Here is a 230,686-nt window from a genome sequence, read left to right on the forward strand (position 1 = left end):
CCAATCAATGAAGAAGTTGTAATCCCAGAAATCTTGCAGCATGTTTGGAACCACAACCAAGGTTGTCTCCAGTTTTTCTGGCTCGGTATTACTCAGTTCGATCAGCTGCAGCAAAATGTCTTCAAGTAGTGCTTCTTCTTGCGAGGCTTCACTCACGAAGATTTTGATTTGTTTATTGCGCTGTGGCTTAGCGGCGAACGGGCAGAGATTTAACCCGATCACGACATCATTGAGCCATTGATCGACTTGCTCTGTGATCGCGTTGATATCGGTGTTTGGTGATTCTTGTGTTGAGCGCGTTGGCATACGACTTTCTTGCTTTTATGAATGTGGCGCAAGCATAGCAGACCAGCGCCACAACATAAAACCAATAAGGCTTAACGCCTCATTAAGCCGTTATGTCTGCGTTATCGCCAGCGTCGATTCGCTCTGTGATGTGTTTTAAGAATGCGATAGCAGCGAACATGGCAATGTACAGTGCACTGCCACCGATGAGTACACTCGACCAACCGCCGTTTTGCCAGCAATAGAGCAATAGGAATCCACCTAAACTGCCGCCAATATAGTAATGCACGAGATACAATGCGGTCGCCGTCGCTTTTGCTTGTGTTGCGTTTTGTCCAACCCAGCCGTAGGCGAGCGTGTGAGTGAAGAACGCACCAAAACTGATCAATAATAACCCTGTGAGCATCGCAGGTATGCTTTCAATCACCGCGATCCACATGCCAGCCATGCTGACGATAGAGCCTAAAAACATGCCAAGTATCGGCGAAAAGCGTTTACTCCAATGTCCGGCGCAGCGGGAAGAGAACGTACCACCCAAATAGCAAACAAATATGAGAGAAGCTAACCCGACAGGCACATTATGTGGCGCACTGACCAAGCGGAATCCCATTACCGAATAAAGATTAACGAACAACGCAAAGTTCAAACCGCCAATCAGCATGGCGAACCACACACGTTGATTTTTGAAGTGTCCGATAATAGCTTTATTGTGGTGCCTTAAACTGCTCGACGAAGGGGTAAAGTTTTTCTGTTTTGGCAGCAAGTAATGCACGCTGACCACGCCGATAAGGGTGAATAGCATCATAACTTCGATGGCGACGTCGATGCTGAAGTTGTCTGCCAATAAACCTCCGCTGATACGCCCTGCGATCCCTCCCAATGAATTGGCTGCGATATAAGTACCGATCGCCATTGAAAATGCGTGTTTATCTAGCTCTTCCGCCATATAAGCAACGGCAACAGCTGCAAACGCGGCAATCGCAACACCGATCAAAGCGCGACAAACCACTAAGAACAAAAACGAATCGCCAAGCAGCATTAATGCGGAGATAGCAGGGATCGAAAACAGACCAAACATCATTACAGGTTTGCGCCCAATCGATTCAGAAAGCACAGCCATCGGGACCAAGCTAAAGGAGAGAGCCAGTGTGGTGGCGGCGAATAGCCAGTTGACCTGCGTTTCCGAGATCTGAAAGTGCGCCGCAAAGCTTGGCAGCATCGGTTGGAGGAGGTAAAGGTTTGAAAAAACCAAAAAAGAGCCGAGCGCCAGAGATAGCGTAATGCGTTTGTATTCCGGAGAGCCGAAACTGACCATGAGTCCTGCCTAATGCGAACGAGCAAATATAGAGAAACTGTGATCAATCTATCAGTTAGTTCTGGATTGAAAAAATATATTAAAAATATGGTTGGTATATATTTTTGATCTAATGGAATCGAAGCAACTCAAACACTTCTTGGCGGTCGCGGAACACGGCAACATTACTCATGCAGCTAAGGCTTTGCACATTGCTCAGCCAGCGTTAAGTATTTCGATTAAGAAGTTCGAACAGTCTCTTGGCGTGACGTTGTTTCGTCGAGAAGAAAAGAAAATCAGCTTAACCAAAGAAGGGGAAACCTTGTTGGTTCACGCTAAGCGAGTGATTCAGCAGTTACACGATGCGCAGCTAGCGATTGATGAGCTTAAAGGTTTAGCCAAAGGGGAAGTGCGCCTTGGTACGCCTTCAATGATGGGCAGCTATTTTTTCCCTCGAATTGTCATGGCGTTTAAGAGCCAGTATCCAGATTTAAAGCTGACGCTGGTGGAGGCGGGCACTCAGTCTATCCGTCGAATGTTACTTAATGGTCAGCTCGATATTGGCGTGATCAGCTGTGACGATGTACCAGACGACTTAGAAACTGATCATCTGTTTACTAGCCAAATGGTCGCCGTCGTGGCTCCGGAACATGACTTAGCTCAGCGCAGTGCCATCACATTTGATCAGTTTTTCGAGCATGATTTGGTGATGTTCCAACATGGCTACTTCCACCGAGAATTCTTAGACCACGTCAGCGAAGAGCATGGCTTTACAATGAAGTCCTCATTTGAAACCAACTTGCTGCCGCTCATTCTGAGTATCGTTAAACAAGAATTTGCTATTACCGCGCTTCTCGAATTGGTGACACAACATGAACAGGGCGTAGTGGGTATTCCATTTGAACCGAGCGTTAAGCTCGACCTTGCACTCGCGTGGCGAAAACAAGGCTATCTATCCATTGCCGACCGTACTTTTATTGACTTTGTGAAGCGGTATGTTTGATTTGCATCCAATTAAAACCAAACTGTTCAATGGAAAGCCTCCCTTTAATTGGGAGGCTTTTCCTTTTATGCAGTTATCTCTTTCTCATTAAGTGGTATCAATACCCCAAGAGCCACCATGGCAGCGCCACCGATTACGGTGAACAATACTCGCTGCGAAAAGATCAATTCTGCCATTTCCGGATTAAAAGGACCTACTGAGACAGTAAGAATAAGCAGCATGATACAAGCCGTGGCAATGGTGTAGTTGTGTTCGAGATACACAAGGATGCCGTAAAGCGAAGCGATGACCAAAACCCACATGGTTATTGTCATTGCCATGTCGGAGTTGAACGAGCCCAATAGCAACCCCACAGGCAAGTAAACTAATGCGCCAAGCAAGGTTCCGTTCAAACGTTGCCAAGCTTTCGGTGCTAAATCTTTGCTGAACGGGCTGTGGATCATCATAAATAGGTAAGCACCTAAAACGGCTCCTGTGCCACCCCATATACCTAACGACAGCACCAAGCCAATCCCTAGCGCCTTGCGGCTGGAGTACTTGAGATCAACGCGACCTATTTTATGTGTAGTGTTCGTCGAGCCGCTCTGGGCGTTGGCGTTTTTCCAAACCAGCGTACTAGCAATGATCGCCACAGTGATGCCAAGCACAACCGATACTGAACGTTGAAGCATAAGTTCTGTGGCTGGGATATCTACCGGCATCATCATCGATAACAACATAAACGTCAGCGGCAGAATGTACTTTGGTACTTCTTGGTGGTGTTTATTGCGCTCTGTTATGACGAGCAAGAAGGCAAACAGCGCACTAGTAAAAGGTGCATAAGTGATAGGTACCATGGAAAGTGGTACCGCAATTAATGTCATGATCAAAGGATGAAGGCTTCCTAATAGCGTGTCCTTTGTTGTGCTGTATTTGAGATTGTATAGGTAGTGGATGATTCCCACTTCCACCGCCACAAAAGCTTCTCCGACATCATAAAAATACGCACTGATGATAAGCAGCACGATAGAAAGCAAAAACATGCGGTTGCCTAGCACAAGGTAAGGCTTTGGTGGGATGAATTTTTGAGCGAGTGAATCGAGCATGGCGTATTTCCCGTCCTTCAGTGAATAACAATATGGAAGGTATGAGATTACCAATTTGATGAAATAATCATTGCCAGTTTGCGACAATAGTGATGAAAGCTTGAGCAGCATAAAGTGCCCAAGCTTAATGTGACTACGCGGTCTTTTTGTCGCGAGATTCGAAGAAATAGGTCACAAATACCATGTAGGCAACGACCAAAACTAACTGCCATATCCGAACGTAAAACTTATCGTCTAGCGCCCCGCTGCTCATGGAGGTGCCCATTAACACCATAAACCCCGTAAATGCAGTGGCGTAGACTGGGGCTTTGGCGGGCTCGGTGTAAATCTTGGTCCCAAGTAACGTAATAACCACCAACATCACAAGCATGTAGATGTACATATTTGGCACCAGAGAAATAGTAACGAAGGCAGCGAAAGCGAGCAGCCCTCCTAACACATTACTGATAACAAAAAACAATGATGTTTTGCCCGCTTTGTCGCTGGTTGCCATCAGAGAAAGCAACATGACAAACGCAACGGTGAGCAATATTTGTGACAGTTGGAAATAGAAATAAAAACAAACTAAAGGAAACGACATCATCCAAGCTCGAATCGCAGCATTCCAACGCACTTCTTTGCTTAAGGGTGAAGGAGGGAAGCCAGCAAATTCAGTCGCATCCTCTTCTGGGAAGTAAATATGCGACACCCCGTAAAGCGCTACAGCGACGATACCAGAAAACGCAAAACCGATGCCTACGTCTAACGCGGCTTGCTTGTCGATGATGGTAACCGATGGAATCAAAATCAGGGCAATCATTAAGAAAGTGGCAAACATTACCCATTTCGGATCGGTAAATAGGTAATAGCTCCATAACATGCCCAGCGACAGAACAGCCAGAAAACCTATTTTGTACTCTGGCAATCCGCTCGATACCAAAAAGCCAATGATCGCGGTGGAGAGCAACGCATAGCCAAGTTGTTTGACATGCAGAATATGAAATTGCGGTTTATCGACGATGAATTTTGCCGTCAAAAGAGGCGTACAAAATGCCAAAGGCCAGTTAAACCATAACGCGATAAAAGTAGCCAAACCTACAGTGACGACATAGCGCAGTATTCGACGTTCTTGTGCTTGAGTCAGACTATCTAACATAAGAGAACACGCTCACTAGGTTGATCCAAATCTTGCCCAGAAAGTTAAATAGAGCATTGCTCTCTGTGTAGATCACCACATCTGCTTGTCCACCGATGCGCATGAAGTCAGCCGCATGTTTATCATCGAGCTTAATTGTCACGGGCATACGCTGTGTATCGCGAAGCCAACCATTTTGATTTTTTACGGTGGCTAAGGTGCCTGGCTGATTATTCGCGCCCCATGCAACCCCTAAATCTACAGAAGATACTGTGCCAGAGAAGGTTTGTCCGGGAGCATAATCGAGTGCAATTTCAACTTTATCTCCGGCGTTAATGTTGCCCATGCTGTTTTCGCGGAAGAAGGCTTCAAGCCATAAACCGTCGCTTTCAACAAACGTCATCAAAGGAGAACCTGCTGTGGCATAAGCGCCTTGCGACAAATTAAAATTGGTCACAGCGCCATCAGAAGGTGCTCGCATTGTCGTGCGTGATAAGTTCAGTTGCGCTTGTTGCAGTTCCAGTAAAGCCGATTGGATCTGAGCATTCTCTTCACCTGCCGCTCCCACCTGAGCTTTTGCTTTTTCTAGATTCGCTTTGGCGTTAACGACATCGGCATTCGCTTGATCAATGGCCGCGCGAGTAGTGTCTGCATCTGACTTTGAAACCACGCCTTTTTCTGCCATGGCTAAAACTCGCTGCCCTTGGCGTTTAGCATTTTCTTGTGCGACGAGCGCGGTGGTCAATTGAGCTTGTGCTGACATCACACCTGCCATTTGCGAGCCAACATTCTGTCCTGCGATTTTGAGCTTTGCTTCTGCTTGTTTGACCGCAATCTGGTGATCGGTGGTATTGATTTGCAGTAGCACATCGCCTTTTTTGACTTGGGTATTTGGTTTAATGCTGATGCTGTCTACTTGGCCAGAAACTTGTGGGATCAATGAGACGACATTGCCTTCCACACGGACATTATCGGTTGTCGGAATGATGCGATCTGCCACTATCGCTGTACCAATGGACACCATAGTGAGTGCCAATAATGCATTGGTTGTGCGCTTGACCTTATTAACCGGTTGCGGCGTCTGGCTTACTTGGTTTTCTGCTGCTGTCTCTGACATATAAACACTCACTGATGATGAAGAAAGATGGTCAGAGTTCACCATCGACGCAAGCTAGGCGCGAATTAAACTGAGACCAGTTCGTTTGAGCGTTAAAATACAATGTGTAAGGAATTGAAAATTGCCTTTATGCGACATTCGAAAATTTTGCAGAGTAGTGGTTTGAATAAGAGCGACAGACAAAGAAATAGGGCGGGCAGATACAAAAAGAGCCTCTCTTTGGAGAAGCTCTTCAGTGTCGACTAAGTAACCGATCAATTGGATTGGTTCGCCACTTAGTTGCTGTACATTTTTTCAAAGTTCTTTGGGTTCCAGCCAATCATGACTCGATCACCAATCTTCAGTACAGGCACTGAACGAGCACCCAGAGCATCGAGCTCTTTGCGACCGCGTTGCATTTTTGCGTTGCACAAGCGGTAGTTAATATTTTTCGAATCAAGATAACGTTGAGCATCTTTGCAGTGCGGGCATTTGTCTTTGACGTAAAGAACGACACGTTTCATTCAATTTCTCTCCATTATCGTCAGGAGGCGAAGTTTAGCGAGGTTTCAAGGGAAAGAAAAGCTTGCGGAACTACACCGAACGACAAAGCCTGCTATCCATCCTTCAAAGTAAGGCGAGTAACACCATCAAATTGAGTTTTAAAAATAAAGGTACGCATGCTGGTATAATTTAATAGTATGAAGTACACTAAAAATAATTACAGAACGCTATTTATTTATACATCAGTAAAAAGGAAAAGTTAGATAGGCAGGAAGCCGATATAACAATGGAGAAAGACATGAAAAACAAAGGCTTCACTTTAATTGAGATGGTTGTGGTTATTGTACTACTCGGTATTTTGGCAGTAACCGCGGCTCCGAGATTTTTAAACCTTCAAGATGATGCGCGAGATGCAACTCTGGAAGGTTACGCAGGTGCGTTGCTTGCTAGTATTGGAATTATTGCAGGCAAACATAAAATTGAGGGTGAACCCGATACCTTGGTTGTTGACGGTACAGAACTATCATTCTTTACCACAGAAGATGGCAACACTCAGTCGTTTGAATACCCAACAGCGACAGATGTCGAGCAATGTATGGATATCTGGAACACTGCGGTTAATGGTATTAGAGCTAAAGGGGCTGATGCCAAAAAAGGTGAGTTAAAGACGACTTTTGATCGTAATGAAGCCACTTGCTCCTATGCAGATTTACAACACGGTGCTGTGACATATAAATCCGGTACAGGGGATGTCCGAGTAGATATTTAACAACGGTAATCTAGGTTGGGTAGGGGCTTGTGATGCTCCTATCCAAAATGCGACTCTCTTTTCAACTCTCCTCAATATGACTGCAAAAGCTGCGCAGGTGCTGTTAATAATCAGAATGGTTATAACCCAAGATGAAACTCTTGCTTATCTCAGGTATATTTAGCGCCTTTCTTTTGTCATAGCAGACTTAATACGCATGCATCCGTCACTTCGATACATTCAAGGTTATCCGCAGAACATTGTCGAGCAAGTCAGTTCACTCATCGACAGCGGTAAACTGGTGCCTTGGTTCGAAAAACGCTACCCAGATAGACACCAAATCAAAAGCGAAAAGGCACTCTACGAGTACGCAATAGCGATCAAAAACCGCTACATGAAGAAAGCCGCGCCAATTAGCAAAGTGGTCTACGATAAGAAAATTCACGCGGTCAACAATGCACTTGGTTTGCATAGCGTGATCAGCCGTAACCATGGTGGCAAGCTAAAGTCTAAGAATGAGATTCGCATTGCGAACGTGTTTCAAGATGCACCTGAAGCGTTATTACGTATGCTGGTGGTGCATGAGTTGGCACATACTCGTGAGAAAAACCACGACAAAGCCTTTTACCAACTGTGCTGTTATATGGAACCTGAGTATCACCAACTCGAATTTGATGCTCGTCTGTTTATGATTTACCTCGATTTAAAAGCGAATTCGAATGAAGACCAATAATCACAACGCGAAACAAGCTCAGCCAAAATCGGCGAAGTCTAAGCCGGGCAAAGAAGCCACCAAGATCAAACCAAAGCGTGTGAAAAATAAGCCAACAGCAAAAGCCGCAAGTGCGGCAAAAAGCAATGGTCTGAAAACTAACGCCGCGAACAAAAGCAGCGATGTGGAAGTGATCAAAATTGCTAAATGTGGATTGCATGAGCGTAATGCACATCGAGGTCGTTACGATTTCAAAAAGCTAATCACAGCAGAGCCTCAGCTCAAATCATTTGTGATAAAGAATCCGAAAGGGGAAGACTCAATCAACTTCTCCGAACCAAAGGCCGTCAAGATGCTCAATAAAGCATTGCTGGCGGCGCACTATGATATTGAATATTGGGATATCCCTGATACTTACTTGTGCCCGCCAATTCCTGGGCGCGCGGATTACGTTCATCGTGCAGCCGAGTTGCTTGATGGTGAAGTAAAAGGCAAATATGCACACCATAAAGTGCGAGCGCTTGATGTCGGTGTTGGAGCAAACTGTATTTACCCAATAGTAGGTGTGACTCAGTATGGATGGCATTACACCGGTAGCGATGTTGATCCAAAATCGATTGGATCAGCACGAGCAATCACAGAGCGTAATGCCTCGTTAAACGGTAAGATCGAACTCGTACAACAAACCAGTGAGTCCAATATTTACCGCGGTATTATCCAACCAAACGATCGCTACGATATTACGACTTGTAACCCGCCATTTCACCGTTCTGCTGAAGAAGCTGCGATGGGCAGTCAGCGTAAGCTGGATAATTTAAAAGCGAATCAGCGTAAAAAGGGCGTGAAGGTTCAAGCTAATCAAGCGAAAACACCGCAAGTAAAAGCCAATAAACCCGCGCTTAACTTTGGTGGCCAAAATGCTGAGCTATGGTGTGAAGGTGGTGAAGCTGCGTTTATCCGTAAGATGGCGAACGAAAGCCACGAATTCAGTGCGCAAGTACTCTGGTTTACCACGTTAATCTCAAAGAAAGACAATGTTCGTCCGATGCGCAGGCAACTTGAAAAGTTGGGTGTAAAAGCGATCCGCATCGTGGAAATGAGCCAAGGACAAAAAGTCAGCCGCTTTATAGCTTGGTCCTACATGGACAAATCGCAGCGTAAAGCGTGGATTGAATTAAAGTAATTATTCACAGCATACTTTTCTAGCCAATAAAAATAGCACCACTCTATTGGTGCTATTTTTTTAACAATAAATTTATTAATTTAATATTTATAACAAATTTGGCTATTCTTCTGATTAATAGATTTGATTATAAGGGCTATCAACTTTAAATAACATGGGGTACTATTCCCCACAAGAAATAGTGTTAATACATGAATAGTTATGTCTGATAATGAACTGATCATTTTTCCTTGGAATCACAATTTTGAGACAGGGATTAAAAAGGTTGATGAACAACATTACCATCTCTTTTTATTGGTAAATAAATTAGCCAATACGTTGATTTATGATGACCAAATAGAAGTTGACGGTGTGTTTAGTGAATTAAAGGACTACGCTCAATATCACTTCTCTTTCGAAGAAAGTATCTGGAACGAACACTTTCTCGATGATGTTTGGAATGATGATCACAAGAAAAGTCATGCGTCGTTTGTCAACGAAGTCATCAAGATTCAATCTGAATCTAAAACCCTCAACTGGCAAGAATCTATCGAACATATCCTGCAGTTCTTAATTCGTTGGCTCGTATTCCATATCATCGGCGACGACAAGAAAATGAGTGTCGCGTTGAAAGAGTTGGAATCTACCGATTCTTTAGAGACGGCAAAAGTGAACGCGGTAGATACACTTCAGGGTATCAATGGTTTAGTCGCAGATACTGTTCTCAAAATGTATTTTGAAGTGTCCACGCAATCCATTGAGCTTGTTAGAGAAAAACATCGTCGTTTTGTGGCAGAGAAAGAGTTGAGATGCCTCAACAAAAAGCTGCAAGAACTTGCGATAACTGATGAATTATCGGGACTATATAACCGTCGATACTTCAACATCATGACGCCAGACATTCTTTCTAAAGCGCAAGCAGGAAAGCAAACTGTCAGCTTTATTTCTATTGATTTAGATTACTTCAAACAACTTAATGACGAGCTTGGTCACCTAAAGGGCGATGAGGCTATAACCAAAGTTGGGACGTTATTATCTTCGCAATTCAATGGTGTTGACGAAATCGCTTTTCGAATGGGTGGGGAAGAGTTTTTGATTGTGCTTGTCGACTCAGAGCATGAACATTGCGTTGAGCGCGCAGAGTCATTGAGAGAATCGATCTCTAAACTTTCAATCCTATGCGAAAATAATGCTCACACCCATTTATTAACCAGTTCTATTGGCGTATTTAGCCAGCGAGCAGAATCATGCTCAGATATTCGCTATTTCTTGGATAAAGTCGACCAATGCTTATATAAAGCCAAATTGAGCGGCAGAAATACCGTAATCGCAGAGTCTATATTAACGATTTAATTTAAACTGCGGTTAAGGGAATAACTTAAATCAGGTTGTTTTGTTAACTCATCGTTTTGTTAGTGAATTGAGCAACCTGTTTTAATAAGTCGCCGTCAATGTCAGGCAACCCAACAGAGAAGAAAATCTGTGTTCCTGGAGTGCAACGCATTAATACGTTGGTGAGTTCTCCGTCATCATTAGAAGTATTGATTGCATTGAGCTTGACTAGCTTATTGTAAACTTCTTCTTCTAGTTGTTGGCGCTGTGCGTTGGTCAAGCGAATACGACCTACACAAATACCCGGATTCACCTCGTGAGATAAGGATTCTTTTTGAAAGCGTTCACGAAATAATGAGTCGAGCTCAGAGCCTTCTTCCATCAAAAAGCGTCGCCCAGAACGGTAGAACAGCCCATCACCAAAATCTTCAACATAACCTAGCATTTCCGCTATACGCAGATAAAAGCGCAGACTGGTTTCTGATAACTGATAGGTTTTCGCAATGTCTTGCGGGTCGAGGTTACGAGACGTCACCATATAGATAAAGTCGAGAAGGTAGGGGTGTTCAAGAAATAACGCGCTTTGCTCTTCTGTCAGCATTTGTTCGTTCTCATGCTGAAGCTGATTGGCGAGGTTGGCTAGCTCAATAAGATCGGTGTTTAGATAGTTGAGATAGACAAGGATTTTATCCAAGCCCAAAGAAGGATTATGAAGGTGGCGCTTGATGCTCGACAACGGAATACCGCTTTTCTCTGACAAAGAGCTGTAGCACAGCCCCTCATCTTTGATCTTTTGTCGCAGCGCCGCTAATAGAAATTTAGGTCCGACATTCATTTCTTAACACCACCTTAACTACTGAGCTTATTTTGATGTGTTCTGTTGTTCCAACAACAAGTTACGAATGGCGGTGCCAGCTTCCAAAATGTGTTTTTTCAGCAAATACTTAGCGCCGTCCACATCCCGGTTTTGACACATTTCGAACAAGGTCAAATGCTCTTGCTCTGCCTTTTGAATGCCCGTTGTGAACAGCAGTTGCATGCGAATGTAGCGGTCGCACTTAGTGTTGAGGCTGTAAATCACATCCATGGTTTCTGGCATGTTTGCTGGGGCATACAGAGCTTTATGGAATTCGTAGTTGTAGTTGCTCCATTCTTCTACTTCATCGCCGCTATTAACTACTGCTTCAAAACGTTCACGGACTTCACGTGCACGTTCGAGATCTTCGTCAGTCATGTTCTGAATCGCACGCTCTAAAATGTGGCATTCCACTACGGCGCGCAGTTCGAACAACTCGTCGATTTTATCTGGAGAGAGCTCGGTTACCGTTGCCCCTTTATGAGGCTCAAAGCTCACTAATCCTTGTGCTTCCAATTGCACTAACGCTTCACGAACGGGAATGCGGCTAACATTAAACTCTTTTGCCAACGCGTCCTGACGTAAAGGTTGACCAGTTTTTAACTCGCCCTTAAGGATCTGAGTTCGAATCGCTTCCTCAACCAGTTGAGTGCGGGTCTTAAAAACAGGTTTTTGTGACATTGAAGTCTCCCGTCAAAAATAAATATTGTATCCAATTTCTTTAGTTTATTGTTTTTCTGGATTAAGCCAACTGCAAGCGAAGGTTTTGAGATGTGGCGTGAAATAAAAGGCACCAACTGGTGCCTTTTTGAGCCAATGACTTAACTGTGAGCTGCTTTGCCATCTACGGCGCGCGCGATCTCCAATGGATTTTCTGCTTTTAACGAATCGGGTAGTAAGCTTTCTGGTAACGCTTGATAAGCCACCGGACGTAGCCAGCGGTAAATGGCTTCTGCACCAACAGAAGTCGAAGCCGAATGGGTCGATGCGGGATAAGGGCCGCCATGCACCATGGCATAACCAACTTCTACGCCTGTCGGCCAACCATTAAATACCAATCGTCCGGCAATCTCTTCCAAACGAGGGATGAGCTGCGATACTTGTGGGTAATCTTCTTCCGTTGCATGAATTGTCGCGGTTAGCGATCCTGCCAGCGTTTCACTGAGCGAAAGCATATCAGCCACATCTTCACAAACGACGATCAACGATTGTGGACCAAAAATCTCTTCTTCCCACGCAGGATGTTTAAACCAATTTTCACTGCTCGTGACAAAGAGAGCCGATGCAACACTAGGGGACTCCGCTTGAGAAAAAGTGATGTCAATTCCGTCGTCAGAACCTCGGCTGACGACTTGTGATTGGTAACTATCACGGATTCCGGGAGTAAGTAAAGTAGAAGGAGACTGTTGTCGAATGAGCGCTTGTGCGGTTTCAATAAACGCTTGTGTTTCCGGTGTGTTCAGCGCAAACACTACGCCAGGTTTCGTGCAAAATTGTCCACATCCCATGGTCATTGAAGCAACAAATTGCTCCGCTAAGTCGGCTTTGGCTCTCATTGCTGAAGGGAAAATAAACGTCGGGTTAATCGCACCAAGTTCACCATAGAACGGGATTGGCTCAGGTCGCTGCTGCGCTAGGTTGAACAGGGCGCGTCCACCACCAACCGATCCAGTAAAGCCCACCGCTTTAATTTCAGGATGGCTGACCAGAGCTTGTCCTAAAGCACGCTGATTTCCTTGCAGCAAGGTGAAAATCGCTTGTGGTAACTGCTCTTGTTTAAGCGCTTGCTCGATACACTCTGCAACGATTTGGCTTGTACCTGGGTGCGCAGTATGACCTTTTACAATCACCGGGCAACCTGCTGCGAGGGCAGAAGCAGTATCTCCACCAGCAGCAGAGAAAGCCAACGGAAAGTTGGATGCACCAAATACCGCGACAGGACCAAGTGCAATTTGTTGGCGACGAATATCAGGCTTAGGTAGTGGGGTACGAGCGGGTTCCGGCGTATCAAGAATGACTTGGTGGTAACTGCCGGAATCGACTACGTCAGCGAATAAGCGAAGTTGATTGGCTGTGCGAGCGATTTCTCCTGTCAGACGTGCTTCTGGAAGCGCCGTTTCTAAATGGGCTCGGGCGATAATATCATCGCTTCTTGCTTCTAATTCACTGGCAATCGTGCGAAGCAGACTAGCACGCTTACTGTTACTTAAGCGGCGAAAATCGCGCGCGACTTTTGCTGCTGTAGTAGCGGCTTGATTGACCTCAACTTCCGTATGAACAGGAAAAGCTAACGGGAGCGCCTCACCGGTAAAGGCGTTGGTCGCGTAAAAAATGTTGTCGGTTTGCGGGTTCATTGTGATTCCTTACTGTCCTTATTTCACTTCAAATCCATACGCGTACGGGTCTTCGTCATCCACCCAGATGGTGTTGTGTCCATACACTTGCGCCCAACCTTCGACGCTAGGCAGAATAGCTGCTCGCCCGTTCACTTCAGTGACGCCTTCAATACGTCCGTTAAACAGGCTGCCGATAATACTTTCGTGGACAAAGTCCTCACCTTGTTTGAGTTTGCCTTTGGCATGCCATTGCGCCATACGGGCACTGGTGCCTGTGCCGCAAGGCGAGCGGTCGAGGGCTTTGTCGCCATAAAACACCGCGTTGCGAGCGGTTGCGTTTTCATGAGTAGGGCTACCTGTCCAAAGCACGTGAGAGACACCACACACGGTTGGATCGTCTGGATGCACACATTCCACCGCTTTTGAAACCGCTTCACGAACTCGGGGGGAGAGCATCAAAATCTCATCAGGCGAGTAGTGCTCAAGACCGGCATAATTGGTTTGTGGGTCGACAATCACGTAGTAGTTGCCTCCATAAGAAACATCGACAGTGATTTCTCCCAGTCCTTCTACTTCAACGGTGACATCTTGGTGAGCAAGGTAAGCAGGAACGTTAAAGATCTTAACTGACGTGACCTTGTCACCTTTTGTTTGGTAATGCACTTCGATTTGTCCAGCAGGGACGTCAAGGATCAAACGACCTTCTTCCTTTGGTGTGATCAGCCGATTCTCAATTGCTGTGGTGACTGTACCTATTGTGCCGTGCCCACACATTGGTAAGCAGCCGCTGGTTTCGATAAACAAAATCGAGGCATCAGCATTGTCACTACAAGGCGGTAAAACGACGGAACCTGACATCATGGAGTGACCACGAGGTTCATACATCAATGCCTGACGAATCCAATCATAGTGTTCCAAGAAATATTGGCGCTTCTCACTCATGGTATTGCCCTTAAGCGGAGGAACACCGCCAGCCACTAAACGGACTGGATTGCCACAGGTGTGGGCATCGATACAGAAAAAGGTTCCTTGTCTCATTTTTCGCTCCTTGCTGAAAAAATGGGTTGAATCGAACGGGCTTAATGTTATCGTGATGTAAAATATATTGTATACAATCTGCTTTTTCAAATGTGACTTGGAGCATATTCATGTTGGTCAAGGAAAAAACTGAAAATCAAAATATAGCGATAGTAGGCGCGGGGATCATCGGCTTGGCAATTGGCTTAAAATTGCAGCAACAAGGGCATCAGGTGACGCTATTCGACCCGAATGGCGTGGGAAATGGTTGCTCGAAAGGGAACGCAGGACACATTGCCACTGAGCAAGTTTTTCCTCTCGCAACACCGGGTCTTATTCCTCAGTTACCTAAGATGCTATTGAACCCAAAAAGTCCGGTTTCTATCCGATGGCAAGATCTCCCTTCCACTATGGGTTGGATGCTTCGATTCTTATCAAAAGCCAAACCATCGTCGACAGAGCCTTCGACCAACGCCATCAAAAGTCTCAATTCAAGAGCAGTGAAAAGTTGGCAACAGTTACTCGATTCCATCGAGAAAACAGACCTGATCAAAATGGATGGCTCGTTATTGACCTTTGAAAGCGAGCGGCTGTTCGAACGTTATCAAAGTACGCTAGAAGAGCTAAAAAAACACGACGTGAAGTATCAAGTGTGGACGCAGGAAACCATCCGTAAACAGCTTCCCGAGATCAGTCGCCAGGTTCGCCATGGTGTGTTTTTTCCTGAGACGGGACATACGTTAGACCCTTATTCCATATGCGTTGAGCTTTATGATGCATTTGAGAAGCAGGGTGGAACCATTGTTAATAAAACGATTGATGCTCTAAGTAAATCGGGGCAAGTGTCGGTGGAATCAAGTCAGTATTCATTCGACCGTATCATCGTTGCTGCCGGGGTACATTCCAAGCTTTTAGTGAAGCAATTAACTGGTATCGCAGTGCCCATTCAAGCCGAGCGAGGGTACCACTTAATGATGGATGATAAACGGCAAGCGTTGCCGTTTCCGATCAGCTCTGCCGACCGAAAATTCATCATGACGCCGATGGCGAGTGGGCTGCGTTTAGCGGGAACAGTGGAGTATGCGCATGTAGAATCTCCTCCGAATATGAAGCGTGCAGAGATGCTGTATCAGCAAGGCGATGCGATGTTCGAGAGTGGATTAAACCCACTCAAACAACAAGAAAAGTGGATGGGAAATCGACCTTCAACAGTGGATTCGTTACCTGTGATTGACCAGATTTGCGGAGGAAAAGTGCTGCTGGCATTTGGGCATCAGCACCTTGGATTAACCCAAGCTGCAATCACCGCCGATCTCATTTTGGAGCTTGTTGAAGGTAAAAGCCCATCGGTTGATCTTTCACCATTTACGCTCAAGCGATTCGCTTAAAAAATTTTAAGATTAAATATTGTATAAAATATATTTGATGCTAATGTTAACGAAAATTTAACAATAAGGTGTCCAGCAGCCGTATCCGGATACCTCCAGAAAACGACCAAAGGAGTAAAACATGTCACGAATGACGAAAGCACCACTGGCGATGTTGATTTCAGGAATGCTGTTGGGGACCTCTGCATACGCAGAAGAGAAATTAACGATTGTGTCTTGGGGCGGTGCGTTTACCAAGAGCCAAGTTGAGGCGTACCACAAACCTTTTATCAAAAAGACGGGCGTTGAGATTGTCTCAGAAGACTTCAGTGGTGGTTTAGCCGAAATCAAAGCGCAAGTAGAAGCTAATAATGTGCGCTGGGATCTGGTATCACTAGATAAGCCAGACATTGTACGCGGCTGTGCTGAAGGGCTGTTGGAGCCTGTTAATCCGAGTATTTTGCCGCCGGGTGCGGATGGCACGCCAGCAGACCAAGATTTCATTGAAGGGGCGATTCACGAATGCGCAATCAATTCGATTGTGGTCTCGACGGTGCTTGCCGTTAATGAAGAGGCATTTAAAGGCAAAGCTGCACCTAGCAAGTTGACCGACCTTTTTGATTTGAACACCTTTCCTGGTCGACGTGCGCTACAAAAGCAGCCTCAAGGTAACTTAGAGTGGGCGCTGTTGGCGGATGGCGTGAAGCCTGAAGAGGTTTATGCCTTGCTAGAGACCGAACAAGGGCGTGAGCGAGCATTTGCCAAGCTCGATACCATCAAATCACAAGTGTTGTGGTGGACCACAGGTGCTCAGCCACCACAAATGCTCGCCGACAAAGAAGTGGTAATAGCCTCGGCATTTAACGGTCGTATCCATAATGCCAGACAAGATGAAGGTCAGCCATTTCGTATCATTTGGGATCACCAAATGGGATACATGAACGGTTGGGCGATTCCAAAAGGCAGTGCGCACACCAAGCTAGCACTTGATTTCATCGCTTTTTCGTCGGGTACCAAGCCTCTAGCTGACCAAGCAAAATACGTTGCCTATGGTCCAACCCGCAAGTCGTCATCGGCGCAAGTAAGTCCTGAGATTTTGGCAAACCTGCCTACCGCACCGCAGAACTTTAAAACAGCCTTTTTGATTGATGACGAATGGTGGTCGGATTATGTCGATGAGCTCAACGAAGAGTTTAATACTTGGCTGCTTAATTAGGCGTTAATCAAGCACTATCCAGTCGAGTGTTACCTCTGAAGGGGCGGGCTTCATAACCAAAAGTTCCGCCTCTGACGTTCCCCTTTATTTGCTTTGGAGAAACCATGAACGTTATCGAGGCGCAGCAAGTTGCCAAGTGTTTGAGCATGAAGTCGTTGATTGAAACCATGCGAGAAACTTATGCCCAGCCTGCTGCTATTCCCCAACGAAGAGTGATGCCTTTGGAAGAAGGTAAGTATGAAGCATTTGCTTTGCTACCCGCATGGAACCAAGACTTAATCGCGGTCAAAGCTTTCACCTATTTTCCGCAAAACCCAGCACATGGCAAAGATACGCTGGCTTCCAAAATCTTGGTGTTTAAAAGAGAAGACGGTCAACCCGTTGTATTGGTCGATGGAAAAGTGCTGACCTTCTGGCGCACGGCAGCTGTGTCTGCATTAGCTGCGGATTACCTAGCGCGCGAAAACGCTTCTCGGTTGCTGATATGCGGAACTGGCAATCTGGCACCATATTTTGCGTGGGCGTATGCCGCAGTTCGACCCCTTAAACAGGTTTATGTTTGGGGACGAAGCTTGGACAAAGCGATGGCGACCGTCGATCGCATTGTCTCTTCGCCAGAGTATCAATCCTTGCCAATCGAACGTCAGTTTGCGGTGTCGGTGGTTGAGAGCGTCGATGAGACTCTTCAACACGTTGATATCATTAGTTGTGTGACCGCTTCCGCTACACCACTGTTTAATGGTGCAAAGGTTCTACCCGGCACGCATATCGACTTAGTGGGCAATCATGATTCGGATAAACGAGAGTGTGACTCGACAGTAGTGCAACGCGCGCAGGTGTATGTCGATAGCCGTATTAATGTGTTAGCGGAAGCAGGGGATTTACTGATCCCAATCCAAGAGGGCGTGTTTAACGCCGAGCAGATTAAAGGAGAGTTGCCACAGCTTTGCGCCAAAGGAGTGAGTGCGCGCCAGAGTGATGAGGCGATCACCTTATACAAATCGGTGGGCAGTGCCTTAGCCGATTTAGCCGCCGTACAAGCGGTATTGAAAGAAAGCGGCATCAGCCTAGTTTGAGCATTTTCGCTCGTCTTTTAAAATTGCATACAATATACATATAGGGAAGAAAATTCATGAAAGTAGAATGGAAAGGTGTCTATCCAGCGGTCAGTACTCAGTTTCGTCACGATCAGTCAATTGATTTAGATGCAACACAAACCGTTATCGATAACCAAATTAAGGATGGCGTCAACGGCATCATCTGTTTGGGTACAGTAGGAGAAAACTGCGCCTTGTATCCAGAAGAAAAACGTCAGGTATTGCAGGCAGCACAAGAAGTGGTCAATGGTCGTGTACCTTTGATTGCTGGTACGGCAGAGTCCATTACCACTGCAGCGGTTGACTATATGCAAGACGCTCAAAAAATCGGTATTGATGGCTGTATGGTGATGCCTGCAATGGTGTACCGCACATCAGAAAGCGAGACCTTTGACTACTACCGCACCTTGGCGCAAGCGACGCCAGAAATGCCAATAATGATTTACAACAACCCAGTTTCTTACGGGGTGGATGTCAATCTCGACATTATGGCGAAGTTGGCTGAATTTGAAAGCATTGTGGCGGTGAAAGAGTCCACCACGGATACGCGCCGCATTACAGAACTCTACAACCAATTTGACGATCGCTTTACCGTGTTCAGCGGCGTTGATGACATTGCGCTTGAATCACTAATGCTTGGTGCAACAGGCTGGATCTCCGGCTTAACCAACGCATTCCCTGAAGAGTCAGTAGCGATTTACAAGTTGGCAAGTCAAGGTCGTTACGCAGAAGCGTTGGAGATTTACCGCTGGTTCCTACCACTGCTGCGTTTAGACACCATCCCAACTTTGGTTCAGTGCATCAAGCTGGCAGAGCAAGTGTGTGGACGCGGCTCTGAGCAAGTTCGTGCCCCTCGTCAAATCTTGCAAGGCGCAGAGCGTGAACAGGTGATTCAATTGGTCGAGCATGCGCTTGCTACTCGTCTAGATCTAACTAAATACAATCTATAACCAAGCTGCTTAGCAGGGCGTTAAATGCCGCTCTGCTTATTCTTGATGTTCAAAAAAGTGAGAGGAGGGAAGCCATGAATTCGGCGAACAAGGACTATGTCAGCTTTCAACACGTTAAGAAAACCTACGATGGCACCAACTTGGTTGTAAAAGATTTTAACTTAGATATTGCCCCTGGTGAGTTTGTCACCATGCTTGGACCTTCCGGCTCTGGCAAAACCACGTGCTTAATGATGCTGGCAGGGTTTGAAACTGCCACTGGCGGCGAAATTTATATTGATGGCGTGCCGGTGAATAACCTTGCTCCGCACAAGCGAGATATTGGCATGGTATTTCAAAACTACGCGCTCTTTCCCCATATGACCATTGCTGAAAACCTTGCCTTCCCGCTGAAGGTTCGCAAGCTCGACAGTGAAACCATCGAGAGTAAAGTGCAAAGCGCATTAGACATGGTGGAGCTAGGGCATGTTGCCAGTCGTTATCCCAAGCAGTTATCCGGAGGTCAACAACAGCGCGTTGCACTCGCAAGAGCCTTAGTGTTCGAGCCAAAGCTTGTGTTGATGGATGAGCCGTTGGGTGCGTTGGATAAGCAACTTCGCGAGCAAATGCAGATGGAAATAAAGCATCTTCACGAAAAGCTCGGTATCACCATTTTGTACGTGACGCACGATCAAGATGAAGCGCTGACGATGTCTGATCGCATTGCGGTCTTTAACCATGGCGAAGTGCAGCAATTGGCGCCGCCAACTGAGTTGTACGAATCGCCAAGCAATGCGTTTGTGGCGCAGTTTATCGGAGAGAACAACCAACTTACCGGTATTGTAAACACGCTAGATGATGCTCGCTGTCAAGTGCAGGTCGGGAAAGCGGCGTTCAATGCGAAACCTGTAAGAGTCACAGAGAGAGGGCAGCGTACCACGCTTTCGATTCGACCGGAAAAAATCATTCTTCAGTCTGATGGCGACCTGTGTGATAACCAAGTTTCCGGTATCCTGCGTGAGCTGATTTACCATGGTGACCATTATCGTTTAGTGGTTGACGTTGAGACGGTGGGTAAACTCGTCGTCAAAGTACCAAATGACAATCGCACCCATCTCTCACTTACTCCCGGCGCACAATGCCGCATCGGCTGGCAAAGTGAAGATTGTCACGCCCTTGATTGCTCGCAGCCTCAATCTCAACCGCAAACGGAATGCAATGAGGAGGCAGCATGAGTCGAGAGCTAACCTCGTTGGACTCGGTATTGGAAATCGAGCGCCAAGTTCATGAACAAGAACACGATCTCAAAGCTCAGCTGCAAAAAGCAGAACGGAGAAAAACCATTCGCTCGATCATGCTTACTGTGCCCTTGGTGTGTTTCATTTTGCTCACCTTTGCTTTTCCCATCTTAGAAATGCTGTATCGCAGCGTTGACAACCGAGCCATACCACAAGCATTGCCAGAAACAATTCAAGCGCTGGAAAGCTGGGACTATCGCGGTCAGCCGCACCCAGAAGTGATCACTGCGTTTTCTCATGAGCTATTGGGTTTGTATCAAAGCAAAACGCTGCCAAAAATCGCCAATCGCATGAATATTGAAGTTTCCGGAATGCGCAGCTTAATGATGAAAACCGGAAGAAAGCTATCTCGCCTTGAGTCATTGCCAGCATCGATAACAGAGTTATCCAAGCTCGATAAACGCTGGGCAGAAACTAAGTATTGGGCGGCGTTTAAGAACCTCAGTGGTGCCATTACACTGAGCCACTATTTAGCGGCATTAGACATGCAGGTGAATGAGTTTGGTGAAATTGAAGCGCAACCAGAAAAACGCCAGATCTACGTCGACCTTTTCTTTAAAACCTTTTGGATGTCGGTCTCAATCACGCTCATTTGCTTGGTAATGGCATACCCCGTAGCGTACTTGTTAGCAAACTTACCAGACAAGCGCGCAAACCTATTGTTGATCGTTGTTCTTCTACCATTTTGGACTTCGCTACTTGTTCGGACTACGTCTTGGATTGTGTTGTTGCAAAACCAAGGTGTGATTAATGACTTACTGATTTGGTCTGGCTTAACGTCGGAACGGATTCAAATGATCCACAATACGTTTGGCTCCGTGGTATCGATGGTTCACATCCTTTTGCCGTTCATGATTTTACCGCTTTATAGCGTGATGAAGGGTATTAGTCCGACTTACTTTCGTGCAGCTCGTTCACTCGGAGCCACGCCTTTAGTCGCGTTTACCAAAGTTTATATGCCGCTGACGCTACCCGGTATTGGTGCTGGTGCTTTGTTGACCTTCATTCTTTCCACCGGCTTTTACATCACGCCAGCATTGGTAGGAGGGCGAAGCGGACAGATGATTTCCAACATGATTGCTTATCACATGCAAACCTCACTGAACTGGGGCATGGCAGGGGCTTTAGGCGGTCTATTACTGTTTGTGGTGTTAGCGCTGTTTTATGTGTTCAACCGCGTCGTGGGCATTAACAATATCAAGGTAGGAGGGTAATTATGGGTTTGCCGAATTATGCATCCAAAGGTGAGAAAGTTGCCTACGCTGGGTATTTGGTTTTTTGTGGTTTGGTGCTGTTTTTCCTTATCGCACCGATTTTAACCATCATTCCTCTGTCGTTTAATGCCACACCTTATTTTACCTTTACTGAGGGCATGCTGAATCTTGATCCTGAGGCGTATTCAGTGCGATGGTATCAAGAGATGTTCACCAACGAGCAGTGGTTGTTAGCACTCAAAAACAGCACCTTCATCGCTTTGATGGCGACTTTGATTGCTACAGCGCTTGGCACATTAGCGGCACTAGGATTAGCCAGCAGTAATTTGCCGTTTCGCAATGCCATTATGGCGCTACTGATCTCGCCAATGATTGTTCCGGTGATCATCTCGGCGGCAGCTATGTATTTCTTCTATACACGCTTAGGACTGTCCCAGACTTACATCGGCATCATTTTGGCTCACGCTGCACTTGGTACACCGTTTGTGGTGATCACGGTAACGGCAACACTGAGTGGTTTTGACCACAGCTTAGTTAAAGCCGCTGCTAGCCTTGGAGCTAATCCGGTATATACCTTTAGGCATGTGACTTTTCCTCTGATACGTCCGGGTATGATCTCCGGTGGCTTGTTTGCTTTTGGCACTTCGTTTGATGAAGTGGTGGTCGCGTTGTTCTTAACGGGGGCGGAGCAAAAAACCGTACCAAGACAAATGTGGTCGGGTATTCGCGAGCAAATCAGTCCGACTATACTTGCTGTCGCGACACTGTTGATTTTTATGTCGGTGTGTCTACTCATCACGCTAGAAATACTACGCAGACGAAACGTGCGTATCCGTGGCATTCAAGAATAAATCTGGTTAAAGCAACAAGCCATTTTGCGGTTACCCTGAGCTTTCTCTGCAAAGAATTACTCACTTTTTTGACCGAATGCGCCTCCTTGTGGGCGCTTTTTTCGTTGAATACTGACGCTTTGCTCAGTTATGAGAGCTCGTACTTTCAAACCGGACTTTTGTCCTGAAACTTTGTCCTGCTTCCTCATTATGATTGCGCCATCAGAACGAACGAGGAAAACATTATGACTGCTCATATCGCAGGTTCTGCAGAAGATTTTGCTTCAACTGTTATCATGCCGGGCGATCCGCTACGCGCGAAATACATCGCTGAAACCTACCTAGATGATGCCAAACTGGTTACGGACATTCGTAACATGCTGGGCTACACCGGTTATTACAAAGGTCAGCGCATTTCAGTGATGGGGCATGGCATGGGCATTCCATCAATGGTGCTTTATGGTCACGAGCTGATTAATGACTTTGGTGTGAAACGCATCATCCGAATCGGCAGCATCGGCGCGACGCAAAAAGACGTTCACATGCGTGACGTTATCCTAGCCCAAGCGGCAGGCACAGATTCACCGACGAATGCTAAGCGCAGCAGTGGCTACCATATGGCAACGTCTGCAACGTTTGAACTGCTGCACAACGCTTACATGTCTGCGAAAGATAAGGGCATTGATGTCAAAGTGGGTAACATCTTCACAGGCGATCTTTACTACGACCCGGATGAAGACATGATCCCAGCCCTAGAGCGCTTTGGCGTGCTTGGTGTGGATATGGAAGTAGCGGGCTTGTATGGCTTGGCACACCAATTCGGTATTGAATCGCTGGCGATTTTGACCGTGTCTGATCACTGCATTACTGGCGAAGAAACCACAGCAGAAGAGCGTCAGCTTTCTTTCAACAACATGATTGAAATTGCGCTAGAAACTGCGATTAAAGCTTAACCCTACAATTAAGTTTTCTTTGAGAGCTGGCTCGCTGGCTCTCTCTAATACTAAGAACATCTATCTCATGAGCCCTTGGAGTGAATTATGAAAAATAAAATAACACTCACCGCAATTAGCTTTCTCGCCAACTTCATCATGGCGGGTTTTGCGACCCAATTTGGTATGTTGGTTGAACCGCTTGCAAATACTTTTGATGCGAACGTTAACGAAGTCGCATCGATTTTCTCGTTGTTAAACGGCGGAGCACTTGCCGGCACGATCGCGGCTTTCTTTTTGATTGAAAAAGTCGGCATCAAACGCATGACCGTGCTGTGTTACGGTGCGATTGCCGCTGCGGCACTGAGCCTATACGTTGCGCCTTCTCTGTTTATCGTGATGCTCGGCATGACCGTAATTGGTTTCTGCGGCGGTGTCGGTCTTTGTATCGCGGGTACTATCGTGGTATCGGTATGGAAAGACAAAATTCAAAGCACCATGCTGGTGGTTCAAGACGCGACCTTTAACATTGCAGGCGTCGTCTTCCCATTGATCACCACTTATGCACTGACGAACGCAATGAACTGGAGCATCAGTTACCTGAGCGTAGGTGTAGTGGCGTTGGCAACTATGTTTGTTGCTCTGCTGACCAACTTTAACCAATGTGGTGGTGAAAGCGGCGCTGAGCAAGAAGCAAAATCTGAATGGAACTTCGGCATCATCAGCGGTGGTGTAGGTTTGTTCCTAGGTATGCTTGCTCTATACACCTTTCTAACTTGGGCACCAATGTTCGTGAAAGAGAAGTTTGATATTCCATTTGAGCAAGCTGGCAACATCATCACTCAATACTGGTCTGCAGCTCTGGTTGGTGCATTGGTTTCTACCGTGATTGTTTCGCGCATGAAGATTCAGACATTCCTACTGACGATTATCTCTGTTGCTATGGTGATCACCAGCGTTATCGTCACCACGGACAAACTAGAATGGTTGTCATACCTGACTTACGGTTACGGCTTTGCTTGTGCAGCGCTTTACAATGCTTTCATCGCTTATGGTGTATCGTTTGTGCGCAATGCGACCAGTAAGAACGTGTCTTACGTCTTAATCAGTGGCAGTGCGGGCGCGATGTTCAGCCCAGCTATCAGTTCGGTAATGGAAAGCGTGGTTGGTCTGCAAACCGTGATGTACGCTATCCCAGTTATCTACGCAGTAGTCGTCACAATGCTGGTGGTTTCAATGAAGTTTAAGACAGTAGAGCAAACGCAAACCGCTTAAATGAAATTAAGTAAGAGAACAAAAAGGTCTGCACTGTGCAGACCTTTTCTCGTTTATAAGTGAAGAACTCAGCTATTCTTCGACAAAATTACGCAGTCCGTCCAAGTCGAGAATACGTAATCCTTTCTTTTCTTTAGCAATGAAGCCTTTGCTTTCAAGCTCTTTCACTGCGCGGCGATAGACACGGTCTGAGGTGGCAAATCGTTCCGCTTCCAAATAGTTCTTTTGGAACCCATCCACTGGCAGGTCATTTAGATACTGATGATAAATGTCGTACGCCACGTTATAGGTAATTGGGTAAAGTAACCGGCGAGAAAGAATTTCCACCGTATCTTGGTAATCAATCGCAATGGCGCTGGCAAAGTAAAGCGACAGTCGAGGCTGTTCTAACAAGCATTTTTGCAGCTTTTGCGCGTCAATAATCGCAACTTCAACCGGTTCTACCGGAACAATGTCCATTTGGCAGCGATAGCCAGTAAAGAACTCCATTTCACCAAAGACTTGTTGTTCGCACTCAAGCGTACCAAGCAGAAAGGTTTTGCCGTTTCTTGCTGTAACGCCCATAGAGATACGACCGGAGTCGACCAGATATAAGTTTTCGACATGCTCACCTTGGGTGAGGAGCTTTTCGTTCTCATCAAAAATTCGGCGCGTACAGATGCAATCTCGGATCGTTTTTTCGATGAGATGTTTATCTTCACTCCATTGCGCCTCGAAGCGTCCTTTACCTAGGGTTTGTAATTGCATCGACGTACCTTAAATGACAATACCCGCGAGCTCAAAACGTGCCATTAATGGCTTGTTCTCTAGCTGATACCAGCTTGCCGGCATGTTGGGTTTTAGCTGGGATTTTTCTTGTTTGCTGATCACAACATAGCGCAAAAATGTATCGAGTGTGCTCGCCATTATTTCAAAGCTCATGTCGCCATCTTTACTGATGGTTTTTAATAGTCCAACGACTGTATCTTCCGGTATCAATGGTTCGATAACCGCATGTTTGCGCTCGGTAATCGTCTTAGAGCAAGGTAGTGAAGCACGGGCAGTTTCCCAACACACTTTATTGGTTTTACTCACGAGGTTGTGCTTGTAGCAGTAATAGCTAAACAAAAAGCGTGACAGGTTCTGCCAGCGCTCAGCTTGGACTTCTAACCAAAGGTGTTGCAGCTCGATATCAGCGTCAGTCATGGGAATGCGTCAGAAAAGGAAAAGAGGGCGCATTCTAGCGTGTTAGGTATACAAAGCCAAAGTGTCTGGTGATTTAGGTACAAATTAGTTGTTCAAAAAACAGCGATAACTTGTCAAAAGCCTGACAATAGCGTTTGAAAACGAAAATAGTATTTTTGTGCTCTATATTTATTTTGAATTTCCAAATTTATAACATTGGTCAAGTTTTTGATTGTTGTGGATAAATAATTTTATCAAAATAACTATGTGATTTTCCTTCAGATAGCATGTGGTCGGTAGTAATATCAAACTACGATTATGAGTTACAATTAACAAAATATTGAGAAAGAGAAGCGCATTTTTAGTCTGATGTGGTTCTCCCTTGTTTTGATGTGCTACTGTTTTAATAAAGTATGTGTTTGGTAGGTTTTTATGTTTGGAGTTAGCAAAAATGCTGCGGTTTCTGGCTTGTATCAAGCTAGCGAACTCAGAGCGAAACTATTCTCCAAGGAGTTGGAGATTTTGAGGCTTAGGGCTGAGTCAGAATTCCATCAGGTTCTTGATGAGCTATTAAGAATCAAAGATAACAACACCAAGTTGCAGGAAGGTGGACTGAAAGACAAGCTTGAGCAAGAAAAACTCAAGTGGAATGGTTCGCAAATGATGGCCATAGAGCAACGTATTGAATCTGTTCGATTGCTTATCGAAGATTGTCATGCGTATGTTCGCAATGTACAAGAGAGTTTCTCAGAAGATGAAAGCCTCGGTTACTCGAATATGACCAAAAAAGAGTTAGAGCATGAGTTGGAAGCTTTGTCCTTTGCCAAAGTTCTGAATTCTTCCGCAAGACAATACTTCTACAATTCACTTGAGTATGAGTTATATACGGACAAGACACCAAACATCGAGTTTTTATACTCGGTGAAAGACCAGATATCCATGTTGCATGAAAACAAAGCAGCATGAGATGAATAGAGAAAGCCCTCGAATCCGAGGGCTTTTTTGTGCCTCCAATCCCAGTTCATTCTCTCAGTTACTCTTGAATGTTATTTAATTAATTATTGCTAATGTCGCTAGCCGACAAACCGTAATCAAGCAAATGGATTTTATAAAGTTCGTCTTCTGGCAGATTGAGTACTAGAAACTGAGACCAAAGCGTTTGATTGTTAATGAGTTGTTTCTTTTAAAGCTCAAGGCGCTTTATATGAGAGTGCTCTTTGTCGTGAGAAGAGTAAATGGTGATGCCTAAGTGGTAACGGCATTTAAGGAACTCATCATATAGAAGAATAAAGATGGAACTAAAAAATCTCACCGTCGCAATAGCGACCTTCTTTGCTAGTACGAATGCGCTTGCTTTAAGTGAGCCATCGCAGCAAGTCACAGAAATATATCAACATCACGCTCATCAAAGCGGTAATGATAGAGCGTTGCCAGATTATGCACCAACTAAGCTGCTTCCCCAGCAACCGAAACCGACCCTTCGTACCCTTTCTACTCGGTCTGCGGAGCAGGCAGCAAACGTGTGTGATGTAGAAGCTTTCACTGCGAACAGTAGCAACGATGTGCTCAACGCGATCAAAACCCAAGGAGCAAGTTGTGTTAATGCGCTTTTCTCAGCCGAGAGTCGAATACAAGAAGCAGCGTTCGAATCTGGGCACATGTACAACATTGCAAAGCACACGACCAGTTTAGCGAAAGCCTACGTTGGGGGCGGCAGCGGTGAGCTTGAAGCTTTGTTCTTGTATTTACGAGCGGGTTATTACGCTGAGTTTTACAACAGCAAGGTCTCGTTTCTTTCTTGGGTGACCCCGGCAGTAAAAGAAGCCGTCGATGCCTTCGTTAACAATGCGAACTTCTATGAGAACAGTGACCCACATGGCAAGGTGCTCAGTGAAGTGATTATCACTATGGACAGTGCAGGGCTCCAGCATGCCTACCTACCACAGGTTACGCAGTGGCTCACTCGCTGGGACAGTCAATACGCTCAGAACTGGTACATGCGAAATGCAGTGAATGGTGTATTTACCATTTTGTTTGGTGGTCAGTGGAATGAGCAATTTGTGCAAACCATTGGTAATCAGACTGAGCTTGTTAAAGCACTAGGGGATTTTGCACTGCGCTCGTCAGCTATCGGTGCTAGTGATGAGTTTATGGCAGCGAATGCTGGTCGTGAGCTAGGACGATTAACCAAATATTCCGGTAGTGCTTACAGTACAGTGAAAAGCAAACTGACCGAGATCTTTGCTCAATACGAGATGTACGGTAGGGGCGATGCCATTTGGCTTGGCGCTGCCGATACGGTCTCTTATTACGCGGATTGTAGTGACTATGGAATTTGTAACTTTGAGTCCCAGTTGAAAGGTTTGGTACTTTCTCAATCGTACACGTGTAGTCCTACCATTCGAATATTATCGCAGAACATGACGCAAGAGCAGCACATCGCGGCTTGTTCGAAGATGGGGTACGAAGAAGGGTATTTCCACACTTCACTTGAGACCGGAAGACAACCTGTTGCGGATGACTACAACACGCAGTTGCAGGTCAACATCTTTGATTCAAGCGATGATTACGGCAAATACGCCGGACCGATTTTTAACATCAGTACCAACAATGGAGGAATGTACCTTGAGGGCGATCCAGCAACGCCGGGGAACATCCCTAATTTTGTTGCTTATGAAGCGCCTTACGCCAATCCGGATCACTTTGTGTGGAACCTAGAGCACGAGTATGTTCATTACCTTGATGGACGATTTGACCTTTATGGTGGCTTCGGTCATCCAACTGAAAGAATCGTGTGGTGGAGTGAGGGCATTGCCGAATATGTGTCAAAGGAGAACGATAACCAAGCTGCGATAGATACCATCAAAGATGGGTCAACGTTTACGCTCAGCGAGATCTTTGAGACCAGTTATGATGGCTTTGATGTCGATAGAATTTATCGCTGGGGTTACTTGGCGGTTCGATTCATGTTTGAGCGACATAAAGACGACGTAAATCAAATGCTGATAGAAACTCGTCAGGGTAATTGGGCAAATTACAAAGCAACCATCAATCAGTGGGCAATCTTATACCAGAGCGAGTTTGAACAGTGGCAACAAGCTCTTGTTTCTGGTGATGCTCCTAATGCAGTCATAACCGCAAACAGTGAGGGTAAAGTCGGTGAAAGCATTACATTTAGCAGTGAAAACAGCACGGATGCAAACGGGAAGATCGTCAGCGTCTTGTGGGATTTCGGTGATGGCACGACCAGCACACAAACCCAGTCGTCGCACCAATATGGGAGTGAAGGGCAGTACACGATCAGCTTAACCGTGACTGATAATGATGGGCTAACATCAAGTACGACACACAGTCTTACTATTACGGCGCAGGGTGGTTCTGATGCGCTACCACAAGATTGTGCAGTGCAAAGTAAAATCAGTGGTGGACGCTTAACTGCGGGACAAGCGGCGTGTTTGGCGACGCAACAAACCATTTGGTTGAGTATCCCAGCGGTCAATGAGCACACCAGCATGGCAATCACCACGGCAAATGGGGTAGGCGACCTAAAAATTGAGTACAGCAATGATGGTTGGCCGAACGGTTCCAATCACCATGCGTGGTCAGACAATGCGGGTAATGGTGAGTGTATTACCTTGTCCAATCAGCGTAATTACTGGGGGTACGTTAAAGTCTCTGGCGAGTTTGAAAATGCCGCGATTGTAGTGGACTTTGATACCTCAGGTTGTCGTCAGTAAACATTGCTTCTGTTAATTAAGATCAACTGGTCCTAGTAACAACAGAAAATGAAACGCCCAGCACGAGTTTACATTGTGCTGGGCGTTTTTTATTGATATTGAATATTGGTTAAGGCTTAGAAGTGCCCCAAGTACTGCCAATCAGCGTTGTTTGGGTTCGCCTCCGTTGGCCAAGGGAAGTACCAGTACTTGCCGTCAATGAGGCGGTAGTAATGATAACCACCACGGAAGTGATACACGTAAATATCGTTGATGGTTCCCGTGTTGTTGTTCTCGCCCCAAACTCCCATGCGGTCTTGCTTGTGCCAATTTAAGATTTCGGCTTCAAACTTAGCTAGGTCACTGTTGAGCTCAGCAATGTACTGTTCAATATCCGTATCGCTACCAATAAAGCGCCAATCAGCGTCAGAGGTGTTTTGAACTGGCAACGCGTTGTTCACTCCCGGACGTTTTTGCATAAAGTAACGGCGCTCACCACTTTCATCGGTATCAATGAAAATAGCGTTCTCAGATTGTCCCCATGCCGTTGAACTCGCTTGTTCCCACGTTAGCAACTGCGGTTGATTGAAGTAGTTGGCAATGCGCTGTGCATTGTCGATGTTACTACGATCGACTTTCAGTGGGTTAAAACCAAACTGGACATGGTTTTCCGCTGAGCCTAGGTACTTCCAGCCTTCATTGTCTGCTTGGTTGGTTGGGAAATCCGCCGCAGAGATATCACGCATTAGGAAGTAATCGCGAGTGCCGGTGACTGGGTTAGGGTACACGTAAAGTGCACCAGCGCGGCGTTCTGCGCTTGTCTCACCATTGTTCAGCACACCCGCTCCGTAGTTGTCTGCTACGAACTTGTCGAAGTCAGCCACAAAGCCAAAGTCGATGCGGTTTAACGCTGCGTTGTCGGCAAACATGACTTGTTCATCAACGTATTGTTTGTAACCGTGCTCCTGACCAACAAAGATAGGACCAACAAGCTTATCGATCGCTGGGTTTTGATCAGGGATCAAGCTATCTAGCACTTGTTCACCATTCACGTCAGTACAACTTAAGGTGACACGAGTCGGTAGTGGCAGTTGCTCTAGGTTAAAGTGGAACTTATTGCTTTGTGAGTCGTTTAATCGGCTACTTGCAACCGCAATGTTTTGTACCGAGCCATCCTGGCGCTCCACCGTAACTGCACAGCTACGTTGAGAGACCATACTCGGCTGATGCATTCCACCTTGATGTCGTGCGTAACGCCAATCTGCACCGTTGTTGTGTTTCACGCCACTAAACTGTTGGCAGTGGGAAGAGGTAAAGTAGCCCGCACCATCATGGCTCGTGCCGGATTTATCAAGCACGCAAAGTGGCACTTCGCCAATTTCGGCGTTCGGCGTGTAAGTCACTGCACCTTCACCGTATTTAGACAGCAACGAGTAGTCATGATCTTGAGAAATCATGTGCTCACGCTGACCATTGATGTTCCAGTACATGTCTTCGCTGCTTTCACAACGCACCATATCTGCACTGACTGTACCAACGAAGTTTGCACTTTCGCCGTTGCTTGCCGTGTAGGTGAACTGACAAATACGAGCCTGCTGATTGTTGACCTTCATCGTCTGCCACAAATCTTGTTGAATTTGCTCGTCAGACAAAGAAGACACCGCTTGCCAGCCTTCCGGATGATAAGTTACGTCTGGTGCAGAAGGCAGATCAAACACGTTGCCGTAGTTGGAGTAAATCAGCGGGTAAACTTGGCTTGCAAGTTCGTTACGCGGATCGTAAATACCTAATATGGTGACAACAGGCGCGCCTGCTGTAGTAGGTACTGGTGTGTCGGTTTGTGCTTCTTCGTAACTTTGGCTTTCTTGATTCCAACGAACATAACCAGTCGAGCTGTTTAAATCGACGTTAAAGTCGTTGTTGAGCCAAGTTTGCACGCGGCGAGACTGAGAAGGGTGCTCTAACGTGTAATGACTAATGGTGCCTAATAGTGCGGCTTCGCCACCGGCTTGCGCATCACGCATAAAGCGGAATTCACCCGCAAATGGTGGCACTACTTCACCACCCACATCGTTAGTCGTGGCTTCACCTGTCCAGTGTAAGTTACCGATAAAGCGGCGATGCAGAGCATCCCAACCCCAACCAGATTCCAAATCGTGCGTAGAAGCATACCAAGGGTAGTGACCCAGACCGTAGTTATGACCCAGCTCGTGCGACCATTCGTTACCGGTTGTCGCCGTTAAAGTCACGATGCCACCGCCGCCACTGCCGCCATGATCAATAATGCCGTTGGTGTACACACCGCGGTTGGTGTGCGCAGTAATGTGATTGAAGCGTTTATTGTAAGCTTGCGAATAGCCAGCACTATCGGTAATGCCGACATTCGCATTATTCACACCTGTAGATACCAGTGCTTTACCAATGGCTTCACGCATATCACCGCCGTGCCAACCACCTTCACCGTCTGAGCTTGTGGTGTAAACCTTACCGTTTGGCAGCGTCACTTTCGGGAAATAAGCGGCAGTGTAATCCGCCATAACCAGTTTAGATGCTGGGATTTTCTGGAAGTAATCGGCGCTGAGTTTTGCCATGTTTTTGATCATGGTGTTGCCATCACGTGGCGCCGTGAGCATACCCATGTCGATGTTTTGAATGATAAGCTCCGGCGCGCCGCCAAAGACAAGTTCATTAGCAGCTAAATCGCCTTGGCGATCAGTGTTATCGGTTAAGCGCAGCGACAAGCCTGGCTTCATCCAATCCCATTGCAGCGGCAGTGACCACGCGTGATGGGAGAATACCACTTTAGAACGTCCATTATCTGGCTGATCAGAAGCCGCAAGCGCGCTTGGTGGCAGCATTGGAAGGCGAGTGATTACTGTGCCTTCAAAGCTCAGTTCTACCCAAACTTGTTGAACGTTTTTGTCTTCTGGCGTGAATAAAAGCAGAGCTTCACGGTCGATCACCAAGTCAGGGAGCAGGTTAACATCGTTTTGATTTGGGGCGGTGGTCGTATGGGTTTGAGCAAAATGGATAGAACCAGTCAAATCGCCATTCAAGTGATTTACTAGCGGCAATTCGTCTGCGTAACCAAGGCGTGCCGCACTTGTCGTGAACTCAATCTTTTGTGGCTCGATACAATCAATCGCATTACACGAAGAAAGCTCCGCCGTGTACCGAGTGTCTGGTTTCAGGTTGCCAATGAACAAGCCAGATTGAACGTTATCATAACGAACAGGCTCTGAACCTGATTCGGTCAATGTCAAAACCACATTGTCATTCGCGTTTTGCATCGCCCATTTTAGCTGAACACCTTGATCTGAAACGCTGGCTACGTTCAATGCATTGATGTTTGGCGCAGATAAGTCACCACAGTCAGAAGTCTCGATGTTTTGAATCATATCTGACTGCCAAATGTATTCGCCATTGGGACCCTTAGAGCCTCGGGCAGCAGGGATATATTCTACGTAGCAACCTGTGTCGTCTGGGTTCATCACACCAAACTCTTTGTGGATCAGGTAGAAACCACCGTTATACCAAATAAATTCCCATTCCGGACCGACGAAGTCCACTACGTTGCGATAAGCTTGGTCTTGCTCTCCAAACATAAAAGGAAACTTAGGGTAGTTATCGAAGTTAACCCAGTATTCATGTCCTTGGAAATTTAGATAGGTTTTTCCATCACGTTGATAGGTGTCTTGACCTTTGTCTGCTAACTGCTTGAGCATTTCAATGCGTTCAAAGGTTTGATTTCCGATTTCGACCAAGGTTAGGTCGTGGTTCGCGTTTGCGAAAGCGGCTGTACTTCCTAGGAGTGAAGAGATCAGCCAAGCGAGCGTATTTTTCTTCATATGAGACTCTACTTTTGCCAATGGAATAGACATTAAACATGCCGCCAGAAGCTCGGCACTTAGGGGAGTTGCATCATCCATTTCAATATGAACGGATGATAAATTTGATTATCTGATGGGATTTGAGTTTTAAATAGGTGGGATAAATCGGACTTGTGACTCTGCTTCCAGCTCTGATTTGATCACGAAATCGAATTGATATCTTATGTCCAAATTCGTATTTATCTATCTATACAAAATAGGGTTCTTTATATAGTAATTTAATAAAATGCCTTTATTTTATAATAGGTTAGGCTTTAAATGAAAAAAGCCAGCCCGAGGACTGGCAATCAAACTAAGTTATTTGAAATTAACAAGAGTTTGAAATGAAAATGAAATTGGAGATAGATAAAACGCTATTTTTCAACCATCTGGGTTGCACCTTGTAACCAAGTTTTGTCATGCGCATCTAATGATGAGCTGAGCGCTTTGTAAACCTGGGTGTGATAGTGGTTTAACCAATCCACTTCGTCTTGGCTAAGTAAGGCGACATCGAGCATGCTGGTGGCAATTGGGGCGAGGGTAATGGTCTCAAAACCGTAAAATGTGCCAAATTCGTTTTGCTCGACTTCTACGACTTTCATGATGTTCTCGATACGAACGCCGTATTCACCTTCGCGATACACGCCCGGCTCGTTGGTGATCACCATGCCTGGTTTCAGTTCCACTTCGCGATGGCTTTGCGAAAAGTTTTGTGGACCCTCATGAACATTTAAGCAAATACCAACACCATGTCCCGTGCCGCATTTATAATCGATACCATGCTGCCACAACACACCGCGAGCCATGATGTCGAGATTGGCACCCGTAGAGCCTTTCATAAATCGAGTCTGAGTCAGTCGGATGACCGCTTTGAGCACTAAGGTGTAGTCTTTGCGCTGTTTAATGGTCGGTGACCCGAAATGGAAAGTACGGGTGATATCCGTCGTGCCGCCAAGGTATTGACCGCCAGAGTCGACAAGAAAGAAGTTGCTCTCGTTGACGACGGCATTGCTTTCTTCATCGGCAGCGTAGTGCATTTTGGCACCATGGGCAGCAAAGCCTGCGATGGTGCGAAAACTGTCGCTCACGTAATGGCGAGTTTGACGACGATAACTTTTTAGCTGTGCCTCAGCAGACAGCTCAGTAACAAGCCCACTTGGGACTTGGTCTTCTAGCCAACTCATGAACCTGACAACTGCCACACCATCGTCCTTCAATGACTGTTCGAGATTGGCTAGCTCGGTCGGATTTTTGCTGGCTTTCATGTCGGTGACCGGGCAAGCCATTGGCTTTAGTGAAACGTTTTGCTCAATTGCACTGACCAATAAACTGTCGGTGTAGCTTGGGTTAAACGCAATAGAAAGCCCTTCACATTGCTGATTCAAATATTGGCTCACGTAGTCGTAATGACGAACGCTGACACCTTGCTCGTTGAGCTGCTTTTCTATCTCAACGGGCAACTTCGCTTTGTCGATAAATGCGGTAGCGCGCGTTTGTTCCACCACAAGATACGCTTCAGATACCGGGCAGTAAGGAGTATCTGCGCCGCGAATATTTAGCGTCCACATTACATCGTCTAACGTTGACACCAACAAACCGTTAACGTGGTTGTCGCCAAGCCAAGAATGAAGGTCTGCCAGTTTTTGCTTGGTCTCTATGCCGGCAAAGGCGACAGGGTGCTCAAAGATCTTCTCAGTTGGTCTGCTAGGGCGGTCATGCCAGATTGGTGTCAGTAAATCGAGGTCGAGGATAATCTGGATGCTTTTAGGCTCAAGCGCTTGTTTGAGTTCTTGGTAAAATGCATAACAGATAGAACGTCCATCTACCGCGATGGTACTGTTGGCTTCTAACGTGCTGGCTAACCATTTAGGAATACTTGGCGTCTCTGGTTGACGCGCTTTAAATAGGTTGAGTCCAGTACCATGAAGCTGTTCTTCAGCTTGAATGTAGTAGCGACCGTCGGTCCATAGTCCACCACCTTGAGTAGTGATAACAACGTTACCTGCCGAGCCGGTAAAACCAGAAATCCATGTTCGACCAGCCCAATGATCCGCAGAGTATTCACTATTGTGAGGATCGTTATTCGTTACGATATAAGCTGCAACATTATAAGTTGCCATCGCATCTCGCAGCGATGAAAGGCGTTGATTTACCGAGTTTGTTGTATTCATGAAAGACTTCCTGAAATCATGTTTGAACAATAGATATGATGTTGCTCAGAGCCAATTTTTGCAGGGCTTTGCTGCCCGCAAAGTTGGGTTGCTTCTGGGCATCGAGTTCGAAAGACGCAACCGCTCGGAGGGCTGAGCGGGGAAGGGAGATCGCCGGGCAGCAATTGGATCTCGCGGTTGCGTGCTAATTGAGGGTTGGCGATTGGCACCGCAGAAAGCAACGCTTTGGTATAAGGGTGCTGCGCATCATCAAATACTTGGTCGTAACGTCCGACTTCCATCGGCTTACCCAGATACATCACCATTACGCGATCACTAATATGACGTACCACGCTGAGGTCGTGGGCAATCATTACCAGTGTCAGTCCCATTTCTTGTTTGAGGTCATCGAGTAGATTGATCACTTGCGCCTGAATGGACACATCAAGTGCGCTCACGGGTTCATCACACACCACCAAGTCTGGATTAAGAATCAACGCTCGTGCGATGCCGACACGTTGACACTGCCCACCGGAAAACTCATGCGGATAGCGGTTACGCTGGCTTGCGAGTAGTCCTACTTTGTCCATCATGGCGATGACTCGCTTTTCAACTTCGGCGCGTTTAAGCCCCGGCTCGTGTGTTAGCAGTGGTTCGGCAATGCACTCTGAAATGGTTAAACGCGGGTTTAAGCTGGCTGATGGGTCTTGAAATATCATCTGGAATTCGCGACGACGAAGGGCGAGTGCGTTTTTGCCAAAGCCACGCATATCTTCACCTTTCCACGTCAGGGTGCCATGTGTCGGTTCAATCAAACGAAGTAGTGCGCGCGCTAATGTGGACTTACCACAGCCGGATTCGCCGACAATGCCAAGGGTTTCGCCTCGGTACACATCTAAGTCAATGCCATTCACCGCCTTGACGATCTTTCTTCGACTAGGAATGATATGGCGCGATACTGGAAAGTGGACTTTCAGGTCGCGGGCAGACAATAACACTTCTTGCTGGGTCATAACGTTTCCTTAAGCCGATTGATGAATAAGAGAAATACTGCCTTGCGCTTTGACATGACAGGCGATGGATTGGCGTCCGTTAAGGGGCGCGAACCGAGGTGTTTGTGTTTGGCAGCGTGGCTCACGATAGTCACAGCGATCTCTAAACGGGCAGCCTTTGTGATTTATCAGAGCGCTTGGAGGGTTACCTGCAATGGTTGGTAAACGAGGCATGTCTTCGGTAATCGATGGGATCGCCTTTAGAAGCCCTTGGGTATACGGGTGAGCTGGCTGGGCGAATAAGGTGTCCGTATCGGCTTGTTCCATTTTTTGTCCGCCGTACATGACTAAAACTCGGTCACACATTTCAGCGACCACGCCCATATCGTGAGTGATAAGCAAGATGGCAGTGTTGAACTCCTGTTGTAACTCACGCAACAGCGTCAGGATTTGCGCTTGTACTGTCACGTCGAGTGCTGTTGTGGGCTCATCGGCAATAAGCAGTTCCGGTTTACACAACAACGCCATGGCAATCATCACACGTTGGCGCATACCGCCAGAAAGCTCGTGTGGATATTGGTTCATGCGCGTTTCCGGAGAAGGAATCCGCACTGCATCTAGCATCTGAATGGATTCTGCAATGGCTTGTTTTCGGCTCATGCCTTTGTGCACCATCAGCACTTCACTGAGCTGTTTGCCAATCTTCATAAATGGGTTAAGAGAGGTCATCGGATCTTGAAAGATCATGCCGATTTTCTCTGCGCGAATGCGGTTTAGTTGCTTCTTCGACATCGCGAGTAAGTTCTCGCCATGAAAACGCGCTTCGCCCGAGACGTTCCCGTTATCAGCTGTTAGCCCCATCAGCGCAAATACCGATTGGCTTTTGCCTGAGCCGGACTCGCCAACGATGCCCAGCGTTTCTCCCGCTTGAATCGCGTAGGAGAGGTTGCTGACCGCTTGCACTTGTCCGTCTGGCGTATCGAAGCGCACGTTCATGTTTTCAATTGATAGCATGGGAAGTCCTTATCGATCTTTCGGGTCAAGGGCGTCGCGTAAGCCATCGCCGATGAAGTTAAAACAAAAGAGGGTTGCGACCAAAAACAGCGATGGGAAAAGTAGCATCCACAATGCCACGTCGATGGTTTTTGCGCCTTCTGAAATCAAGATTCCCCAACTGGTGTCTGGCGGTTGAACACCTAAGCCTAAGAAACTCAAGAAGGACTCAAACATGATGAAGCCGGGCACCATTAAGGAGGAGTAGACCATCACGATCCCAAGCACATTTGGCAGCACATGACGGCGCACAATGGTGAACTTTGTGACGCCAATTGAGTGTGCTGCTTCAATAAATTCGCGCTTTTTGATGCCGAAGGTCACGCCACGTACCACTCGGGCAATACCCAGCCATGACACCATGCCAATCACGATAAAGATCAGATAGATGTTGTTGCCAAATAAGGTCACGAACAGGATGACCATGAACATAAATGGCACTGAGTCGAGGACTTCGATGATGCGCATCATGACGCTGTCTACCACACCACCAAGATAGCCAGAAATACTGCCCCAAATAGTGCCAATCACAACGGCAACCAAGGCACCAACAAAGCCAACCAAAATCGACAGGCGACCACCTTGCATCGTGCGGGCAAATAGGTCTTGTCCTAGGTCGTCGGTACCAAAATAGTGTCCGCTGCTCAAAGAGGGTTTCCCCAACTCGTACGGGTCAGCAAGGATGTTCCAATCAATCTCGTCATGTCCAAAGGCTGCAAGTGAAGGACCAAAGGTGATACACAAGATGATGAACGCGAGCACGTAAACGGAGGTCATTGCCGCGCGATTTCGGCGAAAGCGAGTCCACGCGTCTTGCCATAGACTTCGACCTTCTACAGCTTCGATATTATCAACAACTCGTTGTTGTAAGGATTGAGTATCCAGCTTTTTAATCGATAACATGCTCGGCTCCTAAACTCGGATACGCGGGTCGATAACGGTGTAGAGTAAGTCGACCACAAGGTTGAAAAAGATCGTCAGTGAAGCAACGATCAGAGTAATACCCATGACTAAGCCGTAATCGCGATTCAGTGCGCCGGAGACAAAGTGTTGTCCCATACCGCCAGTACCAAAAAAGATATCGATGATGACCGAGCCTGTGACAACCGAGACAAAAGCTGGACCCAGCATGGCGACGACGGGGATCAATGACGGTCGCAGTGCATGGTGGAACAAGATGTATGCGGTCGATAACCCTTTGGCTTTTGCAGTACGAATATAAGGTTGATTCAGTGTTTCAATCATGGCGCCGCGCATAACACGAGCAATACTGGCGATAGAGCCAATCGCAAGACTTAGCACTGGTAGAACGAGAAAAGCGAGTTGTCCTCCTTCCCAACCACCGGCAGGTAGCCAACCTAAATGAATCGCAAATATCGTCACCAATACTGGCGCGAGGACGAAAGCTGGCACAACAACACCCGTCATGGAAAGGGTCATCAACCCGTAATCTAAGCGGCTATTGCGCTTTAACGCAGCAATGGTGCCGAGCAACATGCCAAGTGGCACTGAGATACAAAAAGACAGAACGCCGAGCAGGGCAGAGACTGGCCAAGATTGAGCGACCAACTGAGTCACCGTAAAGTCTTGATAGACAAAGCTTGGTCCTAAATCGCCTTGAGCGAAGTTGGTAATATAAATCCAGAACTGAACCAAAAATGGTTCGTCGAGGTGAAATTTGGCTTCGATGTTAGCGCGAACCACTTCCGGCATAGGACGCTCCATGTCAAACGGTCCGCCGGGTGCGATATGCATCAACCAAAAAGAGACCAAAGCGATAAACAACAACGTCGGAATCGCGATGGCTAATCGTCTGAGAATGTACCAAATCATGATCCATCATCCTTTGGTCATTCGACGTCACATGTCGTCACGTCGAGAAAGAGAAAAAAATTGGCCTGAGCTCATCACCGAGAGAAGAGAAGTTCGACACGATATGCCATGTACTCGCAATGTCAGTGCGTGTTACCGAGCCGACTCAGGCCGAAAGCATGCCATTAGTGGACTTTCACATAGACATTCTTGCGGTAGTACGAGGACTCGGGGTTAGTACGCTCGTAGCCACCAACATAAGGCTTGATCAAATATTGATCGTTGCCTGGACGGTAAACCGGGATAATCGCCATATCTTCAATCAGCATGCTTTCTGCTTGTAGATACAGCTTTGAGGGGTCATTCATGGTTTTAGAACGCGACATCAACTCATCATATTTGGGGTTGTTGTAGCGTGAATCGTTGTACTCGCCATTGGAGACGAAGATATCGAGCCATGTTGAAGCTTCGTTGTAGTCTGCGGTCCAGCCGCCACGAGTGATTTCAGTTGGCTCTTTTAATGCGTAGAACACTTTAGGCTCGAGTTGTTTAATGGTGATTTGGGCGCCTAAGCGGCTTTTCCACATGCCTGCCATTGCTGTTGCCATTTTCACGTCTTTAGAGAAGGTAGGAACTGTGAAAGTGAGTTTGAGTGGATTCGCTTTGTTATAACCAGCCTGTGCCAATAAGCGTTTGGCTTTGTCGATACGCTGATTCGTTGTCCATGTCGCGTATTCTGGGATGTGTGATTGAAAGCCATCGGTTTGTGGCGGCACCAAGGTAAACATTGGGATACCTCCGTTTCTTAAAATCGCATCGGTTAAGATCTTGCGATCAATGGCATAGGATAGGGCTTGTCGAACACGCAGGTCTTTAGTTGGACCCTGCTGGGTGTTGAGGTAATAAAACGTCGAGCCAAGTGACGCACTGGTGTCTGCGACTTCTTGTGGCAGCTTGGTGATCAGCTTTTTCTTTTGCGCAGAAGGAATCGACATCACTTGGTCTATTTCCCCCGCTAAATAGCGATTAAGCACAACATTGGCATCACCAATCGGCAGCCATGTGATTTTATCCAACACGACGTTGCTTGCGTCCCAATAATATGGATTTTTCACCATCACCATTTTTTCGTTTACCTTCCACTCAGAAACGGTAAATGCGCCATTAGTAACAATGTGTTTTGGTTGCGTCCAGTTGCTGCCGTATTTTTCAACCGTGGCTTGATGCACCGGAGCAAGAACCGGATGACTAAGCAGCTTGATAAAAAATGGAATTGGCTTTTCAAGCGTCACTTGGAAGGTTTTTTCGTCCAGTGCTTTTACGCCAAGTGTTTGCGGTGTTGCTTCGCCTTTCATAATCGCTTGTGAGTTTTGGATGTTTGGAATCGCGGCAAACCAAGCGTAAGGGGAAGCCGTATTGGGGTCGAGTAGGCGCTGCCAACTGTAGACAAAGTCTTGTGCAGTGACATTGTCACCATTCGACCATTTTGCATCACGAAGCTGAAAGGTGTAGACCGTATTGTTGTCGTTCACCGACCAAGATTTCGCAACGCCGGGAATGGTTTTCCCTTGTTTGTCTTGAATCGTTAACCCTTCGAACAAGTCTCGACCAAGGTTAAATGCGGGCTCAGCTGCTTGTTTCGCCGGATCGATAGACGTCACTTCTGCACCGTTATTAAGCGTGATCTCTTGGGCTTCAGCGAGTGTCACGCCCGATGGGTACGGCACGGCATAAGTCGAAGCGGCAAACATTGGGCTCATGATAGATGCCAACAAAAGTAGCTTGGGTAGTTTCATCCTTTCCTCACTCGATTCATCCTTGAAGGTGAGTTGAATGTATATTGTATAAATTGTTCAGACAATCGAGTTTTAACATACCTGTAACAGGGTGTTGAAAGCTGAGCTTTTTGGTCTCAAAAAGTGAGCCAATAGAATTTCAATCCATGAATTTATACCGACTTGGCACAGTCAGGTTATTAGCCAAGAAGGCAGGTCAAAGAGATAATGAAGAGAGTAAAGCGGATAGAAACGAAAAATCCCCTTCATGCGCGAAGCAAGAAGGGGATCAGCATTAGCGTTTCAAATTCAGCGTAAACTGTGCTCTATTCTCTAGATTATTTCACTAGGAAGTGCTTAACGAACTCAGTGATTTTCACCATGTCGTCAACGGCAATGAATTCTTCAGTGGTGTGTACTTTCGCCATACCAGTGGAAAGGTTTACTGTTGTTAGACCTTTCTTGTTGAAGTTGTTTGCGTCGCTACCGCCACCAGTGCCTTTTGTGAATGCATCGATGCCCATGTCAGCAAATGCCGCTTTGATTGCTGATACGTGAGCATTGCCTTCTTCAATAACAAAAGCGTCGTATGCGCGGCTTGATTCGATTTCAACTTCTGCGCCGTGTTTTTCACATACTGACTCGAAGGTAGAGATCATGTGGTTCACTTGTGCTTCTAGCTTCTCACCGTTTAGAGAGCGTGCTTCAGCAACGATTTTTAGTTCTGGCATCACGATGTTTGTCGCTTGACCGCCGTTTACCATACCGATGTTTGCTGTGGTTTCTTCGTCGATACGAAGCAGCTTCATCTGGTTGATTGCATCTGCCGCTACCATGATTGCGCTGATGCCTTCTTCAGGTGCTAGACCCGCGTGTGCAGGGCGGCCTTTGATTGTCGCAACGATTTTTTGCTGACCAGGTGCTGCTGTCACGATAGTGCCGATAGGACCGCCAGTGTCCAGTACGATCGCTTCGTTAGACGTTACGTGCGTCATGTCGAAGTACTCAGAGCCGAACAGACCGCCTTCTTCATGCACAGTGAAAGCAAGCTCTAACGTTTTGTGCTCTAGGTTTTCAGCTTGGATGCAGCGAACCGCTTCCATGATTGCTGCGATGCCTGATTTGTCGTCACCACCAAGGATTGTATTGCCTTTAGAGCGAATGATGCCATCTTCGATGATTGGCTCAATGCCGATACCAGGCGTTACTGTATCCATGTGGCAGCTCATTAGGATAGAGCCTTCTTTCTTACCCTCTAGACGTGCGTACACGTTGAAGCCGTTAGAAATGTGTTCTGGTACTGGTAGTTTGTGAACCGTAAAGCCTAGTTCGCCCAGTTGCTCAGCCAGAGTTTCTGCAATTTGTTTTTCATTCATAGATTCGCTGTCGATGCGAACCAGTTGGCAGAAATGTTCAACTAGACGTTCTTGATTAATTTGTGTCATTTGGATGTCTCTTTCTTTCTTGGTCGAGACCGCAGCGGTATAGAGTGCGAGCCCGAAAGGGAACAGAACACCTCTTATTACACAGCTAATCCATGTGAAAACTGTCTTGAATCAAAAAACACCTCTGCCTGACATTATTCTGACCTGTGAATTACCGGATCTGATGCGGCGGTCACGAAAGTAAATAACAGCTAGGAAAGCACGAGGGTAAGAGCTACGTATGAAATCAGTGTTAGGGGGAATAGGACGCAGAAGAATGATGTGAGCTTTTTACGAATCTCTATATGTCGAGAAAGTCTCTGTTTTAACTGAAGTACTTCAGTATTTATGTACAGAGTCGAGCTATTTTTGTAATTGATGAAAAGTTAGCAGTATATGTGTAGAGCTGATTGTAATTTACCCTCTATTTATTGAAGCAATGTCACGAATGTGGATTAATACAATCTCTGTTTATTCATGTCCTCTCGCACTGCCTTTCTGGATAGACCGAACTCTGCAAAGGGTTCGGTCGCTTTAGTTTCAATGCTGCTAACCTTTTGTTTTTATGTATTCAACACCCTAAAAAAGCAAAATGCCGAGTAGGGTACTCGGCTTCACTATTGATTTGACTTTATTCGTATCGATGAATGCTTAGCAGGGTTAATCCAATCAACCACTCAACCGTGCGTTGGCTATCTTTGTGCAACTTGTAAGAAGCCACTGCCTCTACCTGATTTTGAAAGTCTTTGAGGTAAGGAGTGTGGTGCTCGCAAACGGTCATCAAGAATGCCAAGCGCCAGATCGCCATGAATTCAGAATCTTCGAAATGTTGCTTCCAACTACTGACAAATGCCTCTTCGCTACCGGACAGGTCGAGCTTATCCACCAACATTTTCAGCAGTCTGCCTTGCAGAGCGCGAGGGATATCGGCTTTCTTTGCAAAGTGGTGGCTTATCCCCGTCCTCGATATTCCCGATTGCTCGCTCAACGTTGTGTAAGACATTTTCTCGTAGCCAAGCGTGATCAGTTGCTCTGTCGCGACATCGAGAATGGTGTTGATCGTAATTTGGGTATCTTCGTGAGTTCGGCGTGCCATAACTAATTTGCCAATGTTGTGGTTAAAAAAACGATACTAACACTTATCGTCTTGCATTCCATATAAATATCCTTAACGGGACCTTGTTTGAATGATAAATGCGCGTTACTGCCCAAAATACTCGCCATGGTAACAATCTGTTTACATCTTGTTGTGGTGTGTAAATTGATGCGGGATATGATAATGCATTGATATAGCTCGCTTTCCATATAATTGTCGTAAACGTTTGCTATTACAAAGTTGTGTGTAACATAAATTTTACAACTGCCGTTTAAAACTGCGTAAAGCCAGATTTCCACTCATGTATTCCAATTTTTCTCCTCCTGCGCCAAGTTAGAAATATCGAACGAGAACGTATGTTCAAACACAGCAATGACATAAGGAGAAAGTCATGGTGGACACCTACAACCCATTAGGCACGGATGGATTCGAATTTGTGGAATACACAGCGGCGGATAGCGAAGGTATTGAACAACTGAAAGCGCTGTTTGTATCGTTGGGTTTTGCAGAGATCGCAAAACATCGTTCTAAAGAGGCTTGGCTGTACCGACAAGGTGACATCAGCTTTATCGTTAATGCTCAGCCGCACAGTCAGGCAGAAGGCTTCGCTAAAGTTCATGGCCCTTCAGTTTGTGGCATGGCATTTCGCGTGCAAGACGCGAACGTAGCACTCAAGCAGGCGCTGAATAACGGCGGTGAAGAGTACAAAACGGAAATCGGCCCTATGGAGCTGAGCATCCCAGCAATTTACGGCATTGGTGAAAGCCTTCTGTACTTCGTGGATCGTTACGGCAAACAGAGCATTTACGATGTCGACTTCCGTTTCTATGACGATGCAGAAGAGCGCCTCGCGAAAGCAGACGTTGGTATGTACGAAATCGATCATCTGACTCATAACGTGAAGCAAGGCAACATGGACGTGTGGTCAGGATTCTACGAGCGCATTGGTAATTTCCGCGAGATTCGCTACTTCGACATCGAAGGTAAGCTAACTGGGCTTGTTAGCCGCGCAATGACCGCGCCGTGTGGCAAGATCCGCATTCCAATCAATGAATCTTCTGACGACAAATCCCAGATTGAAGAGTTCATCCGTGAATACAACGGTGAAGGTATTCAGCACATCGCGATGACCACCGATGACATCTACCAAACCGTTCAAACACTGCGTGATCGTGGCATGGACTTTATGCCAACGCCGGACACGTACTACGAGAAAGTCGACGAGCGCGTAAAAGGACACGGGGAAGACGTAAGCAAACTGCGCGATCTGCAAGTTCTTATAGATGGTGCACCAACGAAAGACGGCATCTTGCTACAAATCTTCACTCAGACCGTAATTGGCCCTGTGTTCTTCGAAATCATTCAACGCAAAGGCAACGAAGGTTTTGGTGAGGGTAACTTCAAAGCCTTGTTTGAGTCGATTGAAGAAGACCAAATCCGCCGAGGAGTACTAAGCGATGCATAAATGGATCACATTCCCTCATCGGGAGGGAGTGTGCTCCAAGCAAGCACATGCTGATTTCCCGGAAGAGGCAATTTACGAACGTGAAGCAGGTCGAAGTGGGTTCTTCGGTCCTGCGGCACACTTTCATCATCAACACGCACCGACAGGTTGGTCGGAGTGGGAAGGCGATTTACGTCCGCGAGCTTTCGATTTCAACCTAGTCGAAACGGCGAGTCAGATTTCGCCTTGGGCAGTGCCGCATCTTCTACACAACGCCAACTGTAAGATCCGTGTATGGCGTATGGATGAGAAGATGGACTTCTTGGTGCGTAACGCCGATGGCGATGAGCTGCTGTTCATCCATCACGGCACGGCAGACCTTTACTGCGACTATGGTCATCTCAAAGTGAGCGAAGGTGATTACGTGATGATCCCACGCTCAACCAGTTGGCGATTAGAACCAAGCGAGCCAATGTTTGTTCTGATGATTGAAAACACCGATGCCGCTTATTCTTTGCCAGAAAAAGGCATGGTGGGCAATCACGCTGTATTCGACCCTGCGGTTTTGGAAACGCCGTCAATTAACGACGAATTCCGCGCGCAATACTCAGAAGATCAAACTCAAGTTCATGTGAAGCGCCATGACAAAGTCAGCGTGATTACTTACCCATTCAACCCGCTTGATGCGATTGGTTGGCACGGTGACTTGGCTGTGGTGAAAGTGAACTGGCGTGATATTCGACCTTTGATGTCGCATCGTTATCACTTACCGCCTTCTGCCCACACTACATTTGTTGGTGCTGAATTTGTTGTGTGTACGTTTGTACCTCGACCGATCGAAAGCGACCCTGGCGCACTAAAGGTGCCGTTCTATCATAACAATGACGATTATGACGAAGTCTTGTTCTACCACGCAGGGGATTTCTTCAGCCGTGACAACATCGAAGCAGGCATGGTGACTTTCCATCCGGCAGGTTTTACCCACGGTCCTCACCCGAAAGCGTTCAAAGCGGGTCAGGAATACAAGAAGAAGTTTACCGATGAAGTGGCAGTGATGATTGATACGCGCCACGCGTTAGAGTTTTCTGACGAGCTCGATAAGGTTGAAAACAAAGAATACGTCTATAGCTGGCAAGAGAAGTAAGGGGCAAGGATGAAATTAGCAACCAAGAAAAATGGCACTCGCGATGGTCTATTGATGGTCGTGAGCAAAGACCTGGCACAATGTGTTCCGGCAACTGAAATTTTCCACGCGATGCATCTCGCTCCAACCATGCAAGTGGCATTGGATAACTGGGATAAAGTCGCTCCACAACTGGAAGAGCTTTATAACGCGTTAAACAATGGTTCGGTTTCAGGAAGTGAAGCGTTTGAATCCCACTATCTAGAGTCACCATTGCCCCGCGCCTATCAATGGGCGGATGGCAGTGCTTACGTCAATCATGTTGAACTAGTGCGTAAAGCGCGTGGTGCAGAAATGCCAGAAAGCTTCTGGACCGATCCTTTGATGTATCAAGGCGGTTCTGACGCATTTATTGGTCCTTGCGACAACATCGAATTTGCCAGCGACGAGTGGGGTATTGACTTCGAAGGTGAAGTTGCCGTGATCACCGGTGACGTCCCGATGGGAGCAAGCATTGCAGAAGCACAAGAATCTATTCGCCTTATCATGCTTGTAAACGATGTATCGTTGCGTGGTTTGATTCCGGCAGAGTTGGCGAAAGGTTTTGGGTTCTTCCAATCAAAACCGTCATCGGCGTTTTCTCCTGTTGCAGTAACGCCAGATGAGCTGGGTGAAGCATGGTATGAAAACAAAGTTCATTTGCCTTTGGTTTCAACCTATAACAACGCGCCATTTGGTTGTCCGAATGCAGGCATAGATATGACGTTTGATTTCGCTGATTTGATTGTCCATGCCAGCAAAACCCGTCCAATTTCTGCGGGCGCAATCATTGGCTCGGGCACAGTATCGAACAAACAGGGCACGGAGCACGGTACCTCTATCGAAGAGGGTGGCGTAGGCTATTCGTGCATTGCAGAAGTGCGCATGATCGAAACCATTCGTGATGGCAAACCGTCGACACGTTTTATGTCGTTTGGTGACTCTATCAAGCTTGAAATGTTTGACGCAGATGGCAACTCGATCTTTGGTGCGATTGATCAGCAAATCAGCCAATACCTAAAACACTGAGAGTGAGGGGCAAGGGAAGTATGAGCGATAACATCACCCTCTACGGCTATTGGCGCTCCTCGGCGGCTTATCGAGTGCGCATTTGTTTGAACTTAAAAGAGCTGAACTACGAGTCCAAATCGGTTCATTTGGTGCGTAATGGCGGCGAGCAGCATAGCGCGGAATACCATGAGTTAAATGCCTCTGAGCTTGTGCCAGTGCTGGTGGATGGTGATATTCAACTCAACCAATCTCTTGCCATCATCCAGTATCTTGATGAGCAGTATCCGCAAGTTCCAGTGGTTCCAGGACCATCGCCACTTCGTTACCAAGCTTTGGCTATGGCTCAGGATATCGCGATGGAGGTCCACCCACTCAACAATTTGCGCGTATTGCAGTACCTAGAAGGGAAGCTGTCGTGTGACCAAGAGGCGAAAGTCGAGTGGATTCATCATTGGGTAAATCAAGGCTTTATGGCATTAGAAGAGAAGCTAAACCAGCATCGACAACAACATGGAAACTGTATCTACAGTGTGACTGACTCTCCCTCTGTTGTTGATATTTGCTTAGTGCCTCAAGTGTACAACGCGTTACGTTTTGGAGTGGATATGACTCCTTATCCGGTAATTAGCTCGATTGTAGAAGCATGTAATCAACTGCCTGCGTTTATTGATGCCATGCCAGAGAACCAACCTGACGCGAACAGTTAGCACTCTCTCTACATCTCAATGATTAACAAACGGGCTCTTAATGGAGTCCGTTTTTGTTCTCTCAACTTGACGTAAAAATCGTGTTCAAAACGTTGGCTACTGTTATCATCACCCCGCAAAATTTATCGGTTTTGTTGCTCTGGCTAAAATTTCCATTTAGGCTTTGAGCAACTAGTTGTTTTGGGCGCACTTTATCTATGACCAACATCTTTATCATTGTTGTTCTACTTGTTGTTTTCTTCTTTATCATTCAAAAGTACGTGATCAAAAACGATGACACGCGAGACTTCCCATATCGTTCGAAAGGTCCTTTATTAAAAGGGCAAGAAGGGGCGTTTTTTAATGCGTTAAGAGCGGCAGTTGGTGATCATGCCGTGGTGTTTGCCAAAGTAAACATGGCAACGTTGATCGCACCAAAAGAGATTAAGAACAAAAAGCAGTTCTTTATTGCCAGTAACCGAATTTCACGCAGCTACTTCGATTACGTTATCTGCGACCCTAGAACGCTTGAACCACGCGTGATCATTGAGCTTGATAACGGTCAGCAGCTACATAAAGGCAAAGTCGAGCGCCAAAAGCTGCTCATGCACGTGTGTAAATCGGCAAACCTTCCTTTGATTGGCGCATCGGTAAAACACAGCTACCAAGTAGGGCGTTTACGTCGTTTATTGGCAGCGCACATTGATCTGATTGAACCGGATAAAGAAGTCCGCTTTTGTAAAAAGTGTGGCAGTCCGATGATCATCAGAACAGCAAGCCAAGGTGAGTTTAAAGGCCGACGCTTCTTCACTTGTAGCCGTCAACCAAACTGTACCTACACAGAAAACTACAATGTGGTGTTTGATACCGAAGACGAATAAACAATTCGCTCCCAGATATTGAAATAGAGAAAGGCTTCAACTGGATTGGTTGAAGCCTTTTTTTGCGCGGTTTAATGCCTTAATAAGAGTGAAGCGAAGTAAACCGAATTAAGCGATTGGAGCTCTGCGAGTTTTGATTTGTTTTGAAATTGATGCGATACAGCGCTTTGCAGACTCACTTACCGAGGAGAGCTGAAAGAATCCATGGATAACGCCTGAGTAGCGTTCACAATTTACCTCTACGCCATGAGCAAGCATTAATTCGTGTAATGTTTCGCCCTCATCACGTAAGGGATCAAACTCCGCAGTGATAATTGTAGTAGGAGGTAACCCTCGATAGTCTACGCTCATAAGGTTAAGGTCCGGCTCAGAAAGCACTTTAGGATCTTTGTTGGTATACAAATCAAAACCAGACAGAAGCATGTTTGCGGTAATGATGTAGTCAGAGCCGTTTTCTTTGTAGCTCTGAGAACTGCCTTTCGGATCCAACATTGGGTAAATCAGGATTTGTTGTTCTGGTAACCAAGTGGTCAATTTTTTAAGCCTTAACGTCGTCGCTAAAGCTAACTGGCCACCGGCACTATCACCCACAAATACCATTCGTTCTGGATTCCCGCCATATTTGTGTCCTTGCTCCTTAATGCCAAGTACCGCTTGGTATACGTCATCGTGCGCGGCGGGATATGTGTATTCTGGTGCGAGTCGATACTTTATACAGATAACGATCGAGTTGGATTGAACGGCAATCTGTCTCAACTGAGCGTCATGCGTTTCAAAGCCACCACTGATGAAGCAACCACCATGAAAATAAATCGTGAGCGGTAAGTTATCTTCATTAGTTGGCTTATAAACTTTGACCTGAATGCCATTCACTACATCCAAGAACTCTCTTTCTGGTATAGCGCTTTTACCCGCTAATACGGTGCTATTGAGATAACCAGCTCGTCGATCAGCAATAGTTTGTTTTGAAGGGCAAGGCTTACCATTGGATTGGAATTCTTCTACTAACTCTCGAATGCCAGGCTCAAGATTTTGGATCATTTTTTAACTCTTAACGAAAAAATCGACGAATCATAGAACAATTAAAAGACATGTATATACATACAGTTCAAATGTGTGATGAAGATTAAAAATAGCATTTCGCAACACTTATCAACATCCGTTCTGGTAACTCCTATACTTTGATAAAGAAAGAAGAATAGGGAAGCGTTATGCGATATGGATGGATTCTTTCAGCGCTGCTACTCACGTTCAGTAGTCATGCACAGCAGTCACTCAAACCACTTGAATGCCAATTAACAGATACACCTCAGGACCATTTCTTATTTTATCGTGAGCAGATGGTTTACCACAGTGAGCAGTTTGCGATTTTCCAAAACTTTAAAGGGCGAGTCAGTACTCAAGTGGATCTTAAAACAGGCAAACTGATTCGTACTACGTTTATTGGTGAACCGTTCGAGCCTAAATACCAAATTTTGTTTGGCGATTGCCCAAACGTATCGCAAGTTTTGCAAATTTGGATGCTCAGTGAAGTGCCTTACGACAATTAACCCAAACACAAAAGTTAAGTAGATCACACTTTTAACCTCACTCAAGTTGAGGCTTGACGATAAAATCGTCTGAAAACGGGTGTTGAGTTTAGATTTTCGCCAAACGATTCAAAGTTAATGAATTTATGCTTGCACCCCTCATAGGATATAGCTAATATCCTTCTCGTTCTTAAGGAATGGGTCCGTAGCTCAGTTGGTTAGAGTACTACCTTGACATGGTAGGGGTCGGCGATTCGAGTTCGCCCGGACCCACCACTCCTTAAAGCCATACTAAAACCAAAGTATGCCGAACATAAAATTTGGGTCCGTAGCTCAGTTGGTTAGAGTACTACCTTGACATGGTAGGGGTCACCAGTTCGAATCTGGTCGGACCCACCAAATTTAGTTCTTCGTGAACAAACGCAAAGCCCGCTATTTTAGCGGGCTTTGTTGTATCTGGCGTTCATCACTTCTTTTCTCATATTCTACCTACGGTTCTCTTCTATGGCTGGGTTTTCATTTTGAATAGACCCAGACCACATGAGGATGCAAATAGTGCCTTACCTGTTTTAGCGTTTCTTTATCAGTAGGGCAATTCGATCAAATTTAGATAACCGGTTTGGAAACGTGATTTCCATGCTTCCTATTGATTAGCATTGCTTGATTGCCGTAAGACCAAACCTAATGTGTGGTGCATCGTTTAACAAAATCTCCGCAGGTGGTGGCGTTAAGTTACGATTCGCTCGATGTTGCACAATACACATTGGCGGAGATGCAAGCGGCAGTCAGTGCCGCAGCGGGCTATGGCACGTACGTGAGTGCCCACGCTTATACAGCCAAGGCTGTACAACGGGCAATAAATGCGGGGGTGAAAGTGATCGAACACGGACAAATGATTGGTGAAGAAACCGCGAAAATGATGTTTGGCTGAATGTTCAACCGTTCCTGCCAAAATATAATCCGTACCCAGAAAAGTCATTCTCACACTTGAAGTACAAGATGCTCGCGGCAAGAACAGATAGGGCGACCAAAGCCGCGAAAGAGCACGGTGTGAAAATTACATGGGTACAGATGTCATACTTACGCCAGAAGCTGCACATCTGCAGCGTCAGTTTGTAGCAGACATAGCTAATTGGTTTACCCCTTATGAGGTGTTAAAAATGGTGACCCATGATAACGGCCAATTGCTTTCGATGAGAGGCTTACGAAGCCCACACCAAGATGGGAAGTTGGGTGTAATCGAAGAAGGGCGTATGCCGATATCTTGTTCGTTAATGGCAACCCCAGATAGCAGCCTAGCTTTGATTATGAAAGACGGCGATATTGTAAAGTCGAGTCTTTAAACAAGGGGTTATCGAAATTCGTAAATAAAAACCATAGAAATTAAATCATGCATTAAATCTGCGTTTTTCTTTGAACGCGCTTAGAAACTCAAACTCGATGATCCGGTGTAATGCTTCTGTCTACTAAACAAATGGTATGAGTATGATAGTAAGTAAGATATCTGATGAGCTAATTACGGAAAAAGCAAAACTAGAGTGGCTAGCGTATTGGCGCCACTTCAGCACCGTTAAGCATCGCCTTTGCTGCGAAGCCAACTGTACCGCAGAGCATGATTATGGTGTTCTGGTTAGAAAAGACGGGGAAGAGCGTAAGGTTTTCGTGGTGCCATTATGCAAGGCGCACAGTGATAATCTTGAACGATTGGAAGTCTCCGACGGCACAGAAATTATCTCCGCGGATCTGACCTTGTGATTTACGTTGTTGCTTCAACGACGTTTAGGGAACGCTTTGAATCGTAGGGTTTCAAAGCGTTCTTCCTAAGCAAAGGGGAGGTTACATTTTCTTTTGATAAACCCTTTCAGGGCGACCAACTTTACCATGTTGAATCACAGCAAGTAGAAACCCTTTTGCGGCTAAAAACTCAAGATAACGCCTTGCTGTTGTTTTGCTGATGCCGACTTCATTGCCTAGAGACTCTGCCGTGTAAATAATTTCGCCATCATCAAAGGCATTCGTGACTTTATCGAGCGTGAGCTCATCGATCCCCTTGGGTAAGGCTTGCATGTGTGATGATTTGGATTGAAAGTTAAACAGTTCGTCGACGTGGCGTTGATTGATGTTGTCATTTGCTTTTAACGAACTGGTGTACTTCAGATAGCGCTCTAAAGAATCGGTTAAGCGATCATAAGAGATCGGTTTTAGCAGATAGTCGAACACGCCACACCTTACGCCTTCTCTTACTGTTTCCATGTCATTGGCGGCGGTGATAAAAATAACATCTGGTGACTGCTTGGCAGCGGTTATGTCTTTCAATAAATCGATGCCTTTGCCGTCAGGCAAGTAGTTATCCAATAAGACCAGTTTTGGCTTCAGTAACTGAATCATCTTTCTGGCTTCAGCGATACTTTTTGCAATTCCGATAGGTCTGAAACGTTGTGTTTGCTGAAGATAGTAAGAATGAAAGTCCGCGATATTGGATTCATCTTCTACTATCAAAACGTCATAAATTTCCATCTTTCAAACTCTCGTTAGGAATAAATAAAGAAAAGATTGTTCCGGTTGGTTCGGCATCGTCGACGAGGATTGCACCGCCAGCGTTATTGACAAGTTGGTGGACTAAATACAAGCCAATACCGTGTCCCGGTTGCGATTTGCTGGTGATCCCTTTATCAAATAGGGATTCTGCGATTTCATCGGGTATTCCAGTGCCATTGTCAGCAACCTCGACCACCAATTCCGTTTCGTTGGCGTCAGAAATTAGTATCGAGATGCATTTGTTGCTGTCAGGGTTTTTCAACGTTGCTTCATAAGCATTGTCGAGTAGGTTACCTATGATGGCGGCCAACTCATCATCAGTAAGTTTGGTTGGTGTACCGCTCAGGTGGCAGTACGGATCAAAATGGAGAGCGAGACCAAGTTCTTTTGCTCGGCTGTATTTGCCTAATAACAGACCCGCAATCACTTTGGAGTTGAACGTACGAGAAATGAAATCAATCAGCTTTTGATGTGTTTCTGTTTCTTGCCTTATGGCACTGAGCGCCTCTTCGTACGCGCCGATTTGAATCAGCCCACTCACTGTAGAAAGCTTATTTGCGTATTCGTGGCTCAATACTCGTAAATTGTCGGTTTGCTGCTGAACTTGGTTTAGTTGTGATGTGAGCGTGCTTAAATCATTGCGCGGTCTGAAGCTTATGACCCAGCCAGAGTGTTGATTGTCTTCCCAAATCTTTACGCGAGTTGCGACCAAAGTTTCGCCGTTACAGGTAATCACTTGATGCTGTCTCTGTGACTCCTCCGCGTCTTCTGCCATCTTTGCTCCCAAGAAAAAGTCAGCAGGGGTGACGTATTCGTTGACCATTCGACCTTGGAGGTGGGATAGATTACGCGCAATTCCTAGAATCTTAAGTCCCCTCTGGTTTGCCGACAAAATACGACCTTGTTTGTCGACCGCAATAATGCCTTCGTAAACCGCTTCAAACACCGAGTTTTGCACGCGGAGGGAGAGGGCGATCTCTTCCGGTTCCATACCATACATCTGACTTTTGATATGACGAGAGAAGAACCAAGCGCCTAAAGATGAGCAAACTAGAATGATCAATAAGGCAAAGAAAAACGGTGTGGAGTAGAGGAGCAGTAAATTACTAACGGTATCCAGTAAGTAGCCCACTGAAACAACACCAATGATCTCGCCAGTTGAGGAAATAATGGGGGATTTCCCACGTATCGCAAAACCTAAGCTGCCTTCTCGTATTGAGTAGTAGTGCAATCCTTGTTGAAGGGCGCGTATGTTGTCTCCACCTTGCATCGGGTAGCCAACTTTTTTGATGTCTGGATGCGCTAAGCGAATGCCCTTACTATCGCCGACGACGATGAAGTTGGCATCGGAAATCCCTTGTAGGCGCTTAATTTGTTTTTGTACCCGCGCTGTATCTCGTAAAGAGACAGCTTCGATCAGTTGAGGGTCGCTGGCAATTTCACGAGCTTGTATGACTGCGCGCGCACTGACCTGGTGGTTTAACGTATCAGAAAGGATGTGGTGGAAATAACCACCGATAAGGAGCAATTGAAACGAAACAACCACAAAAAGCAGCGCCCATACACGCTGTCTAAAAGAGAGGTTACGGCAGAGGTAGTCGTGAAATGTTCGGTCTGGCATGAATGGTAAGCTTCTTATTGATTGAAGGGTAAATTATCAAATGAAACAAGGAAGAGACCTGATCGAGATCTATTGAAGATAACCAATCGAGCCTCGTTCCTTGTGTAACTGTCTAACCGATCACATATTTGATCATCACGCCTGCTGCAACCGCCGAGCCAATAACGCCGGCTACGTTTGGTCCCATCGCGTGCATCAGTAGGAAATTCTGTGCATTTGCTTCTAGACCCACTTTGTTTGACACCCTTGCTGCCATCGGAACCGCAGAGACACCCGCAGAGCCAATCAGTGGATTCACTTTTTCACTCGCGAAACGGTTCATTAGTTTTGCCATCAATACGCCTGCCATTGTGCCAATACAAAACGCGACGATGCCAAGTGCGAGAATACCGATGGTTTGCGGCTGTAAGAACTTATCGGCAACCAATTTGGAACCCACAGAAAGACCCAAAAAGATGGTGACGACGTTGATCAACGCGTTTTGAGCAGTATCCGATAAACGTTCAACTACGCCACATTCACGCATTAAGTTACCAAAGCAGAACATACCTAGTAACGGTGTTGCCGAAGGAAGCAACATGGCAATCAGAATCAACAGGAGCAAAGGGAAGCAAATCTTTTCTAACTTGCTTACTTTACGCAATTGCTGCATCGTGATTTGGCGTTCTGATTCTGTGGTCAGCGCACGCATGATTGGCGGCTGAATCAAAGGTACAAGTGCCATGTAAGAGTAAGCTGCTACAGCGATAGCACCCAGTAATTCTGGTGCGAGTAAGCTAGATACATAAATCGCCGTTGGACCATCTGCGCCACCAATGATGCCTACAGCAGCGGCTTGCGCGACACTGAAATCCATCAAGCCCATAGAGCTCAAACCCAGAGCGCCGAGCACAGTTGCGAAGATACCAAACTGAGCTGCCGCACCAAGAAGCAAGGTTTTAGGGTTGGCTAACAATGGACCAAAGTCCGTCATTGCGCCTACGCCCATGAATATCACCAAAGGACCAGCGCCAGATGCAATTGCAATGCTGTAAAATAGGTACAGCATGCCATCTGAGTATTGATACTCTTCTGCGAGCAAGTGGATATTGGCAAGTTGAGTTGGTGTCGCCGTTGCAAGTGCCGTTTTTACTTCGGCTGCGGAGTCCGTCGCAATGTTCAACACAGAGCCAAACGCTGATATTACCTCAGGTTTCGCAGCATGGAGCGCGTTTTCTACCGCAGACAAGGCTAAGCCTGCATCAGGTAGGTTAGCAAGAATCCCACCAAAACCGATTGGCACCAACAACAAAGGCTCGAACTGCTTAACAATGGCGAGATAAAGTAAAATCAAGCCAACAATAAGCATGATGGCTTGTCCCCATTCGAGGTGGAACAAACCAAAGTCATTCACTAACGCTAAGACATTTTCCATGTGACTAATGCCTCGTTACGCCAGTTGAAGTAAAGGTTCGCCTACATCTACTGCGTCGCCTTCAGACACATCAATGCTGGCGATTTTTCCGGAACGTGGTGCACGAACTTCTGTTTCCATCTTCATCGCTTCAAGAATCAGCAGCACATCGCCTTCTTCAACTTCATCACCAGGCTTGGTGTGGATCTTCCAAATGTTACCCGCAAGTGGGGCGTTCATCGGCTCGGCATCTTGAGCGGTTGTCACTGGCTTTGATGGCGCGGGTTGCGGCTCTGACACGGCTTGAATATCGCCACCTGCGTCAACCTGAACAACATAACTTTGGTTGTTGACGGTAATGGTGTAAACACCGCTTTCTGAGGTAGCATTCATGGTTTGTTTCTCTGGTTTGGTGTTAATTTTTGCTTGTGCTGTTGCTCTTGCTGCTTCATTGCAAGGTGCGGGTTCAAAGGCGTCTGGGTTGTTGCGGTTTTCTAGGAACTTCCAACCCACTTGTGGGAAAAGCGCGATAGTAAGTACATCGTCAATAGCGCTGCCGGAGAGCGGAATGTTTTGCGCTTTTGCTTTAGTGGTCACTTCTGTGGTCAGGTGCTCCAGTTCTGGCTCCAACTTATCGGCAGGGCGGCAAGTAATTGGTTCTGAACCTTCCAACACACGCTGTTGCAGTTCCGTGTCGACAGGGGCAGGCGTTTTGCCGTACTCGCCTCTCAAGACACCAGCGGTTTCTTTGGTAATGGTTTTGTAGCGCTCACCCATAAGGACATTGATGACAGACTGTGTGCCGACGATTTGCGACGTTGGCGTGACAAGCGGCAGATACCCCAGCTCTTTTCTGACTTTAGGGATCTCTTCTAACACCGCATCAAGCTTGTCTGCGGCATTTTGCTGTTTCAACTGACTTTCCATGTTGGTTAACATTCCGCCAGGGACTTGCGCCACAATAATGCGAGAGTCTGAGCCTTTTAACTGACCTTCAAAAGCGGCGTATTTTTTACGTACTTCTCTAAAGTATGCAGCGACAGCTTCCAGCGCTGAAATGTCCAAACCTGTGTCGTATTCAGTGTTTTGAAGTGATGCAACCAGAGATTCTGTTGCTGGGTGACCGTAAGTGCCGCTCATGGAAGAAATCGCAGTGTCCACACGATCAACACCAGCTTCAATGGCTTTCATTAACGTCATATCAGCCATGCCAGCGGTCGAGTGACAATGCAGGTGAAGGTCAACATCCACTTGCTGTTTTAATGTTGAAACCAGCTCACTGGCTAAGGTTGGCGTCAGGATGCCCGCCATGTCTTTGATTGCGATCGAGTCAACGCCCAGTTCACTCAATTGTTGTGCGATGTCGACCCAGGTTTGTAGGTTATGAACAGGGCTAGTGGTGTAACAGAGTGTACCTTGAGCGTGTGCGCCTTGTTTTTTCACCGCAGCAATCGCTTGTTGCATGTTTCGTGGGTCGTTCATCGCATCAAATACACGGAATACATCCATGCCGTTTACCACGGAGCGTTCAATGAACTTATCAACGACGTCGTCAGCGTAATGGCGATAACCCAATAGATTTTGACCTCGAAGCAACATTTGCAACGGCGTTTTTGGCATCGCTTTTTTGAGCTCTCGCAGTCTTTCCCAAGGATCTTCCCCTAGAAAACGAATGCAACTATCAAACGTAGCGCCACCCCAACACTCAAGTGACCAATAGCCGATGTCATCTAACTGTTGGGCGATTGGCAGCATATCGTCGATGCGTAAACGGGTGGCAAATAACGACTGGTGGGCATCACGTAATACAACGTCAGTGATGCCAATGCGTTTAGTAGACTCAGACATTCGAATTCCTCTTATAGCGAGCTTTGTTTGATTTTTTGATGATGAATAGCGGCAGCAATCACAGCGACGAGTTGGTTATCATCGTTTGATGGTTTGGCAGCACACACTTTCTTTTGCGGAGGGGGAGTTGGTTCGACATGAAAGCGCCCCAAAAAGCGAGACATGGCTTTGACAGCAAAGACCAAGAAAACAAGAAAAGTGAAGACAAAACCCATACCCAGTGTCATGAGGTTTAAGCCTTCGGTGAATAAATTAACTTCCATTAATATCTCCCATTGGACAAAACAAAGAGCAAAGGAAGACTTTGCTCTTTGACAAAATAAGAAGGGGGTTAACCGCCCAACATGCCGAACACGACACTTGCGATGACCAGTACGATACCGCCACCAAGACGAGATGAGATTTGCGCGTAAGACAGCAAGCTCATGCGGTTTGACGCAGCAAGAACTTCAAGGTCACCAGAGCCACCACGGTTTGCCATACATAGACCGGCAGTGATTGAAGACTCGATTGGGTAAAAGCCCATTAACCAACCACCGACAGAGGCACCAATGATTGCGCCAGCAACGATCAATGTTGCGATGATTAAGTTCGTGAAGGTTAGTGCATTCATGATTTCGCCAAGGTCGGTATAAGCGATACCAACGCCCACCATGAGCACCCAAAGCAATTGTTTTGAGAAGAATGAAGACAAACGTTTTGCGCCTTCTTTCACTTCTTCAGAGCAGATACCACAGGCGTTAACAATCGCAACGATGATGACCATGTAAGCGAAAGTGTGGATTTTTACGTCACCAAAACCTGGCAGTATTTCTTTAGAAAGGGCGGATGAGAAGGTGTAAATACATGCCGCCATCATCAAGCCAATCGCGATTTCACGTGGAGTGATTTTTGGAGCTTCGCTCTCTTCAACATCGAAATTAGACTTACGCAATAGCTCGCCATTACCAGTCAAAGACGGTACTTTTTCACCGATGCTGTTTAGAACGGCTGCTGCGACAATCGCTACGATGTTAGCGATGGTTAAAATTGCAATTGCAACCGAGTAGTACTGTTCTTTAGAGCCACCCGTGACTGACTCATAGATTTCAGAAAGTGGAATCGCACCTGCACCGTTACCACCACCCATGATAGGCAGTACGTAAAGCATCATGATTTTGTCGATAGAAATGCCAAACATCATGCCGCCAAGAATGCCGAGAATTGAAGCACCTGCAACGGCTGCAAGAATGGTCGGAATGTAACCAACTAATGATTTAAGCAGTAGCTTACGGTTAACCGCCAAAATCGAGCCAGTGATCAGAACGGCAATGAACAAGTCGAGGAAATCGGTCTTCTTCATGACTGCAGTGACAGTGTCAATTTCGTTTTGGGTTAATAAACCTGCATGAACAAACCAAGCTGCGACAAGGAAGATCATAACAGGCGCACCGCCAATGTATTTGTTAAAAATAGGCAGGCGTTTACCCAGTTCGCCAAATAGCGCACCAACAACAAACATAAAACCAAAACCGCCGACAATATTATCAGGGATGGTGTCTGTCATATGTGCAATTAACATGACCGCGAACATAAATGCATATAGCGGTAATGGTAAGCCAAAGATTCGGACTTGAGATAATAAGTCTAATCCCGGGCTTCTTGTTTCAGTTATTGAAAGGGTCTTTTCGTTCATCATTATTATTCCGTGTTGATTTAACATGGCGTAATTTAAATTTGAATGAAAAACCTAACTGTGAGTGTGATCATTTAACTTTGTGGAATATATACACACTTATGAATTTAAAGTTTTTAATTATCCAATTACTTAATTTACAGATAGTTAAGTAATTAAATTCATTAAATTCATAAATGACGTTTAGTAGAAGAAAATAGTCGATACGGATCATCATTTTTCAAATTCAAGTGACGCATGATGGCGGCAACACGAAAGAGGATGATGATCATGTTTGACACCTACGCATTTAGCCGAGTGAACCGAAATCAATACGAGAAGTTTGGTGCTATTACCGAGTTTCTAACTTGTTATGATTTGGATGTTGACGCTGATGTAGAGCGATTTGTGGTGGCGAAGTCTCAAGGTCAAATCATTGCTTGCGGCGGTCTTGCTGGTTCAACACTAAAATCTATTGCGATTGATCCTGCCTTACAAGGTACTGGATTTTCTCTGCGATTAATGACTGAGTTGACCACGATGGCTTATGAAATGGGGCGCTTTGATCTGTTCTTGTTTACCAAGCCTCAGAATATGCAAAGGTTTCGTGAATCTGGCTTTTTCCCCATTTCTTTTGCAGACGATAAATTAATCTTGATGGAAAATAGTCAGACCAATTTAAGAAACTTTGTACGTTCATTAAGAAAGAAAAAGAAAGACGGTGATAAAATAGGCAGCATTGTGATGAATGCAAACCCGTTTACTTTAGGGCATCAATACTTAATTGAAACGGCGGCGTCACAATGCGATTGGCTACATTTATTTGTCGTCAGCGAAGAGGGTAAAGGTTTTTCTTATCACGATCGTTTGAACATGATTGAAAGTGGCACTAAACATATTCCTAATCTTACGATTCATCATGGTTCAAAATATATAATATCTAAAGCAACGTTTCCTACTTACTTTATTAAAGAGAAGCGATTGATTGATTATTGTCATACCGCTATTGATCTAAATTTATATCGTCAGCATATTGCGCCAGCATTAGGCATTACACACCGATTTGTTGGGACGGAGCCAGACTGTGTTGTGACTCATTATTACAACCAACAAATGAAACACAGATTAACCACCAAGGAGCTCAACGGCGCACCAATCAGCGTTATTGAAATAGAGCGTAAGTGTGCGTCAGGCACCACGATTTCAGCGTCAACGGTGCGAAAACTCTTGCAGAAAGGGCAATTGGATCAACTGGTTCACTTTTTACCCTCAACCTCTATCGACTACCTACAAAGGCACACGGACGCTTTACCGTGTCTTACCCAAGAAACAGTGGCTGCTTAACAGCCCAATTAATTTTTAACCAAGGTGTTAAAGGTCTTTCAATGAAAATAATAAAACCCGCTTTTGCAGGGACGCTGGAATCCAGTGACTTGCAAGTTCGTATCTCACCCAATCCAGAAGGTGACATCGACATTTCTCTTGATAGCACAGTGAAAAAGCAGTTTGGCAAAGCCATTGAAGCGTTGATTCATGATGTGCTCAATTCGATGGGCGTGACTTCCGCAACGTTAGAAGTGGAAGACAAAGGCGCACTAGATTGTGTGATTAAAGCTCGCGTTCAGGCTGCAGTCATGCGTGCGGCAGACAGCAATGACATTCAATGGAGCAAATTATCATGAGTAAGTTACGCCGTAGCATGTTGTTTGTTCCAGGGGCAAACGCCGCCATGTTAAGTAATACCTTCATTTATCAGCCTGATGCAATCATGTTTGATTTGGAAGACTCTGTGGCGCTGAGAGAAAAAGACACCGCCCGTATGTTGGTGTTTAACGCGCTGCAACATCCTTTGTATCAAGAGATTGAAACAGTAGTCCGTGTGAACCCACTAGAGTCTGAGTTTGGTTTGAAAGATCTGCATGCCGTTGTGCGTGCGGGCGTCAATGTGGTTCGTCTACCAAAAACAGACAGTGCAGAAGACGTGCAAGAAATGGAGCGCTGCATTGAAGACATCGAACGTGTATGTGGCAGAGAAGTTGGCAGCACAAAAATGATGGCGGCAATCGAAAGTGCTCAAGGTGTGAATAACGCCATCGAAATTGCTCAATCGTCTTCGCGTTTAATTGGGATTGCACTGGGTGCTGAAGATTATGTCAGGGACTTAAAAACGCAACGTAGCCCAGAAGGGACAGAGTTGCTGTTCGCCCGTTGTTCTATTCTGCAAGCTGCGCGTGCTGCGGGCATTATGGCGTTCGATACCGTTTATTCCGACGCTAATAACGGGCAAGGATTCCTCAATGAAGCGGAACACATTAAGTCGTTAGGTTTCGACGGAAAATCGCTGATTAACCCAAGGCAAATCGAGCTACTTCACAACGTATTTGCTCCGACTCAAAAAGAGGTGGATTACGCGATTCAAGTTATCGAGGCAGCAGAAGAAGCGCAAGAGCAAGGGCTTGGTGTGGTTTCACTTAACGGAAAAATGGTCGATGGACCAATTATCGAGCGAGCTCGTTGGACGTTACAAAAAGCGCAATCTGGAATTAAAGAGTAGGGAACGAACATGAAACAAATGGAATCCATCAAACCAGCATTGTTGCCAGAGACGTTGTCACTGTTTTCAGAGGCAAATGCGTTAACGCCTCATCTCAACGACTCAAACTCTAAAAAGTCGAGAAAGCTAAAGTCAGATCTGTGTTCTGCCATTTTAGACTCTGGGCTTAGAGACGGTATGACGATCTCTTTCCACCACGCGTTCCGAGGTGGCGATAAGGTGGTTAACTTGGTGTTAGATACTATCGCCCAGATGGGATATAAAGATCTGACACTGGCTTCAAGCTCTTTAACGGGTATTCATTCGCCGGTTGTTGAGCACATAAAAAACGGCGTAGTGAGTAAGATTTACACATCAGGTATTCGCGGTGAGCTTGGTGAAGCCATTTCTCATGGTTTGCTTAAAGAGCCTGTGCATATTCACTCCCATGGAGGACGCGTGCACTTGATTAAATCAGGCGAGCTAAACATCGATGTGGCGTTCATCGGTGTGCCTTGTTGCGATGAGTTTGGCAATGCAAATGGCATGAACGGCAAATCTCGCTGCGGCTCTTTGGGTTACGCCAAAATCGATGCTCAACACGCGCGTAAAGTCGTCATGCTTACTGAATCTATCGTCGGTTATCCAAATCACCCTGCATCAATCACACAAGATTTGGTGGATGCCGTAGTCGAAGTCGAAGAAGTTGGTGATGCGAGCAAAATTGGTGGCGGTGAAACGCGTCTTACCAGTAACCCACGTGAACTGCTTATTGCAAAACGTGCTGCCGATGTGATTATTAATTCTGGTTACTTTAAGCAAGACTTTAGCTTACAAACTGGGTCTGGTGGTGCGTCGCTTGCCGTCACGCGTTTTCTAGAAAATAGCATGGAAAAACGAGGTATTACTGCTGAGTTTGGGCTGGGCGGCATTACCTCAACCATGGTCTCTATGCACGAGAAAGGGCTGATCCGAAATCTAATCGACGTGCAGTGTTTTGACTCTGGTGCAGCGGACTCACTTGCTCGCAACCCGAACCATATTGAAATCTCAGCGAATGAATACGCTAACCCATCTTCCAAAGGCGCGGTGGTTGATCGTCTAGACGTGGTCATTCTCAGCGCGCTTGAAATTGATGTGAACTTCAACGTCAATGTTATCACGGGTTCTGATGGTGTGATTCGTGGCGCGTCTGGTGGTCACTGCGACGCAGCGGCAGGCGCAAACCTTGCCGTGATTGTTGCCCCGCTCGTGCGTGGTCGTATTCCAACTGTCGTAGAGCAAGTGCTAAACGTGGTAACGCCTGGTCAATCGATAGATGTGTTGGTGACTGACCATGGTATTGCCGTGAATCCTCGACGCCCAGAAGTAAAAGAGCGTTTGTTGAACGCAGGACTGCCTGTGCTTGATATGGACGCCTTGGTTGCGAGAGCGCAATCATTAACGGGCAAAGCGGAACCAATTGAATATGACGATCAAGTGGTGGGTTATGTACGTTATCGCGATGGCTCTGTGATTGATGTCATCAGAAAGGTTAAATCTGAATGAGCATTCGCTATGGGCTGAAAGTTGGTCTCGATGATGTCTTGAGCAACAAAGAAGCTCGTGTGAAACGACAAGGTGAGTGGTTAAAACGCCACTCCCTTCCTTTGCTGTCGTTTACCGTCAATATGCCAGGTCCGCAGAAAATGACGGAGTGCACGGAGCGAATCTTCGAACAGGGTGTGCAAGCGATTCAAGCCATTTGTCTCGAAAAAGACTGGTCAATGGCAGGACGACAATTGCTACGACAAGTCACAGGTCCAGAGGCAATTTTTGCGGTCCAAGCACCGAATGCCATGGTGCTCAAACGAGCCATGATTGAGATAGAGAATAACCATCGTCTCGGTCGGTTAATGGATTTAGATGTGATTGATGTCGATGGAAAGATCATCTCAAGAAAAGGGCAAGGGATGACGCGAAGAAAATGTCTTATTTGCGAACAAGATGCCGTGATTTGTGCACGCTCGCGTAAACATGATCTTCAAACCTTGGTTTCTCATATAGAGTCGATGGTGTGTTATGACGAATGTTGCTCTTAAACTGTTGCTCGACCAAAATATCGAGCGTGTTCCAAGCGTTGCGCATCGCTCTGCTGTAAAGGTGAATCTGTTCTCTTTGGTTTCTGAGTTGGCATATCATGCGATGCTGGTGGAAGTGCACTTGTCCCCAAAACCGGGGCTTGTTGACCTTATTAGTAACGGTGCTCACTCAGATATGAATGTGCCGCTGTTTGAAGCCAGCGCGAGTGCAATTCGTCCTTTTCTCAATGGCTTTCTTAACGCTGGTCTTGCGCATTCAACGCACTCGGCAGAGACATTACTGGATGTGTTGCGTCCGGTTGGAATTCAAGCTGAACGCGCAATGTTTGCCGCGACTGGTGGTGTGAATACGCACAAAGGGATGATCTTTGGACTTGGACTGGTATGTGGCGCGATCGGCTGGTTAAAAGGCAAAGGCATTGCGGTTGACTCTCTGCACATTAGCCAAGTTATTAAGCGCAGCTGTGCGTTAATGGTATTTCAAGAGCTGAAAAATACCGACTCTAAAACGGAAACTCATGGTGAGCGGCTGTATCGAGAATTTGGTTTAACTGGAGCGAGAGGTGAGGCGGCGTCTGGCTATCAAACGATCATGACTTACAGTTTGCCTGCATACCAACAAGCGCTGTATGAAGGCGCGTCCGCAGAACAAGCGTTATGGCAAGTGTTGCTCACGCTAATGGTGCACAATCAAGATACCAACGTGGTATCTCGTGGTGGGATGCATGGTTTGCGTTATGTGCAGAACATAGCATCGAAGCTTATTGAGAGTGGTGGTTGGCATAATTCAAACCTTGAAGAACAGCTACTGGATTTTGACCGCCAGCTTATTGAAAAAAACCTGAGTCCGGGCGGCAGCGCAGATTTGCTCGCGCTGACTTGGTTGCTGGCAGAAATTGATGATTTGACGAGACATATCATCGCGAATAACGACGAATAATTAGGAACAAGTAAACGTATGCACAATTTTGAAGATGCGATGATCTTAGGTATCGCGGGAAACTTCGCAGGTCACCTGCAACAAGCTGGTGAGGCTAATGACTTTGCTCTCTACGGAGATGTGAACGCTAACAAGCCCCAAGCATTGTTCCCCATTTATGTGCCTTTTATCGAACATCCGTATTTGTCGACATATCCAATAAGTGCCGATACGACCAAGTTGCCAAATGATATTTTGAACTTACAAATTGAACCAGAGCTCGCTCTGATCTGTGATGTTACTTATGAAGGTGGTCAGGTCTTACAACTTACGCCGACGCATTTTGGCGCATTCAATGATTGTTCGATTCGACGCCCTGATGCGAATAAAATCAGTGAGAAGAAAAATTGGGGTGCAGCGTCAAAAGGCTTTGCATCGCAACTTATTGAACTAGAACGACTCACTCCTGATAGCGATATCGGCAGATTTAGAATCGCGAGCTTTCATAAGCGAGGAGAGCAGGTATTCGCCTACGGGGAAGATTGCGCGGTAAACGAATACTCCTATTTCTATGCGGCTCTGCTGGATTGGATACGTGATCAGATGAATCATCAAGTGGAGCGCGGTCCGATGGAAAACATTCACGCATTACTCAAACAAGCAAATCTCCCAAGCCAGCTAGTGGTCGCAGTGGGAGCAACGCGTTACACCGAATATGGTGAGCAGAATTTCTTGGAAAGAGGCGATGAAAGTGTGGTTGTTGTGTATGACAGCCACCTATACCAACCAAAAGATGTGTTCGGCATGGTACAGAAGGCGCAGTATGAAGCGACAGGCTTTTCTTATGTGAGTCAAAAAGTGCTTTAAGTTTAAGTCAATAGAGAACAAAACAAAGCCCGCAAATTAGCGGGCTTTGTTGTATCTAGAGCCTATCACGCTGTATTCAAATTCCCTTTGGAATTCAATAAACCCCGCCAATACAAACGAAAAGTGTGATTGTCTTTTTTAATCTTGCCTTGAGACAGTTGCAGTGGTCGATTGATCGAACCAAAGTACCTCTTTTTTGATATTTAGAGAGGGTTCTGAATGTGGAAAAACATTTCTTTAGAAACGCTGTATGAGAAGTGCTTGGAGCTTTTACTGACATTTGGGTCAAAGTTCATCTTGGCTTTGATTGTTCTGTTCGTGGGCTGGTGGGTTATAGGCAAAGTCAGTTTTGTATTATTCGTGTAACGTTTTTAATGAAATGGTAAAAATGTTTTTATGGAGTGAATTATTCCCAATGAACATTCAAAATGTGAAAGTGTCAATTTACTTCTATTTGACCTAGTTTATAAATAATATATATCGCTTTCATAATTATAAGCAGTAAATGTTTGCTTTTTACCAAGGAAAGGGGCTCTTAACCAAAAAGAGGCTCAGATATGTTAAAGCCTATTAATATTTTAATTGCAGATATACAACCCATTTTCCGAGAAGGTCTACGGTCTGTAATTCAGAAGCGCGTACCTATACGGAGTATATTTCAAGCTGAGAGTCAAAAAGAAGTACTTAAATTGATGAGTGAGAATAAGATTGATATCTTGATCATGGATGTATTTCTTGCCGACTGCAATTCCCTAAAATTAGGACATAGTTAATTAAATAATGGCTTTAAAGGAATTTTGATTTTTCTTACCTCTCAGAGCCTTAGTCACTATTCAAAATTGGCTTCGCAAATCGGTGCAAGTGCATGCCTGAGTAAGAATGATCAGAGTGATATGGTCGTTGATGCTATCGTTTCGACAGTGAAGGGGTTTCGAGTCTTCAAAAGCGGGTTGTCTGAACACTACCCAGCATTATCGGTGCGAGAACAGATGGTATTTGACTATCTCGCTCTTGGATACAGTAACCAGAAGATCGCTCAAACTTTGTCTCTTAGTGAAAAAACGATCAGTACATATAAGTCTCGCATACTACAAAAGTACGATACTAAATCAATAGTCGAATTAGTAAACCTCATGCATCTCACATAGCATATCCGATGAAGATAGTATCTAAAAAGACTAAATAATCAACAAAGATCTCGATGCGGAATCAAAGCATCAGTTAGTTCTTTCCGCATAGAATATGAGTAACGGCAAAGCGATTTGTTAAATTAAATCTAACCTATTATCATCAATGTAGTCGCCTCTATGCAGCATAATCGATACTCCATTTGACGCCATAAGACAGAATGAATTGTAATGAATAAAGAACTTGATTTAAATCTTTTGAAAGTGTTGGTTTTACTAAATCGACATAAGAAAATTAAAATCGTAGCGAAAGAGCTAGGGAAAAGTGAGGCGTCAATTAGTAAGTACTTAACGCGTTTAAGAGAACAACTGAACGATGAGCTGTTCATTCGCTATGCTCATCATTTGGAGCCGACTTATGAACTCAAACGTAGGTTGCCGGAAATAGAGGAAGCGCTGAGCAAACTTGAATCTTGTATGGATTTGAGTGAATTCAACCCTAACTTACACGAAGGGAGCATCACAGTTTGCTTGCCTCAAACAACTCAGTACTCATTTGGACACCTGATTCTGACGGATCTTATGTCTTTATTTCCCAATAGTAAGATTGATGTGACTAGCAACATTGATTCGAACGAAGGTGACATTCTAGATGACAAAGTCGATATACGACTTCATTACTTTAATGATGAGTTGCCGAAGACGATCTATCAAAAGCATATAGGGTATGCAGCGCCTTGTATCGTTGTTCCAGAAGAGTTAGGGATTGATGACTTTGAAGAAGCTTGTAAACTGAAGTTTGTACTATTGGAAATCTTGGGCTGGAAGGATAAAGAGCAGTTAACTAAGCGTGCATTAGAGAAAAGGGGCATCTATATTAATAGAGTTGCGACAATCGGTAATATTACAAGCTTATTTGAAACGATTAAACTTCAAGGTGCCGCTACTATTCTTTTTTCTGCACAAGGACCACGAGAAGGTTTCACGTTTATTCCCATTCCGGATGAACTTTACCGTGGCGAGCGTCCAAAAGCCGTCTTACAAATGAAGCAAACTAATCGTTCTAGTCCCGTTCATCAGATATTAACGAATATTATTTTGAAACATATAAACAGTCAGAGATGATTGAAGCATTGAAGAGGATTGGGTGAGTTTGACGTTATAGTCTTTAACCATTTCTGTGTGCGTTAATTTGACGATTATCTATCCGCTCTGTAGGAATTTTCTGAGTTTTATTTTTTATGACATAAATTTAAAGAACTACTGAAATTGCAAGTATCGTGTAAAGATTAAAGTTTTATGTTTATATTTTCTTTAGTGATGAAGTAATATCGATTTCTGAATTATGTTGACTGAGGTGTATATGAAACGTTTTATTCTATTTTTTGGTTTGGTTTTAAGTAGTAGTTATTCTTTTGCAAACGAAAGCACGGTAGTAAAAGCAACTGAGATACAAGCACCGTTAGCAGAAGTTACGGCAGGTGATAAGGAAGTTATACCATTCGAAGTAATAAAACCAAGTGTTTCAACTGTAAAGAACGAAGAAAAAAATACTGTTAAGCCTACAAAAATAAACAAACCGTTATCTCAGCCTAAGTAGTCTTCGTTCTTCTTCGATATCAGAATTTTCATACCAATATAGAGCAAGTGTTCATACACTTGCTTCTTTTATACATGACAGCAAAGATTTACCAACACACCAACACACCAACACACCAACACACCAACACACCAACACACCAACACACCAACGCATTGTGTCATTGATTATATGGTCACTCAATGTTGTTAATGACCTTTCACCTCTTCACGTGCGTTACCCTATGGCTAGTACATTAAAGCATGGCCACAACTCAATATACGATTGTTTCTCACGCGCAATGCCCGTTTTCCACACCAAATGCCCGATTTTTTGTGTGGTTATTCACCGTTTCGGTCAAAAGTGGGCATGTTTAAATCTGGTGTGATGGCTATCTCAGATTTTCTCTCTACTTAATCTAATATCTCAGTCATTGATTGAAGTTGAGTAGTTTATCAATGCAAGCAGCATCGAGAGCAAGCCACATATTAAAAGTAATATCTAAAGTTGGACAAGTGTCGGTTCTAGATTTATCTCAAGAATTAAAAGTTTCCGTAGAAACGATTCGAAGAGATTTAAAGTTACTGGATAAGAAAGGTGAGTTAGTCCGAGTTCATGGGGGAGCAATCGGTAAGCAATATAAAGATGAAGGAACATCTTTTAATAATCGTGCCGGAAACAACATTGATGATAAGAAACACTTAGTTGAGCAAGTTGTTTCTAATATATATGAAGGATCGGTAATTGGTTTAGATGCTAGTTCATCTAGTTGGCTTGTGGCTCAAGCGATCCCAGATATTCGTTGTACTGTAGTAACAAATTCAATCAATAACATTAGCGTACTCTGCGGAAAAAAGAACATTTCTATTATCAGTTTGGGTGGGTACTTTTCGGAGAAGTATAAAGCATTCTATGGATTGATTGCTCGGAATACTTTATCGGAGATGGCCTTGGATTTATGTGTCATCTCGTGTGTTGGGTTTGATGAGCAATCTGGAGTGTGGGATTCAAACGAATACAATTATGAGATTAAAAAAACATTTATTGAAGTATCAGATAAAGTAATTCTATTGGCTGATAAAAGCAAATATAAAAAAAAGAGCTTACTAAAAATATGTGATTTAGATGAAATAGACATGTTGATATCTAATGCCATATTAAATAACTAAATAAAAATATAATCCAATAACGTGAAACTCATTCCTATAACTTAATGAGGGGAATGACCATACCTAAAGGAATTTAAAATGACTGACATTTTATCATCCGCTCCACAAGCAGAAGTAAAGAAAGGGAATAGTGAAGTAATTCCTAAGTCTGTTCTGTTCCCATTTATTTTGCTGACTTCATGCTTCGCTTTATGGGGACTAGCAAATAATATGACCGATGTTTTAATCGCGCAGTTCCGAAAAGTATTTACTTTAACGGATATGCAATCAGGTTTAGTTCAAACAGCATTTTATGGTGCTTATTTTATCTTGGCTTTACCTGCCGCGCTTTTTATTCAGCGATACAGCTATAAAGCTGGAGTATTACTAGGGTTAGGGCTTTTCGCTTCGGGGGCTCTATTATTCTATCCTGCGGCGCAAGCAATGGAGTATTTGCCTTTCTTAATGGCCCTGTTTGTTTTGGCTGGCGGTCTATCCATCCTAGAGACCAGTGCTAACCCATACATCATAGCAATGGGTCCTCAAGAAACAGCAACACGCCGATTAAATATTGCTCAAGCGTTCAACCCTGTGGGGTCTATTACTGGGGTTCTGATTGGCAAATTCTACATTCTTTCTCAGCTAAACCCAGCTTCCGATGCAGAGCGTGCGGCGATGGCGCCAGAACAACTTAACACCATTCAGGCCGCAGAGCTTGATGCCGTCATGATGCCTTATTTGTCTGTTGCTGCTGTCATTTTAGTCGTCTGGCTCGCGATTGCTTTTACTAAGATGCCAAGAGCTAAAGAAGTCGTAGTTAGCGATGGTGCCGAGCATTCTCTGCGAGCGACATTTACTCGTTTAGTCGAGAAAAAACATTTCGTCAGAGGTGTTATCGGCCAGTTTTTTTATGTTGGATGTCAGATTGGTTGTTGGTCTTGGACCATCCGATATGTGATGACTCAGGTCGGCGGGACGGAAGCTGACGCGTCTAACTTCTTACTTGCATCTATCGTCGTCTTCAGTGCGTTCCGCTTTATCTGTGTAGGTTTAATGAAATACATCGCACCAGAGAAGCTCCTTGCTGTATTAGCCATGGTGGCAGCGCTATTAGTGCTGGTTCTGATGAGTGTTGGTGGTGTTACAGGTGCGTATGCACTGGTTGGTATCTCTGCGTGTATGTCACTGATGTTCCCGACTATTTTTGGTCTATCTCTACAAGACCTAGGCGGTGATTCAAAATTTGGCGGTAGCTGTCTAATTATGGCAATTCTTGGTGGCGCTGTGTTGACTGCCGTCATGGGAAAACTATCGGATTCAATGGGTATTCAAGCTGCTTTCGTTATTCCTTTAATTGGCTTTGTGTACCTCGTTTACTTTGGTCTTAAAGGCTACCAAATCGAAAAATAACTCAGATTAACGTGAAAAAAGAGAGTTTTAATATGAACAACTTAGTCAAAATCGGTATCCGTCCAACTATTGATGGTCGTCGTCTTGGTGTGCGTGAGTCGTTAGAAGAACAAACGATGAATATGGCAAAGAACCTTGCGAATTTCATTAGAGAAAACCTGCGCCATGTAAGCGGAGAGTTGGTCGAGTGTGTTATTGCCGATTCTACAATCGGTGGCATCGCCGAAGCTGCTGCCTGTGCAGATAAGTTCAAACGTGAAAATGTGGGGCTTAGTATCACAGTTACACCTTGCTGGTGCTACGGCACAGAAACCATCGACATGGACCCTCATATGCCAAAAGCAATCTGGGGATTTAATGGGACTGAGCGCCCTGGGGCAGTGTATTTAGCGGCGGCAATGGCGGGTCACTCTCAAGTTGGCTTACCCGCATTCTCTATCTACGGTGAAGAAGTTCAAGATAAGGATGACACTTCTATCCCATCTGATGTTCAAGACAAAATTTTACGATTCTGTCGAGCGGGCCTAACCGTTGCGAGCATTCGTGGGAAGTCATACCTATCTATGGGCTCTGTCTCTATGGGAATCGCAGGTTCCATTGTCGATCAGCCGTTCTTCCAACATTACTTAGGCATGCGTAATGAATATGTCGATATGACAGAGATTAAACGTCGCTTAGACAGAGAGATTTTTGATAAAGAAGAATTTGAACTCGCTCTGGCTTGGACGAAAGAACACTGCCAAGAAGGCGAGGATTATAACCGTACACCAATGCTCGAAGAGCGTAAAAAAGAAGATTGGGAAACGGTGGTCAAGATGACAATGATCATGCGTGATCTGATGGAAGGTAATTCCAAGCTAGCTGAAATGGGTTTTGGAGAAGAAGCGCTAGGTCATAATGCGGTTGTTGGTGGTTTCCAAGGCCAACGTCATTGGACAGATCACCTGCCTAATGGTGACTTCAGTGAAGCCATTCTAAACTCTTCATTTGATTGGAATGGCATTCGTGAGCCATTTGTTATTGCGACTGAGAACGATAGCCTAAATGGCGTAAATATGCTCTTTGGCAAGATGCTCACAGGTCAAGCTCAAGTGTTCTGTGATGTTCGTACCTATTGGTCGCAAGACTCTGTCGAACGCGTTAGTGGGTATCGACCAGAGGCGGGCTTTATTCACTTAGTAAACTCTGGTTCAGCAGCGTTAGATGGCAGTGGTGAAGCCAAAGATCAACATGGTGAATCGGTGATTAAGCCCCATTGGGATATGAGTGCTGAAGATGCTGAAGCATGTTTAAGTGCGACTTGTTGGCCGCCAGCTGATGTCGAATACTTCCGTGGGGGTGGTTTCTCTTCAAACTTCCTAACGCATGGTGGTATGCCATTTACGATGCACCGTATCAATATCATCAAAGGCATAGGTCCTGTGCTGCAAATCGCGGAGGGTCATTCAATTACGCTGCCAAAAGAAGTCCATGAAACTTTAAATGAACGGACTAATCCAACTTGGCCAACCACCTGGTTTGTCCCTCGTATCAATGGTGAAGGTGCCTTCAAAGATGTTTATTCTGTGATGGCTAATTGGGGAGCAAACCACTGCGTGATTACTTACGGTCACGTTGGCGCCGACCTAATCACTTTGGCCTCTATGCTTCGTATCCCTGTTGCGATGCATAACGTTGAAGACAAGGATGTATTCCGACCACATACGTGGAGTGCATTTGGTCAAGACAAAGAAGGCCAAGACTACCGTGCTTGTGCCAACTTCGGCCCACTTTACAAGTAGCTGCAATGGGCGGAGAAAACTCCGCCCTGATAGGAGTTTCTATGTCTGTAGTGATTGTTTTGGATTGTGGTGCAACTAACTTGCGCGCGATCGCCATTGATCCTCAAGGTGACATCGTTGCATCACATTTTATGAAGAATACGACTAAGCAAGATGAAAATAACTCAGCTTTTCATATTTGGGATTTCGAAGATATCTGGCAGAAGTTGATTGAATGTGGGCAACGTGTTGTAGCTGAAGTTGGTGCGAAAAATGTCATCGCTTTTACGGTAACGACATTTGGTGTTGATGGCGCTCCATTCGACCGTAATGGCAATCAAATATACCCGATTATTTCGTGGAAATGCCCGCGAACCCTCGGTGTAATGAAGCAAGTTGAAACAGAGTTGGACCGTATTGATCTTTATCGTAATAACGGAATTGGTGATTACAGCTTCAATACCCTCTATAAGCTTCGTTGGTTAAAAGAGTACGAACCAGCTGTATTCAAAAAGATGGATAAATTTGTGTTTATCTCTTCGATGATTACGCACCGATTAACCAGCACTTTATCGACGGATTACACCATGGCAGGTACATCCATGATGACCGACTTAAACAGTTGTAATTGGAACACATCAGTACTCGACTATTTAGGGCTATCGGAGTTGAATTTTCCTCCTCTCGTGATCGCGGGAGAGACTATTGGCACCGTGACCTCATCTGTTGCTGAATGTTTTGGTGTTAAGAGCGGGCTTCCGGTGATATCTGCAGGCCATGATACGCAATTTGCTTTGATCGGTTCTGGTGCGGAAGAGAATCAAGCATTCTTAAGTTCAGGCACTTGGGAAATATTGATGGCTCGAAGTCAGCGCCCTCAACTTAATACCGAAGCGTTAGAAAAAGGTGTAACGGTCGAGTTGGATTCCATTAAAGGGTTCTACAATCCAGCGACGCAATGGTTATCAAGTGCCGTGATTGAGTGGGTTGCGACGCAGTTTTTTTCTGCGGAAAAAAGCACGGATGATTTGTATAGCATCATGATTCAAGAAGCGAATGAAGCTGGTAGTGGGGCTGGAGGGGTTGTCTTCGTACCACGGTTTGCACTCAACGCGGATGGCATTGGTGAAGGTGCGATCGAAGGATTATCCATTCATACCACCCGTGGACAAATTGTTCGTGCAGTCTTTGAAGGACTAAGTCGTCAGCTTAAACATCGATTCGACTATTTGAATCAACTTTGTCACCTCAATGACGGACCAATTGTGGTCGTGGGTGGTGGTACCAAGAATGCCCTTTGGAACCAGTTGAAAGCTGATGCTTTACAAAGACCACTGCATATTGTTGAACAAGCAGAAGCCACGGTGCTTGGCGCTGCCATGTTTGCTTTCTTCGGCGTGGGGTTCTACCCAAGTATCCAAACCGCACAATCTCAAATGAAACCAAGTTTGCAGGTGGTTAACCCAACCTCTTGCGTATCAACAAAAAAAGAGAAGGAGCGCAGCCATGCTTAAAGGTATTCATCCAGCGATTTCGCCTCAGCTTTTAGCCACGCTGTCTGAGATGGGACATGGCGATGAAATTCTCTTTGCTGACGCTCATTTTCCAGCGCATACCTTTAATCACAATGTGATTCGCTGTGACGGTGTCGGTGTAGACACCTTACTAGGTGGTGTCGTTGAGTTGTTCGAACTGGATCAATATGTCGATCAGCCCGTGAGCATGATGCAGGCAGTACCGGGCGATGAACTTGACCCTAGTGTCGAGAACAAATACTTGGAAGCGATGACAGCTTCTAACGTCAGCCAAGAACAAATTGAAAGAGTAGAGCGCTTTGCTTTTTATGAGCGAGCAAAGCAGTGCTATGCAGTGGTACTCACTGGGGAGGTTGCGAAATACGGCAATATTATTCTCAAAAAAGGTGTCACAACTCTTTAAAGAAATAAAAGGTTAAGGAATAAAAATGAATCGAGTAGAACTTTCCCAACAAATTATCGATACCTGCTTGGAAATGACCCGTCTAGGTCTGAACCAAGGTACAGCAGGAAATGTGAGTGTACGTTTTGATAACGGTATGTTGATTACCCCAACCGGAATCCCTTATGAAAAACTCACCCCAAACCACATTGTGTATGTAGCCGAAGATGGGAGTTTTGAAGAAGGAAAGCTGCCATCGTCTGAGTGGCTATTCCATCTAACTTGCTACAAAAAGCGTGATGATGTGAATGCAGTTGTTCATAACCACGCGATTCATTGCGCAGCGGTTTCTATTTTGAATAAGCCAATTCCTGCCATTCATTACATGGTCGCGGCATCAGGTACTACCGAGATTCCTTGTGTACCTTATGCGACATTTGGTAGCGCTAAGCTTGCTCAATACGTTGAAGACGGGATTTCTAAGAGCAAAGCAATTTTGCTGCAGCATCATGGTTTGATTGCGGGCGAAGCAAACTTAGAAAAAGCATTGTGGTTAGCTCATGAGGTGGAAGTTTTGGCAGATCTCTATCTCAAAACTTTGGCTATTACGACTGATGTGCCTGTGTTGGATGATGCCTCAATGGAAGTGGTGCTTGAAAAGTTCAAATCTTATGGGTTACGTATAGAGAAGTAAGGAGTGATAAACCATGGCTTTTGCATTAAATCTTCCTAAGCTCAGTTATTCTGGTGTTGGGGCTATAGATGATGCTATCGCGACACTGAGTCAACAACCAGTGAAGCGAGCGTTAGTCGTAACGGATAAAAACTTGGTTGAACTTGGTCTTCTTGATCATTTATTTGATTTACTAGACCAAGCCTCTATTGATTATGAATTGTTTGATAAAGTCACGCCAAACCCTACGGCGACATTAGTTAGAGAAGGATTGTCTCTTTATTTAGAGGCGGGCTGTGATTGTTTTATTGCGGTCGGTGGAGGAAGTCCCGTCGACTGTGCGAAGGCAATTCGTATTGTAGCTGCTAACTCAGGCGATATTGTCGATTACGATGGTGTGGGTAAAGTTAAACAAGCGGGTGATTTCTTTATTGCTATAAATACCACTGCGGGTACCGCTGCGGAAATGACATCGAATTCGGTGATCACTGATGAAGTGCGCCAAGTAAAAATGGTAATAATCGACGCTAAACAGATCCCAGATGTTGCGGTTAACGACCCATTGTTGATGGTCAATTTACCGGCAAATGTCACTGCAGCAACTGGTATGGATGCTCTGACTCATGCCATCGAGGCTTATGTCACGCCGGGCGCTCATACGTTGACGAAACCGACAGCGCTTGAAGCGATTAAACTGATAGCGCAATGGCTTCCTGTTGCTGTAGATGATGGTAAGAACATTGAAGCTCGTGAGCAATTGGCTAATGCGCAGTTTTTGGCTGGTATGGCATTTAATAGTGCAGGCTTAGGGCTTGTTCACGCAATGGCTCACCAACCAGGGGCGACGCATAACCTTCCTCATGGCGTGTGTAACGCGATTTTGTTACCGATTGTCTGCGAGTTTAATGCTGAGCATTCTCCAGATAGGTTTCGTGAGATTGCACATGTAATGGGAGGGGATGTTACAAGCTTAGATAAAGAGCAAAGCGCTAAGTTAGCAATTACGTTGATACGAGACTTATCAAAACGAGTTGGAATTCCTGTTGGTTTTTCTACATTGGGCATCAAAAAGGAAGATTGCGATAACTGGATAGAAAAAGCACTTTCTGACCCTTGTTTAGCAGGAAATCCAAGGACTCCAACTCGAGAAGAGGTTCAAAATCTATATTTGATGTCATTGTAATTCGACTCTTTACAAATAACGTAATGAATCTATTACTGGGCACTACGTGTCAGCTATATTGCTCCCACAGAAGTTAAATATGAAACTTTGTAGTGAGAGAATTATTGCGTCAATGGATTGTGCCCTCAACGAGATGTTCACATCCACAACTAGCAAAAAAGGAGCGTCAGCTCCTTTTTTGCGTTTCGAAAGGCGTATTGTGAGATTTACTGATTCAATCAAACCAATAGGCATTCAACATGACACCAACTTACCTTTATATACAGTTTAAGATTCAGGATATGGAAGCTTTCAGTGATATGCTGAGCGTGTTTCTGAAACCACTCAAATCTATGGTGGTCAGACGATTGCGATCAACAAATCACCAACGACATTACATGGCGATGTGGGGCAAATGTTTGTGTCATTCAACACTGGCCATCTTTAGAAGCGGCACACGCGTGGCATGAGTCTCCTGAATACGCACCACTGAGAAAACTGCGTGACGAAAAAGCGATGGGAGATCTGAAAATTATCCCTGTGCCTGCTGTTTAAATAAGCAAGTAGCTCAAATAGACAGCGCTAATATTGATGTTATATTAAATTTATGATGAATTAATGGTTGGTATTTTTACAGAAAATATTAGCGTTCGTTTGTTTATTAATCTCTAATTATTCACATCATCATTCTTGGAAACTGAGTCACAAAATAATCAATTATATTTAATATTTATAAATGTTGTTTTTTATTAAGCTATTTGCTCTAATCTTATGCTAAATTTCTTTTGTGATAATCATTTAAGTGTTTGTAAATATTGTTATTTGTTAGTTTTTTGTCAGTATGTTCTGAAATTGTCTTTTTATTTAAATTTGTGATGTTTGTTCATATCGATAATCGTTAAACTTTCATTGATAGAACTTACGTATATTATTTTTAACTGTTTACTGATTAAAACTATAAACATGAAATAAGTAACAACGGTTATAAAGCATTCGTTGAATCTTATTTGTACTATAAACGGTAGAGAGTGAAAAAAGTGAAAGCAAATAAAAACATTCTTAAAGCAGCAGTGGGTATGGCGATGCTATCTGGCCTACCAACAGCAGCAAATGCTCACGGTTGGTCAGAGTTTCCGAGTGCTCGACAAAATACATGTTATGAACAAGGCGGAATTTGGTCGGGTAACCCACCAAATGCAGCTTGTGCTCAAGCAAAGGAAATCTCTGGTTCTTATCCTTTTGTTCAGCGTAATGAATACGCTAAGAACATTACGGATTTCAACAATATGGCGGCAGTAAAAGCAGCGATTCCAGATGGTACGTTGTGTTACGCAAATGACCCTCAGAAAAAGGGCATGGGCGCACCGCATACAGGTTGGACACGTACGGAACTAAACACAGGAACATTCGAATTTGTGTTTAACGCAACTGCACCTCACAACCCATCATTTTGGGAATTTTACCTAACCAAACCAGGCGCCGATCTCAGTAAAGCATTGGCATGGGGCGATTTAGATTTGATCCAAACGGTAGGTAATGTTCCTGTAAATGGTGGCAAATACCGCATTGATGTTACGATTCCATCGGACCGTTCTGGTGATGCGATTCTATTTGTTCGTTGGCAGCGTGATGATGCTGCGGGTGAAGGCTTCTACAACTGTTCAGACATCACTATTGCAGGTGGTGATACTCTTCCTCCTGAAGCTGATCTTGTTCGTGGTGACCTGTACATCCCTCAAGGGTTTGTAAATCCTGAAATCGGTGACACAGTTAAATATGACATCATCAACAAGAACGGCGATGTGGCACGTAGTTTTGATATTAAGGTTGAAGCTTCGAACGTAAATGATTGGGCGCGTCTACTTGCTTCAGAAATCAACGGTTGGCACGCAGAGTTCAAAGACGGCGCAGTCTTCATCGGTGATTGGCATGAAGAAATGTCACATTACATGTACTTCCAGAATGATCCATCACGTAACTTCTTTAACTCAAAAGATAGCCGCGCATCTGGCATGATTTCGGTTATTGATGGTGATGAAGGCGGTATCGAGCCACTGACTGGTGATCTCTACGAATTGATTAAGAGTGACAAGGTTGTAAATGCTGGCGACAAAGTGGTTATTGCGACTAGCGAAGCAGCGAATCTAACGCAAACTCAAGGTTCAACAGTTAGCATTCAGAACAATGGCACGGCTTCTATCGTTGTAGATACAAAGGCAATCAAACAAAATGAAACACTGTCGTTTGTTGCTAACGCAGTAAACAGCGCACGAGCAGAGACGTTCACGTTTGAAGTTATTGTGGGTGATGATGAAATCACACCACCAAAACCTGAGCCAGACCCAGATCCTAAGCCAGAACCAGATGATAATGGAACTTGGGACGCTGGGAAAACTTACCTAGGTGGTGAAGTAGTATCTTACGCTGACCAAAACTGGAAAGCTCAGTGGTGGATTCAAGGTGGTGACAATCCACAAGCGACTTACCAAAAAGACAAGTGGGGTGTTTGGCGTCCAGCTAACTAATCTCACTCGTTAAAGCCAAAAGGAATTGGCTAAGGCAAGCATCAAAGCCATCGCTCTTGTTAATAGGGTGGTGGCTTTTTCATATTAACTAAATATAGGTTGAGGTCCGTCGATAAGTGGATGTTGCACAATTGGCAAGTAGAAAAAAGTGGTGTGCTAAGATGCTTATTCTTAAAGCATTTCATGCGCTAATATCCTTTTCGAGCGTTAACTAACACCTCCTATAGTTAGACCTCACCTTATAACGACAATAATGCGAAATTAGTGCTTGAAGCCCCATGGAAGTGAGGGCTTTTTTTTTTGCATTTAGGCTAGGCAAACATTTCAAAACGCATCTTCAGACTGCCTCTTTTTCACTAAACGAAGCCAGTATTATCTGACTCGTTAACAGCGCTGCATGTCGCTTTTAACTTTCACCATTCTATATCGTGGATAGTACATTTGTGCATCAATGCTTCGTATGCAGGCCCGCTTCTTGATTTGAGAGGCGAGCTTTTTTCATTTTTACGCCAAGGGGGAGATAAAGCCTTCAGGTTTTAACGCAACCAGCGAGCAGTCGATTGATTGCAGGACATTCTCTGCTGTATTGCCAATGACCAGTCCTTGTATTCCGGTACGCGCGATTGTCCCCATTACTAATACATCGATTCCTTCCTTAGTGACCCAGCGAGGGATTTGCTCATCCGCAGAACCATGAAGGTGATGAACAACAGAATCGCCAGCGATACCAGAGGTAGCAATAATGGCATCGAGTGCTTCACGGTGTGCAGTTCGGTGCGCGTTGATCTGCTGATCTAGCACATCGTCTTCGATTTGAATCCACACGTGATGCCTCAAATAGCTTTCCATCTGATATTCCCAGCACGACACGATGTGTAATTGTCGATTGAAAGAGTTGGCGATTGCACGCGCAAGCTGCAGCAATTCAACCGTGAGGATTTCTTGTTCTTTACTAGAGATAATCGGATCGATAGCAACGGCAACGCGTTTTTTCACCATTGAGTGTTTGGGTTTTCTGTTTAACCAAACTGGGCAGGGACATTTTCTTAGAAGCTTCATGTCGAGTGCTTTGAACCCTTTGCTGCCTTCATCCAACTGTTCTGCATCTTTAATTACGAGATCATAGTGTTGCTTAGAGACAGACTGGATAATGGAGACGCTAGGCTGAGCGCCACTTTCAACATTAATAGGGAAGGGCTCTACTATGTCGGAAGAGGGATCAAGGTCCTGTGCTGCTTTGATATCAGAAAACAAACTTTCTATCAGAGAGTTTTCATAAGTGTGTTGATACTCGATCATGTTGGTTGGCATTGCAGGGCAAACTATCAACCCCGATAATCGTGCATCATGCAACTTAGCGAGTTTCATCGCTTGTTCCAGTGAATCACTTTTCCCTTCTAATCCTTGGCTTACGAATAAGATGTTTTGAAATCTTTTCATATCGACCTCCTTTTTATTAAGTGTTGTATCAAGAAGGTGATATTTCCATGTTTAGATTGTGGTTAATTGCGCTAGGACAAAACCTTCGCCATTTCGATTCAATGGGCAGTGGATCTCAATGAACAGGAGCTTCCAATGTACACGACATCACCAAGTTGCTAGACTCACGCTTCGCGGCTGCACATTGAACTTCAGTCCACCTAAAGAGAGAACATCTATGACGGTAGAAAATGTGCTTCCTGAGCACTATGCAGAGCTGCTAGCCGTTTGGGAAAATTCAGTCCGAGCGACGCATGACTTCATCACAGAAGAAGATATTGAGTTTTTTAAACCCATTATCATTGAACAAGCATTTCCCGCAGCCACCTTAAAGTGTGTGAAAGACACGACAGGTGCAATACAAGGTTTTGTTGGTGTTCATGATGAAAAAATCGAGATGCTGTTTCTTCTAGACCAAGCAAGAGGAAAGGGCATAGGTAAGATGTTGCTGCAACACGCGATCAAACATCTCGGCGCAGTAAAAGTCGATGTGAATGAGCAAAACCCACAAGCCGTCGGTTTTTACCAACGTATGGGCTTTAAAATCGAATCTCGCTCACCACTCGATGATATGGGTAAACCATTTCCAATTTTACACATGACGTTGTAACGCTCGATATGTCGTACATCCGCCTCAATCAGGTTTTGTTAGAAGAAACGCCCAAAGCTAATAACTTTGGGCGTTTCCGTTTGAGTGAGATTAATAAGTGGTTTCTATGTAAGCGGTAAACTTATCGACAAGTTCTGGATTGAACTGACCACTGTCTCTTTCATCGAGAAGTATCTTCAAAGCATGATCTCTGTTCATTCCTCTTCGATATGAGCGGTTAGAAACCATAGCATCCCAAGCATCAACAATCGCCAATACCTGTGCCCCATAAGGAATCTCATCACCCTTCAGGCGAAACGGATAACCATTTCCGTCCCAGCGTTCATGATGTAAACCTCCCAGCATGGAAGCCGATTCTAGCTCAGGATAGTCTTTTGTGAGATTGTATGACTCTTTGACGTGCTCATTCATTACTTGTCTTTCAATCGGTAACAACTGCTCAGGTTTATGTAGGACATGCAGTGGTGTTTTTAACTTTCCAAGATCATGGACAAGAGCAGCATCAAAAATCAGTTCTAGTTCTTGCTTTGAAAAACCTAGGTACTCGCCAAAGTAGTAAGCATAGATAGAAACGTTCATGACATGCATAAAAGTCTCTCTCGAATATTCAGCCATTTCTTGCAGTAGAAACAGTGCTTTATCTGAGTTTGAGTGGTTACGCGCGATGCTGTAAACGTGGTCGATATTAACGATGTTCATTCTGTTACTCTTGCTCGTGTTTTGAAATTCGAGGCAAGTATGCGTAAGAAGAAATCGCAAGTTAAATAAATGGACTTGAATGTTTATTAATCAATTTGTTTATTGGGGAAATCGGAGTTCTCATATAACCGATGGATGTCGTTACCTTTTGTCAAAATAATCTGTAGAGATAATTTTATCTAAATAACTCTAATTGATGTTTCTCCTACGGGTACTTGTTGATGAGTTTGAGCAATAGTTAATGATAAAGAAAGCTCTACCTCTTCTTAATGGCAGTCAATTGTCGGTTTTCACAATCATTTATTGGTGTAGCCGCGTTGGAAAGACCAAACTTGCTGTTGTTTTTAGTAAGTTCACAGGTACACCCTAAATGATGAAAGCCATTTCGAAGACCGCACTTTGGCGAAATACAATCGTAGAGTTTGCAAAAGAGCTTGGATACGATCACTTCACAATAGGATTAAAACGCGACAGTATCACTATCCATTTCAAGCCAAGAACAAGTAAGCTAAAAATTACCGTTGAGTTAGCGGTGAGGTCCTTGCACTACGATATTAAGAATACTCAGGACTGCATGGATTTTTGTTTGTTATTGCGGGCTATTGAAGATATTAAGGCTTTTTAGAAGTTTTTTGGAATTAATGTCACAATTAAATGTGATTAAAATTACCATTAATGTCATTTAAAACAATGGTTTAGTTTTTAATGACTAATCATGTGTGTTTAGTGGTGGAGTCACCACTTAAATAAGAAAATTGCGTAACTTTGTTCTAACTATCTAGATTAAAAATGACGCAATTACTCCGTTTTCAGCCTAGAGGGTACCGTCCTCTAAAGTTCATATTTGGTGCCTTTGCTCTTTGTTTACTTGCCGGGTGCAAAGGCAGTAATGATAAAGATGAAGGCTCTGTGCTACCTCCTCCTGAGCCCCAAACTGCGATTTACTCGGAAGACATTGCAGAGAATGCTTTGTCTGGTTCTACGAGTGAAATAGAGTTAGGGCCACATGTATCTACTAGTGACAATAGCAGCTTCCGTATCATTTCTGTTGCTTCGCTTTCTGGTGAGCAGTGCCGAATTACTGGTACTACAGATGAGGCTTTTGACGTGGTCTCTGATGATACGCAAGACTGTATTTTTCGGTATCAGGTTGCTCCGGCAAACGGCGAATCGACGTCATACTCATACGCTCGAGTTGCTGTCGCTTCTACCTACTCATCTTCCACATTGCCACGCATAACTGCGTCTACGACTGAAGGTGCAGACATTACCATCGACCTTGAAGTTGAGTTAGGTTCTTCGGTACCAGATTCTTCTTTTGAGCTTCAAGAGGATATGGTCGTTGTTGGAAGTGGTACTGCTGAGTATATCAACTCTAAGCAGATCCGGTTTAGCCCTTCTGGCAAAGGCCAAAGTGAAATTCATTACAGCTATCAAAGTGCCGAAGCATTAAAGGTCGGGACAATTTCAGTATCGGTATCTCAGTTAAGTACAAATACGGCACCTAGCGCATATAGTTTTGCTTATGACAAACTGCTAGCGCTTGGAGAATCTGTGGTTGTAGATGTCGGAGGATATGTGGGTGACGTTGATGGTGATGACGTTCAACTCATTGCTATTGAGGATTTTAACTCTACGGCCGCTTTATTTGATGCTGCAGATACGACGAATACCAAGTTCACTTTTTCATCGACGACGCCAGGGCCACATGATGTCGCTTATACAGTGAGTGATCATAGAGGTGGTTATACGACGTCAGTTGCTCGGATAGAAGTCGAACCGGACTTCTCTTTGATTCAAGATTGGGAGGATATTGTTACTCACGATCCTGCGATCGGATCCGATATTCGATTGTTTGCGCCAATGAGCAAAGTTTATGCAGATTATGTGAATGCTTCTTATACCTCAACTCATATCGAATCTGGTGAAAAGGGACCCAAAGGGTCAGAAGTGGTTATGCAAACGCTCAAACAAGCGCGCGCTTATTGCAAAACTCGAGGTGGCCGTTTACCTCTACAGCGCGAGTTAGACTCTCTTATTACCAATGAAATTAGTGCATTTACCACTCATAACTGGCCAACGGAAGTGAGCTATTGGACAGCGGAAAAGGTAAGTGAACTCAATGCTGCAACGGCGAGCCTTTTTGATGGGATTACCGGACAACAGCCAGGCACTGATGTTGGATACACGACGTGTGTCGATATGAGTAACCCTAATGTGAAAGATTTTTCTGTCTCTCCTAGCTTGATCTCCGCTTCGGGCAACGAATACTTATATCAATTGCTCGTTAATCACCCCGATGGAGGCATTGGCGCCTTTCAGGATATTGAACTAGAAGCGTTAGAAGAAAATGGTGTGTTTAGTTCGGGTGACACGCATCAAGAGCTCGTTGCGGATTCGACGGGAAAACAGTCTGTCTCCTATTTCGATACCGCGTTTAACTCGTCTGTTATCTCAACGTTAGTGAGTTCGACAAATGAGCTTTATCCTTTCGTTCCGGATGAAGATGCCTCATCACTTGAAACGCAAGATGGATCAAAATGGAATCATGTTGATACGCGATTTGGTCATACGCCACCTGCAATAGGCGCTAATGGTATTCCGGTATTGTACGATGATAGTTCGGCTACAGGTATGGGGAGCAGTTCCGTATATAAAGAAAGCTTTACTGGTAGTGACTTTGTTATGGCTTTGCATATTAGGAACAAGGGAGACCTTTCTCATGGCGCGATCTCATTCTTTATTGAGCAGCAGGGAAACATGCCTGATTCTTCTTGGTATAACCAAGCTAATGACCCTGATCGCAACCAACCTGGTGCCCCTCAAACAGATGACACGTTTAATATTGTCACTCAGTTTTATCGAGAGGAGTTTAATTTCTATCTTGGCTTTAACAATTATATTGGAACAACTGATGCAAAGGTGAGGTTTGAAGATCGCTACCTATGGTTTCAAAAGAAAGGTGACACCTTATATCACTATTCATCTCCGACACCAGAAAGACCAAACGCCCCTGACTTTGTTGGGCCTTTTGACTGGGGGAATATTGATCCTGCTCTGCCATATTGGGTAGGTGCTGGTGGCGCTACAAACTTCGAAGATGTTGAAGCTTACATCGTTAATGCAAATTTCGCTTCTTACCTATAAAGATAGGAACACACATGTATAAATATCTAACTCTATTCGCAACATCTTTTTTTCTGTTCGGATGTAATAGTGGTTCGGATTCCAATCCGACACGGCCTGATACTCCAACAGAAGTGTTAATTAATGCTGAGTCATTACAAGACAAAGCGCTTTTAGGAACTGAAGGCATTATCAAGGTTCAAGCGACAACATCATCTGAGGTTGAGCTTGAAATTACGTCCGTCATTCCAACTTCTGATTCCTATAAATGTGAAATCGATAACATAGATGGGATGACATTTTCGTTGAGCGCAGAGCACATTGGCGAGTGCCAGTTTGAATACACGGTTGGTCCCCGCGATACACAAGCGTTTGTGGGGAAGGCAAGTGCTATAGCCCGGGTATCAGTGTCTGAAACAGCCAGCGATAATACTCTTCCTAACCTTTCTGAAACGACAGATCGACTTACTGAAATAACGATAGATTTAAATACAGAGCTTTCTGGAGATCTAGATACATCGTCTTACGTCGTTTCAGGTGATATTAGTGTTTTGGGTACTGGCTCAGCTACGGCAGAGCCAACTACTAACAAAATCACTTTTACACCGAGTGAGGTCGGTGTCGATAGAGTAATGTACTCAATGAGTGATGGCTCTAACACTAAACTGGGTACGATAGATATCGCTGTATCGGATACTGCGAACACACCGCCAGTGGCTGAAAACAAGGTTCTAGAAGGTAAGCTAGCAAAGGATATGTCAGTCACAATTGATCTGACTGACTATGTATCAGATGCCGAAGATGCAGTGCTGTTGGATTCAGTTCGCGCCTATAATGCCGAAGCAAATATTACTTCCCAAACGGAACATACTTTTACTTTTAAGTCTTCTCAGTCAGGACCGCACGAGATCGCTTATACAATTACCGACGGGCGAGGTGGGTATGATGTAGGGCAAGTTTACATCGAGGTTGAACCTGATTTCGATCTTGTCCAAGATTGGGAAGATATCACTATTACAGATCCTACCATCGGTGCTGATATTACGTTTACCGCGCCTATTTCTAAAGCAATGGCTGATTACATTAATGCTGATTACATTACAGAGTTCGTTGAAAGTGGAGAGTTTGGCCCCCAAGGTGCGAAAATGGTTCTTATGGACTGGTATCAAGCCAAACAGTATTGTTCCACTAGAGGTGGAAGGCTACCAATGACCCGTGAGCTTGAAGCTCTTCAACTTGAGGATCCATTTAATGAACACAATTGGCCTTCTGAGTTAGCCTATTGGGCAGTAGATATGTTGTCAGAAAGTAGCGCTAGGACGGTAAACTTAAACTCGGGAGAAAGTAGTTCTGGTGATACAAAAGGCTCTGCTAGCTATGTTACATGTATTTATTTGGATGGTAACGCGAAGAATTTCTCCATTGATAACGTAACAAGTGATGATCTCGGAGTACCTACGAGTACAACAAGGTATGTTACTTCAACTTTGTTAGACCCCGACGGCCAGCCAGCGCCTTTTCAAGACATAAAGTTTTGGACAAGACTAGATGTAGGCGGTTTTGGCGCAACAAACACAGAGATGGAGACAGTTGAGCAAGCAGATGCTTCAGGTGTATCTACTGCGATTTACGAGTTCACAAAGGGATATGAGGATCAGATTATGGCACAATATGATGACAGTGCCGCTTTCACCACAGTGACCTTCGCTGAAGGAGGGTTTGATGTAACAAATCCAAATGATTGGAATGTGTCTAAAATCCAAGGTTCAACCCCTTTGTCTAGTTATGAGCCAATTATTAGTAGTAATGGTACGAAGGTAGCTGTAGGGCAGATGTCTCAATATGTTACTTCTATAGCAAAGAAGCCTTTGATCGGGACGAACGTAGATATTAAGTTTGGTTTAGATAGGACAACGACTGACAATCTGAGCGCAGGGAATACAAATATCATCATTCAACAGGTAAGTTCGAGGGCACCAGATGTCAATAGTAGCTGTGATATCGAGATTTTTGGGGACTGTAGTTGGTCTACTTCGCAGAAAGAAGAAGCCGGAATCCCGCAAAATGATAAGCGTTGGTTTGCTTTTCTGTTCGATTACTATGGTTCACCTAAGATTTATTTAAAAAATGCAAGTGGTATTTTGGCTCAAGGGGAGCTGACTAATAGTCATTTAAGTAAGCTCTATTATCAGATTGTTATAGACGGCACGGTGGTCTCGATTTATCAAGCTACAAAAAGTGATCTGTCTGATAAACAGCTATCTTTAACCAAAGATGTATCGAGTTATGGAATAGACACTTCAGAATTTTATTACTTCGGCCTTTCTGGAGGTGCTCATGGTAATCCGGGAGTTAGAGCTTTAATCCACTCCTTGAACATCACGGTATCAGGGATATAAAGTTTTGGTCCTAAACCAAGTTCTCATCCTGATAGTTATTATGCATACTTAATGCGCAAACTATCATTATCAATACTGCCCCTTTGATTGCCAGGAAATCAAAGGGGAAAATAACATGTATAGGATACAATCGGTTTTTTTGAGCTTGTATGAGACAATGAAATAACAAGGTTAGCACTTAAGGTTGAAGAACGACTATTGCTCAAACCTAAAAAAGCCCCTGTGCGGGGCTATACAAAAAACACTAACGGAAGAAGTTATTTATTGAACTTGAGGACAAATAGAACCTGCAATTGGAACCAATACTTCTTGATTCGGGTAGATTAGGTTCAGGTCTTCAATCTGTCTAAAGTCGTTGTTTATCGCTTTAAACTCACTAAACGATAAGTTGTGCTGATAGGCAATCTTAATTAACCAGTCACCTTTCTTCACTATGTATGTGTCGGTCCTGCAGCGTGTTTTAGTCGCCGTTTTCTCTGGGGTTGACGTAGGTACTTTGGTCGAGGCGATAGCACTAATATCATCATAACTTGGCTCTTGTTCAACATCAGTTTCAGGACGTGCGAAGTGGTATTGAAGCCCTAAACCTAACACTTGCAAATTGTATTCGGATTTAGATGCCCACAGAAACTTGTAGCCAAACTTGATTGACCATGAAGGGCTGTATTCATATTGAATACCTAACTGACCTATTGGAGAGATGTCTCCACCCTCTACTTGAGCCCCTAAGCCACCGTACAGATTGTAATACTGTGATAATGAAAGGGAGCCAAGAAGCGATATATCTGAGCCGTAGCGGGTCTCTTCTTCAATTGTATTTCGGTAATCTCCAGGAATCACCATATCCAAATTGCCGTAGTAACCGGTAGATGCTTCGATGGCCCAGTTTGGGTGGAACTCGTAACCAACATTAATTTGACCACCCAGTGATGAGTCAGAGACATCTGAATCCATTTTACCTGTATGATTGACGCCAGCACCTACGTACCAATTAGACTCTTGAGCCATAGAGAGATTAGGGTAGGTCAATGCTAAGCTGATCCATATTAAAGATGGTTTCATTAGTAGAGTTCCTCAAACATAACGGTGAAGCTGCCTGTGTAGGCTCCGGTCTCTACCTCAGTCGATGGGATATCTTGGTAGCTAACCTTAAGGTCAAAGTTGATGACGTTACTTGGTGTGTCAATCGTATATGAAGTTTCATCACTCTCTAGTTGGCTAACACCATCTTTAATCCACACCTGATCTTCACAATTGGATTGCAGGCAAGTGACAGAAAATGGAATTGTGGTTTCCCCAACGCTCGACTTAAGTTCAAAATCATGACTAAGCAGAGTGATATAAAGCCCGGTACTAAACTGGCCTAAAGCGGTAATGTTAAATGTCGTATCAGCCGAGACCGTGTGATTGTCCGTGTCATAGACGGGCTCCATGATGCCGTCGCCGGAGACTTCGATACTCTCTAACGTATTTGGCACATAGTTGACATTCACAGTAAACACCTCAGGAATCACGCGATAGGTTAGCGCTCCCCCTAATGACTCATAATAATATTTGATATCTGCTTGGATTGTACCTGCATAAACGCCTTTCGGCTTACCATTAAAAGCTGCGAGCAAGGCGGCTGTATCCAAATTAAAAGTAGGTCGATAGAAGTAGAAAGGTGTGATTGATTCTGTGTAGTCTAATGAGAAATCTGCGTTGCAAGTTTGCGTTGTACCATCTTCTAAATGAACGGTATTTCCGGACACCTGTGATATTGTGCAAGTAGGGCTTACCAATGCGTTATCGGTACGAGTATAAGAGTTGGATGAAACGTTGTACTGAAGCCCATTGACTGAAATAGGTGCTTCAACGCTTTGACCAGAAGCAGAGGATAATGTGATTTTGTCAGGCTTGTTTGATAAATAAGCTCCGGGAAGAAATCGTTTTGTTGGCGTTAGACTACTCGCTACAGTCCAATCACTCAATGTATAAGAAGATGCACCTAAAGAGAGTGCATTTTCAAATCTTAATTGTTGGCCTTCAATATCAATGTTCAACGTTGACGAATAAGCCAATGGTGACGCGCAGATAAGAGAGTAACATAGAGCGCGCTTCATTCTTCGCTCTCCCTTAAGGTGAGCTTTTCACGGTAGCTTTCATCGTGATTAACGATAGTTACGTTTAAATTAGTGGACTTTATGTTCTTTGGTAGTTCATAAGCACGTTCACGACCCGCAAGAGACATCGCTGTAAGTTCGCAGTCCTCCGTGATGTCATCAGTGCATTCATCGATATAAGCACGTATAAAACTGTTTCCTTTGTTGTTAATAAATAACTGCCCATTTTCTAGGGAGATCGTGTAGTCGATGTTTTGTTTTTTTGCCGGAATGACAAAAAGAGGACGATAACCAAAGTTGATGACAACAGCGGACTTTGATTTGCCTTCAGGATCGTATGGAGAAGGTTCAAAACTCACCAAGAAGTATTGATCTTGAATGAAATCACATTTGCTACCACAAAGGGAGCGGACACCAACTTGTTTTTGGCGACCTGCTTCCAGGATCATTTTGGGGTGAGTTAGGGTGACTCGCCAATCTTCGAAGTTGTCCTCTGTATAGGGAGTACGGATCAGGTTGCCTTCTTTCACTTCGATTTGAGTAATATTCGATTGAATAAACTCTGTTGTTTCTCCTTCATTTGAGATGGTGAATACGCCATTTCCGTATTCATCACCGATAAGCAGCATAGTGTCGATGTTCATCGCGAATGCAGAGTTAGCTAATAGTGATGTCATCAAAATGGGAAATGTTCTCATCATCAATTTCCTTCTGGTCTGTTAAGTACAAAATCTTGCTCTCGTGGTGTTTCGGAGCTGGCATATCGCGCAACGTTTTCAATATCTTGTTGTTGCTGTTGGGTCAGCTGAAGCCCTGTTTCACCAGTTAGGTAAACGAAAGACTTACGTCCCAGCTGCGTGGTTAGGATCTCCATGCCTTGATCTGTCATGGCTTGGAGTTGCGGTTTGATCATTGCTAGGTCATCAAATTCACCAATGTACATAACATTGATTTCTCGATTATTTTTTACAAGAACGATGGACTCCATAGGCGATAGGTCAGGTTGACAATAGTTGGTGCCAAAGTTCAATTGCTTTGCATCATCAACCGAAGGTAAGTAGCACTGTTGGCCGTCACTGGTCAGAGTGAAGCTCAGGCCCTCTTGTACATCTATTTTGTGAATACCAGAAGTGATGTTAGATATCTCCAAACAGGCTGGGCCTGAACATTTCACTTCTTCGATATTGTTTCCAAAGATGTCTTTAAATTTACTGACAAAGCTAATGACTCGACTCACGTTAGAGTTCAGCTCCACAACGGTTCCTGGATGGGTGTAAGCGGTGACTGATTGCTGACCGCTGTTGTGTAAAGCGACACTTTCTACATCGAGTTCAACGGTACTGGCTTGGTATTCTCCTAAAGGAATGAGTGCCGACTCGTTGTTGATGTACTCCTTGCGGTTAAACTTATCGTTAGAGCGTATAACCAACAGGCCTTTTGTTTGTTCTTCGTCTTTATCAAAGCGTATATTGTCTTTGGTATCGACAGCTACAAACGCATCACTATGTTGTGTAGTGAAGTTCAGGCTGTTTTTGCCAACTACCTGTGTGCTGCTTAGCGTAGCGTTAAAAGAGCGTTCGCCGTTATCTGCGATATAGGCAAAGCCATCAGCTTGATAGTGACGGTTGTGTTGTGAGCCATAGGTTGTCAGGCTATTTAGTGTTGTATCTGGTGAGTTCTGTGAGTAGCTATTGCTTAGTGTCACCCGCAAGTCAGTATCATCGCGCTTAACAAGATCACGGCTTTCCAAACTGTTTGTGTATTGGCTAAAACCGTCTTCATCAAAAGTTACACCGGCGTTGCCTCTTAAAATTGACGACAGTGGGACTGACCAATTTAATGCGATGGTCGCTTCACCTTGATCCCAATTTGAAACCAATTCTTCATTGCTGAAACTAACGTTTAAATCCAAGCTGGAATTCAGAATAAAAGGCATACTCAGACCTGATGAAATGAACCAGTTTGTGAGCTCATTTTCGTAAAAATCAATTTGGTTCAAGTAGTTCACCGACCCATAGCCCCGAATATCGGCGCCTAATGCAAAGCTACTCGAAATGCTCAGTTGTTCTTTGCTTGTTGCGCCATACAAATATTCAGCGAATAGATTTCGCTCGTCGTTTGTCAGTTTTTCATAAGTAATGCCAATGCTATCGATGTTCCAGTATCCAGATACATAGAACGCTTCACTATCGATACTCGACAAGGACACTTCATATCGGCTATCGAAAGGGAGGTAGCCTTTGAATCCAATTTGATTCATCACGTAGTTATCCGTGATGGTTGAACCAATGGCGACGGTATGAGCGTCTGACCACTTATAAGCTACAAGCCCTTGTACATAGGGGGTATCGTCAAATGATTGAGCTAATTCTGTTGTGCTGTTGGGGTTAAGTTGAGTCGTTTCGTTACCTTGAAATTGGCCAGCAGACAGCAAGTAGTCAAACTCTCCGGTATTTAATGTGTCAGTGTTTGCGTTGTAGATTCGAGCTGATTCAGATGAGACTACTTGATTACCGGTTGAGATCTCTATGACAACATCATAAACACCATGTGGTAACTCTGAATAACGCAAGCTGCCTTGACCTTCACCAACGGAGCGCTGAACGATGATTTGATCATCTTTGTAGACTTTCAGGACACCGGGAGACGGCGCGTAGTAGAACAAAAATTGTTCATCTTTTTTATTGGTACGACTAAGGTTTTTGCTAGAAGACAAGCTCGCGTTTAGATCGTGATATTGTGTACCATTTAAAAGGAATGAGGTGCTATTTAATGCAAGGCGGTCTTGGTGATAGCCCGAGGTCATTCGTACGGCTTTGTACTCGAGATTATAGTATCCGTAGTTCAACTCCGATGCGTCTTCCTGATTACTGACGTAAGAATCTATATGGATTGACCCATAGGGTAGACCCCATATCAGTTGGTCACTAAGTGATACGGTCGTGTTATCTGATAAATCGGAAGAAGTATAGAGGCTTGCATCATTGATTATCCCTGCATTTTCGTTATAGGTAGCGGCATAGTTTTTCTGGATAGCTTTGGGTTTATTGTCCTCTAGCATCTCTTTATTTACATAAAGGTATAACTTGTTCGAGTGATAATCGTAAAAGGTGTCAAAGGTTTGTGGTGCAAGAGAGCAGAGGTTTAAATCCCCAATGCAATCAACACTGTTGGATTGACCATGCTGTAAGGTACTTACGATTTCACGAGCGGCATCTTCGCTCAAACCTGATAAAACGAGATGTGTAATGAAGCCACGAGCGTCTTTAGGATCTTCCAGTCTTACAGAGTCATAAGTTACAAGCATTGGAACACTAAAAAACGTGCCATCAATGCCTTTAATCTCTACGTCTCGTTTCTGTTGTTGGAAGAAATCTTGGAAACCTTCAGGAACAGAAGATGCAGATGCAATCAGAGGGAGAGTAATGGTGCTTAACGCAGCAGTGGTAAATAACCTTGTTTTTTTCACAGAGACAACTCCGCTAGAACAGAAAATTCTCCTCGGCAGATATTTGCGCCATTTGGAATCTCACCAAAAGTGAGCTTGACGTCATACTCACCACTTTTTAGTCCATCAGATGTCTTGTTAAAGTCGAGTAAAGCAGGCGTGAGCTCGGTCAGTGGCTGTTCAGCAATAAAAATTTTTGCAAAATCAGACGGCGTCACTAACGCCGTCTCTTCGATATCAAAGCACTGTGCAGTGTTACCTTTCATAAACAACTGGAACTTCATTGATACGTCGGAACTCGGAATATCGGTATCAACGGTCAAAAGCGTAAACGCATCATGAAACGTATTGGTTTCTGTGTTTGGTCTCAGTGTTATGTTGGCAGGGGAAAACGTGACTTTCCTGATCTGGTAAGAAAAGAAGTTACTTTTATCGATCTCACTCACTAGGCGAAAGATGTAGGTTTCTGCCTTAGTTCCGAAGCTAAACATCGTTAGCAATAAGAAGGCGACTTTAATGAGTGTTGATGCTTTCACGTTTCCCCCTAGTTTAATTAAAGTGAATCGTCGTAGCTTGCTGCCATCTGTACGATGACTTGTGCTTCACCCTCTACTGGCACATCGGTGATTTCTGTGCCGTTTGAAACTGTTAGCTGAACGTAACCACCAGTGACTTCGTTTAATGTGCCTTTTGTTAAATCAGTACCCGACATTGCGTCAGAAAGGACTAGAGTTGCGTCTTTTGTAACTTGACCCCCAATCATTACTTGTGAGTTTGTGTATGTCCAAGTTGCGGCCGGCTGACGATCACCGATAACTTCTTCCGTAGGTATTGCGCCATCTGTTGCCGGAGTGTAGTCACGAGCTTCCAGAACAACATCAGAAGAAGTAAAAGTACCATCACTGTTTACATATAAAGTACCCGGCTTTATGTCACCACCAGCTTCACCTGTAATAATTAAGTTTGAACTTGGAACTGAGCCCCCAATTACACCCGTCCAAATCGCATCTGCTGTTGCTTGCTCTACGGCTGTTGTTTCTGCATTTACTGCGCCTGAAGCCATAATTAATGCCGATGCGCCAAGTGTGAAAAATGCATTTACTTTCATATTTATTACCTATGTTTATTAATAAGTTCGTTTTTCCAGATAAATAGGAAACGAACGTTTTGGTGTGGAAAAGCGGGCATTTTGCGCAGAAGATCAAACTCTGTGAATTAAAAAGCTCTTAATAGTGATGTCAATGTGGTTAAAAACATTTAATTGCCATTTTTTGAAGTTTAACTGTTTGAATTTATGCGCTTTATGTTTTTTTATGTAAATGTAAGTGGACTAACAAACAACGGGACTAAAAATGTACAAACGACTTTCTATTGATACTGTAAGAAGAACGATAATTTTAATCGATAGTGAATCGGGCAAAGAAAATCAGCCACTAGAATTAAACCGGAGTGAATATAATTTACTTTTAGTGTTCTGTGATTCACACGGAGAGGTAATAGATAAACAAACCCTCATTGAAAGAGGGTGGCCAGGGAGAGTTGTTGGAGATAACTCCCTTGCTGTCGCAATAATGAAACTGAGAAAGAAGCTCAATAGTCTAAAGCAAGGGTTTGAGATTAATAATCTACCGGGAGAAGGGTATGTCTTTATAAATGCAAGGCAAATAGAAATATTCCATTCGAATGTTACTGCTGAACCAATTGAACTAGTTCAAAACAATGACAACGAAGGGAAAAATGATACGAGAAATTCTCAAGCTACTACCATCATTCCTCATACTTTACCTTTGTCTGACATTGGCGCTAACAGTGGAAAAACGATGACCTCACATATGAAATCATTTGTTAAAGACCCCATGTTTTGGGAGTTGTCAATTGGATTAGTGATCATAGCACTCACTTTTTTCTTTATTTATAGAGAGGCATTTGAGTGTTTTGAATGTTATGGAGGCTTCTATGGATAAGGTAAGAAGATTGTCGCTAAAGCTTGGTCTATCGACGTTTGCCGTACTTTCTATACCTTGGTACCTATCATTAGGAACTTACTTCTCAAGTTACACACATTTCCAGGATAGTGGTCTTGAAGTGCTAGTGACAGCGAAATCAGGTATGTATAAAGCGATTAACATCTATGAAGGGAAGGTTTATAAGGTTGATTCAGGAATATATGCGACGATTGGAACTTCCATGTATTTTCTGACTTTAGGAGGGAGCTATTTAGATGGACTCGAACCTGACTTTGCTGAAAAAGTGGTCGATATTGATATGGAATTATATTCTCCAGGAATGACGCCCGTTAAGCTACTGGAGAAAGAAGGTCGGTGGGTAGGAAAAATGCAAAAGGCGGATCAAGAAATCTACTTGGATGAAATAATCTTTTCAGGGAGAAAAGATTGGTGGTGATAAAAATGAGAAGGAAAGTCGCAATTTTATTCGCTCTTATTGTGTTGTCTCTTAGTTTGCCTTGGGTGAATGCATTTACAAGTCAATTTGTTATTAAAGGAAAGTTTCCAGAACGTTCAGTTCATATCGTAGGTTCAAATGGAAGGTATATTTCTGATGCTAACTACGATAAAGAAACACAAGTGGTAAATTCTGGTTACTATGCTTCTTTTTTAAACACTTTGTTCATGTTTAAATTAAGTCAGAATAAATTTTCTACTGGTCAAGTTTTGAACTTGAATGAATTTTTGCGTGAGCATCAGACTTTTGTTGTGTTCAAACTTCAACATATTTCTGGAGACGAATATATGCTGAAGCATATTGAAGAGGATCCTAGGCAAGGTGTTACAAAAGTCAAAGTGACGGTCGAGGGTAATCTCGGTTTGTTATAGAGGCTAACGTCCGCCACTTGGTGCAATCTAAGTGGCGGTGTTATCCAAATCGTCAGTAATTTTATATTCCACCATTTTGATATCTTTTCGATTGTAAGTTGCCTAGAAAGGACTACAATCGCGAAATGTTACCCCTCCTTGGTGGATCTAAAAATGATAAAGAAAACCCTCCTTGCTATGGCGCTTTCTGCGAGCATTATCGTTCCGGCGAGTGCTTGTACTGGCATCTCTCTTTCTACTGTGGCGAATGACCATATTCATGCTCGCACAATTGAGTGGGGCGAAAACGATCTCAACAGCAAGTTGATTGTTGCTCCCCGTGATTACACGTTTACCTCGACTATGCCGGACCAGAAACAAGGTTTGAGTTGGAAGAGTAAGTACGGCTTTGTTGGGATCTCCGTCAGTGACGATCGCTTCATTGGTGAAGGTATCAATGAAGAAGGACTGACTGCCGGTTTGTTTTACTTCAAAGGTTACGGCTCGCTAAAAGCGTACGACGCGAAAGACCGTGCAAACAGCATCGCTGATATGGACTTTGTTCGTTGGATGCTGTCGCAGTTCAAAACCGTCGATGAAGTTAAAACAGCGATGAAAAACATCGATATTGTTCCGGTTTATATCGATGAGAAAGGACAACCTTCACCAACTGGGCACTGGCGTGTTACCGACAAAGCGGGTAACAACATCGTCATTGAAATCATGGATCATGGCCAAGTACACATCTACGACAACGAAGTAGGTGTACTAACAAACTCACCAACGTTCCCATGGCAAGTGACCAATTTAAACAACTACATTCATTTGCAACCGGGCACTAGTGCGCCAACCAAGTTTGGTGGTGTTGAAGCGAAGTCGTTCGGTATTGGCTCTGGCTTTTTGGGTATGCCAGGTGACATTACGCCACCATCGCGATTTGTTCGTGCGGCGTTTTTCGTCAACACTGCTCCGGAATCAAAAACGGGCGAAGAGGCGGTGTCACAAGCATTCCACATTCTGAACAACTTCGATATTCCGATTGGTACAGAATTTGGGCCTGAATATCGTGAACATATCCCTGATTTGCCGAGTGCGACGCAATGGACCTCAGTGATCGATCAAGGTAACAAGGCGCTGTACTACACTACGATGCACGACAGTCGAATCAAGAAAGTTGACCTGACGAAGATTGACTTTGACAAAAAGCAAGAAGTGAAACGCGAATTGGATAACGGGACTTTTACGTTTACAGACGTGACACCTTAGTTTTCCCTCGAACGTATAAATAACGCATAAAGCGGAGAAGGTTTTCCTTCTCCGCTTTTTATTTCCGAAACATCATGAATTTCAAATAGAGTTTTGAAAACTGAGGTATTGATTCAGCAAGTTATGAAGCATGATTTATTGGCTAATGAATTTTATGACTCTGATTCCATATTAAACAGACTTTATTCAATATTTTTTAATCTTCTTATTTATCAGTCGGATGAAAATAATAGTGCTGTAGTAAAAGTCTGATCTTTTCAACAACAAGAGGTTGGTTTAAAACTTATTCATTTAACTTTTATTTACAGAAATATGCTGCTAAATATTTAATTAATTTATAACTTCAATAATTTCATCTAATTTAAGGTATTGAAATTTAGCATCTTTTTCTTCCTGGATTTTGGGTTCTATCATTGTTGTCTTGATGGCTTTGAAAGCGGTGTTAATTCTCAGGTTAGAGATTTAAATTCTCTAAAGCTAATTAAGTAATTTCTAAAGTCATGAAATGGAAGCTCTGTTCGTGCTTGTTCGATAAGAAATATTTTAAGGTCTTAACCTGATCTTTCTCGGGAGAAAAAATCTTATTTCATGAAGTTGATTTTTACAATTTCTGGGAAAAAAGTAATAAACAAAGTGGTTGAAATACAAACATAAGGGAAAGGTATGAAAATAAATAAGGTCAGTGTAGGGTTAAGTGTCGCTTGCGGATTATTATTCACGAGCGTTACTCACGCTCAGGTGATTCCATTCAATAATAATCAGCCGACTAATGACTTACAGGGTGATTTTGAGGCGATGGTCATTTATGCGCAAAACATCACGGTTCCTCATCACAACGATAAAGGCGATCCTAGGCCGCACCTCACTGCATTGCGTGATACTTTGCTACTTGTTAAACCTGTTGACCACGTACTGGGCTCGACGCAAGTGAGAGTGATTGGGCGCGATGCGAAAGGTGAGCAATTAGGTGTGCTCTCACTAAACCCACCAGATCAACTTCCGAGTCACGATGGTCCAAACCTCGACATTACGTATGCGCAAGATATGTGGTCAGTGACACTGCCAGCGACTTGGATACAGCCTGGCCTTACTCTAGAGCTCCTGAATGGAAGCACGTCAGGCATCCTCTCCGGTTTGGATATTGGTGCGCCGAACGAATTGCTGATAAACACGATGGATTTAGGGATGCTAACCAATCCAAGGGGGCGTTTTTACTTCGCAGACAATCCTGAAAGGCATAGAGACTACTTCCAAAAAATTCCGGTAAGCAAGTTGATCGTTAACCCATACGAAACAGTGAAACTCAATGAAGTGATGCTGCCAGATGGCCGTTTGTTAACCGAGTTAGATCCGAGCACGGGTACTTGGCACAAAGGGGATATGCGCGCGTATACAACCAAGATTCTGATGTCGCACGGCATCAACCTAGCAAACTATGGCATCAACTCTTCAACAGCGATCTCAGAGAGACCGCATCCATATACGGCGAATCAAATTACAGCGATTGCCGCAGTAGGGCGTTATCAAAATGGCGTGGTTGCTCACGGTGGCAGTGGTGGCAACGGTATGGTGACTATCGACTCATCGTTGGGTAATGAATGGAGCCACGAAGTCGGGCATAACTTTGGCCTCGGGCACTGGCCAGGTGGTACGGATGGCACAACGCATCGGCCATCTACAGACATAAACTCTGCATGGGGTTGGGATCAATTCCAACAACGTTTTATTGCTAACTTTATGTGGAACAAGCGCAATGGTCAGGATCAGGTTTGTTGTACCGACGGCATAGGAATCCCGGCTTTCGAAGGCTATAAGTTCAACAGAGATGCAATGGGGGGCGGTGAGCCAACTTCACCGATTTCCAAGTACACCCTGCACACTCCGTTTGTACTCGAAAAGATTCAGACCTTTATGGAGAAAAAGGCGGCATTTGATGCGGCATCGTCGACTGGCTTTAGTAAATGGGACGGTGAAACCAAAACGATGCAAGAGTATGAACAACCAGCGCTCTTGTTGGGCAAATCTATCGCCTCGCAATCTCAACTAAATACGATCAAAGATGACACGTCAGGTTCAGTGCTGTTGGGTTACATCAATGACTTTGATATCACAAAAGTAGAAACAGGAGACGGTCGTTGGATTCGCGATATTTACTTGCCGAATGCTGCAAATGTTGTCGCGGGTAAAGTGGTGAATGTTGCGCGTTACTCTGGGTATGGCGTGACGGTTCATATTAATGGCCAATCGGTGAACTTGAATCGCGGTGACAGCAAGTTTTACGTCAGTGACGGTAAAGGTTGGCAAGAAACCAGTGAAGATCAGGTAGCGGAAAATAACCCAACACGTGTCCCTACGGATAGCGGTGTCGCTGTAACAACGCTCGTCGGTTACTACGACCCTCAGCAGACACTTAATAGTTATATTTTCCCAGCATTACATGGTGCGTATGGCTTTGTTTATCAGCCGACTCCGGCAGAGAGCCTAAACGCAAATGGATGTTATGTCAGAGTGTATAACGGTAGAAACTACCAAACGGACAACTACCAATTGGCTGGATTCCGTTATGACGATAACGTAATGAACAAGTTCCACATCAACCTCAAGCAAACGGATGCACCGACAAGAGCAGAAGTTGTTTGCGATAACACGGTGTTGAGTTCGTTAGACATTGAGAAACCAAAGCAAGATCTCAAAGTCTCAATTGTTCAGTCTGATTCCTTAACCGACTCAACTCCTACGGAGAATAGTGCACCTGTTGCCCATGCTGGTAAAGATCAGTCTGTGCTGTCAGGCGCTACCATTACGCTGTCTGCAAGCCAGTCGACAGATGCCGATGGTGATGAGTTAACCTACGTGTGGAAGCAAATCTCGGGTTTAACTGCGACCATTCAATCTACCGACAAAGCTAACACCAGTGTTATTTTGCCGGAGTCGAACAAAGCGGAGTCGTACGTTTTTTCCGTCTCTGTCTCCGATGGAAAAGTAAGCTCTGAAGATACGGTGATGATTAGTGCTCAGCCTCAAGCAAACCAAAATCATGCGCCGCAAGTGTCTCTCCCGCAAAGCATGGAGGCAAAATCTGGAGAGGTGATTGAGATTACCGCTACGGCATCGGACCAAGATGGTGATGTGCTTTCATATCAATGGCATACATCAGGCTTAGTTTATCAGCCTGTATCAGTAGGCACGATTCGTCTGACGGTTCCAGAAGTAACAGTAGATAGCCAATTTACGATCCGTGTAGTCGTCTCTGATCCAACAGGGGAAAGTGCCAGTTCAAGCACGGTTGTGAAAGTCAAAGCCAACAACAATTCCTGCAGCATCAGTGACCCAAATGCGGCGAACTACGCTGTGTGGTCAGCGAGCAAATCGTACTCAGGCGGTGACCTTGTCAGCTACAAGCAGCTCGTTTGGAAGGCAAAGTACTGGAGCCAGAACAATCAACCTGATAACAGCGATGCCTGGGAGCTTGTCAGCGATGTAGCCTTGCCGTGGTCAACTCAAAAAGCTTACTCCGGCGGTGATCAAGTGACGTACAACGGCGTTAAGTATGAGGCGAAGTGGTGGACGCGTGGTGATCAGCCGGATACATCAAGTGTATGGAAGAATGCTGGCGTAGCATGTCCATGATGCTTTTCCTTCGTTAATTTGTCGGGAGAACTGCCTCCCGATTTGTCTTTCTCATTATCAATAAATGATCTTTTCAATTGCCGAGGCCAATGCCTTTGGGCAAAGGCACGTTGTACTTGTCAGCCAGGCAAACGCTAGGAAACAAGGAGAAAAATATGATTAAACCAAAATTGAAGTTACTTGCTTTAGCACTATCGTGTTTCAGTGCTGTTCCGCAAGCCGTTTTAGCTGATGTTCATATCGGAAAAGAGTTCCAGATCGAAGTGATGAGTGATGCCTCAAGGGTGGCATATACCGCAGAAGAACTGGGGTTAGATACACCCGCGCTCATCGCGATCGAAGTCCTTGACGATGCTCATCAGCGTGTTGGGCTACTGCATATTGAAAGCCCTTTATACTTGCAGTTTGAAGAATTTGAAGAGCAAACGGGTGAATTTGTCGCGGCCCATGAAAAGTGGTTTGAGCAGGGAATGGTGAGTTTAGATCATGCTCAGCAAGCGACATTAGAGAAAGGAAGTTCTGTTCGCTTCTACAGTTTAAATAAGGCTGGCGAAGTTATTGAACTGCTCATGGTGCAACCAAAGCGTTTGGCTTCCCTTAGAACACGTAGTGTTTCCACATCTGCCTACAAATTTATTGATAATGGGTCTCCGAATGAAAAAATCGATTTAGTTTTGTTGGGAGACGGGTATACCGCTGGAGAGAAAGAAAAATTCCGAAGCGATGCAAAACTGATTACCGATGGTTTTTTTGCTAAGTCACCTTATCGCGATTACCGAGACTATTTCAACGTTTGGTTAATCGAAAAAGCTAGCCAGCAATCAGGTATCGGTATTGGTTCTCCACTCGACGGCAGCGCGTTTAAAAGCTATTTCCCTGACAGTTCAAGCCGATTGTTGCTACTCAAAGATCGTTTTGTTTCGTTGAATGAAGCTAAGGCTGTCTTGCCGGAATCCGCGACCGAGATTTTCCTTGTTGTCTCCAATACAGAAAAATACGGTGGAGTAGGTTACGGAAATGTCGCAACCATGTCGACCCACAGCAGTGCGGTTGGACTTGCCTTACATGAAGTGGGTCATACCTTCGGCAAGCTTGCGGACGAATACAGCTACGGTAACTGTAATCTGAATGGTGAACCCTCTGCAAAAAATGTCACGATGCAAACAAGCAATGTGAAATGGTCGCATTGGATGGCACATGATCATGAGGTTGGTCTGTTCGAAGGCGCGCAATACTGTGCGACTGGAAAATATCGTCCGACCAAAAACTCCTTGATGCGTGCTTTAGGAACAAACCTTGAATTTGGCTCAGTGAATAGCGAAGCCTTGATCCTTAAAATGTATGAGACGATCAACCCAGTTGCTTCAGTTTCTCCTTTTTCGAGCACGGTCGCATTGGAAAGCGAACGAGTTTTCAGTGTATCGACACCTATTCCGACTGACAGAGTGGCTATTCAATGGTCCTTAAATGGAGACGTTCTTTTAGAAGGTGATCAGGCTGCAATAACGGTAAACCCGACAAATCTCGACTCTGGAAGTCATGTTCTAAAAGTGGTCGTGAAAGACACGACTGAAAAAGTGAAACGTGACCCAAGCAACCGTCTTATCAGTGAACGTCAATGGCAACTGAATGTCGCTGATGACCCTCAACCAGAGCCCCAAAACCGTTATCGTTACGCACGCTTTGTTATTGATTCAGAGATTAAAGGACAAGACTTTGCTTCTGCGGCAGAACTGACTTTTATTGACCAAACTGGCAGCACAGTGTCTCCGGATAACATGAGAATTGTCTCGGTTTCTAGCCAAGAAACTCAATATCCACGTCCGGCAAGCAATGCTATTGATGGTGATCCTGATACGTTTTGGCATTCACGTTGGAGCCAATCTCCTGTGGGTAAAGCTCCACACGAAATCATCATCGACTTAGGTCAAAGCGTCGCGTTATCCCGAGTTGAATATCTACCGCGACAAGACGGCAACGTAAATGGTACGGCCAAAGATTACAGACTGTACTTGAGTAATACCGTTGGACAATGGGCGTCACCGGTGGATAGCGGCTCGTTTGCACCGAATACGGAAGAAAAGGTGATGTTGGTTGAGTCAAAAGGTGAGGAAAACCAAGCGCCTAACGCTATTGTTTCTCGCTCGCAAGGTGAATTGACAGGCTCAGGCTCCGTGATGTTAATCGGTGAAAAGTCTAATGATCCTGATGGTGACGGTTTAGTGTATCAATGGCAGCAGACTTCTCCTAAATCTCCACTTGCAGTTATTGAATCCCCTAAAGAAGCAAACACCCAAGTACGGTTTGTTGGCAGTACGAGTGAAGTCATTTATCGATTTACCTTAACCGTCAGCGATGGTGAGCTTTCGGACTCTGCAGAAGCAGTGATTACGCAGAAAGCGGAGGCGACTCAATCAAGTCCAAAATGGGACGCAGGTAAAACATACGCAACGCCTTGTGAACGCGTTTCTTGGAAAGAGAATGAATGGGAAAATCAGTGGTGGACTCAAGGTACGGAGCCGGGCTCGGATGGAACATGGGGTGTTTGGCGAAAAGTTAATACTTCGAACAATCAGTGTTCTTAAATGCAATGTTGCAAGAAACCTAAATTAGAAATACTAGCCACAAATTACGTTTTTCATGGAATCTCATAAGGGTGAAAACATGGATAATTACAAGAGATTATTTCTTTGCGCCTTGCCGGTTGCGCTGCATTTACCAGCCAATGCATCTCAAAGTGAAACTTACATCGTCCTCCTAGATGATGCGAGTTCACCAAATAAAATGACGCGAAGTACACAGGTTAATTCTGTCAAAGAAAAAGCAAATCAAGTATTGCAACGTTTGGCGAACGTGACTGAATCGGTTCACATACGTTCGTTCCGAACTCATGCCCCCGTTTTGGCTGACAGTATCTACCAAAACCTCAATAGCTTCTCTGTAAAACTATCGACAGGTCAAGCCGATAAGCTAAAAGAGATGGCGGAGGTTAAAGGTGTTTACCCAGACGTTATCTTTAGCGCGGATGGTGTACATGGCCAGAATTCACAACGAGTCGCTTCTTGGGGATTGGATCGTTCTGACCAACGTGAGTTGCCTTTGGATGGAGAATACGAAGTAGGGCGATACACCGGAAAAGGCGTATCAATCTATGTTATCGACTCAGGTATCGATTTTTCTCATCCTGACTTTGGTGGCCGTGCTCAATCCGGTTGGGACTTTGTTGATAACGACAGCGATGCTTCTGATTGCCATGGCCACGGTACTCACGTTGCGGGCACAGCCGCTGGTCGTCAATACGGTATCGCACCGGAGGCGGACATCTATTCGGTGAGAGTCTTGAATTGTGAGAACAAAGGTTGGGGAAGCCAGATTCTTAAGTCTTTTGATTGGGTCATTGAACATGCTAAGCAACAAGGTCAGCCAGCTGTCATCAACTACAGTATTTCTCGAAGTTCTCGTTGGGCTCCACTCGACCAAGCGGTTGATAGGCTTATTACTGAATACAACCTGCCATTTGTACACGCGGCTGCGAACAATAACACCGATGCCTGTACCAAAACACCTCATTCTGAATACTCAATAACAGTTGGGGCGTCCACTAACGACGATTACCGTTGGTATAGCTCTAACTGGGGGGAATGTGTCACGCTGTTTGCTCCAGGAGCCAACATTATTTCCGCCCGCAACCATGGTGGTTATCAATCAATGTCCGGTACCTCAATGGCAACACCACATGTAGCCGGTCAAGTTGCACGATTGCTAGAAGTGAATCCTAAAGCATCGCCGAGTGAGCTAAAACGCTTGCTGATAGAAAATAGCACGGCAAATGCTCTGTACAACGTAGGCGACGGTTCGCCAAATCGTTTGTTGTACGTCAAGGGTGACGACAGTACAGACGTCAACCAACCTCCAATAGCTGTCGCAACAAGCAACCAATACGAGCTGACAGGTGCTGGGACGATAAGTTTAACCGGGGATGCTTCCAGCGATCCGGATGGCGACCAATTGATGTATCAATGGCAGCAACTCGCCCCTTCAAGCCCTCTTGCGATTCTAGCATCACCTTCCGCCTCGAAGACGAACGTAGGCTTTGATGAACATGGGGCCGACATTACTTACCGCTTCTTATTAACGGTCAGTGATGGCGTGACTTCTGATTCCACAGAAGTGAGAGTGTTGCAAAAAGCACAACCTACCACTCCCAACGATGTTCAATGGGAGTCTAGCAAAACTTACGCTTCTCCTTGCGAACGCGTGTCTTGGAAAGGGAGTGAATGGGAAAACCAGTGGTGGACAGTCGGTAACGAGCCGGGTGCTGGTGGCACATGGGGTGTGTGGCGAAAAGTTGGAGATTCGAACAATCGATGTGGATAAACGCGATTCTTCAATAGTGAATTAAGTAGCGGTTGCTCTAATAAAACTAAGGATGGTTGTTCATGACCATCCTTTTTGTTTTATAGGAGAATATTAAGCATTGTTTGGGCTTGTAGATAACAAATGCTTCTATTTTAAGGAGTCAGAGGTATCGACTTGTTTCTCTAACTTTTGGCACTCAATTAGCGTAATTTACGACTTGGCTGAAAGATAATTTGTAGCTTTAAGTAATAAATTTGGAAAATAAATCAAATAACCAACAAGGTAAGAAATAACTGATGGCTTTTTACGTCTCATCTGATTCTTAAAGCGGACTAGGTTAAATAAAGTAGCAAGAGTTAACGAACAAGGATGTGATTATATTCTGTTATAAAGGGGGGAACCTCTTTCGGTACTGATGACTGTTTCTTTAACTCACCATTGCAACTACATTGAGCGAGCTATCTCCTATGTTTTTTAAAAAGAAAGAAGAAATAAATACTGTCGATTTGAATATGGACTTTGTCAGGTCGTTGTATTCATCGACTGCTGTCATTGAATTTGATCTTCAAGGTCATGTTCTGGACGTAAGCGACTCTTTCTTATCATGCATGGGATATGAAAGAACAGAGGTGCTCGGTCAGCATCACTCAGTGTTTTGTTCTCAAGAATTAGTTTCATCCCAAACATACTCTAATTTTTGGGATGATTTAAGGGCAGGAAAAGAGAAAAGTGGCGTATTCTCTCGAAGGAGTAAAAGAGGAAACGAGGTGTTTATTGAGGCCACATACTTTCCTATCTTTTCTCAAGGTCGGGTTGATAGAGTTGCCAAAATAGCTTCAGATATTACAACAGCGCATGCAATTAGTATGAATAACCAAGACCTCTTAACTGCATTAGATAAGACCTTTGCAGTGATCTCCTTTAGTCCGACCGGGGAGGTATTGGATGCCAACAAGGCATTTCTAGATACTTTAGGTTATTCCAGAGAGCAGGTGATTTTCAAACACCACCAAATGTTTTGCTTTGATGAGTTTTACAAAGAAAACCCAGACTTTTGGAAAGACTTACAAAATGGAAGAGCGTTTAGCGGTCGTTTTTTGAGAAAGTCATCTATCGGAGAGAAGATTTGGATTCAAGCATCTTACAACCCAATTTTTAATGAGAAAAATGAGATGTATAAGGTTGTTAAGTTTGCTACGAATATCACCTCAGAAGTGATGAGAGAAAACGACTCAAAAGATGCGCTGTCAATTGCTTGTAGTACGTCTGTTGAGACGGAACAAGTTGCGACGGACGGTAAAAACTCTATCTATCAAGCTCAAAAGCAATCATCTGCGGTTGTTGAGCAAGTGGAGAGCTCAGTTGCCTTGATTGATAGGCTCAATGAGCTTTCCGCGAGTATAGAAAATATAGTTCAAGTCATTGGCAGTATTGCAGACCAAACTAATTTGCTTGCATTAAATGCAGCAATTGAGGCTGCGAGAGCAGGAGACCATGGGCGAGGCTTTGCTGTCGTCGCGGATGAAGTTCGTGTTCTTGCGTCGAAAACATCGAGCTCGACAAATGAAATAAGTAAAGTAGTTTCGGACAATCTTGCGCTTACTAGTCAGATATCAGCGTCAATGCATTCTATTCGTCAATCTTCTATTGAGACCGATGAGCAACTACTACTTGTCTCCTCAGTCATTGATGAAATACAACGGGGGGCAGAGAACGTGGCTAAAAATATGTCCAATCTGACGTAAATCATTGTAATGAGTGTAATAGTCAACAGCTTCAAATTAGCTCCGTAAATTTTGTCGATGATTGTTCACTAAAACAGAAAAGCTGAAGATCACAATGACGCTGTGTAGGTACTTGTCCTTGCTGCGTAAACATGTGGTTGAATTACTCATGCCAACGGCGTGAAAAACGAAGAGGAAGCTGTAAGTTCAAACATTCAATATGGATTAACAACTGACGCTTGCTTAGGTTTAAGGGGGCACTTAGAGGTAAGATGCCCCATTGTTTGCCTTCACAAGTGCATATATTACCGATAATTTATCATTTTTTATGGAATTTGATTCCATTTTAAATCAAGCCAAAAATTAGACGGAAAGCTTTATTTTCAACGTATTAATACCGCTTTGAACGAGAAATCTGCGATTCTCGTAGGCATTCTGTCAGAAAAGTTCTGTCGTATGCTATCCAGACCACTATCGGTATTTGCAAGAATTCTCGGTAAATCTATAAATGTTGGTCGGGGGATCATAGTGAAAGACAAAATGGAAACGTATTGGGTGCAGCTTGTAGACAAGGCAAGTACCGCATCTGATTTATCGGATTTGACGCGCTCAAGGTTGCGAGGCTGTATTGGTAAATACGGTTTGCGTTACAAGGTGCAAGATGGTGTGCTAGCGGAGCATCGCTACAATCGCAAAGGCCTCACTCCCAGTTTAGAGAGTGAAGCATAGGCTTCACCCTCATTGTTATTTTACTGAGTGTTTTTGCTGGTGGTATTTTCCAATGCAATTTGTTTAGCGTCGTTACTGGTTAGCATTTGGTAAGGACGTAAGCCAAATAAAGGCATAATAGAGTAGATGTGATCGAACAAGTCCGCCTGAACGCCTTCGTAATACGCCCAGTCGGTATTATTGGTAAAGGCATAAACTTGAAGCGGAATACCTTCCGGTGTGGGTTCTAATTGCCTAACCATGATAAGCATATATTGGTGAATATCTTTGTTCGCTTTTAGGTACGCATTAATATAAGCGCGGAACATGCCTAAGTTTGTCATCTGACGAAGGTTGCCAAACGCCGGTTCGTCGCTCATCTCTTCATTGTATTCGTTAATATCACGCGACTTTTCATAAATATATTGGCGTAAAATTCGAATGCTTTTCAGCTTTTCAATTTCTTCATCAGACAAGAAACGAATCGACGTGACGTCGACATTAACGGAGCGCTTAATACGACGACCACCAGAATCAGACATGCCTTGCCAGTTGATAAACGCGTTCTGAACTAGCGCATAGGCGGGCAGCATGCTTACGGTGTTATCGAAGTTTCGGACTTTCACCGTCGTCAGCGAGATTTCTTCTACCGTGCCATTTGCGCCATAGGCGTCCATCTGAATCCAATCGTTTAAGCTGATCATGCGGTTAGCAGAAAGCTGAATGCCAGCAACAAAGCCCAATATCGTGTCCTTAAACACCAGCATAACAAAACCCGTTGCGACACCTAAGCCAGACAAGAAAATGACTGGGGATTCGTTGGCGAGAATCGACATGGACACCACGACGCCGACAAAGAAGGTGAACAGTTTAATCAACTGAACAAAGCTCTTGATCGGCATTCTTTTGGTTATGCCTTTAAACGTCGCAATGTCATTCATAGCATCGAGTAGGGCGAAGATCATCCACACAAAGATGACCAAGATAGAAATGCTTAAAATTCTATCGAAGATGGTCGCCAACCAATCGTAATGACCGACAGCAAGTGGAATGAAGACATCGAGCACCATAATGGGAATGAGCAGCGACAGCTTCTCTAGTACGTCATACTTGGTCAAACTCTCAGCGAGTGGTTTGTTGGTTTTCATCAGAACGTTGTTAGCCGTTCTAACAATCAGGTGATGCACTATCAAATAGCTGAGAGCGGCCGCAGTAAGGCTCGCCAAAATAAAAACAGAGGTGAGTTCAATACCATAAGGGTCGCTGTTGATACCTACTGAGCTGAGCTTTTCAGAAATGAAGGTGCGAATATGATGATCGAGCAAAATGTCATCCTCAAAAAAGTAGCCTGAATGAAAGGAGTGGGAACGTCTAAAGAAAAGTCAGGCAACTGGCGTTAGAAAAGCCGCTAATCCTACTCTCCATCTCCTTGTTTTGCACTGGTTTAATCCAGCAATCTTGAAACTTATTATTCAAAAATAGCGTATAGGCGATGATGTGATACGGGTTTAACATCCATTTATGCAAACGGGACACGTATTTCTGTTAAGTCTGTGAACTCTCTATATTTTATTAGACTAGACTGAAAAGGCGGCTCGCGTTTAATTCAAGAGGCATTCAATGGAAAATTCTAATCAATCACAACAGCCTACATTCCTATCTAAAGGCTGGAAATACTTCGTTATCGTTGGCGTTATCATCGCACTAATGGGCATTGGTGCCATGAGTTTACCTGTACTGGCAGGCGTGACGATCTCAACCATCGTGGGTGCAGTACTCTTGTTCAGTGGTCTGGTTCAGGCTTACCACACGTTTTCCATCAATGTTTGGAAAGAGAAGCTTTGGTACGTATTAAGTGCAGTACTGTATATCGTGGGTGGTCTGTTTATCTTGTTCAAACCACTGGCGGGTCTTGTCACGATTACCATGTTGATGGTGATTGTGATGATCTTAAACGGTTTGACTCGAATCTTCTTTGGTTTGAGTAACCGTAGCCTACCAAGCAGTAACGTTATTGTATTCAGTGGCGTAATTTCAGTGCTGATCGGTGGTTACTTCTTCATGCTGCTTGATGATCCTGCATTCTCAACCACGCTATTGGGCACGTTTGTGGGCATCTCGCTACTGATTGAAGGCATCAGCTTCATCTTTATGGGCTTACAAATGAAAAAGATCTCCCAATAAAGACGCTATTTAGCGCTAAAACTTTGTGAAATAGAAAATGCCTGCCGATTCGGTGGGCATTTTTTATGGATGAAATCGGGCAGAGAATCACAAAGATACGCTATGCATTGATATAAAACTCAACTAAAGTAGGGCATCACCACGATAAATTGCAGGGAAGGCAATGACGCACAAAGTATTTTGGGATGACCCGTATCAAGTTGAGTTGGAATCTACCGTTTCTCGCGTAGACGGGCCTTGTATCGAGTTAGAAGAAACCATCTTTTACGCCGAGTCTGGTGGTCAAGAAAGCGATGCAGGCACCATTGGTGGCATCCAAGTGATAAAGGCAGAGAAGCAAGGTCTATCGATTGTTTATACACTGGAACATGAGCCAAACTTTCAAGCTGGCGCAGTCGTGACCACGCAGATTGATTGGGCGCGTCGTTATGCTTTGATGAAACTGCATTTCGCCGCGGAAGTGATTCTTGAAGTCGTGACTCACCGTTTTCCTGAGATGACCAAAGTCGGTGCACACATTTCTGCCGACAAAAGCCGGATTGATTTTGAGTGGCATGAGAGCGTTAAACCACTGCTGCCAGAGCTGCAACAACAAGCTCAAAGTGTGATCGATTCTCATGCTGGCATCATCAGTGACTTTTCTGATACCAGCGAACAGCGTCGCTACTGGAAAGTTGAGGGTTTTGCGCAAGTTCCGTGTGGCGGCACTCATTTAAAGAACACATCGGAAGTTGGGCGCATTCAACTGAAACGAAAGAACATCGGCAAAGGCAAAGAGCGCATCGAAATCAGCCTAGTAGAAGAGTGATGCTCGGCTCATCAACAGAGTCGGCTGTTGCATCATGATAATAGGCTTCGCTGTTTCGCTCACACTTCTTCTCTTCCACTCGTCATCATCTTCCATCCTCTCTTACTGTTTAAACAAAGGTTATCAATAAACAAGGAGAGGATTTTGAGACCTATTCAAACCGCAGTGATTGCACTTTCATTGGTGTTTAGCTCTGTATGGGCAGACACCCATTTGCCAGATTCAGTAGAGGCTGACGTAGTCCTAAAGACGACAACCAGCTGGGATGGCACTGCGCTGCCAGAATACCCAAAAGGCCAACCGGAAGTCACCATTTTGAAAATTACCGTCCCGAAGGGCGTGCAGCTTCCCATGCACCAACACCCTGTCATTAATGCAGGCATTGTGCTGAAAGGGGAAATCACAGTCACGAAAAAGGATGAAGAAAAGATCGTACTGAAAGCCGGAGATGCAATTGCAGAAGTCGTCGACCAATGGCACTTTGGCGCAAATACGGGTGATGAGCCGGTAGAGATTTTGGTGTTTTACGCTGGTGTGAAAGATAAGCCGATAACGGTGAAGTGAAGAATGCAGAACCAAAAAGCCCGAGCATAAACTCGGGCTTTTGTTTTCCACGTTGCAGAGCGTTATGACTCACAAGGCTTTGCGTGATTGATGCTGCGTTTTTGTTTAAACGACATCACCAGCTGCGGAACGAGTGACATCAGGATCATGCCAAGCATCAAGCTGTATTGAACGGGAGTGAAGCTTTCGCCCATCAATACTAAGCCAGAAACAATGCCAGCTACTGGGTTTGCGATACCACCGAAGGTAAAGTCCACCACAGACATGCGTTGCAATAGCCACACGTACATGCCGTAACCAAGTGCGGTGTTAAGGACGATGACCCACAATAAACCAGCGACGTTTCTAAATGATGCGTTTTGTAGGGCACTCACATACGGCTCTGGATTAAAGCTCGCAAAGATGGCTGCGGCGATAGAAAGAATGATACCGCCTAAGATGAGCTGCCATGTTAGCACCGTCCACCAGTGCATTCTTGCTCCAAGAGACTTAGTAACGCTACTGCCAATAACGATACACATGATTGCCGAGAGCATTGCGATTAAGCCAATGGGGTTAAGTGTGATCGAGCTAGGATCAAACAGGAACCACGCCAATGCAATCAGCGCTGCGCCACTTATCCCTTGAATCAAACTCGGTTGTCGCTTGTACACAACCCAGCCAAACAGCATCGCGAACACAGGGACAGAAATCATACCGACGCCAGAAATTGCAGAAGGCAAGGTCAACGCCATAACAAAGATGAGTCCGAAGAAGAGGGCGATATTGATTGTGCCGAGTACCAGTAAGATCTTCCAATCTTGTTTCTTTGGTAGTGATGGTTTGATAGCAAGCAACAAAAGGCCAGCCGGCAAAGCTCGCAGTGCGCCAAGCAGCACTGGCGGCCAGTCTGGTAGAGTAAATTGTGTCACGGCGTAAGTGGTGCCCCAAAAGAACGCCGGAATCATCGCGAGTAAAATGTTCATGTTAAATATCTTTACGTTGAGATAATTTATTGTAAAGGTACGCTCGTGATGGCTTTTTGTAAAGTATCTTTATGTTAAAATAAAATCGTAAATCTAAATGTCTTTGGAGATGAAAGGGTAATGGACGCAATTGACAGAGTGGTAAGCCAGTGGGCTAAGGAAAAGCCGGAGCTCGATACCGAACCGATGGCGATCATGGGGCGTTTGATGAGAATCGCAAAGCACATGGAGAACCACGTTGCCGAGCTGCACAAACGTTACGACCTCAAAATGGGCGAGTTTGATGTCTTAGCAACGCTGCGACGCAGTGGTCAGCCATATCGTTTAACGCCATCGGAGCTGATTTCATCCATGATGCTGACGTCCGGTGCCATGACAAATAGGCTTGATAAGCTAGAGAAGAAAGGTCTGATTGCACGTGAGCACAGTAAAGAAGATCGCCGCAGCGTCACTGTCGAACTCACAGAAAAAGGGTTTGAGCTGATTGATTCACTGATAGAGCAACACCTTCAAGCGCAACATGAGCTGATGGGCTCTTTAAATAGTGCAGAAAAAGGGCAGGTTAATCAGGCGTTAAAGCTTCTATTACCGCAGTATGAGTAAGCTGACGTTCGGATAATTTAGCCCCTGAGGAGGGGCTAAATAGTATTAGTGAAACAAGCAACTAAGGTCTTGAACAGCAGAACTATTTAACCTTAACTGCATCTGCCATCATTTTGTCTGTCGCATTTTCTAGAAGTACAACATTCAAGTTCTCAATATCTTGTCCATTCTTGGCTTCGATTGCCCACATTCCGCCTGTTGCAGGGTCAACAATCAACCAGCCGATCAGGCCACCCAAAAGAATATTGCCACCAATGTACCAACCACTTGCAGAAGAAGTTAATGGGATTATTTGATTCTCGTAGCCAGCAGAAGAAACTTCAAGGTTGTAATTCGCTCCGTCGAAGAAACCATCAGAGCGTTCTAGATTGTAGAAAAGAGAGCCTTTTGACTGTGCAATAATGGAGCCGTTTGAGGAGAGCAGTTTGATGTCAGCTGACGAAGGTGTCGCTTTAACTGTCATGTTTTGAGTTGTACCGTTGATGATAGAACCACAGCCTGTTAACAACAAAGCGCTTAAGGTAGCGCTCAATAACATTTTGTTTTTGTTCAAAATATAACCTTAATCTAGTGGCGTGAAAATTGAGTGCAGATTCTAGATCAATGGATTGGTAATTTCTAATGTGTTTTATATATATAAAATCAAATTATAAATGCGTCGCGCCTATATTGGGAAAAATGAAATTCGTCTTATCTGAAATCTATAGGAAACCATGGTGTTATTTCTTAGAGAAATTATATTGGGTTGTAGAGTCTTTATAAGCGATTGTTTATCCCAAAATATTGCATCTTAAAATCAGTAACATAGTTTGTGTTTGCTCACAAATACTTTGTTTATTATCAATATCTTCGGGCAAAAACTCGCACCTTTAACTCGCACCGACTATATAAATGTTATAGCGATGTTAAAGGTGAAGTTATGCGTGAACTCTCTGAATGGTTAGAAGCCTACGGTGAAAGCCATCAAAACCCAATCAATCAAAAGATTCATAAAGTGGCGGTGCCGGGTATCTTTTTATCCGTGGTTGGGTTGATTTGGTCTATTCCGCAAATTCCTTTGTTTGGATTCAATCTCAACTGGGTATGGGTTGTTGCTTTACCCGCTTGGATCTTCTACTTCCGGTTGTCTCTTAGCGTATTCATGATGATGATTGGTTACACCGTTGCGTGTATCGGCTTGATCTGGTCGATGGACATACTCGGTTGGCCAGTATTACAGATTTCGATGCTGCTGTTTGGTGTGCTTTGGATTTTCCAGTTCATCGGGCACAAAATCGAAGGGAAGAAACCATCGTTTTTTGAAGATGTTCAGTTCCTTTTAATCGGGCCAATTTGGGTGTTTCGTAAGCATGAATGAGACAAGTAAGCAGTCGAGCAAATTAGAAATTGCTAAACTTAACTTATGAATCATTATCACGAATCCCTGTTATGCCTACCGCACTGTTTGTCTTAGTCTTTGTCAGTTTTATTCCTTACGTGTTAGCCGGCCTTGGGGGCTATGCCAAAGTCCAGCAACTCGGCCATTTAGATAACCATCATCCGCGTTTACAAGAGAGAAAACTCAGTGGTCGAGCCGCAAGAACCATTGCGGCGCAGTCGAATGCTTGGGAAGCGTTGGCATTTTATAGCGCAACCATTCTTGCGGTCAGTTTGAGTGGTGTTCCATGGTCTGATCTCTCCATGCCTGCAATTGTGTTTGCTTTTACCCGAATGGCTCATCCCGTTATGTACATTGCGGATATTGCCATCGGCAGGACTTTGGTCGTCATAACTGGCATTGCAAGCTGTGTCTATATGCTTTCTCTCGCGTTTTAAGTTTTGTGCCACGTTTTGCACAAAGTTATCTTGTGTTTCAGACCAGCAGTGGAACTCATGCTAATCTTTCGCCAATATAAAAGCCCTTTCACCTTGTGAAGAGCAGAATAAAAAGTCCAAGCGAACAGTTGTAGAGAGGTAGTCGCGTGAGTGCACAAGATCATTTTCAAGGTCAGTTTGAAGTTGAATTGAAATACCGAGTGAAAGACAAGCGAGCGTTTTTAACCGCGCTAAGCAGCTTACAACACGAGGTGATGTTCGAAGACAACCAAGAATCAGATTGGTTTTACGATACGCCTGATCGCAAACTAACCAACGAAAACAAAAGCTTGGTGATTCGTGAGATTGAACCGTCTGGGATTAAGCTTTGGATTGTGAAAGGACCGGAAGAAGATCGTTGCGAAGCGACAGACATCACCAAGTCCCACGCAGCCAAAAGCATGTTGGAGAACATGGGGTATGAGGTGATTCTTCATACTAAGAAGGTTCGCAGCATCTACTTTGTCGGTGAATTCCATATCACGCTCGATCACCTTGAAGGCATTGGTTATTTCGCAGAATTCGCGATCATGACTGATGATGAAAGCGCATTAGGATGTTACAAGCAAAAACTAGAGGCTCTAGCAGGCATGTTTGGTTTGGATGAGTCCAACCGAGAATTGCGCTCATACAAACAAATGTGGACCGCTCAGTAAAATCCCCGTCATTTCTTATTGGTCTGACAAGCAACTCCCTCCAATCGCACTATGATTAAAGTAGTGCGAGCTTGCCGTCTCGCATCACCATTCCATTTCGCAGACTGATGGTGACAATGTCACTTAAACGGAGGGGGAAATGTACAACCGCGAGCACAAATATGTGTATTGGCGAGAAGAGCGCAAGAAAGGCAAATGGCACTACATAATGAAGTCTTTCTTGATGATTTGCTGTGCGTTGTTGGTTGGCAAGGTTATAGGCTTGTTTATCTTTGGTGAGCTGCAAACGGTAAGGGATATTACAGAGCAGTTTCCTGCCGATGTCTTCATCATGATGCTGGTGGGATTCCCCATTAGCGTTATTGGTTGGTATCACGAAGAGTCGAAGTTCTTCCGAGCCTTAAAGCGCCGAAATAAGAAATTTAAAGCGCGCTTGGAAAGTCGCAAAAAAACAAACAAGCCAGTTTAGAAAGATGCCGCAAGATTCGAACTTTGCGGCATTTTTGATCTCGCCAGTTCACCGTTTTCTGTTCATTAGATTTATGTGTGATTTGTATTGATGGAGTTGGTTCCCAAAGGTTAACCCTAAATGAGTATGAGAATTAACCGGTTGCGTATCCTACACTTATTGATGTGAAAGCGGTGAATTCGCGCAAGGAAGCATGTGCTCATGGCAAAAAAGCTCTCTAGGTTTAGTCCGAAAGCTCTATTACTCATTTTTATTGGGATGACTGCGCTCATTTACGGAGTCATTTCACTATTTGTGTTATCTCAAGAAAGTCAGGCGACAATAAAACAACTCCAAAAGGGGAATGGTCGGTTTGAGCTAGAGTCGGCCAAGATCTTCATGGAGAAGTACTTAGAGGTAGCGGAAGATCGAATCGTACTCGCATCCCAATACCGTGGGGTTATTGATGCCGTGGTCGACAATGATGTTGAAGGGTTAGCGTTTCAGCTGGAGCGTTTTAAAGGCCAACATCAAACGATGCAATTTGCAGCAAGAGATGTTAACGGCGATTTATTGTTCGAAGACACTTTTCGTCACCCTGCATCTGAACAAGAAGTCGCGATTTTTAATGCGCTTTCCGAGTCTCGATTAAATGAGCGCATCGTGTATCTGCTGCACGATGATACTAATCACATCTGCTTAAAGCTTTTTATGCCCCTTGTGAATAACGGTGATTTTGTCGGAGTGTTATATGGTGAAACCGCTGTCGATTACGATGACTTTTTTGGTTCGTTCGTAACAGGAAGAGAGCGTTGGTATGAACTCAGTCAAACCGTACCACCACTTCCTGAACTGGCTCACCTAACCGAAACACAGGCGCAAGACCATCTATCCCATAGCCATGAGCATGTTCCAACAGCAAGCGAAATCGACCGATGGATCATCAATAAAGAACCCTTGAGTCGAGGTAATTTGCTTTTGACTCAAGGTGTCAGTAAATCCTTCTTGGATGAACAATTAACGAACCTTCAAAGCAGTTTGCTAAAGGGCTTAATTGGCGTGTTAATCGTGAGTTCGATTATCGTGACAGTCATAGGAAAAAGGCTATTTGTTAACCCACACCGTGAACTCGAAAAATCCAAGCAGGAGCTAGAAGAATCTAACCTTCAATTGAAAGAAAAAGAGAAGGAGAGCGAGTTACTTGCGACCGTTGTTAAAGCCGCGCGAGATGCCGTTGTTATCACGGACCACCACGGAAAGGTTGAGTGGGTAAACAAGGCGTTTGAATCCATGACGGGTTATCAACTCGATGGCATCAAAGGGTTAGCGCCGGGTGCTTTCTTGCAAGGGGCCGATACTTCACCAGAGACGATTTCAGACATAGGAAACGCGATTCGACAGGGTGAGCAAGTTAGGACGGAGATACTCAACTATACGAGGAACAAACAACCCTATTGGATTGATATCGATATTATCCCATTGAGGAATGAGCAAGGTGTTGTTGAGCGGTTTATTGCCATTGAACGTGATATCACAGAAGTGAAACGCTTAGAGAGTGACCTTGAAACCGAGGCATTAAAGGCAAGGCACGCCAACGAAGCGAAATCGGCCTTTTTAGCGACGATGAGTCATGAAATCAGAACGCCGCTTAATGGGCTATTGGGAATGCTACAAATACTGATCGATGACATCCGAGACCCGGAACAAAGGAAAGTGCTGCGACTCGCATTGAACTCGGGTGAACACTTGATCTCGATTCTCAATGATATCTTAGATCTAGCCAAGGTCGAAAGTGATGCGCTTGCACTCGATATTCATCCTTTCAAAATGGCGGACATCATTACACCAGTAGAAGTGACTTACCAAAGCTTGTGCTCAGAGAAAGGCATTGTGTTCAGCGTGGATAACCAATGCTGTGATGAGTGCCAATATAGTGGTGATTCTGTGCGTATTCGGCAGGTCTTGCTCAATCTTGTCGGGAATGCACTTAAGTTTACTAAGGCTGGTCATATAAACGTTTCCATCAAAGCGCTAGAGTCGCCCTTCGTAGAGTTTTGTGTAGAAGACTCCGGTATCGGTATTCCTCAAGATCGTATGGATTCTATTTTTAATGAATTTGAACAAGCGGAAGTGTCAACGACTCGGCAGTATGGTGGCACTGGGTTGGGCTTGGCGATTTGTCAAAAATTAGTGACTCTTATGAATGGCCAAATCAGTGTTGAGAGTGAGTTAGGAAAGGGAAGCCAATTCCGCTTTGTGATTAGCTTACCGAGTGCTTCAGGCGAGGCCATTGAAGAGAAAACAGAGGATGTGAAGGTTGAAGATCTCTCGTCCGTTCACGCGCTGATTACCGATGACAATCGGATGAATCAAATCATCGCCAAAGTCTTTTTAGATAAGTTAGGGGCGAAAAGTCACATATGCAGCAGTGGACAAGAAGCGCTGAACTTGTTGAACGAGCAGTCTTTCAATCTCATCATTATTGATAACCATATGCCAGAAATGAGTGGTATTGAGGTCGTTAAGCGAATCCGCGAACAAGGGCTGGATGATGTCGTGATCTTCGGTTGGACTGCGGATGTGATGCAACAATCGACACAATCTTTTATCGATGCGGGTGCCGATGAGGTTCTTGCCAAACCACTCATCAAAAAGGATCTCATGGATGCTTTGTCTCGGCATCTACCTAACGCGTCCAAGGAATAAGCGTCGCATTTTTGTCTGTGCAGAAACAGCACATCATCGGTGAAAACGAGCCTTGGGTTCATTACTTCACCTTGCTTACAAAGTAAGACGCGAATTTCATGACTTTTGGCAAGCCTTTCTTATTCTGACTCTGCTAAATTCCAACCAAGAACATCCCCTCAACAGGAATAATAATGGATAAGAAAACCATGTTGCACAGCCAAAAAGTGTACTTCTGTAATGATGAAGAATTGGCGGCAATGCAAACCGAATGTCTTGAGATCTTATACGATTACAACCACACACGTCCTTCGGAATCAGAAAAGCGAGGCGAGATACTCGGTCGTCTGCTCGCGTCTGTTGGTGAAAACTGCTATATCGAACCGCCTTTAAGGGCGAACTGGGGTTGTCACACTTACCTTGGCGACAATGTTTACGCAAACTTCAATCTCACTTTGGTCGACGATACTTACATTTACATTGGGAATAGCGTGATGATTGGACCTAATGTGACCATCGCAACGGCAGGGCACCCGATTGATCCCGATTTGAGACGAGACGTCGCGCAGTTCAACATGCCGGTTCGAATCGGAGATAACGTATGGATTGGTGCGAACTCGGTGGTATTACCGGGTGTAACGATCGGAGAACACTCGGTGATTGGCGCGGGCAGTATCGTAACTAAGGATATTCCTGCCAATGTAGTGGCCGTTGGCAACCCTTGTCGAGTGCTTAGAGAGGTCGGACAACACGATAAAGAGTACTATTTTAAAGGCCGTAAGCTTGAACAAAATATGTTCAATGGTTAGTCTGAACCTTCTACCCGAATAGGAAAGTAAAATGATCATCCGCACAACCAACCTCTGGTGGCTCCTCCTTCCAATGCCAAGCAGTCGGTAGGTTGAGTTGTGCCTGGCTGCGAGTAGATGCAGCCAGAATCGTATTCTATCTCGTAGCCTTGTTTGAATGTTATCAATCATCAAGGAGAGAAAATGAATACGGCATCCGATTCCAGCCCTAGTTCAGAACATCAACCCCAAAAGAAGCATGCCAGTGCAATGACTGTTGGCGTCATGTTTGCACTCGCTGGTACGCTGTTATTTTCGATTAAACCTGTGTTCGTCAAACTCGCGTATCAGTATGGCGGTGATGCGGTGAGCATCATGACGCTTCGAGCAATGAGTTCACTGCCTCTTTACCTTTGTATTCTCTTTTGGATGCTACGCGGCTCCGAGAACCGAGCGAAAGTGAAACACCACGGAATCAAAGCCGCCGCGATTGGTGTGCTTGGATATTACTTAGCAAGCTATCTCGATATCACCGCACTTAACTACATTTCTGCTCAACTTGAACGTTTATTGTTGTTCTTGTTCCCGACTTTTGTCGTGTTAATTATGTGGTTTAAAGAGGGACAATCACCTAACCGTCAGGTGCTGTCAGCCGTGTTGGTCGGGTATTTGGGAGTGGGGCTGATTGTGGCGCATGACCTTTCTCACTATGGTGAGCAGATCTTGCTTGGCGGCGGGTTGGCGATTCTTTCTGCATTTGTGTTTGCCGTGTATTTGGTGTTGAGCAAAGCCAGCATCGCGAAGCTAGGGAGTACCATGTTTACCAGCATCGGCATGGGTAGTGCCGGTGTCGCCATTCTTATTCATTTATCGTTTAGCTCGTTACAGTTGAGCTCGATGAACAATGAACTCATTACTATTGGTGTGTTGCTAGGCATCTTTTGTACCGTCATTCCTTCTTATCTGATTGCTGCCGCCATGGCACGGCTGAACCCTGCGCATTTGAGTTTAGTGAGTAACATCGGCCCAGCAATGACGGCGTTGTGTGCAATTTTCATATTGGACGAAGCATTTACTTGGTTTCACGCTTTAGGGATGGTGCTAACCATTGTCTCGGTCGTGATGATCAACCGATTCAAATCATAAATCGGTACAACGGCAAAGGATGAAGTAAGTTGTGATGTTTATAGATGGATAATGTTTATAGAGGAAAAGGCAGGTCGATGAGTGTCGACCTGCCAAAGGGTTAGAACACAAAGTTAAGCATAATGGTGTACATATTAGCGTCGTCATCGGAAGGGTTAGAGACGAACGCGCCAGAGGCGTCACGATAAGCCTTGAAGTGTTGCCACTCTGCATTGAGTGACACATTGTAGTGAAGATCGTATCTCACACCGAAGAGGTAGCTATCGCCAACTCGATGTTCATGATCATCAAACTGCTGACCATAGGTCGCATAAGGTGTGAACTTGTTTAAGTTGTAGGTACCTTGCACATACCATGCGGAAGCAATGTCGTTGGTTTGTCCTTCCACGGTTAACGTCAGCGCATCAAACTCGTACTCAGCACCAAGTGAGAATAGCTGAATGTTTTGGTCTTTCGCTTTGATGGTTTGATCCGGAATCTGAACGATACCCACACCAGGAATATTGGTGGTCAGGTTACGTAGCTTGGTCTCTTGATCGTAATTTGAGTCTAAATACGTAAAGTTCCAACGGTAGTAATCCCCACTCAAGATAAAGTTCACACCGTACATTTCATTGGTTTTAAACGTTAGCTCAGTATTGGCGTTAAAGTCGACGGTGCTTTCATCACGAAAGCCAATAAAAGGCGTTGTGGTTAACGTCATGCTGTCGTTGAGCTCGTAGTTCCACAAGAATGAAATGCCATTAAAGGCGGTAATCCCCAAGATACTGTCGTAAACCTCATTTGGTGGGCGCGCTGGCGTAAAGGCGTGACCTACATAGTAATACTCGGAGGCCAAGAACACCGGCATTCTTAAACGACCACCACGAAATTCAACATTACCGTAGGTGTAAGCGAGATAAGCCCATTCAAGTTGTGGATCGCTCCAGTGATCTTGCGGTCTTTTCACCACTTGTGCGGAAGCTTTAAAGGCATCGTAGTAGAAGTCGAGCTGAACGCCGAACGTGGTATCACAGTCGTAACAGTTTTCGTCGTCGATAAATCGGTTTACTAAGACAGGCGTTTCATTGTCGGTGGTTGCCCAAGACGTCGAGCCAAAGCCGCTCAATGATAAGTTGTCCGTTAATTCTATCGCCGCCAAGCTCGGAAAGGCCACACTGCTAAGCGCTGCTGCTGTCATTGATGCGATGAGTGTTTTCTTCATATTATTTCTCCGAACTTACAACGTAGAGGATTTGTGCATCAGAAGGGAGGCTACTCACCGGTGCATAGCCAATGCGATTCGGCTTTTCTTTCATCCAGGCTAATAGGGCATCCATGTTGGAATTGTCGATAACTTTTGGTGGACGTGCTTTGCCAGAGAACGACAAGCTCGCCCAGTGCGCGTTCATTTGCGCGATGTTTTTGTTGAGTAAATAGCGATAAAACTCTGATCGTTCAGAGGAAGTATCAGGCCAATCAGACAGCTCAATACGCTTACCTTGCAAGCGCTTAGTCTTACCACGATAAAGCTTTCTTGCTTTGGTTATACTGAGCTCATCAAAGCCTGAGTCGAGAGAGAAAATCGCATACTGGTCTGCCGCCAATGCTTCGCTATCAAAAGACATCAACAGGGCAAAGGCGATCATTGCAGTAGAGAGTGATCTCAACACTTTGTTTTTGTTCACTAAGAAATGGGTATCCATGACCATTACCTTATCCGTTAAATCACACTTTCAATTTGGTGAAGAAGTTTTTCTTTTCTCACCGGCTTTGGCACATAGGCATCCATACCTGAGTCGTAACAGCGCTGAATATCGTCGTCCACCACACTTGCCGTCAGTGCAATGATCGGGGTTTTAGGCAGACCAGAAACTCGTTCATAAGCGCGAATTTCTTTTGTCGCCTGAAACCCATCCATCACTGGCATCATGCAATCCATCAAGATGATGTCGAAGCTGTTATCTTGTTGGAACATGTCCACGGCAATTTGACCATTTTCGGCGATCTCAAATTGATAGCCCGCTTTGCTCAGCAGCAATGACGCAACCTTCTGGTTAACGGTATTGTCTTCGACCAACAAGATGCGTTCTGAGCGGCTTGGCAAGGTGTTCATTGCAGGCTCTTCAGGCTTGTCTGCCGGGCGTGTTTTTGCTGCGGCGCTGATTGGGGTTGGCACAACTGTTGATGTGTCCACTTCTGGAAAATCAACGGCTTTTGCCAGTTTTTCTTTAAGGATGTTAGCTTTGAATGGTTTGGGTACATAGTCATCCATGCCGACATCAAAACACTTCTGGATGTCGTCATCGACCACACTTGCGGTTAGCGCAATGATTGGAATGCGGTAACTGCGGTTCTCTTCTTTTTCGACTTGGCGGATTTTCTCTGTTGCTTCAAACCCATCCATAACGGGCATCATGCAGTCCATTAAAATCAAGGCGTATTGGTTCTTCTTGAACATGTCGACCGCTTCTTGCCCGTTGGCGGCGAGGTCGAACGTGAAGCCGGCTTTTGTCACATGTAAGCCCGCAATTTTTTGGTTTACTGTGTTGTCATCGACCACCAAGATTTTGTTTTTGGTATTGGCCGTCGCACTTGCTGTCACTCGTTGTGCCGCTTGGCTAAATTTGGCCTCACAGTTTTCAAGCGCTTTCACCAAACGTTGGCCAAGCAGAGGTTGCGTGATCATTGCGCTGACGCTTTCGCCGAAGTCAAATTGGTCGCTTTGTAGATGTTTGATTAGGCAAACGCGTACATTTTGAGTCTCCAATCGGTGGAAGGCATCTTCGCTTTCCATTGCCGCATTTGGTCGCGTTTCGGCATAGATGACGATGACGTGTTCTTTGTCGTTAATCCAAGTTGGAAGAGCGTCTAAGCTCGTCACGGATTGATGAACCGCAATGCGATAAAAGTTCAGTTCATCACGTAGTGTGCTCTCCATTGCGGCATCTTCACAAACCAACCAAATTTGGCTGTTAGCCGCGGCATGTTTGGCATCAAAGTCTAGCTGAACAACAGAAGGGGACAGTTGGAAGAAAAAGCGACTGCCTTGGCCTTTTTCGGATTCCAATTGAATCTTGCCGCCCATTAACTCAACAAGCTGAGTACTGATTGCTAAGCCAAGACCGGTACCACCAAACTGGCGTGTTGTAGAGTCGTCTTCTTGTGCAAATGGTTCGAAGATTTTCTTCTGTTGTTGTTCGTCGATACCGATACCTGAATCTCGAACAGAGAACTCCATGACCGCGTTAGAGCCAGAAACACTATGAGTGGTAACAGAAAGAAGCACCGTGCCTTTTTCCGTGAATTTAACCGCGTTAGACATAAAGTTCATCACTACTTGGCGTAAGCGGTGATCATCAATCATCAAACGGAAAGGTGTGTTACGACTGATGCTCACTTGAAGATCGATGCCTTTCTCTTTGGCTTTAGGCGACACGATAGAAGCGATGTCGTAAATAGATTCGCGAACACAAGTTGAATGCGGGCTGATAAGTAGCATGCCGGATTCAATTTTTGAGAAGTCTAGAATGTCGTTAATCAAGCTCAACAGTAGTTGCGATGAAGTCTCGATAGTATCCACATAGTCGCGTTGTGTGGCAGTGAGGGAGGTATCAGACAACACTTCTGATATACCGATAACACCGTTAAGTGGCGTTCGTATTTCATGCGACATGTTAGCGAGGAAGCTACTTTTTGCTTTGCTGGCTTTGATCGCATCGTCTTTGGCGCGCTCAGCGTCTTCCTTTGCTTGTGTCAGTTTGATGTTGGCTTGTTCACGCTCATAACTCAGTCTTTCCACTTCTTGAGCAAACTTGCTTAACTCATCTTTACCTTTAACGAGCTCTTCAAGCGGCGATTCCTCACTGTAGCTATCACGACGAAGAAATTCCAAAACCAACTGAAGATTACTCGTCACTTTACGAACCAGACGTAACGCCAAGCTAATCACCAAAATGGTAATGACAGACATGATACCGATGAACATCAAGCGCTGTTGGTTTGCAGTCGTAATTGCATGATCCACGTCGGCTTTCAATTGCTCGGTCATTTTGTTGTCGACGTTTTTAAGCAACGCTAAGCGTCCGTTTAATGCAGTTAAACCTGCGGCAACTTCACCTTCTGGCAGAGTGCTGAGTGCTTCTTCGTTGAACAGAAAGCTTCTGAACTCTTGGCTAAGGACGAACACTTCATTGGTGAATGTTTCGATCAACAGTTCAACTTGTTGTTGGTTGGCATTAAGTGTGACGAAGCGTTCAAGGAACAATTGTTGGTTTTTGACGAGCGATTCAATCTCGCTGCTGATGTCAGCGTCATAAAATTGGTTTTGCTCAACGGAGTAAATCAGATATTGGCTCAGGCGGTTTTCTTCTTTGGACCAAAACATCAACCATTCAATCTGCATAAGGGCAGAGAGGTGGGCTTGGATTTCGAATGTAGCATCATTAAAAGGGACTTTCTCTAACGCCAATAGAATCTGTTTGTAGGTGTCTGCACGCCACTCTGCAACGTCTAAGCGCTCATCCATGTCCGTTGTTGTTGCGAGAGAAAGACTGGCTTCTTCCAGACTCGCGAGCAGGTCCGCCATTTCTACGCCATTGTCGGCAAAGATATTCTTGGCTTCATTATTGAGCGACTGCGTGACGGTTTTGATCTCCGACTCTTTGTCTGACACTTCGCTGTTATTCGGCAAGTTATACAGATAAGAGACGCTATCCATATAGTCGGAAAACAGTTGTGCTTTCTCCAGATCTTGAGCCTGAGTGGAAAGCCTGTGAACTTGTTGCCCCGCAAGAAAGAGGAGTAAAACGATGGGTAAAAAAACTAAGCTAAACAGCTTGTGCTTAACAGATAGGTTATTCCATGAAAACGATCCGACCACTGTGCACGTCCATATCCAATAAGTTGATATGAAAAGTGTAGGCTAACTATCTCAATTGTTAGAAATCGAGCAGAAAAATTCACACTTTCGCCATATAAAAATTGTGATGCTCGTTACAAAAGGTCGGTGTTTGAAAGAGATAAATCTTCTAATCTATCAATAAAAACAGGGTTTCTCACTTAGTGAGAATTATTCAACGCAATGATATTTATAAACAAAAATCATTTGTCGAGTGAGTAAAATGTTTTGTCGTAAAAGGTCATAAAGTGGCTGTGTCGATATACAGGGGTGGGTATAATCGTCGGATTTTCTTGCTAATGAGACTTTGTGAAATATGTGCTTGTGATTTCCCAGAGTTGTACTTCAAACGATGCAAAGGTTAGTGGGAAAAAGGCTTACATAAAAAGTTAACCTCCATACGACAACAAATAACAATAACTAAATCATGAACGTATCTCGAAGTCTTCAATCGGTCACTCTGCGTTACACTGTCCCGATTGTCTTGATCGCGCTTTTCACTAACTTCACCTACTGGGCATACCAGCAGGTCGACGAAGCGAAAAACCTAGCCCGATACCATGTTAAATCTGCAGAGCTCAACCTTGGTACTATCGTTGATGGTTACCGTGATCTGCTACGCGCAATGAGTAAAGATGAACACTTCATCGAATCAGACATCACATTGCAAGAGCGTGCGCAACGTGCGGTTCCATATAAGCAAGCCTTTGAACTGGCAGGCATTGGATTCAGCGACGGTGTGGGGAACATGGTCAGTACACATAACAGCAAAGTGCATTCCATCGCTCATCGGGATTATTTTCATCAAGTGATCCGCAGTAAGAAAGCGGTGATGACAGACGTTCTCACCGATGTCTCAAATGGCAAAACTGTTTATGTGCTGTGTCGTCCTATGTTTGACGAACTCGGTGACTTGATGGGCACCATCTCGGCGTCTATTCATTTCAGTGAAATTCAAACTGCACTTCAGACCGACAATGAACATGACATCTACAGCGTCTTGTTAGATGAAAATCTCAACATCATCAGTCATTCCAAAGACACGCATTATGTCGGTATCAACTTATTTAACTACGGCTACGAAAAGCTTTTTCATCGAGAAGACAACCTAAAAGCGTTAACTGAAGGAAGGAGCGGTGGTTTCTTTACTTATAGTACACCGCTTGATTTGTCTTACGTTGAATTCACCAAGATAGAAGGCACGCCTTGGATTCTGCTTTCAAAAGCTAAGTTCAGTACCTTGCTGGGCGATGGAACTTTGATGTTTGGTGCGAACGTGATGTTGATTGTCGCGATTTACGTCGTCATCGCACGTTTGATGGGTAAGCAGGTGGTTGGTTTGACTCAACCGCTTGACCGATTCTTAGAAGAGAGCAAAGTAGTGTTCAACGACAGTTCGATGGAGCTAAAAGAGCACTTTGAACAAGTTCTTCAAGCCAGCCGTAATGGCGTGTTTTGTTCACGCAGTGGGTTGCTCACGAGGGAGTATTTCTTGCGAGGGGCAGAAAAGTCGTTGTCTCTTAGTAATACGCCCAAAGCTTGTATCTTCTTTGATATGGATAACCTCAAGTACATCAACGATACATACGGTCACTTAGCGGGCGATAAAGTTATCGCTCTGTTTGTAGCGGTGTTGAGAGAGAGTTTTGGCCACAAGCGCGACATCATAGGTCGATTTGGTGGTGATGAGTTTGTGGTGTTAACGCAAGAGTTTCGAACTAAGCGTGAATTAGAGCTCAAGCTAGACAAATTCCTCGCTAAATTACAAAGCACGGCGGATCGTTTAGGCATTGATATCAGTTTAACTGCGTCAATTGGGGTTGTTCTCACAGAGGGCGTGGGGCGCGATATTGATATTCTGCTGCACTGTTCCGATATGGCGGTGTACCGAGCGAAGCAGTTGGGTAAAGGGCGTTACGCGTTTTATCATACTTCGATGGTCGAAGTGCCGATATTCAGTTAGCAAAAGGGAGGTGTTCAGCCTCCCTTTTTTATTGTGTCTCAGTCGCTAGTGGTGAGTTAAGCCGTAACTGCTTGAGGCTGTTTTCTCAACACATAGATGTCATGATCTCGCAATAGGTAGAGAGCGAAACACGCAGCAAGCATCGGCCACGCCGCGAAGAATAATAGGTTGTTGAACGGGTCTAGGTACTTCGCGAACGAAGAGAAAGTCGAGCCTGCGTGCAATACCAGAATTGCAAGATAAGTCAGGTTCTTCCAAAGTCCAGCCACAAAAATCCCAATGAACACCAACTGGGCAATACCTAACGCGACAGAAAATCCACTCGAAATATCTAAACCATAGAAGCCAGAGAACACTTTCATTGCATGCTCTGGTACCAGCACTTTGTCTAGCGCCCACATGATAAATACCAACGCGATACTTAAGCGCAATGCTAACAGCCCTAATCCCAACTGACGTTGAAGCTTTGGTTGGAGCGTTTCTTTCATTTTCATTCCTTTATTGAGTAGTGAAGGTTCCTTATGGCAGACCGACTGTTTCTTAAACTGATTACAACGAGATATGTAAATATTCGTGTCTCGTTCCAATTTGGATTCTTGTCAGCACAACACATAAGCCACGGAAATATGACTGAATTGGCAAAAATGAAGTATTCGCAGGCTCAAGGTGGATGTAGCTCATAGAAGATGTCACTCTTTCTTTTGAGCGAGGAGTCGCTGCAAAGCACAAAAAGGAGAGACATGTGAGCAAAGTGGATTGGCATAAAAACCATATTGAAGACAATACGTTAATAACGTCTTCCTACAAGAGCACTCAAAATGTACGTTGTTACTTCAAATCCAAATGTGGAGACGATTTCAAGTTTGATCGCAGCTTTATGCAGTGGATGAACGACGCAGAAGGAACAAGCATGGGTGAGGCCGCACAAGAGTGGTTACGCAGGCAGCAAGCAAAGTAATGTTATGGATAGCTATCAATACCGTTTAAACAATGCTCTCTTTAATTCGTTATGGACCAAAGCGGCAGGCGAGAAGTATCCCTCTGAACTGCAGCCTTACAGCAGTTGCATTGTCCAGTTACTCGAACAGCTCCAAGTTAAACTCAATGCAGGCAACCCCGAGACTGTATTAGACCTAGGTTGTGGATCTGGTGGTTTTAGTCGCTGGCTGAACCAGACATTAAACTGTCACGTTTTAGGTGTCGATCGTTCTGAATTTGCGATTGAGTATGCTCAACAACATACACTGAAAGGCTCAAGCATCGAGTTTTTCAAATTAGAGTTTGAGAATTTATCCAGTCTTTCAGCAAAGTTTGACAGTGTGATCAGCATTGATGCACTGCCATTTGCAAGAGATGAGTACCAAGTGCTATCGGATATCCATCGTTTACTTAACAAAGATGGGCAACTGATCTTCACGACACGAGAGCCATTAGAAGGATCGCCTAAATTAAATAAGCTCGGAAGCGCATGGCGTTTAGCGCTCGAAAAAAACGGATTTGAATTAATTGAGGCCACTGAAAGAGAGGGGATTTCCGAATTTTGGCATGCCGTCTATCAAGAATGGGTGGGTCATGAAGTTCAATTAAGAAAAGTATTACCACAAGAAGTTGTTGATGGGTTGATGTTGGAAGTTGAACAAGTTGGACCTCGTTTGTTTGATGGACGACCTTGGTGGTTGATTCACGCTAAACGTATCGAAATGGAAGAACAGAACGAAAAACAATGAGTATTGTAGAAACGTTAACTCAACAGTTAAGTGAGATTGGATACCCAGAGAAGCGAGTGCGTACGGGCTTGGTGAGGGCGATCTCTGCCGATGGTTTTCGAAGTTTAGACAGTAAGCAAGCAGACTTCGTTTTTGAGCAGTGTGAAACGTTGCTGGCAGAGCGTGATTGGGCTTTGAGTGTGATTGCATTTGATTGGGCGTTCAGAGTGAAAAAGCATTATGACGCCGCCACGTACGATCGATTCGAATCTTGGCTTTATCATTACATTACCGATTGGAATGATTGTGATGATTTTTGCACCCACGCATTCGGTGCGCTTATTGCTCAGGACAACAGCCTGTTTATTCGCACATTGGAGTGGGTTAAGAGTGATAACTTTGCCGTGAGGCGAGCAGCCGCTGTGACGCTTATCTATCCGATCAATAAAGGTCTGTATAAAGGGACTGAGCCTTTTCACATAGCGGATTTGTTGCTCCAAGATGATCATTACTTAGTGCAAAAGGGTTATGGCTGGATGCTCAAAGTGTTGGCGCAAAAAGAACCAGAGCGAGTGGTGAACTACTTGAAACGTCACCATAGCAAGATGCCGAGGACGGCGTTTCGATATGCGATAGAAAAGCTGGATAAGCAAACTAAGCGAGAGCTCATGGCCCTGTAGATTACCTCTTCGGTATTTCGCCAAAGCAAACAGAGTGATACAAAAAAAGCCGACAGAATCGAATTCTGTCGGCTTTTATCGTCTTACGGGTTACTTAACAGACAAATACTCAGAAGGAGACTTATCTGGTTTCGGTAAATCCATCGACGCAACCGCGTTGAAACCGGCAGGCGTTAAACCACCAGAGTAATCAACAGTCCCATTTGGCAGGTTGGCTTTGGTTTCTGATGGGTTCCACATACGGAAGTAATCTGTCAGATCGTATCCGGTCAGGTATGAGGTACATGCCATCATGAGATCACCTTGGCTTAACTGGCTGCTTTGTGCAGAACAGTAGTTAATGCCTTGGTCGCCAATACTGTCACCACGTGCTTTACGGTGTGCGAGTTTGAAGAAGTTCCAACCTTGGTCTTCACCAAAGATGCTCGGCTTCTCTGCTTGATTCGCATACCAATCATCGATATTGAAATGGTCTTCTGCCCAAAGCTTTAATTGGCCGAACATCGCTAAGCGCATGCCGACATCCGCCTCACTCCAAGCATGGCCTTCGAAGCGATCAAGCCATAAAGGTGACTTGGATAGATCACTCGCAATGCGGTCCATGTATGGCTTTGATTCGCGTTGTTCTTGCATGTAAAGGGCAAGAATGTTGTTGGTTACCTCGGTAGAGCCTGCCATCATGAACGGCGCTGAAGCAAGGTTGTGTCCGACTTCATGCCATAGCAACCAGTCATTGGTTGGGTTTGATGGAACGACAGTCCATGTTGGCCAGTAGCTGTTGCTTTGAACTGGGTAGCCTGAGTGCGCCGCACCAATCGAGATTTGCACATCATTCACGAAGCGATGTCGGTTGGCGAGCAGGGCATCATAAGTAAATCGACGGTGTTTCCCTTCTGCCGCGACTTGATCACGTCCGTAAAAATCACTCGCATGGTTCGCGAATACGTTCAGTTCATCGGCAAACTTAGGTACGTCTGTGTCCAGTACGTTTTTCACTGGCGTCGTGTAGACGAAATGACCAGAATCGATTTCTGCCAATGGGACGTCAGTGTTGATTGGGTTTAACCAAGCACCGTCCTTCCACCAAGACGCACGAAGCACACCAGTGAAGTTAAACGTCACAACGTCACGAGAATCCACTTCTAACGGTTGAATGTAAATCAAACCACCGTAAGGTACTTTGAAGCTCAAAGACGAACCATCATATTGGAAGGTCTTTTGCACGCGTGGTGGGCGTTTCAAGCTCAGTTCGTGGTTTGCACGGCCTGTTAAGTCATCAACCAATGCAACATTGATAGACGCTTTTACACCACCAGAGATGGTGACTTCTTCAAGTTGTGGCGCCCATAAGCCTGTCGATTGCATGCTGCCTGCCGTACCAATCACGGTTTTGTTGTCGGTATGAATCGCAACGCTCGCTGTACTGCCTGATTGAACTGGGCGACCTGGGTAGCCCGTCGTATCGACACTGATCTCTAAATCCCAGTAAGAGCGACCCAACATCATGCGTGTTAATGGCTTCTCCATCCAGTTCAGAGGGTAAGACGGGTTCAGCTCGCCTGATTCGGTAATCATTGACCATTTAGCAAGTTGCTCTCGCGTCTCTTGACCACAAACATTACCGCCTTGATGTGCGTTGCTCGTGTAACAGTTCAGCATTTCGACCGCACGTTCGAAGCCAAGCTCATCTTGTACGTTTGGATTGAATTCGTACTGCTCGTCATTCCAAAGCCAAACGGATAGGTTATCGTAGGTTGAAGTTAGCTCAGCTTGCGACAAGCGTTCACCAATTTCTCCTTTACTGCGGTAGTAAAGCTCGTGAGAAAGTAGACGATCAATGTTGGCACCTAAGTTCGCCGCTTTTACCATGCTATCCACGACTTCAGGGCTCATTTCGTAACGAGTAAAGTCTGGGCGATGGTGGTTACCACGGCTCGGAATGCCATGGCCTTCTCGCACTTCAATACAGTTTACTTCGTATTGGTAATTGTCTTTACAAACCGGAACGCCAGGAAACTCGCGTTGAAGCTCTGCGATTGCTGCTTGTTTCTCTTGTTCCGACTTCACCATGTGGAATGCATAACGTTGATGCTCTTGTCCATCAATGGAGACTTTGTATAGCGGTATCTCAAGGGTAGGCATGTCGATATTGCCCGGCCATGTCACCGTACCGTTGTCATTGATCTCAATCTTAGTCGTGTCGGCATAACGTTCATAAACCACGAGATCGTGTTCTGCGACGGTATGCAAGTTAGGTACGTTCGGGCCTGATGTGCTGTGACACCAATAGCTGTCAGTACACAGAGATTGGAATGTCTTGGCAACGTTCGCTCCGCCAACAGAAACGCCTGCCGCATCCGCTAAACGAGCAATTGGCTCTGGGTTACTTTCTTCCAAAGCATCAAAGAAGATGATGCTACCGCCGCTGTTTACGTATTCGATCAGCGCTGTAACGTCCTCTGCGTCCAACTTAGGTTGGTTGATGTCAGACACGACGGATTTTGTCGCGTAGCCATCAGTTTTGATTTCGTAAGACTGAAGCAAAAGCAGTGGTGTAGAGGTTGGATCTAATGAATCAAACTGGCCGCTGCTTAATATGTCCATTTCACCCAATTTATAACTTGGATTGACAAAGAAATCGTAGATTTGACCTTCTTTGCGATCCCAACGGAATGCGTGACCCTTGTTGATGTTGGTAGCAATCGTGACAGATTCTTGCGTTGCATTCGGCACTAACCAATCGATCAAGTTGCTGAACATGATATGCATGCTGCCGCGATCGGTACGAGTATCCGCATCTTGCGCTTCTTGGTTGTGAGGAGTGCTATAACGACATTGCTGCGCTTCGCTGTCGATGCCCAGATCTGCGCCTGCCCAGTAGTTTTCTGGACAAGAGAAGATAGAGGTGTACATCGCGTTACCCAAGAACACCACTTTACCCGAGCCAATCATACCTGCCGTCATGGTTGGTAGATTAAAGGTCGCGGTTTGTTTGGAAATTACTTCTGGGCGCTGCATAACCACCGTTGAGTTTTCATCAATGGTTGTGGCATCCACAATGTAGGCTTTTTGATCTTTGCCAGAACCACGAGTCCATGCCGCTTCTTCACCAAACGGGAGCCAGTAGCTGTTGTCGTTGCGTGGCATCAGAACAGGGAAGGCTTCGTTAGTTAGGTTGAAGTTGCGCATCGCACGTGTGTAACCAGAGCCACCCCAACCATGGTTATCATGGAAGACGTGCACGCTATCCACCCCAGCATAAATCTGATGCAGAGACTGCGTGACATAATTACTGCCAGAAGCACGAACCGTACGTAGCATAGGTGCAGCAAAGCCCGACCATTGAGGCGTTTGTTTTAGTTGTCCATCAATGATTTGTGTTAAACCTTGGCTGAATTGCGCTTCGAACTCATTTGGCGTGGTGAAGTTCGTGCCTTCAATTTTTGCGCCGTTAGGCAGGCTCAGATTGATCAGCTCGTTAATAACGTTCGGGTATTGTGCAAACACCTGACGAACGGTATCGCTGATCTCAATGTGGTTGCCAGAAGACACACCATAACGATGAACGAACGCATCAAGGTTCTGTTTCACCAATGGGTTGTCGCTTAAATCTGCAAGTTGGTAATTGACCTTATTGCCTTTCACTTGGCCTAGAGTAAAGGTATCGATACCAAAGATCAGGTTCTCACCCCAAAGGTATTCAAATTCACCATTGGCATCCGTGATACCGCGTGCGGATTGGCTAAAGAACTCGACGCCAGCAAGCGCATTTCCTTGCGAGTCGGTCAAACGGCTTTTGGTCAACGGTTTGTTGGAAGCACTTGGTTTGTATTCGTAAGTCGCCTCTGCATTGGCAGACACAAACGATCCCGTTAAGTTGTTGCTTGCGCCTGGAGTGATTTCTGGTTGAAGTTCTGGGTCAACGTGCGCGCTTGGTTGTTCACCTTCGTTTGCGACACTTGGATTGAGGAACTCATCAATCGCAGTTTGATCGTCGCTTTCGTATAAGTCTTGGATGTCATAACTGTTGATTTCATCCAAACACACTTGTGCGTCCTGAGTAGGGCACGTGTCGATCTTGTTTAACAGCTTAATGGCGTTGTTTGCGTGTTGGCCGAGTACGTCTTTTAGGTCATAGGCTTGCGTTAATTCAGCTGGCTGTGAACCCATACGAGTTTGCTCAGGGATCTGGTAACTGAACTCACCTAAAGTCACACCACCAAATTGACAATCAAACTGACCTTCTGAAGCAGCGTAGGTGAAGTAGCCAGACTCACTGATGTCTTGTCCATCACACTGAATATCGCCAGTGATCTGTTTGCCGTTAATGAACAGCTTACCTTGGTAGGTAGTCACGCCAATATCGGGTTGATCAGGCGGTAAATCTGGTTCGACCGTTGGAGGTGTTGTACTTGTTGAGTGTTTGTTTTCATCGCCTCCGCAGCCAAACAGCAGCGAAGCGACAAGGATTGAAAGAAGACTTCTTTTCAAAGACTAAACCCTTATGAAATGCCATCGTCGTCTGGATGGCGAGTTGGTTGAGATTAACTTTATCTAAAAGCTCACAGATATTGAGTTTTGATTTATAAGTGCCTAACTTTTAGTGACTTTTTAGGGCTCAATAAATGCGCGCGCATTCTAGTTTCAAATGCGGCAGGAGGGAACAAAAATTAATGGCGCATCGCGATTATTTACACAAATGGGAGCAGGATTCCGAGAATGGCAAAACCTTGTGGTTGCTTTCGCTTTCTTTTCTATAAAAATAGCGTACAGTTTGCTGGTTTTTCACTGAAATCATCCCATTATGTCTAACGCGAAACTTCTTCTAATCCGTGGTTTACCGGGCTCTGGTAAGACGACACTTGCCAAGAAATTGTCCAAACAGCTCAAAGCAAAACATTTTGAAGCTGACATGTATTTTGAGAATGAAATTGGCGAATACCATTTTGATGGCACAAAGCTGGCTGATGCGCACGAGTGGTGCTTTCAACAAACCCGCAAATGGCTAAGCAAAGGAAAGACTGTGATTGTCAGTAATACGTTTGTGCGCCATTGGGAGATGAAACGGTATTTGAAGCACTGTGAGAAAAAGCAGATTGAAGTGGAAGTGCAGGTTTGCCGAGGTGAGTATGAGAACATTCATGGTGTGCCATCAGTGACGATAGAGAATATGCGTCGCCAATGGCAAGAGTAACGGTTCTTCATTCTTTCTAATTAGGTAAACTTTTATCGATTACTGACCGCGCCCGTCGATCATCACCACTAGCGTTTTGCTCATGATGGCAATATCCATGGATATCCACGAGTAGAAAGAACTCAAGCTCAGTGCGTAACTGTGGTCAAAACCTACCTTACGACGAACGTCTTCAATACAAGAATCATAACCTTGGTTTACTTGCGCTAGACCTGTGATGCCAGGTAGCACACCGTATGTGCGTTCAACAAAATAAGGGATTTCGTCTTCCAGCTTTTGGTAGAAAGCAGGGCGTTCTGGACGAGGTCCAATCAAAGACATTTCACCTTTCAGCACATTGAACAGTTGTGGAAGCTCATCCAAGCGAGTCTTGCGTAGGAAGCGTCCAACCGGAGTGATACGTGGGTCGTTCTCAGAAGCCCATACCGCACCAGAGCGTTGCTCTGCATCTACATACATGGTTCGAAACTTCATAATTTCAAACAGGTCCATTTTTTCCGGTGTGCAGCGTCCAACACGAAGCTGACGATAAATCACAGGGCCTTTTGAGTTCATCACAATTGCTAACGCAATCAAAGGCATAATCGGCATGGTGACGAGCAAGATGAGCAGTGAAACAACTACATCGAAAGCGCGTTTTGCTAGATGAATATTTGAGTCGTAGCGTGAAGTTTTCATGATGCTTTCCTTATTGATTAACGCGCTTCCAGCGTCCGTTTTCCATTCCAAGTAGGTAGCGTAGCCCGCCTGCGAAGTTAGCTATGTGTCCAACCACTAAGTAATTGATTAACTTAAATGGCTTAAACAAATTTAATACTGGTACTAAGTAAGTGATGAGAGCAACTGAGTAGACTGCCAGTTGTGCCAGCATCAGAAATTGAAACGCTGGGTAGTGAATCAGCAGTAATGAACTCACCAAACACATAATCATTAGGTAAGGAGTCGCAAGACGCAGTACCTTTCCCGATAAAAATGCAAATGCAGTGCCACGATAGCGAGGTAATAACAGTTTTTTCAGTTTCAAGAACTGCTGCATGTTACCCGCCGAGATACGTAGGCGACGTTTGAAGTCTGAACTGTTTGAGCTTTCTTCCAGTTCGATGGCTAACATTTTTGGTTCATAAACGGAGTCATAACCTTGAAGCACAATGCGCATTGGCAAAATGAAGTCATCGTTAATGATCTCAAGCTCTAATGGTGAAAACAGTTTGGTTCTGAAGGTATAGAATGCGCCGTGAGAACCAATGGTTGAGCCGATCAATGACTCTTTGTATTTCACGTTCGATTGATATTGCCAGTAAGCTGCTTCGCCTTGGTTCTGTGTCGCCATGATTTGATAGGTTGCGTTCACCACTCCCACTTTCTCATTTTGATAATGCTGACTGGCTAACAAAAGCGAATCGCAAGAGACGAGGGCAGACACATCGCTTAATGCAGTAATATCTGAAGTGACGCTCTCCATTTCCACGTTGATTAATCCGACTTTACCGCGGTTTACCTCATGGTCGTGAACAATGAACAGAGTGTCTGCGCAGATGGCTTCTTGAATCGTATCCTGTGCAATCGCTGCGGTGTTATCTGTACAGCCATCGCAAGCAATGACGACGGCCAGTTTATCTCTCGGGTAGTCTAGGCTTGCTAGGTTACGGATTTTTTCTGCTATCCATTGTTCCTCATTGTAAGCAGGAACGATCACCGTGACACTTGGCAGTGTGCAGTCGCGCTTTGAAGCTTTGTAGCAGCGCTCTTTTGCTTTTTGTTTTCTTGCATTCTTTTTCGCTTTTCGTTGTTCTCTGCGTGCTGATAACCAATTCAAAACCAAAGGATAACCGACGTGATGATAGATAATCAGTAGCGCAGACAAAACAAAACCAGCCGTCCATAGTAGATCAATCATGCGTTCTCTCCCTGAGCCAATGTCGCGTAGCGGTTCACCATATTGCGAATGTCAAAATGCTTAAGAATGTGTGCTCTCGGTGATTGGGGTGTTTGTGATAATTGCTGCGATAGCGCATCTGCCAACATTGGCACTTTGTTCGGTTCAACGAGCGCTCCAATTTGTGGGCACAGTGTTTCTTTTACCGCGCCAACATCGCTTGCAATGCAAGGGACACCACAAGCCTGTGCTTCTAATGTGGATAGAGGGAAACCTTCTTGAAGTGAAGGCAGGCAAAACACGTTTAGACTCTGATAAAAACAAGGCATGTCGCTTACTAATCCGAGGAAAGTCACTCGGTCTTCTAACCCGAGTGTGCGAACTTGTGCTTCTAGAATGCCTCTTTGGCTGCCACAACCAGCAATCGCAAGGTGGGTGTTTTTGGGCAGGTGAGAAAAGGCTTTGATGAGGATCTCTTGTCCTTTCACCGTTTCTAAGCGACCCGCTGTACCTACAATGAATTTGTCTGTAGGAAGAGCGAAAAACTCACGCGCTTTTTGTGGATTACCATCGGTAAACTTTTCACAATCGATTCCATTATGGATGGTGCTTACGCGCTGATATCCCAACTTATTCGTGATTTGGTCAGCGACAAAGTCAGCATCCGCCACGACTTGAGGGCGAAGCACTTTAAGAAGCGTCGATTGCAGTCTCGCGGCTTTTTTATTGTTTAAATGCCACGCATCATGCTCAGTGTGGATCAAGGTTTTGATACCATTCAAACGAGCTGCGGTGCCACCGTACAGCAAAGGCCCAATGTGATGTGTATGGACGACGTTTGCATTCAGTTGTTTTAATTTTGCTTTCAAAACCTTGAAGGTTGATAGATGCAAACCAGACGGCTTGTTTAGAAAGTGGAGTTGGTCTTCAAAGTCCGCCAACTTTTCCCAATGATTTAGCGCAGTTTGTTTGTTTCCCTCTAGGCTGATAACAAAAACGGAGTCTTCGGCTTTGGCAAAGCGAAGCATCTCAAGCACCAAAGTTTCCAAACCGCCTGGAGCAAGATGCTGAACGATGTGAACGATCACGTTGCCATTATTGCTTGAGTTTTTAGTCTCTGAGTTTTTCATTCCTGAGCCCTCGACGCATTTCCCTTAATTTTGCTTATCCAGTTCATTGCAGTCTGTATGCCAGAAATAAACCTATTAAAATTCAGTGGTTTAAATCTTGTCTTTCAAAGTGAGTCAAAACGAGAAGGGTAGATTCTCAAATTGAGATTCAAATTTCGTCATATCAAGAGGAGCGAGAATTCAATTGGTTAACAGCTATTTGGAATTTGACTAATAAGTTTTGTGAATCTTTTATTTCAAACCATCAGTTCTTCACAACTGCTTCACATTTGGTTTTCTACAGTGCTTTCTGTCAGCGCAAAACCTGACCAAATACGCAGGGCGTTGATACCACTAAGTCGGAAATTGAGTTGAAAAAACGCATCTCTACAGATGGTAGAAATGGAGAATTCTTATGATTATGTTGAGTCAGGCTTACCGTATTGCTTCGGCTAAGCGAACTTTTGTAACCCGTCGTGTTCCCCTTGAGCTTATGCAATCTCTTGTTGGAGGGAATGGGGTAAGCAAGCCAAAATCTGGTGATCTTGTATTGGCGAAAATTGTGCAGGTTGGTCATCACAAATTTGGAGAGAGAACGGACGGACGACGCGCCGCGTTGTTTGAAGGAGACGAGATCATCTTGGCGTATGGGCATCGCTATGCGCCGGATCAGTTTGAAGCTGTTGTACCAGGTTCACTCGAAGAGTGCCATATGGTGGCCGCGGGTGGGATTGCTGCTCAAGCGATCTCTTGGCATTCGAAGACCAAATCGCCAACGGTCATTCAACCTGTCGGTCTTATTGCGGACTACTCGGGCAAAATCATTAATGTGTCCGATTTCGCTGTGGATGATTCGAACTTGGTTGATCTCGTCCCGAGCGTAGCGGTAGTTGGTACTTCTATGAACGCAGGCAAAACGACTTCTGCCGCGCACATCATCAGAGGTCTGAACAAGGCCGGTTATCGTGTTGGCGCGATGAAAGTGACGGGAACTGGGGCAGGCGGCGACCTTTGGTTAATGAAAGACTCCGGTGCTTATATTGCGCTTGATTTCACAGATGCAGGTCACGCCACCACCTTTAAAGTAAACAGTTTTGACCTGATGAATATTGTCGATCGCCTGTCTCAAGAGTTGATTCGATTTGGGTGTAACGCCATTGTGGTTGAGATCGCCGATGGGATCTTCCAGAAAGAAACCAGAGAATTACTTGAGAATCGAGAGTTTAAAGCCCGCTTCCCAAACGTCGTTTTTGCGGCGAGAGAGTCATTAGGTGCAACGGCGGGTGTCCAGTGGTTGAGTAATCAAGGTTATTCCGTCTCCGCTGTCAGCGGTATTGTGTGTGCGTCACCCTTGTCTACCCGTGAGATTACACAACAGATAGACACTCCGGTTTATGGCTTAGATTTGCTTATTGAGCCCAGTATTTCGAAGTCTTTACTGCACTTTCCAAGCATGACTCCGGAGCTCGAACTCGCATGAAGTTGCACGCCCTTTTTTCCGGCGTGAGAAAGCGCTGGCTGGTTCAGTTAGTGATACTAGGATTGATCATCTCCGCACTCAACGTCGGGAATGTTTTGGTGCTCGATACGCTTTGGCATGATGCGGAGTTTAACAACTTAGTGCTTTTCTTGCTGTTGGGAATTGGGGCGTACTTGCTGACGATAGTCGAAAGCTATTTGGGTGAGAAGCTTGGTCAGCATTACTTAAAAGAAATACGACATCAACTCTATACCGAGTTGATGTCGCCTAAGAACGAGCAACCTCCAAGAAGGCTTGGTGTGTCGATGAGTCGAATGATCACCGACAGTAACAACATCAAAAACTGGGCGAGTTTAGGGGCGGCGACGTTAGTCACCAGCGGATTTTCGTTTATTGGCTATCTCGTGCTTATCTTCTGCTTGTGGCCGAGTTTCAGTTGGCAAGTGTCTTGGGTGGTTGCTGGGCTTTTCTCGTTGTCTTTGGCGCTGACGCCACGCTTAACCGAGCTTGCTTTAACACTGCGTACTGACCGAGGTCGCTTGAGCGGGCATTTATGCGAGCGCATCATGGGCTACCAAAGTGTGAATCAGTTTCGTCAGATTAAACGTGAAGGGCGACGCCTTAATCGCTGCAGCGAGATGTTGGGGGATACATCAAAGCAAAATAGCGTTTTCCAAGCTGTTCTCACCCAGCAAACGGCAATGTGGTTCTGTATTCTTCTTGCGTTATTGTTCACTCACCAAGTTTGGCAAGAGCATCCGGTGGGGCAAAACTTTGGCACTTTGATGCTGATCATCGGTTTGTTATTTAACGCGCTAAGAGACATCACCATCAGTTGGGGCTATGCCGTCACTTACTATGTCGCCAAAGAGCGATTGGAGTTGGCGATGAGTCGCACGCGGGGTAATTACAAGCGTCAAATTCATCAAATCGATACTGATCTTGCTTTGTGTTTGTGCATTAAGAACTTCTCCGTTCCGTTCTCCGGTGAAAACTTATCGGTCAATATCTTCAAAGGGCGTTCGATTGATCTGTCGAGTATCGACCCAATCAACAAAACCGCGATTTGCACTGTATTGAGTGGGATCGTGACCGATTACATGGGGGACGTGGCGCTGGAGAAAATGGACATTCGAACCATCAACAATTCTTCATTACGTAGGTATGTTTATATCATCGATGACCAATGTCAGCTGTTTCGAGGCACGGTTTTGACCAACATTCGATATGGCAATCGACGAGCCTCGGATGAGGAGGTTAGCAGTGTGTGTTTGTTTGTCGGCATCAGTCCAGAGCGCTTGGATTGTGCAGTTGCTGAGTTCGGACGCCATTTAGACAAAACGCTGTATAACCAGATTTTGATTGCACGTGTTTTGTTGTCGAAACCTAAGCTCATTGTGTTGAATCATCACTGTATTGGGCAAGACGTCGTATTGATGCGTTTGCTTAAGGTGAACGCAAGTGTTGAAACCTACACCTTGCTCAGCTTGGTGCGAATGGAGTAACACCATCGCACCAAGGAGCAATCAAGTATTCGGTCTAAAAGGCTATTTTTGGAATGGTCGTAATCACTGGCACCCCAAGGTGTTTCTCGAGTGTTTTACGCGAGCGAATCGAATTGTCAGCCAGTTCAACAATGGATGCCAAACCGATCCCTAAACCTGCTCCGCCAATGAATCCTAAAATGACAAATACAAACGCTGGCAGGTTGGCAGGAATCGTTGGAGTGTAAGGTTCATCAATGACTTTCACACGTTTGTTTTCCTCAAACACACCTAAAGACCCGGTGAGCTGTGCCATTTCGTAACGTTCAACCAGTTCGTCATACAACTCGCGTTTTACTGTCACGTCGCGAGCGAGACGGTTGATTTCAGTTGCGGTACTACCAAAACGGTTTGCATTGACTTCTAGTTCCTGAATCATACTTTGCAGGCTAATGGTTTCTTCCTGAAGCGACTCGTATCGCCCGCGCATGATTTGCAATTGATGAAGCTGAGAAACAAGCAGAGGTTGCGCATCACCAATATTGCTTACCGTTGCTGTACTGGCGATATCCCAAAGCTGATTGCTGTTCATTTCAGGTTGTTTTGAGTTGAGTAGAACCGAACGCTCTTGCTCTAGGCGATTTAGTTCGCGCAGCTTACCTTGAACCATGCTGTGTGCTTCTGTGTACTTGGCGCGAAGTAGGGTTAATTCACTGCGGATCTCGATGATTTGTTCCTCAATCTTACCAATCACTGGGTTGGTCTTTGAAAGCTGTTGGTCCAAGCTACCCAAGCTTCGTTTTACACCTGCTAGTTCCGCTTCTTTCTCTGCCAATGTCTGCTTTAGGCTCGCTAAACGAGTCAGGCTTTGCGCTTGCATCTCTGGTGTAGCGTGCGAGTAGGCGTTTTTGTACTCCGCAAAAGCTTGCTCGGCTTTATCCAATTCTTCGCGGCGTTTATCGATGTGAATGGTAAGAAAGTGGCTTGAGTCTTTAATTGAAGAGCGCTCTGGCGCAAGCAACTGCTCAACAAAATGATCACTGACGGAACCAAGCACTTCTTCCATGCCTTCAGATTTACCACTGGTTAACTGGATTTGAATGAAGTCTTTGCCAAGCTGTTGAACCGTGAGGCGATTGGCAAGATCTTTAATGATGAACTCTTGCTCTTTCGGACCCATGGTGTCGTCAATCAAACCTTGCTCCTGAGCAACCGAATACAGCACATGACGGCTTTTTAGTAAGGTGCTTAATGCGCTCAAGCGGTCTTTCAACATCGTCGAGACGGCAAGGTCCTCAAGGAACGGGTTCATTTTGGCTGTTTCTTGAATCAGCATGCTCGTGTGCGCTACATATTTCGTTGGCATCATTTTACTGACGACAAACCCCAAGATTGGTAACACCAACATAGGAATGACAATCAGGTAACGACGTCGCCACGCACCGTGCAGTAATAGGGTGATGTTGTCTCTTAAATCGTTCATAACGCCCTCACTAATTGCTCAACTTGACGTGCTCTTGATTGCCAACTTTGTTGTTGGATGATCGAGAGTGATCCTTCTGGTGGTGGGAGTAAGTGATTGAGGCTTGCACAAACATCATCCACGTCCGCCACAACATGCAACATATGTTGGTAAGGCTTAAGTGCTGGGAAAGCCGTACTGATGACTGGTGTACCCGTTGCGAGGTATTCCAACAGTTTAAGTGGATTACAGGCTTGAATTTGCGCGTTATCGACGAATGGCAGCCAACTTGCGTCCCAATGCTGTGAGTAGCTAGGTAAATCTTGATGTGCTCGTGGTCCTAGGTAATGGACGTTGCTTCGTTGTGGCAACGGGGTGTGAGGAAATTCATTTGGACCAATAAAGACCAAGTCCCAATCCTGCGCTTGATCGGCCACTTGCTCTATCAAACGGTAATCTAACCATTCTGATAGGCTGCCGTAAAACCCCAGTACCTTTCGACCATTGTTTGGCATATCTTGCGCTTTGGCTGCTGGCTCTGAGAACAAACTGAAATCCACCCCATGCGGTAGGGTAACGGTTTTCTCTTGTGGAAACTCAGCGGCAATTTTGTCGCTTGCAGCCAGAATCAGGTCTGCGCTGTCAATCAGGTCTGCTTCATGTTCCAAAACGGTTTGGTGGTCCACACCTGCTAGTGCGCCAAAGTCATCACCACAGTAATAAACAATGCCTTTGGTGCTCATTTCTCGGCAAATATCCACAGCGGTGGGCAGTGATGTCCAAAAAACGGCATGTTGAAAGCCGAGCTCATTCAGCTTTTTGCTCAGTTGATATTTCATCATTTTTGTCGCGACGCTACGTGCCAATTTCGATTTGGGAGCAGGAATCGTCAACAGAGTAATGGTGTGGATGTTTGCGTCTTCTTCACGACCGAAAGGCGTTTGGATCTTGTCTTGTTGTTTGACCGAACCAGTCAGTTTAGTGACGAGGCGTTTAGCGTCTTTCGGCGTAAATTTTGGCTGCCTTAAGCCAATAGAATTGACCCAAAGAATACGATGGTTGTTCGCTAGGTGCTTTATCAGATGTTGAGTGGAAGATGGCAAGCCGCCGAAGTCTTCTCCAAATACTACGATATCTGTCATCGTTCTCTCCTTGAGCCAATTGATTCGTTGTTGTTACTCAGAGACGTATCACGATGTGTGCCAAGGGGCTAAGTTTCATTAAAACAAGGGGTTAGCTTATTTCTTAATTTGAGAAGGTGAAGATTTCTCATTTTGACAATCAGTTTGAACGATGCGATTTATCACTATGGTTAGTGCGGCAAGTATGTAAATCGGCCAAGTGAAGCCTTGAGTGAGGAAGGTCCCCGAGACTATGGTGCCGATAAGTCCGCTCAATACGGCGTTTGCACCTACAGATAGGGTGAAGTGGGATTTTTCAGTCAGAAGTGAAATGGAACGCAATGACGTTTTTACCAGAGATACAATCAGAGTAATGAAAACCGCTAAACCAACAAAACCGGTTTCAGCCAATACACCAAACCATGTACTGTGCACTGCGTGGTTAATGCCATCCCAATGCGGGCTATAGAAGAAATAGTTGTAGTAGAAGTTCTCTAAACCAACGCCAGTTATTGGGTTGTCGAGTGCCATTTTGAAAGCCGCTTCCCAAGCGTACAAACGTCCCATTGCAGAGGCATCAATACCGGCTTCTGCTGCGCCGCCCGATGCTCGCCCAGAGATCCCAGCTACAGCATAAAGAATCAAAGCCGCGACTAAGCCCAGGAAGACAACCAATGCCTTACTCTTGATGTGTTTGAACGCGAAATACGCGAAAACTGAAAGCGCTCCTAATAGACCACCGCGGCTTTGTGTCTCAAGGATAGACATAAACAGAATGATACAAGTGAGCAGCGCGAACCCTCGCAGCCACATGGACGACCGTTTCTCGACCAATTGGCTCACCGTAAAGGCGAGGGGGAACATCAAAACCAGCGCCAAGTCATTGGGGTCGCCTAATACCGAGCCGAATGAACGACCAATCGACACACGCGTTCCTTCAACAATATCAATGCCGTTAGTGGCGTTATAAAGTGCAACGAGTCCGACCAACAACCCAGCAACGATAATCGCTTTTGACATTTGTGCGAGTTGTTTGGGGGTGGTGATAAGCCAAGTGATCGCCAGTGTCATCACAATGATCTTCCAATACGTATTCTTGAACACGGTAATCGCGATGTCGCGTGCCGAGGCGAACACAATACCGATGATGACTAACGCCCAGAAGATGAACAGCCACTTTAAAGAAGGGTGCCAGAAGACCGATAGCTGACGACTGATCAATAGATGAAAAGACAGCGCTCCAAGTGCGCCCAAAGACAACAATAATGGGATTTTGAAGTTGTAGATAACGGGAAACGCTTCGTGAATTCGAAAGAAAGAGAAGATGACGAACAGAGTCACAAGCCAAAAGGTTTGGTTGAGCACAAACAAGATGGCAAGCGGAGCAAAACAAATTGCGACAATCAAAATCGGATGCGGCATCACCAACCACGCTAAAGCGATAACCACAGTAATGGTTATCGCAGCGATGATTTGGGTTGGTCTCACATCCGTGGCATTCATAACGTCACTCTTTTCGCTTCCGTTCTTAATCTCATCACAAGATTGCTACGTGTTTCCTTAGACATGTATCGGAAGGCGATGCCTGCAAGCAGTGTGCATGTCAAAATGCAAATCACAATCGCGCTTCCGATGGATTGAGTAGAGTAAAGCAGGAACAGTGCCACTCCTGAGATGATTTGTAATGCGACCATCAAACTTAGGTGGAAAGGAAGCTGCATGCACTGTTGTCCAATCACGAACGTCATCGCTAGTTTGGCTAGTTGCGCGTAGTAAAGTGCGATGAATACGCCATAAATACCAAGAGAAGAAAGCGAAAATAGAAGAGTAATTGCGACGCCAGCGGCAACGACATTGATTCCCAGCAACCAGCGAGTGCGACGTTTGTAAAGAATCGCGATGTTCAGCAGTTCGCTCCATTCTTTGATCATAGCGATTGGCAGAAGGAACAATGTGTAAAGCGCGGCTTCTTGATACGTTTCTGGTAAAAACTGGCTGATCATAATGAAGGCCAGGGTCGCGACTAGGACAGTAAGTGCTGCAATATAAATCATGCCGAAGTGAGAAATTCTAACGGCTTCTTTACCACGATTACGCTCTAGATACGCAAATCGACGTGGCATCCACCACATACCGAATGGTTGAACCAAAATACACATGCCAATGGCAAACTTCACCGCAATCGCGTAAACACCAAGTGTTGCTAGTGAAGCGTTCGCACCAATGAACCAACGCTCGGCACCGTTCAAGCAAAAAGCGACTAGCGCAGACATCATGACAGGGATGCAGTAATGCAGATGTTGCTTTGCGATCGCCATGTCAGGCATGACAACTCTGTATTTATTGATAATGTGTAGCCAGGTAAATTGGATAACGGCAGCCAGTAGACCACCAAGCAAGACAGAAATGACGTGTGGGTAAAACATCAAAGCGGCGACAATAAATACAACTTGAAGCACGGTGGTGGTCACCATCACGCTAAGCAGGGTTTTCGCTTTATCATCTTGCATGCGCAGCCAAGCAGTACCGATACCAATCGCGCCTTCCAAGATAATTGCTAACATCAGTACGATAAATTCAAACTGAGAAAACGGACTAGGAATCGGAGCAACGATAATTGCAAACAGCAGAACCAAGCCAATCGCTGCTGCGATCCAGACAGAAAGCGAGTAGATTTGATTGAGCATGGTCACTTTCTTATCGCCATCTTTCTCTACACCAACAAAGCGGTACAGCGCCTCGTGCATTGCCATGCTCGCAAGTAGGGCTGTTACAACACCAAAAGAGGTTAGTAACTCAAGTTTGCCCATTTGCTCAGGTGAGAGAAACTGAGGAAGCACTGGCAGCATGATTAAGCTGATGCTTTTGTTGATCACCAACGCAATGGCGAACAGTGACATATTGGTCATGGCTTTAGACATGGTCATATCCTTTGACGTTGTCGCGCTTCTTTGCGCTGTCTTGAGCTTTATTAGTCGGGTCAGTACAAAGCTGTTGGGTAATATCGAAGTAACAACGTTCTGCGGTGTATAAACTCGCAACGTTCAGTGCCTCCATCCCCATGGTGACTTTTAGCCAAGGCGCTTCGTTTAAAAGTCGAATGGCATTGTGAAGAGAAGCCGCGTCTTTCGGTGTGTATTTAATGCAGTTCTTTCCATGGGTTAACACTCGATCCCAATAGCTGTCGTCATGTGGAATCACGACACACATACCAGCGGCTAACGCCTCTAAAATTGATAACCCAAACGGTTCGTTCTCACTGGTCGACACAAACACACCACACTGTGCTCGTAGCTCGTCAAGGTTGTCTGGTGACTCGTGCCATTCAACGTTTGCTTGAGTGAAATCTGGCTTTGAACATTCAACGCCTTCAATGTTAGGTTTGATGTAACAGATGGTCGCGTTTAGGTTCGCTGACTCATCCAACTTCATCGCGTCGAGCAACAGATCAACGTTCTTCCATTTCAAGAGGCTGGCAGCCCAGAACACTCGATTAGAAATCGGGTTCGCTTGCTTTGGTGCGCGTTCTGAAGACAAGCCGTTCACAAACGAAGAGGTGTTTAAGGTTGTCCAAAAGCGTTCTACCGCCGGTTTTGGCATTTTTAAATAGGCAGCAAGCGCATCAATCATGGAAGCACGAGTGTTCGATAAATAATGAATCGCAGACGCTTTTACTAAGCAGTAGCCAGATGAGCGAGACACGCCGACTGGACCATGCACCATTTGCACGATAGGTTTGCGATTGAACAGACGAAGCAGGTACAAAGGCATGTCGTTGTTTGGTGAAGACAAACCCATAAACCAGTCGAGTTTTGGTAGTTTGAACGTGACCAAAATCAGTTGCACCAGGTAAAAACAGTTCATCAACCAATAAGCGATACCATGATGAGACGTGATTGGAGAACGCTTGATTTTCAATACCTGTACGCGAGGGTTTGAGTTGAATGTGGCAGTCCAGTGTTCTGGATTTGTCGTCGCGACATAGCTAATCACATCACGTTGGTCACACTGTTTAATCAACTCAGCGTTGGCAATTTTCGAGCCGCCTTGCATTGGGATGGCGTCAAACATCAATACACGTTTCATGGTGAGCTCCTTAGTTGATGTTTAACCAGCGCGAAATTGGTTTCATGCAGTGGCTGACAGGCATGGGTGTCAGTTCTTTCTGCGTCAGTTCATCGCGGTAAATGTCTTCAATCGCTTTGACTGAGGCAGAAACCGTCAGATGCTGATTCGCGTGTTGATGCGCATTCTCGGCTAGCTTATTTCGTAGCGGCGCATCTTGAATCATTTGCTGAATCGCATTTAACAGACTTGCCATACCGTGATTAGCGAACAAAAGGGCACTGTGGTTGTGCTCAAATAATTCTGGGATGCCACCTGTTTTTGGTGCAATGATTGGTAACTTCGCGAGTGCTGCCTCACCAAGAACAAGACCAAATGCCTCTTCGTAAGCACCACTGATAAAGGCATCTACATTACCTTTCATCCAATCTCCGGCGTTGTGTTGTTCCCCAACAAAATGCACACGATCCTCCACACCCAAATCAACGGCTAGCTGCCTCAACGCGATACGTTCTTCACCATCACCAACAATCACCAAATGTGGATTCTGTTGATGGTAGTTGTGCATACGCATGGCTTGGATTAAGCGGTCAAAGCCTTTGCGTTTAATGAGAGATCCAACCGAAATAAAGGTGAACGCTTGGTGAGGAATGCCCAGACGATCTTTGACATCGATAGGTGCATCGTGACTCTCCAATGACACGCCATTATGAACGACATGAAGGTGTTCTTCTGGGTAGCCATCTTTGAGAATCTCGTGACCCACATCTTTACTCACACAAATCAATTTTGGAGAAAGGTGCAGACCCAATGAGAAGCGGTCACGCAAAGTGTAGTGGCAGTGTAGTTGCGTCACCAAAGGGATGTGATTCATACGAGCAGCTAGGCACATCCATTGGCATGGGCCGCCACTGTTTACGTGGACAAGGTCAATGCTGTGCTTTTCGATCAACGCTGTGCCTTGTTTGATCAAATCGTTCCAACCGCTGATGTCCCAGCGAGGCGTGTTCCAACCGCCAACAAGGCTGAAATTCGAATGTTCTGCTTCGATGCCCAAGGATTGGCATTTCTCAATCAAAGGCTCGCAGTTTGACCAGACAAACGGTTGGTACTGGTCGCGGTCAATATTTGTGATGAGGTCAAGCAGTACTACTTCGCTGCCGCGAATCCAGTTATCACCATAATGAACGTAAAGAATGCGTTTTGGAGTAGTCATAGTCGTTACCTCGGTTAGCCAATCTGTTTGGATTAGCTATTGCAACCGAGATGCCAAAATATGCCATTGATTTAAGCGTCTGTTTTTAAATGGGAAATGTAGTGGTCGTAAAAATCAGATACGAAACTTCTCAAATTGAGAATGGATATGCATCAAGTGTGATTCTCAATTTGGTAGCGTTCAATCAGAATAGGAATGATGCTGCGAGAGGAATAGTGCGCTTTGATGGTCTCAATCGCTTTGTGGCGCATTGGGTATTGTTCGCTATGACTCATTTCCAACCAGCCATTGATCTTGTCGGTTAGCGCTGGAATATTGTGAGCGAGGAATCCATTTTGACCATCTTGGATTAAGTCAGGAAGGCGACCAACGTCAAGGCTTATCACAACGATACCACGCGCCATCGCCTCTAACGCCGCCATTGGCAAGCCCTCATAGCGCGATGAAATGACGAGAACGCTGATATTACGCCAAACGGCATCCATGTCATTTTGATGACCGTGAAATATCACGTTGGTTGGTGCACTTTCTACGAGTCTCGGTTTTTCTGGTCCGTCACCATAAATAGAGAACTCGATATCAGGAATTTGGCGGGCAATATCGATGAAGCGATCTGCGCCTTTCTCATGGCTTAGGCGGCCAACAAATGCGATTTCTTTGTAGCGACAATGCTGTTCGGGAATCGTAACAAAGTTATTGAGCAATTCTGATTGAGTAGGGAGCTTGTCTTGGATGGCCTGACTCACCGCAAAGCTGTGATCAGAGAGCCGCGCGGAATATCGGTCGAGCCAGTCATACGCCCAAACTTTGCCCGTTGGTGTTTCACCGGCGTGGTAGGTGGAGATTAAGCGGGGAAAAGTACGAGTGAATAGCTTTGCGCTTCTGGCTAACAGTGCCGCTTTGTATCCATGGGTGTGAATAACGCTGGGTTGATGCTCAGCCACCGCGCCAGTGATTTGTTTGACTGGAATGGTTTTTGACCGTTCTGACTTTGGGCACAGGTGCCATAAATAGCTCACAGGGATTTGAGCTTGGTTTAATTTGTCGATAAGTGGTGCTGGTGGATCGTATTCCACCACCAACACAACTCGTACGTTAACATGAAAGGACTGCAACCCAGTGGCGAGTTCGACTACATGGCTTTCAATACCACCATAAATGCGGCTATCTAGCAGTATCCAAACTTCGCCAACAACTGGGATCTCAAGATTGTTCGAGATTAGCTTCATCCGCTTCCCACGCTTGTTTTTTGCGATACACGGTGGAAGGGCTAAGCTCCAACATCACCGCCGCGTTAAGCACATTACCATCACAATACGCAATGGCGTTTTGAATCGCCTCTCGCTCAACTTTCCACATTGGACGAATGGTGCCATCGGAATTGAAGTAAGGTGATGACACTTGCGCCGCAGGGCTTGCTGGAGGCGCTTCGTTCGTAACCATAGTTGAGGCGAACTCTGGTTGCGCAGATGTTTCTACAGGCGCACTTTCTAATGGTTGTGCTTGCATTGGCATTGTAGTGGAGACTGGATTTACCGCGGCTACTTGAGCACTTTCAACATGAGGTGGAGTGACAGTGCGTGCTTTTGACGGCTTGCGAGTCAGTTGAGCGGGTAGGTGTGCCAGCGTCACTTTGTCATCGTCATTCAACACGACAATGTTGCGAATGATGTTTTGCAACTGACGCACATTGCCTGGCCAGTCATAATGCTTAATCACATGTTGGGCTTCGCTATCGATATTACTGAACTTCTTCTTATCCTGCTTCGCGTATGTGGTTAAGAAATGCTTAGCTAGCGTGACAATGTCACTACCACGTTCGCGAAGTGGTGGCATATCGATTGGCACAACATGCACACGATAGTACAAGTCTTCGCGGAAACGACCTTCTTCCACTTCGGTCAATGGATCTCGGTTGGTTGCACAGATAATCCGTACATCCACCTTCATCTCTTTGGTGCCACCAAGCGGGGTGTAAGTTCCTGTTTGCAGAAAACGTAGAAGTTTTTTCTGCATCTCAAGTTCCATTTCACACAGTTCGTCTAGGAATAGTGTGCCGCCGTGGGCTAGCGTTGCAGCACCTTTACGGTCGGTGGTTGCACCGGTAAATGCGCCTTTAACGTGACCGAAAATTTCACTTTCCATCAAATCGCGTGGGATAGCGCCACAGTTAATGGCAATAAAAGGTTTGTCTCGACGGTCACTTTGTCTGTGAACCGCTTCCGCACACACTTCCTTACCCGTACCACTTTCACCAACGATAAATACGCTTGCAGAGGTTGGAGCAACCGCATCAATGGTCTTGTAAACTGCTTGCATCGGCAGGCTAGAGCCAATAAAACCATGGTAGTTGTGGCGATCGAAGGTCGATTGAATGTTTTCGACGAGATTTTCTAATTTCGCGCGTTTTAAGTGAAGAGCTACTGAGGTTTTTAAACGGTCAGCATTGATGGGCTTTTCTAGGAAGTCTTCCGCGCCTTTCTGGATAAGATTGACCGCGAGATCGACACTGCCGTGCGCCGTTGCGATGATGACGGAGGTCGGGATCTCGTTTTCATTGATCCAGTCTAACACGTCTTCGCCCGACATGTCCGGAAGTTTAAGGTCGAGAATGATAAGTTGCGGTTTGCTGCGCTCAATGAATTGAATCGCCTCACGTCCGGTTTCTACGTGGAAGATGTCGTAAGGCTCATCCTTGACGTACTGCTTATAAAGTATGGCTAGTGAAGTAGAGTCTTCTACCAGTAACACCCTTGGTCTCATAATCCTTTCCCAACTTTCTTCAATTCGTTGTTTTAATGCGTTAAGTCGGCTTGAGGTTCATGCTGTCATGATAAGTTCGTTTTTCTTGCCTCAAGCTGATGGCTTCTTTTCGATTCTCATTTTGAGAATCTTTATATTTAAGTATTAGCACACGCTGTGAGGATTGCAGAAAATTCTTTATTTTTTAGTTAATTAAATCCCTGAAATTTGTTGTTAGTCTTCAAACCCTTGCTCTTTTCTTTGGTTTAGCGCGGTAAAAGACTGTTCTGCCAGTTCTGGTAAGGATTGGCAAAGCTCAAAAGCTTGTTTTGTATCACCTTCAACACAGTATTTCTCGATGGTGCGAGCGTGACGCGATAGAGTGCGATTACCCAAGGCAAGTGCAGAGCTACCAAGCGTGTGGACTTCAAACTCCATCGCTTCTTTGTCTTGGCTGTTGAGTGCCTGCTGAATCTTTTCGACGCGCTCGCGAGATTCCTCAATATAGTGCTCGATTAAGGTAGGCATGATTTCCGCACAAGTGTCTTTGATCATTTGCTGAAGAATCAACTCGTCGACCAATTCTTGCTCCAACGTTACATCTGCTTGAGTATTCATAGTGCGCGCTCCCTATAAGGTAAATAATTCGCTGTTCTTTATTTGTTTCGATATTTTCGCTTTCAGCTTCTCTGGCAAAAAGCGCAGTTTTTTCACCTGACGAATCAGTTCGTCTTTTAAACCTGCGTTGTGCTTCATGTTGAGTACAGCGCCTAGCAGATTGGCATTGCTGGTTTCTAATAGCTTTTTAGCTTGGTCGATTTGGCTTGTGGTGGTTGAGCCGTAGCTGGCAACCAGTACGCAAGTATCGCAAACGCCTGCAACGACTTGGGCAGGAATGTTGCTGCGGTTCATGCTCAGTAGCGGTGAAGTGTCAATTACCACTCGGTCGTATTGCTCAAGCCACTTATCGACCGCCTTTCGCAACATGGTTGGGTCGCGATAGGCAAGTTGTGTGCTCGCAAGGGAAGGGACGGTTAACCCGACCAGCGTTTGATGGTCTTCCTCACGAGATATCAATTGTCCGACTTCTTCCGGTTCTTCTTCAAAAGCATGAACCGTGCTGTAAGCGGGCTTGAACAGGTTCAGGTCGACATAAAGTGTCTTATGACCTGCAAGAATCAAGCGTTCTGCCAGTGCAGAAGCCACAGACGTAACCCCATCTTCAGACTGACAAGCCACGACACTAATTGACCTGTAGCCCTTGAGTTCGCTTTGAAGATAGATCTGCTCAATCTCAGCATGTGTTGCAGGAATAGTCATTACAGCGCTCCTATTAACACTATGGTGGTGGTGATTTGTAGCAAGTCACGTAAACCAGCACGGGCTTTCTCAGCAAAACTTTCGTCTTTATGCGGAACATAAATCGTATCACCGGCACGAATCACGGGCAGGTCGTATATGTTGGCGGTTTTGCTGAATTCAACCAAGTTAAACACACGCGCCTGACCTTGGCAGCAAGACATGTTAACCACACTGATCTTCTCAACGTAAGCACTGTCACTCGGTCCACCAGCTTCAGCAAGCAGGTCAAGGATGGTCATGTTGTCATTGAAGACATAGCGACCCGGTGCATGTACTTCACCTAGTACGCGAACTGTGGATTCTTTAGAACGATCAAGCCAGTTCTTGTCTTTTTCTGGAATGTAAATGGTATCGCCAGGGCGCACATCTGGCAGAATCGATTCATCGCCAGTTTCAAAGTAAAGCGACAGGTTAAGTTTGCTCACTTTTGCGTAACCTAAACCACGATGCGTCACTCGGATGTTATGAATATCAGCATCTTTGGTTGGGCCATCAGCCGCAGACAAGATATCTAGGAAATGCATCTCTTTAGTAAAGCGGTAACGACCCGGCGCGTTGATCTGACCGAACACATAAATTGATGCATCAGAGCTTTGGCTGACCCACTGTGATTTGTTGTCTGATGGATCGTCTGGTAGCGCATGAACACGAACCACTGTGCCAGCGGAAACCCTTGGCAACTTAGAATGTGGTGAGCCTTGTAGGATGTATTTATCCAAATCAAACTTGGTGACTTTACCGTTGTTGGAGATTTCAATCTTACTGGTGTCCGCACGGCGAGTAGGGCCGCCCACATGAGCAATCAAATCGATCAAGTCCATTTCGTCTGACCATTCGATACGACCCGGGCGAACGACTTCACCCATTACAGCGACCGCACGACTTGGTGCAACCTTCAACCATGACTTTTCATTCATGTCGGTTTTTTCAGGGACGAAGATAGCGTCACCCGGGCCAACCGTCGGTACTTTTTGTTTAGACAGTCCTTCAGTGTGAGCGGTTAAGTCGAAATTGATGACACCACCATCCGCTTTGATAACGCGGATTTGGCGAGATTCTGCGAAACGCGTTGGACCACCTGCGTTAGCAAGAATGTCCATAAAGCTCGCACCTTTTTTGCCTTCGTAGGCACCAGGGTGAGCCACTTCACCCATCACGTAAACCACGTTCGCGCCCGCTTTAATTTCTTCTTCCTGCTTTGGCACAAAGATGGTTGCACCCGGTAGGATCTCAGGCAGCAAGCTCTGGTCACCTGTATCTAGGTAGCGCTTAAGGTTAAACATAATCGGTGTGTTGTTGGTGATAACGCGGATTTGTTCCACACTAGCGTAACGGGTAACACCGCCAGCGCGCATGACCACATCGACAAGTGTCGTGTTGGGTTTGTAGGTAAATGAGCCCGGTGCGTTTACTTCACCAAACACTTTAATTGCGCGGACAGAATCGGCACTGTCGCCCGAGTTTGCCAGTTTTGCTGCATCGAATTCTTGTTCAATATTACCGACCAATGGTGAAGCAGGGACGAAAAGAACGTCCAATGATTCTAGAGTTGGCAGTTTTGAGTCGTCACCGGTATCGAGAAAGCGTTTGTAGTCGAACTCAATGTTCTTGTTGCCACGCTTTACGATGATCTTATCAAGCTGAGCACCAGCACGTAGGCCGCCAGCTTCGTAAAGAAACATCTGAATATTAGAGCCAGATGGAAGTGTATATTCGCCCGGCTTGACTACGTAACCCTGTACTGAAATCAAAAGTTGTTGTTGTTTGATGAACACTCGAGCGTTACTTACATCGCGGAACACAGTTTTAAGGTTATCGGTGATGACATTTTGAAGCTGAGCCTCGTTGTAACCCGCAACAAAAACCGGACCGATTTCTGGCAGATTGATGCGACCACGTTTATCAACTTGGAAACCTTTATTCAGAGATGCTTCACCGGGTAGGTTGATTTGTACCAAGTCGCCGACTTTAACCACATCATCTTCCGCTGCCCATGCCGTATTGATGGTGATTAAGCACAGCATAAGTAGGGTGGTGATAGCTTTGAGGATTCTCATAGTGCGCCTCCCATTTCTGTGCTTGTGTCTGAATTAGCGTTGAGGACTTCGATGCTCACGCGGCGATTGGTCAAACGAACCGCTGGTGTTTGCCCTTCGTAAAGAGGCAGTGTTTCCCCCACAGATTTGGTTTGCACGCGGTCAGAGGTGATGCCGAATACGTTCAAGTAACGCTTAACTTGCTCAGCTCGGTCTTGAGCTAATTTTTGGTTGTATTCCGGTGTGCCCGTTGCGTCTGCATGTCCGGTTACGACCAGAGATAAAGATGGATGGTCACGAAGGATATAAGCCGCCTCAGCAAGATGTCCCATGTACTTTGGGTTGATCTCCGCAGAGTCGACGGCGAATTGGTTGTCTACATTCAGAAGGTCATAGATGTCCGCAACGATGTTTAGGTCACTGCGCAATGCTTCTATGTCTTGCGGTGGTTTACACGTAGTTTGCGATAATACGTAATCGAGTTGTTGCTCAAGCTGGTTAAGGCGTCGGCGTTGAATCACGATGTCGTTAGCTGCATCAAGAAGTAGTCCACCTTCCAACTCACGAGCGATACGGTTTTGTTTCTCAAGTGCCTGCACAACAGCAGCAGGAAAACACCAGCGCGCGCCTTCTTGAATCAAAGCATCCAAGTGCAGCTTGGTTAACTGCCAATCGAAACGTAAACCATGCTCAGGGCCAAGAGGCTCGTCGGGCATCACTGGTGAAAACTGATAATTCTCGATAGAAATATCTTGGTAGCTTTCAGCCATGCCACCCTTACCATGATCAGGGTAGTTAAACGTTGAGCAACCAAACATGCCGACAACGAGACTACAAAACACATTTTGTCGTAAAAGATTCACCATGCCAACCTCCGTATTAACCGGTATTTTTTTAATGACCTTTTGAATTGACCGGGATAGCGTGATTGATGCGTAACAGGCTCATGATCTCCAATGGCTGTCCCGATACGTTTTCAATAATCATGCTACGCTCACGTTCAACTAGGCGCTTATATAGATAAACAATGGCACCAATCCCTGAAGAATCAAGAAATTGGACGTGTTGCAGATTGATTTCTACTTCCTTGTGATCGTCACTGTGAATCACCTCATCAATTTGATGTTGTGCTTGACGGCAGCCTTTTGCATCTAGGTCACCAAAAAATTCGATAGTTAGCGTGTTTGGGGTAGTTTCAAGTTTACGTAGTTCCATGATGCTTTCTCCATTTATTCGATTTCCTGATTTGGATAGAGCAGGGAACGTGCCAAATAAAAAATCCTTTAATTACATAGCATTAAATAAGTGTAGAGCGATGTTTCATATTGAGAATCTGGTTTTTCTCAATATGAGAATCAAAAAAGTGAATCGTTTTAGGGGTTTATAAATGCTAATCTGATCTGATCTTTATGTATGCAGTTGCACTTATTTGCTTATGAGTATTGCGTTGAGTCGTAGAACGTAAAATGTGGGTTAGGCGTTTACAGAGAGGTACGGTTCAATAGAGGTGCTTTTTCGTACAAGGTTCCCGCATGCCATTAAGAATGACATTGATTGCCCTCGCTGTAATAGCTTCCGCCCAGCCTCAAGCTGATCCCAACTTACTACCACCTGTTTCACTTGCCGATTCCTATCAAGACGGAATAGACGTATCCCAATACTGGTATAGCGAAAAGCTTGATGGCATTCGGGCGTACTGGACGGGACAACATCTAGTGACGCGAAATGGAAATCGCATCTACGCGCCAGATTGGTTTATCCGAGTGTTACCTGATTATCCTTTAGATGGCGAATTGTGGGCAGGGCGAGGTAACTTCCATCTTGTTCAGCAGACGGTTTTAGACAGAACACCGGTAGACAGTGCTTGGCAAAGAATCGACTTCATGCTGTTTGATATGCCTTATTCGGCGGGTGATTACAGAAAACGGTACTACAACATTCAGGACCTAGTGTTTGCGATTGACGCGCCTCACATTAAGTACGTTGAGCATCGTGCAATTCAAGATGAGAAACATTTGTTCGAACAACTCGACCAAATTTCGCAATCTGACGGTGAAGGTGTCATGTTGAGAAAGGTATCAAGCCGTTATCAGGCAGGAAGAGGCAGTGATTTACTCAAGCTCAAACGTTTTGAAGATGCAGAAGCCTTAGTGGTCGGTTACAAACCCGGGACGGGACGTTTACTGGGAATGATGGGAGCGCTGCTGGTGCGTTTGAGCAATGGCACAGAGTTTTACATTGGCAGTGGCTTTACCGATGATGTAAGAAAGTCTCCGCCACGAATCGGCTCAACAATCACGTTTCGCTTTAATGGCTATACCCATAATGGAAAACCACGATTTGCCCGATTCTTAAGAGAGCGAGTTCCTCAATAAATCGAAGCTACTGATTGCCAACACTCACACCGCAGCGCTTAAATAAGTCTTTCCAGAATTGCACATGCTCCAATGTCTTTTGTCGAAATTGGTCATGTGCTTTTTCAATACCGTAATTTGCACCATGTGCGGCCATTCTTTGTTCGACTAAGTTAATCCCGCCATCGAGCTGCTGATAAGTACTGTCGACAAACGCCATGTAAGGTTGTACCTCGCCGACATAAATCGACTGAAATACGTTTCTCAAATAGCGAAACTGCGTGGTGTCTCGGTTAGCACCACAAATAATTTTGTCTTGGTTTGCTTCGAGCATTTGTGTGGTTTGTTCTAGCCAATGGGTCGCATCAATCAAGGTGTAATACAGTCGTCCAACGAGACGTGTTTTTTCAATCTCTTCTTGATAGTTCACTATGGTTACGTCGGGTAAGCGAGAAAGGGTGCGATAGGGCGTTTGGTATATTTCATCTAAAGCAAGGAAAGCGTCTCGTACGTGGGCGACTTGGTCTTTGCTCTCCATCGGCAACCATTCAGACCCGGTTAATTGCTTGCGCATGGCATCGCTAGTCAGCAACATATTGTCGAGATGTACGCTTAGATGATGCCATTTCTGATCGTACAATCCGTTAAGTTTTGTGCTTTCTTCGTCACTCAATGGGTAATCGCTCAAGCATCCATTCAGCGTTCTGAGCAGATTGGTTTGATAGTCGAAATCGTAAAAGGCGTCTTGAACCTTACCTAGTTGCGAGTTCTTTTCTGCGAGCAAGTTGAATAGACCACATTGACGCAATTGATAGCTTTCTAGTAGGCCAAGTGACAGGCGAGGGAGCTCTTGAAAAAGTTCTCTTTTCTCAGGAACAGTGACAGCAGGAGAAGCCTCTAGATCAGATTCTGATGTGTCTAACACGTTAGCCAAGCGCTGATTGTATTTTTCGAATACCGCTTTCTCTGGGTTAAACCATTCGTTACACCCAGTGAGTAAGCTTGTCGATAATAAAAGCGCCGTAGCAACAAGTGAACTTCTCACAGCATTTCCTTTTTAATCACTTAGATAAGTATACTTTGTGACACGCAAGAGAGATCAAAAAAGCCAGCGTTCGCTGGCTTTAAAATTTGGTAGTCGAAGTTTGAATTACTGCTGAGAGAAATTCAACTGCACTTCAGGGTCTTGGCGGTGCATCCAACGCAAGCGAATACCTAGTAGGAACGCTGCCGACGATAGACCAATGATGAAGCCTAGCCAGAAGCCTTGTGCGCCCATAGGCTCAACAATCCAGTCTGTACGACCTAATACGTAGCCGATTGGCAGACCAAGTAACCAGTACGCAATAAAGGTACGGTTGAAGATCGCGCGCATGTCTTTGTAACCGCGCAGAGCACCTGCCGCAATAACTTGTACCGCATCGGTACATTGGTAAATTGCTGCAAACAGCAGTAGCACCATTGCCAGTTCGATAACTTCAGGGTTATTGGTGTAAAGCAGGGCAATTTGCTCACGGAACACAACAGTTAGAATTGCCGTCATCATCGCAAGAGCAAGACCAACCATCACACCTACGCGAGAAGCAACACGTGCGCCATCAACGTTTTCTTCACCCAAACGGTGACCAACGCGGATACTCACTGCCGCACCCACACTCATTGGTAGCATGAAAACAAGTGAAGAGAAGTTAATTGCAACTTGGTGCGCGGCAACAATGATCGAACCAAGTGGAGAGACCAAAAGCGCAACCACTGCGAACAACGTCACTTCAAAGAACAACGCTGCAGCGACAGGGAAGCCTAGTTTGAATAGACGAATTTGAGCCTTAAGTTGAGGCTTGTGGAACTCGCCAAACAGGTTGATGCTTTTTAGTCGTGCAGAAGTGGTTACGTAAAGAAGCAGTAAGCCAAACATCACCCAGTAGACGATCGCGGTTGCAACACCACAGCCCACACCGCCTAGTGCAGGTGCGCCGAATTTACCGTAAACGAAAATCCAGTTAAGTGGGATGTTGAGCATCAAGCCGATAAAGCCGATGAACATCGCAGGTTTCGTTAGCGACATACCATCAGTAAAGCTGCGTAAAGTTTGGAATAACAAGAATGCTGGTACAGCAAAAATAACCGCATGGATATAGCCAATGGTTTTCTCTGTCATTGCTGCCTCGACATCCATTAACCCAAGAATGAACTGGGTTTGGAATAACACTCCGATGATTGGAATGCTGATCAGTAGGGCAAGCACAATGCCTTGTTGGATCTCGAATGGGATTTTAACGCGGCGACCTGAACCGTTGAGCTGAGCAACCACTGGTACAAGCGCCATCAATAAACCCACACCAAATAGAATTGATGGAAGCCAGATACTTGCAGCCACAGATACCGCCGCCATGTCGGTCGCGCTGACGCCACCTGCCATTACGGTATCGACAAAGCCCATCCCCGTTTGCGCGACAGAAGCGATCAACACAGGGGTAGCTAATTTAATAAGACTCGATGCTTCTTCTTTATAGCGATGCACGAAATACTCCAGAGCGGAACAATATATTGTAAAAGAAATAATTTGAATCGAAAGAGAGTGCTCGAGGACAAAAGATGTGATGAACTGATCTGATGGTTGATTTTAGTCACTATAAGGTGAAAAAATGCCTCGGTGGAACTCCGCGCAGATGATAAACAATTGTATGCTCAGATACCATACCCACAAGATGTGGATTTCTGGTTAATTGATAGACGATTGTAAAAACACTCAGCGGACGTTTAGCTTGGCTATCAGTCGCTTCTAACAAATAGGTAAAAAGAATGTTTACAGGAATCGTTCAGGGTACGGCTAAAGTCGTTCATATCGACAAGAAAGATCGCTTTCAAACTCACGTTGTTGAACTGGAAGGCGCATTAAGTGAAGGTCTTGAAATTGGTGCGTCTGTCGCGCACAACGGTTGTTGCCTCACCGTAACGAAAATCGAAGGATCGCAAATCAGCTTTGACCTAATGCAAGCGACACTTGCGCTGACCAACCTAGGCGAATTGGTAGAAGGCGACAGCGTCAACATTGAACGCGCAGCAAAATTCGGAGATGAGATTGGCGGCCACAGCATGTCTGGTCACATTAGCTTGATGGCAGAAATTGCAGAAGTCATTGATACGCCAAACAATCGCACCATTTGGTTTACGCTGCCAGAAGAGTCGATGAAGTACGTGCTTGCTAAAGGCTACATTGGCTTAGATGGATGCTCACTGACCATTGGTGAAGTCGAAGACAACCGTTTCTCAGTACACTTAATTCCGGAAACGCTCGAAAGAACCTTATTTGGTCGTCGCCAAGTGGGTGAAAAAATCAACGTAGAATTCGATCCACAAACACAAGCCATCGTTGATACGGTAGAACGTGTATTGGCAGCGAAGCAGCTGTAGTTCTGCAAGGAATAGCTAACTCCGTTTAACTAGGCAAAAGTAACAGGGTAAAAATAATAAAGGAGCACTTGGGGCTCCTTTTTTGTTTCTTCTGTTTTTAGGGGGGGATGTGAGTTCCTACTCGTAGTTGTCGTCGATGAACAATTCGACCTTTTGCTGCAACTCATCAACTTTCATGTTGAGGTGAATCGCATGACAACAAGCCGGACAGTCATCATAGAACTCTTGGTTACCATTACTTGCATCGAGAGTGATGCCGATTGAGTGCCCACAGTGGGGACATTTCACATGTCTTTCAGTGTAATTTTGCATACAAAAACTCCTAGTATTGCAGGGCTTTTAATACTTTATTGTAGAGAAAATACAGCCCTTATTTACTCGCTTGTCTCTTAGGGTTAGAGATACAACGTAAGCCGAGTTACTTAGAATATTAGGTGCTCTTGTTGCTAATTGAGTCGAAATAAGTACAAAAGTTGACCCCAAACCCAACGTTGGGCTTGGGGTCTTTCTCTAGAGTGATATGCGTCGAAAATTTACACTCAGCAATGATCTTTTCCTTCCAAATCAATAAGAAATTATCTTCTTAATTATCGATTGCGCTTGCTCCAGATAATGTCCGCCAAACAGGTTGCAATGGTTAAGAACATGATAGAGGTTATAGATATCTTTACGTTCTTCATAGCCAACCAAAAGTGGTGCAACTGATTCATATCCTTGATAAAAATCAGGTTGGAAGCCTCCAAATAACTCGGTCATAGCTAGGTCACATTCTCGGTCTCCCCAGTAACAGGCTGGGTCAAAACTAATAGGCCCTGCTGGGGTCAGTGCAACGTTTCCATTCCAAAGGTCACCATGCAAAAGAGAAGGCTGAGGTGAGTGATTTGCTAAAAGCTGTTTCACGACGTCAATAAAGTCATCGATATCAACCAAAGATACGCCTTTTTCTTTCAGCAATTGTAATTGCCATCCGATGCGCTGCTCAGCGAAGAAGACGCACCATTTCTTGTGCCATTGATTTGGCTGAAGTGTCGACCCGATATAATTATCGCTGTCGAAACCGAACTCTTTTTGTTCACCCCATAAGTGAAGGCGAGCCAATTGTTGGCCAAACTTAAAGCTATTGCTGGCATCTTCAAGCGGTTTGGTTGGGAGGTAATTAAGAATAATAAAGGAGTGCGTTTTAGTTTTACCGACTAAAACGACTTCAGGGACAAATAGAGTAGAGGTTTCACGCAAAAGGTGAAGGCTTTCCGCTTCTACTTCAAACTTGGCTAAGAAATCCCGATCATTAAGTTTGACGAAATAGCGTTGCTCTCCGTCATTGATCATATAGCTTTCGCTAATGTCGCCGCCTGAAAGTTTCACTTTCTCGGTGATTTGATATTCAAACATTAAGGTATCAGAAAGCTGTTGCGATATTGCTTGCCACATACAAAACCTCGCTCATCTATTTGACCAACAATAGTTTAGGATAAACGGCGGAAGATTGACGCGCACTTGAGCAAACTTCGACAATAAATACGTCGGTCATAGTGAAAAATGTGCATAAGTGTGAATCATGTCGCCTATAACTCTATGATTTATCGACTTAACATATGGAGCTATTGAGATACAACGAGTATTATAATTTTTTTGACTTTAGTTCCATTGGTGGCATGAAAATACTGATTTGTGATGATTCGGCAGTCGCACGAAAGTTGATTTCCCGATCCATCGTACAAGATACATCATTGCACCTTCTCGAAGCCCAAGATGGTCACGAGGCGCTGAAAATCCTAGCGGAACAAAATATTGACGTTTTGTTTCTCGATTTGACGATGCCAATAATGGACGGATTCGAGGTACTAGAGTCTCTGCCTGTTAGCCAACATCAAACCAAGATTGTCATCGTTTCGGGTGACGTCCAGCAAGAAGCCAAACAACGTTGTTTAGATCTTGGTGCAATAGACTTTATTGCAAAACCACTCTCTGAAGAACAAGTCGTTCCTTTGTATGAAAGTCTGGGGTTGCATTACGCCTTCAGTTCTAGTGTTGAAATTGAACCAACGCCAAACATAGAAATTACCCCGTTGTCTAAGTTCCGTGAGGTGGCCAATATTGCGCTAGGTAAAGGCGCGGCAATCATGGCGGATCATTTGCGAGAATTTATTCAACTTCCTGTGCCTCATGTTGGGCCGCTTTCTTATGGCGAGCTTCATATGACGCTGGTGGATGTGATTGGGCGTGAGAGTTCTGTGGCGGTTGCCCAGCGATTTGTTGGTGGTGGTATCCACGGTGAAGCACTGGTTTGTTTGCGCGGTAAAGACATCAACCAAATCGGTGAGCGGTTGGGGTACTTATTAGAGTTTACGCCACACAATGAAATCATCTTAAACGTGTCTAACTTGTTGGTTTCTTCTTTCCTAACGTCTTTAGGTAACCAACTGGATAAGCAATTCTCTCTGCGTCAGCCAGGTATCATTGAAACCATTACGCCTTTCAGTGAAGAAAAGGGCGAAGCTGGCCAACTCTTTACCATCGAATACACCTACATGGCAGAGGCACTCGACTTTGAGTGTGAAGTTCTGTTTTTGATAGATAAATCATCCGTAGAAATCATCTATGAAATCATGGAGTTAATCTAATGTCCGAAATCACGCTGGACATAGCAGACTTTCACTGGGTTACCCAAATTCTGGATACCATGGACTCTGGACTTATCGTACTCGACCAAGAGTATAAAGTCTGTGTGTGGAACAGTTTCATGCAGTCGTACAGCGGTATCCTGTCGCAAAACATCTTGGGTGAATGCTTATTTGATCACTTTGAAGATCTCCCCCGAACATGGTTAGAGACCAAGCTGAAAACGTCGGCGGATTTAGAGACGCGTTCATTCTCTAGCTGGGAAAACCGACCATATCTTTTTAAGTTCAACAACTTCTCACCGGTTTCAAACAGCAGCAACTTGATGTTCCAAGACATTGTGATCACGCCATTGCGCTCCCTCTCAGGTGAAGTGAGCCACATTGCGATTCAAATCAACGATGTCTCAGAAACCGCGCGAAACCGTATTCATTTGAGAGAAACTAACCAGCACCTTTCTGAAATCAGTCGCAAAGATGGCCTCACAGGATTGTTTAACCGTGCGTACTGGGAGCAGTCATTGAAAGAAGAGTTTGCTCAACTCAAAGTCATTGAAGGGGCAAGTTCGTTGGTAATCTTTGATATTGACCACTTTAAAAAGGTCAACGACACCTATGGCCACCATACTGGCGATGAAGTGATTCGTCGTACATCCAGCCTATTGCGCAAAACAGCACGCAGCAGTGATATTTGCGGGCGTTTCGGTGGGGAAGAGTTTACTGTTTTACTGCCACACACCAATCAAGAACAGGCGAGCTATTTTGCAGAGCGTTTAAGAAAGCGAATCGAGCAAGAAATCGTGAAAGTTGAAGACTTTTTGATTAACTACACGATAAGTATCGGCGTTTGCGAGTATAAATCGTACTTTGAGAGTCACACACAATGGCTTAAGAGTGCCGATGCTGCGTTATATCGCGCTAAAGAAAATGGACGAAACCAAACCTGTTGTCATGAAGATGACTAACCTAATTGGTTGAAAACCATTCAGTTAACGCATCAATGCTTATTAATATGAAATAAGTTAATGAAATTTTCTCGGCATGTCTTACTATTGAAACTATTTCGCTTTCAGCTTCGAAGGCTTGCACTAAACGGAGAAAAACAGTGGTTGTAGAAACCGATGGATATCTCGCTCTAATCGAGCACTTGTCACTTAACTTAGATATTTTCACGTCTGAAATCGGTGACACAGGATCAGAAAGCATTGAAGATGTCGTGACTGACATGGTTGCGTCGAACATCATGGCGATATTCGAACAAAACCCAGAATTGCATTCAAGTGTGCGCTTTAAGTTGCTAAAAGAAGCTGATGCGGTAGTAGAAGATTTGGGTGAAGTGCTAGCGGGTGTGTGGACGAAAAAAGCGACCAATGAACAGATCGCTTTTTTAGATGAATACATCGCGTTAGTGAAGAACTTGTTTGATACCGCTGTCGCGACCTACGACTGATTCCAATCTCTCGTCATTCCTATTCAAAGAAGAGTTACATTGTAACTCTTCTTACTTGCCAAAATTTCGATGCCCAATACGGGTTGTCTATTCTTGAAATGATCACACCTTTCGATGTGGAAGCGTGCATAAACTGCTTATTTCCCAAGTAGATACCCACGTGGTATGTGCTTCTTCTGGTTTTAAAAAATACCAAGTCGCCTTGCTGCGCATCAGACCAACTCATCTCAACACCTTGCTTAGACTGTTGGCGCGTTGTTCGCGGCAATGACATTTGGTATGCCTCGACAAAGGCTTTTTGTACAAACGCGGAGCAGTCTATGCCTGATTTTTTTGTACCGCCTAAACGATAGGGCGTGCCTTCCCATTCATTAAAAAACTGAAACAGGTCCTGATTGTCGGACAGAAGTTGGTTGACGGGAAGGGAGGCGTTTACTTGCGTTTCTGGGTCTGGGCCAGAAGAACACGCACTAAGTAGCGTACTGATTATTAAAGGGAAAAATATACGACGTACTTTGTACACAGGTCATCTCCATGACTTAAAACTGAAATATTAGTGTCATAACCAATGCCTACTATGGGCTGAAAATCACGTTTTTGTCTCACTTATGTGACGAATAAACGGAAAGTTGATTCAAAACCAAGAAAGAACATAAATTGATTATGACAGAGCGCAAACGTTTACGCCTTTCTCTTTCACTGATTCAGACTATCAGTGCAACATTTTTAACTATCATCGCACTTGTTATAGCCCTTTCTGTCTCAAGTTTCAAAGGAATGGAACAGATTGGCGAACAATTTGAAGAGTTGTCTCAAAAAGCGTTACCCATGGCAATGGCAAATGCGACACTCACAAGGAACGTTTTAGAGCAGGTCAAACTGCTGAACTATGGAATGCAAATCACCGATCCGAATGAACTTCCTCTTATCACTTCTCAAATTGAAGAGCTAGCGCAGCAAAGTGACGGGCTCATAGAGCAAACTTCCGGTGTTGCTGAACACCTATCAAGTATGCTCAAAGAAAACGTTGCTGAGTTGCATCAAGTCACCAATTCCATTTTATCGAAACAGTCTGCAGTGATTCAGATGCAAAGCGACATTAACTCGGCCGTTGGCGGGTTTCGATATGGCTTAAGTTCGATTGGCCCAGAGATGAACCGTATCAGCTCGTTTCTAAGCAATGACAACCCTGAATCGAGTGATGCGGCAAATCGCTTCATTGCATCCGCAAGCTCGATGGAAAGCACCTTCTTAGTGATGATGATGCAAACCGAGCTAGAGAAAGCGGAGCAAGAATACAGAGAAATGCGAAACCGTATCGCTGGGATTAACCTCGCTTACGATGACTTCAAAGAATGGCATCCGGAAGTGACAGAGTTCGCCAGCCTAACTGCGCCTTATGAGATGGTACAAGCAGGCTTCAAAGATGATGGGGTTTTGCGTTTGATTCTGGCGAAACTTGAGCAGAGCGAACAGCAAAAGGTCGAGTTTCAACGTGCCTCTCAGCTCTCAAACGAAACCATGTATTTGCTCGACCAAGTATCTGACTCCGCCTCTGCGCTGATTGATGAGCGTGAAACCATTGTCCACAGTACCATTCAAAACGTCAGTTTGATGGTTGTTGCTGCCGCTGGCGTTATCTCGCTCGTCATTTTAGTGACTTGGTTTGGCCTTCGCACTTGGATTAATCGAGGATTGAAAAACATCCTTACTCGTCTTTCCGCGTTAACGGAACATGATTTCCGAGATAAAGCGCAAGAGATTGGCCCGTTTGAACTTAAAGAAGTCGCACGCAAACTCAACCAAGTTATCGATTCAACCCACGATTCGATTTCCACTGTTACGCGTAACTGCGAAACCTTGTACCAAACCGCTGAGATTAGCCACGATGCGGCCGAACAAACAAATCAAAGCTTAACGGTTCAAAATGAAGCACTGGCGAGCATGGTGACGACCATTACTCAACTAGAGGCATCGATTAGAGAGATCGCGACGGTGACGAATGCCTCTTCCGAAGATTCGCATTTAGCGACGGAACACACAGTGACGGGCGTTGCTGTGGTGGAGCAAAACCGTCAGCGTTTGGAGACACTAGAAAGCTCACTCAACATGAATGAACAATCCATGATGGAGCTTGATCAACGCGTTAAACAGATTCGTGAGATGGTGGATATGATCAGTGGCATTGCTGATAACACCAACTTACTTGCTTTGAATGCGGCGATTGAAGCGGCGCGTGCAGGAGAGCAAGGACGAGGTTTTGCGGTAGTCGCCGATGAGGTTCGCAAGTTAGCCAGTGATACTTCGCAACAGACCACCAATATTCGTGAAATGATGAATGAGTTAGTTGCAGCGGCAGAACGATCACGCAAAGCGGTGAATGACTCACGTGAGGAAATGTCTTACGCATTACAGTCGAGCGATGAAGTGAAATCGGCATTCGCAGACATTAACGAAGCGGTTCAGCATATCCAACAGCGTGTCGAACAGATCTCTGTTGCGACAGAACAGCAAGAGCGAGCAACGGCGGATGTGTCGCAATCCATTACACATATTTCTGACCAAGGTGAACACACCAAACTCCAATTAGAATCCATGGTCGAAAGCTCGGAGCAAGTCGCAGACATCGCGGGCCACCAACAAGCGATGCTGCATAAATACGAACTGCATCAAGTGAGTTGATCCAGCATTAGGTAAGACCAAAAGAACTTCCAATACGGCCAAAGGCAGGGCAATCGCTCTGCCTTTTTATTTTTTGACTCCAAGAGTGAGTGACCCAAATCGCAAATTGATTAATGGCACAAGAGAAATGTGCTGCCAACATTTGTTAATTCTTTGTTATCGCTTCAAGGTTGTTAGAATGTTCCGCTAAATCAAGGGAGTGAGATGAATGCCAGAGCGAGCAAGTTTGATACTAATAAACGATCAGCGAGAGGTTTTATTGATTGAACGAGTGAAGGGCGATAGACACTATTGGGTGTTTCCTGGCGGTAGTGTGAAGGATGGAGAAAATCTTTCTGAAGCGGCGAAACGCGAGGCACTGGAGGAGACCTCTATTGAGCTGACATCGCTCACACCTGTGTTTCAGATTCAAAATCAAGGCAGAATGGATCATTACTTCTTATCACATATCGGCTCAGCTACCTCAACGCTAGGTAATGGCCCCGAGCAACAAAGGCAATCGGCTTCCAATCAATATATTTTGAGAAGGGTGAGTTTTACTGAACTAGCCATGTTGCCTCTCTTTCCAGTCGAAGCGAAACAAATATGCCTTCAGAGCGAGGAGGTACTCTGTGGTCGATAAAGTGTGTCCTCTGCTGTTGCGAAAACAAAACCGCGAGATTCTTCTTTTCAAACATCCTCTTGCGGGCGTCCAGTTGGTGAAAGGCACTGTTGAACTCTTCGATTGCGACGTCTTAAGTGCGGCAAAAAGAGAATTGGCAGAAGAGTCGGGGATTGAACTGGTCAATCAACCAACCTACTTAGGGACTTGGGACAGTGGATTTCAAGAGCAACGTTGGCATTTCGTTTTGTGTGAATGTGAAGCGTTGCCAGAACATTGGGTCTTCCACACTCAAGATGATGGTGGACATGATTTCGAATTCTTTTGGCATGAAGTTGCGAAAGACATTTCCTCCCATGCGCACCCTGTCTTTCAGCGTGCTTTAGAGCAGGTTCGTGAGTTTATCCGCATTGGGGCAATGAAGTGAAAATTGAAATCGGTAATCACACGAATGCAGAGTTGCTTCAAGAACTCAAAGATCAACGCATTCAATTCAATCCGTTTGCCTTACAGCTGTTTGAAGATCAATTGATACAAACCAAACAGCGTGGCCAGATAGTGTCTGTATTGGTAACAACGCCTTCGGAATTGGGGGCACCTTTTGGAGCAACGTTGGCTGAACTTCTTGCTCATGCAGCTCTGAAAGGGCTAGAGCCTTGTCCGCTCGCCGTGGCACCATACTTGTTACTTCAAGGTATTTCGCTCACAAAAGACGAATACATAACGCTCGTTTCTTCTCCTCTCGCTCAGGAAGAGACTTATCCCAGAGGTTTGTATCTGCGTAAGCGGGATGATGGTGTGTGGCTAAGAGGGTATCGGTGTGATGATACCTTTATCTTTCCTCCTTCGATGAAGTTTGTGTTCATTGATTTAAAAGCACCACAAGAGGGATAACTTTGACCTACGTTTACCATCGCGTACCAAGCAATTTGACGGGAGACCGATTGAAACCTCTTAACTGCTTGAAAGCGTCACACCCGAGCTTGTATCAACAACATGTCAAGAAATACGAGTATCGCCCGCAAGCTCTACAGCGTCGTGTTCATGGGTTAGATTGCTATTGGAATGACGTGCTTCACTTTACGCCGATTCATCCGGGCAAGGTACTAGAGGGATTGAGAAAGTGCGGCCTTGAGGCGACAACACTAGGTCGTTGGCTTCGATTTGATGTGAGAGAGCTCGGTTTTGATAAAACCAATACTGTGATTTTCTGGTCGCTCAATCAAGAATTTGGTGATTGGAAAGAATCAAAAGAGGATTTTACGCCTTACAGAGAGACCGAACTTTCACAACTCAGCGAACTTCCGAGCAAAACGCTATGCTTTTATCAGGAGCGAATTGATAAGGAAGAAATGCCATTGTTATTCTTTCGTACCCCTCATGTACTGTTTAAAGGCATTGTCGCTCTCAAAAATGGCGTCGAAATTACAATTATTTAGCTGATTTCTATATGCTTTGCGCATTCATTCAGATAAGGAAAGGAAACGATAATGGATAAATTCGTACTGTTTCTCCTATGCCTTTGCCTGACCGTGGGTGGTGTCATCCACATTTACGACAATATTGTCGATGGCTTTTTGCCTTACGATTTTGCCCCAGGCTGGTTAAACATGTATTGGAGCGCTCTTGGCCTCCTTGATTTACTCGCCGTTTACTTGCTGATTAGGCACCGCCGGACTGGGCTGGTTTTACTGTTATTGATTATGTTGAGCAGCGTAGGCTTTAACTCTTATGCGCACTATGGATTGGGCGTATTGGAAAGCAGTGGACAACTGCAATGGCAAACGTTGTTGTTAGGGTTTTCTATTGGAGTATCAATTTGGCTGTGGAATTCGCAAAAGCATCGCCACTCACGTCAGATATTCCGGTAATTGTTTTATTCGATATTACGTATATTTAAACAGGGAAGTGTTATGGATAACTTTAAGGAGCTGGCGAGCTTCGGTGTTTTTGCCGCGCTATCGGGCTTTAGTTTTGGCGCAATCTTTTTTGGCATTGCGTTTGTGTACGCGGCCATCAACAAGCAACAAGATGTGAGCGTGTTCGCCATCTCTTCAATTGTTCTTGGGATTATCGGTTTGTTTGTTGGTGTGACCCAATCAAATAAAAAACGCGATTTGATTAAAGCCTAAGCTCATTAAAATAGAAAATGCTTAAACGCGTTTCGAGTGAAAACCCTTCGGTAGTATCCCTTACTAGAGATTGCTTTCAAGAATTGAGAGCAATCTACTCTCCAAATAAAGCCGCGAAACCGACTTCAAGCAAAGATGAATGGGTCAATTATGCTTATTATCTTGAAGGTAGAATCGTTGGTTGCGTCAAAGCCAAACTTACAGACGACGAGCTGCAATTATCAGGACTGGCTGTTGAAAGTGCATCTCGCAAACAAGGAATCGCTCGTCGCTTAATTGTGGCTTTATGTAAGTTACATAGCTCAGTGAATGCTCTGAGTGTCTGGTGTGTGGAAGAAACGGGTAATGTCGAGATTATCAAAGCACTCGGTTTTGAAGTGCTGCAAACAGAGTCTTCTCCGTTGTTCTCGTTAACCAACGGTCGTCCAGCTACAGAAGTTAAATTGGGTTATTCAATCCGAAATACATTGGGATGAGTTGCGGTCGCGTGTTCGTGATACATATCATCTAGGTAGGTCAGTAACTCGTCTTCATCGAGAAAGGGCGGCACTACAAAGTCTCTGATTGGACGCTTTATCGAAGTTTCTGAATCGATATAAAGCGTCCAAACCCCGTCTTTGCATTCAGCAAGCATGATTTTTCCAAACACATTCACTTTCATTGAACTGCTCATGAGGAAGACTTTTCCTTATAACGAAATGGCTGGGTGATCAGTTTATCTAATCTTTGCTCGTCTTTGTCGCGAATCTCTGGAACACCAATCACAACATCATCATGACCTAATTCCGGTTGAGCGCGGTAAGTGCCAAACAAACGATCCCATATCGACAAGAAGAAACCAAAGTTTGAATGTGTCTCGCGCACGATGACAGAGTGGTGAACGCGATGCATGTCTGGCGTCACAACCAATTTGCGTAACTTCGCATCCCAAGGCAGTGAAAGCTTTGCATTGCTATGGTTAAACATCGCGCTAGCGTTCAATACGATTTCAAACACTACGATGGCGATAGGAGACACGCCTAAAGCAAACACCGCAGCGATTTTTACAATCATTGAGAGAATGATTTCTATCGGGTGGAATCGCATTCCGGTTGTGACATCGATATCTAAGTCTGCATGATGCATGCGGTGAAGCTTCCACAGCGGTTTAACGCGATGGAAAATTAAATGCTGTAGATAAATGATGAGATCGAGTAACACGACGGCTATCAACACATTTAACCAAGGCGGCAAGGCAAGAGCGTTGAGCAGACCCCATTGGTTTTCATAAACAATGATGGCTGCTTGAAAAGCGGCAATAGGCATCACAACGGCAATAACGACGCTGTTTAGTGCGACCAATGTGAGGTTGTTAAACCAGCGAAATGAACGGTCGACGGTCAACTGTTTTCTCGGTAGCTTGTTTTCCCACAGAGTACAAAGCAACAAAACACTAATAAAGATGCTGAGTCGTAGCCAAGAAGGGTCGTTAAATGCAGTTTCGGTCACGCTAATTTCCTTGATTGATTCGCTTATTTGTTAAGACCTCAAGACTCCACCGTATCTTTCACCGAAAATAAAGGAATGTGAATATCAGTCCGTTTACGAGCATTTCTTGAGACTCACTGGCGATGCAAGTAGAATCGCGCTCTACTTCATACATGCACTTATTCTAACTGGCACTTTCTATCCATGAGAATCCACGCTTTCCATCGTTTATACCAGCACCGTCAATCTATCTCAACGAAGCCGTTTAACGCTCGTGGCTGTAAAGTGGTTCGCTGTCCATATTGTCAGGTTTCTGAGCAATATTGTTTGTGCGACATTCAGCCGAACATCGAATCCAATATTGCCTGCATGCTGATCGTATCGGAAAACGAAGTGTTCAAACCGAGTAATACCGGGCGACTAATTGCTGATACGATTCAAGAGACCTACGTGTATCAATGGAATCGTACTGAGCCTTCTCAAGAGATGCTCGCACTGCTAGAAAACGATGCTTATCAACCTGTGGTTGTCTTCCCAGCAGATTACGTGGATGAGCCTGAGCGTTTACTGGATGGTTTGAATCCAGAGCAATTTAAGGCATCCGACGGCTCAGATAAAAAATGGTTACTGATCTTCATTGATGGCAGCTGGCGTGAAGCGCGTAAGATCTTCCGCCGTTCCGAGTTCTTGAAGTCTTTGCCTGTGCTTTCTATTGAGCCGGAATCATTGTCTGAATACATCATGCGCCGCTCGGACAATGAGCAGCATCTGTCCACTGCAGAAGTCGCGACGTTAGTATTCAAACAAGCAGGTGAAGAGCAAGCTTCGGAGTGTCTGCAATTGTGGTTTGAAGCCTTCCGTGAAACCTACATGCTGACGAAAACTCGCGTAAAAACCGACTGGTCTCGACCGCATCTGAAACGTTTCAAAGAGTGGGCTAAAATCGAGAGCTAACTCTAAGGAATGAACTTTTGTTGATGGCTTGTTGTTCAACTGGCTTCAACGAGGGGATAAATCTGCATTCGGTCACGGTTTGCAGGCGTACAGATATGGATAATGCTCGGAGTTTATCTTTTTTGACTCCAGCATTTTTTGGGAGTCGTTTGAGCTTTTTAGGAGAGAATTGCATGTATTACGGCTTTGATGTCGGTGGCACTAAAATTGAGTTTGGTGCGTTTAACGAAAAACTTGAGCGTGTAGCAACTGAACGTGTACCAACACCAACAGACAACTACGATTTGCTAGTAGAAACTATCGCAGGTCTGGTTAACAAATACGATGCGGAATTTGGTTGTGAAGGTACGATTGGTCTTGGTCTTCCTGGGATGGAAGATGCTGATGATGCAACCGTACTAACGGTTAACGTACCTGCAGCAAAAGGCAAACCACTTCGCGCTGATCTTGAAGCTAAAATCGGTCGCAGCGTAAAAATTGAAAACGATGCAAACTGTTTCGCGCTTTCTGAAGCATGGGATGAAGACCTTCAAGACGAACCATCTGTACTAGGTTTGATCCTTGGTACGGGTTTTGGCGGCGGCTTTATCTACGAAGGTAAAGTATTCTCTGGTCGTAACCACGTAGCGGGTGAGGTAGGCCACACACGTCTTCCTATCGATGCATGGTTCCACCTAGGCGACAACGCACCTCTACTAGGTTGTGGTTGTGAAAAGAAAGGTTGTCTAGATAGCTACCTATCTGGTCGTGGTTTCGAGCTTCTTTACGCGCATTACTACGGCGAAGAGAAGAAAGCGATCGACATCATTAAGTCACACGCAGAAGGCGAAGCAAAAGCGGTTGAGCACGTTGAGCGCTTTATGGAGCTTCTAGCAATCTGCTTTGCGAACCTGTTTACTGCGACTGACCCACACGTTGTTGTACTAGGCGGCGGTCTATCTAACTTCGAACTGATTTACGAAGAGATGCCAAAACGCATTCCTAAGTACCTGCTTTCTGTAGCGAAGTGTCCAAAGATCATCAAAGCAAAACACGGTGATTCAGGCGGCGTACGTGGTGCTGCGTTCCTAAACATCAAATAATCGTCTGAGTTTTCGGTAAGCGAAAACACATAAGACCAACATTGAAAGCCTCGTTTCCCTTTAAGGTGAAACGAGGCTTTTTGTTTTGTCGAACCATACTGCTGCTTTGTATAACTGAGCCGCCATCTTTACCCAGCTTTACGCTTCGTTTACGTCCCTTGAACTCTCGATTGATAAGCTGTTTGTATTGCTTCCACGAACAGTAGGAATGAAGATGTTCAACTCATCAAAATTACGCTTTGGCATTCTTAGCATCGCATTAGCCGGTATAGTTTCCCCCACGTTTGCCAAGCCTCCAGCACCTAAACCACCAAAGCATGGAAAGAAGGTGGTGGTGGTAAAGCCTATCTACCGTCCCGTTTATAAAGCGCCAGTTCATCGCGTATACCATTACAATAAAATTCCGAGAACCGCGACTTATCTAGTGATTGCGGGGATAACTTATGCTGTCGTTGATAATGTCTATTACAAACGAAGTGGCGATCAGTACATTTATGTGGAGCAACCTCCGGTATCTGTGCAGAGCGAAGTGAATACAGCGAGTACCACCGTCGTAACGAATAAGGGGATGGTGGGTAAGATAGTCGATGTGTTGCCGAATGAAGCAACCACGGTGACCGTTAATGGGGCGACTTTCTACGTTCAAGGCAGTGACTGGTATGCGCCAATTGCAGGAACGAACCAGTTTGTGATTGTAGAGCCTCAGCTATAGTGTGTTGCCTTTAGATTGCTTACATAAAAAAACTCGCGACGAATCGCGAGTTTTTGTTTTGGTCTGTATAGCTTGGCTTATTTTTTCTTTTTGCCTACGCCCAAGTTTTCTTTTTGAGCTAGGGTGATTTTGCTAAAGCCAAGTTTTCTGAAATGATTATCGCGGTAGTTGCGCACTGCCTTGGTGTCAGATACTGCTTCGATTTGCTGCTCCATCTTTAGGTACTCAGTGATATCGATACCTTCCGCCTCTGCAACTGCTTCTTGAATGTTGCGGTGTTGCTGGTATGAGAACGTCAGTTCTTTGTCTTGGTCTTTGTAAGTGTAAAGAATGGTGCGAGCCATAGCTGTCTCTCTGAAAAATTTTTCTGTTATCAATAAAAAGGTCAGACACGCTGACCTTTGAATTCTGAATCGGCCTAGATTCTGCCTTGAAGTGGGATAATTGTCACGCTTTCTCCCGTTTTTACTGTATCAACAGCAGGGGAGATTTCGATTAAACAGTTTGCCTCACTCATTGAACGTAGAATACCAGAGCCTTGCTTGCCTGTTGTGCGAACGGTTAGGCGACCCGTTTCGTCTAGCTCGTAAATCCCACGGCTAAACTCGGTACGACCTTGGCGAGAGCGCAGATTTTCTGTCGCAATGGCACTGACTTTGAGTGGCTTCCAGCCTTGTTCACCTTGCATCTTACGCAGCGCGGGCTCAACAAAGTTGATGAATGAAACCATCACAGCCACAGGGTTACCCGGCAAACCAAAGAAAGGCTTATCGTTGATTTGACCGAACGCAAGCGGACGACCTGGGCGCATGTTGATACGCCAGAAATCAATTTGTCCCAGCTTATCCAATGCCAGCTTAATGTAATCGGCATCGCCAACGGATACGCCGCCAGAAGTCATAACTACGTCGGCTTGCGCAGAAGCATTTTCGAGTGCTTCAATCATCAACTGCTCGTTATCTTCTAGAATACCGAAATCCAAAATCTCGCAACCTAGCTTCTCTAACATGCCCATGATAGTGAAACGGTTTGAATCGTAGATTGAATTCGCTTTCTGTTCTGTGCCTGGCGCTTGAACTTCGTCACCGGTAGAGAACACGGCTACTTTCAACTTGCGGAACACGTTCGCTTCGCCGAAGCCAAGAGAAGCAATCATGCCCATCTCAGGAGAGGCTAGGCGAGTGCCTGCAGTAAACACATCGCTACCAATTGCTAAGTCTTCACCGGCTTGGCGAACGTTTTGACCGGTTTTGATGCCCGCACCATTGAACGTGACTGTATCGCCATCTTGGGAAGCTTGTTCACGCATAACAACAGTATCACCATTGATAGGTGTTGGAGCGCCCGTCATGATCTTAACCGCTTGACCAACTTCTAAAGGCTGATCGTAAGCGTGACCCGCCATCACTTCAGCAACCACTTGGTAGCTTTCACGCTCGACGTCATCACCGCGAATGGCGTAACCGTCCATCGCTGAGTTTGTGTATTGCGGAACATTTACTGGTGACACAACATGCTCTGCAAGCACACGACCGTATGCATCTTCAATCTTGCACGCTTCGGTTTCAGCAACCGTGTCCACCAAAGATAGGATCTTTTCTTGGCCTTGAACCACAGAAAGGAAAGCTGGAGAAAGGGTATCGCAGCAAGCGGTTTCTTTCTCTTTACTCTTTGGCGCTTTCGCTTCTTGAACATACTGAATAACGAACTGAGCAATCGCTTCAAGATCGTTGATGTTCATTTGTGGCAGTTCAGAGTCCAATTCGCCGCTGTCTGAAGCAATCGCGATGATGTTTTCATCGTTTGGATGAAGCCAAGGTTTGCCGACTTCTTCACGGTGCAATTCGATCTTAGGAAAAGCAATGTTTTTGCAGCCTTCCACTAAAACCACGTCTAGCTTATCTTCATCGAAACGTGTCAGTAGGTAATCAAACTCCGATTCTGACTCTGGTGTTTCTGTCATCAGTGCGAAGCGGTTACGAGAAGAGATCAGCATTTGCGATGCGCCCGCTTTACGTAGGCGATGGCTGTCTTTACCCGGTTGGTCGACATCAAAATTATGGTGTGCGTGTTTTAGCATACCGATGCGTAAACCTGCTTCGGTCAACTTTGGTAGTAATGCTTCAAGTAGCGTAGTTTTGCCCGTACCAGAGTAGGCAGCAAAACCAAGAATAGGGATGTTTAGCGTGTGTTTCATGATTCGAGTTGTCCAAATTGCGCCAATTCTTCAGGCGTATTTAAGTTGACGAAACAGTTTGGTGAGTCGCTAAAGTCAACGTAACTGGTGTTGCACTCTTTGTAGAGTAGGATGATCTTACGATCGCCACGTTCTAAAAACGCGGTCAGCTTTGGCAGTACGCGCTTGTGGTAAAGCGTGAAGACAGGCTGCTGGTGGTCGCCATCATGAGCAACCAAAATATCGGTATCTTCTTTTACTGCATTGCAAAAACGTTCAACAAGATCAGTGTTGATTTGAGGGCTGTCGCAAGGGACGAAGCCAACCCAATCGGTTTCTGCATGAACCAAGCCCGCGTGGATACCGCCCATCGGGCCTGGGAAATCTTTAAATTGATCACTGAAGACGTAACCAAACGCACGGTAGGCGTCTTGGTTTCGGTTCGCATTGATTAGAATGCGTGATGTTTGCGGAGATAAACGTTCGATAACGTGTTCGATGAGTGGCTTCTGATTCAGTTCGATCAGACCTTTGTCTTTTCCACCCATACGGCTGGCTTGACCACCAGCCAAAATGACCCAACTAGTTTGTGTTGGCTGAAGCATATGCGTTCTCTTGGGATGTTTCTTTTGGTATGACATACAAGAGTGGAGACTCTACCAAAGTCTTGTCTTTAATCCACCACTGTTTTTTACATAAATCCGTCAACGCGTTCGCTTGGTGGCTAGTCACAACAATACTAGAACCGCGATCAAGCAGATCTTTTGCCATGATAACCAGACGTTCAATCGACTCTTGGTCGAGAGAGGCACTTGGTTCGTCCATCAACAAAATCGATGGTTTTAAGATCCAAGCTCGTGCCATCGCTACGCGTTGCTTCTCACCGCCGGACAATACAGAGATGTGTTCATCGGCTAAGGTTTCTAACCCTACCATGCGCAGCGCGCTAATAACTTGAGCTCGCTTATCTTTTGCCGTGTCTTGTTGATATTTAACTCCATAAACGACGTTTTCATACACAGTGCCGTCAAAAAGGTAAGGAGACTGATGGAGATAAATCACGTCAACACGACCATTGCGGCGTGTCCACTTCTTCAACCAAGTATCTTTCGGTGCCACCACTTTACCCGTTGAAGGCTTGAGCAAACCTGCAAGGATCTTGAGTAGGGTGGTTTTACCAACGCCATTGTCACCTTTTAGGTAAATCGCGTCGTTTGGGCCAATGGCCAATTCAGGGATGTGGAAAAGCACACGCTCTTTAAAGCGCATGGACAATTGCTCGGCGGTAATTTTTATAGTCATAATTCACCCTTACATTGGGTCGATGGCGAGTCGATTGCTTGCTTCATGTTCTTAGATAGCCTTTGCCTCTCATGCTCGATAAGAGGAAGTTGAGCGCTAACGCTAACGATAGTAATACAATTCCTAATGCAACTCCTTGCGCAAAAGCACCTTTACTACTTTCCATAGCAATGGCAGTCGGAATATTACGGGTTACGCCCATAATGTTGCCACCAACCATCATTGAACAGCCTACCTCTGTGACGATTCTTGAGAATCCCGCAATGATAGCCGCCAATAAAGGAAAACGTGTCTCCCAGATCATAGTAGCAGCGATACGAGGGATTGACGCACCTAACGTAATCGCTGTTTCAACTGCGCGACGGTCACTCGATTGAAGCGCACCGTGCATCATGGAAACCAGAACCGGAAAACAGACGATCATTTGTCCTAAGATCATGGCTTTTTGCGTAAACAGCATTTGCCAATCACCCAAAGGGCCTGCTCTTGAAAGCATCATATATAGCAACAAACCAATCACGACCGTTGGCACCGCCTGTAAGGTGTTCACAATGGACAGCAAGAACCACTTACCACGGAAGTCGGTGTAGGCTAGGACAAAGGACATCAAAATAGACGGCAATACCACCAAAGATATTGCCGTAATAGAAACACTAAAGGAGACCGCAACGATCTCCCATAGGTCTGCATCAAAATTCACCAGTAAGCGTAGGGCTTCTAGTGTTGTATCAGCAAGATTCATATTGCGTTATTTGCTCTCAGCATTCGCAACGAACAATTGTTTACCATTCAGACGGAAGCCATTGATCAGCTCTTGACCGCGTGGGTTCACCAACCAGTCACTGAAAGCCTTCGCACCTTGGTAGTTGATGGTTGGGTAACGCTCTGGGTTAACCAAAATCACTTGGTACGGGTTAAACAGTTTTTCGTCGCCTTGGAATAGAATCGCAAGATCCAATTTGTTTTGGTAAGCCAACCAAGTGCCACGGTCAGTCATGGTGTAGCCTTGCATTTCTGACGCCATGTTTAGAGTAGGACCCATGCCTTGACCTACACTGCGGTAGCCACCAAAGTTTGGTTCCATCTTTGTTTGCGCCCAGATGCCCAATTCTTTTTTGTGCGTACCAGAATCATCGCCACGAGAGATGAAAGTCGCGTCTTTGTTTGCGATCTCTTTGAATACGTCTAGTACTGACGCATCGTCTTTTACTTGTGCTGGGTCAGCTTTAGGACCAACGATAACGAAGTCGTTGTACATCAGTTTACGTGGAAGGACGCCGTAGCCGTTCTCAACAAACACACCTTCTGCTTTAGGAGCGTGTGTCATAACCAAATCAACGTCACCGTTTTCACCCATCTTCAGCGCTTTACCAGTACCAGCAGCGATGATATCCACTTTGTAGCCAGTGTCTTTTTCAAATTGAGGAAGTAGGTAGTCCAGTAAGCCAGAATGGTAAGTACTTGTTGTTGTCGCCAGACGAATGTGTTCGCCATCTTGAGCTGAAAAAGCAGAGTAGCTTACAAGAGTGATTGACGTTGCAGCTAGAGTCAGCGCAATTTTTTTCATTTTAGTTGTTTCCTTTCCAATGATTCTTTGGCTTCTTAAGTCTTGGGTTACTAAAGAAGTCGCCAGAGCGTCAGAGAGCGCTCAAATCACAAGCCACCTTAGGGTGAGGGAGCGAGAAGCGATGGTATTGCATTGATGTCTCCCACATCCTGAGGTCACTTGGACACTCCATATAGCAAACAAGATGCCAACATTTTACAAGCTCAAAATGTTTGATTTATGCGCTAATTCATGGACTTATTTGCATAAAAATTTGCGTTGGTACAAAATGTCGCACTTTTTGTAGGGTATCTCTGTTTAAACTTGGTACACTCTGTCCCATTCCAATCCAACTGGGGTAAATATGTCTACTCAATCCCATATTAGTACAAACCAACAATACAACGCTTTTTCAGTACTGGTCGTTGATGACGAACTCGGTATGCAAGCCATCCTTAAAAAGGCGCTGGGCAAACTGTTTTCGCAAGTCGATACAGCGGGCAGCATTGAAGAAGCGGAAGAGCTACGTAACTCACGCCACTACGATTTGATTCTGTTGGATATCAACTTGCCGGGGCGTTCAGGGATTGAATGGGAAGAAGCGTTTGAAGATGACGACAAACGTGCGGATGTCATCTTTATGACTGGCTACGCGGATTTGGAAATTGCCATTCGAGCACTGCAGCTTGGTGCGTCGGACTTTATCCTCAAGCCTTTTAACCTAGAACAGATGCTGAAAGCGGTCAGTCGTTGTATGGATCGTCGTTTGAATGAGCGCATGCAATACGCGATGAAGCGTGACTATCAGCGTCACAACACCTCAGAGATTATTGGTGGCTCGGAAAAAACTCGTCAGCTCAAGCAGTTGATTACGCAATTTGCACCGTCTCGCGCGTCTGTCTTAGTAGAAGGTGAGTCGGGTACGGGTAAAGAACTGGTTGCGAGAGGGATTCACCAAGCAAGTGGTCGAACAGGTCCATTCGTCCCACTTAACTGTGGTGCGATTGCACCAGAGCTTTTAGAGAGTGAGTTGTTTGGTCATACCTCGGGTGCTTTTACTGGCGCTAAGAAATCTCGCGAAGGTCTTTTCCGCGTAGCCAATGGTGGCACATTATTCCTTGATGAAATCGGCGAGATGCCTTTGTCCATGCAAGCGTCACTGCTGCGTGTGTTAGAGCAGCGCACCATTCGTCCGGTAGGTTCCGAGCGTGAAATCAGCATTGATGTTCGTATTGTCGCGGCGACTAACCGCAATCTGCAAGAAGAGGTCAATAAAGGTAACTTCCGTAGCGATCTTTACTATCGTTTAAACGTATTGAAGATCGAAGTTACCCCTCTGCGTGAGCGTAAAACTGACTTGTTTGAACTGGTTCCATACTTCAGCAACATGCTGACCAGTGAACTTGGCATGCAAGCACCGAAGTGGGCGCATGAAGATATGGAAGCGATGAGTGAGTACGAATGGCCAGGTAACATTCGCGAACTTAAAAACCTCATCGAACGCTGCATTTTGTTAGGTAAACCGCCTGCGCATCACTGGCGTGAACTCAATGGCGGTCATGCTTTACCTAATGTCTCCATTACCGTGTCACACAGTGAAGAATTGCCAACTTTCAAAGAGGGCAAAGAGTTCTCCGGTGAAGGCTATCCAAACACTTGGACATTAAAAGAAGTGGAAAAAGCGCATATCCAACAATTGGTTAATTTGCACGAAGGCAACAAGTCCGCGGCGGCTCGAGATTTAGGAGTGGCACGAAAAACGCTAGAGCGCAAATACAAAGAGTGGGATTCTGAGGACGAGGATTATGCCGAGTAGTAGTTGGCAGCAACACAAAGGATTGTCTAAATGGACGTACCGATTCAAAACCATGGTGCGCTATCGACTGTTGATTTTGACGTCTGCGCCAATCTTCTTAACGCTGATAGCCCTTATTGGCATTACGATCTATTGGTCAATTCACTATACGTGGCAAAACGCATTGTTAGACGTGTCGGAGCGTTTGGGTGTCGCTAATAACAGCATTACGCTGCTGCAACAAAAGCAGGCGAACTACGTCAAATCGTTCGCGGACTCTTATGACTTCCGTACCCGAGTGAATCAAAATGTCCCACAAGCAGAGTTGCAAAAGTGGGTGACTGCGCAGAAAAAACGCTACGGTTTGGACTTTTTGTCCTTCCAACGTGTTAATTCGATGGAAAACAAATTCCGCTTTATGGATTTAACCAAGCGCGAATCTTTCTTCGATGTTCTCGACAGAAAAGAACTGGAAAAGCTAGACCCCGAACTCGCCAAACGTGCTGAAGTACCGATTCTAAAGAATGGTGGAGTGGAAGCGCGTGGCTTGGTGAGTCGAACCGTGATCCCGGTTTACAGCCAGCAAAATGACTTAATTGGCTTTTTAGATGGCGGTCTGCTGCTTAACAACAGCACGGTATTGGTCGATCAAATTCGTGATCTTATCTATCTGAGTGATAACGACACCCTCCGTCCCGTGGGAACTCTGACGGTATTTTTGGATGATCTTCGTGTCAGTACCAACGTTCCGTTAGACAGTGACCAACGTTTGGGGCGCGCGATCGGTACGCGAGTAAGTTCTGAGGTATACAACAAGGTATTGGCGGAAGGCGAGCAATGGGTCGACCGCGCGTTTGTTTACGATGCTTGGTACATCACCGCTTATCAACCAATCAAAGACCAGTACGATAACGTCATTGGTATGCTCTACACCGGTTACTTGATGTGGCCATTCGTCAAGGCGTATATGACCAATATCGTTGAGATCAGCTTGATTACCTTAATGTTGCTCTTAGTTTCTGGCGTGATGGTGTATCGCGGCTCACGTGATCTATTCCGTCCAATCGAGCGCATCTACAAGGTCGTGAAGCTTGTCCAGTTGGGCAAAGAAAAGCGCATTGGTCCATTAGGGCTGGATGAACACCATGAGCTGGCTCAGTTAGCGCGCCAGTTCGACAACATGCTTGACGCTTTGGAAGATCGCAAAGTCGAGCTGAAGAACTCTGCCATGCAGCTGGAAGGTAAAGTTCAACAACGTACGGCGAGTTTGAAAGACAAAACGGAAGAGCTTGAACTTCATATTCAACTGCTCAACCAAACCCGTGACAAACTGGTCGTCAACGAAAAGCTTGCCGCACTGGGTGAGTTAACCGCAGGTATTGCACACGAGATTAACAACCCAACCGCAGTGATTCTGGGTAACGTTGAATTGATTCAGTTTGAGCTAGGTGAAGAAGCGAGCCGCGTGCAGGAAGAAATTGACGCCATTCACGCTCAAATTGACCGTATTCGTAATATCACTCGCAGCTTGCTGCAATATAGCCGTCAGGGCGGTGTACAAGACGAGATTACGTGGCAACACGTGAACCCAATCATCGATGAGAGCATCACTCTGGTTAAAACCGGTACTAAGAAGCGCGATATCGAGTTTGTCACCGATTTACAAGCTCATACTTCGGTTGAGATCAATCGCCATCACTTGTTGCAGATTCTGGTGAACTTGCAGATGAATGGCATTCACGCGATGGACGGTAAAGGCAAGTTGACCGTCGTGAGTGAAGATTGGATTGAAGATGGCGAACTGAAAGGCGCAACGATTCATGTCACCGATGAAGGTTGTGGTATCAAGCCAGAAAACTTAAGCCGTATCTTCTCTCCGTTCTATACCACTAAGCGCGATGGTACAGGTCTAGGGCTTTCTGTTTCGCAAAGTATTCTTAGTCAAACAGGCGGCGAGCTAAAAGCTGAATCGGAATGGGGCAAAGGCAGTACGTTCAGTATCTACCTGCCAAAGAAAGCCGAGTTACTGCTTGAGGTCACGAATATCGCTTAACCGGCGATTCCAATTAGCTAACGCGTAAAGAAAAGGGTCAGTGTAATCACTGACCCTTTTTGTATCTGTCCTTCTCTAAACGCGAGAGGAATACGTTGATTTAACCCGTATGCACTGCAATCTTCGGTGGATTGATGCCATGCTTCTTGAACTCTTTCATCACACGCAGAGTAATGTCGGTTTCAAATAGCTTCTCGTAGGCGGTATCTACCACGTAAGCCTTACACGTTAGTTGAATTGCTAAGTAGTTATCCGTAATGGTCTGCTTGACGAGAACCGTTACCGGCTTAGGTAAGTGGATATAACGGCTTGAAGACGCCGCTTCCTGAATCAAGTCACGCGCTAACGTAATGTCCTCATTCATGCCGACATAAAACGGGATCACCACCTGCATATCCAGTGCACCATAGTTACCGCTGACGACAACTTCACTCAAGAACTTGTTGTTTGGAATCGTAATGATGTCGTCAGTTAGAGTACGCATACGCACAGAGCGCAAACCAATCGCAATAATATCGCCGTAGTTACCTTCGAACGTGACGCGGTCACCAACTTGGAACGGACGGTCAACCATAACCGTCATACCCGCGATGAAGGATGCGGCTAGGTCTTTCAAGGCGAAACCAACCGAAACCGCTAACGTACCACCAATCAAAGCAAGGATTTGATCGTTAATACGGAAACTCATCATAAACACGACAGAGCCAGCGGTTAAGTAGATGAAGAACTGTAAGAAAGACTGAAGCTTTTGCAGCACCATGCGGTATTGCACGAACTGGCTGCCGATGCTTTCTACCATCGAGTTCATGAACTTAAGCAATAGCCACGTTGAGGCAATTACAATGATGGAGAAGAACACGCCGCTCCAACGAATTAGGCTAGCAATTTGCGAGATATTATCCACACTCGCGATCTCTTCAGTCGCTAATGCAGAGGTGCTTAATAGCGATAACGCTAAGACGGTGAGTAGTTTTTTCATCGTTATTTCACCAATAAATGTTGACGGTCGAGAACGTTGGTAATGTGACGGAACCAGTGATCCGACACTCGAGCTTTGTCTTCGCTCCACTCAATAAAGCCGCGGCTTTGGAAGTAGCGCAGAGTACCGATCACTTCCGCAATACTTAGCTGAGTACATTCAGACAGCTCTTCCGGCGATGCCACCTCAAGCTGAACGATCGAGCGCAGCACGGCCAGCATCGGCTTCGGCATTTTCTCTAGCTCTTGAGACTCTGGTGCGTGGAATAATCGAACCACCACTTGCTGCGTCTCTTTATCCTGACGCAGAGACAAGCGGAAAAAGCGCAAGCCAACCGTTGGGTTACCATCAGAGTAATGCCACAGAATACGGTAGAAGCCTTGTTTCGCCCGTTCTTCTTCGGTGATGTCTTCTTGGTCCCATTGTTTAGGCACGACAAGACCATCAAACGTTACTGGATTCTCAATCTGTTGGTTAATACGCGTATCAAACAGCGCAGAGAGTTGTTTCTCACTCCAGCGCGGCATAAACGCTACCCAGTCAAATAACAAACGTTCGCCACGAGCACGGTCGACAAAACGCCAACTCGCTTTCTCAATCGCCATCACAACGCGGTGATTCTTCTTAGAACGACGAAGTAGGTTAGTCAGTTTAATCAAACCGCTTAAGCCGCCTACCATTGGCTTAACTAAGCGCTGGGCGTTATCAACTGCGATAAGGTAAGGCGTGTCACTTTTACGTAAATGCGCAAGAACCTGAATCTCAGACGCGTCTTCTTCCAACCCAAGTTGTAGAGCCAGCTCTTTTAGTAGCTCACTGTAACCTGCGTATGGACAGTTCAGATAAAGCGGTTCGGCGTTCTTCACTTTGTTCAGGATAGTGCGCAGGAAGGTCGTTGTACCGACGCCACGCTCACCAGAAATCACACACACGGCAGGGCTATCTGTCAGCAGATATTTAGACAGTTGCTTGATTTCGTCAGAGGCATACTCCACCAACTCGCTGTCTTCGCTACCAGGGAGAATGTACTCGAACGTTTGCTCGCCTTTGATTCTTACTAGATTGGTATCACCACCGTTATTACCCGTTTGTTTGGCAACTTCGATACGGAATAAGTACGCCAGCGCTTGGCTGAACATGGTGTAGTTAGACAACATTGCGACGATGCGGTGTTTAAAGCTGTGCAGCATAATCCACACAGCACAAATAGCCGTACCGATGATGCTTAACAACAAGGTATCTTTACGACGGATTGACCAGTTTACCCAAACAGGACGATCAGAGAGCTTCTCCGCGACTTCAAATACCTTCTTACGCCATAGGCGCAATACCGACAGTGTCACCAATACAAACCAGAAGAACAGCGCGCTGTAGATCCACGAGTAGATGGTGCCTTTACCCAGCGTACGAATCGAGATTTGCAGAATTACGCCAGCAACAATGGCGCTCCAAACGTAACGACGAATGGTTGAAAGACGTAGGGCAATCACCTCTTGGCTAGTGCTGCGGCTGTTGCGATAAGTGAACTCCAGAATAAAGCTAATCGCGATAGAACCACCTAGAACCCACCATGTGAAGATTTCTAGAATGATCAAATGCTGCAAGCTTGGGATTTCTGATAGCACTCGAAGCGAGAGCGTAATCGCAATCAACCAAGCAATTGCTCTGTGCGCGCGGCTGATATACCAAATCAAACGAACCCAGATTGGTGGTTTAGCGACGTTATCTAGCTGCGTTTCGCGGAATAGGGTAATGATGCGCTTGCTATTGGTTAGCCACCACACCAAACCGAAGTAGATAAACAACACTTTGATGCCAGCCCAAACGACCGGAATCGGTGAAATCAGAATTTCCTTAATCAGAGATTGGAAAGAGCGAATCTGGAAGAACACCAAATATTCAACGTTAAGCTGAGTTTGACGCCACTCTTGCTTAAACTGCGTGACACCATAAGGACCAAAACCGGTCAATTTGTCATGCGTGATCGGGTCGGTCAGCTCTAATAAACGTTCTTTGCTTTGACCTAAGCTGTTAACCGTCAGGTAACTGGATTGCGTCTCAAACCATTCTTTGTCTTCACCTGACTCACGGAATGTCTTTAAGTGTTGATCAAAGATAAGGGTTTGTTTGCGCTGCTCATTCATTACTGCATTGAGCAGTTGGTTGACCTTACGTTTGTCTTGGTCAGACATAAACAAAGGCTCTGGCAGCTTGTTGATCTCCTGAGTGATCTCTTGCGCCACAGGGAGGATTTGAGGCTCAGGTTGGAATTCGTACTCCCACTCAGCGTGAGCAGGTAAAGAAAGCACGAGACCGACTAGCATTAAAATGCGCGCCATGAAATGCATAAAATTCTCTTAAAACTTATAAGGTTAGAGTTAGTGTAGTTGCTTTATCGCGATATGCGAGTTTTACCCAATGACCGTGCGCGATGTTGCGATTTCCTTTGAGAAACGGATGCTTAATAAAGGAATAACGTACGGAATTGATAAAAGGGGACGCACTATAAACCCAATTTCATGGGGTATGTCAATGGTTAGTCATGACGGATTTATGTCTCAGTTTTGAGCCGGTTAGAGTTAGAAACCTTAAAATTGGCGAGGTTTATGTTAGCCAAATCTCAAAATTCAGCCCGATAAAGAATGCTTTTTCTCATTAATTAATAAAAACAAAACTTGAAGTGTGTAGCCTTAAGCAGTAACGTTGCGCGGTTTTTCCCAATAAACTTGAATTGCTAAGGTAAAGGTTTTGATTTCCACAGCGAATATTACTCAACAATTTGGCGCTAAGCCGCTATTTGAAAACATCTCAGTTAAGTTCGGCGAAGGTAACCGCTACGGCTTAATCGGGGCTAACGGTTGTGGTAAATCAACCTTTATGAAAATCCTGAGCGGTGAGCTTGAACAAACAAGCGGTAACGTAAGCTACGATCCAAACGAGCGCGTTGCAAAACTGAACCAGGACCAGTTCGCGTACGAAGAATTCACTGTAATCGATACAGTAATCATGGGTCATAAAGAGCTATGGGAAGTGAAGCAAGAGCGTGACCGCATCTACTCACTTGCTGAAATGAGCGAAGAAGACGGCATGAAAGTGGCTGACCTAGAAGTTCAGTTCGCGGAAATGGACGGATACATGGCAGAAGCGAAAGCGGGTGAGCTTCTTCTTGCTGTAGGTATTCCAATGGAGCAACACTTCGGTCTAATGAGTGAAGTTGCACCGGGTTGGAAACTTCGTGTGCTTCTAGCGCAGGTTCTATTCGCAGACCCTGACGTTATGCTTCTTGACGAACCTACCAACAACTTGGACATGGACACTATCCGTTGGTTGGAAGACACGCTAAACGCGCGTAACTGCACAATGATCATCATCTCGCACGACCGTCACTTTCTAAACTCAGTATGTACGCACATGGCTGACTTGGACTACGGCGAGCTACGTGTTTACCCAGGTAACTACGACGAGTACATGACTGCGGCTTCTCAAGCTCGTGAACGTCTACTGAACGACAACGCGAAGAAGAAAGCACAAATCGCTGAGCTACAAACGTTCGTTGCACGTTTCTCTGCAAACGCATCAAAAGCAAAACAAGCAACTTCACGTGCGAAGCAAATCGACAAGATCAAACTGGACGAAGTAAAAGCTTCTAGCCGCCAAAACCCATTCATCCGTTTTGAGCAGTCTAAAGAGCTATTCCGTAACGCTCTGATTGTTGAAAACCTAAGCCAAGGTTTTGAAGACGACCTGTTTGCCAACTTCAATGCGATTTTTGAAGTCGGTGAGCGCGTTGCAATCATCGGTGAGAACGGTGTGGGTAAAACAACCCTATTGAACACACTTGCTGGTGTACTAGAACCTCGTATTGGTGAGTTCAAATGGTCTGAGAACGCGAACATCGGTTACTACGCGCAAGACCACGCACACGATTTTGCTGAAGACATGAACCTAACAGATTGGATGGGTCAGTGGCGTCAAGAAGGCGATGACGAGCAAGTCGTTCGCAGCTTCCTAGGTCGTATGTTGTTTGGCCAAGACGACATTAAGAAGTCAGTAAAAGTACTGTCTGGTGGTGAGCAAGGTCGTATGCTGCTTGGTAAGCTAATGATGCACAAACCAAACATGCTGCTGATGGACGAACCAACCAACCACATGGATATGGAATCGATCGAATCATTGAACACGGCACTAGAGCAGTACAAAGGCACATTGTTCTTCGTATCGCACGACCGTGTATTCGTAGACTCGCTAGCAACACGTATCATCGAAATCCGCGATGGTAAAATCACAGACTTTAAAGGCACTTACTCTGAGTTCCTAAAATCTCGTGGTATTGAAGGTTAATCCTTCTTCCGAATAAAGAAAAAGACCTCATCACGAGGTCTTTTTTTATGTCTATTCTTTGTGAGCGATAATTCTTTGCTAGCGCTAGGTTGTGGCGTTCAATCCTTAAATTGCCTCATTAGATAAGCATAAATCCCAACGAGCCCGAAGGTAATGATCATCGAAACGATGATGCCGCTTGGGGTGAGTAGATAATTCCACAGCTGATCGTTGTTCATAGTTCACATCCTTTGTGAATCCACATGATAGTTTAAGTCTAACTCATCTGACGACTTAGTGAGAGGTTATTGATTGCCTTTCACGTCAAAATCAATCTTCTCTGCACCAGTAAAGACTTGGAAGCGTAAGCCTTTCGCACGAGCGATGGTGGTGATGCCAAACTTTTTCGCCAGATCCAAACCCATTTGAGTTACGCCCGAGCGAGAGAGCAAAACAGGAATACCCATCTGCGCCACTTTAATCACCATCTCTGATGTAAGGCGACCAGTTGTGTAGAAAATTTTATCTTCACCGGTTTCTTGGTTAAGCCACATTTCACCCGCTAGCGTATCAACTGCGTTGTGACGACCAACATCTTCCACAAAAGACAGTACTTCGTTGCCTTTACACACTGCACAGCCATGCACTGCACCTGCTTTTTTGTAGGTATCGTTGTAATGCGTCAATGCTTCAAGCGCCGCGTAGATTTCAGATTGCTTTAAAGGTACTTGTGGCACTTGGTAATCTTCAAGCTGCTTCATTACGTTGCCGTACATAGTGCCTTGACCACAGCCAGACGTCACAGTCTTTTTCTTCAGCGCGCCTTCTAAGTGCTCAGTATTTTCTTTGGTGATAACCGCAGCTGAGTGGGTTTCCCAGTCAATAATGACCGATTCAATCGCTTCAGGATCAGACAAGAAGCTCTGGTTCTTTAAATAACCCAACACAAGTGCTTCAGGGCGAGAGCCAAGCGTCATTAGCGTAACGACTTCCTTCCAGTTCAACATCACCGTAAGAGGGCGCTCACAGGCGATTTGCTTAGTCAGCTTCTCACCGTATTCGTCAAACACTTCTACTTCGATGGTCTGTAGGGGATTTTCACTGGTTTTAATAATGTTTGGTTTTACCACAGTCATGTCCTAATGAATGAGAGAGCCGATACACGCTCTCATTAATGGGTCTATTCGTCTTAACTCTGCTTACAAAGCAATTCTCATTCCAAAATAGCCGTTATGCGAGAAATTGCGAGGCTTTAGGTCAATTCAATGCAAAAACCGCGATATCGCAGTAATGACACAGATATCGGTTTGCGTATCGACTAGTTTTGATCTTGGGGAGAATTTGAGTTTGATTTGGCGCGTTTATTGCTTTGTACCGCTAAAATGGTTGAAAGCAAAGTACAAAATGTCCTTTTCTGTCTTAAAGCCAACATAGAACAAATTGGGTGAGTTATGTCGGATAAGAAACAGTTCGAGAAAAATGAAGATTCATGGCCGGTAGGTGTGGATCTTGTAGAGCATGAGATCAGTACCGGTATTTGGGTTACGACCCAATGGCAACTGACGGGATTTGAAATTAACCCAACCGAAGATACTCAACACGTGTGCTTGCTGCAATTGCACAAAGACGAGCGCACCGATTACCGCTTTAACCTGAGCTCGCAACAACCAAAGCTTTTCTTGGTTATGGACAATGTCGACTCTGGTGATACACCGACGATTCAATTGCTTACGGCGTCTCAAACTGTCGCTGCGCAATATATGGATGGCGATAACCTAGTATTATCTAATGATATGCCGTTAGCCATTCAAGCTTGGATGGAAGCTTTTATTGGGCGCCACGGTGAGTTGTTAGAAGTAAGACGTAAGAAACGCAAAGGAGCGGGCAGAGCAAATGGCAACTAGTTTTTTTAGCCGTTGGTCGAAACGTAAATTAGAAGAAACCACAACCGAGCCTTCAGACGCTAAGGTCGTGGAGTCTGTTGAATCTACTGAACCAGAAACCGCACAAGCTCATGAAGAATTAAGCACTGAAGCGCAAGCATTGGTTACCGAGGCTCCTGCTATAGAGACTGAATCTCAAGAAGCATCAAGCGAAGCCACTGATCCTGAAGAGATGTCCGTAGCGCAGTTATTGGTTTCTGAGGCTTCAGAGAGCGTTAAGAAAGCTGCACTGCGTAAGATGTTCTTATCAGAAGAGTTTAACGTTCGCGATGGTTTGGATGATTACGACGATGACTACAGTAACCTCAAGTCGCTTTCTGAAGGGGTGGCTGAAACACTTCGTGATTGGGTGAAAGAGAAAACGGAAGAAGAACCAGCAGAAGAAACCACGCAACCAACTGAATCTCATGAAGAAAGTGATATTGAATCGGATGATGTAGAACTTGCTGAAGGTGCCGAAATTCCCGAAGAACAAAAAGAACTGGATATAAACACAGTATCTGATGAAAGTGATATTCCAGAGACAAAACTAGCCCCTGAAGAGGTGGGACAAAATATACCACACAAAGAATAGGTACATTTTGACTAAACGCTCAATGAACCGACTGAGACAAAATGTCCCAGTCGGTTTTTTTATCCCTACAATTTCTAAGATAAATAGCTAACCTATTGAAAATTAGCTGATATTTAATTGGCACGACATTTGCTATCTGTTGCTCATTACCATTCTTGTTGAAGTTAGACCATTTGCCTAACAGGCAGTGATAACCCGGGTGGGACTACCTAAAAGGGGGAGTTACTGACGAGTTAATCAGCAGAATCGCCTGCGCTAACTACAATGAAAGATGGAAGAAACTATCCATGCGTATAAATGGAACTGAGCAATGTTGAAACAACTATTAGAACAAGCAACTTCCAATAACGGTAAAGCGCGTCTGTATGCGTTTGAGAATACCGTAGAGTTGACCAATCTTATTCCACCAACGGTGAGCTACGAGAGTGGCGGTAATACACTGATTGTTGGACCGACTGCCATCATTGAGAGTGCAGCCGCGCAGCTATCTCAAATGAACAGCCTGACACTTCTTTCTACAGACGGAGAGAAAGGCACCAATCCAGAACTGTACTTTGCAAACTCTGTTCAGGTTTCTGGTTTCCTAGGCACGTTTGAAGTGCTTATCGAAAATAACGGTCTAACAAGCAACCTAGCAAAAGTCGCTATCAATAGTGATTGTTTCGATGTTGTTCTCGATCTTTGTCTAAGCAGCTGTATGTCAGAAGAGGTTCCGGTTCCGGGTTACTACCCAGTGGGACGTGGTTATCCAAAACTGGCAGAAGCGCTAGAAGAAATCCCAACACTAATGGGTACGTTTGATAAGCCAAAATTCTTCCGTCTGGACACTGATCTATGTGCACACAGTTCTCGTGGCGTAAAAGGCTGTGAGCGTTGTGTGGATGCTTGTCCTGCTGGTGCACTATCAAGTGAAGGCAGTGATAAAACGGGTCATCGCATCGAGATTAACCCATATCTATGTCAGGGCGTGGGTACTTGTGCAACGGCTTGTCCGACAGAAGCGATTCATTACGCGCTACCTAATCCTGAGGATACGCAAAAATTCATTGAACGCACGCTAGCGAACTACGAGCAAGCGGGCGGTCTGGATCCTATCGTTCTTATCTGTAGTTCTCGCCACGAGACTTACAATGTGATGGCACTGAAAGCGCTACCAGATAACGTGATTCCAATTGTGGTTGAAGAGCTTCCTTCTATCGGTATCGATACATGGTTCGCTGCTCTAGTTAATGGCGCGACGCAAGTACTATTTGCGGCTTCTCGCTTTATGCCTGCAACCATCATTCGTGTTCTGAACAACGAAGTGGGTATCGCGCAAGAGCTATTGGATCAACTTGGTATCGCAAAAGAGACCATCGATATCCTTTACTTGGAATCGCTTCGTGAAGGTCCTCCAACACTATGTACAGATTCATTCGACCTTGCCCTTGGTGATCTTCAAGGTAACAAGCGTCAACGTCTGTTTACTGCGCTGGATGCGATGTCTTCTTCTCGTATTCCGGTTGAGAACATTGTTGAACTGCCTGCGAACGCGCCTTACGGCAATGTTTCTTGTGAGAGCAAAGATTGTACGTTGTGTATGAGCTGCGTGGCGGTTTGTCCAACACGTGCACTTCATACCGATGGTGAATCTCCATCACTTAAATTCGTTGAACAAGATTGTATTCAATGTGGTTTGTGTGAAAAGGCATGTCCAGAGAAAGTTCTGACTCTAACGCCACGCATGAACTGGGTGAAAGAAGAGCGCCAAAAAGCGGTTGTGATTCACGAAGAGAAAGCTGCGGAATGTATTCGCTGTCATAAGCCATTTGCACCTCAGTCTATGATCGACATGCTACAAAACAAGTTACGCGGTCACTCTCATTTCTCCGATGAAGCGGCGATCAATCGTATCGCGATGTGTGAAGACTGCCGTGTGATCGACATGTTTGAGTCGATGGCAGAAGACCCAATGAAACAACTGAAATACTAGGAGCTCGCAGTGGATACACAACGAGAACAAGAACAAACACTGAGAACAGAGATCTACTTGGTTTTGTCAGCGCTTTTCCGTAGCGCACCAAGTGAGGAGATGATCGAGTTCCTGACTTCTCTAGAAGTTGAACCATCAGAAAGCGCAATGCAAAAAGCGTGGATTGCGCTTCAGCAAGCGGCGAAAGATTCCAACCGCGAAGCGCTCGAAGATGAATACCAAGATCTTTTCATTGGTATCGGTCGTGGTGAAGTGATGCCGTTTGGCTCATGGCACATGACGGGTGCAATGATGGAAAAACCACTGGCTGAAATTCGTCACGATTTGGAACTGCTTGGTTTCGAGCGCGATGAAAATGTGAAAGAGCCGGAAGACCACATCGCAGCACTTTGTGAAGTGATGTCGATGCTAACGGGTGAAGAAGAAGATCTTCAACAAGCGGTGTTTAACAAACACATCGCACCTTGGTTCAGCTCTTTCACTCAGCAATTAGAAAACGCAGAGAGCGCGAACTTTTATAAGCCAGCAGCTCAACTGTGTGAGGCGTTCTTAACACTGGAACAAGTGCGCTTTAGCGTGAACACCAAAAGCAGTAAGCACAAATTAAAAATTGATGTGAAAAACGTCACTGATTACGAGTAATCGAGCAGTACTTGGTCATATCGATAGAGGGGCAATAGCCTCCAAAGATCTACCGTAAGGTAAGGAAGCAATGATGAAAGATAATAAAGAAATAAACACAAGCCGTAGGGATCTCCTGAAAGGCTTAACGACTGCAGCCGTAGCTGGTGCGGTTGTCGCTGGAACAACAAAAGTGGCAAGCGCTTCAGAAACGGTTGAGCCTTCTGAAAAAGACGTGAAGAAGAAAGGGTATCGTGAAACTCAACACATTCGCGATTACTACGACACACTTTAGGAGATAACGGATGAAACTTGTCAAACGCTCCGACAGTGTGAGCAAAGAAACCAATCAGCTTGGCGTTTCTCGCCGTGCATTCATGAAAAACACCTCGCTTGCTGCTGGTGGTGCGGTTGTAGGTGCAAGTCTTTTTGCACCGGGCATGATGAAGAAAGCACAAGCTAAATCGGTGGATCCAGAAGCGAAAACAGAAGTAAAACGTACCATCTGTTCTCACTGTTCTGTAGGTTGTGGTATCTACGCTGAAGTTCAAAACGGCGTGTGGACAGGTCAAGAGCCTGCATTCGACCACCCATTCAACGCTGGTGGACACTGTGCAAAAGGTGCAGCACTGCGCGAACACGGTCACGGTGAGCGTCGTCTGAAATACCCAATGAAGCTTGAAAACGGTAAGTGGAAGAAGCTTTCTTGGGATCAAGCGATCGAAGAAATCGGTAACAAGGTGATGGACATCCGCAAAGAGTCGGGTCCAGATTCGGTTTACTGGTTGGGTAGTGCAAAGCACAACAACGAACAAGCGTACATGTTCCGTAAGATGGCGTCGCTTTGGGGTACCAACAACGTTGACCACCAAGCGCGTATCTGTCACTCAACAACCGTAGCAGGTGTAGCAAACACTTGGGGTTACGGTGCGATGACCAACTCTTTCAATGACATGCACAACTGTAAGTCGATGCTGTTCATTGGTTCAAACCCTGCAGAAGCACACCCTGTTGCGATGCAGCACATCCTAATCGCGAAAGAGAAGAACAACTGTAAGATCGTTGTTGCGGATCCTCGTCGTACTCGTACCGCTGCGAAATCGGATCACTACGTATCTCTACGTCCGGGTTCTGACGTTGCGTTTATTTGGGGCGTGCTATGGCATGTCTTCGCGAACAACTGGGAAGACAAAGAGTTCATCCGTCAACGTGTATTCGGTATGGATGAAATCCGTGCAGAAGTAGCGAAATGGACACCAGCAGAAGTTGAGCGTGTAACTGGCGTTCCTGAGTCTGAAGTTTATCAAACAGCGAAACTGCTTTCTGAAAACCGTCCGGGTTGTATCGTTTGGTGTATGGGTGGTACTCAGCATACTACTGGTAACAACAACACACGTGCTTACTGTGTACTTGAGCTTGCGCTAGGTAACATCGGTAAGTCAGGCGGCGGTGCAAACATCTTCCGTGGTCACGATAACGTACAGGGCGCAACTGACCTTGGCGTACTATCTGACACGCTACCAGGCTACTACGGCTTGTCTGAAGGTTCTTGGCGTCACTGGTCGAAAGTGTGGGAAATCGATTACGAATGGATCAAAGGTCGTTTCGATGACAACGCTTACGGCGGTCAAAAACCAATGAACAGTGCAGGTATCCCTGTATCTCGTTGGGTGGATGGTGTTCTTGAAAACAAAGACAACATTCGTCAACGTGAAAACATCCGCGCAATGTTCTACTGGGGTCACGCAGTAAACTCTCAGACTCGTGGTCCTGAGATGAAGAAAGCGATGCAGAAGCTGGATATGATGGTTATTGTTGACCCATACCCAACAGTCGCAGCGGTAATGAACGATCGCACTGACGGCGTTTACCTGCTTCCTGCAACGACTCAGTTCGAAACACACGGTAGTGTGACAGCATCTAACCGCTCACTTCAGTGGCGTGATCAGGTTATCGAACCATTGTTCGAATCTAAACCTGACCACGAAATCATGTACCTGCTAACTAAGAAGCTAGGTTATGAAGATCTGCTGTTCAAAAACGTACGCGTAGAGAACAACCAGCCAGTGATCGAGGACATCACTCGCGAATTCAACAAAGGCATGTGGACCATCGGTTACACAGGTCAAAGCCCAGAGCGTCTAAAAGCGCACCAACAAAACTGGCACACATTCCACAAGACATCTCTGGAAGCAGAGGGTGGTCCTGTGAATGGTGAGACTTACGGTCTACCTTGGCCATGTTGGGGCACGCCAGAGATGAAGCATCCAGGCACACACATTCTGTACGATACGTCGAAGACGGTCGCAGAAGGTGGCGGTAACTTCCGTACGCGTTTCGGTGTTGAATTCGAAGGCCAAAGCCTACTTGCTGAAGACAGCTACTCTAAAGGCTGTGAAATCAAAGACGGTTACCCAGAATTCTCTGACAAGCTAATCAAACAGCTTGGTTGGTGGGACGACCTAACGGCTGAAGAAAAAGCAGCGGCTGAAGGTAAAAACTGGAAAACTGACCTGTCTGGCGGTATCCAACGCGTAGCAATCAAGCATGGTTGTATCCCGTTTGGTAACGCAAAAGCGCGTGCGATTGTTTGGACATTCCCAGACCGAGTGCCGCTACACCGTGAACCGCTATACACGCCACGTCGTGACCTTGTAACGGATTACCCAACTTGGGACGACAAAGAAGCAATCTTCCGTGTACCAACGCTTTACAAGTCTATCCAGAAAGAAGACAAGTCTGGCGAATACCCAATCATCCTGACTTCTGGTCGCTTGGTTGAGTACGAAGGTGGTGGTGAAGAAACACGTTCAAACCCATGGCTTGCTGAACTTCAACAAGAAATGTTCGTTGAAGTGAACCCGAAAGACGCAAACGATCTTGGCTTCAAAGATGGCGATGACGTTTGGGTTGAAGGTGCAGAGAAAGGCCGCATCAAGGTGAAAGCGATGGTCACTCGTCGTGTTAAACCGGGTCTGGCGTTCATTCCGTTCCACTTCGGCGGTAAGTTTGAAGGTGAAGACCTACGTCCTAAGTACCCAGAAGGTACGGATCCTTATGTTGTTGGTGAAGCAGCCAACACGGCAACCACTTACGGTTACGACCCTGTTACTTTGATGCAGGAAACTAAAGTAACCCTATGTAACATTCGTAAAGCGTAAGGAGTCTGACAATGGCACGAATGAAATTCCTATGTGACACCAAACGCTGTATCGAGTGTAACGGCTGTGTTACTGCATGTAAGAACGAAAACGATGATGCGCTTGAGTGGGGTATTCAACGTCGTCGCGTGGTAACGCTGAACGACGGTGAACCAGGTGAAAACTCAATCTCTGTTGCTTGTATGCACTGTACAGATGCACCTTGTATGGCAGTTTGTCCAGCTGACTGTTTCGAGCACACAGAAGACGGCATCGTTCTTCACAACAAAGATCTTTGTATCGGTTGTGGTTACTGTCTGTTTGCTTGTCCATTCGGTGCACCTCAGTTCCCGAAACAAGCATCGTTCGGTGAGCGTGGCAAAATGGACAAATGTACATTCTGTGCAGGTGGTCCAAACACAGAACCTGGTTCTCTAGAAGAGCGTGAGAAGTACGGTGCGAACCGTATTGCTGAAGGTAAGCTGCCTATGTGTGCGTCACTATGTTCAACAAAAGCACTGCTAGCGGGTGATGCAGAGAAAGTTTCTGACATCTTCCGTCAACGTGTGGTTGAGCGCGGTGCGAAAAACGCAGGTTGGACAGACGGTAACGATCTTTCTTACGACGCAACCAAAAGCTAAGTAGGAGAGACACATGTTAAATACTCTTAAACGTGCGTCTCTTGTAATGCTGTCGATGATGACAGCATTACTGCTGACCTTTGCGATGCCAGCGTCTGCGCAAGAAGACACATCTCCAGTGGTACAACAGGAGATGACGCAACTTGCAGGTGCAGACTTCTGGCGCCAGGTCAAAGAGGGGCAGGAAGGCTATACCACGTCGAAATCAGCGGAACACGGTGTGCTGATCAGTACTCCGGGTGAGACTTGGTACATTCTTAAAGAGAAATGGATGTCTCCTGCGGGCGCTGTCGCGATTTTCGGCAGTATCGCAATGGTTATCATGGCTTACGTATTCGTTGGTCCTCTAATGCTAAGCAAGCCACGTACTGGCAAGAAGATGAAACGCTGGTCTCGACTAGACCGCGCACTACACTGGAGCATGGCGTTTACCTTCTTAACGCTGGCATTCAGTGGTTTGATGCTGGTTTACGGTAAGCACTTCTTGAAGCCGTACGTACCCACTGAGTTCTGGGGCTTCATCGTCATGTTGGCGAAGCAATACCATAACTACATGGGTCCGTTGTTCTTCATCTTGCTGATGTTTGTTCTACTGAAATGGTGGCGCAAATCTATCCCTAACATGACAGACATCCGTTGGTTCATGAAAATGGGTGGCATGGTTGGTAAACACAAAGGAACGCACCCATCGGCTGGTTTCTCCAACGGTGGTGAAAAGGCGATCTACTGGTTGTTGATCTTCTTTGGTGCTATTGCTGCAGTGAGTGGTTTAATTCTGGATTTCCCAATTTTCGGCCAAACTCGTCGCGATATGGAATTGTCTAACCTTGTTCACGCGATTTCAGCACTGATTCTAATCTGTGGCTTTATCTTCCACATCTACATCGGTCTATTCGGTATGGAGGGTGCGTTAGAAGGTATGGTTACCGGTGAAGTTGACGAAACATGGGCGAAAGAACACCACGATCTTTGGTATGAAGAAGTAAAATCCAAAGAAGCGATGGGCGAAACAGATACGGCAAACACGGAACCAAAAGGAGCGAAAGCGAATGAACAAACCTCATAACGGGATTTGGGTTGCGTACATCCTGAGTTGTTTGACCCCGTTTACGTTTTTGATCTCAGGCGTTATCGCAATCATTTACGCGGGCTACCGCTTGGATAAAGGCGAAGACAGTGATGTAGTGAACTCACATTACTACGGCTTGATTCGTACATTCTTCTTGTACTTCACGTTCTTTGTTGTATTGATCGTAACAGTGGCAACATCGAATGGTGTGTTGGTTGGCGTAAGTGACTATTGGGTACACAGCAGCTTGCTAGACACAGTGGCTTACTTCATCCCTTGGGTAGGTATGCTGTTCGCAACGCTTGCGATTCTAGTTTGGTTCCTACGTATGTACCAAGGTATGAACCAACTGCGTAACAATATGCCGCACAGACCGTCTACAGGTCCAAACCTGTAAACCGGAACCTTTGCTCAAAAGCCTCGCCATCGCGGGGCTTTTTTATGCCTGAAAGACGGAACGACTCCATCAGTTTTTAAACAGAAATTAGAGGCAAATCAGCAGGCTTACGACCATGGTCTAATCCTTATTGCTATTGTTGTTTTTCTATCGGTGTTAAGCTTAATAAAAAAGAGCAACAAGGATCGGTTATGAATTTCCCATACAGAAATATTGTCGTACTTACTGGCGCAGGCATCTCGGCTGAGTCTGGTATTCAAACATTTCGAGCTCAAGATGGTCTCTGGGAGAATCACCGTATCGAGGACGTAGCAACACCGGAAGGCTTCTTGCGTGATCCGGATTTGGTTCAGAGCTTTTATAACCAACGTCGTAAAAAGCTACAAGGTGAAGATATCAAGCCGAATGCGGCCCATATCGCGCTAGGACGCTTAGAAGAGCAGTTGGAAGGCAAAGTGACTATCATCACTCAAAACATCGATAATCTGCACGAGAGAGGCGGTAGCGCTAATATCATTCACATGCACGGTGAGTTGCTCAAAGCGCGTTGCAGCGAATCCAATCAAGTCATCGAGCATTCAGAAGACATTGAGACTGGCGAGTTATGCCATTGCTGCCAAATTCCTGCTCAAATGCGTCCACACATTGTTTGGTTTGGTGAAATGCCACTGCGCATGGGTGAGATCTATGCGGCATTGGAAGAGGCGGATTTGTTTATTTCTATCGGTACTTCTGGCGTTGTGTATCCAGCCGCAGGCTTTGTACATGACGCGAAGATGCATGGCGCACATACGATTGAAATTAACTTGGAGCCAAGTGCTGTCGAGAGCGAGTTTGAAGAGAAGCGTTACGGTAAAGCAAGTATTGAAGTGCCAAAATTGGTTGACGAAATTCTTGCTCTGGAAAATGAAGCCAGCGCTTAATCAAACGGACAGAACCTTCATTTCAAAAAGGCATCGAGTGATTCGATGCCTTTTTGTATTTTGAAACGTTGTATTCTGATGCTTTGTAATTCGCGCAATATAGATTTGAGATACAAAGAAGGATCTTCAGATACAAGAAAAGCGACCGAAGCCGCTTTTCTAAACTATTTCGACAGACTGATTAGTTGTCTACTTTTAGCTTTTGGAAGTACTCATCGTAAAGCACGCTTGCTTCACCAACTTCGTCTTGCCATGTACCGCTGTCCATCACTTCTTGTGGTGGGAAGATGCTTGGATCGTTAGCAAATTCTTTCGGTAGTAGATCGTGCGCTGTTTTCACTGGAGTAGGGTAACCAATCTCTAGTGCAATCTTAGCTGCGTTCTCTGGACGTAATAGGAAGTCGATCATCTTATGAGCTGCGTCAACGTTCTTCGCACCAGCTGGAATTGCTAGGCTGTCCATCCAGAAGATAGTGCCTTTTTCTGGCCAGATGATGTCGATGTTCGCGCCTTCTTGACGAGCCATGTAAGCAGAGCCATTCCAAAGCATACCAAGTGATACTTCACCTGCTAGGTATGGGTTCGCTGGGAAGTCTGAGTTGAATACCAACACGTTTGGCATTAGCTTTTTCAGTTCTTCGTAAGCCGCTTTGATCTCGTCTGGGTTAGTCGTATTTGGCGAGTAACCAAGCTTAGTCAATGCAATGTGGAATACTTCGCGAGAATCATCCATCAGCATTAGTTGACCTTCCCACTTGCTATCCCAGAAATCGTCCCATTTAGAAACTGATGACTTGTCTAGCATGTCAGCATTGATACCAATACCGGTCGCACCCCAAATGTATGGGATAGAGTAGTTGTTGTTCGGGTCGAACGGCTTGTTCAGGAAGTTAGTGTCTAGATCAGCAAAGTGAGACAGTTTCTCTTTGTCGATCTTTTGCAGCATGCCTTCTTTACGCATTTTTGATACGAAATAGGTAGACGGTACTACCAAGTCGTAACCAGAACCTTGAGTTTTCAACTTCGCGTACATGCTTTCGTTAGACTCGTACGTAGAGTAGATAACTTTGATGCCGGTTTCTTTTGTAAAGTCTTCAAGAACTTCGTTTGGAATGTATTCCGACCAGTTGTAGAAATACAGTTCTTGATCAGCAGCCATTGCAGGGGTAGCGATTAGCGTCGCCGCACACAGTGCGCTTGCGTAGAATTTACTTTTCATTTTATTTCCGTTTTGTTCAGCAACAGGACAAATCAATACTAGTAAGAGATACTGGTTTGAGCCAAATTGCGATAAGCACAATCCTGTTTATTTGAGCGTCGAAAACCAACATTACGATCCAAATAGGCAGTAATGCTTGAACTCGAGTCAAATAAACCTAGCAACATACAATTATATCAGTCAATTACAAAAATAGGCAGCGTATTGCTGCCTATTTTCATTTAGTAGATGGCTTATTAAGCAAGATCAGATTATTGACCCGCTTTTAGCTTTAGGAAGTAGTCTTCGTACTTCACTGTCATGTCGCCAACAGAGTCTTGCCATTCAACGCGGTCAAGGTCTTCTTGAGAAGGGAACAGTGGTGCAACGTCTTTGAATTTAGCGTTAGATTCTGCAACCGCCGTTAGGTAACCCGTATCCGCTGAGATTTGCTCTGCGATTTCTGGACGTAGTAGGAAGTCGATCATCTTGTGAGCTGCTTCTACGTTCTTCGCACCAGACGAGATTGCGAAGTTATCAACCCAACCGATACCGCCTTCTTTAGGGAATACAAGTTTTAGGTTCATGCCTTCGTTTTGAGCGGCTGCTGCACTACCGTTCCAAAGCATACCAACGCCAACTTCGCCAGACATGTATGGTGCGCCTGGGTTGTCAGAGTTAAATACTAGAACGTTAGGCATTAGCTTTTGTAGCTCTGCGTACGCTTCATCGATTTGTTTTGGATCCGTAGAGTTACCTGAGTAACCCAGTTTGCGCAGTGCAATGTGGAACACTTCACGAGTGTCGTCCATCAGCATTACTTGACCTTCTAGCTCTGGCTTCCATAGGTCAGCCCAGCTTTGGAAGTCGTTTGGATCGTACATGTCTGCGTTAACCGCTAGACCTGTAATCGCAACAACGTGTGGAATAGAGTAGTCGTTATTTGGATCGTAAGGCTTGTCTAGGTAGTTTTTATCTAGGTTGCCGAAGTTTTTAAGCTTAGTCTTATCGATCTTTTGTAGCATACCTTCGTCACGCATCTTCGCAACGAAGTACGTTGAAGGTACGACTAGATCATAACCTTGGTTATGAGTTTTTAGCTTTGCATACAAAGTTTCATTCGACTCGTAAGTCGAGTAGATCACTTTGATGCCAGTTTCTTTAGTAAATTGCTCTAGGATATTACTGTTGATGTAAGGACCCCAGTTCATAAATACTAATTCTTTATCATCCGCTGCCGCTGTACCAGAGAACAGAGAAAGCGCACATGCACTACCAGCTAATAGAGTAGCCCATTTTTTCATTGACGTTAGCTCCAAACCAAACGTTGTCCAATTTTGGACGATAGATAGAAAAACAGAATGGCATGTAACCATTCTGTTTCGTGATGTTAACGGGTGCGGATTCTACTTCACTTTTTCTCTTGCTAGCAACTGAGAAATTACTACCAAGACCAAAGAAACAATCAACATCACCGTTGCTAGGGCGTTCACTTCCGGTGAAATGCCCACCTTAACCATTGAGTAAATCTTCAATGGCAAGATTTCGTAAGTTGGACCTGTTACAAACGAGCTGATAATTACGTCGTCCAGAGACAGGGTAAAGCTCAGTAGCCAACCTGCAGCAACCGCTGGTTTAGCAAGAGGAAGGATGATCTGTTTCAAGATAACCCATTCGCTTGCACCAAGGTCTTTTGCAGCTTCCAACATTTTCACATCAAAGCCATTTAAGCGGCTGTACACTGTTACCACAACGAACGGTAGACAGAAGGTGATGTGAGCAATCAATAGAGTAAAGAAGCCAAGCTGTGCGCCCAATACAAGGAACAGAGCAAGTAATGAAATCGCCATTACAATATCTGGAGACATCATTACGACAAACAGCATGCCGTTTACCGCGCCTTTACCTTTGAACGAGTAACGGAATAGGGCAACAGCCGTCAAGCTACCAATAATGGTTGCTGCTGTCGCTGAAAATACCGCAACGTTCAATGAATGCCATGCAGCCTGCATTAGGCTGTCGTTATTTACTAAGGTTTCGTACCATTTCGTGGTGAAACCGCCCCATTTCATACCAAATTTGTTGGCATTAAATGAGTTAACAATTAGGACGATGATCGGCAGATACAAAAATGCATATACCAGCGCCATAAAGCTAAATCTAACTGTGCGTCCCATTAGTCTAGCTCCACTTTCTTATTCAATAGTTTGCCTGCTCTGTAGTAAGCGTAAAGCATCACAGCCATTGCGAAGGTGAGGGCGATACTGGTCGCAGCACCAAATGGCCAGTCACGAGCGTTCAATACTTGGCTCTTAATTACGTTACCGATCAGTAGGTTCTTCGCACCGCCAAGAAGGTCAGAGATGTAGAACATACCTAGTGCAGGTAACAGAACCAACAAACAGCCACCGATAATACCAGGCATTGTCAGAGGTAGAATAACGCGTGTAATGGTTTGAAACTTGTTCGCACCAAGGTCTTTTGCTGCCTCGATGTAGGTGTTGTCTAACTTCTCGATTGCCGAGTAAAGTGGCAAAATCATAAATGGAAGTAAGATGTACACAAGACCAATCATTACTGCTGTTTCGGTATACATTAAACGCATCGGCTTATCGATGATTTCCATCGCCATCAACGACTTGTTCAAAATGCCTTGAGTACCTAGAACAATCTTTAAGCCGTAAGTACGGATAAGAGAGTTAGTCCAGAAAGGTACAATCACCAAGAACAACATGAACGGACGCCATTTTTCAGGCATTTTCGCTACGATGTAAGCAAATGGATAACCAATCACCAAACACAACAATGTTGCGATGATCGCCATGTAGAAAGAGTGCATCAGCACCTTTGCGTACAAAGGATCGAGTAGGCGAAGATAGTTGTCGAATGTAAACGTTAATTCAATGAGGTTCGCTTCATCACGCGTCAAGAAACTTGTACCGATAATCATTAGGTTTGGTACTAACACAAACAGTGTTAACCAACCAACGATTAGGGTAATGATCGCGTTCTGAAGATTAAGCTTCTTGCTTATCATTTAGTACTACCTCCCAGCTCTCAACCCAAGTAATAGCGACTTTCTGGCCGAGAGAGTGGTCCACATCTGGATCATCTTCGTTAAAGAATTCGCTTACCATCACGCGCATGCCTGAATCCAATTGGATAACAGAATCAAGCGTCATACCTTTATAGGTACGCTCTGTTACGTGACCTACGATGCCTTTTTCTTCAGACTCTTTGATCTCTTCGATTCGTAAGTCTTCTGGGCGAAGTAGTACTTGTAGTTTGTCACCGGCTTGTGCTTCTTGATCGTAGTAAACAACGGATTCAACGCCTTCAATCTCTGCACGAATACGTTTCTCGTCGATACGATCTAGCATGGTTGCGTTGAATACGTTGATCTCACCGATAAAGCGAGCAACAAATAGGTTCTTAGGTTCTTCGTAGATCTCACGTGGAGAGCCATCTTGCTCGATAACACCGTCGCGCATAACAATAATGCGGTCAGACATCGATAGGGCTTCTTCCTGATCGTGCGTAACGAAGATAAAGGTAATACCAAGTTGACGCTGTAGCTGTTTAAGCTCGATTTGCATTTGCTTACGTAGTTTGTAATCAAGTGCAGATAGAGATTCATCTAGCAGCAGTACTTTTGGCTTGTTCACAACCGCCCGCGCAATGGCGATACGTTGTTGCTGACCACCAGAAAGTTGGTGAGGCTTACGCTGTGCCATTTTTTCTAGGCGAACCATGCGTAGCGCATCCATAACTCGTGGCTCGATCTCTGCAGCAGGTGTTTTCTGCATGCGAAGACCAAAAGCAACGTTTTCAAATACGGTCATATGAGGGAAGAGTGCGTAACTCTGAAATACCGTGTTGACGTGCCTTTGCTCTGCAGGAACCTGTGTTACATCTTGGTCATCTAATACGATTTGACCGTTATCTGCCGTCTCAAAGCCCGCGATCATGCGTAAAACTGTTGTTTTACCACAACCAGAAGGACCAAGAATCGTCAGAAACTCACCATGATTAACATCCAGATTTAAATTACCGATGATTTCCTTGCCATCGAAACTTTTGCTAATACCAGATAGACGAACTACTGGCTTTCCTGCTTGCTGTTTAGCGTTCAACGTCTGTATTTCTCCCACGTTCAAATTGGGTTTCGACCAATTGATGTGACATTAGTCATTCACTTTTGAGGCGCGCATCATAATCACCAAAATTGTGAAATCAAAGCATTTTCTTATCTTGAAACAGAAAAAATTTTGCAGGAAAAAGTAAACATTCCTTACCATACTGTTTTTATGGGGGTATTCAATTTTCCGCTATACATAAGCAAGGCATTAATTTCTTCAGCAAATGTTTTCAATTTCATGGATTTGCGAGTGGTTAATTATCGACCAAATAGCAGATTTTGCAAGTATTGAGGCCGACTTATGATTTTAGACGTGGAAAGATTTCTTTATAATGACGCCCTTATTAATTAACTGGTTTTCCAGAAAAAATCTTACAAGTTAGCCTTGGATTAAATATGAACAACGATTTTGAGAAAGATTTCAATCTTGGAGGGAGTGTAGAGCGAGCTCTTTCTGGCAAGTATGAACTAAAAGCAGCAGCCGTTTTTAGTGAAGCTTGGCGCACCACCATTCAACAGTTTTTGTCCTTCTCACCTGCGATTATTCTTTTGCTTTTCGTACAGTTGGGTATCTTCTATATCGCACTGCAACTTCAACTGGGTGATCCAGGCGTAATCCTTGATGCTATTCAAGACCCAGAATCTTTCACCACTGACATCGTTTCTGCTATTTATGTGGCTAACTTTAGTTACGAAGTGATCAGCGCGCCGATTTATGCTGGTATCAGCTTAATGGCGATGAGCCACGTTGCTGGGTTGCGAACCAAGATCCGTCATGTGGGCAAAGGTCTTCAGTTTACGGTACCAGTGATTCTAGCAACGCTGTTTAGCTTGATGATGCAGGGGGTAGCGGGAATGATTTTCCCATTGCTGTCTCTGTATCTTTCTTTAGCGTTTAGTCATTCTATCTTATTGATTTGTGAGAAAAGAGTGCCGCCAATGCAGTCACTTCTTTTGTCACTTCGTGCAATCAACAAGAAGCTTTTTGTCGTCGCAGGGCTTTACTTAGGCGTGATGTTGATGTTTATTGTTGCTGCAATGTTCTACGGAATTGGCTTGATCTTCGTGCTACCGTTCTTCTTCCATTTGAAGGGAATCCTGTACCGCGAAATGTTTGGTATCAAGTTAAAGATCGTAGCGACACAGCAAAATGATAACGATCACGATGGTAACTCTCAGGTGTTTGATGCCTAAATCTTTAAAATCAATGAGTTTACGAGTGGCGGCTATCACAATAGCCGCCACTTTTGTTTCTGTAGGACCATATTTGCACTACGACCGCGAATATCGCAATGCGATTGACCCGCAGGTAGTGCACGGCCCGGTAACACACCCAGACTTGTCTAACCTCCCTTATATTGGTGACATTCCTGATTTCAACTCGATTAAGGACACGAAAGATAAGAAGACAGCGTTCTTCGACTTCCTTCGACCGAAAATAGCGTTAGAAAATCAACGAATCGAGAAAGAGCGAGCATTCCTAGCGTCTTTAAAAATCGGTGAGGTGAGCGCTGAGCAAACCTCTTACGCTGAACGTTTGGCTTCGCTTTACTCTTACCCATTGCAAGAAGGTACAGTGACACAAGCTTGGCTAGATGAAATGTTCAAGCGCGTCAACGTGTTACCTGAGGCGTTGGTTTTAACCCAAGCCGCCAATGAATCTGCGTGGGGAACCTCTCGTTTTGCCACTCAAGCAAACAACTTGTTTGGTCAATGGTGTTATAAGAAGGGCTGCGGAATTGTCCCGGCACATCGTGGGGCAGGAAAAACGCATGAAGTAGAAAAATTCGACACAGTACAAGAGTCGGTGCACGGCTACTTTATGAATGTGAATCGCAACCGTGCTTACGCTGATTTACGCGACATTCGCGCTAACTTAGCAGGGAAACACAAGGATTTGTTATCTGTGGCGACGGCATCGGAGCTAACTCATGGTTTGCTCGCGTATTCCGAACGTGGCATCGCTTACGTTAATGACTTACGTGCGATGATTCGTCACAATAACGCTTACTGGACACAATAGAAGAAATAACGGATCGGATGAAGAAGTTAAGCCTAAGTTTACTAGGCAGTGCGGTACTGGTCTTAGCATCGCCTGCAACTCACGCGCAAGAATACATGTTTACGTATTCTAAGCTCTACACACAATTGAAGAACAACGCCAAAGAAGGTCATGACGACGTTAAAGTCGGTGTCTTTTTTGTCGATGCAGATACTAAGCAACTGTGTGAGATAGAAAAAGCATGGATGGAAAAAGAAGAGCATTACGAAGAGTTTGTGATTCCGGCTTCTAAAGAGCTTCCTATTCCGATCGACAAAAACTTGAAGTCTGCGAACCCACTTGTCTTCGTCCAAACGCCGAAAGACACACGATGTGATTACTCTTTAGTTGTGATGACCAAAGAGCCATTACAGGGTAACGTATCTTACGAACAACTTACGCCTTTGATGCCACAAATGCAGGCGTTACTTGAAGATCTAGGCGGTATGTTTGCAGGTTGGTTCACTCCAGAGGTACAAGGTGTGACTATGGAATTTGCGGATAACTTGAATGACACTATTACTTTCTCTGATGGCACAGAAAAAGCCATCGTGAATGGTAAAGTTCAGGTGGCATTGAGTGACATTGGGGTAGGAGGTCATATGACCTTGCCTCAGCCAACGACTCGTGTCCTGCCTTATCTGCCAAACGCTAAAAAATAATCGTGATTTGATTTTTGAAGAGCTGCAATTGCGGCTCTTTTTTATTTTTATTGCCCATCGCGCTGTTTTAGAGTGCATTTATTGACGACTCGGTCACACAAACATTTAATCCTGCGTAAAAAGCTCGTATAATCCACGCCCCATAGAAACCCATGTTAGGAAGCCCTAGTCGATTTATCGGCGATGTGAGAGCCCGCAATGAACCAAGTAGATACAAGAAAAGAAACCCTAGAATTCAACAAACTTCAGAAGCGTCTAAGAAGAAATGTTGGAAATGCCATTACTGATTACAACATGATCGAAGAAGGCGATGTTGTGATGGCATGTATTAGTGGTGGTAAAGATTCATTTGCGATGCTTGATATCCTGTTGAATCTACAAAAGGCAGCACCAATCAAGTTTGAAGTGGTTGCGGTTAACCTTGACCAGAAACAGCCAGGTTTCCCTGAGCACATTCTTCCAGATTACTTTGAAACACTGAACATTCCTTACTACATCGTAGACAAGGACACTTACTCAGTGGTTAAAGAAAAAGTGCCAGAAGGCAAAACGACTTGCGGCCTATGTTCGCGTCTTCGTCGTGGTACGCTTTACTCTTTCGCTGAGAAGATCGGTGCGACCAAACTAGCACTTGGTCACCACATGGACGACATTGTTGAGACTATGTTCTTGAACATGTTCCATGGCTCACGCCTTAAAGCGATGCCGCCAAAGCTTCGTTCAGACGATGGCCGTAACGTTGTAATTCGTCCGTTGACTTACTGTCGTGAGAAAGACCTGATCAAATACGCAGAGCACAAAGAGTTCCCAATCATTCCTTGTAACCTGTGTGGCTCTCAAGAGAACCTTCAACGTCAATCGATTAAAGCAATGTTGATCGATTGGGATAAGAAAACACCTGGTCGCGTAGAAGCTATCTTCAAGTCAATCCAGAACGTAAGCCCAAGCCAGCTTGCTGACCGTGAATTGTTCGACTTTGAAAACCTTCCACTGGACCGTGAAGGAAATCGCGAAGAATACGAATTCAGTGAAGCTGTAGTTTCTTCGACAAACATCGACGAATCAATGTTCATCGATGTAACCAACATCTAATTCGAAAAGAGGAGGCTAAATTTGCCTCCTTTTTAATTTGCGTGCTTAGGGCCGTGAACAGAATAAAAAAATCCCCCAACAACTGGGGGATTTTCATTTCTATATTATTTCAAAAACAAGCGCTGTTATGTCGCTGTATTCGGATCGAGCGGACTGATGTAACCGTTTGGTTTCAATGCTAGTACGTCGCAATTGATTTTATCAATCACATGCTCCGCTGTGTTACCAATAAACACCGCAGAAAGCCCCGTACGACCTGTCGTACCAAGAATAACCATTGCTGCATTTAGCTTTTCTGCCGTTGCAGGGATAATGTCTTCTGGTAGACCTTGTTCAACAATTGTTTGCTCTTCATCCAAACCATGCTTTTGGCGAAGTGCTTTCATTGCGGTTAGGTGATGCCCACGAACTGCATCTGTGTACGTTGTTGGGTCAAACTCAGGCAATTCAATCGTAATATTCGCCGGAGTAACCGGATAGGCATTAACGAGATACGGTTCAGCATCGAGACGATTGGTGATTTCTTTAAGGCGCTCGACCATTGAGTCGTTCAAATCAATGTGCGTTGGGTTTTCCGAGCCAACATGAACAGACGCGAGAATTTTCGCGTGCTCTGGCCAATCGGAGTTCTTAATTAGAAGCACAGGGATAGGGCACTTACGCAACAAATGCCAATCTGTAGGTGTGAAAATGACGGATTCTAGAACATCGTGTTTACGCGTTCCCTTAATAACGATGTCGTGACCGCCAGCAAAGACTTCAGCAATGATCGCTTCATAAGGGCGATTATGCCAAACAACACAAACATCAAAGTCGAAGCTATCGTCTAAATACGGTTGGGCTATCTTACGCATCCATTGTTCACGTTGGTGGATAACACCGCGACGCATAGCATCTCTTTCATCGACCGACAGCATTGAGGTCATGTCATACGAAAAATCGTAGATTGACAGAAAGAAAGTGATTCGGCTTCTGGATACACTTTTTCGAGCGAGTTGAACTGCTCTTGCAAGTGCTGGCTGCTCATCATTATTGATGTCAGCAACAACAAGGATCTTACTGTATATACTCATATCTAAGCCCACTTATTATTGTAAAACCAAATACCGAATATAAGGTAAATCAGTATATTGGAGTACACAAGGTACATTTTTACTGTAGCTCAGTTTGAGGAAGAATTTGAGGACTTTTGAAGGGATTTTAGAAGAAATATGATGTAGCTCATTTTCGAGCTACATCAATTGATAGGGCAAATTAGTCTTTGCTAACGCCTGCAAGTTCCATCAATGCATCATGGTCTAAGATGGTGATGTACTTACCTTTTACGCTCAGAATTTCAGATTTCTGGAAGCGGCCAAGTAGGCGACTGATGGTCTCAACCGTCAAACCAAGGTAGTTACCGATGTCACCACGAGTCATGGTTAGACGGAATTCTCTTGGGCTAAAGCCACGTTGAGAGAAACGTGTCGATAGGTTGTATAGGAAAGCCGCAAGACGCTCTTCAGCATTCTTTTTAGAAAGCAGAAGGATCATCTCTTGGTCGCCTTTAATTTCGTTACTCATCAGACGCATGATCTGTTGGCGAAGTTTAGGCATTTTTCCTGATAGGTCATCAAGGATTTCGTAAGGAATCTCACAAACCATTGATGTTTCAAGTGCTTGAGCAAAGCTAGGGTGTAGATCGCCTGTGATTGCGTCAAAACCTACAAGGTCACCCGCTAAGTGAAACGCAGTGATTTGCTCATCGCCTTGTTCTGTAATGGTGTAGCTCTTGATAGTACCAGAGCGGATAGCGTACAGAGATTTTAGCTCATCACCTGCTTTAAAAAGCTCTTGGCCTTTTTGGATTGGCTTTTTACGCTCGATGATTTGATCCAACTGATCCAATTCAGACTCGTTAAGAGTAAACGGAATACACAGTTGGCTAATGCTACAATCTTGGCAATGAATCGCGCAACCGCCTGATTGGATACGCTTTGTTGCAGGTTTTTCAGAAATCATAACAACCTTTCACTATTTGATATACATCAATATTTTATCACTGCTTACTTCTAAAGGGTAGCAAAAAAATTATCGAAAACGACTTTCATATTATATGAAACCAAGCATTCGCATAGCTCCGGCGGCAGTATACACGCCATAAGTTATGAGGATTAATGCTGAGATGTTTCTAAATATTAACGACTTTTGCAGTTTCTGAAAATGAGTGGCACCGTATCCGATCGCGAGCATCGAGGGCAGAGTACCCAAACCAAATGCCAACATGATTAATCCACCGTTCAATGCGCTCCCTGAAACAGCAGACCATGTGAGTGCTGAGTAAACTAAGCCACATGGTAACCATCCCCAAATGAAACCAAATGGGAACGCATGCGTCGGATGTTTTAGCGGCAACAGGCGCTTGCCTGCAGGAGAGATAAACTTCCAGATATACTGACCTGCTTTTTCAACCACAAGCAGTCCTTGCCACCATTTGGCAATGTAGAGCGCAACTAAGATCATGAAAATTGCAGCGACAAATCGAAGCCAAGCGAGAGATTGGGTTAAACCGCTCAATTCTGAAAGGCCTGATATAGCACCACCAACAATAGCGCCAATCAAAGCGTAGCTGGAAAGCCTGCCAAAGTTATAGAACAGAGGAATAGAAGAAGATGGTTTGTTGTTCGGTGCGCCCATGGAGAGTAACGAGGCGATACCGCCACACATTCCCATACAATGACCGGCCCCAACGAGACCGATCATGAACGCGCCAATAAAATCTGGGCTCATAGAGTAACGCTATTGTTTTTTGTTATTTGGTTTTTCGTCTTCATCAAGAAGAATGTTGTGACCTTGTCGCTCTAGATCTTCGAACTGATCACTACGAACGGCCCAAAGGAAGATGGCAACGGCGACACAGACCAATACAATGGCGATAGGGATTAATATGTAAAGACTTTCCATGTTTGATCTCTCACTTACTTCTCTTTAAGCAATCGCAACGAATTGGATACAACAATAATAGAGCTTGCTGACATACCCACTACAGCAACGTACGGAGCGACCAAGCCTGCAACTGCCAGTGGCAAAATTAGCAGGTTGTAGCCCAAAGACCAAGCCAAGTTTTCTCTGATTATTTTTCTTGTACGTATTGCAAGCAATCTAGCCTCTAAAAGCTTCTCTAAGTTGTCACCAAGCAGCGTCATATCTGCAGAAGCTTTAGCGACATCCGTACCACCGCCCATCGCCACGGATAGATGAGCTCCAGCTAGAGTCGGTGCATCATTGATACCGTCACCAACCATCATGGTGATGTCGTATTTATCTAGCCCTTTAAGATACGCGAGTTTGTCTTCTGGTTTTGCCGATGCGATCACATGGTCAATACCCATTTCAATCGCAACAGGCTGCGCATTTTGAAGTGAGTCGCCTGTCAACAAGGTTGTTTTGATACCGGCGTCTGCAAAGCGTTGAATGAACGCTTTACTCTCTTTACGAATAGGGTCGCGGTAATAGAAGGTTGCAACGTGCTCTTCGGCTACAGAAAGATATACAGCGTTACTCTCATCTCGGTTTTCACCAACTACGAAGGTGGCACTACCAATTTTTACCGTCTTGTTGTTCCATACGCCTTGAATACCAGAACCAATGATATTTTGAACATCGCTCACGGTAACGTCTTCTTGACCAAACCCTGAGAATGCGCGAGCAATCGGGTGGTTTGCGTGTGCTTCAAGTGCCGATGCAATCGCAAGTGCTTCAGTTTTATTGAAGCCAGAGAGGGTTTGGCTTTGACTAATTTCTATGTCGCCTTTGGTCAAGGTACCTGTCTTATCCACGACAAGATGATTAATCTTACATAGCGTTTCGAATACATGACCTTTACGCAGTAAAATACCAAAGTTGCCCATACGAGAAGTAGCACAAGTTAGCGCGGTTGGGGTTGCCAAAGATAGGGCACATGGGCAAGTGGCTACCAAGACAGACAGCATAATCCAGAACGCATCATCAGGTTTAGTCTGATGCCAGTAGAACCAAGTACCTGCGGAAATGATCAAAATTGCGCCTACGAAGTAACGCGCCACGACGTCAGCGATTTCAGCGATCTTAGGCTTGGAATGCTGGGCTTCGTCTTGAAGACGAACAATGTTAGAAATCATCGAGTCTGCTTTCGAGTTCGTCACTTCTAACTCAAACGACTCCTCACCATTTAGTGTGCCAGCGTAAACCGCATCTCCGGCTTTCTTAACCACGTGAACAGACTCACCGGTAAGCATCGACTCGTCGATATGGATACGGCCAGAAATCACTTTGCCATCAGCAGGAATGTGCTCGCCAGGAAGAACACGGATACGATCGCCTATCTTCAACGTTTTCACTGGGATTTGTTCACCATCTAACGTTGTAGCAATCGCAGGGATGAGCTTAAGAAGGTTACCACTCGCTGCCGCTGCTTTACGACGAGCTCGCATTTCTAAGAATCGGCCAACCAACAAGAAGAAGGTAAACATCGAGATAGATTCAAAGAAAACTTCGCCTTGTTCAGTCACTGTTGCAACTAAGCTCGCCACATAAGCGAAGACCAATGCAATAGAGACTGGAACATCCATCCCAAGGGTTCGGCCTCTAATGCTTCGCCATGCATTGAGATAAAAAGGAAGCGCGGAATAGAGGAGCACAGGGGTTGCAAAAATTAAGCTAACCCAGCGGAAGTAGTTTTTAAACTCGGGCTCTAGGTCGCCAAAGACTTCCAAATACAATGCTACTGCGAGCATCATAACTTGCATGGTTGCAAGACCTGCAATACCCAAACGATAGAGGTACTGCTTCATCGTATGGTGGTAAGCTGCTTCTTGTTTATCTGCTTCAAAAGGGGCGGCTTTGTAACCGAGTTTATGAATGACCGACAGCAGTTCACTAAGTCGAACTTGAGTTTTATCCCAAGCGAGTAGAGCACGGTTAGTCGTGGTGTTTACACGAATGGAGACTAGGCCTTTAACACCCGACACTTGTTTTTCAATCAACCAAGCACAAGCGGCGCATGAGACGCCCTCTAACGAGAGCGTGACTTCAGAAGTGTTCTCATGGTTGCGAACAAATTCTGACTGAACGTCCTCGTTGTCATAATGGATAAGGGCTTGGAGTTGCTCAGGGACTAGATCCGCCTTTTCTGCTGGTGCAGTACGGTATTGGTAATAGGAGACAAGACCACTATCGACAATAGTCTGAGCCACGGTTTCGCAGCCCGGACAACACATGTCGCGAATTTCACCCAATATTTCTACTTTGAAATCCGTGTTGGCTGGTACATCTTCACCACAGTGATAACAGGATTTACACATAGACTTATTTCATCAAAGTTGTTGGTTGTGCTGGGAACTCGACTCGACCTTGAATCATCCATTCTTTGTTATGTGGTTCAAGTTCGACAAACCAAGGGCCTTGAATGGAGCTTTCAGGCGTTAAACGGTAATTACCAGTCGCATCCGCCGTAAGAAGCTTAGTAAAGTCACGATCTGGTAGAGTACGGTGCGTGAATGTAGCGGTTAGTGCAGGGAAGTGTGGCAATTCTCCTTTGTTGAAGGAGATAACCACTGTGTTGTCATCTGACGAAACGGTAGCGTTAAGACCAAGGTCTCGAGCGACATTCATTTTACTGATGTCGATGTTGATACCTTTGCCTTTTTTATAGTAATCCTCGGCGACCAAAGAAACAGAGTTGTTGGCGAATACGACCACTGTAACGATTGTCCATACCACAACAGTTAAAGGCAGGATGATCAGGAACCACGGCCAAAATTGTTTATACCAAGGCTTTACCATAAAAAAGTTCTCAACAGCTAAATGAAAAAATGTAAGGCTTTAAATTTAAAGGAAAGACAGCCCCTATGAAAGGGGCTGTTATTGAAATGTTACTTATTGTCAGAGTTGCTTAAACTCCAGACGTATGCCGCGACAAGTTGAACTTTGTCTTCGCCTAGAATGTCCTTCCAAGCTGGCATCACACCAGAGCGACCGTTCATAACTGTTTCTGTTACTGCAGCGCGTGAATCGCCGAATAACCAGTCTTGGTCAGTTAGGTCAGGTGCGCCCACAGCAGGGTTACCTTTACCGTCAGTGCCGTGACAAGCTGCACACACGACAAAGCGAGCTTTACCAGCTTCTGCCTCACGTGCATTCACCTTACGACCAGACAGGCTTAGCGTGTAGCTTACAACTTCTTGAACACCTTGTTCGCCAAGTGCATCTTTCCACGCTGGCATCTGACCGATACGGCCTTGCATGATAGTAGTCACGATAGCCGCTGGCTCACCGCCATATAACCATGCGTCGTCAGTTAGGTTAGGGAAACCTGTCTGACCACGAGCATCAGAACCGTGACATTGCGAACAGTTCTGTAGGAACAAACGCTGACCAACTTTAATCGCTTCAGGGTCTTGCGCAATCTCAGGGATAGGGCGTAGACCATCTGCGTTGTGAGCAAGTGCGCGGAATGCTTCACCGAAGTAAGCATCAGCATCATCAAGCTCTTTAGCGTATTGGTTAAGTTGTTTGTTTTCTTGTGCTCGTGCGATGGCTTCTTTTGATTCTTCCAACGTACGTACGGTTTGATCTGAACTCTGCCAGTTAAGGACACCTTTAAAGCTGCCTAGACCTGGAAATAAGGTCAGATATACAGCTGCAAACACAAATGTGCTCACAAATAAGTATGTCCACCATTTAGGTAGAGGGTTGTTAAGCTCGCGAATACCATCGTACTCGTGGCCCATGTCTTCCCCTTCCTCGACGCCCATTTTATCTTTTGCGCACCAAGTAAGGAGAATCGCACAGCCTACCAGCGTACCGACAGTAATCACGATAATCCAGAGACTCCAGAATGTAGTCATTACTTCTTCACTCCTTGGTTATTTGGGGTCGTTTTTTGCTCTTCGTCGGCAAACACCAAGTTAGCATCTTCCTCGAAGCGTGCTTTGCGCTTCTTACCAAATGCCCACCAAACGATGCCAATAAAACTCGCGAAGAGTACAACGGTATAAATACTATGAATTGTACCGAAATCCATGTGACCCCCTTACTTCATTGCATGACCAAGAGACTGAAGGTAAGCGATGATTGCATCCATCTCTGTTTTACCTTCTACTTCTTTAGCCGCATTCGCGATTTGTTCATCCGTGTACGGAACACCAAACTGGTTGCGGAAGATTTCTAGTTTCTTCTGCGTTAGTTTGCCGTCTAGTACGTTCTCTTCAAGCCAAGGGAAACCAGGCATGTTTGATTCAGGTACTAGCTCACGTGGATCAATAAGGTGAACACGATGCCATTCGTCAGAGTAACGTCCGCCTACACGAGCCAAATCTGGACCAGTACGCTTAGAACCCCATAGGAATGGGTGTTCCCAAACGCTTTCCCCAGCAACAGAGTAGTGGCCGTAGCGCTCTGTTTCAGAGCGGAAAGGACGAATCATCTGACTGTGACAAACGTTACAACCTTCACGGATGTAGATGTCACGACCTTCCATTTCCAGAGGAGTATAAGCACGTAGGTTTTCTACAGGCTCCGTCGTTTGCTTCTGGAAAATCAGAGGAGTGATTTCTACAAGCGCACCCCAACTGATTGCAAAGACGATGAAAATTGCCAACAAACCGACATTACGTTCTAGGATTTCGTGGCGATTATTCGAATTATTACTCATTCTTTAATCTCCTTATGCCGGTTGAGGGATAGCTTTTAGGCTTTCTTTAGGTGCAGTTACCGTCTTGTACGTGTTGTATGCCATTAAGAACATACCGAATAGGAAGATGAAACCACCTAGGAAACGTACGAAGTAGAACGGGTAAGATGCTTCTACAGATTCAACAAAGCTGTAAGTTAGTGTGCCGTCAGAGTTAACTGCGCGCCACATTAGGCCTTGCATTACACCAGAGATCCACATTGCTACGATGTAAAGAACAGTACCAATAGTCGCCAACCAGAAGTGAACGTTGATTAGACTTACAGAGTACATGCGCTCTTGACCAAATAGACGTGGAACAAGGTGGTACACAGAACCAATTGAAACCATTGCAACCCAACCTAATGCACCGGAGTGAACGTGACCAATGGTCCAGTCTGTGTAGTGCGATAGCGCGTTTACAGTTTTGATTGACATCATTGGACCTTCGAAAGTAGACATACCGTAGAAAGACAATGAAACAATTAGGAAACGCAGGATAGGGTCGTAGCGAAGCTTATGCCATGCGCCAGACAGCGTCATAATACCGTTGATCATACCACCCCAAGACGGAGCGAATAGAACCAAAGACATCACCATACCTAGAGACTGAGTCCAGTCTGGTAGTGCTGTGTAATGCAGGTGGTGAGGGCCAGCCCAAATGTATAGAGAGATCAGTGCCCAAAAGTGAACGATAGATAAACGGTAAGAGTAAACAGGACGTTCAGCTTGTTTAGGGACAAAGTAGTACATCATACCTAGGAAACCAGCGGTCAGTAGGAAACCTACCGCATTGTGTCCATACCACCATTGAACCATCGCATCCACTGCACCAGAGTAAATCGAGTAAGATTTACCAAGTGACACAGGGATAGCCATGCTGTTCACGATGTGAAGTACTGCTACTGTGAGGATAAAGGCACCGAAGAACCAGTTAGCCACGTAGATGTGAGAGGTATTACGTTTGACCAATGTTCCGAAGAACACGACCGCGTATGACACCCATACAATCGCGATTGCGATATCGATTGGCCATTCTAGCTCAGCATATTCCTTACCAGAGGTTAAACCTAGAGGTAGGGTGATTGCTGCGGCTAAGATGATTGCTTGCCAACCCCAAAAGGTGAAGGCAACGAGTGGGCCACCAAAAAGACGAGTTTGACAGGTGCGCTGAACAACATAATAAGATGTCGCGAACAGGGCACTGGTACCAAACGCAAAAATTACCGCATTAGTATGCAATGGACGTAAACGACTGTACGTCAACCACGGCGTATCAAAGTTTAGCTGTGGCCAAACTAACTGAGCGGCAATCAAAACACCAACAGCCATACCAACTATGCCCCATAAAATGGTCACAAGGGTAAATTGGCGAACGACTGTATAGTTGTAGTTTTGTTCAAGCTGCTTTACTTGGCTCATTTGCATGCTTCCAATTTCTAATTAACTACACTTTACTTCCAACACGACTTGCGTCGTAACACCACCCAAGTAAGCTCTAGAATTCAAGTGTTATCATCACTTTATTTCCATTGCTGACTTTAATAAAAAGTGGCATTTTCAGCGTGACACTATACTTGAATTAACAATTCAATGACAGAGTAGTAACCTTACAAGGCCTCTGGAAATCATTTTTTATTTAAAAAGTTTGAAGTTTGTAACAAGGATATTAGGAATTATGGCTGCACAAAAGTTAACAAAGGCAAGACTTGCACAAATCTTAATCATGCTCAGTCTTTTAATCGGTGCCTTTTTCTGGCGCACCTTTACTTATGAGCAAGATAGAGAGGTCGATTGTTCACAAAAACAGCGATGTGATGTAACAATTGGGGTAGCAAAGATCACTATAAACAAGGCTTCAGAAGGATTTTCGATTGAAAGCTCGGAAACTGATAGTGTAAAAATTGATCTAAATCAATCTGGCAATTTTATTAACTTAGATGATAAATATAATGAGATTGATTGGAGCGCTATTTCTGAGACAAAAGCAATTAATCTCAAAATAAACGAAAATATTGTCCGAGTTCATTTATAAATCAGATCTGACGCGAGATAATTGTATCTTCTTTGTGCAATTAATACTTTCTTGCCTAGCGCTTAATTTTCGCAATGGTATAACAGTAAAGTGATAAACAATAATAAAACCGTATGCAGTGCCAATCATTATTTACTCATATTACTGATGAATGTTTAGCAATAGAGAAATTTCGCTCTGAGTTGAGTCCGGACAACTTGTCCCATCTCATCTGTTATTACACAGAGGAGTATGATTTCAGAAAAATCCAAAACGCGTTCGTTGAACTCTTTCCTGAGGTAACCGTCCACGGAGCTAGCTCGTGTCAAGCTATCATGACCAATCATGGGTACCATCAAGGGCCTGTTATTGCAGTACTTGCGATTTATGATTCCGGTCAACACGCGTATGGGACGGGCATTGCAACCTATGGGGATAATATAGAAACAAGCGTTGATGACGCACTTAATATGGCGCTTCTTCATGCGAATCGAGTAGGTGAAGTACCGAATCTTATCCTTCTTCACGCAACCCCAGGAAATGAAGAATCAATTATTGAATGTATCGATGAACGCTTTGGCACTTTGGTTCCCATTATTGGCGGTTCGTCAGCCGACAATAATGTTAAAGGGAATTGGTCTGTAATCACTTCACAAGGATACGAGCAAAACGGCGTAAGTCTGACACTATTTTATTCATCCCAACCAGTTGATATCGCTTTTAGCGCAGGGCACTCACCAACAGGCATCACTGGCATCGCAACAAAAACGAAAGGGCGCTGCCTTTTAGAAATAGACAACCAACCCGCATTAGATGTCTACCGTAAGTGGACCAATCACCAAGAAACGCAATCCGATGAAGAAAGCTTCCTATTTACAAACTCTAGTGCTTACCCTCTGGGGCGCATTGCAGGGCACCTTTACGAACGGCCTTACTACAAGCTGTCTCACCCAATAAGAGAAACAGAGCAGGGTGGTATCGAGCTTTTCACAAATATTGAAGAAGGTGAAGTGTTAACCCTCATGCAAGGAAGTCGCCAGCACCTCGTGGCTAGAGCGGCGAGAGTAGTGAACGCGGCTTTTAATCAAAAGTTAGAAGAGTCTCGAAAAATAGGGGTGATCAATATCTTTTGTGCCGGTCCTATGCTGCACTTAAAGCAGGATATTAATAGTGTTTGTGAACAAATTAACCAGGAATTAGAGAACCTACCTTTTATTTGCCCGTTTACTTTTGGTGAGCAAGGAAGATTTATAGGTGGCGAAAATGGACATGGAAACTTGATGATATCTTCAGCAATTTTCCATAAACCTTATGAAAGATAAATATTTAGAGATATACCAACAAGAAGCGTTACAAGAGGCACTTGTCGAGCTAAAAGAAGCGAGGCAAAGAGAGAAATTACTAGCAGACGAGAACAAAGCAATCTTATCTGCAATTTCCGCAATGAGTGAAGCCAGAAACCGACATGAGATTTTTTCAGGGCTGAACAATGTTCTGAAAAAGTATATTGATTTTGATGACTTTATCGTAATCACACGTGACAGCCATCGCCAAAGTTTCAAGACTCTTTTATCAACCAATAGTGTATTTGATAGGGTAAATTGGTTACAAGGTAACGCAACAGAGCGAGCGCTTAATGGCGAGTGTATTTTGCTGTTCGAACCTATGCGTTTAAAGGAGTTTGAGAGCCTAAACTCCTTTATAAAAAGTCAGGTAAGTTCCATGCTTTTAACTGGCATTAGGTCTGAAGTAACGCAAACGATCATCATACTTGTCGGCGCTCAAAAAGGGCATTTCAGTATCGAAAACAAAGAGACGCTCCGACGTTTCAGACCTTTGATTGAAAGGGCTGTTATCGATATTGAAACTAAAGAAAAGTTACAACGTATCGTAGAAGTCCGCACCTCGCAACTTGCAAAAGCAAGAGAAGAAGCGGAAAGAGCAAACCAATCTAAGTCCGAGTTCCTGGCCATGATGAGCCATGAGATTCGAACTCCATTAAACTCAGTTTTAGGTATGCTCGATATATTGAGACAATCGACTCTAACCGAAGACCAATCAGAAGTTCTTAATCAGATGGAGCGCTCAGCTGATCTGCTTCTCGCAATCATTAGCGATATTCTCGACTTGTCAAAAATAGAGTCGGGTAGCTTTCATTTGAATGAACAGTGGACTGATTTAAGTGACGCCGTAACCCTTGTTATTTCTCAACAAAAACAAGTGGCTACAGCTAAGAATTTGAGTTTTGAGTTCGATTGTAACCTTGATAAAAACAAGCAATATTGGATTGATTCAACACGCTTGTCTCAAATTCTCTTTAACTTGATTGGCAACGCAAGCAAATTTACTGACTTTGGTGGCATCGATATCTCTGTGATTGAAAAAGATAGCGAGCTTGTCATTTCTGTTGCTGATACCGGCATCGGGATTCCAAAAGCTAAGGTTGGCCATCTTTTCACGGCTTTTCATCAAGGCGACAGTTCAATAACACGAAGGTTTGGTGGTACTGGTTTGGGGCTCGCTATAACCAAACATCTGGTTGAGATGATGCGCGGAACAATCAGCGTAAAAAGTGAAGAGAACGTTGGCTCACACTTTAAAATCAAAATTCCCGTGTTAACCAGGAATAATCAAGAAAGACCCGTAAAGATAGAGCAAAATCATCCATCAAAAGCGATGAATCTTCTTGTCGTTGAAGACACAGAATCAAACCAACTAGTGATTAAACTTATCTTAAACAAGCTTGGGCATAACGTTTTTATCGCCGGTAATGGTGCAGAAGCATTAACGTTTTTGGAAGAACAAAGACAAAGTATCGATATCATTTTAATGGACGTCTCAATGCCAGTAATGGATGGGATAACTGCAACAAGGTTGATCAGACAAAAAGGAATCAGCACACCAATCATTGCTTTGACCGCGCATGCGCTTGAGAGTGACAAAACCACATGTATGAAAGCTGGCATGGACGGCTTTGTTTCGAAGCCAGTTCGAAGACAAGATATCTATGAAGCAATCCAATCACTAGTAGAACTCGCGTAGCGCATTAATATAGATCTTAACAATCGTAAGATTATTAAGATCTATATTAAGTATTTTATGGTAAATCACCATTATGTTTAATGACACCTACAAAAAGCGCTGTATTTTAAAATCTGAGAGGGATAGGAGACCAAACTAGAGAAGAATTGGCGTACGTGGATATATCATTTAACATAACACATATAATGCGCACTGAATTGAGGATCCCACTGGGCTTGAAAACGCTACTGCAAATCCTGCACAAGCCATTGAAATTCCTGCCAATCCAAGCCCGTTATACTTTTTTGCTATGTTTTCCCACATACCACGAATCGCTGGGTTCTCGTTGCGATCAACGTGACAGCTAACAGCTCTGTTTCTGTTTTGTGTTTCACTAAATCTAATTTACCAATTGTTCTAGTTCTTCGTTAATTGTTCTTATGCTGACCTTGCACTAGTTTGTTTAGCCAACTTATTCTCTATCTGTTCTTTTGGTAGTTATTGGGTTGCATCGGTGATGTTTGAAGATGCACTTTATTTTTCACGTCCTATATTGTGTCACTCACGTCAGTAAAAGATTTCAAGATTCTGGAAACGCTTTGGGAATCCATCGCCTTAGAAACATGCTTTCAAGATTAGATAAGTAGCTCCGTCATAATTTTAAAACTTGGCGTTAGTTCTTCTAATATTGCTCATTTCTTTAAGTGACATTGTCACTAAGGGTTTGGTCATTTTTAAAAACCAACGAACTCGGATTTATAATCTGTGGGTTTCTCTTTTTCAGGTAATAAAAAAGCGACCAAACGTGGTCGCTTCAAATATACATGTGACGTCGTAACTCTTTTACATCAAAAGAGTCATCTTTCCAGGGGCACTCATTCTAATGGATGATAACGCTTCTCCAGATATTTGAACGTTAGCAAACCAAAATGGTTTGTGCTTTTCCGCAAACACTTCACTTCTTGATAAGTTATCGTAGATTGCATATGCCCTAGCCTGTGCCAAGGCTGCACCATATACGCTGCGTTCTAAGACCGGTTTCTTTTCTATGTCCTCTAGAATTGCGACTTTAATGTGTTCTACATTTTTCGGCCAGTTGAAGCTTTCCACAAGTCGTTTCGTCACCAGCGCTTCCATATCGACAATGACTTTAGGCAAGAACGCTGAATTGGGTCGGACATCAGCACACGCGTAGTACTCATCTTTCCTGTTAGTCTTTCTGTAATTCAGCATGACTTCAATGAGTGCATCTTCAAACGTGTCGGTAAAATGGTTAATGAGCACGATACTGCCGAGACTTCGAAGCGTTCCGATTAAAACTCCGCAATCGGGGTCAGGAACATCAGTTTCATTCAATCGCATCTTGGTGATGTTGGCGGTTAAAACCAATTGTTGCCAAAACTTCGGAGTAAGAACCTTAGTATTATTATCTGACCACCTCATCATTGAACGCGCCATCAAGACTGGGAATAACTTGCGGCAATTCTCAACTCCTATGCGACCGATCGCAATTCGAACATCTGAGTTGTTCTTTGCCGAGCTGCCTCGTTCACGTAGCCTCGAGTTTTCAATGAGATCAGCGATTGTTGAACTTAACTGATGACTACTGTTGGCTAAATCAGTCAGTTTTTGCAGGCTCAGAGATGGCGCATAGGCAAATGATGCGAATTGTTCGAATGCTGTTAGATTGCTAGATAATTTATCAATAGGTAGAGCTTCTAGCTTTTTCACTAACATTCGCTCGGCAACTTTAGATACGTCATTGATTACCGTTTGCAGTGTTTTCTGTCTATCTTCAACAACCTGCCGCTTTTCTTTGACTCGCTCTTGTTCACACATAAGAAGTATTCTTTGGTTACGTGTAACTCGGTCTTCCTCACTGAAGATGACGTCGTCGCAATAGCGTCCTTGTAAACTGAGAAGCTTGTCCACCTGTGACTGGTCCACTTGGTGGTTCATGCTTGCTAGCCATTTTGCATGCCTAAGTTCTACTTCTTTCGATACTTTGGCAGCGATGTCCATTGCTTCTTGTGTGTAATTTTTTTGTGTGAGCAACAAACTGATATTCCTAACGTTGTTTTATTTTCCTGTCGGCAAGTTTATCTATAAAGCCACATGCAGTAAACGAAATGTGACATTAATTCCAGTTATAAATAATTCGAACTTATCGAAATGTAATTAGTAAATACTAATCCCCCGTTGTTATGTGTAATCGTATGTACTTTTCAGAGAATTTATAGCGATAACGTTTTCCAATTTTCACATTTGACTTAGCGAACTGGCATACGCGTTTATCGCCACTTCCGTTTACTTTTTTGATCTTGGCGCTCTTGCCTTTGTGCTCCATTTCAATCATCAAGTCACAATAACCGTAGTAACCATCAAACTTTCTGTTGGTTTTCTTTTGAAGTTCTACTTTGATTTTGTTCGCTACGGGATTGGTCTGTGAGTCGTCAGCTTTAGCAACAGATATACTAAATAATACAAGCAAAAACGTGACAGTGTATCGCATAGAGTTACCTTTTAATTCGTCAAAGCTAAAACTCTAACTCACTGACTTAGTTAATATAAAAACGGGGCGCAATTAATGCGCCCCGTTTAACATGAACAAGTAACTGATAGTATGCTTAAGCTCGTTTTTTGCCTTTAGTCGACTTAAAACCTTGGTGAGGGAATACGTTTCTAATACGCTGTTGGACTTTCTTAGGGACCTCTTTAGAGAAAGTTAACCGCATACCAGTACGTTGATTGTAGACTTTCATCTCACCATCAAAGGGATCATGCTCAGTGATGTCTTGCAGGTTGTGTTTAAAAGAAGGTGGAATATGACCTTTCACGTTAGATATGTGCCCTTTCTCGAATTTAACCTTTAAGACGGGTCTATCTACAGCGATAAGCCAAAAAATGACAACAGCAGCAATCAATATTACATAAAGCATTTGATACTCCTTAGCTGGACAACAATTTACTCAAATCTTCTTTCAAAGATGATACCTTCATACTTGCTTTCTCACTTCGTGAAGCTTCCGATAAAAGGTATTCGATGGCGTCTGATAATGTACAACCTAACTCATTGGCTCGGTTTGAGAGCTTTTCCCACACTCGGTAATCAAGATCAATTGATTTCTTTTTCGTGTGTACTTGCTCAGCATTAAAGTGACGTTTGCGCTTTGCACGAATTGCCTGTTTGAGCTTATTATCAAGCTCTTCTGACATGTGATTTTCTATCCAAGTTAGCACTTGTGTTGGCTCATGCTCTAATTTTCGTAGTTCGGCAATAGCAGCATCAGCTTCACTCGTATCAATGTATCGAGTGATGGCTTCACCATCTTTCCATTTTTTGATGAGGTACTTCCATTTCCAACCACATTCTAAATTCTCAAGCTGCTGATATTTCATCCTTCCGACCCTTAATGCGCATATGGTGACAGCGTAACCCAGATGCACGAATTCAGCAATTAAAACTCATAAAAGTATCGATGTTGATCACTCATTTGTCGAAGGTTTAATCAACTGAATTTGCAGAATTTTTGGATAGGTCAAATTGTTACTAGGGAGTTGATCATCGTTTCGCTATAATGCGCACAAGACTAAATTACGATGAATTTGAATGAACCAAGTTAACTGGCAAGATGTCACCCCCTCTTTTGAGCAGTACGAAGAAATTCTGAGCAACGCTCCTTCACTCCCGCTAAAGTCATTTATTGATTTACAACCAAGACTGGAAGCGACCGTCCGTCGATTCGTCAATGTGAGAGGCCTAACTCGCATACTGCTAGTTAACTGCACGGATAACTCGGTTTATCGCGGATTTATCCGTGATGCTTTGCAAGTGACAACAGATACTCCTGTCGTTGTTACAGAATCGCTGGACGCAAAAGAGCTGTTCGATCGTTATAGCGTCAATCTAGATGGGCAAACAACATTTGAATCAGGTTTAATCGCCAAAGCACATGGTGGTTACCTTATTGTTCCAGCAAACTTAGTTTTGGCGAATGCCGCTCGATGGCCAAGTATTAAAGCAGCCATTCAAGGGGGAAGCTTTGCACCGGCCAATTTGACACCTAATCGTATCGCGTCTTCTCCGCTTGGCAGCCAAAAGTACGATGTAAAGCTTGTTATAACGGGTGATCGCAATCAGTTAGCGGAAATTGAGTACATTGACGAAGACTTCTCGGCTGGAATTACCATGTATACCGAGGTTGAAGAAGATATCCATCTTTCCGAAGAAAGCCTGCATAGTTATATCGGTCTAGTGAATTGGGTATGTCAACGCTATCAATATCCAACCTTGAGTTCTCAGGCGTTTAGAAGGCTTATTCTCGCTGGTATGCGTTACACCGAAGATCAACACTATTTACCACTCGGAGTAATGTGGCACAGCCAATTGTTGGCTCTTGCTAGTCAGTATTCAAATGCTTCTGTGATCGAATTCGATGATATTGATAAGGCAATTGACGACAAATATTATCGTGAATCGTACCTACCACAACGCGCAGTAGACGATATCCTTGATGGGCAAGTGATCATTGAAACAACTGGCGAACAAGTCGGTCAAATTAATGGCCTCACTGTCATTGATATGGCTGGACACCCTGTCTCTTATGGTGAGCCTGCACGTATTTCCTGTGTTATTCACTTCGGTGATGGTGATATTTCAGATGTTGAGCGTAAAGCAGAGCTTGGTGGCAACCTGCATGCTAAGGGTATGATGATTATGCAAGCGTTTGTGAGTTCTGCTCTGAACCTAGATGAACCTCTACCTTACTCTGCATCGATCGTATTCGAACAATCATACAGTGAAGTCGACGGAGACAGTGCCTCGTTAGCAGAGCTTTGTTGTTTGGTGAGTGCCCTATCTGAATCTCCGGTCAACCAGCAGATCGCTGTTACTGGCGCGGTAGACCAATTTGGTCGCGTACAGGCCGTTGGCGGTTTGAACGAGAAGATTGAAGGCTTTTACCAAGTATGTAAACACCAAGGCTTTACAGGTGAGCAAGGCGTAATTATGCCTAAATCCAACCTAAAACATCTCGCTTTACATAAAGATGTCATAAATAGCATTAAAAATGGTGAGTTCCATATTTGGTCAGTTTCTACTGTTGATGAGGCGATTCCTATTCTGATGTCTAAACCGTTCCGTGGTGAAGACGATAGCATCATCGGTAAAATTGCTGAACGTATTGAAAACTTTGAAAGACATGAGCATCCAGTCGGAATTGTGGAGCGCATCAAAAACTGGTTTGTCTAGTACTGATCGGAGTTGTTTAGCGTACACGTGTTCACTAAGATGCAGCTATCAAAAATTGGAGTAATTGATAATGCAAAACAAACGTGATTCTTACAACCGTGACGATCTTCTAGCTTCTAGCCAAGGTGAACTATGGCCGCAAGGCCCTCAGCTACCAGCACCAAACATGTTGATGATGGACCGCATCACAAAAATGTCTGAGACTGAAGGTGATTTCGGTAAAGGTTTGATCCTAGCAGAATTGGACATTACTCCAGACCTTTGGTTCTTCGACTGTCATTTCCCTGGCGACCCAGTAATGCCTGGCTGTCTTGGCCTTGATGCAATGTGGCAGCTTGTTGGTTTCTTCCTAGGCTGGGTCGGCGGTAAAGGCAAAGGCCGTGCTCTTGGGGTTGGCGAAGTGAAATTTACTGGTCAGATCCTACCAACAGCGAAAAAAGTGACATATGAGATCCACATGAAGCGTGTTGTTAACCGTAAATTAGTAATGGGTCTAGCTGATGGTCGTGTCTGTGTAGATGGCAAAGAAATCTACGTAGCAAAAGATCTGAAAGTAGGCTTGTTCCAAGACACTTCAAGCTTCTAGTCTCCTACTCTGAATTATTTAAGAAGGCTCCTTTAAGGGGCCTTTTCTTTATCTAGATACCTATACTCTTATCTACCAAACGCAGAAAAGGCTCTTAACGAGCCCTTTCAAATCCTTATGTTTGTATGTGGAGAGTTATTTGTAGAGACCAGATTGTTTTTCATCTCTGGCATCACGCCAACCACCTAACCAATATGACCGAGCGTCAATTTGTTGATATGGGCAAGCCTCCTGAGACCTTCCATTCAACCCAGCTTTATAGCCTTGAGATTGAGCTCGTTCTAGGCGATCACGCTTTTGTCTCTTCATAGTTAATTCCTCATACAGGTCCATTTACAAACGTACTACTGTTACTGTGAAACTTTGATGGAGTTTTTATGACTCCACTTATAAGAATCGATCAAATTGCGCATTTTCTCAAGGCATAAAAAAAGCAGAGGTTCATTTCTGTGAGCCTCTGCTTGATTTAAAAATTACTGACTATTTTCTACGGAACCCGAACAAGCCAAGCATGGTCAAAGCCAACCAACCAAGGCCAGCACCTTCGCGCTCAGAAGCCTCGTCCTCGATACTTCTCTGTTGGATATCTGCCGAAGTAGCACCGGCAATAGGCATCAACTTAACAGCAACGATCTTTTCAGTACCATCACAAGACGCGTTATGGTCGGTACTCTTATATCCGCCTTCACACTTCATTGCAGTTGCTGAAATAACGCCAGCGTCGTTAATATCTGTCGCATCTATAATTCTGTATTCGTTATTCTTTTCAGAAATAGCCTGAGCAGTAGAGTCGCCGTCATTTGAACCATTAGTCAAATTGTCTAAGAGCCAAGCCTTTCCTTCGAATAGTGATTTTGCGCGTTCACTTTCTTGACCATTTAGAGCGTATGGATATATGAAGCCGCGTTTTCTACGAGGCTTACCTTCGTATTCACGTGAACTCTCGGCATCAATTTGACCAACAATTTCATTGTATTTGTTTATACCGCCCATTTTTCCGCCAGAACCGTAGAAGAAAATACCAGTGTTAGGGTAAAAAGCCTTAAGCGAATCAGCTCGGATGTCTTCTACAATAAACAAACGGTTTGGTAATGCACCTGAGGTGACAATTCTTCTTTTAGCTTCACCGATAGCTACATAATTTTCATTCACATCAGTAAGTCGAGAGTTTGAATGTACGGTCTCTTCACCATCACCTTCATCTTCACGCTGCCTAGCTCCAGCTACAGCCTTACTAGTCCAAGATACCTCTTCCAAGGATCCTGCGGTGTTTGTTTTTCCGACAAAAACACTAGCATTCAAATAGTTATTGTCTGAATATGTATTATAGCCTACACCATAAATTGTCAGACCATCGACTACTAAATCTCGCATACTGCCTTGTGCTAGGCGATCACCATCCTCAGCCTGATCGGTTCTCCATGGGACCTCTGACACTAATGAAGAGCTATCCCATATGGCAGCTTTAGATGTATGATGAGTGCCATTGTCGTTTGTATACTTTCTAGATATGCTTCCAACAGTATAATTTCCGTCAGTATTCCATGCACGGCTCTCTACAACTTCAGCTTGTCCGTCTTCAGTAACAATGTTTGGTTTGGTGGGAGCAACCACACGATTTCGTGTTTCTAATTGTGAAGGGTTTTCCTCACTAACAACGCTTTGATTACCTATAGGCTTCAGATCGTGAGTCAATGAATTGATCACATTATTATATTGATTGTCGTATGCCTCATCTGCTTCTTCGACGAAAGCCTTAGCGTTAGAAGTGAAATCTTTATAAAACTTTTCTGCTTGCCATGGTTTCCAGTTCAATGCTGCCCAAGAGTCACACGTAGAATAGCCGAGAGCATCATAACAATATGTTTTAAAATCGTCATCATCCCCCGCGTCAGACGTATTTTCTACTGTATAGAAGCGAGCATCACTAGCAAATGGTACCTCTTCCCGGTAACTTACGCCATCCACAGCTTGTCCCGCAGAAATAGGTGACGTTCGAGTTTCTAGAGCAAGCTTGAATGTCTCAGGTTGACATCCGGCATCAGAGTCGAAGCATCCCAGAGCATAAGGAGCGCCTGTTGTTGGGTCGGTTTCTACGTCGCCTTGCTGAATAGCTACCCCATAAACTGTTTCATCAACCACGTTCTCAGGAGAAACTTCAATAACTTGATACAATGCTGCATTAGCATTCATTGCCGTACCAACCATCATCGCGACGGCGGTTAATTTGAATTTGTTACTACAATTCATTGAATTCTTAACTGTCCTGTTGCATTGCTTCGAGTTCTTCCCATCTCTCGAATGCGATTTCCAACTCCTGCTCTACTGCAGCGAGCTGTTCCAATACCGGTTGAGTCTGTTCTACAGATTTAGTGAAGAACTCTGGGTCATTCACTTGTTCTTGTAGCGTCTCAATATCCGACTCTAATTGTTCTAGTTTAGCTGGAAGAGCCTCTAATTCTCTTTGCAGCTTATACGATAACTTCTTCGAATTGTTCTTAGGTTGCGTAGTTTTGGGAGTTTCCTCAACCACTTTCTCTTTCTTCGTTGCTTTTTCAACCTGACCGCGTGAAGCAAGAACTTGATCACGCTGCTGTTTAGCATCGTGATAACCACCAACGAACTCTTCAATTACGCCGTTACCTTCAAAAATCCAGCTGGTTGTTACTGTGTTGTCTACGAACTCACGGTCGTGACTCACTAACAGTAACGTACCCTGATAATTGGCAAGCATTTCTTCTAAAAGTTCCAACGTTTCGATGTCCAAATCGTTGGTTGGTTCGTCAAGAATAAGCAAGTTGTTAGGTTTCAATAAGATACGCGCTAGCAAAAGACGGTTTTTTTCACCACCTGATAACGCTTTTACTGGCGTACGGGCACGTTTTGGTGCGAACAAGAAATCTTGCAGGTAGCTCAATGCATGACGCTGACGGCCACCCACCATCACTTCTTGCTTACCATCCGCTAAGTTATCGATAACCGTCTTTTCAGGATCGAGGATTTCACGATACTGGTCGAAGTAAGCTACTTCTAGCTTTGTGCCGCAATGTAGACGACCACCTTGTGTCTCTAACTGGCCTAGTAACAATTTGAGAACCGTACTTTTACCACAGCCGTTAGGGCCAATCAGGGCGATTCGGTCACCACGCATGATGTTGAAGCTGAAGTCATCCACGATCTTTTTGCCTTCAAAAGCAAAAGAGACGTTCTCTGCTTCAAAGACGATCTTGCCTGAACGCGATGCATCGTCGATGTTAAGGTTAACTTTACCTTGCACTTCACGACGGTCACGACGTTCTTCACGAAGCTTCTTAAGAGCGCGAACACGACCTTCATTACGGGTACGACGCGCTTTAATCCCCTGACGAATCCACACTTCTTCTTGAGCTAACTTTTTGTCGAACTCAGCATTT

At 44.9% G+C, this 230,686-nt stretch carries 212 protein-coding genes, 2 tRNA genes and 3 pseudogenes (2 of these 217 running past the window's edge); 118 read left to right on the plus strand and 99 right to left on the minus strand.

Annotated features, from left to right (window positions below; translation table 11 throughout):
- Together KIT90_RS04630 and KIT90_RS04635 are read right to left on the minus strand one after the other, a co-directional pair.
- A protein-coding gene (locus tag KIT90_RS04630) for a DUF1415 domain-containing protein (RefSeq protein ID WP_285375593.1) crosses the window boundary here: on the minus strand, positions 1-306 show its 5' portion. The gene continues 276 nt to the left of window position 1, outside the view; the window shows 306 of its 582 coding nt (coding positions 1-306); the start codon lies at positions 304-306; its stop codon lies beyond the left edge, outside the window.
- Between the two features lie 82 nt (positions 307-388).
- Positions 389-1,600 carry an MFS transporter gene (locus KIT90_RS04635; RefSeq protein WP_285375595.1) on the minus strand — a complete coding sequence of 404 codons (1,212 nt, stop codon included), beginning with the start codon at positions 1,598-1,600 and terminating at the stop codon, positions 389-391.
- A 112-nt stretch (positions 1,601-1,712) separates the two neighbouring features.
- Between KIT90_RS04635 and KIT90_RS04640 the strand changes: the two genes are divergently transcribed.
- Positions 1,713-2,582 (plus strand): LysR family transcriptional regulator, encoded by an 870-nt coding sequence (locus KIT90_RS04640; RefSeq protein WP_132697517.1) that lies wholly within the window; start codon positions 1,713-1,715, stop codon positions 2,580-2,582.
- A gap of 65 nt (positions 2,583-2,647) precedes the next feature.
- Here the strand turns inward: KIT90_RS04640 and KIT90_RS04645 are convergent, their stop codons facing one another.
- The 4 genes from KIT90_RS04645 to KIT90_RS04660 form a co-directional block, all read right to left on the minus strand.
- Positions 2,648-3,667: an FUSC family protein gene (locus tag KIT90_RS04645; RefSeq protein ID WP_285375598.1), complete on the minus strand. Its 1,020-nt coding sequence runs from the start codon at positions 3,665-3,667 to the stop codon at positions 2,648-2,650.
- A gap of 133 nt (positions 3,668-3,800) precedes the next feature.
- Positions 3,801-4,802: a DUF2955 domain-containing protein gene (locus KIT90_RS04650; protein WP_285375599.1), complete on the minus strand. Its 1,002-nt coding sequence runs from the start codon at positions 4,800-4,802 to the stop codon at positions 3,801-3,803.
- Positions 4,792-5,898 carry an HlyD family secretion protein gene (locus KIT90_RS04655; protein WP_285375600.1) on the minus strand — a complete coding sequence of 369 codons (1,107 nt, stop codon included), beginning with the start codon at positions 5,896-5,898 and terminating at the stop codon, positions 4,792-4,794. The genes KIT90_RS04650 and KIT90_RS04655 overlap by 11 nt, the downstream gene beginning before the upstream one ends.
- Before the next feature lie 275 nt (positions 5,899-6,173).
- A complete protein-coding gene (locus tag KIT90_RS04660) occupies positions 6,174-6,401 on the minus strand; it encodes a glutaredoxin family protein (protein WP_005439862.1) in 228 nt (75 codons plus the stop codon).
- A gap of 278 nt (positions 6,402-6,679) precedes the next feature.
- Between KIT90_RS04660 and KIT90_RS04665 the strand changes: the two genes are divergently transcribed.
- From KIT90_RS04665 to KIT90_RS04680, 4 genes are all read left to right on the plus strand, one after another.
- Complete coding sequence (locus tag KIT90_RS04665; RefSeq protein WP_285375602.1) at positions 6,680-7,150, plus strand: type II secretion system protein; 471 nt, start codon at positions 6,680-6,682, stop codon at positions 7,148-7,150.
- A gap of 196 nt (positions 7,151-7,346) precedes the next feature.
- Complete coding sequence (locus KIT90_RS04670) at positions 7,347-7,862, plus strand: M48 family metallopeptidase (protein WP_285375603.1); 516 nt, start codon at positions 7,347-7,349, stop codon at positions 7,860-7,862.
- Positions 7,849-9,024 carry a 23S rRNA (adenine(1618)-N(6))-methyltransferase RlmF gene (gene rlmF, locus KIT90_RS04675; protein WP_285375604.1) on the plus strand — a complete coding sequence of 392 codons (1,176 nt, stop codon included), beginning with the start codon at positions 7,849-7,851 and terminating at the stop codon, positions 9,022-9,024. The genes KIT90_RS04670 and rlmF overlap by 14 nt, the downstream gene beginning before the upstream one ends.
- A gap of 201 nt (positions 9,025-9,225) precedes the next feature.
- Entirely contained in the window at positions 9,226-10,356 is a 1,131-nt protein-coding gene (locus KIT90_RS04680; RefSeq protein ID WP_285375605.1) for a GGDEF domain-containing protein, read from the plus strand.
- Between the two features lie 43 nt (positions 10,357-10,399).
- Here KIT90_RS04680 and KIT90_RS04685 read toward each other — a convergent pair whose 3' ends face one another.
- From KIT90_RS04685 to KIT90_RS04700, 4 genes are all read right to left on the minus strand, one after another.
- Positions 10,400-11,170 (minus strand): transcriptional regulator, encoded by a 771-nt coding sequence (locus tag KIT90_RS04685; protein WP_285375606.1) that lies wholly within the window; start codon positions 11,168-11,170, stop codon positions 10,400-10,402.
- A 27-nt stretch (positions 11,171-11,197) separates the two neighbouring features.
- A complete protein-coding gene (locus KIT90_RS04690) occupies positions 11,198-11,872 on the minus strand; it encodes a GntR family transcriptional regulator (RefSeq protein ID WP_005439897.1) in 675 nt (224 codons plus the stop codon).
- A 140-nt stretch (positions 11,873-12,012) separates the two neighbouring features.
- Complete coding sequence (locus KIT90_RS04695) at positions 12,013-13,545, minus strand: aldehyde dehydrogenase (NADP(+)) (RefSeq protein WP_285375610.1); 1,533 nt, start codon at positions 13,543-13,545, stop codon at positions 12,013-12,015.
- Positions 13,546-13,563: 18 nt separating this feature from the next.
- Positions 13,564-14,565 (minus strand): 4-hydroxyproline epimerase, encoded by a 1,002-nt coding sequence (locus KIT90_RS04700; protein WP_285375611.1) that lies wholly within the window; start codon positions 14,563-14,565, stop codon positions 13,564-13,566.
- A 110-nt stretch (positions 14,566-14,675) separates the two neighbouring features.
- Between KIT90_RS04700 and KIT90_RS04705 the strand changes: the two genes are divergently transcribed.
- The 9 genes from KIT90_RS04705 (at position 14,676) to tsgA (ending at position 24,702) form a co-directional block, all read left to right on the plus strand.
- Positions 14,676-15,932: an FAD-binding oxidoreductase gene (locus tag KIT90_RS04705; RefSeq protein WP_285375612.1), complete on the plus strand. Its 1,257-nt coding sequence runs from the start codon at positions 14,676-14,678 to the stop codon at positions 15,930-15,932.
- Positions 15,933-16,053: 121 nt separating this feature from the next.
- On the plus strand, positions 16,054-17,127 hold the full coding sequence (locus KIT90_RS04710; RefSeq protein ID WP_285375613.1) for a polyamine ABC transporter substrate-binding protein: 1,074 nt from the start codon (positions 16,054-16,056) through the stop codon (positions 17,125-17,127).
- Positions 17,128-17,231: 104 nt separating this feature from the next.
- On the plus strand, positions 17,232-18,203 hold the full coding sequence (locus KIT90_RS04715; RefSeq protein WP_285375615.1) for an ornithine cyclodeaminase family protein: 972 nt from the start codon (positions 17,232-17,234) through the stop codon (positions 18,201-18,203).
- Between the two features lie 56 nt (positions 18,204-18,259).
- Entirely contained in the window at positions 18,260-19,174 is a 915-nt protein-coding gene (locus tag KIT90_RS04720) for a dihydrodipicolinate synthase family protein (RefSeq protein WP_050924254.1), read from the plus strand.
- Positions 19,175-19,248: 74 nt separating this feature from the next.
- The gene (locus tag KIT90_RS04725) at positions 19,249-20,388 is read left to right on the plus strand and encodes an ABC transporter ATP-binding protein (RefSeq protein ID WP_152163294.1); all 1,140 of its coding nucleotides are present in this window, start codon (positions 19,249-19,251) and stop codon (positions 20,386-20,388) included.
- Positions 20,385-21,665 carry an ABC transporter permease gene (locus KIT90_RS04730; RefSeq protein WP_285375617.1) on the plus strand — a complete coding sequence of 427 codons (1,281 nt, stop codon included), beginning with the start codon at positions 20,385-20,387 and terminating at the stop codon, positions 21,663-21,665. The genes KIT90_RS04725 and KIT90_RS04730 overlap by 4 nt, the downstream gene beginning before the upstream one ends.
- Before the next feature lie 2 nt (positions 21,666-21,667).
- On the plus strand, positions 21,668-22,516 hold the full coding sequence (locus KIT90_RS04735) for an ABC transporter permease (protein ID WP_029791061.1): 849 nt from the start codon (positions 21,668-21,670) through the stop codon (positions 22,514-22,516).
- A gap of 221 nt (positions 22,517-22,737) precedes the next feature.
- The gene (deoD, locus tag KIT90_RS04740) at positions 22,738-23,448 is read left to right on the plus strand and encodes a purine-nucleoside phosphorylase (RefSeq protein ID WP_373417663.1); all 711 of its coding nucleotides are present in this window, start codon (positions 22,738-22,740) and stop codon (positions 23,446-23,448) included.
- 87 nt (positions 23,449-23,535) lie between these two features.
- Positions 23,536-24,702 carry an MFS transporter TsgA gene (tsgA, locus tag KIT90_RS04745; protein WP_285375619.1) on the plus strand — a complete coding sequence of 389 codons (1,167 nt, stop codon included), beginning with the start codon at positions 23,536-23,538 and terminating at the stop codon, positions 24,700-24,702.
- Positions 24,703-24,774: 72 nt separating this feature from the next.
- Here tsgA and KIT90_RS04750 read toward each other — a convergent pair whose 3' ends face one another.
- Together KIT90_RS04750 and KIT90_RS04755 are read right to left on the minus strand one after the other, a co-directional pair.
- The gene (locus KIT90_RS04750; protein WP_038873229.1) at positions 24,775-25,449 is read right to left on the minus strand and encodes a Crp/Fnr family transcriptional regulator; all 675 of its coding nucleotides are present in this window, start codon (positions 25,447-25,449) and stop codon (positions 24,775-24,777) included.
- Between the two features lie 9 nt (positions 25,450-25,458).
- A complete protein-coding gene (locus KIT90_RS04755; RefSeq protein ID WP_269992263.1) occupies positions 25,459-25,887 on the minus strand; it encodes a hypothetical protein in 429 nt (142 codons plus the stop codon).
- Between the two features lie 411 nt (positions 25,888-26,298).
- Here KIT90_RS04755 and KIT90_RS04760 point away from each other — a divergent pair, with 411 nt between their 5' ends.
- Both KIT90_RS04760 and KIT90_RS04765 read left to right on the plus strand, forming a co-directional pair.
- Positions 26,299-26,832, plus strand: a complete 534-nt coding sequence (locus KIT90_RS04760; protein WP_285375621.1) for a DNA repair protein — start codon at positions 26,299-26,301, stop codon at positions 26,830-26,832.
- 326 nt (positions 26,833-27,158) lie between these two features.
- Positions 27,159-29,603 (plus strand): collagenase, encoded by a 2,445-nt coding sequence (locus tag KIT90_RS04765; protein WP_285375622.1) that lies wholly within the window; start codon positions 27,159-27,161, stop codon positions 29,601-29,603.
- Between the two features lie 116 nt (positions 29,604-29,719).
- Here the strand turns inward: KIT90_RS04765 and KIT90_RS04770 are convergent, their stop codons facing one another.
- The 9 genes from KIT90_RS04770 to KIT90_RS04810 all read right to left on the minus strand — a co-directional run bounded on the left by KIT90_RS04770 (position 29,720) and on the right by KIT90_RS04810 (position 43,753).
- Positions 29,720-33,430: a M66 family metalloprotease gene (locus tag KIT90_RS04770; protein ID WP_285375624.1), complete on the minus strand. Its 3,711-nt coding sequence runs from the start codon at positions 33,428-33,430 to the stop codon at positions 29,720-29,722.
- A gap of 395 nt (positions 33,431-33,825) precedes the next feature.
- Positions 33,826-35,622 (minus strand): aminopeptidase P family protein, encoded by a 1,797-nt coding sequence (locus KIT90_RS04775; protein WP_285375625.1) that lies wholly within the window; start codon positions 35,620-35,622, stop codon positions 33,826-33,828.
- Positions 35,619-36,614: an ABC transporter ATP-binding protein gene (locus KIT90_RS04780; protein WP_050939506.1), complete on the minus strand. Its 996-nt coding sequence runs from the start codon at positions 36,612-36,614 to the stop codon at positions 35,619-35,621. The genes KIT90_RS04775 and KIT90_RS04780 overlap by 4 nt, the downstream gene beginning before the upstream one ends.
- 9 nt (positions 36,615-36,623) lie before the next feature.
- On the minus strand, positions 36,624-37,607 hold the full coding sequence (locus KIT90_RS04785; protein ID WP_005445480.1) for an ABC transporter ATP-binding protein: 984 nt from the start codon (positions 37,605-37,607) through the stop codon (positions 36,624-36,626).
- Positions 37,608-37,616: 9 nt separating this feature from the next.
- On the minus strand, positions 37,617-38,549 hold the full coding sequence (locus KIT90_RS04790) for an ABC transporter permease subunit (RefSeq protein ID WP_285375628.1): 933 nt from the start codon (positions 38,547-38,549) through the stop codon (positions 37,617-37,619).
- A 9-nt stretch (positions 38,550-38,558) separates the two neighbouring features.
- Positions 38,559-39,479 (minus strand): oligopeptide ABC transporter permease OppB, encoded by a 921-nt coding sequence (gene oppB, locus KIT90_RS04795; RefSeq protein ID WP_005439957.1) that lies wholly within the window; start codon positions 39,477-39,479, stop codon positions 38,559-38,561.
- Positions 39,480-39,643: 164 nt separating this feature from the next.
- Positions 39,644-41,254: a peptide ABC transporter substrate-binding protein gene (locus KIT90_RS04800; RefSeq protein WP_285375629.1), complete on the minus strand. Its 1,611-nt coding sequence runs from the start codon at positions 41,252-41,254 to the stop codon at positions 39,644-39,646.
- A gap of 317 nt (positions 41,255-41,571) precedes the next feature.
- Positions 41,572-42,678 carry a M20/M25/M40 family metallo-hydrolase gene (locus KIT90_RS04805; RefSeq protein ID WP_285375630.1) on the minus strand — a complete coding sequence of 369 codons (1,107 nt, stop codon included), beginning with the start codon at positions 42,676-42,678 and terminating at the stop codon, positions 41,572-41,574.
- 610 nt (positions 42,679-43,288) lie between these two features.
- Positions 43,289-43,753, minus strand: coding sequence for a TetR family transcriptional regulator (locus KIT90_RS04810; RefSeq protein ID WP_045483033.1), 465 nt, complete (start codon positions 43,751-43,753; stop codon positions 43,289-43,291).
- Between the two features lie 391 nt (positions 43,754-44,144).
- On the opposite strand from KIT90_RS04810, the gene hppD reads away from it, so the two are divergent.
- From hppD to KIT90_RS04835, 5 genes are all read left to right on the plus strand, one after another.
- Positions 44,145-45,218 carry a 4-hydroxyphenylpyruvate dioxygenase gene (gene hppD / locus KIT90_RS04815; protein ID WP_285375632.1) on the plus strand — a complete coding sequence of 358 codons (1,074 nt, stop codon included), beginning with the start codon at positions 44,145-44,147 and terminating at the stop codon, positions 45,216-45,218.
- Complete coding sequence (locus KIT90_RS04820; RefSeq protein ID WP_285375633.1) at positions 45,211-46,341, plus strand: homogentisate 1,2-dioxygenase; 1,131 nt, start codon at positions 45,211-45,213, stop codon at positions 46,339-46,341. The genes hppD and KIT90_RS04820 overlap by 8 nt, the downstream gene beginning before the upstream one ends.
- A gap of 9 nt (positions 46,342-46,350) precedes the next feature.
- Positions 46,351-47,388, plus strand: coding sequence for a fumarylacetoacetate hydrolase family protein (locus tag KIT90_RS04825; RefSeq protein ID WP_285375634.1), 1,038 nt, complete (start codon positions 46,351-46,353; stop codon positions 47,386-47,388).
- 20 nt (positions 47,389-47,408) lie between these two features.
- Positions 47,409-48,077, plus strand: a complete 669-nt coding sequence (gene maiA, locus KIT90_RS04830) for a maleylacetoacetate isomerase (protein WP_285375635.1) — start codon at positions 47,409-47,411, stop codon at positions 48,075-48,077.
- 197 nt (positions 48,078-48,274) lie between these two features.
- Complete coding sequence (locus KIT90_RS04835) at positions 48,275-48,937, plus strand: DUF2726 domain-containing protein (RefSeq protein ID WP_005439975.1); 663 nt, start codon at positions 48,275-48,277, stop codon at positions 48,935-48,937.
- Between the two features lie 108 nt (positions 48,938-49,045).
- Here the strand turns inward: KIT90_RS04835 and KIT90_RS04840 are convergent, their stop codons facing one another.
- A complete protein-coding gene (locus KIT90_RS04840) occupies positions 49,046-49,978 on the minus strand; it encodes an alpha/beta hydrolase (RefSeq protein WP_180825383.1) in 933 nt (310 codons plus the stop codon).
- Between the two features lie 170 nt (positions 49,979-50,148).
- Between KIT90_RS04840 and KIT90_RS04845 the strand changes: the two genes are divergently transcribed.
- The 6 genes from KIT90_RS04845 to KIT90_RS04870 all read left to right on the plus strand — a co-directional run bounded on the left by KIT90_RS04845 (position 50,149) and on the right by KIT90_RS04870 (position 52,221).
- Positions 50,149-50,487, plus strand: a complete 339-nt coding sequence (locus KIT90_RS04845; protein ID WP_009697431.1) for a hypothetical protein — start codon at positions 50,149-50,151, stop codon at positions 50,485-50,487.
- A 178-nt stretch (positions 50,488-50,665) separates the two neighbouring features.
- A tRNA-Val gene (locus KIT90_RS04850) sits at positions 50,666-50,742 on the plus strand.
- Between the two features lie 46 nt (positions 50,743-50,788).
- A tRNA-Val gene (locus KIT90_RS04855) sits at positions 50,789-50,865 on the plus strand.
- 322 nt (positions 50,866-51,187) lie between these two features.
- Entirely contained in the window at positions 51,188-51,397 is a 210-nt protein-coding gene (locus KIT90_RS04860; RefSeq protein ID WP_285375636.1) for a hypothetical protein, read from the plus strand.
- A 130-nt stretch (positions 51,398-51,527) separates the two neighbouring features.
- The gene (locus tag KIT90_RS04865) at positions 51,528-51,809 is read left to right on the plus strand and encodes a hypothetical protein (protein WP_285375637.1); all 282 of its coding nucleotides are present in this window, start codon (positions 51,528-51,530) and stop codon (positions 51,807-51,809) included.
- A gap of 142 nt (positions 51,810-51,951) precedes the next feature.
- Positions 51,952-52,221, plus strand: a complete 270-nt coding sequence (locus KIT90_RS04870; RefSeq protein ID WP_005445453.1) for a hypothetical protein — start codon at positions 51,952-51,954, stop codon at positions 52,219-52,221.
- 81 nt (positions 52,222-52,302) lie between these two features.
- Here KIT90_RS04870 and KIT90_RS04875 read toward each other — a convergent pair whose 3' ends face one another.
- The 6 genes from KIT90_RS04875 to KIT90_RS04900 all read right to left on the minus strand — a co-directional run bounded on the left by KIT90_RS04875 (position 52,303) and on the right by KIT90_RS04900 (position 59,541).
- Entirely contained in the window at positions 52,303-52,983 is a 681-nt protein-coding gene (locus tag KIT90_RS04875; protein ID WP_005445452.1) for a response regulator, read from the minus strand.
- On the minus strand, positions 52,970-54,625 hold the full coding sequence (locus KIT90_RS04880) for a sensor histidine kinase (RefSeq protein WP_005445451.1): 1,656 nt from the start codon (positions 54,623-54,625) through the stop codon (positions 52,970-52,972). The genes KIT90_RS04875 and KIT90_RS04880 overlap by 14 nt, the downstream gene beginning before the upstream one ends.
- Before the next feature lie 112 nt (positions 54,626-54,737).
- Positions 54,738-56,039, minus strand: coding sequence for a sodium ion-translocating decarboxylase subunit beta (locus tag KIT90_RS04885; RefSeq protein ID WP_140131902.1), 1,302 nt, complete (start codon positions 56,037-56,039; stop codon positions 54,738-54,740).
- A gap of 15 nt (positions 56,040-56,054) precedes the next feature.
- On the minus strand, positions 56,055-57,866 hold the full coding sequence (oadA, locus tag KIT90_RS04890) for a sodium-extruding oxaloacetate decarboxylase subunit alpha (RefSeq protein WP_285375639.1): 1,812 nt from the start codon (positions 57,864-57,866) through the stop codon (positions 56,055-56,057).
- A gap of 11 nt (positions 57,867-57,877) precedes the next feature.
- Complete coding sequence (locus tag KIT90_RS04895) at positions 57,878-58,129, minus strand: OadG family protein (protein ID WP_017818057.1); 252 nt, start codon at positions 58,127-58,129, stop codon at positions 57,878-57,880.
- 68 nt (positions 58,130-58,197) lie between these two features.
- Complete coding sequence (locus KIT90_RS04900) at positions 58,198-59,541, minus strand: 2-hydroxycarboxylate transporter family protein (protein ID WP_017190260.1); 1,344 nt, start codon at positions 59,539-59,541, stop codon at positions 58,198-58,200.
- A 270-nt stretch (positions 59,542-59,811) separates the two neighbouring features.
- On the opposite strand from KIT90_RS04900, the gene citC reads away from it, so the two are divergent.
- From citC to KIT90_RS05005, 21 genes are all read left to right on the plus strand, one after another.
- On the plus strand, positions 59,812-60,864 hold the full coding sequence (gene citC, locus KIT90_RS04905; RefSeq protein ID WP_373417661.1) for a [citrate (pro-3S)-lyase] ligase: 1,053 nt from the start codon (positions 59,812-59,814) through the stop codon (positions 60,862-60,864).
- Between the two features lie 41 nt (positions 60,865-60,905).
- Positions 60,906-61,202: a citrate lyase acyl carrier protein gene (gene citD / locus KIT90_RS04910; RefSeq protein WP_017818060.1), complete on the plus strand. Its 297-nt coding sequence runs from the start codon at positions 60,906-60,908 to the stop codon at positions 61,200-61,202.
- Complete coding sequence (citE, locus tag KIT90_RS04915) at positions 61,199-62,074, plus strand: citrate (pro-3S)-lyase subunit beta (RefSeq protein ID WP_285375640.1); 876 nt, start codon at positions 61,199-61,201, stop codon at positions 62,072-62,074. Before citD ends, citE begins: the two co-directional genes overlap by 4 nt.
- 18 nt (positions 62,075-62,092) lie before the next feature.
- Entirely contained in the window at positions 62,093-63,601 is a 1,509-nt protein-coding gene (gene citF, locus KIT90_RS04920; RefSeq protein ID WP_373417664.1) for a citrate lyase subunit alpha, read from the plus strand.
- Complete coding sequence (gene citX, locus KIT90_RS04925) at positions 63,598-64,134, plus strand: citrate lyase holo-[acyl-carrier protein] synthase (protein WP_187992964.1); 537 nt, start codon at positions 63,598-63,600, stop codon at positions 64,132-64,134. Before citF ends, citX begins: the two co-directional genes overlap by 4 nt.
- Positions 64,115-65,074 (plus strand): triphosphoribosyl-dephospho-CoA synthase CitG, encoded by a 960-nt coding sequence (gene citG, locus KIT90_RS04930; RefSeq protein WP_187992965.1) that lies wholly within the window; start codon positions 64,115-64,117, stop codon positions 65,072-65,074. Before citX ends, citG begins: the two co-directional genes overlap by 20 nt.
- 18 nt (positions 65,075-65,092) lie before the next feature.
- Positions 65,093-65,920 carry a DUF5718 family protein gene (locus KIT90_RS04935; protein ID WP_285375641.1) on the plus strand — a complete coding sequence of 276 codons (828 nt, stop codon included), beginning with the start codon at positions 65,093-65,095 and terminating at the stop codon, positions 65,918-65,920.
- Positions 65,921-66,139: 219 nt separating this feature from the next.
- A complete protein-coding gene (locus KIT90_RS04940) occupies positions 66,140-66,286 on the plus strand; it encodes a hypothetical protein (RefSeq protein WP_285375642.1) in 147 nt (48 codons plus the stop codon).
- Between the two features lie 191 nt (positions 66,287-66,477).
- The gene (locus KIT90_RS04945; protein WP_285375643.1) at positions 66,478-66,693 is read left to right on the plus strand and encodes a response regulator transcription factor; all 216 of its coding nucleotides are present in this window, start codon (positions 66,478-66,480) and stop codon (positions 66,691-66,693) included.
- 120 nt (positions 66,694-66,813) lie between these two features.
- On the plus strand, positions 66,814-67,068 hold the full coding sequence (locus KIT90_RS04950) for a response regulator transcription factor (protein ID WP_285375645.1): 255 nt from the start codon (positions 66,814-66,816) through the stop codon (positions 67,066-67,068).
- 210 nt (positions 67,069-67,278) lie between these two features.
- Positions 67,279-68,172 (plus strand): LysR family transcriptional regulator, encoded by an 894-nt coding sequence (locus KIT90_RS04955; RefSeq protein ID WP_285375646.1) that lies wholly within the window; start codon positions 67,279-67,281, stop codon positions 68,170-68,172.
- A 238-nt stretch (positions 68,173-68,410) separates the two neighbouring features.
- On the plus strand, positions 68,411-68,647 hold the full coding sequence (locus tag KIT90_RS04960; protein ID WP_054822620.1) for a hypothetical protein: 237 nt from the start codon (positions 68,411-68,413) through the stop codon (positions 68,645-68,647).
- 437 nt (positions 68,648-69,084) lie between these two features.
- The gene (locus tag KIT90_RS04965) at positions 69,085-69,795 is read left to right on the plus strand and encodes a DeoR/GlpR family DNA-binding transcription regulator (protein ID WP_020197750.1); all 711 of its coding nucleotides are present in this window, start codon (positions 69,085-69,087) and stop codon (positions 69,793-69,795) included.
- 78 nt (positions 69,796-69,873) lie between these two features.
- Positions 69,874-71,184 carry an L-fucose:H+ symporter permease gene (gene fucP / locus KIT90_RS04970; protein ID WP_285375649.1) on the plus strand — a complete coding sequence of 437 codons (1,311 nt, stop codon included), beginning with the start codon at positions 69,874-69,876 and terminating at the stop codon, positions 71,182-71,184.
- A 32-nt stretch (positions 71,185-71,216) separates the two neighbouring features.
- Complete coding sequence (fucI, locus tag KIT90_RS04975) at positions 71,217-72,965, plus strand: L-fucose isomerase (RefSeq protein ID WP_285375651.1); 1,749 nt, start codon at positions 71,217-71,219, stop codon at positions 72,963-72,965.
- Positions 72,966-73,006: 41 nt separating this feature from the next.
- On the plus strand, positions 73,007-74,458 hold the full coding sequence (gene fucK / locus KIT90_RS04980; protein WP_285375652.1) for an L-fuculokinase: 1,452 nt from the start codon (positions 73,007-73,009) through the stop codon (positions 74,456-74,458).
- The gene (gene fucU, locus KIT90_RS04985; RefSeq protein WP_054822617.1) at positions 74,451-74,882 is read left to right on the plus strand and encodes an L-fucose mutarotase; all 432 of its coding nucleotides are present in this window, start codon (positions 74,451-74,453) and stop codon (positions 74,880-74,882) included. The genes fucK and fucU overlap by 8 nt, the downstream gene beginning before the upstream one ends.
- Before the next feature lie 25 nt (positions 74,883-74,907).
- On the plus strand, positions 74,908-75,555 hold the full coding sequence (gene fucA / locus KIT90_RS04990) for an L-fuculose-phosphate aldolase (RefSeq protein WP_285375654.1): 648 nt from the start codon (positions 74,908-74,910) through the stop codon (positions 75,553-75,555).
- Positions 75,556-75,568: 13 nt separating this feature from the next.
- Entirely contained in the window at positions 75,569-76,717 is a 1,149-nt protein-coding gene (gene fucO, locus KIT90_RS04995) for a lactaldehyde reductase (protein WP_285375655.1), read from the plus strand.
- A gap of 405 nt (positions 76,718-77,122) precedes the next feature.
- Positions 77,123-77,251 carry a DUF1330 domain-containing protein gene (locus tag KIT90_RS27885; protein ID WP_285375848.1) on the plus strand — a complete coding sequence of 43 codons (129 nt, stop codon included), beginning with the start codon at positions 77,123-77,125 and terminating at the stop codon, positions 77,249-77,251.
- Positions 77,252-77,772: 521 nt separating this feature from the next.
- Positions 77,773-79,221, plus strand: coding sequence for a lytic polysaccharide monooxygenase (locus tag KIT90_RS05005; protein WP_285375850.1), 1,449 nt, complete (start codon positions 77,773-77,775; stop codon positions 79,219-79,221).
- A gap of 504 nt (positions 79,222-79,725) precedes the next feature.
- Here the strand turns inward: KIT90_RS05005 and KIT90_RS05010 are convergent.
- Positions 79,726-80,661, minus strand: coding sequence for a universal stress protein (locus KIT90_RS05010; protein WP_285375656.1), 936 nt, complete (start codon positions 80,659-80,661; stop codon positions 79,726-79,728).
- 217 nt (positions 80,662-80,878) lie between these two features.
- Between KIT90_RS05010 and KIT90_RS05015 the strand changes: the two genes are divergently transcribed.
- The gene (locus KIT90_RS05015; protein ID WP_285375658.1) at positions 80,879-81,310 is read left to right on the plus strand and encodes a GNAT family N-acetyltransferase; all 432 of its coding nucleotides are present in this window, start codon (positions 80,879-80,881) and stop codon (positions 81,308-81,310) included.
- Between the two features lie 90 nt (positions 81,311-81,400).
- On the opposite strand, the gene KIT90_RS05020 is transcribed toward KIT90_RS05015, so the two are convergent.
- On the minus strand, positions 81,401-82,009 hold the full coding sequence (locus tag KIT90_RS05020; protein WP_045410843.1) for an HD-GYP domain-containing protein: 609 nt from the start codon (positions 82,007-82,009) through the stop codon (positions 81,401-81,403).
- Between the two features lie 370 nt (positions 82,010-82,379).
- Between KIT90_RS05020 and KIT90_RS05025 the strand changes: the two genes are divergently transcribed.
- The 3 genes from KIT90_RS05025 to KIT90_RS05035 all read left to right on the plus strand — a co-directional run bounded on the left by KIT90_RS05025 (position 82,380) and on the right by KIT90_RS05035 (position 87,534).
- Positions 82,380-82,634 carry a hypothetical protein gene (locus tag KIT90_RS05025; RefSeq protein ID WP_285375659.1) on the plus strand — a complete coding sequence of 85 codons (255 nt, stop codon included), beginning with the start codon at positions 82,380-82,382 and terminating at the stop codon, positions 82,632-82,634.
- A 164-nt stretch (positions 82,635-82,798) separates the two neighbouring features.
- The gene (locus KIT90_RS05030; protein WP_285375661.1) at positions 82,799-85,156 is read left to right on the plus strand and encodes a hypothetical protein; all 2,358 of its coding nucleotides are present in this window, start codon (positions 82,799-82,801) and stop codon (positions 85,154-85,156) included.
- Between the two features lie 14 nt (positions 85,157-85,170).
- Positions 85,171-87,534, plus strand: a complete 2,364-nt coding sequence (locus KIT90_RS05035) for an Ig-like domain-containing protein (RefSeq protein WP_285375662.1) — start codon at positions 85,171-85,173, stop codon at positions 87,532-87,534.
- Between the two features lie 261 nt (positions 87,535-87,795).
- Here the strand turns inward: KIT90_RS05035 and KIT90_RS05040 are convergent, their stop codons facing one another.
- Genes KIT90_RS05040 through KIT90_RS05065 form a run of 6 tightly spaced genes read right to left on the minus strand, consistent with a single transcriptional unit; the run spans position 87,796 to position 94,192 of the window.
- On the minus strand, positions 87,796-88,596 hold the full coding sequence (locus KIT90_RS05040; RefSeq protein ID WP_285375664.1) for an outer membrane beta-barrel protein: 801 nt from the start codon (positions 88,594-88,596) through the stop codon (positions 87,796-87,798).
- Positions 88,596-89,636, minus strand: coding sequence for a hypothetical protein (locus KIT90_RS05045; RefSeq protein WP_285375665.1), 1,041 nt, complete (start codon positions 89,634-89,636; stop codon positions 88,596-88,598). The genes KIT90_RS05040 and KIT90_RS05045 overlap by 1 nt, the downstream gene beginning before the upstream one ends.
- On the minus strand, positions 89,633-90,337 hold the full coding sequence (locus tag KIT90_RS05050) for a hypothetical protein (RefSeq protein ID WP_306310004.1): 705 nt from the start codon (positions 90,335-90,337) through the stop codon (positions 89,633-89,635). The genes KIT90_RS05045 and KIT90_RS05050 overlap by 4 nt, the downstream gene beginning before the upstream one ends.
- Entirely contained in the window at positions 90,337-93,105 is a 2,769-nt protein-coding gene (locus tag KIT90_RS05055) for a TcfC E-set like domain-containing protein (protein ID WP_285375666.1), read from the minus strand. Before KIT90_RS05055 ends, KIT90_RS05050 begins: the two co-directional genes overlap by 1 nt.
- Positions 93,102-93,620 (minus strand): hypothetical protein, encoded by a 519-nt coding sequence (locus tag KIT90_RS05060; protein ID WP_285375667.1) that lies wholly within the window; start codon positions 93,618-93,620, stop codon positions 93,102-93,104. Before KIT90_RS05060 ends, KIT90_RS05055 begins: the two co-directional genes overlap by 4 nt.
- Positions 93,621-93,637: 17 nt before the next feature.
- The gene (locus KIT90_RS05065; protein ID WP_045410862.1) at positions 93,638-94,192 is read right to left on the minus strand and encodes a hypothetical protein; all 555 of its coding nucleotides are present in this window, start codon (positions 94,190-94,192) and stop codon (positions 93,638-93,640) included.
- A gap of 244 nt (positions 94,193-94,436) precedes the next feature.
- On the opposite strand from KIT90_RS05065, the gene KIT90_RS05070 reads away from it, so the two are divergent.
- The 10 genes and pseudogenes from KIT90_RS05070 to KIT90_RS05110 all read left to right on the plus strand — a co-directional run bounded on the left by KIT90_RS05070 (position 94,437) and on the right by KIT90_RS05110 (position 107,605).
- Positions 94,437-95,048, plus strand: coding sequence for a transcriptional regulator (locus tag KIT90_RS05070; protein WP_285375671.1), 612 nt, complete (start codon positions 94,437-94,439; stop codon positions 95,046-95,048).
- The gene (locus KIT90_RS05075) at positions 95,041-95,487 is read left to right on the plus strand and encodes a hypothetical protein (protein WP_045410868.1); all 447 of its coding nucleotides are present in this window, start codon (positions 95,041-95,043) and stop codon (positions 95,485-95,487) included. The genes KIT90_RS05070 and KIT90_RS05075 overlap by 8 nt, the downstream gene beginning before the upstream one ends.
- Positions 95,488-95,492: 5 nt before the next feature.
- Positions 95,493-95,918 carry a hypothetical protein gene (locus tag KIT90_RS05080; RefSeq protein ID WP_285375673.1) on the plus strand — a complete coding sequence of 142 codons (426 nt, stop codon included), beginning with the start codon at positions 95,493-95,495 and terminating at the stop codon, positions 95,916-95,918.
- Positions 95,919-96,071: 153 nt separating this feature from the next.
- Positions 96,072-97,163, plus strand: a complete 1,092-nt coding sequence (locus KIT90_RS05085; RefSeq protein WP_038896872.1) for a linear amide C-N hydrolase — start codon at positions 96,072-96,074, stop codon at positions 97,161-97,163.
- A 663-nt stretch (positions 97,164-97,826) separates the two neighbouring features.
- A complete protein-coding gene (locus KIT90_RS05090) occupies positions 97,827-100,793 on the plus strand; it encodes a M66 family metalloprotease (RefSeq protein WP_285375674.1) in 2,967 nt (988 codons plus the stop codon).
- Between the two features lie 155 nt (positions 100,794-100,948).
- Entirely contained in the window at positions 100,949-103,378 is a 2,430-nt protein-coding gene (locus tag KIT90_RS05095; RefSeq protein WP_285375675.1) for a M64 family metallopeptidase, read from the plus strand.
- Positions 103,379-103,457: 79 nt separating this feature from the next.
- Positions 103,458-105,170, plus strand: coding sequence for a S8 family serine peptidase (locus KIT90_RS05100; RefSeq protein WP_285375676.1), 1,713 nt, complete (start codon positions 103,458-103,460; stop codon positions 105,168-105,170).
- A gap of 494 nt (positions 105,171-105,664) precedes the next feature.
- Positions 105,665-106,369: pseudogene (locus tag KIT90_RS27890) on the plus strand (PAS domain-containing protein); the annotation flags it as partial.
- Between the two features lie 156 nt (positions 106,370-106,525).
- A pseudogene (locus tag KIT90_RS27895) lies at positions 106,526-106,897 on the plus strand (methyl-accepting chemotaxis protein); the annotation flags it as partial.
- A 519-nt stretch (positions 106,898-107,416) separates the two neighbouring features.
- Positions 107,417-107,605 carry a hypothetical protein gene (locus KIT90_RS05110; protein ID WP_020197357.1) on the plus strand — a complete coding sequence of 63 codons (189 nt, stop codon included), beginning with the start codon at positions 107,417-107,419 and terminating at the stop codon, positions 107,603-107,605.
- A 20-nt stretch (positions 107,606-107,625) separates the two neighbouring features.
- Here the strand turns inward: KIT90_RS05110 and KIT90_RS05115 are convergent, their stop codons facing one another.
- Positions 107,626-108,909: a mechanosensitive ion channel family protein gene (locus KIT90_RS05115; protein ID WP_122067636.1), complete on the minus strand. Its 1,284-nt coding sequence runs from the start codon at positions 108,907-108,909 to the stop codon at positions 107,626-107,628.
- Between the two features lie 295 nt (positions 108,910-109,204).
- Here KIT90_RS05115 and KIT90_RS05120 point away from each other — a divergent pair, with 295 nt between their 5' ends.
- From KIT90_RS05120 to KIT90_RS05130, 3 genes are all read left to right on the plus strand, one after another.
- Complete coding sequence (locus KIT90_RS05120) at positions 109,205-109,768, plus strand: HdeD family acid-resistance protein (RefSeq protein WP_009706029.1); 564 nt, start codon at positions 109,205-109,207, stop codon at positions 109,766-109,768.
- 163 nt (positions 109,769-109,931) lie between these two features.
- The gene (locus tag KIT90_RS05125; RefSeq protein WP_285375683.1) at positions 109,932-110,576 is read left to right on the plus strand and encodes an alanyl-tRNA editing protein; all 645 of its coding nucleotides are present in this window, start codon (positions 109,932-109,934) and stop codon (positions 110,574-110,576) included.
- Between the two features lie 144 nt (positions 110,577-110,720).
- A complete protein-coding gene (locus KIT90_RS05130; protein ID WP_045481250.1) occupies positions 110,721-111,140 on the plus strand; it encodes a cupin domain-containing protein in 420 nt (139 codons plus the stop codon).
- A 62-nt stretch (positions 111,141-111,202) separates the two neighbouring features.
- Here the strand turns inward: KIT90_RS05130 and KIT90_RS05135 are convergent, their stop codons facing one another.
- On the minus strand, positions 111,203-112,105 hold the full coding sequence (locus KIT90_RS05135) for a DMT family transporter (protein WP_285375686.1): 903 nt from the start codon (positions 112,103-112,105) through the stop codon (positions 111,203-111,205).
- A gap of 120 nt (positions 112,106-112,225) precedes the next feature.
- Between KIT90_RS05135 and KIT90_RS05140 the strand changes: the two genes are divergently transcribed.
- Positions 112,226-112,708: a MarR family winged helix-turn-helix transcriptional regulator gene (locus KIT90_RS05140; RefSeq protein ID WP_020197361.1), complete on the plus strand. Its 483-nt coding sequence runs from the start codon at positions 112,226-112,228 to the stop codon at positions 112,706-112,708.
- Positions 112,709-112,790: 82 nt separating this feature from the next.
- On the opposite strand, the gene KIT90_RS05145 is transcribed toward KIT90_RS05140, so the two are convergent.
- Entirely contained in the window at positions 112,791-113,261 is a 471-nt protein-coding gene (locus KIT90_RS05145) for a hypothetical protein (protein WP_050557392.1), read from the minus strand.
- A 366-nt stretch (positions 113,262-113,627) separates the two neighbouring features.
- Here KIT90_RS05145 and KIT90_RS05150 point away from each other — a divergent pair, with 366 nt between their 5' ends.
- The 7 genes from KIT90_RS05150 (at position 113,628) to KIT90_RS05180 (ending at position 120,285) form a co-directional block, all read left to right on the plus strand.
- Positions 113,628-114,065 (plus strand): DUF962 domain-containing protein, encoded by a 438-nt coding sequence (locus tag KIT90_RS05150; protein ID WP_285375691.1) that lies wholly within the window; start codon positions 113,628-113,630, stop codon positions 114,063-114,065.
- Positions 114,066-114,136: 71 nt separating this feature from the next.
- A complete protein-coding gene (locus KIT90_RS05155) occupies positions 114,137-114,523 on the plus strand; it encodes an MAPEG family protein (RefSeq protein WP_270050759.1) in 387 nt (128 codons plus the stop codon).
- A gap of 146 nt (positions 114,524-114,669) precedes the next feature.
- Positions 114,670-115,218 carry a class IV adenylate cyclase gene (cyaB, locus tag KIT90_RS05160; protein ID WP_285375695.1) on the plus strand — a complete coding sequence of 183 codons (549 nt, stop codon included), beginning with the start codon at positions 114,670-114,672 and terminating at the stop codon, positions 115,216-115,218.
- A gap of 139 nt (positions 115,219-115,357) precedes the next feature.
- Complete coding sequence (locus KIT90_RS05165) at positions 115,358-115,687, plus strand: hypothetical protein (protein WP_005442975.1); 330 nt, start codon at positions 115,358-115,360, stop codon at positions 115,685-115,687.
- Between the two features lie 201 nt (positions 115,688-115,888).
- On the plus strand, positions 115,889-118,372 hold the full coding sequence (locus KIT90_RS05170; protein ID WP_306310005.1) for a PAS domain-containing hybrid sensor histidine kinase/response regulator: 2,484 nt from the start codon (positions 115,889-115,891) through the stop codon (positions 118,370-118,372).
- A gap of 173 nt (positions 118,373-118,545) precedes the next feature.
- Entirely contained in the window at positions 118,546-119,160 is a 615-nt protein-coding gene (locus KIT90_RS05175) for a sugar O-acetyltransferase (RefSeq protein WP_285375700.1), read from the plus strand.
- A 183-nt stretch (positions 119,161-119,343) separates the two neighbouring features.
- The gene (locus KIT90_RS05180) at positions 119,344-120,285 is read left to right on the plus strand and encodes a DMT family transporter (protein ID WP_285375703.1); all 942 of its coding nucleotides are present in this window, start codon (positions 119,344-119,346) and stop codon (positions 120,283-120,285) included.
- 100 nt (positions 120,286-120,385) lie between these two features.
- On the opposite strand, the gene KIT90_RS05185 is transcribed toward KIT90_RS05180, so the two are convergent.
- The 3 genes from KIT90_RS05185 to KIT90_RS05195 are packed head-to-tail and all read right to left on the minus strand — an operon-like array spanning position 120,386 to position 125,146.
- Positions 120,386-121,489 carry a porin gene (locus tag KIT90_RS05185; protein WP_032802720.1) on the minus strand — a complete coding sequence of 368 codons (1,104 nt, stop codon included), beginning with the start codon at positions 121,487-121,489 and terminating at the stop codon, positions 120,386-120,388.
- A 1-nt stretch (position 121,490) separates the two neighbouring features.
- Entirely contained in the window at positions 121,491-121,970 is a 480-nt protein-coding gene (locus KIT90_RS05190; protein ID WP_009706043.1) for a hypothetical protein, read from the minus strand.
- A gap of 17 nt (positions 121,971-121,987) precedes the next feature.
- The gene (locus KIT90_RS05195; protein WP_285375705.1) at positions 121,988-125,146 is read right to left on the minus strand and encodes a response regulator; all 3,159 of its coding nucleotides are present in this window, start codon (positions 125,144-125,146) and stop codon (positions 121,988-121,990) included.
- Positions 125,147-125,591: 445 nt separating this feature from the next.
- Here KIT90_RS05195 and KIT90_RS05200 point away from each other — a divergent pair, with 445 nt between their 5' ends.
- A complete protein-coding gene (locus KIT90_RS05200; protein WP_199454199.1) occupies positions 125,592-127,127 on the plus strand; it encodes a sensor domain-containing diguanylate cyclase in 1,536 nt (511 codons plus the stop codon).
- 56 nt (positions 127,128-127,183) lie between these two features.
- On the opposite strand, the gene KIT90_RS05205 is transcribed toward KIT90_RS05200, so the two are convergent.
- Positions 127,184-127,615: a hypothetical protein gene (locus tag KIT90_RS05205; protein ID WP_033006358.1), complete on the minus strand. Its 432-nt coding sequence runs from the start codon at positions 127,613-127,615 to the stop codon at positions 127,184-127,186.
- Between the two features lie 254 nt (positions 127,616-127,869).
- Here KIT90_RS05205 and KIT90_RS05210 point away from each other — a divergent pair, with 254 nt between their 5' ends.
- From KIT90_RS05210 to KIT90_RS05220, 3 genes are read left to right on the plus strand one after another with little or no spacing between them, the layout of a single operon-like run.
- The gene (locus KIT90_RS05210) at positions 127,870-128,085 is read left to right on the plus strand and encodes a DUF6434 domain-containing protein (RefSeq protein ID WP_285375711.1); all 216 of its coding nucleotides are present in this window, start codon (positions 127,870-127,872) and stop codon (positions 128,083-128,085) included.
- A gap of 4 nt (positions 128,086-128,089) precedes the next feature.
- Positions 128,090-128,854: a bifunctional 2-polyprenyl-6-hydroxyphenol methylase/3-demethylubiquinol 3-O-methyltransferase UbiG gene (locus tag KIT90_RS05215; RefSeq protein WP_285375713.1), complete on the plus strand. Its 765-nt coding sequence runs from the start codon at positions 128,090-128,092 to the stop codon at positions 128,852-128,854.
- Entirely contained in the window at positions 128,851-129,513 is a 663-nt protein-coding gene (locus KIT90_RS05220; RefSeq protein WP_285375715.1) for a DNA alkylation repair protein, read from the plus strand. Before KIT90_RS05215 ends, KIT90_RS05220 begins: the two co-directional genes overlap by 4 nt.
- 90 nt (positions 129,514-129,603) lie before the next feature.
- Here KIT90_RS05220 and KIT90_RS05225 read toward each other — a convergent pair whose 3' ends face one another.
- The gene (locus tag KIT90_RS05225; protein ID WP_285375717.1) at positions 129,604-134,004 is read right to left on the minus strand and encodes an SslE/AcfD family lipoprotein zinc metalloprotease; all 4,401 of its coding nucleotides are present in this window, start codon (positions 134,002-134,004) and stop codon (positions 129,604-129,606) included.
- Positions 134,005-134,317: 313 nt separating this feature from the next.
- Between KIT90_RS05225 and KIT90_RS05230 the strand changes: the two genes are divergently transcribed.
- Positions 134,318-134,707: an ATP-binding protein gene (locus KIT90_RS05230; RefSeq protein ID WP_285375720.1), complete on the plus strand. Its 390-nt coding sequence runs from the start codon at positions 134,318-134,320 to the stop codon at positions 134,705-134,707.
- A 39-nt stretch (positions 134,708-134,746) separates the two neighbouring features.
- Here KIT90_RS05230 and KIT90_RS05235 read toward each other — a convergent pair whose 3' ends face one another.
- Genes KIT90_RS05235 through KIT90_RS05245 form a run of 3 tightly spaced genes read right to left on the minus strand, consistent with a single transcriptional unit; the run spans position 134,747 to position 137,713 of the window.
- Positions 134,747-135,385 carry a sugar transferase gene (locus tag KIT90_RS05235; protein ID WP_038896898.1) on the minus strand — a complete coding sequence of 213 codons (639 nt, stop codon included), beginning with the start codon at positions 135,383-135,385 and terminating at the stop codon, positions 134,747-134,749.
- 10 nt (positions 135,386-135,395) lie between these two features.
- Positions 135,396-136,604: a glycosyltransferase family 2 protein gene (locus KIT90_RS05240; RefSeq protein ID WP_285375722.1), complete on the minus strand. Its 1,209-nt coding sequence runs from the start codon at positions 136,602-136,604 to the stop codon at positions 135,396-135,398.
- Positions 136,601-137,713: a glycosyltransferase gene (locus KIT90_RS05245; protein WP_285375723.1), complete on the minus strand. Its 1,113-nt coding sequence runs from the start codon at positions 137,711-137,713 to the stop codon at positions 136,601-136,603. The genes KIT90_RS05240 and KIT90_RS05245 overlap by 4 nt, the downstream gene beginning before the upstream one ends.
- Positions 137,714-138,107: 394 nt before the next feature.
- Here KIT90_RS05245 and KIT90_RS05250 point away from each other — a divergent pair, with 394 nt between their 5' ends.
- On the plus strand, positions 138,108-139,172 hold the full coding sequence (locus tag KIT90_RS05250; RefSeq protein WP_285375726.1) for a molybdopterin guanine dinucleotide synthesis B family protein: 1,065 nt from the start codon (positions 138,108-138,110) through the stop codon (positions 139,170-139,172).
- Positions 139,169-140,677 carry an ABC transporter ATP-binding protein gene (locus KIT90_RS05255; protein WP_285375728.1) on the plus strand — a complete coding sequence of 503 codons (1,509 nt, stop codon included), beginning with the start codon at positions 139,169-139,171 and terminating at the stop codon, positions 140,675-140,677. Before KIT90_RS05250 ends, KIT90_RS05255 begins: the two co-directional genes overlap by 4 nt.
- 34 nt (positions 140,678-140,711) lie before the next feature.
- On the opposite strand, the gene KIT90_RS05260 is transcribed toward KIT90_RS05255, so the two are convergent.
- The 13 genes from KIT90_RS05260 to KIT90_RS05320 form a co-directional block, all read right to left on the minus strand.
- Positions 140,712-142,139 (minus strand): chain-length determining protein, encoded by a 1,428-nt coding sequence (locus KIT90_RS05260; protein ID WP_285375731.1) that lies wholly within the window; start codon positions 142,137-142,139, stop codon positions 140,712-140,714.
- Positions 142,136-143,260, minus strand: coding sequence for a glycosyltransferase (locus KIT90_RS05265; RefSeq protein WP_285375733.1), 1,125 nt, complete (start codon positions 143,258-143,260; stop codon positions 142,136-142,138). Before KIT90_RS05265 ends, KIT90_RS05260 begins: the two co-directional genes overlap by 4 nt.
- Before the next feature lie 96 nt (positions 143,261-143,356).
- Positions 143,357-144,742: an O-antigen ligase family protein gene (locus KIT90_RS05270; protein WP_285375734.1), complete on the minus strand. Its 1,386-nt coding sequence runs from the start codon at positions 144,740-144,742 to the stop codon at positions 143,357-143,359.
- Positions 144,739-146,160 (minus strand): lipopolysaccharide biosynthesis protein, encoded by a 1,422-nt coding sequence (locus KIT90_RS05275; protein WP_285375735.1) that lies wholly within the window; start codon positions 146,158-146,160, stop codon positions 144,739-144,741. The genes KIT90_RS05270 and KIT90_RS05275 overlap by 4 nt, the downstream gene beginning before the upstream one ends.
- The gene (locus KIT90_RS05280; RefSeq protein ID WP_285375736.1) at positions 146,153-147,325 is read right to left on the minus strand and encodes a glycosyltransferase family 4 protein; all 1,173 of its coding nucleotides are present in this window, start codon (positions 147,323-147,325) and stop codon (positions 146,153-146,155) included. Before KIT90_RS05280 ends, KIT90_RS05275 begins: the two co-directional genes overlap by 8 nt.
- Positions 147,326-147,335: 10 nt before the next feature.
- Entirely contained in the window at positions 147,336-148,520 is a 1,185-nt protein-coding gene (locus KIT90_RS05285) for a glycosyltransferase (protein WP_285375738.1), read from the minus strand.
- A gap of 152 nt (positions 148,521-148,672) precedes the next feature.
- Positions 148,673-149,749 carry a glycosyltransferase family 4 protein gene (locus KIT90_RS05290; RefSeq protein ID WP_285375741.1) on the minus strand — a complete coding sequence of 359 codons (1,077 nt, stop codon included), beginning with the start codon at positions 149,747-149,749 and terminating at the stop codon, positions 148,673-148,675.
- Positions 149,724-151,283: a sigma-54 dependent transcriptional regulator gene (locus tag KIT90_RS05295; protein ID WP_285375742.1), complete on the minus strand. Its 1,560-nt coding sequence runs from the start codon at positions 151,281-151,283 to the stop codon at positions 149,724-149,726. Before KIT90_RS05295 ends, KIT90_RS05290 begins: the two co-directional genes overlap by 26 nt.
- Before the next feature lie 213 nt (positions 151,284-151,496).
- Positions 151,497-151,880, minus strand: a complete 384-nt coding sequence (locus KIT90_RS05300) for an Hpt domain-containing protein (RefSeq protein WP_171371264.1) — start codon at positions 151,878-151,880, stop codon at positions 151,497-151,499.
- Positions 151,881-151,892: 12 nt separating this feature from the next.
- Positions 151,893-152,582 (minus strand): AAA family ATPase, encoded by a 690-nt coding sequence (locus KIT90_RS05305; RefSeq protein WP_041055789.1) that lies wholly within the window; start codon positions 152,580-152,582, stop codon positions 151,893-151,895.
- Positions 152,582-154,681: an SLBB domain-containing protein gene (locus tag KIT90_RS05310; RefSeq protein WP_285375744.1), complete on the minus strand. Its 2,100-nt coding sequence runs from the start codon at positions 154,679-154,681 to the stop codon at positions 152,582-152,584. Before KIT90_RS05310 ends, KIT90_RS05305 begins: the two co-directional genes overlap by 1 nt.
- Complete coding sequence (locus KIT90_RS05315; protein WP_285375747.1) at positions 154,678-155,526, minus strand: OmpA family protein; 849 nt, start codon at positions 155,524-155,526, stop codon at positions 154,678-154,680. The genes KIT90_RS05310 and KIT90_RS05315 overlap by 4 nt, the downstream gene beginning before the upstream one ends.
- 28 nt (positions 155,527-155,554) lie before the next feature.
- Complete coding sequence (locus KIT90_RS05320; RefSeq protein WP_005440957.1) at positions 155,555-155,875, minus strand: STAS domain-containing protein; 321 nt, start codon at positions 155,873-155,875, stop codon at positions 155,555-155,557.
- 317 nt (positions 155,876-156,192) lie between these two features.
- On the opposite strand from KIT90_RS05320, the gene KIT90_RS05325 reads away from it, so the two are divergent.
- Entirely contained in the window at positions 156,193-157,035 is an 843-nt protein-coding gene (locus KIT90_RS05325; protein WP_005440958.1) for a DNA ligase, read from the plus strand.
- A 7-nt stretch (positions 157,036-157,042) separates the two neighbouring features.
- Here KIT90_RS05325 and KIT90_RS05330 read toward each other — a convergent pair whose 3' ends face one another.
- Both KIT90_RS05330 and KIT90_RS05335 read right to left on the minus strand, forming a co-directional pair.
- Complete coding sequence (locus KIT90_RS05330) at positions 157,043-158,059, minus strand: DUF3080 domain-containing protein (RefSeq protein ID WP_285375749.1); 1,017 nt, start codon at positions 158,057-158,059, stop codon at positions 157,043-157,045.
- Between the two features lie 105 nt (positions 158,060-158,164).
- Positions 158,165-159,535 carry an MATE family efflux transporter gene (locus KIT90_RS05335; protein ID WP_009706068.1) on the minus strand — a complete coding sequence of 457 codons (1,371 nt, stop codon included), beginning with the start codon at positions 159,533-159,535 and terminating at the stop codon, positions 158,165-158,167.
- Positions 159,536-159,816: 281 nt separating this feature from the next.
- On the opposite strand from KIT90_RS05335, the gene KIT90_RS05340 reads away from it, so the two are divergent.
- Complete coding sequence (locus tag KIT90_RS05340; RefSeq protein ID WP_285375751.1) at positions 159,817-160,428, plus strand: riboflavin synthase subunit alpha; 612 nt, start codon at positions 159,817-159,819, stop codon at positions 160,426-160,428.
- Positions 160,429-160,545: 117 nt separating this feature from the next.
- Here the strand turns inward: KIT90_RS05340 and KIT90_RS05345 are convergent, their stop codons facing one another.
- Positions 160,546-160,740: a CPXCG motif-containing cysteine-rich protein gene (locus tag KIT90_RS05345; RefSeq protein ID WP_005427574.1), complete on the minus strand. Its 195-nt coding sequence runs from the start codon at positions 160,738-160,740 to the stop codon at positions 160,546-160,548.
- A gap of 252 nt (positions 160,741-160,992) precedes the next feature.
- The gene (locus KIT90_RS05350) at positions 160,993-161,859 is read right to left on the minus strand and encodes a fructosamine kinase family protein (RefSeq protein ID WP_285375752.1); all 867 of its coding nucleotides are present in this window, start codon (positions 161,857-161,859) and stop codon (positions 160,993-160,995) included.
- Between the two features lie 224 nt (positions 161,860-162,083).
- On the opposite strand from KIT90_RS05350, the gene KIT90_RS05355 reads away from it, so the two are divergent.
- From KIT90_RS05355 to KIT90_RS05365, 3 genes are all read left to right on the plus strand, one after another.
- Positions 162,084-163,052 (plus strand): response regulator, encoded by a 969-nt coding sequence (locus tag KIT90_RS05355; protein WP_285375754.1) that lies wholly within the window; start codon positions 162,084-162,086, stop codon positions 163,050-163,052.
- Positions 163,052-164,014, plus strand: coding sequence for a GGDEF domain-containing protein (locus KIT90_RS05360; RefSeq protein ID WP_009706072.1), 963 nt, complete (start codon positions 163,052-163,054; stop codon positions 164,012-164,014). The genes KIT90_RS05355 and KIT90_RS05360 overlap by 1 nt, the downstream gene beginning before the upstream one ends.
- 140 nt (positions 164,015-164,154) lie before the next feature.
- Positions 164,155-164,499 carry a DUF3802 family protein gene (locus tag KIT90_RS05365; protein ID WP_005427720.1) on the plus strand — a complete coding sequence of 115 codons (345 nt, stop codon included), beginning with the start codon at positions 164,155-164,157 and terminating at the stop codon, positions 164,497-164,499.
- Positions 164,500-164,533: 34 nt separating this feature from the next.
- Here KIT90_RS05365 and KIT90_RS05370 read toward each other — a convergent pair whose 3' ends face one another.
- Entirely contained in the window at positions 164,534-165,022 is a 489-nt protein-coding gene (locus KIT90_RS05370; protein WP_009706073.1) for an NlpC/P60 family protein, read from the minus strand.
- 140 nt (positions 165,023-165,162) lie between these two features.
- Here KIT90_RS05370 and KIT90_RS05375 point away from each other — a divergent pair, with 140 nt between their 5' ends.
- The 8 genes from KIT90_RS05375 (at position 165,163) to KIT90_RS05410 (ending at position 170,390) form a co-directional block, all read left to right on the plus strand.
- On the plus strand, positions 165,163-167,181 hold the full coding sequence (locus KIT90_RS05375; RefSeq protein WP_285375853.1) for a methyl-accepting chemotaxis protein: 2,019 nt from the start codon (positions 165,163-165,165) through the stop codon (positions 167,179-167,181).
- Between the two features lie 208 nt (positions 167,182-167,389).
- Positions 167,390-167,803 (plus strand): NUDIX domain-containing protein, encoded by a 414-nt coding sequence (locus KIT90_RS05380; RefSeq protein WP_285375759.1) that lies wholly within the window; start codon positions 167,390-167,392, stop codon positions 167,801-167,803.
- Positions 167,793-168,209 (plus strand): NUDIX domain-containing protein, encoded by a 417-nt coding sequence (locus KIT90_RS05385; protein ID WP_285375762.1) that lies wholly within the window; start codon positions 167,793-167,795, stop codon positions 168,207-168,209. Before KIT90_RS05380 ends, KIT90_RS05385 begins: the two co-directional genes overlap by 11 nt.
- On the plus strand, positions 168,206-168,676 hold the full coding sequence (locus tag KIT90_RS05390; RefSeq protein ID WP_285375763.1) for a hypothetical protein: 471 nt from the start codon (positions 168,206-168,208) through the stop codon (positions 168,674-168,676). Before KIT90_RS05385 ends, KIT90_RS05390 begins: the two co-directional genes overlap by 4 nt.
- Before the next feature lie 2 nt (positions 168,677-168,678).
- A complete protein-coding gene (locus tag KIT90_RS05395; protein WP_285375765.1) occupies positions 168,679-169,221 on the plus strand; it encodes a hypothetical protein in 543 nt (180 codons plus the stop codon).
- Positions 169,222-169,272: 51 nt separating this feature from the next.
- A complete protein-coding gene (locus KIT90_RS05400; protein WP_020197396.1) occupies positions 169,273-169,653 on the plus strand; it encodes a hypothetical protein in 381 nt (126 codons plus the stop codon).
- A 42-nt stretch (positions 169,654-169,695) separates the two neighbouring features.
- Entirely contained in the window at positions 169,696-169,914 is a 219-nt protein-coding gene (locus tag KIT90_RS05405) for a hypothetical protein (protein WP_005441533.1), read from the plus strand.
- A gap of 17 nt (positions 169,915-169,931) precedes the next feature.
- Positions 169,932-170,390, plus strand: a complete 459-nt coding sequence (locus tag KIT90_RS05410; protein ID WP_285375768.1) for a GNAT family N-acetyltransferase — start codon at positions 169,932-169,934, stop codon at positions 170,388-170,390.
- On the opposite strand, the gene KIT90_RS05415 is transcribed toward KIT90_RS05410, so the two are convergent.
- A complete protein-coding gene (locus KIT90_RS05415) occupies positions 170,363-170,587 on the minus strand; it encodes a hypothetical protein (protein WP_285375769.1) in 225 nt (74 codons plus the stop codon). The two genes, KIT90_RS05410 and KIT90_RS05415, sit on opposite strands and share 28 nt — an antisense overlap.
- Positions 170,584-171,402, minus strand: a complete 819-nt coding sequence (locus KIT90_RS05420; protein ID WP_285375770.1) for a sterol desaturase family protein — start codon at positions 171,400-171,402, stop codon at positions 170,584-170,586. Before KIT90_RS05420 ends, KIT90_RS05415 begins: the two co-directional genes overlap by 4 nt.
- A gap of 183 nt (positions 171,403-171,585) precedes the next feature.
- On the opposite strand from KIT90_RS05420, the gene KIT90_RS05425 reads away from it, so the two are divergent.
- The 3 genes from KIT90_RS05425 (at position 171,586) to KIT90_RS05435 (ending at position 174,129) form a co-directional block, all read left to right on the plus strand.
- Positions 171,586-172,335 (plus strand): tRNA-uridine aminocarboxypropyltransferase, encoded by a 750-nt coding sequence (locus KIT90_RS05425; RefSeq protein ID WP_285375772.1) that lies wholly within the window; start codon positions 171,586-171,588, stop codon positions 172,333-172,335.
- A 173-nt stretch (positions 172,336-172,508) separates the two neighbouring features.
- Positions 172,509-173,417 (plus strand): N-acetylglucosamine kinase, encoded by a 909-nt coding sequence (gene nagK / locus KIT90_RS05430; protein WP_009706081.1) that lies wholly within the window; start codon positions 172,509-172,511, stop codon positions 173,415-173,417.
- Between the two features lie 214 nt (positions 173,418-173,631).
- Positions 173,632-174,129, plus strand: coding sequence for a hypothetical protein (locus KIT90_RS05435; protein WP_285375774.1), 498 nt, complete (start codon positions 173,632-173,634; stop codon positions 174,127-174,129).
- Positions 174,130-174,206: 77 nt separating this feature from the next.
- Here the strand turns inward: KIT90_RS05435 and KIT90_RS05440 are convergent, their stop codons facing one another.
- The 6 genes from KIT90_RS05440 to KIT90_RS05465 all read right to left on the minus strand — a co-directional run bounded on the left by KIT90_RS05440 (position 174,207) and on the right by KIT90_RS05465 (position 179,174).
- Positions 174,207-174,473: a DUF2960 domain-containing protein gene (locus KIT90_RS05440; RefSeq protein WP_005441547.1), complete on the minus strand. Its 267-nt coding sequence runs from the start codon at positions 174,471-174,473 to the stop codon at positions 174,207-174,209.
- 74 nt (positions 174,474-174,547) lie between these two features.
- Positions 174,548-176,326, minus strand: coding sequence for a bifunctional molybdopterin-guanine dinucleotide biosynthesis adaptor protein MobB/molybdopterin molybdotransferase MoeA (locus KIT90_RS05445; RefSeq protein WP_285375776.1), 1,779 nt, complete (start codon positions 176,324-176,326; stop codon positions 174,548-174,550).
- Positions 176,323-176,910 (minus strand): molybdenum cofactor guanylyltransferase MobA, encoded by a 588-nt coding sequence (mobA, locus tag KIT90_RS05450; protein WP_285375778.1) that lies wholly within the window; start codon positions 176,908-176,910, stop codon positions 176,323-176,325. The genes KIT90_RS05445 and mobA overlap by 4 nt, the downstream gene beginning before the upstream one ends.
- Complete coding sequence (locus KIT90_RS05455) at positions 176,888-177,607, minus strand: energy-coupling factor ABC transporter ATP-binding protein (protein WP_005441550.1); 720 nt, start codon at positions 177,605-177,607, stop codon at positions 176,888-176,890. Before KIT90_RS05455 ends, mobA begins: the two co-directional genes overlap by 23 nt.
- 43 nt (positions 177,608-177,650) lie before the next feature.
- Positions 177,651-178,349 (minus strand): ABC transporter permease, encoded by a 699-nt coding sequence (locus KIT90_RS05460; RefSeq protein ID WP_005427748.1) that lies wholly within the window; start codon positions 178,347-178,349, stop codon positions 177,651-177,653.
- A gap of 6 nt (positions 178,350-178,355) precedes the next feature.
- Positions 178,356-179,174 carry a substrate-binding domain-containing protein gene (locus KIT90_RS05465; protein ID WP_005441551.1) on the minus strand — a complete coding sequence of 273 codons (819 nt, stop codon included), beginning with the start codon at positions 179,172-179,174 and terminating at the stop codon, positions 178,356-178,358.
- A gap of 343 nt (positions 179,175-179,517) precedes the next feature.
- Between KIT90_RS05465 and KIT90_RS05470 the strand changes: the two genes are divergently transcribed.
- Entirely contained in the window at positions 179,518-180,969 is a 1,452-nt protein-coding gene (locus KIT90_RS05470) for a sigma-54 dependent transcriptional regulator (protein WP_039840901.1), read from the plus strand.
- Positions 180,959-183,001 (plus strand): cache domain-containing protein, encoded by a 2,043-nt coding sequence (locus tag KIT90_RS05475; protein ID WP_285375782.1) that lies wholly within the window; start codon positions 180,959-180,961, stop codon positions 182,999-183,001. The genes KIT90_RS05470 and KIT90_RS05475 overlap by 11 nt, the downstream gene beginning before the upstream one ends.
- 100 nt (positions 183,002-183,101) lie before the next feature.
- Here the strand turns inward: KIT90_RS05475 and KIT90_RS05480 are convergent, their stop codons facing one another.
- Both KIT90_RS05480 and KIT90_RS05485 read right to left on the minus strand, forming a co-directional pair.
- Positions 183,102-183,980: a mechanosensitive ion channel family protein gene (locus tag KIT90_RS05480; RefSeq protein WP_005427576.1), complete on the minus strand. Its 879-nt coding sequence runs from the start codon at positions 183,978-183,980 to the stop codon at positions 183,102-183,104.
- Positions 183,981-183,982: 2 nt separating this feature from the next.
- Positions 183,983-186,328, minus strand: a complete 2,346-nt coding sequence (locus KIT90_RS05485) for an ATP-binding protein (RefSeq protein WP_285375783.1) — start codon at positions 186,326-186,328, stop codon at positions 183,983-183,985.
- A gap of 400 nt (positions 186,329-186,728) precedes the next feature.
- Here KIT90_RS05485 and KIT90_RS05490 point away from each other — a divergent pair, with 400 nt between their 5' ends.
- On the plus strand, positions 186,729-188,321 hold the full coding sequence (locus KIT90_RS05490; RefSeq protein WP_285375785.1) for an ABC-F family ATPase: 1,593 nt from the start codon (positions 186,729-186,731) through the stop codon (positions 188,319-188,321).
- A 284-nt stretch (positions 188,322-188,605) separates the two neighbouring features.
- Here KIT90_RS05490 and KIT90_RS05495 read toward each other — a convergent pair whose 3' ends face one another.
- Positions 188,606-189,430 (minus strand): formate dehydrogenase accessory sulfurtransferase FdhD, encoded by an 825-nt coding sequence (locus tag KIT90_RS05495; RefSeq protein ID WP_005427802.1) that lies wholly within the window; start codon positions 189,428-189,430, stop codon positions 188,606-188,608.
- A gap of 321 nt (positions 189,431-189,751) precedes the next feature.
- Between KIT90_RS05495 and KIT90_RS05500 the strand changes: the two genes are divergently transcribed.
- The 10 genes from KIT90_RS05500 to cobB all read left to right on the plus strand — a co-directional run bounded on the left by KIT90_RS05500 (position 189,752) and on the right by cobB (position 199,580).
- A complete protein-coding gene (locus KIT90_RS05500) occupies positions 189,752-190,204 on the plus strand; it encodes a DUF3305 domain-containing protein (protein WP_005441569.1) in 453 nt (150 codons plus the stop codon).
- Positions 190,194-190,817 carry a DUF3306 domain-containing protein gene (locus KIT90_RS05505; protein WP_285375788.1) on the plus strand — a complete coding sequence of 208 codons (624 nt, stop codon included), beginning with the start codon at positions 190,194-190,196 and terminating at the stop codon, positions 190,815-190,817. The genes KIT90_RS05500 and KIT90_RS05505 overlap by 11 nt, the downstream gene beginning before the upstream one ends.
- A 310-nt stretch (positions 190,818-191,127) precedes the next feature.
- Entirely contained in the window at positions 191,128-192,789 is a 1,662-nt protein-coding gene (locus tag KIT90_RS05510; RefSeq protein ID WP_005441573.1) for a 4Fe-4S dicluster domain-containing protein, read from the plus strand.
- Between the two features lie 9 nt (positions 192,790-192,798).
- On the plus strand, positions 192,799-193,431 hold the full coding sequence (locus tag KIT90_RS05515; RefSeq protein WP_017190157.1) for a molecular chaperone: 633 nt from the start codon (positions 192,799-192,801) through the stop codon (positions 193,429-193,431).
- Between the two features lie 73 nt (positions 193,432-193,504).
- Positions 193,505-193,705 carry a twin-arginine translocation signal domain-containing protein gene (locus tag KIT90_RS05520; protein ID WP_005427585.1) on the plus strand — a complete coding sequence of 67 codons (201 nt, stop codon included), beginning with the start codon at positions 193,505-193,507 and terminating at the stop codon, positions 193,703-193,705.
- Positions 193,706-193,715: 10 nt separating this feature from the next.
- Positions 193,716-196,571, plus strand: a complete 2,856-nt coding sequence (locus KIT90_RS05525) for a formate dehydrogenase subunit alpha (RefSeq protein WP_033006499.1) — start codon at positions 193,716-193,718, stop codon at positions 196,569-196,571.
- An 11-nt stretch (positions 196,572-196,582) separates the two neighbouring features.
- Positions 196,583-197,191, plus strand: a complete 609-nt coding sequence (gene fdh3B, locus KIT90_RS05530; protein WP_005427693.1) for a formate dehydrogenase FDH3 subunit beta — start codon at positions 196,583-196,585, stop codon at positions 197,189-197,191.
- Between the two features lie 13 nt (positions 197,192-197,204).
- Entirely contained in the window at positions 197,205-198,257 is a 1,053-nt protein-coding gene (locus KIT90_RS05535) for a formate dehydrogenase subunit gamma (protein ID WP_009706095.1), read from the plus strand.
- Positions 198,241-198,657, plus strand: coding sequence for a membrane protein (locus KIT90_RS05540; protein WP_009706096.1), 417 nt, complete (start codon positions 198,241-198,243; stop codon positions 198,655-198,657). Before KIT90_RS05535 ends, KIT90_RS05540 begins: the two co-directional genes overlap by 17 nt.
- A 191-nt stretch (positions 198,658-198,848) precedes the next feature.
- Complete coding sequence (cobB, locus tag KIT90_RS05545) at positions 198,849-199,580, plus strand: Sir2 family NAD+-dependent deacetylase (RefSeq protein WP_020197411.1); 732 nt, start codon at positions 198,849-198,851, stop codon at positions 199,578-199,580.
- A 181-nt stretch (positions 199,581-199,761) separates the two neighbouring features.
- On the opposite strand, the gene KIT90_RS05550 is transcribed toward cobB, so the two are convergent.
- The 5 genes from KIT90_RS05550 to potA all read right to left on the minus strand — a co-directional run bounded on the left by KIT90_RS05550 (position 199,762) and on the right by potA (position 204,911).
- Entirely contained in the window at positions 199,762-200,799 is a 1,038-nt protein-coding gene (locus tag KIT90_RS05550; RefSeq protein WP_005528441.1) for an extracellular solute-binding protein, read from the minus strand.
- 251 nt (positions 200,800-201,050) lie between these two features.
- Positions 201,051-202,082, minus strand: a complete 1,032-nt coding sequence (locus KIT90_RS05555; protein WP_009706099.1) for an extracellular solute-binding protein — start codon at positions 202,080-202,082, stop codon at positions 201,051-201,053.
- Between the two features lie 102 nt (positions 202,083-202,184).
- Positions 202,185-202,955 (minus strand): spermidine/putrescine ABC transporter permease PotC, encoded by a 771-nt coding sequence (gene potC, locus KIT90_RS05560; RefSeq protein ID WP_005389180.1) that lies wholly within the window; start codon positions 202,953-202,955, stop codon positions 202,185-202,187.
- Positions 202,955-203,815: a spermidine/putrescine ABC transporter permease PotB gene (potB, locus tag KIT90_RS05565; protein ID WP_005441590.1), complete on the minus strand. Its 861-nt coding sequence runs from the start codon at positions 203,813-203,815 to the stop codon at positions 202,955-202,957. Before potB ends, potC begins: the two co-directional genes overlap by 1 nt.
- On the minus strand, positions 203,796-204,911 hold the full coding sequence (potA, locus tag KIT90_RS05570; RefSeq protein WP_009706100.1) for a spermidine/putrescine ABC transporter ATP-binding protein PotA: 1,116 nt from the start codon (positions 204,909-204,911) through the stop codon (positions 203,796-203,798). Before potA ends, potB begins: the two co-directional genes overlap by 20 nt.
- 401 nt (positions 204,912-205,312) lie before the next feature.
- Here potA and KIT90_RS05575 point away from each other — a divergent pair, with 401 nt between their 5' ends.
- The 4 genes from KIT90_RS05575 to ttcA all read left to right on the plus strand — a co-directional run bounded on the left by KIT90_RS05575 (position 205,313) and on the right by ttcA (position 208,711).
- Positions 205,313-206,110 carry a hypothetical protein gene (locus tag KIT90_RS05575; RefSeq protein ID WP_005441595.1) on the plus strand — a complete coding sequence of 266 codons (798 nt, stop codon included), beginning with the start codon at positions 205,313-205,315 and terminating at the stop codon, positions 206,108-206,110.
- A complete protein-coding gene (locus KIT90_RS05580) occupies positions 206,103-206,939 on the plus strand; it encodes a glucosaminidase domain-containing protein (protein WP_285375795.1) in 837 nt (278 codons plus the stop codon). The genes KIT90_RS05575 and KIT90_RS05580 overlap by 8 nt, the downstream gene beginning before the upstream one ends.
- Before the next feature lie 17 nt (positions 206,940-206,956).
- The gene (locus tag KIT90_RS05585) at positions 206,957-207,619 is read left to right on the plus strand and encodes a DUF2987 domain-containing protein (protein WP_005441599.1); all 663 of its coding nucleotides are present in this window, start codon (positions 206,957-206,959) and stop codon (positions 207,617-207,619) included.
- A gap of 198 nt (positions 207,620-207,817) precedes the next feature.
- Positions 207,818-208,711 (plus strand): tRNA 2-thiocytidine(32) synthetase TtcA, encoded by an 894-nt coding sequence (ttcA, locus tag KIT90_RS05590; RefSeq protein WP_005441601.1) that lies wholly within the window; start codon positions 207,818-207,820, stop codon positions 208,709-208,711.
- 125 nt (positions 208,712-208,836) lie between these two features.
- Here the strand turns inward: ttcA and uspE are convergent, their stop codons facing one another.
- From uspE to ccoN, 10 genes are all read right to left on the minus strand, one after another.
- Positions 208,837-209,784: a universal stress protein UspE gene (gene uspE, locus KIT90_RS05595; RefSeq protein WP_005441604.1), complete on the minus strand. Its 948-nt coding sequence runs from the start codon at positions 209,782-209,784 to the stop codon at positions 208,837-208,839.
- A gap of 181 nt (positions 209,785-209,965) precedes the next feature.
- A complete protein-coding gene (locus KIT90_RS05600; RefSeq protein WP_005429849.1) occupies positions 209,966-210,712 on the minus strand; it encodes an FNR family transcription factor in 747 nt (248 codons plus the stop codon).
- A gap of 90 nt (positions 210,713-210,802) precedes the next feature.
- Complete coding sequence (locus KIT90_RS05605) at positions 210,803-211,480, minus strand: sulfite exporter TauE/SafE family protein (RefSeq protein ID WP_020197416.1); 678 nt, start codon at positions 211,478-211,480, stop codon at positions 210,803-210,805.
- 9 nt (positions 211,481-211,489) lie between these two features.
- Positions 211,490-211,654: a cbb3-type cytochrome oxidase assembly protein CcoS gene (ccoS, locus tag KIT90_RS05610; protein WP_005429857.1), complete on the minus strand. Its 165-nt coding sequence runs from the start codon at positions 211,652-211,654 to the stop codon at positions 211,490-211,492.
- Positions 211,655-211,668: 14 nt separating this feature from the next.
- Complete coding sequence (locus tag KIT90_RS05615; RefSeq protein WP_285375798.1) at positions 211,669-214,032, minus strand: heavy metal translocating P-type ATPase metal-binding domain-containing protein; 2,364 nt, start codon at positions 214,030-214,032, stop codon at positions 211,669-211,671.
- A gap of 4 nt (positions 214,033-214,036) precedes the next feature.
- The gene (locus KIT90_RS05620) at positions 214,037-214,513 is read right to left on the minus strand and encodes a FixH family protein (RefSeq protein WP_009706107.1); all 477 of its coding nucleotides are present in this window, start codon (positions 214,511-214,513) and stop codon (positions 214,037-214,039) included.
- Positions 214,514-214,602: 89 nt separating this feature from the next.
- Entirely contained in the window at positions 214,603-215,577 is a 975-nt protein-coding gene (gene ccoP, locus KIT90_RS05625) for a cytochrome-c oxidase, cbb3-type subunit III (RefSeq protein ID WP_005441609.1), read from the minus strand.
- Positions 215,577-215,753 carry a CcoQ/FixQ family Cbb3-type cytochrome c oxidase assembly chaperone gene (locus KIT90_RS05630; RefSeq protein WP_009706108.1) on the minus strand — a complete coding sequence of 59 codons (177 nt, stop codon included), beginning with the start codon at positions 215,751-215,753 and terminating at the stop codon, positions 215,577-215,579. The genes ccoP and KIT90_RS05630 overlap by 1 nt, the downstream gene beginning before the upstream one ends.
- A 9-nt stretch (positions 215,754-215,762) precedes the next feature.
- Positions 215,763-216,383, minus strand: coding sequence for a cytochrome-c oxidase, cbb3-type subunit II (gene ccoO, locus KIT90_RS05635; protein WP_005441610.1), 621 nt, complete (start codon positions 216,381-216,383; stop codon positions 215,763-215,765).
- 12 nt (positions 216,384-216,395) lie between these two features.
- Complete coding sequence (gene ccoN, locus KIT90_RS05640) at positions 216,396-217,823, minus strand: cytochrome-c oxidase, cbb3-type subunit I (RefSeq protein WP_009706109.1); 1,428 nt, start codon at positions 217,821-217,823, stop codon at positions 216,396-216,398.
- Positions 217,824-218,079: 256 nt separating this feature from the next.
- On the opposite strand from ccoN, the gene KIT90_RS05645 reads away from it, so the two are divergent.
- The 3 genes from KIT90_RS05645 to KIT90_RS05655 all read left to right on the plus strand — a co-directional run bounded on the left by KIT90_RS05645 (position 218,080) and on the right by KIT90_RS05655 (position 221,457).
- Positions 218,080-218,436, plus strand: a complete 357-nt coding sequence (locus tag KIT90_RS05645) for a hypothetical protein (protein WP_285375802.1) — start codon at positions 218,080-218,082, stop codon at positions 218,434-218,436.
- 113 nt (positions 218,437-218,549) lie between these two features.
- The gene (locus KIT90_RS05650) at positions 218,550-219,737 is read left to right on the plus strand and encodes an FIST signal transduction protein (RefSeq protein ID WP_009706110.1); all 1,188 of its coding nucleotides are present in this window, start codon (positions 218,550-218,552) and stop codon (positions 219,735-219,737) included.
- On the plus strand, positions 219,727-221,457 hold the full coding sequence (locus KIT90_RS05655) for a response regulator (RefSeq protein ID WP_285375804.1): 1,731 nt from the start codon (positions 219,727-219,729) through the stop codon (positions 221,455-221,457). Before KIT90_RS05650 ends, KIT90_RS05655 begins: the two co-directional genes overlap by 11 nt.
- A gap of 168 nt (positions 221,458-221,625) precedes the next feature.
- Here KIT90_RS05655 and KIT90_RS05660 read toward each other — a convergent pair.
- The 5 genes and pseudogenes from KIT90_RS05660 to matP all read right to left on the minus strand — a co-directional run.
- Positions 221,626-221,805, minus strand: a pseudogene (locus tag KIT90_RS05660) (DUF3693 domain-containing protein); the annotation flags it as partial.
- A gap of 474 nt (positions 221,806-222,279) precedes the next feature.
- Complete coding sequence (locus KIT90_RS05665) at positions 222,280-223,494, minus strand: HDOD domain-containing protein (protein WP_285375805.1); 1,215 nt, start codon at positions 223,492-223,494, stop codon at positions 222,280-222,282.
- Positions 223,495-223,624: 130 nt separating this feature from the next.
- Positions 223,625-223,948, minus strand: a complete 324-nt coding sequence (locus tag KIT90_RS05670; RefSeq protein ID WP_285375807.1) for a hypothetical protein — start codon at positions 223,946-223,948, stop codon at positions 223,625-223,627.
- 115 nt (positions 223,949-224,063) lie between these two features.
- Positions 224,064-224,375, minus strand: a complete 312-nt coding sequence (locus tag KIT90_RS05675; protein ID WP_285375808.1) for a DUF3634 family protein — start codon at positions 224,373-224,375, stop codon at positions 224,064-224,066.
- A 10-nt stretch (positions 224,376-224,385) separates the two neighbouring features.
- Positions 224,386-224,835: a macrodomain Ter protein MatP gene (gene matP / locus KIT90_RS05680; RefSeq protein ID WP_005440054.1), complete on the minus strand. Its 450-nt coding sequence runs from the start codon at positions 224,833-224,835 to the stop codon at positions 224,386-224,388.
- Between the two features lie 211 nt (positions 224,836-225,046).
- Here matP and KIT90_RS05685 point away from each other — a divergent pair, with 211 nt between their 5' ends.
- Both KIT90_RS05685 and fabA read left to right on the plus strand, forming a co-directional pair.
- On the plus strand, positions 225,047-226,687 hold the full coding sequence (locus tag KIT90_RS05685; RefSeq protein ID WP_285375809.1) for a Lon protease family protein: 1,641 nt from the start codon (positions 225,047-225,049) through the stop codon (positions 226,685-226,687).
- Positions 226,688-226,757: 70 nt separating this feature from the next.
- A complete protein-coding gene (gene fabA, locus KIT90_RS05690; protein WP_005440057.1) occupies positions 226,758-227,273 on the plus strand; it encodes a bifunctional 3-hydroxydecanoyl-ACP dehydratase/trans-2-decenoyl-ACP isomerase in 516 nt (171 codons plus the stop codon).
- A 135-nt stretch (positions 227,274-227,408) separates the two neighbouring features.
- On the opposite strand, the gene rmf is transcribed toward fabA, so the two are convergent.
- From rmf to KIT90_RS05705, 3 genes are all read right to left on the minus strand, one after another.
- Positions 227,409-227,582 carry a ribosome modulation factor gene (gene rmf / locus KIT90_RS05695; protein WP_005532367.1) on the minus strand — a complete coding sequence of 58 codons (174 nt, stop codon included), beginning with the start codon at positions 227,580-227,582 and terminating at the stop codon, positions 227,409-227,411.
- Positions 227,583-227,753: 171 nt separating this feature from the next.
- Positions 227,754-229,523 carry a DUF3466 family protein gene (locus KIT90_RS05700; protein ID WP_285375811.1) on the minus strand — a complete coding sequence of 590 codons (1,770 nt, stop codon included), beginning with the start codon at positions 229,521-229,523 and terminating at the stop codon, positions 227,754-227,756.
- 7 nt (positions 229,524-229,530) lie between these two features.
- On the minus strand, positions 229,531-230,686 hold the 3' portion of the coding sequence (locus KIT90_RS05705) for an ABC transporter ATP-binding protein (protein WP_285375812.1). It continues 764 nt past the right edge of the window; the window shows 1,156 of its 1,920 coding nt (coding positions 765-1,920); its start codon lies beyond the right edge, outside the window — the gene reads right to left on this strand; it ends in the stop codon at positions 229,531-229,533.

It is taken from the genome of Vibrio sp. B172a (genome assembly GCF_030248355.1).
Classification (GTDB): domain Bacteria; phylum Pseudomonadota; class Gammaproteobacteria; order Enterobacterales; family Vibrionaceae; genus Vibrio; species Vibrio owensii.

Bases quoted from the DNA above. Each gene is read 5' to 3' on its own strand.
- KIT90_RS04635 (WP_285375595.1), bottom strand. From the start codon at position 1,600: ATGGTCAGTTTCGGCTCTCCGGAATACAAACGCATTACGCTATCTCTG.
- KIT90_RS04640 (WP_132697517.1), top strand. From the start codon at position 1,713: ATGGAATCGAAGCAACTCAAACACTTCTTGGCGGTCGCGGAACACGGC.
- KIT90_RS04645 (WP_285375598.1), bottom strand. From the start codon at position 3,667: ATGCTCGATTCACTCGCTCAAAAATTCATCCCACCAAAGCCTTACCTT.
- KIT90_RS04650 (WP_285375599.1), bottom strand. From the start codon at position 4,802: ATGTTAGATAGTCTGACTCAAGCACAAGAACGTCGAATACTGCGCTAT.
- KIT90_RS04655 (WP_285375600.1), bottom strand. From the start codon at position 5,898: ATGTCAGAGACAGCAGCAGAAAACCAAGTAAGCCAGACGCCGCAACCG.
- KIT90_RS04660 (WP_005439862.1), bottom strand. From the start codon at position 6,401: ATGAAACGTGTCGTTCTTTACGTCAAAGACAAATGCCCGCACTGCAAA.
- KIT90_RS04665 (WP_285375602.1), top strand. From the start codon at position 6,680: ATGAAAAACAAAGGCTTCACTTTAATTGAGATGGTTGTGGTTATTGTA.
- KIT90_RS04670 (WP_285375603.1), top strand. From the start codon at position 7,347: ATGCATCCGTCACTTCGATACATTCAAGGTTATCCGCAGAACATTGTC.
- rlmF (WP_285375604.1), top strand. From the start codon at position 7,849: ATGAAGACCAATAATCACAACGCGAAACAAGCTCAGCCAAAATCGGCG.
- KIT90_RS04680 (WP_285375605.1), top strand. From the start codon at position 9,226: ATGTCTGATAATGAACTGATCATTTTTCCTTGGAATCACAATTTTGAG.
- KIT90_RS04685 (WP_285375606.1), bottom strand. From the start codon at position 11,170: ATGAATGTCGGACCTAAATTTCTATTAGCGGCGCTGCGACAAAAGATC.
- KIT90_RS04690 (WP_005439897.1), bottom strand. From the start codon at position 11,872: ATGTCACAAAAACCTGTTTTTAAGACCCGCACTCAACTGGTTGAGGAA.
- KIT90_RS04695 (WP_285375610.1), bottom strand. From the start codon at position 13,545: ATGAACCCGCAAACCGACAACATTTTTTACGCGACCAACGCCTTTACC.
- KIT90_RS04700 (WP_285375611.1), bottom strand. From the start codon at position 14,565: ATGAGACAAGGAACCTTTTTCTGTATCGATGCCCACACCTGTGGCAAT.
- KIT90_RS04705 (WP_285375612.1), top strand. From the start codon at position 14,676: ATGTTGGTCAAGGAAAAAACTGAAAATCAAAATATAGCGATAGTAGGC.
- KIT90_RS04710 (WP_285375613.1), top strand. From the start codon at position 16,054: ATGTCACGAATGACGAAAGCACCACTGGCGATGTTGATTTCAGGAATG.
- KIT90_RS04715 (WP_285375615.1), top strand. From the start codon at position 17,232: ATGAACGTTATCGAGGCGCAGCAAGTTGCCAAGTGTTTGAGCATGAAG.
- KIT90_RS04720 (WP_050924254.1), top strand. From the start codon at position 18,260: ATGAAAGTAGAATGGAAAGGTGTCTATCCAGCGGTCAGTACTCAGTTT.
- KIT90_RS04725 (WP_152163294.1), top strand. From the start codon at position 19,249: ATGAATTCGGCGAACAAGGACTATGTCAGCTTTCAACACGTTAAGAAA.
- KIT90_RS04730 (WP_285375617.1), top strand. From the start codon at position 20,385: ATGAGTCGAGAGCTAACCTCGTTGGACTCGGTATTGGAAATCGAGCGC.
- KIT90_RS04735 (WP_029791061.1), top strand. From the start codon at position 21,668: ATGGGTTTGCCGAATTATGCATCCAAAGGTGAGAAAGTTGCCTACGCT.
- tsgA (WP_285375619.1), top strand. From the start codon at position 23,536: ATGAAAAATAAAATAACACTCACCGCAATTAGCTTTCTCGCCAACTTC.
- KIT90_RS04750 (WP_038873229.1), bottom strand. From the start codon at position 25,449: ATGCAATTACAAACCCTAGGTAAAGGACGCTTCGAGGCGCAATGGAGT.
- KIT90_RS04755 (WP_269992263.1), bottom strand. From the start codon at position 25,887: ATGACTGACGCTGATATCGAGCTGCAACACCTTTGGTTAGAAGTCCAA.
- KIT90_RS04760 (WP_285375621.1), top strand. From the start codon at position 26,299: ATGTTTGGAGTTAGCAAAAATGCTGCGGTTTCTGGCTTGTATCAAGCT.
- KIT90_RS04765 (WP_285375622.1), top strand. From the start codon at position 27,159: ATGGAACTAAAAAATCTCACCGTCGCAATAGCGACCTTCTTTGCTAGT.
- KIT90_RS04770 (WP_285375624.1), bottom strand. From the start codon at position 33,430: ATGAAGAAAAATACGCTCGCTTGGCTGATCTCTTCACTCCTAGGAAGT.
- KIT90_RS04775 (WP_285375625.1), bottom strand. From the start codon at position 35,622: ATGAATACAACAAACTCGGTAAATCAACGCCTTTCATCGCTGCGAGAT.
- KIT90_RS04780 (WP_050939506.1), bottom strand. From the start codon at position 36,614: ATGACCCAGCAAGAAGTGTTATTGTCTGCCCGCGACCTGAAAGTCCAC.
- KIT90_RS04785 (WP_005445480.1), bottom strand. From the start codon at position 37,607: ATGCTATCAATTGAAAACATGAACGTGCGCTTCGATACGCCAGACGGA.
- KIT90_RS04790 (WP_285375628.1), bottom strand. From the start codon at position 38,549: ATGTTATCGATTAAAAAGCTGGATACTCAATCCTTACAACAACGAGTT.
- oppB (WP_005439957.1), bottom strand. From the start codon at position 39,479: ATGATTTGGTACATTCTCAGACGATTAGCCATCGCGATTCCGACGTTG.
- KIT90_RS04800 (WP_285375629.1), bottom strand. From the start codon at position 41,254: ATGAAACTACCCAAGCTACTTTTGTTGGCATCTATCATGAGCCCAATG.
- KIT90_RS04805 (WP_285375630.1), bottom strand. From the start codon at position 42,678: ATGACACAAATTAATCAAGAACGTCTAGTTGAACATTTCTGCCAACTG.
- KIT90_RS04810 (WP_045483033.1), bottom strand. From the start codon at position 43,753: ATGGCACGCCGAACTCACGAAGATACCCAAATTACGATCAACACCATT.
- hppD (WP_285375632.1), top strand. From the start codon at position 44,145: ATGGTGGACACCTACAACCCATTAGGCACGGATGGATTCGAATTTGTG.
- KIT90_RS04820 (WP_285375633.1), top strand. From the start codon at position 45,211: ATGCATAAATGGATCACATTCCCTCATCGGGAGGGAGTGTGCTCCAAG.
- KIT90_RS04825 (WP_285375634.1), top strand. From the start codon at position 46,351: ATGAAATTAGCAACCAAGAAAAATGGCACTCGCGATGGTCTATTGATG.
- maiA (WP_285375635.1), top strand. From the start codon at position 47,409: ATGAGCGATAACATCACCCTCTACGGCTATTGGCGCTCCTCGGCGGCT.
- KIT90_RS04835 (WP_005439975.1), top strand. From the start codon at position 48,275: ATGACCAACATCTTTATCATTGTTGTTCTACTTGTTGTTTTCTTCTTT.
- KIT90_RS04840 (WP_180825383.1), bottom strand. From the start codon at position 49,978: ATGATCCAAAATCTTGAGCCTGGCATTCGAGAGTTAGTAGAAGAATTC.
- KIT90_RS04845 (WP_009697431.1), top strand. From the start codon at position 50,149: ATGCGATATGGATGGATTCTTTCAGCGCTGCTACTCACGTTCAGTAGT.
- KIT90_RS04865 (WP_285375637.1), top strand. From the start codon at position 51,528: ATGGGTACAGATGTCATACTTACGCCAGAAGCTGCACATCTGCAGCGT.
- KIT90_RS04870 (WP_005445453.1), top strand. From the start codon at position 51,952: ATGATAGTAAGTAAGATATCTGATGAGCTAATTACGGAAAAAGCAAAA.
- KIT90_RS04875 (WP_005445452.1), bottom strand. From the start codon at position 52,983: ATGGAAATTTATGACGTTTTGATAGTAGAAGATGAATCCAATATCGCG.
- KIT90_RS04880 (WP_005445451.1), bottom strand. From the start codon at position 54,625: ATGCCAGACCGAACATTTCACGACTACCTCTGCCGTAACCTCTCTTTT.
- KIT90_RS04885 (WP_140131902.1), bottom strand. From the start codon at position 56,039: ATGGAAAATGTCTTAGCGTTAGTGAATGACTTTGGTTTGTTCCACCTC.
- oadA (WP_285375639.1), bottom strand. From the start codon at position 57,866: ATGTCTGAGTCTACTAAACGCATTGGCATCACTGACGTTGTATTACGT.
- KIT90_RS04895 (WP_017818057.1), bottom strand. From the start codon at position 58,129: ATGGAAGTTAATTTATTCACCGAAGGCTTAAACCTCATGACACTGGGT.
- KIT90_RS04900 (WP_017190260.1), bottom strand. From the start codon at position 59,541: ATGAACGAAAAGACCCTTTCAATAACTGAAACAAGAAGCCCGGGATTA.
- citC (WP_373417661.1), top strand. From the start codon at position 59,812: ATGTTTGACACCTACGCATTTAGCCGAGTGAACCGAAATCAATACGAG.
- citD (WP_017818060.1), top strand. From the start codon at position 60,906: ATGAAAATAATAAAACCCGCTTTTGCAGGGACGCTGGAATCCAGTGAC.
- citE (WP_285375640.1), top strand. From the start codon at position 61,199: ATGAGTAAGTTACGCCGTAGCATGTTGTTTGTTCCAGGGGCAAACGCC.
- citF (WP_373417664.1), top strand. From the start codon at position 62,093: ATGGAATCCATCAAACCAGCATTGTTGCCAGAGACGTTGTCACTGTTT.
- citX (WP_187992964.1), top strand. From the start codon at position 63,598: ATGAGCATTCGCTATGGGCTGAAAGTTGGTCTCGATGATGTCTTGAGC.
- citG (WP_187992965.1), top strand. From the start codon at position 64,115: ATGACGAATGTTGCTCTTAAACTGTTGCTCGACCAAAATATCGAGCGT.
- KIT90_RS04935 (WP_285375641.1), top strand. From the start codon at position 65,093: ATGCACAATTTTGAAGATGCGATGATCTTAGGTATCGCGGGAAACTTC.
- KIT90_RS04940 (WP_285375642.1), top strand. From the start codon at position 66,140: ATGTGGAAAAACATTTCTTTAGAAACGCTGTATGAGAAGTGCTTGGAG.
- KIT90_RS04945 (WP_285375643.1), top strand. From the start codon at position 66,478: ATGTTAAAGCCTATTAATATTTTAATTGCAGATATACAACCCATTTTC.
- KIT90_RS04950 (WP_285375645.1), top strand. From the start codon at position 66,814: ATGGTCGTTGATGCTATCGTTTCGACAGTGAAGGGGTTTCGAGTCTTC.
- KIT90_RS04955 (WP_285375646.1), top strand. From the start codon at position 67,279: ATGAATAAAGAACTTGATTTAAATCTTTTGAAAGTGTTGGTTTTACTA.
- KIT90_RS04960 (WP_054822620.1), top strand. From the start codon at position 68,411: ATGAAACGTTTTATTCTATTTTTTGGTTTGGTTTTAAGTAGTAGTTAT.
- KIT90_RS04965 (WP_020197750.1), top strand. From the start codon at position 69,085: ATGCAAGCAGCATCGAGAGCAAGCCACATATTAAAAGTAATATCTAAA.
- fucP (WP_285375649.1), top strand. From the start codon at position 69,874: ATGACTGACATTTTATCATCCGCTCCACAAGCAGAAGTAAAGAAAGGG.
- fucI (WP_285375651.1), top strand. From the start codon at position 71,217: ATGAACAACTTAGTCAAAATCGGTATCCGTCCAACTATTGATGGTCGT.
- fucK (WP_285375652.1), top strand. From the start codon at position 73,007: ATGTCTGTAGTGATTGTTTTGGATTGTGGTGCAACTAACTTGCGCGCG.
- fucU (WP_054822617.1), top strand. From the start codon at position 74,451: ATGCTTAAAGGTATTCATCCAGCGATTTCGCCTCAGCTTTTAGCCACG.
- fucA (WP_285375654.1), top strand. From the start codon at position 74,908: ATGAATCGAGTAGAACTTTCCCAACAAATTATCGATACCTGCTTGGAA.
- fucO (WP_285375655.1), top strand. From the start codon at position 75,569: ATGGCTTTTGCATTAAATCTTCCTAAGCTCAGTTATTCTGGTGTTGGG.
- KIT90_RS05005 (WP_285375850.1), top strand. From the start codon at position 77,773: ATGGCGATGCTATCTGGCCTACCAACAGCAGCAAATGCTCACGGTTGG.
- KIT90_RS05010 (WP_285375656.1), bottom strand. From the start codon at position 80,661: ATGAAAAGATTTCAAAACATCTTATTCGTAAGCCAAGGATTAGAAGGG.
- KIT90_RS05015 (WP_285375658.1), top strand. From the start codon at position 80,879: ATGACGGTAGAAAATGTGCTTCCTGAGCACTATGCAGAGCTGCTAGCC.
- KIT90_RS05020 (WP_045410843.1), bottom strand. From the start codon at position 82,009: ATGAACATCGTTAATATCGACCACGTTTACAGCATCGCGCGTAACCAC.
- KIT90_RS05025 (WP_285375659.1), top strand. From the start codon at position 82,380: ATGATGAAAGCCATTTCGAAGACCGCACTTTGGCGAAATACAATCGTA.
- KIT90_RS05030 (WP_285375661.1), top strand. From the start codon at position 82,799: ATGACGCAATTACTCCGTTTTCAGCCTAGAGGGTACCGTCCTCTAAAG.
- KIT90_RS05035 (WP_285375662.1), top strand. From the start codon at position 85,171: ATGTATAAATATCTAACTCTATTCGCAACATCTTTTTTTCTGTTCGGA.
- KIT90_RS05040 (WP_285375664.1), bottom strand. From the start codon at position 88,596: ATGAAACCATCTTTAATATGGATCAGCTTAGCATTGACCTACCCTAAT.
- KIT90_RS05045 (WP_285375665.1), bottom strand. From the start codon at position 89,636: ATGAAGCGCGCTCTATGTTACTCTCTTATCTGCGCGTCACCATTGGCT.
- KIT90_RS05050 (WP_306310004.1), bottom strand. From the start codon at position 90,337: ATGATGAGAACATTTCCCATTTTGATGACATCACTATTAGCTAACTCT.
- KIT90_RS05065 (WP_045410862.1), bottom strand. From the start codon at position 94,192: ATGAAAGTAAATGCATTTTTCACACTTGGCGCATCGGCATTAATTATG.
- KIT90_RS05070 (WP_285375671.1), top strand. From the start codon at position 94,437: ATGTACAAACGACTTTCTATTGATACTGTAAGAAGAACGATAATTTTA.
- KIT90_RS05075 (WP_045410868.1), top strand. From the start codon at position 95,041: ATGGATAAGGTAAGAAGATTGTCGCTAAAGCTTGGTCTATCGACGTTT.
- KIT90_RS05080 (WP_285375673.1), top strand. From the start codon at position 95,493: ATGAGAAGGAAAGTCGCAATTTTATTCGCTCTTATTGTGTTGTCTCTT.
- KIT90_RS05085 (WP_038896872.1), top strand. From the start codon at position 96,072: ATGATAAAGAAAACCCTCCTTGCTATGGCGCTTTCTGCGAGCATTATC.
- KIT90_RS05090 (WP_285375674.1), top strand. From the start codon at position 97,827: ATGAAAATAAATAAGGTCAGTGTAGGGTTAAGTGTCGCTTGCGGATTA.
- KIT90_RS05095 (WP_285375675.1), top strand. From the start codon at position 100,949: ATGATTAAACCAAAATTGAAGTTACTTGCTTTAGCACTATCGTGTTTC.
- KIT90_RS05100 (WP_285375676.1), top strand. From the start codon at position 103,458: ATGGATAATTACAAGAGATTATTTCTTTGCGCCTTGCCGGTTGCGCTG.
- KIT90_RS05110 (WP_020197357.1), top strand. From the start codon at position 107,417: ATGGAAACGTATTGGGTGCAGCTTGTAGACAAGGCAAGTACCGCATCT.
- KIT90_RS05120 (WP_009706029.1), top strand. From the start codon at position 109,205: ATGGAAAATTCTAATCAATCACAACAGCCTACATTCCTATCTAAAGGC.
- KIT90_RS05125 (WP_285375683.1), top strand. From the start codon at position 109,932: ATGACGCACAAAGTATTTTGGGATGACCCGTATCAAGTTGAGTTGGAA.
- KIT90_RS05135 (WP_285375686.1), bottom strand. From the start codon at position 112,105: ATGAACATTTTACTCGCGATGATTCCGGCGTTCTTTTGGGGCACCACT.
- KIT90_RS05140 (WP_020197361.1), top strand. From the start codon at position 112,226: ATGGACGCAATTGACAGAGTGGTAAGCCAGTGGGCTAAGGAAAAGCCG.
- KIT90_RS05150 (WP_285375691.1), top strand. From the start codon at position 113,628: ATGCGTGAACTCTCTGAATGGTTAGAAGCCTACGGTGAAAGCCATCAA.
- KIT90_RS05155 (WP_270050759.1), top strand. From the start codon at position 114,137: ATGCCTACCGCACTGTTTGTCTTAGTCTTTGTCAGTTTTATTCCTTAC.
- KIT90_RS05165 (WP_005442975.1), top strand. From the start codon at position 115,358: ATGTACAACCGCGAGCACAAATATGTGTATTGGCGAGAAGAGCGCAAG.
- KIT90_RS05170 (WP_306310005.1), top strand. From the start codon at position 115,889: ATGGCAAAAAAGCTCTCTAGGTTTAGTCCGAAAGCTCTATTACTCATT.
- KIT90_RS05175 (WP_285375700.1), top strand. From the start codon at position 118,546: ATGGATAAGAAAACCATGTTGCACAGCCAAAAAGTGTACTTCTGTAAT.
- KIT90_RS05180 (WP_285375703.1), top strand. From the start codon at position 119,344: ATGAATACGGCATCCGATTCCAGCCCTAGTTCAGAACATCAACCCCAA.
- KIT90_RS05185 (WP_032802720.1), bottom strand. From the start codon at position 121,489: ATGAAGAAAACACTCATCGCATCAATGACAGCAGCAGCGCTTAGCAGT.
- KIT90_RS05190 (WP_009706043.1), bottom strand. From the start codon at position 121,970: ATGGATACCCATTTCTTAGTGAACAAAAACAAAGTGTTGAGATCACTC.
- KIT90_RS05200 (WP_199454199.1), top strand. From the start codon at position 125,592: ATGAACGTATCTCGAAGTCTTCAATCGGTCACTCTGCGTTACACTGTC.
- KIT90_RS05205 (WP_033006358.1), bottom strand. From the start codon at position 127,615: ATGAAAGAAACGCTCCAACCAAAGCTTCAACGTCAGTTGGGATTAGGG.
- KIT90_RS05215 (WP_285375713.1), top strand. From the start codon at position 128,090: ATGGATAGCTATCAATACCGTTTAAACAATGCTCTCTTTAATTCGTTA.
- KIT90_RS05220 (WP_285375715.1), top strand. From the start codon at position 128,851: ATGAGTATTGTAGAAACGTTAACTCAACAGTTAAGTGAGATTGGATAC.
- KIT90_RS05230 (WP_285375720.1), top strand. From the start codon at position 134,318: ATGTCTAACGCGAAACTTCTTCTAATCCGTGGTTTACCGGGCTCTGGT.
- KIT90_RS05235 (WP_038896898.1), bottom strand. From the start codon at position 135,385: ATGAAAACTTCACGCTACGACTCAAATATTCATCTAGCAAAACGCGCT.
- KIT90_RS05240 (WP_285375722.1), bottom strand. From the start codon at position 136,604: ATGATTGATCTACTATGGACGGCTGGTTTTGTTTTGTCTGCGCTACTG.
- KIT90_RS05245 (WP_285375723.1), bottom strand. From the start codon at position 137,713: ATGAAAAACTCAGAGACTAAAAACTCAAGCAATAATGGCAACGTGATC.
- KIT90_RS05250 (WP_285375726.1), top strand. From the start codon at position 138,108: ATGATTATGTTGAGTCAGGCTTACCGTATTGCTTCGGCTAAGCGAACT.
- KIT90_RS05255 (WP_285375728.1), top strand. From the start codon at position 139,169: ATGAAGTTGCACGCCCTTTTTTCCGGCGTGAGAAAGCGCTGGCTGGTT.
- KIT90_RS05260 (WP_285375731.1), bottom strand. From the start codon at position 142,139: ATGAACGATTTAAGAGACAACATCACCCTATTACTGCACGGTGCGTGG.
- KIT90_RS05265 (WP_285375733.1), bottom strand. From the start codon at position 143,260: ATGACAGATATCGTAGTATTTGGAGAAGACTTCGGCGGCTTGCCATCT.
- KIT90_RS05270 (WP_285375734.1), bottom strand. From the start codon at position 144,742: ATGAATGCCACGGATGTGAGACCAACCCAAATCATCGCTGCGATAACC.
- KIT90_RS05275 (WP_285375735.1), bottom strand. From the start codon at position 146,160: ATGTCTAAAGCCATGACCAATATGTCACTGTTCGCCATTGCGTTGGTG.
- KIT90_RS05280 (WP_285375736.1), bottom strand. From the start codon at position 147,325: ATGAAACGTGTATTGATGTTTGACGCCATCCCAATGCAAGGCGGCTCG.
- KIT90_RS05285 (WP_285375738.1), bottom strand. From the start codon at position 148,520: ATGACTACTCCAAAACGCATTCTTTACGTTCATTATGGTGATAACTGG.
- KIT90_RS05290 (WP_285375741.1), bottom strand. From the start codon at position 149,749: ATGAAGCTAATCTCGAACAATCTTGAGATCCCAGTTGTTGGCGAAGTT.
- KIT90_RS05295 (WP_285375742.1), bottom strand. From the start codon at position 151,283: ATGAGACCAAGGGTGTTACTGGTAGAAGACTCTACTTCACTAGCCATA.
- KIT90_RS05300 (WP_171371264.1), bottom strand. From the start codon at position 151,880: ATGAATACTCAAGCAGATGTAACGTTGGAGCAAGAATTGGTCGACGAG.
- KIT90_RS05305 (WP_041055789.1), bottom strand. From the start codon at position 152,582: ATGACTATTCCTGCAACACATGCTGAGATTGAGCAGATCTATCTTCAA.
- KIT90_RS05310 (WP_285375744.1), bottom strand. From the start codon at position 154,681: ATGAGAATCCTCAAAGCTATCACCACCCTACTTATGCTGTGCTTAATC.
- KIT90_RS05315 (WP_285375747.1), bottom strand. From the start codon at position 155,526: ATGGTGAATCTTTTACGACAAAATGTGTTTTGTAGTCTCGTTGTCGGC.
- KIT90_RS05320 (WP_005440957.1), bottom strand. From the start codon at position 155,875: ATGGAACTACGTAAACTTGAAACTACCCCAAACACGCTAACTATCGAA.
- KIT90_RS05325 (WP_005440958.1), top strand. From the start codon at position 156,193: ATGCCATTAAGAATGACATTGATTGCCCTCGCTGTAATAGCTTCCGCC.
- KIT90_RS05340 (WP_285375751.1), top strand. From the start codon at position 159,817: ATGTTTACAGGAATCGTTCAGGGTACGGCTAAAGTCGTTCATATCGAC.
- KIT90_RS05345 (WP_005427574.1), bottom strand. From the start codon at position 160,740: ATGCAAAATTACACTGAAAGACATGTGAAATGTCCCCACTGTGGGCAC.
- KIT90_RS05350 (WP_285375752.1), bottom strand. From the start codon at position 161,859: ATGTGGCAAGCAATATCGCAACAGCTTTCTGATACCTTAATGTTTGAA.
- KIT90_RS05355 (WP_285375754.1), top strand. From the start codon at position 162,084: ATGAAAATACTGATTTGTGATGATTCGGCAGTCGCACGAAAGTTGATT.
- KIT90_RS05360 (WP_009706072.1), top strand. From the start codon at position 163,052: ATGTCCGAAATCACGCTGGACATAGCAGACTTTCACTGGGTTACCCAA.
- KIT90_RS05375 (WP_285375853.1), top strand. From the start codon at position 165,163: ATGACAGAGCGCAAACGTTTACGCCTTTCTCTTTCACTGATTCAGACT.
- KIT90_RS05380 (WP_285375759.1), top strand. From the start codon at position 167,390: ATGCCAGAGCGAGCAAGTTTGATACTAATAAACGATCAGCGAGAGGTT.
- KIT90_RS05400 (WP_020197396.1), top strand. From the start codon at position 169,273: ATGGATAAATTCGTACTGTTTCTCCTATGCCTTTGCCTGACCGTGGGT.
- KIT90_RS05405 (WP_005441533.1), top strand. From the start codon at position 169,696: ATGGATAACTTTAAGGAGCTGGCGAGCTTCGGTGTTTTTGCCGCGCTA.
- KIT90_RS05410 (WP_285375768.1), top strand. From the start codon at position 169,932: ATGCTTAAACGCGTTTCGAGTGAAAACCCTTCGGTAGTATCCCTTACT.
- KIT90_RS05415 (WP_285375769.1), bottom strand. From the start codon at position 170,587: ATGAGCAGTTCAATGAAAGTGAATGTGTTTGGAAAAATCATGCTTGCT.
- KIT90_RS05425 (WP_285375772.1), top strand. From the start codon at position 171,586: ATGAGAATCCACGCTTTCCATCGTTTATACCAGCACCGTCAATCTATC.
- nagK (WP_009706081.1), top strand. From the start codon at position 172,509: ATGTATTACGGCTTTGATGTCGGTGGCACTAAAATTGAGTTTGGTGCG.
- KIT90_RS05435 (WP_285375774.1), top strand. From the start codon at position 173,632: ATGTTCAACTCATCAAAATTACGCTTTGGCATTCTTAGCATCGCATTA.
- KIT90_RS05440 (WP_005441547.1), bottom strand. From the start codon at position 174,473: ATGGCTCGCACCATTCTTTACACTTACAAAGACCAAGACAAAGAACTG.
- KIT90_RS05445 (WP_285375776.1), bottom strand. From the start codon at position 176,326: ATGAAACACACGCTAAACATCCCTATTCTTGGTTTTGCTGCCTACTCT.
- mobA (WP_285375778.1), bottom strand. From the start codon at position 176,910: ATGCTTCAGCCAACACAAACTAGTTGGGTCATTTTGGCTGGTGGTCAA.
- KIT90_RS05455 (WP_005441550.1), bottom strand. From the start codon at position 177,607: ATGACTATAAAAATTACCGCCGAGCAATTGTCCATGCGCTTTAAAGAG.
- KIT90_RS05460 (WP_005427748.1), bottom strand. From the start codon at position 178,349: ATGAATCTTGCTGATACAACACTAGAAGCCCTACGCTTACTGGTGAAT.
- KIT90_RS05465 (WP_005441551.1), bottom strand. From the start codon at position 179,174: ATGAAAAAAATTGCGCTGACTCTAGCTGCAACGTCAATCACTCTTGTA.
- KIT90_RS05470 (WP_039840901.1), top strand. From the start codon at position 179,518: ATGTCTACTCAATCCCATATTAGTACAAACCAACAATACAACGCTTTT.
- KIT90_RS05475 (WP_285375782.1), top strand. From the start codon at position 180,959: ATGCCGAGTAGTAGTTGGCAGCAACACAAAGGATTGTCTAAATGGACG.
- KIT90_RS05480 (WP_005427576.1), bottom strand. From the start codon at position 183,980: ATGAAAAAACTACTCACCGTCTTAGCGTTATCGCTATTAAGCACCTCT.
- KIT90_RS05485 (WP_285375783.1), bottom strand. From the start codon at position 186,328: ATGCATTTCATGGCGCGCATTTTAATGCTAGTCGGTCTCGTGCTTTCT.
- KIT90_RS05500 (WP_005441569.1), top strand. From the start codon at position 189,752: ATGTCGGATAAGAAACAGTTCGAGAAAAATGAAGATTCATGGCCGGTA.
- KIT90_RS05505 (WP_285375788.1), top strand. From the start codon at position 190,194: ATGGCAACTAGTTTTTTTAGCCGTTGGTCGAAACGTAAATTAGAAGAA.
- KIT90_RS05510 (WP_005441573.1), top strand. From the start codon at position 191,128: ATGTTGAAACAACTATTAGAACAAGCAACTTCCAATAACGGTAAAGCG.
- KIT90_RS05520 (WP_005427585.1), top strand. From the start codon at position 193,505: ATGAAAGATAATAAAGAAATAAACACAAGCCGTAGGGATCTCCTGAAA.
- KIT90_RS05525 (WP_033006499.1), top strand. From the start codon at position 193,716: ATGAAACTTGTCAAACGCTCCGACAGTGTGAGCAAAGAAACCAATCAG.
- fdh3B (WP_005427693.1), top strand. From the start codon at position 196,583: ATGGCACGAATGAAATTCCTATGTGACACCAAACGCTGTATCGAGTGT.
- KIT90_RS05535 (WP_009706095.1), top strand. From the start codon at position 197,205: ATGTTAAATACTCTTAAACGTGCGTCTCTTGTAATGCTGTCGATGATG.
- KIT90_RS05540 (WP_009706096.1), top strand. From the start codon at position 198,241: ATGAACAAACCTCATAACGGGATTTGGGTTGCGTACATCCTGAGTTGT.
- cobB (WP_020197411.1), top strand. From the start codon at position 198,849: ATGAATTTCCCATACAGAAATATTGTCGTACTTACTGGCGCAGGCATC.
- KIT90_RS05550 (WP_005528441.1), bottom strand. From the start codon at position 200,799: ATGAAAAGTAAATTCTACGCAAGCGCACTGTGTGCGGCGACGCTAATC.
- KIT90_RS05555 (WP_009706099.1), bottom strand. From the start codon at position 202,082: ATGAAAAAATGGGCTACTCTATTAGCTGGTAGTGCATGTGCGCTTTCT.
- potC (WP_005389180.1), bottom strand. From the start codon at position 202,955: ATGGGACGCACAGTTAGATTTAGCTTTATGGCGCTGGTATATGCATTT.
- potB (WP_005441590.1), bottom strand. From the start codon at position 203,815: ATGATAAGCAAGAAGCTTAATCTTCAGAACGCGATCATTACCCTAATC.
- KIT90_RS05575 (WP_005441595.1), top strand. From the start codon at position 205,313: ATGAACAACGATTTTGAGAAAGATTTCAATCTTGGAGGGAGTGTAGAG.
- KIT90_RS05580 (WP_285375795.1), top strand. From the start codon at position 206,103: ATGCCTAAATCTTTAAAATCAATGAGTTTACGAGTGGCGGCTATCACA.
- KIT90_RS05585 (WP_005441599.1), top strand. From the start codon at position 206,957: ATGAAGAAGTTAAGCCTAAGTTTACTAGGCAGTGCGGTACTGGTCTTA.
- ttcA (WP_005441601.1), top strand. From the start codon at position 207,818: ATGAACCAAGTAGATACAAGAAAAGAAACCCTAGAATTCAACAAACTT.
- uspE (WP_005441604.1), bottom strand. From the start codon at position 209,784: ATGAGTATATACAGTAAGATCCTTGTTGTTGCTGACATCAATAATGAT.
- KIT90_RS05600 (WP_005429849.1), bottom strand. From the start codon at position 210,712: ATGATTTCTGAAAAACCTGCAACAAAGCGTATCCAATCAGGCGGTTGC.
- KIT90_RS05605 (WP_020197416.1), bottom strand. From the start codon at position 211,480: ATGAGCCCAGATTTTATTGGCGCGTTCATGATCGGTCTCGTTGGGGCC.
- ccoS (WP_005429857.1), bottom strand. From the start codon at position 211,654: ATGGAAAGTCTTTACATATTAATCCCTATCGCCATTGTATTGGTCTGT.
- KIT90_RS05615 (WP_285375798.1), bottom strand. From the start codon at position 214,032: ATGTGTAAATCCTGTTATCACTGTGGTGAAGATGTACCAGCCAACACG.
- KIT90_RS05620 (WP_009706107.1), bottom strand. From the start codon at position 214,513: ATGGTAAAGCCTTGGTATAAACAATTTTGGCCGTGGTTCCTGATCATC.
- ccoP (WP_005441609.1), bottom strand. From the start codon at position 215,577: ATGACTACATTCTGGAGTCTCTGGATTATCGTGATTACTGTCGGTACG.
- KIT90_RS05630 (WP_009706108.1), bottom strand. From the start codon at position 215,753: ATGGATTTCGGTACAATTCATAGTATTTATACCGTTGTACTCTTCGCG.
- ccoO (WP_005441610.1), bottom strand. From the start codon at position 216,383: ATGAGTAATAATTCGAATAATCGCCACGAAATCCTAGAACGTAATGTC.
- ccoN (WP_009706109.1), bottom strand. From the start codon at position 217,823: ATGAGCCAAGTAAAGCAGCTTGAACAAAACTACAACTATACAGTCGTT.
- KIT90_RS05645 (WP_285375802.1), top strand. From the start codon at position 218,080: ATGGCTGCACAAAAGTTAACAAAGGCAAGACTTGCACAAATCTTAATC.
- KIT90_RS05650 (WP_009706110.1), top strand. From the start codon at position 218,550: ATGCAGTGCCAATCATTATTTACTCATATTACTGATGAATGTTTAGCA.
- KIT90_RS05655 (WP_285375804.1), top strand. From the start codon at position 219,727: ATGAAAGATAAATATTTAGAGATATACCAACAAGAAGCGTTACAAGAG.
- KIT90_RS05670 (WP_285375807.1), bottom strand. From the start codon at position 223,948: ATGCGATACACTGTCACGTTTTTGCTTGTATTATTTAGTATATCTGTT.
- KIT90_RS05675 (WP_285375808.1), bottom strand. From the start codon at position 224,375: ATGCTTTATGTAATATTGATTGCTGCTGTTGTCATTTTTTGGCTTATC.
- matP (WP_005440054.1), bottom strand. From the start codon at position 224,835: ATGAAATATCAGCAGCTTGAGAATTTAGAATGTGGTTGGAAATGGAAG.
- KIT90_RS05685 (WP_285375809.1), top strand. From the start codon at position 225,047: ATGAACCAAGTTAACTGGCAAGATGTCACCCCCTCTTTTGAGCAGTAC.
- fabA (WP_005440057.1), top strand. From the start codon at position 226,758: ATGCAAAACAAACGTGATTCTTACAACCGTGACGATCTTCTAGCTTCT.
- rmf (WP_005532367.1), bottom strand. From the start codon at position 227,582: ATGAAGAGACAAAAGCGTGATCGCCTAGAACGAGCTCAATCTCAAGGC.
- KIT90_RS05700 (WP_285375811.1), bottom strand. From the start codon at position 229,523: ATGAATTGTAGTAACAAATTCAAATTAACCGCCGTCGCGATGATGGTT.